General features: G+C 60.9%; 194 protein-coding genes, 2 tRNA genes, 6 pseudogenes and 1 riboswitch (1 of these 203 only partly in view). Of the genes and pseudogenes, 102 read left to right on the forward strand and 100 right to left on the reverse strand.

Translation table 11 applies throughout. The annotated features are described in order from the left end of the window. Positions 1-147: 147 nt before the first annotated feature. Both ACOYXI_RS20960 and ACOYXI_RS20965 read left to right on the forward strand, forming a co-directional pair. Positions 148-329, forward strand: a pseudogene (locus ACOYXI_RS20960) (type II toxin-antitoxin system HicA family toxin). Between the two features lie 31 nt (positions 330-360). Beyond that, a complete protein-coding gene (locus ACOYXI_RS20965) occupies positions 361-786 on the forward strand; it encodes a type II toxin-antitoxin system HicB family antitoxin (protein WP_098966726.1) in 426 nt (141 codons plus the stop codon). Positions 787-1,085: 299 nt separating this feature from the next. Here ACOYXI_RS20965 and ACOYXI_RS20970 read toward each other — a convergent pair whose 3' ends face one another. The 7 genes from ACOYXI_RS20970 to ACOYXI_RS21000 form a co-directional block, all read right to left on the reverse strand. After that, positions 1,086-1,961 carry a hypothetical protein gene (locus tag ACOYXI_RS20970; protein ID WP_461675250.1) on the reverse strand — a complete coding sequence of 292 codons (876 nt, stop codon included), beginning with the start codon at positions 1,959-1,961 and terminating at the stop codon, positions 1,086-1,088. A gap of 106 nt (positions 1,962-2,067) precedes the next feature. Further along, positions 2,068-2,143 (reverse strand) — tRNA-Thr (locus tag ACOYXI_RS20975). A 420-nt stretch (positions 2,144-2,563) separates the two neighbouring features. After that, complete coding sequence (locus tag ACOYXI_RS20980; protein ID WP_134785207.1) at positions 2,564-3,799, reverse strand: methyltransferase; 1,236 nt, start codon at positions 3,797-3,799, stop codon at positions 2,564-2,566. Further along, positions 3,780-4,469 carry an ABC transporter permease gene (locus ACOYXI_RS20985; protein WP_007961692.1) on the reverse strand — a complete coding sequence of 230 codons (690 nt, stop codon included), beginning with the start codon at positions 4,467-4,469 and terminating at the stop codon, positions 3,780-3,782. The genes ACOYXI_RS20980 and ACOYXI_RS20985 overlap by 20 nt, the downstream gene beginning before the upstream one ends. After that, the gene (locus ACOYXI_RS20990; RefSeq protein WP_007961693.1) at positions 4,466-5,161 is read right to left on the reverse strand and encodes an ABC transporter permease; all 696 of its coding nucleotides are present in this window, start codon (positions 5,159-5,161) and stop codon (positions 4,466-4,468) included. Before ACOYXI_RS20990 ends, ACOYXI_RS20985 begins: the two co-directional genes overlap by 4 nt. A gap of 77 nt (positions 5,162-5,238) precedes the next feature. Next, positions 5,239-5,988 (reverse strand): ABC transporter substrate-binding protein, encoded by a 750-nt coding sequence (locus ACOYXI_RS20995; RefSeq protein ID WP_134785208.1) that lies wholly within the window; start codon positions 5,986-5,988, stop codon positions 5,239-5,241. Between the two features lie 13 nt (positions 5,989-6,001). Further along, the gene (locus ACOYXI_RS21000; RefSeq protein ID WP_134785209.1) at positions 6,002-6,775 is read right to left on the reverse strand and encodes an ABC transporter ATP-binding protein; all 774 of its coding nucleotides are present in this window, start codon (positions 6,773-6,775) and stop codon (positions 6,002-6,004) included. Between the two features lie 552 nt (positions 6,776-7,327). Between ACOYXI_RS21000 and gabP the strand changes: the two genes are divergently transcribed. Continuing rightward, positions 7,328-8,719, forward strand: coding sequence for a GABA permease (gene gabP / locus ACOYXI_RS21005; protein ID WP_096796704.1), 1,392 nt, complete (start codon positions 7,328-7,330; stop codon positions 8,717-8,719). Positions 8,720-8,789: 70 nt separating this feature from the next. On the opposite strand, the gene ACOYXI_RS21010 is transcribed toward gabP, so the two are convergent. The 4 genes from ACOYXI_RS21010 to ACOYXI_RS21025 all read right to left on the reverse strand — a co-directional run bounded on the left by ACOYXI_RS21010 (position 8,790) and on the right by ACOYXI_RS21025 (position 11,792). Beyond that, positions 8,790-9,242 (reverse strand): hypothetical protein, encoded by a 453-nt coding sequence (locus tag ACOYXI_RS21010; RefSeq protein ID WP_027611244.1) that lies wholly within the window; start codon positions 9,240-9,242, stop codon positions 8,790-8,792. A gap of 6 nt (positions 9,243-9,248) precedes the next feature. Then, positions 9,249-9,662, reverse strand: coding sequence for a hypothetical protein (locus ACOYXI_RS21015; RefSeq protein ID WP_098966730.1), 414 nt, complete (start codon positions 9,660-9,662; stop codon positions 9,249-9,251). Between the two features lie 28 nt (positions 9,663-9,690). Further along, positions 9,691-10,665: an alpha/beta hydrolase family protein gene (locus tag ACOYXI_RS21020; protein ID WP_098966732.1), complete on the reverse strand. Its 975-nt coding sequence runs from the start codon at positions 10,663-10,665 to the stop codon at positions 9,691-9,693. 68 nt (positions 10,666-10,733) lie between these two features. Continuing rightward, complete coding sequence (locus tag ACOYXI_RS21025; protein ID WP_098966734.1) at positions 10,734-11,792, reverse strand: PDDEXK nuclease domain-containing protein; 1,059 nt, start codon at positions 11,790-11,792, stop codon at positions 10,734-10,736. Positions 11,793-12,053: 261 nt separating this feature from the next. Between ACOYXI_RS21025 and ACOYXI_RS21030 the strand changes: the two genes are divergently transcribed. Together ACOYXI_RS21030 and ACOYXI_RS21035 are read left to right on the forward strand one after the other, a co-directional pair. After that, entirely contained in the window at positions 12,054-12,503 is a 450-nt protein-coding gene (locus tag ACOYXI_RS21030) for a hypothetical protein (protein WP_098966736.1), read from the forward strand. A gap of 76 nt (positions 12,504-12,579) precedes the next feature. After that, a complete protein-coding gene (locus ACOYXI_RS21035) occupies positions 12,580-12,861 on the forward strand; it encodes a YceK/YidQ family lipoprotein (RefSeq protein ID WP_098966737.1) in 282 nt (93 codons plus the stop codon). A gap of 14 nt (positions 12,862-12,875) precedes the next feature. Here the strand turns inward: ACOYXI_RS21035 and ACOYXI_RS21040 are convergent, their stop codons facing one another. The 6 genes from ACOYXI_RS21040 to ACOYXI_RS21065 all read right to left on the reverse strand — a co-directional run bounded on the left by ACOYXI_RS21040 (position 12,876) and on the right by ACOYXI_RS21065 (position 17,610). Next, positions 12,876-13,226 (reverse strand): hypothetical protein, encoded by a 351-nt coding sequence (locus ACOYXI_RS21040; protein ID WP_098966739.1) that lies wholly within the window; start codon positions 13,224-13,226, stop codon positions 12,876-12,878. A 166-nt stretch (positions 13,227-13,392) separates the two neighbouring features. Continuing rightward, a tRNA-Phe gene (locus ACOYXI_RS21045) sits at positions 13,393-13,468 on the reverse strand. A 103-nt stretch (positions 13,469-13,571) separates the two neighbouring features. Further along, a complete protein-coding gene (locus ACOYXI_RS21050; RefSeq protein ID WP_003220737.1) occupies positions 13,572-13,844 on the reverse strand; it encodes an oxidative damage protection protein in 273 nt (90 codons plus the stop codon). Continuing rightward, positions 13,841-14,908: an A/G-specific adenine glycosylase gene (gene mutY, locus ACOYXI_RS21055; protein ID WP_210556809.1), complete on the reverse strand. Its 1,068-nt coding sequence runs from the start codon at positions 14,906-14,908 to the stop codon at positions 13,841-13,843. The genes ACOYXI_RS21050 and mutY overlap by 4 nt, the downstream gene beginning before the upstream one ends. Next, the gene (locus tag ACOYXI_RS21060; RefSeq protein ID WP_461675251.1) at positions 14,905-17,127 is read right to left on the reverse strand and encodes an AsmA family protein; all 2,223 of its coding nucleotides are present in this window, start codon (positions 17,125-17,127) and stop codon (positions 14,905-14,907) included. Before ACOYXI_RS21060 ends, mutY begins: the two co-directional genes overlap by 4 nt. A gap of 78 nt (positions 17,128-17,205) precedes the next feature. Next, positions 17,206-17,610: an acetyl-CoA sensor PanZ family protein gene (locus tag ACOYXI_RS21065; protein ID WP_134785213.1), complete on the reverse strand. Its 405-nt coding sequence runs from the start codon at positions 17,608-17,610 to the stop codon at positions 17,206-17,208. A gap of 223 nt (positions 17,611-17,833) precedes the next feature. Between ACOYXI_RS21065 and ACOYXI_RS21070 the strand changes: the two genes are divergently transcribed. The 7 genes from ACOYXI_RS21070 to ACOYXI_RS21100 all read left to right on the forward strand — a co-directional run bounded on the left by ACOYXI_RS21070 (position 17,834) and on the right by ACOYXI_RS21100 (position 23,645). Next, the gene (locus tag ACOYXI_RS21070) at positions 17,834-19,498 is read left to right on the forward strand and encodes an OFA family MFS transporter (RefSeq protein ID WP_096796694.1); all 1,665 of its coding nucleotides are present in this window, start codon (positions 17,834-17,836) and stop codon (positions 19,496-19,498) included. 265 nt (positions 19,499-19,763) lie between these two features. Next, positions 19,764-20,357: an imidazoleglycerol-phosphate dehydratase HisB gene (hisB, locus tag ACOYXI_RS21075; protein WP_007909204.1), complete on the forward strand. Its 594-nt coding sequence runs from the start codon at positions 19,764-19,766 to the stop codon at positions 20,355-20,357. After that, on the forward strand, positions 20,357-20,995 hold the full coding sequence (gene hisH, locus ACOYXI_RS21080; protein WP_027611254.1) for an imidazole glycerol phosphate synthase subunit HisH: 639 nt from the start codon (positions 20,357-20,359) through the stop codon (positions 20,993-20,995). The genes hisB and hisH overlap by 1 nt, the downstream gene beginning before the upstream one ends. After that, entirely contained in the window at positions 20,996-21,256 is a 261-nt protein-coding gene (locus tag ACOYXI_RS21085; protein ID WP_003220751.1) for a DUF2164 domain-containing protein, read from the forward strand. Between the two features lie 42 nt (positions 21,257-21,298). Continuing rightward, positions 21,299-22,036, forward strand: a complete 738-nt coding sequence (gene hisA, locus ACOYXI_RS21090; protein ID WP_115988409.1) for a 1-(5-phosphoribosyl)-5-[(5-phosphoribosylamino)methylideneamino]imidazole-4-carboxamide isomerase — start codon at positions 21,299-21,301, stop codon at positions 22,034-22,036. Positions 22,037-22,045: 9 nt separating this feature from the next. After that, positions 22,046-22,816, forward strand: coding sequence for an imidazole glycerol phosphate synthase subunit HisF (gene hisF, locus ACOYXI_RS21095; protein ID WP_007909211.1), 771 nt, complete (start codon positions 22,046-22,048; stop codon positions 22,814-22,816). A 73-nt stretch (positions 22,817-22,889) separates the two neighbouring features. Beyond that, the gene (locus ACOYXI_RS21100) at positions 22,890-23,645 is read left to right on the forward strand and encodes a substrate-binding periplasmic protein (protein ID WP_225137127.1); all 756 of its coding nucleotides are present in this window, start codon (positions 22,890-22,892) and stop codon (positions 23,643-23,645) included. On the opposite strand, the gene ACOYXI_RS21105 is transcribed toward ACOYXI_RS21100, so the two are convergent. The 6 genes from ACOYXI_RS21105 to gpmI form a co-directional block, all read right to left on the reverse strand. Beyond that, the gene (locus tag ACOYXI_RS21105; protein WP_461675252.1) at positions 23,626-24,930 is read right to left on the reverse strand and encodes a Vps62-related protein; all 1,305 of its coding nucleotides are present in this window, start codon (positions 24,928-24,930) and stop codon (positions 23,626-23,628) included. The two genes, ACOYXI_RS21100 and ACOYXI_RS21105, sit on opposite strands and share 20 nt — an antisense overlap. A 207-nt stretch (positions 24,931-25,137) precedes the next feature. Beyond that, positions 25,138-26,616 (reverse strand): S1 family peptidase, encoded by a 1,479-nt coding sequence (locus tag ACOYXI_RS21110; RefSeq protein WP_461675253.1) that lies wholly within the window; start codon positions 26,614-26,616, stop codon positions 25,138-25,140. 130 nt (positions 26,617-26,746) lie between these two features. Next, positions 26,747-27,523 carry a divergent polysaccharide deacetylase family protein gene (locus tag ACOYXI_RS21115; RefSeq protein WP_098966753.1) on the reverse strand — a complete coding sequence of 259 codons (777 nt, stop codon included), beginning with the start codon at positions 27,521-27,523 and terminating at the stop codon, positions 26,747-26,749. Between the two features lie 2 nt (positions 27,524-27,525). After that, positions 27,526-28,845, reverse strand: a complete 1,320-nt coding sequence (locus ACOYXI_RS21120) for a S41 family peptidase (protein ID WP_047600888.1) — start codon at positions 28,843-28,845, stop codon at positions 27,526-27,528. Positions 28,846-28,876: 31 nt separating this feature from the next. Continuing rightward, on the reverse strand, positions 28,877-30,163 hold the full coding sequence (locus tag ACOYXI_RS21125; RefSeq protein ID WP_134785220.1) for a murein hydrolase activator EnvC family protein: 1,287 nt from the start codon (positions 30,161-30,163) through the stop codon (positions 28,877-28,879). 252 nt (positions 30,164-30,415) lie between these two features. After that, positions 30,416-31,942 carry a 2,3-bisphosphoglycerate-independent phosphoglycerate mutase gene (gpmI, locus tag ACOYXI_RS21130; RefSeq protein WP_098966757.1) on the reverse strand — a complete coding sequence of 509 codons (1,527 nt, stop codon included), beginning with the start codon at positions 31,940-31,942 and terminating at the stop codon, positions 30,416-30,418. A gap of 154 nt (positions 31,943-32,096) precedes the next feature. Between gpmI and ACOYXI_RS21135 the strand changes: the two genes are divergently transcribed. From ACOYXI_RS21135 to secB, 3 genes are read left to right on the forward strand one after another with little or no spacing between them, the layout of a single operon-like run. Beyond that, complete coding sequence (locus tag ACOYXI_RS21135; protein WP_007961724.1) at positions 32,097-32,510, forward strand: rhodanese-like domain-containing protein; 414 nt, start codon at positions 32,097-32,099, stop codon at positions 32,508-32,510. A gap of 1 nt (position 32,511) precedes the next feature. Beyond that, positions 32,512-32,766 carry a glutaredoxin 3 gene (gene grxC / locus ACOYXI_RS21140; RefSeq protein ID WP_098966759.1) on the forward strand — a complete coding sequence of 85 codons (255 nt, stop codon included), beginning with the start codon at positions 32,512-32,514 and terminating at the stop codon, positions 32,764-32,766. A 57-nt stretch (positions 32,767-32,823) separates the two neighbouring features. Then, entirely contained in the window at positions 32,824-33,309 is a 486-nt protein-coding gene (gene secB, locus ACOYXI_RS21145) for a protein-export chaperone SecB (RefSeq protein ID WP_027611264.1), read from the forward strand. Positions 33,310-33,439: 130 nt separating this feature from the next. Here secB and ACOYXI_RS21150 read toward each other — a convergent pair whose 3' ends face one another. Further along, positions 33,440-33,895, reverse strand: a complete 456-nt coding sequence (locus ACOYXI_RS21150) for a tRNA (cytidine(34)-2'-O)-methyltransferase (protein ID WP_003220777.1) — start codon at positions 33,893-33,895, stop codon at positions 33,440-33,442. On the opposite strand from ACOYXI_RS21150, the gene ACOYXI_RS21155 reads away from it, so the two are divergent. Beyond that, on the forward strand, positions 33,894-34,334 hold the full coding sequence (locus ACOYXI_RS21155; RefSeq protein ID WP_098966760.1) for a hypothetical protein: 441 nt from the start codon (positions 33,894-33,896) through the stop codon (positions 34,332-34,334). The genes ACOYXI_RS21150 and ACOYXI_RS21155 overlap by 2 nt on opposite strands. Positions 34,335-34,852: 518 nt before the next feature. Here the strand turns inward: ACOYXI_RS21155 and ntrC are convergent. The 5 genes from ntrC to glnA all read right to left on the reverse strand — a co-directional run bounded on the left by ntrC (position 34,853) and on the right by glnA (position 40,422). Further along, positions 34,853-36,289: a nitrogen regulation protein NR(I) gene (gene ntrC, locus ACOYXI_RS21160; protein ID WP_007961729.1), complete on the reverse strand. Its 1,437-nt coding sequence runs from the start codon at positions 36,287-36,289 to the stop codon at positions 34,853-34,855. Beyond that, positions 36,286-37,371: a nitrogen regulation protein NR(II) gene (glnL, locus tag ACOYXI_RS21165; RefSeq protein ID WP_007961730.1), complete on the reverse strand. Its 1,086-nt coding sequence runs from the start codon at positions 37,369-37,371 to the stop codon at positions 36,286-36,288. The genes ntrC and glnL overlap by 4 nt, the downstream gene beginning before the upstream one ends. 231 nt (positions 37,372-37,602) lie before the next feature. Then, positions 37,603-38,220, reverse strand: coding sequence for a DUF4124 domain-containing protein (locus tag ACOYXI_RS21170; protein ID WP_134785221.1), 618 nt, complete (start codon positions 38,218-38,220; stop codon positions 37,603-37,605). Further along, a complete protein-coding gene (locus ACOYXI_RS21175) occupies positions 38,217-38,729 on the reverse strand; it encodes a DUF4124 domain-containing protein (RefSeq protein ID WP_139053571.1) in 513 nt (170 codons plus the stop codon). The genes ACOYXI_RS21170 and ACOYXI_RS21175 overlap by 4 nt, the downstream gene beginning before the upstream one ends. A 286-nt stretch (positions 38,730-39,015) precedes the next feature. Then, a complete protein-coding gene (glnA, locus tag ACOYXI_RS21180; protein WP_003220788.1) occupies positions 39,016-40,422 on the reverse strand; it encodes a glutamate--ammonia ligase in 1,407 nt (468 codons plus the stop codon). A gap of 328 nt (positions 40,423-40,750) precedes the next feature. Here glnA and thiI point away from each other — a divergent pair, with 328 nt between their 5' ends. Together thiI and typA are read left to right on the forward strand one after the other, a co-directional pair. Then, on the forward strand, positions 40,751-42,205 hold the full coding sequence (gene thiI, locus ACOYXI_RS21185; protein WP_027611269.1) for a tRNA uracil 4-sulfurtransferase ThiI: 1,455 nt from the start codon (positions 40,751-40,753) through the stop codon (positions 42,203-42,205). 139 nt (positions 42,206-42,344) lie between these two features. Next, a complete protein-coding gene (typA, locus tag ACOYXI_RS21190) occupies positions 42,345-44,165 on the forward strand; it encodes a translational GTPase TypA (RefSeq protein ID WP_007961739.1) in 1,821 nt (606 codons plus the stop codon). Between the two features lie 314 nt (positions 44,166-44,479). Here the strand turns inward: typA and ACOYXI_RS21195 are convergent, their stop codons facing one another. Further along, complete coding sequence (locus ACOYXI_RS21195; RefSeq protein ID WP_016985748.1) at positions 44,480-44,917, reverse strand: YkgJ family cysteine cluster protein; 438 nt, start codon at positions 44,915-44,917, stop codon at positions 44,480-44,482. 257 nt (positions 44,918-45,174) lie between these two features. On the opposite strand from ACOYXI_RS21195, the gene ACOYXI_RS21200 reads away from it, so the two are divergent. From ACOYXI_RS21200 to ACOYXI_RS21220, 5 genes are all read left to right on the forward strand, one after another. Next, entirely contained in the window at positions 45,175-47,625 is a 2,451-nt protein-coding gene (locus tag ACOYXI_RS21200; protein ID WP_097086973.1) for a glycogen/starch/alpha-glucan phosphorylase, read from the forward strand. A 256-nt stretch (positions 47,626-47,881) separates the two neighbouring features. Then, entirely contained in the window at positions 47,882-51,478 is a 3,597-nt protein-coding gene (locus tag ACOYXI_RS21205; protein WP_461675254.1) for a DUF2339 domain-containing protein, read from the forward strand. Continuing rightward, complete coding sequence (locus tag ACOYXI_RS21210; protein WP_461675255.1) at positions 51,475-52,839, forward strand: DUF3999 domain-containing protein; 1,365 nt, start codon at positions 51,475-51,477, stop codon at positions 52,837-52,839. The genes ACOYXI_RS21205 and ACOYXI_RS21210 overlap by 4 nt, the downstream gene beginning before the upstream one ends. Before the next feature lie 329 nt (positions 52,840-53,168). Beyond that, the gene (locus tag ACOYXI_RS21215) at positions 53,169-54,179 is read left to right on the forward strand and encodes a class 1 fructose-bisphosphatase (protein ID WP_007961744.1); all 1,011 of its coding nucleotides are present in this window, start codon (positions 53,169-53,171) and stop codon (positions 54,177-54,179) included. A gap of 3 nt (positions 54,180-54,182) precedes the next feature. Next, positions 54,183-54,785: a DUF924 family protein gene (locus ACOYXI_RS21220; protein WP_210556795.1), complete on the forward strand. Its 603-nt coding sequence runs from the start codon at positions 54,183-54,185 to the stop codon at positions 54,783-54,785. Between the two features lie 202 nt (positions 54,786-54,987). Here ACOYXI_RS21220 and ACOYXI_RS21225 read toward each other — a convergent pair whose 3' ends face one another. Next, the gene (locus ACOYXI_RS21225; protein WP_371260421.1) at positions 54,988-55,752 is read right to left on the reverse strand and encodes a methyl-accepting chemotaxis protein; all 765 of its coding nucleotides are present in this window, start codon (positions 55,750-55,752) and stop codon (positions 54,988-54,990) included. Positions 55,753-55,845: 93 nt separating this feature from the next. Beyond that, a pseudogene (locus ACOYXI_RS21230) lies at positions 55,846-56,880 on the reverse strand (cache domain-containing sensor histidine kinase); the annotation flags it as partial. A 282-nt stretch (positions 56,881-57,162) separates the two neighbouring features. Here ACOYXI_RS21230 and ACOYXI_RS21235 point away from each other — a divergent pair. Both ACOYXI_RS21235 and ACOYXI_RS21240 read left to right on the forward strand, forming a co-directional pair. Continuing rightward, positions 57,163-57,417: a hypothetical protein gene (locus ACOYXI_RS21235; protein ID WP_003220802.1), complete on the forward strand. Its 255-nt coding sequence runs from the start codon at positions 57,163-57,165 to the stop codon at positions 57,415-57,417. 31 nt (positions 57,418-57,448) lie between these two features. Then, positions 57,449-58,018, forward strand: a complete 570-nt coding sequence (locus ACOYXI_RS21240; RefSeq protein ID WP_096794672.1) for a lipocalin family protein — start codon at positions 57,449-57,451, stop codon at positions 58,016-58,018. A 121-nt stretch (positions 58,019-58,139) separates the two neighbouring features. Here ACOYXI_RS21240 and ACOYXI_RS21245 read toward each other — a convergent pair whose 3' ends face one another. Further along, positions 58,140-59,504 carry a formimidoylglutamate deiminase gene (locus ACOYXI_RS21245; RefSeq protein WP_461675256.1) on the reverse strand — a complete coding sequence of 455 codons (1,365 nt, stop codon included), beginning with the start codon at positions 59,502-59,504 and terminating at the stop codon, positions 58,140-58,142. Positions 59,505-59,692: 188 nt separating this feature from the next. On the opposite strand from ACOYXI_RS21245, the gene hutC reads away from it, so the two are divergent. The 18 genes from hutC to ACOYXI_RS21335 all read left to right on the forward strand — a co-directional run bounded on the left by hutC (position 59,693) and on the right by ACOYXI_RS21335 (position 82,465). After that, entirely contained in the window at positions 59,693-60,361 is a 669-nt protein-coding gene (gene hutC, locus ACOYXI_RS21250) for a histidine utilization repressor (RefSeq protein ID WP_230679353.1), read from the forward strand. Next, a complete protein-coding gene (locus tag ACOYXI_RS21255) occupies positions 60,358-60,927 on the forward strand; it encodes a HutD/Ves family protein (protein WP_461675257.1) in 570 nt (189 codons plus the stop codon). The genes hutC and ACOYXI_RS21255 overlap by 4 nt, the downstream gene beginning before the upstream one ends. A gap of 459 nt (positions 60,928-61,386) precedes the next feature. Continuing rightward, positions 61,387-63,069 carry a urocanate hydratase gene (hutU, locus tag ACOYXI_RS21260; protein ID WP_115988393.1) on the forward strand — a complete coding sequence of 561 codons (1,683 nt, stop codon included), beginning with the start codon at positions 61,387-61,389 and terminating at the stop codon, positions 63,067-63,069. A 174-nt stretch (positions 63,070-63,243) separates the two neighbouring features. Further along, positions 63,244-64,716, forward strand: coding sequence for a purine-cytosine permease family protein (locus ACOYXI_RS21265; RefSeq protein WP_202369893.1), 1,473 nt, complete (start codon positions 63,244-63,246; stop codon positions 64,714-64,716). Between the two features lie 69 nt (positions 64,717-64,785). Continuing rightward, positions 64,786-65,754, forward strand: a complete 969-nt coding sequence (locus ACOYXI_RS21270) for an ABC transporter substrate-binding protein (RefSeq protein ID WP_134785230.1) — start codon at positions 64,786-64,788, stop codon at positions 65,752-65,754. Between the two features lie 84 nt (positions 65,755-65,838). Further along, positions 65,839-66,690, forward strand: a complete 852-nt coding sequence (locus ACOYXI_RS21275) for an ABC transporter permease (protein WP_007949591.1) — start codon at positions 65,839-65,841, stop codon at positions 66,688-66,690. After that, positions 66,687-67,517, forward strand: a complete 831-nt coding sequence (locus tag ACOYXI_RS21280) for a quaternary amine ABC transporter ATP-binding protein (RefSeq protein ID WP_047601084.1) — start codon at positions 66,687-66,689, stop codon at positions 67,515-67,517. Before ACOYXI_RS21275 ends, ACOYXI_RS21280 begins: the two co-directional genes overlap by 4 nt. Before the next feature lie 188 nt (positions 67,518-67,705). Next, positions 67,706-69,229, forward strand: coding sequence for a histidine ammonia-lyase (gene hutH / locus ACOYXI_RS21285; RefSeq protein WP_461675258.1), 1,524 nt, complete (start codon positions 67,706-67,708; stop codon positions 69,227-69,229). Positions 69,230-69,345: 116 nt separating this feature from the next. Next, positions 69,346-70,878: a histidine ammonia-lyase gene (gene hutH / locus ACOYXI_RS21290; RefSeq protein ID WP_461675259.1), complete on the forward strand. Its 1,533-nt coding sequence runs from the start codon at positions 69,346-69,348 to the stop codon at positions 70,876-70,878. Between the two features lie 245 nt (positions 70,879-71,123). After that, positions 71,124-72,329, forward strand: coding sequence for an imidazolonepropionase (hutI, locus tag ACOYXI_RS21295; RefSeq protein ID WP_135294782.1), 1,206 nt, complete (start codon positions 71,124-71,126; stop codon positions 72,327-72,329). Between the two features lie 10 nt (positions 72,330-72,339). Further along, the gene (gene hutG / locus ACOYXI_RS21300) at positions 72,340-73,143 is read left to right on the forward strand and encodes an N-formylglutamate deformylase (protein ID WP_461675260.1); all 804 of its coding nucleotides are present in this window, start codon (positions 72,340-72,342) and stop codon (positions 73,141-73,143) included. 227 nt (positions 73,144-73,370) lie between these two features. Continuing rightward, positions 73,371-74,342 carry a prolyl aminopeptidase gene (gene pip / locus ACOYXI_RS21305; RefSeq protein ID WP_003220824.1) on the forward strand — a complete coding sequence of 324 codons (972 nt, stop codon included), beginning with the start codon at positions 73,371-73,373 and terminating at the stop codon, positions 74,340-74,342. Continuing rightward, positions 74,339-74,776 carry a D-aminoacyl-tRNA deacylase gene (dtd, locus tag ACOYXI_RS21310; RefSeq protein WP_134785234.1) on the forward strand — a complete coding sequence of 146 codons (438 nt, stop codon included), beginning with the start codon at positions 74,339-74,341 and terminating at the stop codon, positions 74,774-74,776. Before pip ends, dtd begins: the two co-directional genes overlap by 4 nt. Positions 74,777-75,128: 352 nt before the next feature. Next, positions 75,129-76,913, forward strand: a complete 1,785-nt coding sequence (locus ACOYXI_RS21315; protein ID WP_167734086.1) for a glucan biosynthesis protein G — start codon at positions 75,129-75,131, stop codon at positions 76,911-76,913. After that, complete coding sequence (gene mdoH / locus ACOYXI_RS21320; RefSeq protein WP_461675261.1) at positions 76,906-79,476, forward strand: glucans biosynthesis glucosyltransferase MdoH; 2,571 nt, start codon at positions 76,906-76,908, stop codon at positions 79,474-79,476. Before ACOYXI_RS21315 ends, mdoH begins: the two co-directional genes overlap by 8 nt. A 372-nt stretch (positions 79,477-79,848) precedes the next feature. Beyond that, complete coding sequence (locus tag ACOYXI_RS21325; protein WP_003220833.1) at positions 79,849-80,646, forward strand: transporter substrate-binding domain-containing protein; 798 nt, start codon at positions 79,849-79,851, stop codon at positions 80,644-80,646. A gap of 132 nt (positions 80,647-80,778) precedes the next feature. Continuing rightward, positions 80,779-81,738, forward strand: coding sequence for an amino acid ABC transporter permease (locus ACOYXI_RS21330; RefSeq protein ID WP_027611292.1), 960 nt, complete (start codon positions 80,779-80,781; stop codon positions 81,736-81,738). After that, positions 81,731-82,465 carry an amino acid ABC transporter ATP-binding protein gene (locus ACOYXI_RS21335; RefSeq protein ID WP_007961769.1) on the forward strand — a complete coding sequence of 245 codons (735 nt, stop codon included), beginning with the start codon at positions 81,731-81,733 and terminating at the stop codon, positions 82,463-82,465. Before ACOYXI_RS21330 ends, ACOYXI_RS21335 begins: the two co-directional genes overlap by 8 nt. 146 nt (positions 82,466-82,611) lie before the next feature. Here ACOYXI_RS21335 and ACOYXI_RS21340 read toward each other — a convergent pair whose 3' ends face one another. From ACOYXI_RS21340 to ubiE, 11 genes and pseudogenes are all read right to left on the reverse strand, one after another. Further along, positions 82,612-83,484, reverse strand: coding sequence for a methyl-accepting chemotaxis protein (locus ACOYXI_RS21340; RefSeq protein WP_371917811.1), 873 nt, complete (start codon positions 83,482-83,484; stop codon positions 82,612-82,614). Further along, positions 83,467-84,528 (reverse strand): annotated as a pseudogene (locus ACOYXI_RS21345) (methyl-accepting chemotaxis protein); the annotation flags it as partial. The gene ACOYXI_RS21340 and the pseudogene ACOYXI_RS21345, both read right to left, overlap by 18 nt. A gap of 205 nt (positions 84,529-84,733) precedes the next feature. After that, positions 84,734-85,441 carry a 16S rRNA (uracil(1498)-N(3))-methyltransferase gene (locus ACOYXI_RS21350; RefSeq protein ID WP_134785237.1) on the reverse strand — a complete coding sequence of 236 codons (708 nt, stop codon included), beginning with the start codon at positions 85,439-85,441 and terminating at the stop codon, positions 84,734-84,736. Beyond that, positions 85,438-86,229, reverse strand: a complete 792-nt coding sequence (gene tatC, locus ACOYXI_RS21355) for a twin-arginine translocase subunit TatC (RefSeq protein WP_134785238.1) — start codon at positions 86,227-86,229, stop codon at positions 85,438-85,440. Before tatC ends, ACOYXI_RS21350 begins: the two co-directional genes overlap by 4 nt. Then, complete coding sequence (gene tatB / locus ACOYXI_RS21360; RefSeq protein WP_098966798.1) at positions 86,226-86,681, reverse strand: Sec-independent protein translocase protein TatB; 456 nt, start codon at positions 86,679-86,681, stop codon at positions 86,226-86,228. Before tatB ends, tatC begins: the two co-directional genes overlap by 4 nt. A 9-nt stretch (positions 86,682-86,690) precedes the next feature. After that, positions 86,691-86,972 (reverse strand): twin-arginine translocase TatA/TatE family subunit, encoded by a 282-nt coding sequence (locus tag ACOYXI_RS21365; protein ID WP_003220847.1) that lies wholly within the window; start codon positions 86,970-86,972, stop codon positions 86,691-86,693. A 25-nt stretch (positions 86,973-86,997) separates the two neighbouring features. Continuing rightward, entirely contained in the window at positions 86,998-87,330 is a 333-nt protein-coding gene (locus ACOYXI_RS21370; protein WP_007909355.1) for a phosphoribosyl-ATP diphosphatase, read from the reverse strand. Then, positions 87,323-87,724 (reverse strand): phosphoribosyl-AMP cyclohydrolase, encoded by a 402-nt coding sequence (gene hisI / locus ACOYXI_RS21375; protein ID WP_003220851.1) that lies wholly within the window; start codon positions 87,722-87,724, stop codon positions 87,323-87,325. Before hisI ends, ACOYXI_RS21370 begins: the two co-directional genes overlap by 8 nt. Positions 87,725-87,804: 80 nt before the next feature. Next, positions 87,805-89,409: a ubiquinone biosynthesis regulatory protein kinase UbiB gene (gene ubiB, locus ACOYXI_RS21380; RefSeq protein WP_027611297.1), complete on the reverse strand. Its 1,605-nt coding sequence runs from the start codon at positions 89,407-89,409 to the stop codon at positions 87,805-87,807. Next, entirely contained in the window at positions 89,406-90,029 is a 624-nt protein-coding gene (locus ACOYXI_RS21385; RefSeq protein WP_085732555.1) for a ubiquinone biosynthesis accessory factor UbiJ, read from the reverse strand. The genes ubiB and ACOYXI_RS21385 overlap by 4 nt, the downstream gene beginning before the upstream one ends. After that, positions 90,029-90,799: a bifunctional demethylmenaquinone methyltransferase/2-methoxy-6-polyprenyl-1,4-benzoquinol methylase UbiE gene (ubiE, locus tag ACOYXI_RS21390; protein WP_007961779.1), complete on the reverse strand. Its 771-nt coding sequence runs from the start codon at positions 90,797-90,799 to the stop codon at positions 90,029-90,031. Before ubiE ends, ACOYXI_RS21385 begins: the two co-directional genes overlap by 1 nt. 154 nt (positions 90,800-90,953) lie before the next feature. On the opposite strand from ubiE, the gene ACOYXI_RS21395 reads away from it, so the two are divergent. The 3 genes from ACOYXI_RS21395 (at position 90,954) to ACOYXI_RS21405 (ending at position 92,818) form a co-directional block, all read left to right on the forward strand. Next, positions 90,954-91,229 (forward strand): polyhydroxyalkanoic acid system family protein, encoded by a 276-nt coding sequence (locus ACOYXI_RS21395; RefSeq protein ID WP_223007180.1) that lies wholly within the window; start codon positions 90,954-90,956, stop codon positions 91,227-91,229. A 244-nt stretch (positions 91,230-91,473) separates the two neighbouring features. Continuing rightward, complete coding sequence (locus ACOYXI_RS21400; RefSeq protein WP_027611299.1) at positions 91,474-91,896, forward strand: phasin family protein; 423 nt, start codon at positions 91,474-91,476, stop codon at positions 91,894-91,896. 10 nt (positions 91,897-91,906) lie between these two features. Further along, positions 91,907-92,818: a phasin family protein gene (locus ACOYXI_RS21405; protein WP_461675262.1), complete on the forward strand. Its 912-nt coding sequence runs from the start codon at positions 91,907-91,909 to the stop codon at positions 92,816-92,818. Positions 92,819-93,074: 256 nt separating this feature from the next. Here the strand turns inward: ACOYXI_RS21405 and ACOYXI_RS21410 are convergent, their stop codons facing one another. The 10 genes from ACOYXI_RS21410 to ACOYXI_RS21455 all read right to left on the reverse strand — a co-directional run bounded on the left by ACOYXI_RS21410 (position 93,075) and on the right by ACOYXI_RS21455 (position 106,212). After that, positions 93,075-93,695, reverse strand: a complete 621-nt coding sequence (locus tag ACOYXI_RS21410; RefSeq protein WP_103520650.1) for a TetR/AcrR family transcriptional regulator — start codon at positions 93,693-93,695, stop codon at positions 93,075-93,077. A gap of 30 nt (positions 93,696-93,725) precedes the next feature. Further along, complete coding sequence (gene phaC / locus ACOYXI_RS21415; RefSeq protein ID WP_103368731.1) at positions 93,726-95,408, reverse strand: class II poly(R)-hydroxyalkanoic acid synthase; 1,683 nt, start codon at positions 95,406-95,408, stop codon at positions 93,726-93,728. A 139-nt stretch (positions 95,409-95,547) separates the two neighbouring features. Next, positions 95,548-96,402, reverse strand: a complete 855-nt coding sequence (gene phaZ, locus ACOYXI_RS21420; RefSeq protein WP_027611303.1) for a poly(3-hydroxyalkanoate) depolymerase — start codon at positions 96,400-96,402, stop codon at positions 95,548-95,550. A gap of 224 nt (positions 96,403-96,626) precedes the next feature. Next, positions 96,627-98,306, reverse strand: a complete 1,680-nt coding sequence (phaC, locus tag ACOYXI_RS21425; protein WP_027611304.1) for a class II poly(R)-hydroxyalkanoic acid synthase — start codon at positions 98,304-98,306, stop codon at positions 96,627-96,629. Positions 98,307-98,563: 257 nt separating this feature from the next. Continuing rightward, a complete protein-coding gene (locus ACOYXI_RS21430) occupies positions 98,564-98,941 on the reverse strand; it encodes a gamma-butyrobetaine hydroxylase family protein (protein ID WP_098966804.1) in 378 nt (125 codons plus the stop codon). Positions 98,942-99,094: 153 nt separating this feature from the next. After that, complete coding sequence (gene hslU, locus ACOYXI_RS21435) at positions 99,095-100,432, reverse strand: ATP-dependent protease ATPase subunit HslU (protein ID WP_007968354.1); 1,338 nt, start codon at positions 100,430-100,432, stop codon at positions 99,095-99,097. 55 nt (positions 100,433-100,487) lie between these two features. Further along, positions 100,488-101,018 carry an ATP-dependent protease subunit HslV gene (gene hslV / locus ACOYXI_RS21440; protein ID WP_007968352.1) on the reverse strand — a complete coding sequence of 177 codons (531 nt, stop codon included), beginning with the start codon at positions 101,016-101,018 and terminating at the stop codon, positions 100,488-100,490. Positions 101,019-101,307: 289 nt separating this feature from the next. After that, the gene (locus tag ACOYXI_RS21445) at positions 101,308-102,015 is read right to left on the reverse strand and encodes an SPOR domain-containing protein (protein ID WP_041074932.1); all 708 of its coding nucleotides are present in this window, start codon (positions 102,013-102,015) and stop codon (positions 101,308-101,310) included. A 1-nt stretch (position 102,016) separates the two neighbouring features. After that, positions 102,017-103,753 (reverse strand): arginine--tRNA ligase, encoded by a 1,737-nt coding sequence (gene argS / locus ACOYXI_RS21450; RefSeq protein WP_461675263.1) that lies wholly within the window; start codon positions 103,751-103,753, stop codon positions 102,017-102,019. Positions 103,754-103,992: 239 nt separating this feature from the next. Beyond that, entirely contained in the window at positions 103,993-106,212 is a 2,220-nt protein-coding gene (locus ACOYXI_RS21455) for a primosomal protein N' (protein WP_139053558.1), read from the reverse strand. Positions 106,213-106,498: 286 nt separating this feature from the next. On the opposite strand from ACOYXI_RS21455, the gene rpmE reads away from it, so the two are divergent. The 3 genes from rpmE to ACOYXI_RS21470 all read left to right on the forward strand — a co-directional run bounded on the left by rpmE (position 106,499) and on the right by ACOYXI_RS21470 (position 108,989). Continuing rightward, a complete protein-coding gene (gene rpmE / locus ACOYXI_RS21460) occupies positions 106,499-106,714 on the forward strand; it encodes a 50S ribosomal protein L31 (protein ID WP_007968345.1) in 216 nt (71 codons plus the stop codon). Between the two features lie 41 nt (positions 106,715-106,755). Then, a complete protein-coding gene (locus ACOYXI_RS21465; protein WP_134787545.1) occupies positions 106,756-107,538 on the forward strand; it encodes a thermonuclease family protein in 783 nt (260 codons plus the stop codon). A gap of 182 nt (positions 107,539-107,720) precedes the next feature. Further along, positions 107,721-108,989 carry a malic enzyme-like NAD(P)-binding protein gene (locus ACOYXI_RS21470; RefSeq protein ID WP_003220889.1) on the forward strand — a complete coding sequence of 423 codons (1,269 nt, stop codon included), beginning with the start codon at positions 107,721-107,723 and terminating at the stop codon, positions 108,987-108,989. Positions 108,990-109,251: 262 nt separating this feature from the next. On the opposite strand, the gene ACOYXI_RS21475 is transcribed toward ACOYXI_RS21470, so the two are convergent. Further along, positions 109,252-111,696 (reverse strand): penicillin-binding protein 1A, encoded by a 2,445-nt coding sequence (locus tag ACOYXI_RS21475; protein WP_410477705.1) that lies wholly within the window; start codon positions 111,694-111,696, stop codon positions 109,252-109,254. Positions 111,697-111,915: 219 nt separating this feature from the next. Between ACOYXI_RS21475 and ACOYXI_RS21480 the strand changes: the two genes are divergently transcribed. From ACOYXI_RS21480 to ACOYXI_RS21535, 12 genes are all read left to right on the forward strand, one after another. After that, entirely contained in the window at positions 111,916-112,980 is a 1,065-nt protein-coding gene (locus ACOYXI_RS21480; RefSeq protein WP_096794691.1) for a pilus assembly protein PilM, read from the forward strand. Then, complete coding sequence (locus ACOYXI_RS21485) at positions 112,980-113,546, forward strand: PilN domain-containing protein (protein ID WP_134785244.1); 567 nt, start codon at positions 112,980-112,982, stop codon at positions 113,544-113,546. The genes ACOYXI_RS21480 and ACOYXI_RS21485 overlap by 1 nt, the downstream gene beginning before the upstream one ends. Then, on the forward strand, positions 113,543-114,166 hold the full coding sequence (gene pilO, locus ACOYXI_RS21490; protein ID WP_098966813.1) for a type 4a pilus biogenesis protein PilO: 624 nt from the start codon (positions 113,543-113,545) through the stop codon (positions 114,164-114,166). Before ACOYXI_RS21485 ends, pilO begins: the two co-directional genes overlap by 4 nt. Further along, positions 114,163-114,690: a pilus assembly protein PilP gene (locus tag ACOYXI_RS21495; RefSeq protein WP_098966815.1), complete on the forward strand. Its 528-nt coding sequence runs from the start codon at positions 114,163-114,165 to the stop codon at positions 114,688-114,690. The genes pilO and ACOYXI_RS21495 overlap by 4 nt, the downstream gene beginning before the upstream one ends. 13 nt (positions 114,691-114,703) lie before the next feature. Continuing rightward, the gene (gene pilQ / locus ACOYXI_RS21500) at positions 114,704-116,782 is read left to right on the forward strand and encodes a type IV pilus secretin PilQ (RefSeq protein ID WP_139053557.1); all 2,079 of its coding nucleotides are present in this window, start codon (positions 114,704-114,706) and stop codon (positions 116,780-116,782) included. A gap of 4 nt (positions 116,783-116,786) precedes the next feature. Next, positions 116,787-117,305: a shikimate kinase AroK gene (gene aroK, locus ACOYXI_RS21505; protein WP_027611316.1), complete on the forward strand. Its 519-nt coding sequence runs from the start codon at positions 116,787-116,789 to the stop codon at positions 117,303-117,305. A gap of 151 nt (positions 117,306-117,456) precedes the next feature. Further along, positions 117,457-118,557, forward strand: a complete 1,101-nt coding sequence (gene aroB / locus ACOYXI_RS21510; protein ID WP_461675264.1) for a 3-dehydroquinate synthase — start codon at positions 117,457-117,459, stop codon at positions 118,555-118,557. A gap of 10 nt (positions 118,558-118,567) precedes the next feature. Beyond that, the gene (locus ACOYXI_RS21515) at positions 118,568-120,157 is read left to right on the forward strand and encodes an AAA family ATPase (protein WP_461675265.1); all 1,590 of its coding nucleotides are present in this window, start codon (positions 118,568-118,570) and stop codon (positions 120,155-120,157) included. A gap of 350 nt (positions 120,158-120,507) precedes the next feature. Beyond that, positions 120,508-124,953 carry a glutamate synthase large subunit gene (gltB, locus tag ACOYXI_RS21520; RefSeq protein ID WP_461675266.1) on the forward strand — a complete coding sequence of 1,482 codons (4,446 nt, stop codon included), beginning with the start codon at positions 120,508-120,510 and terminating at the stop codon, positions 124,951-124,953. A 33-nt stretch (positions 124,954-124,986) separates the two neighbouring features. Then, positions 124,987-126,405 carry an FAD-dependent oxidoreductase gene (locus ACOYXI_RS21525; protein ID WP_134785249.1) on the forward strand — a complete coding sequence of 473 codons (1,419 nt, stop codon included), beginning with the start codon at positions 124,987-124,989 and terminating at the stop codon, positions 126,403-126,405. A gap of 242 nt (positions 126,406-126,647) precedes the next feature. Next, a complete protein-coding gene (hemE, locus tag ACOYXI_RS21530) occupies positions 126,648-127,715 on the forward strand; it encodes a uroporphyrinogen decarboxylase (RefSeq protein WP_097087025.1) in 1,068 nt (355 codons plus the stop codon). 188 nt (positions 127,716-127,903) lie between these two features. Further along, positions 127,904-128,416, forward strand: coding sequence for a cytochrome b (locus ACOYXI_RS21535; RefSeq protein ID WP_098968473.1), 513 nt, complete (start codon positions 127,904-127,906; stop codon positions 128,414-128,416). Between the two features lies 1 nt (position 128,417). Here ACOYXI_RS21535 and ACOYXI_RS21540 read toward each other — a convergent pair whose 3' ends face one another. Further along, on the reverse strand, positions 128,418-129,695 hold the full coding sequence (locus tag ACOYXI_RS21540) for an MFS transporter (RefSeq protein WP_134785250.1): 1,278 nt from the start codon (positions 129,693-129,695) through the stop codon (positions 128,418-128,420). 118 nt (positions 129,696-129,813) lie between these two features. Between ACOYXI_RS21540 and ACOYXI_RS21545 the strand changes: the two genes are divergently transcribed. Further along, entirely contained in the window at positions 129,814-130,716 is a 903-nt protein-coding gene (locus ACOYXI_RS21545) for a LysR family transcriptional regulator (RefSeq protein ID WP_134785251.1), read from the forward strand. Between the two features lie 104 nt (positions 130,717-130,820). Here the strand turns inward: ACOYXI_RS21545 and ACOYXI_RS21550 are convergent, their stop codons facing one another. Continuing rightward, entirely contained in the window at positions 130,821-131,258 is a 438-nt protein-coding gene (locus tag ACOYXI_RS21550) for a hypothetical protein (RefSeq protein ID WP_003220915.1), read from the reverse strand. Positions 131,259-131,538: 280 nt separating this feature from the next. Between ACOYXI_RS21550 and ACOYXI_RS21555 the strand changes: the two genes are divergently transcribed. Further along, positions 131,539-131,850 carry a type II toxin-antitoxin system PemK/MazF family toxin gene (locus ACOYXI_RS21555; protein WP_461675267.1) on the forward strand — a complete coding sequence of 104 codons (312 nt, stop codon included), beginning with the start codon at positions 131,539-131,541 and terminating at the stop codon, positions 131,848-131,850. A gap of 213 nt (positions 131,851-132,063) precedes the next feature. On the opposite strand, the gene ACOYXI_RS21560 is transcribed toward ACOYXI_RS21555, so the two are convergent. The 21 genes from ACOYXI_RS21560 to ACOYXI_RS21660 all read right to left on the reverse strand — a co-directional run bounded on the left by ACOYXI_RS21560 (position 132,064) and on the right by ACOYXI_RS21660 (position 151,099). Continuing rightward, positions 132,064-132,867 carry a hypothetical protein gene (locus tag ACOYXI_RS21560; protein ID WP_007967258.1) on the reverse strand — a complete coding sequence of 268 codons (804 nt, stop codon included), beginning with the start codon at positions 132,865-132,867 and terminating at the stop codon, positions 132,064-132,066. A 25-nt stretch (positions 132,868-132,892) separates the two neighbouring features. Then, the gene (locus ACOYXI_RS21565) at positions 132,893-134,119 is read right to left on the reverse strand and encodes a beta-ketoacyl-ACP synthase (protein ID WP_210556772.1); all 1,227 of its coding nucleotides are present in this window, start codon (positions 134,117-134,119) and stop codon (positions 132,893-132,895) included. Continuing rightward, a complete protein-coding gene (gene fabG / locus ACOYXI_RS21570; protein WP_027611328.1) occupies positions 134,119-134,847 on the reverse strand; it encodes a 3-oxoacyl-ACP reductase FabG in 729 nt (242 codons plus the stop codon). Before fabG ends, ACOYXI_RS21565 begins: the two co-directional genes overlap by 1 nt. Next, positions 134,840-135,304, reverse strand: coding sequence for a hotdog family protein (locus ACOYXI_RS21575; RefSeq protein WP_098966833.1), 465 nt, complete (start codon positions 135,302-135,304; stop codon positions 134,840-134,842). Before ACOYXI_RS21575 ends, fabG begins: the two co-directional genes overlap by 8 nt. Then, on the reverse strand, positions 135,301-136,497 hold the full coding sequence (locus ACOYXI_RS21580; RefSeq protein ID WP_461675268.1) for a beta-ketoacyl-[acyl-carrier-protein] synthase family protein: 1,197 nt from the start codon (positions 136,495-136,497) through the stop codon (positions 135,301-135,303). The genes ACOYXI_RS21575 and ACOYXI_RS21580 overlap by 4 nt, the downstream gene beginning before the upstream one ends. Continuing rightward, positions 136,494-137,084, reverse strand: coding sequence for a hypothetical protein (locus tag ACOYXI_RS21585; protein WP_461675269.1), 591 nt, complete (start codon positions 137,082-137,084; stop codon positions 136,494-136,496). Before ACOYXI_RS21585 ends, ACOYXI_RS21580 begins: the two co-directional genes overlap by 4 nt. Continuing rightward, positions 137,084-137,809 (reverse strand): class I SAM-dependent methyltransferase, encoded by a 726-nt coding sequence (locus ACOYXI_RS21590; RefSeq protein WP_210556764.1) that lies wholly within the window; start codon positions 137,807-137,809, stop codon positions 137,084-137,086. Before ACOYXI_RS21590 ends, ACOYXI_RS21585 begins: the two co-directional genes overlap by 1 nt. Continuing rightward, positions 137,806-139,053, reverse strand: coding sequence for an NAD(P)/FAD-dependent oxidoreductase (locus tag ACOYXI_RS21595; protein ID WP_098966841.1), 1,248 nt, complete (start codon positions 139,051-139,053; stop codon positions 137,806-137,808). The genes ACOYXI_RS21590 and ACOYXI_RS21595 overlap by 4 nt, the downstream gene beginning before the upstream one ends. After that, positions 139,040-140,203 carry a sodium:proton antiporter gene (locus ACOYXI_RS21600; RefSeq protein WP_461675270.1) on the reverse strand — a complete coding sequence of 388 codons (1,164 nt, stop codon included), beginning with the start codon at positions 140,201-140,203 and terminating at the stop codon, positions 139,040-139,042. Before ACOYXI_RS21600 ends, ACOYXI_RS21595 begins: the two co-directional genes overlap by 14 nt. After that, positions 140,200-142,539, reverse strand: coding sequence for an MMPL family transporter (locus tag ACOYXI_RS21605; RefSeq protein WP_461675271.1), 2,340 nt, complete (start codon positions 142,537-142,539; stop codon positions 140,200-140,202). Before ACOYXI_RS21605 ends, ACOYXI_RS21600 begins: the two co-directional genes overlap by 4 nt. Beyond that, entirely contained in the window at positions 142,523-143,125 is a 603-nt protein-coding gene (locus ACOYXI_RS21610) for an outer membrane lipoprotein carrier protein LolA (RefSeq protein ID WP_461675272.1), read from the reverse strand. Before ACOYXI_RS21610 ends, ACOYXI_RS21605 begins: the two co-directional genes overlap by 17 nt. After that, on the reverse strand, positions 143,122-143,547 hold the full coding sequence (locus ACOYXI_RS21615) for an acyl-CoA thioesterase (RefSeq protein WP_041074875.1): 426 nt from the start codon (positions 143,545-143,547) through the stop codon (positions 143,122-143,124). Before ACOYXI_RS21615 ends, ACOYXI_RS21610 begins: the two co-directional genes overlap by 4 nt. Then, positions 143,540-145,084 (reverse strand): HAL/PAL/TAL family ammonia-lyase, encoded by a 1,545-nt coding sequence (locus ACOYXI_RS21620; protein ID WP_461675273.1) that lies wholly within the window; start codon positions 145,082-145,084, stop codon positions 143,540-143,542. The genes ACOYXI_RS21615 and ACOYXI_RS21620 overlap by 8 nt, the downstream gene beginning before the upstream one ends. Further along, entirely contained in the window at positions 145,065-146,012 is a 948-nt protein-coding gene (locus tag ACOYXI_RS21625) for an LpxL/LpxP family acyltransferase (protein ID WP_134785261.1), read from the reverse strand. Before ACOYXI_RS21625 ends, ACOYXI_RS21620 begins: the two co-directional genes overlap by 20 nt. Next, a complete protein-coding gene (locus tag ACOYXI_RS21630) occupies positions 146,009-146,743 on the reverse strand; it encodes a glycosyltransferase family 2 protein (protein ID WP_461675274.1) in 735 nt (244 codons plus the stop codon). The genes ACOYXI_RS21625 and ACOYXI_RS21630 overlap by 4 nt, the downstream gene beginning before the upstream one ends. A 128-nt stretch (positions 146,744-146,871) precedes the next feature. Continuing rightward, positions 146,872-148,551: an AMP-binding protein gene (locus ACOYXI_RS21635; RefSeq protein ID WP_461675275.1), complete on the reverse strand. Its 1,680-nt coding sequence runs from the start codon at positions 148,549-148,551 to the stop codon at positions 146,872-146,874. After that, positions 148,548-149,093 carry a COG4648 family protein gene (locus tag ACOYXI_RS21640; RefSeq protein WP_098966858.1) on the reverse strand — a complete coding sequence of 182 codons (546 nt, stop codon included), beginning with the start codon at positions 149,091-149,093 and terminating at the stop codon, positions 148,548-148,550. Before ACOYXI_RS21640 ends, ACOYXI_RS21635 begins: the two co-directional genes overlap by 4 nt. After that, positions 149,090-149,344: an acyl carrier protein gene (locus ACOYXI_RS21645; RefSeq protein WP_003220947.1), complete on the reverse strand. Its 255-nt coding sequence runs from the start codon at positions 149,342-149,344 to the stop codon at positions 149,090-149,092. The genes ACOYXI_RS21640 and ACOYXI_RS21645 overlap by 4 nt, the downstream gene beginning before the upstream one ends. 9 nt (positions 149,345-149,353) lie before the next feature. Further along, positions 149,354-149,614, reverse strand: coding sequence for a phosphopantetheine-binding protein (locus tag ACOYXI_RS21650; RefSeq protein WP_007967290.1), 261 nt, complete (start codon positions 149,612-149,614; stop codon positions 149,354-149,356). Further along, positions 149,595-150,404, reverse strand: a complete 810-nt coding sequence (locus ACOYXI_RS21655; RefSeq protein ID WP_098966859.1) for a lysophospholipid acyltransferase family protein — start codon at positions 150,402-150,404, stop codon at positions 149,595-149,597. The genes ACOYXI_RS21650 and ACOYXI_RS21655 overlap by 20 nt, the downstream gene beginning before the upstream one ends. Then, complete coding sequence (locus tag ACOYXI_RS21660; RefSeq protein WP_098966860.1) at positions 150,380-151,099, reverse strand: beta-ketoacyl synthase chain length factor; 720 nt, start codon at positions 151,097-151,099, stop codon at positions 150,380-150,382. Before ACOYXI_RS21660 ends, ACOYXI_RS21655 begins: the two co-directional genes overlap by 25 nt. A 361-nt stretch (positions 151,100-151,460) precedes the next feature. On the opposite strand from ACOYXI_RS21660, the gene ACOYXI_RS21665 reads away from it, so the two are divergent. Beyond that, positions 151,461-152,231 (forward strand): ParA family protein, encoded by a 771-nt coding sequence (locus ACOYXI_RS21665; RefSeq protein WP_027611345.1) that lies wholly within the window; start codon positions 151,461-151,463, stop codon positions 152,229-152,231. Positions 152,232-152,360: 129 nt separating this feature from the next. On the opposite strand, the gene trxC is transcribed toward ACOYXI_RS21665, so the two are convergent. The 6 genes and pseudogenes from trxC to ACOYXI_RS21695 form a co-directional block, all read right to left on the reverse strand. After that, positions 152,361-152,795 carry a thioredoxin TrxC gene (gene trxC / locus ACOYXI_RS21670; protein ID WP_027611346.1) on the reverse strand — a complete coding sequence of 145 codons (435 nt, stop codon included), beginning with the start codon at positions 152,793-152,795 and terminating at the stop codon, positions 152,361-152,363. Between the two features lie 80 nt (positions 152,796-152,875). After that, entirely contained in the window at positions 152,876-154,339 is a 1,464-nt protein-coding gene (selO, locus tag ACOYXI_RS21675; protein ID WP_461675276.1) for a protein adenylyltransferase SelO, read from the reverse strand. A gap of 48 nt (positions 154,340-154,387) precedes the next feature. Further along, complete coding sequence (gene mscK / locus ACOYXI_RS21680) at positions 154,388-157,741, reverse strand: mechanosensitive channel MscK (RefSeq protein WP_282412632.1); 3,354 nt, start codon at positions 157,739-157,741, stop codon at positions 154,388-154,390. A 34-nt stretch (positions 157,742-157,775) separates the two neighbouring features. Then, complete coding sequence (locus ACOYXI_RS21685; RefSeq protein WP_461675277.1) at positions 157,776-159,518, reverse strand: potassium/proton antiporter; 1,743 nt, start codon at positions 159,516-159,518, stop codon at positions 157,776-157,778. Between the two features lie 322 nt (positions 159,519-159,840). After that, positions 159,841-160,713, reverse strand: coding sequence for a methyl-accepting chemotaxis protein (locus ACOYXI_RS21690; protein ID WP_372241218.1), 873 nt, complete (start codon positions 160,711-160,713; stop codon positions 159,841-159,843). A gap of 30 nt (positions 160,714-160,743) precedes the next feature. After that, a pseudogene (locus ACOYXI_RS21695) lies at positions 160,744-161,496 on the reverse strand (MCP four helix bundle domain-containing protein); the annotation flags it as partial. Positions 161,497-161,744: 248 nt separating this feature from the next. Here ACOYXI_RS21695 and ACOYXI_RS21700 point away from each other — a divergent pair. The 4 genes and pseudogenes from ACOYXI_RS21700 to ACOYXI_RS21715 all read left to right on the forward strand — a co-directional run bounded on the left by ACOYXI_RS21700 (position 161,745) and on the right by ACOYXI_RS21715 (position 164,311). Next, entirely contained in the window at positions 161,745-161,975 is a 231-nt protein-coding gene (locus tag ACOYXI_RS21700; RefSeq protein WP_003220969.1) for a hypothetical protein, read from the forward strand. Further along, positions 161,972-162,274 carry a cell division protein ZapA gene (locus ACOYXI_RS21705; protein WP_135294803.1) on the forward strand — a complete coding sequence of 101 codons (303 nt, stop codon included), beginning with the start codon at positions 161,972-161,974 and terminating at the stop codon, positions 162,272-162,274. Before ACOYXI_RS21700 ends, ACOYXI_RS21705 begins: the two co-directional genes overlap by 4 nt. A gap of 144 nt (positions 162,275-162,418) precedes the next feature. Then, positions 162,419-163,444: pseudogene (locus ACOYXI_RS21710) on the forward strand (cache domain-containing protein); the annotation flags it as partial. A gap of 135 nt (positions 163,445-163,579) precedes the next feature. Next, positions 163,580-164,311: a methyl-accepting chemotaxis protein gene (locus ACOYXI_RS21715; RefSeq protein ID WP_438826478.1), complete on the forward strand. Its 732-nt coding sequence runs from the start codon at positions 163,580-163,582 to the stop codon at positions 164,309-164,311. A 200-nt stretch (positions 164,312-164,511) separates the two neighbouring features. Here the strand turns inward: ACOYXI_RS21715 and ACOYXI_RS21720 are convergent, their stop codons facing one another. After that, positions 164,512-166,314, reverse strand: coding sequence for an acyl-CoA dehydrogenase (locus tag ACOYXI_RS21720; protein WP_461675278.1), 1,803 nt, complete (start codon positions 166,312-166,314; stop codon positions 164,512-164,514). Positions 166,315-166,574: 260 nt separating this feature from the next. Continuing rightward, positions 166,575-170,528, reverse strand: a complete 3,954-nt coding sequence (putA, locus tag ACOYXI_RS21725) for a trifunctional transcriptional regulator/proline dehydrogenase/L-glutamate gamma-semialdehyde dehydrogenase (RefSeq protein ID WP_461675279.1) — start codon at positions 170,526-170,528, stop codon at positions 166,575-166,577. A gap of 457 nt (positions 170,529-170,985) precedes the next feature. On the opposite strand from putA, the gene putP reads away from it, so the two are divergent. The 4 genes from putP (at position 170,986) to ACOYXI_RS21745 (ending at position 176,180) form a co-directional block, all read left to right on the forward strand. Then, positions 170,986-172,470, forward strand: coding sequence for a sodium/proline symporter PutP (gene putP / locus ACOYXI_RS21730; RefSeq protein ID WP_103368701.1), 1,485 nt, complete (start codon positions 170,986-170,988; stop codon positions 172,468-172,470). Between the two features lie 353 nt (positions 172,471-172,823). Next, positions 172,824-174,839, forward strand: a complete 2,016-nt coding sequence (locus ACOYXI_RS21735) for a type VI secretion system Vgr family protein (RefSeq protein WP_461675280.1) — start codon at positions 172,824-172,826, stop codon at positions 174,837-174,839. Then, a complete protein-coding gene (locus ACOYXI_RS21740) occupies positions 174,829-175,533 on the forward strand; it encodes a DUF4123 domain-containing protein (RefSeq protein WP_461675281.1) in 705 nt (234 codons plus the stop codon). The genes ACOYXI_RS21735 and ACOYXI_RS21740 overlap by 11 nt, the downstream gene beginning before the upstream one ends. A 326-nt stretch (positions 175,534-175,859) precedes the next feature. Next, complete coding sequence (locus tag ACOYXI_RS21745; RefSeq protein WP_338800624.1) at positions 175,860-176,180, forward strand: hypothetical protein; 321 nt, start codon at positions 175,860-175,862, stop codon at positions 176,178-176,180. A 97-nt stretch (positions 176,181-176,277) separates the two neighbouring features. Here ACOYXI_RS21745 and ACOYXI_RS21750 read toward each other — a convergent pair whose 3' ends face one another. After that, a complete protein-coding gene (locus ACOYXI_RS21750) occupies positions 176,278-176,691 on the reverse strand; it encodes a hypothetical protein (RefSeq protein WP_461675282.1) in 414 nt (137 codons plus the stop codon). A 330-nt stretch (positions 176,692-177,021) separates the two neighbouring features. On the opposite strand from ACOYXI_RS21750, the gene ACOYXI_RS21755 reads away from it, so the two are divergent. Next, positions 177,022-177,861 (forward strand): 23S rRNA (adenine(2030)-N(6))-methyltransferase RlmJ, encoded by an 840-nt coding sequence (locus tag ACOYXI_RS21755; protein ID WP_003220988.1) that lies wholly within the window; start codon positions 177,022-177,024, stop codon positions 177,859-177,861. 124 nt (positions 177,862-177,985) lie between these two features. Here the strand turns inward: ACOYXI_RS21755 and msrA are convergent, their stop codons facing one another. From msrA to aceE, 5 genes and pseudogenes are all read right to left on the reverse strand, one after another. After that, positions 177,986-178,651: a peptide-methionine (S)-S-oxide reductase MsrA gene (msrA, locus tag ACOYXI_RS21760; protein WP_007967332.1), complete on the reverse strand. Its 666-nt coding sequence runs from the start codon at positions 178,649-178,651 to the stop codon at positions 177,986-177,988. A gap of 205 nt (positions 178,652-178,856) precedes the next feature. After that, positions 178,857-181,553 (reverse strand): putative bifunctional diguanylate cyclase/phosphodiesterase, encoded by a 2,697-nt coding sequence (locus ACOYXI_RS21765; RefSeq protein WP_097087058.1) that lies wholly within the window; start codon positions 181,551-181,553, stop codon positions 178,857-178,859. Between the two features lie 253 nt (positions 181,554-181,806). Beyond that, positions 181,807-183,203: pseudogene (locus ACOYXI_RS21770) on the reverse strand (alkaline phosphatase D family protein). Between the two features lie 279 nt (positions 183,204-183,482). Next, positions 183,483-185,447, reverse strand: coding sequence for a dihydrolipoyllysine-residue acetyltransferase (aceF, locus tag ACOYXI_RS21775; RefSeq protein WP_134785272.1), 1,965 nt, complete (start codon positions 185,445-185,447; stop codon positions 183,483-183,485). An 11-nt stretch (positions 185,448-185,458) separates the two neighbouring features. Then, the gene (gene aceE, locus ACOYXI_RS21780) at positions 185,459-188,104 is read right to left on the reverse strand and encodes a pyruvate dehydrogenase (acetyl-transferring), homodimeric type (RefSeq protein WP_461675283.1); all 2,646 of its coding nucleotides are present in this window, start codon (positions 188,102-188,104) and stop codon (positions 185,459-185,461) included. Positions 188,105-188,366: 262 nt separating this feature from the next. Between aceE and ACOYXI_RS21785 the strand changes: the two genes are divergently transcribed. From ACOYXI_RS21785 to ACOYXI_RS21865, 17 genes are all read left to right on the forward strand, one after another. Then, positions 188,367-188,492 (forward strand): hypothetical protein, encoded by a 126-nt coding sequence (locus ACOYXI_RS21785; RefSeq protein WP_256198919.1) that lies wholly within the window; start codon positions 188,367-188,369, stop codon positions 188,490-188,492. Continuing rightward, the gene (gene glnE / locus ACOYXI_RS21790; protein ID WP_461675284.1) at positions 188,489-191,428 is read left to right on the forward strand and encodes a bifunctional [glutamate--ammonia ligase]-adenylyl-L-tyrosine phosphorylase/[glutamate--ammonia-ligase] adenylyltransferase; all 2,940 of its coding nucleotides are present in this window, start codon (positions 188,489-188,491) and stop codon (positions 191,426-191,428) included. The genes ACOYXI_RS21785 and glnE overlap by 4 nt, the downstream gene beginning before the upstream one ends. 327 nt (positions 191,429-191,755) lie before the next feature. Further along, a complete protein-coding gene (waaF, locus tag ACOYXI_RS21795; protein WP_098966885.1) occupies positions 191,756-192,790 on the forward strand; it encodes a lipopolysaccharide heptosyltransferase II in 1,035 nt (344 codons plus the stop codon). 1 nt (position 192,791) lies between these two features. Further along, a complete protein-coding gene (waaC, locus tag ACOYXI_RS21800) occupies positions 192,792-193,853 on the forward strand; it encodes a lipopolysaccharide heptosyltransferase I (RefSeq protein ID WP_461675285.1) in 1,062 nt (353 codons plus the stop codon). After that, a complete protein-coding gene (locus ACOYXI_RS21805; RefSeq protein ID WP_210556738.1) occupies positions 193,853-194,974 on the forward strand; it encodes a glycosyltransferase family 4 protein in 1,122 nt (373 codons plus the stop codon). Before waaC ends, ACOYXI_RS21805 begins: the two co-directional genes overlap by 1 nt. Beyond that, entirely contained in the window at positions 194,975-195,781 is an 807-nt protein-coding gene (rfaP, locus tag ACOYXI_RS21810) for a lipopolysaccharide core heptose(I) kinase RfaP (RefSeq protein WP_098966890.1), read from the forward strand. Further along, positions 195,781-196,515: a lipopolysaccharide kinase InaA family protein gene (locus ACOYXI_RS21815; RefSeq protein ID WP_097087069.1), complete on the forward strand. Its 735-nt coding sequence runs from the start codon at positions 195,781-195,783 to the stop codon at positions 196,513-196,515. The genes rfaP and ACOYXI_RS21815 overlap by 1 nt, the downstream gene beginning before the upstream one ends. After that, on the forward strand, positions 196,512-197,264 hold the full coding sequence (locus ACOYXI_RS21820; RefSeq protein ID WP_282412622.1) for a lipopolysaccharide kinase InaA family protein: 753 nt from the start codon (positions 196,512-196,514) through the stop codon (positions 197,262-197,264). Before ACOYXI_RS21815 ends, ACOYXI_RS21820 begins: the two co-directional genes overlap by 4 nt. Further along, positions 197,264-198,715 carry a lipopolysaccharide kinase InaA family protein gene (locus tag ACOYXI_RS21825; RefSeq protein ID WP_461675286.1) on the forward strand — a complete coding sequence of 484 codons (1,452 nt, stop codon included), beginning with the start codon at positions 197,264-197,266 and terminating at the stop codon, positions 198,713-198,715. The genes ACOYXI_RS21820 and ACOYXI_RS21825 overlap by 1 nt, the downstream gene beginning before the upstream one ends. A 213-nt stretch (positions 198,716-198,928) precedes the next feature. Continuing rightward, positions 198,929-199,264, forward strand: coding sequence for a YceK/YidQ family lipoprotein (locus tag ACOYXI_RS21830; protein WP_134785280.1), 336 nt, complete (start codon positions 198,929-198,931; stop codon positions 199,262-199,264). Between the two features lie 6 nt (positions 199,265-199,270). After that, entirely contained in the window at positions 199,271-200,125 is an 855-nt protein-coding gene (locus ACOYXI_RS21835) for a DUF3800 domain-containing protein (RefSeq protein WP_134785281.1), read from the forward strand. A 225-nt stretch (positions 200,126-200,350) separates the two neighbouring features. Continuing rightward, a complete protein-coding gene (locus ACOYXI_RS21840; RefSeq protein ID WP_007967355.1) occupies positions 200,351-202,108 on the forward strand; it encodes a carbamoyltransferase family protein in 1,758 nt (585 codons plus the stop codon). After that, the gene (locus ACOYXI_RS21845; RefSeq protein WP_027611372.1) at positions 202,092-203,222 is read left to right on the forward strand and encodes a glycosyltransferase; all 1,131 of its coding nucleotides are present in this window, start codon (positions 202,092-202,094) and stop codon (positions 203,220-203,222) included. Before ACOYXI_RS21840 ends, ACOYXI_RS21845 begins: the two co-directional genes overlap by 17 nt. Further along, positions 203,222-204,118, forward strand: coding sequence for an antimicrobial resistance protein Mig-14 (locus ACOYXI_RS21850; RefSeq protein WP_210556733.1), 897 nt, complete (start codon positions 203,222-203,224; stop codon positions 204,116-204,118). The genes ACOYXI_RS21845 and ACOYXI_RS21850 overlap by 1 nt, the downstream gene beginning before the upstream one ends. Positions 204,119-204,126: 8 nt before the next feature. Continuing rightward, a complete protein-coding gene (locus ACOYXI_RS21855) occupies positions 204,127-205,563 on the forward strand; it encodes a PIG-L deacetylase family protein (RefSeq protein WP_461675287.1) in 1,437 nt (478 codons plus the stop codon). Next, on the forward strand, positions 205,560-206,714 hold the full coding sequence (locus ACOYXI_RS21860) for a glycosyltransferase family 4 protein (RefSeq protein ID WP_103368220.1): 1,155 nt from the start codon (positions 205,560-205,562) through the stop codon (positions 206,712-206,714). Before ACOYXI_RS21855 ends, ACOYXI_RS21860 begins: the two co-directional genes overlap by 4 nt. A gap of 32 nt (positions 206,715-206,746) precedes the next feature. Continuing rightward, positions 206,747-207,631: a glycosyltransferase gene (locus ACOYXI_RS21865; RefSeq protein WP_027611376.1), complete on the forward strand. Its 885-nt coding sequence runs from the start codon at positions 206,747-206,749 to the stop codon at positions 207,629-207,631. An 18-nt stretch (positions 207,632-207,649) separates the two neighbouring features. Here the strand turns inward: ACOYXI_RS21865 and ACOYXI_RS21870 are convergent, their stop codons facing one another. Together ACOYXI_RS21870 and ACOYXI_RS21875 are read right to left on the reverse strand one after the other, a co-directional pair. Beyond that, positions 207,650-208,867: an acyltransferase family protein gene (locus ACOYXI_RS21870; protein ID WP_461675288.1), complete on the reverse strand. Its 1,218-nt coding sequence runs from the start codon at positions 208,865-208,867 to the stop codon at positions 207,650-207,652. Further along, positions 208,867-210,729, reverse strand: a complete 1,863-nt coding sequence (locus tag ACOYXI_RS21875; protein WP_461675289.1) for an O-antigen ligase family protein — start codon at positions 210,727-210,729, stop codon at positions 208,867-208,869. The genes ACOYXI_RS21870 and ACOYXI_RS21875 overlap by 1 nt, the downstream gene beginning before the upstream one ends. A gap of 153 nt (positions 210,730-210,882) precedes the next feature. Here ACOYXI_RS21875 and msbA point away from each other — a divergent pair, with 153 nt between their 5' ends. The 4 genes from msbA (at position 210,883) to hldE (ending at position 215,689) form a co-directional block, all read left to right on the forward strand. Beyond that, positions 210,883-212,685, forward strand: a complete 1,803-nt coding sequence (gene msbA / locus ACOYXI_RS21880; protein WP_027611379.1) for a lipid A export permease/ATP-binding protein MsbA — start codon at positions 210,883-210,885, stop codon at positions 212,683-212,685. Between the two features lie 171 nt (positions 212,686-212,856). Next, positions 212,857-213,561, forward strand: a complete 705-nt coding sequence (locus tag ACOYXI_RS21885; protein ID WP_027611380.1) for a sulfotransferase family 2 domain-containing protein — start codon at positions 212,857-212,859, stop codon at positions 213,559-213,561. Further along, positions 213,554-214,165 carry an adenylyl-sulfate kinase gene (gene cysC / locus ACOYXI_RS21890; protein WP_461675290.1) on the forward strand — a complete coding sequence of 204 codons (612 nt, stop codon included), beginning with the start codon at positions 213,554-213,556 and terminating at the stop codon, positions 214,163-214,165. Before ACOYXI_RS21885 ends, cysC begins: the two co-directional genes overlap by 8 nt. Positions 214,166-214,267: 102 nt before the next feature. Beyond that, a complete protein-coding gene (gene hldE / locus ACOYXI_RS21895) occupies positions 214,268-215,689 on the forward strand; it encodes a bifunctional D-glycero-beta-D-manno-heptose-7-phosphate kinase/D-glycero-beta-D-manno-heptose 1-phosphate adenylyltransferase HldE (RefSeq protein ID WP_007967376.1) in 1,422 nt (473 codons plus the stop codon). An 84-nt stretch (positions 215,690-215,773) separates the two neighbouring features. On the opposite strand, the gene ACOYXI_RS21900 is transcribed toward hldE, so the two are convergent. The 4 genes from ACOYXI_RS21900 to ACOYXI_RS21915 form a co-directional block, all read right to left on the reverse strand. Next, a complete protein-coding gene (locus ACOYXI_RS21900; RefSeq protein WP_027611383.1) occupies positions 215,774-216,742 on the reverse strand; it encodes a hypothetical protein in 969 nt (322 codons plus the stop codon). 31 nt (positions 216,743-216,773) lie between these two features. Continuing rightward, positions 216,774-217,586 (reverse strand): aldo/keto reductase, encoded by an 813-nt coding sequence (locus ACOYXI_RS21905; protein WP_461675291.1) that lies wholly within the window; start codon positions 217,584-217,586, stop codon positions 216,774-216,776. After that, on the reverse strand, positions 217,583-218,758 hold the full coding sequence (locus ACOYXI_RS21910; protein ID WP_461675292.1) for an NAD(P)/FAD-dependent oxidoreductase: 1,176 nt from the start codon (positions 218,756-218,758) through the stop codon (positions 217,583-217,585). The genes ACOYXI_RS21905 and ACOYXI_RS21910 overlap by 4 nt, the downstream gene beginning before the upstream one ends. Positions 218,759-218,962: 204 nt before the next feature. Further along, positions 218,963-219,295 (reverse strand): DMT family transporter, encoded by a 333-nt coding sequence (locus ACOYXI_RS21915; RefSeq protein WP_003221050.1) that lies wholly within the window; start codon positions 219,293-219,295, stop codon positions 218,963-218,965. Positions 219,296-219,397: 102 nt separating this feature from the next. On the opposite strand from ACOYXI_RS21915, the gene ACOYXI_RS21920 reads away from it, so the two are divergent. Together ACOYXI_RS21920 and waaA are read left to right on the forward strand one after the other, a co-directional pair. Then, the gene (locus ACOYXI_RS21920) at positions 219,398-220,300 is read left to right on the forward strand and encodes a LysR family transcriptional regulator (RefSeq protein ID WP_461675293.1); all 903 of its coding nucleotides are present in this window, start codon (positions 219,398-219,400) and stop codon (positions 220,298-220,300) included. Positions 220,301-220,311: 11 nt separating this feature from the next. Further along, complete coding sequence (gene waaA / locus ACOYXI_RS21925) at positions 220,312-221,586, forward strand: lipid IV(A) 3-deoxy-D-manno-octulosonic acid transferase (RefSeq protein ID WP_461675294.1); 1,275 nt, start codon at positions 220,312-220,314, stop codon at positions 221,584-221,586. A 168-nt stretch (positions 221,587-221,754) separates the two neighbouring features. Here waaA and ACOYXI_RS21930 read toward each other — a convergent pair whose 3' ends face one another. Then, entirely contained in the window at positions 221,755-223,188 is a 1,434-nt protein-coding gene (locus ACOYXI_RS21930; RefSeq protein WP_098966910.1) for a TolC family outer membrane protein, read from the reverse strand. 205 nt (positions 223,189-223,393) lie between these two features. Further along, positions 223,394-223,499, forward strand: a riboswitch (TPP riboswitch). Between the two features lie 146 nt (positions 223,500-223,645). Here ACOYXI_RS21930 and thiC point away from each other — a divergent pair. After that, entirely contained in the window at positions 223,646-225,535 is a 1,890-nt protein-coding gene (gene thiC, locus ACOYXI_RS21935) for a phosphomethylpyrimidine synthase ThiC (RefSeq protein WP_223007153.1), read from the forward strand. A gap of 202 nt (positions 225,536-225,737) precedes the next feature. After that, positions 225,738-227,030: a putative hydroxymethylpyrimidine transporter CytX gene (cytX, locus tag ACOYXI_RS21940; RefSeq protein ID WP_461675295.1), complete on the forward strand. Its 1,293-nt coding sequence runs from the start codon at positions 225,738-225,740 to the stop codon at positions 227,028-227,030. On the opposite strand, the gene ACOYXI_RS21945 is transcribed toward cytX, so the two are convergent. Next, on the reverse strand, positions 226,999-227,745 hold the full coding sequence (locus ACOYXI_RS21945; protein ID WP_027611391.1) for an RsiV family protein: 747 nt from the start codon (positions 227,743-227,745) through the stop codon (positions 226,999-227,001). The genes cytX and ACOYXI_RS21945 overlap by 32 nt on opposite strands. A gap of 230 nt (positions 227,746-227,975) precedes the next feature. On the opposite strand from ACOYXI_RS21945, the gene ACOYXI_RS21950 reads away from it, so the two are divergent. From ACOYXI_RS21950 to ACOYXI_RS21965, 4 genes are all read left to right on the forward strand, one after another. Then, positions 227,976-228,593 carry an NUDIX domain-containing protein gene (locus ACOYXI_RS21950; protein WP_134785293.1) on the forward strand — a complete coding sequence of 206 codons (618 nt, stop codon included), beginning with the start codon at positions 227,976-227,978 and terminating at the stop codon, positions 228,591-228,593. Beyond that, positions 228,584-229,036: a DUF1249 domain-containing protein gene (locus ACOYXI_RS21955; RefSeq protein ID WP_007967395.1), complete on the forward strand. Its 453-nt coding sequence runs from the start codon at positions 228,584-228,586 to the stop codon at positions 229,034-229,036. Before ACOYXI_RS21950 ends, ACOYXI_RS21955 begins: the two co-directional genes overlap by 10 nt. A 99-nt stretch (positions 229,037-229,135) precedes the next feature. Then, positions 229,136-229,951, forward strand: a complete 816-nt coding sequence (cpdA, locus tag ACOYXI_RS21960) for a 3',5'-cyclic-AMP phosphodiesterase (RefSeq protein ID WP_461675296.1) — start codon at positions 229,136-229,138, stop codon at positions 229,949-229,951. A gap of 241 nt (positions 229,952-230,192) precedes the next feature. Beyond that, positions 230,193-230,686, forward strand: the 5' portion of a protein-coding gene (locus tag ACOYXI_RS21965; protein WP_096794752.1) for a YqiA/YcfP family alpha/beta fold hydrolase. Its footprint extends 115 nt past the window's final position; 494 of the gene's 609 nt are visible here — the first part of the coding sequence; the start codon lies at positions 230,193-230,195; its stop codon lies off the right edge, out of view.

Consider the following 230,686-nt stretch of genomic DNA (forward strand, 5'->3'; position numbering starts at 1 on the left):
CGACGGGTTTGACGGTAGCTTGCGGAGGACGGGTGCGCAATCGTGGCCAGGTGGTGGCCGTTGCCATCTCTGTGTAGTGCAACACTTATGTTGCGCTCGCAGCAAATATGTTGCACATTCGCTTCACCGAAACGGCGAGTGATGCACATGAAGTACAGCGAGTTTCGGCGATGGTTGAAAGCCCATGGCGTTGAGTTTCAAACCGGCAAGGGCAGTCACTTCAAGGTTTCCTTGAATGGCAAACAACTGTGTTTCCCGACCATGGAGCCAAGGAAATGGGTGAAGGGCTGAGAAAATCGATAATCAAACAGCTGGGCCTCAAGGATTGAGGCTCAGCTGTACCCCATGAGAGGAATCGTGATGTTCGAATATGCGTTGGTAGTTCACGAAGAGCCGGGCAGTGTCTGGCTGACCTGCGCAGAAATTCCTGAGATGCACGCCGTTGGCGACACCCTCGAGCAAGCGTTGGACACCGCCATTGATGCAATCGAGACGGCGCTCTCGATATACGTTGATGATCGCCGGTTGATTCCGACCGGGCAGGCAGGAGAACAGGCAAGTGGCGTCGTATTGCGTCTGCCTGCGCTGACTGCAGCAAAGGTTGCTCTGTGGAATACGCTTTTGGAGTCAGGTTTAAGCAAGGCCGAGTTGGCACGTCGTCTCGGCGTACAACGGCCCCAGGTCGATCGCTTGGTAGATTTTCTGCATCACTCCAAAATCGAGAATGTTGAGCGTGCGTTGCAGCAACTTGGAAGGCGGATTTCGCTTTCGGTTCAAGCTGCATAAGTTCAGCAAGCGAGCGTTGGAGAAAATAGCTGAAGGCGAAGAAAAGGCATGGCAAATGAGCTAGAGCGATTTCAGACGGACTTGATGGAATCTGTACGACAGATGAAGGCTGGAAAGGCCTCGCGCGTAACGCTGCTGCCGCTCTCGGCGGCCACTGAAGAGCAAAGGAAGGCCGGGGTTTCTCAAAGCGTTTTCGCCAACCTAAGCTCCGTGGTGACACGAGCAAAATAAGGTGGGGAAAAATAGAGTCAGACCACAGTCTCAGCTCGAAACGTGGTCTGGCCCTTATTTCACCTTACTCACGGCCACTTAAACCGTCCCTCCTTGCTAGATGTCGTATTCCATTGAGAGTGCAGTCGATCCCAACGCAGAGCTAAATAAGTAGAGAAAGCCATGCCTAGAAGTACTGCCGTTATCAAGATCGTCGTTAGCAGTACCCAGCGATTCTGCATCTCGAGTCCATCAATCATTAACGCCACCAGCTGCGTCCCGCTGATGTAAGAGGTAAAAAAGACAAAAGCAGATATCGCTCTCGGTATCCCAAAAACCTTAGGGCTTAGCCAAGCAGCTACGAACAGGATGCTCAAACAGAACAGTCCCCATGCGCATAAACCTTGAACTCCAGGTTTGAGATATCGAACGTATGGCGATTTAGGCAGGGTGAGATCTGTGTAGGTAAGGTGTGGGATCCCTGCTATCCGCGCACGTACGCTATAAACGGGCTTTTTACCCGAAGTGATTATATTTAGTGAGATCGAGTCACCGGAGTTTGAGAGGTGCGGTGCGATGCGCACGGCGTTCTCCGTCGTAGATATCTCCACTGGTATATCGCTGGGGGCGGTGCGAGTGATTCGTGCTGTGATGACTTTCGCACCATCCTCGAGATTGATTTCGATGGGTTTGTCGAAATCTTTGGTCAGCACTGCTTTGGAGCCGGTATTAATCAGCTCAACAGTCGAGGAATAGGGGGACTCAATCCTCTTCCCATCAAGTACCAACTGAAGATCATGGATTTGGGATGCTGGCTCGAGGGAGGTAATGGAATTAACCCGAAGCTCCATCCCCTTCGAAGAAGGATCAGACTGCCAGACCACTGGCACCACGACGCCGAGAATGGATACAGAAAAAGTAACCAGAAACTTCCAGTCTAGGAATCGCCAGTTCAAAGCAAACACTCCTTCATCCTGAAGCGCAATTGGGTCTTTCGTCAGCTTGTTACGTGGCTTGTTACGTATTCCAGATAAACAAAAGGCCCGCATTGCTGCGAGCCTTTGTTTTGTATGGTGCCGGCACCAGGAGTCGAACCCGGGACCTACTGATTACAAGTCAGTTGCTCTACCAACTGAGCTATACCGGCGTGTGGGCGACGATTATAGCGATTGGGTTGGTTCTGTAAACCCCTGAATTCAGACTATTTTTACGCAGGCGCTGGATCAGGCTTGGCGTGAGCGGTGTCGCCGAGTTTTTAGCCGCAAAACCGAGGTGCTACGCGATCAAGCCAGAATGAGCGTGAGGGCAGGATTTCTGCACCGTTCAAGCACCCATTTCACCCGTTTATGTCCTTTTGATTGGAAGCTTATGCACAACGGATGGGCGCTACGGCTGCATTGCAGGGGATTTTGTGGACACGTTCTCATTTTGTGCGCAAAGCCCTGTTTTACCGGTTTTTTATCTATATGAACAAAAAATGACCAATGCTGTTTTTGTCATGCAATGGCCGTGGATATTGGATCCACGGGAAAACCATCAACAGAGTTATCCACAGGCTGTAAAGATTTCAAGCGCGCTCGGCCAACAGCAGGAAATTACGCGGAGTCAGCGGTGCGTCGCAGAAGGTGCCGAGTCGTACGACGTATCCCTGTTCGGCGAGGAAAATGGCTCGATCAAGATTCAGCCAAAGCTCCAGTGGTCGTCGGAACAATCCGCGAAGTAATTCCAGGTTGCGAACTTCGGCCAATCGCTGCCAACCGGCAGCTTCCAGTGCCTGCCAGTTCGGCGTGCCGATTGTGGACAACTCCTTCAATGCAGCCAGATCGCGGCAGTAATCGGCGAAGGTTTTTTCCAGCCAGGCGCTGGGCAGGGACGGGGTGGGCAGGTATTCGTCTACTCCGCGCACTTGTCGTTGCAGCAGATCAAAGGCCAAACGTCGGGCCATGGAGGTGTCGCGCTGACGTCGGACTCTTGCACCGGCGGTGACGGTTTCGCTCATGGGCAGTGCCAGATCTTCAAGCGAGAGTTGTAGGGCGGATCGCATGCCGGCGCAGGACAAGGCCTGATACTCGCTGCGATCAATCCGGTTGTAACAGCACGGGGCGATGGCCATCTGCTGACATCCGGCCGCGCTCGCCAGTTGCATCAAGCGCACATGCAGATCGCCGCAGGCATGCAGGGCGACCGGGGTGTGCTGAGCACTTATAACGCTTGCTGCGTCTGCCGCCAGCACATCCTGCTCGACATGCAGGGCGTGCAAATGATGGCGCTGACTTAATGCCTGACCGCTGGCGACCAACGCCGGATCGTATTCAACACAGGTCAGCTGTTGCCCGGCACCCAGCAGGCGTCGGCCCAAATGCCCCTTGCCGGAACACCAGTCCAGCCAGTGCGTCGGCTGCGAGGCAAAAGACAAGCGACTGGCGAACGCCTCGATCTGCTGCCACTTGCGCCCCGGCACATCGACATTCAATCGGTGACCTGGGGTTTCCAGCGCATGCTCCGGCAACTCACCGACCGCGCTCAGCTCAGCCGACAATGCCGCCAATGAGGCAAACGGCTCCGGGGCATCGGCGAGATCGGCAGGATGGTTATGCGCACGCTCTGCATCTTCCAGCGATCGCCCACGCAGCCACAAAGCCAACTCGGGGTAGGCGGTTTCCCATGGAAGCGAACGATGAGTGAATGGACGAGGTTTCCACAGCGCCTGATGCTCAAGCAAAAAGGCATCCAGCGCGGTGAAGCGGGCGAGTAGGGTCTCGCCCGTCAACACGTGGGAAGTTTCAACGCCCTTGGCAGGCATCGACGCGCAGCCAGCGCTCCAGCAGCTTGAAGCCGCGCACCAGCACGTAGGACATCAGCAGATAGAACACGCCGGCGGCGAAGAAGATTTCCACCGGCAGGTAGGTGCGGGCAATGATCGTGCGGGCCATGCCGGTCAGTTCCAGCAGGGTCACGGTACTCGCCAGCGCGCTGGCCTTGAGCATCAGGATCACTTCATTGCTGTAGGCCGGCAGGCCGATGCGCGCCGCTCGCGGCAGCATGATGTAGAACATTGCCTTGGGTTTGGACATGCCCAATGCCCGCGCCGCCTCGATTTCGCCGGGCGGAATCGCCTGGATCGCGCCGCGCAGAATTTCGGCGATGTACGCCGCCGTGTGCAGGGTCATGGTCGCGGTAGTACACCAGAACGGATCGCGCAGGTAAGGCCACAGCGCGCTGTTACGCACTGCATCGAACTGCGCCAGGCCGTAATAGACGAGGAACAGTTGCACCAGCAGCGGCGTGCCACGGAAAAAGAAGATGTAGGCGTAGGGCAAAGCGCGCACGTACCACAGCTTCGAGGAGCGGGCGATGCCCAGCGGAATGGCCAGCAACAGGCCGGCAATCACGGCAATCGCCACCAGCTCCAAGGTCAGGGTCGCGCCCTGCGCCAGTTTTGGCAGCCATTTGATGATCACTTCCCAGTTCATGAAGCGCTCCTCGCAAAGCCGCGAGCGGCGCGTTTTTCCAGGAAGTGCATGCCGGTCATCGCCAGCACGGTGAGGCCCAGATACATGACTGCCGCCACCAGATAGAAGGTGAACGGTTGTTTCGACACGGTCACGCCGATCTGTGCGTGACGCATGATTTCTTCCAGGCCGATCACCGACACCAGCGCGGTGTCCTTCATCAGGATCATGAACAGGTTGCCCAGGCCGGGCAGGGCGATGCGCCACATCTGCGGCATGATCAGCTTGGTGAAGATCCGCCATTTCGACAGGCCCAGCGCCACACCCGCTTCACGATGGCCCTTGGGAATGGCGAGGATCGCGCCGCGGAACACTTCCGTGGCGTAGGCGCCGAAGCACAGGCCCAGCGCGATCACGCCGGCGGCGAAGGCGCTGAGTTGCAGATCGGGATTGCCGAAAAACTCACCGAGGCTGCGCATCAGGTTGACCGTACCGAAGTAGATCAACAGCACCCAGAGCAATTCCGGGACGCCACGCACCAGCGTCGAATAAGTGCCGCCAAGCCATTGCAGCGGCTTGTACGGGGAAGTCTTGGCCAAGGCGCCGAGCAGACCGAGCACCAGTCCCAGGCACAGGGCCGTCAGCGCCAGTTTGACGGTCATCAGCGCACCGGCGGCGAGGGCCGGGCCGAATCCGTAGAGGTCGATAATCATGGATTTCTTTTCAAATCGCGGCAGGCAAGGCCGGGAGCCGGCGCCGTCGGATCACGGCGCCGGTCCCGCAGGTCAGATCAATAGATGCTGAACGGAAAGTACTTGTCGTTGATCTTCTTGTAGGTACCGTCGGCGACGATTTCCTTCAGCGCGGCGTTCAGCTTCTCACGCAGCGGATCGCCTTTACGCACGGCGATGCCGATCTTGTCGCTTTCCACGACAGGGTCGCCCTTGAACTCGTAGTTCTTGCCGGCGTCGGTTTTCAGCCAGTCATAGTTGGCGTACTTGTCGGCGAGGATCGCGTCGACACGACCGGAGGTCAGGTCCAGGTAGGCGTTTTCCTGGGTGTCGTAGAGTTTTACTTCGATATCGCTACCGTAAGTGTCCTCGAGCCAGGTGCCGGCGAGGGTGGCGCGCTGCGTGCCGATGATCTTGCCTTTGAGTGAATCCTTGTCGGTTTTGAACTCTTTATCTTTCTGCGCGATGAACTGCAGCTTGTTCGAGTAGTACGGGTCAGTGAAGTCCACCGCGCCCTTGCGCTCTTCGGTTATCGACAGCGAGGAGACCAGGAAGTCGAACTTCTTGGCGTTCAGCGCGGGGATGATGCCGTCCCAGTCGGAGGTAACCACGCTGCACTCGACTTTCATCTTGGCGCACAGGGCGTCGCCGATGTCTTTGTCGAAGCCGACCACGTTGCCGCTGGCGTCTTTGTTGTTGAACGGCGGGTACGCCGCTTCGATGCCCATCTTCAGGGTCTCGGCCATGGCTCCGGCGCTGAACGCGAGGGTGACGGCGGCGGCCAGGAAGACCTTTTTAAAATTCTGCATGCATGTTGCTCCGTTAGCGGTTGCTGGACATGAATTGTTTGCAGCGCGCCGAAAGCGGGTTTTCGAACACCTGCTGAGGCGATCCTTGCTCTTCCACCAGCCCCTGGTGGAGGAACACCACTTCGCTGGAGACCTGACGGGCAAAGCCCATTTCGTGGGTCACCAACAGCATGGTGCGGCCTTCTTCGGCCAGTGCGCGGATGACACTAAGTACTTCCTGAACCATTTCCGGGTCAAGGGCGGAGGTGGGCTCGTCGAACAGAATCACCTTCGGCTGCATCGCCAGCGTGCGGGCGATCGCCGCGCGTTGTTGCTGACCGCCGGACAGTTGCGCCGGGTAGGCGTGACGCTTGTCGGCGATACCGACCTTGGCCAGCAGCGCTTCGGCGACTTCGATCGCCTCGGCCTTGCTCTGGCCGAGCACGCGGCGCGGGGACTCGATGATGTTGTCGAGCACACTCATGTGCGGCCACAGATTAAAGTTTTGAAATACAAAACCTATCTCGGAACGCAGGCGATTGATCTGTTTGCCATCAGCGGCAACCAGTTCGCCATTCTTGGCGGGCTTGAGCTTGAGTTCTTCCCCGGCCACCAGAATCTGACCCTGGTGCGGGTTTTCCAACAGGTTGATGCAACGCAGGAACGTGGACTTGCCGGAACCGGAGGAACCGAGGATCGAGATCACATCGCCGTCGCGGGCGGTCAGCGAGATGCCTTTGAGCACCTCAAGCTGTCCGTAGCGTTTGTGCAAGTTGCGGATTTCAAGCGCGGGCGTGGCCTCAGCCATGTGCGTTCCTCATATATGTTGCGCTCCTGCTGTTGGCGGGCCTTCCTGGCGAGGCGGCCAAGCTAGCATAGCGTTTCAATGGCAGCCAACAGCGCTACGGGCGGTAAGCGGATGGCGTGTGGCAGGTTGTCGCATCGGCACAGCAGACTGTCGCCCCATCAACAACCGAACGGGTGTTTGATCGTGCAAACCCGTGGGCGTCGCGTAAAAAAAGGCGCGATGTTGCCAGCTTTGGCGGGGTGTTGGAAGCGCTATCCGGCCGAACGTTCCTGAATCGCCCTTTTATTGTGCATCCCACACTTTTTCAGTGTGTTTCTGGTGCGCTGAATCGTCTGAAAAGTGAGTCGCAGGGTAACGCTCTGGCGAATTGCCATTCATTCCAATGACTTGCGATGACTGTCCGGTCTCGCTGAAAACCGCGGCCCAGAAGAGTTTGAAACATTTTGGCGCATTTATTGCGTGCAGAATCTGGAACGCCCTGTTGGTTTCTTTTTACGAGAAGGAAAACCAGACAGGACGGACGCAATCGCTTTCCTCGCAAAGGTAGTTCCGATGAGCAGTACCCCAAGCTCCAATGGCCTCGAACAGGGGCTCAAACCGCGTCATGTGACCATGTTGTCGATCGCCGGTGTTATCGGCGCAGGTCTGTTCGTTGGCTCCGGCCACGCGATCGCTGCCGCCGGCCCCGCCGTGCTGCTGGCCTACGCCGCCGCCGGTACCCTGGTGGTGCTGGTGATGCGCATGCTCGGTGAGATGGCTGTCGCCTCGCCCGACACCGGCTCGTTCTCGACATACGCCGACCGTGCCATCGGGCACTGGGCCGGTTTCACCATCGGCTGGTTGTACTGGTGGTTCTGGGTGTTGGTGATTCCACTGGAAGCCAACGCCGCCGCGACCATTCTCCATGCCTGGTTCCCGGGGATCGAGATCTGGGCGTTTGCACTGATCATCACCATGCTGCTGACGGTCACCAACCTGTTCAGCGTGAAAAACTACGGTGAATTCGAATTCTGGTTTGCCTTGATCAAAGTCCTGGCGATCATCGGCTTCATCGCGCTGGGTCTTGCGGCCGTTTTCGGCTTCCTGCCGAACAGCCAGGTCAGCGGTGTTTCGCACCTGTTTGATTCCGGCGGCTTCCTGCCAAACGGCATGGGCGCGGTGCTGGGTGCAATCCTGACCACCATGTTCTCGTTCATGGGTACCGAAATCGTGACCATCGCGGCTGCGGAATCGAAGAACCCGGGCAAGCAGATTTCCAAGGCCACCAACTCGGTGATCTGGCGGATCGGCCTGTTCTACCTCGTATCGATCTTCATCGTTGTGGCCCTGGTGCCATGGAACGATCCTACGCTGGCCAACCTCGGTTCCTACCAGACCGTGCTTGAGCGCATGGGCATTCCGAACGCGAAAATGATCGTCGACATCGTAGTGCTGGTCGCGGTCACCAGTTGCCTGAACTCGGCGCTGTACACCTCGTCGCGCATGCTGTTCTCCCTCGGCAAGCGCGGTGACGCACCGGCGATGTCGACTCGGGTCAACAAAAGCGGTACGCCTTACTGGGCTGTCATGCTGTCGACCGGCGCGGCGTTCCTCTGCACCTTCGCCAACTATGTGGCCCCGGCTGCCGTGTTCGAATTCCTGCTGGCCAGCTCTGGCGCCATCGCGCTGCTGGTGTACCTGGTGATCGCGTTCTCGCAACTGCGCATGCGTAAACAACGCATGGCCCGCGGCGAGAACATCGTCTTCAGCATGTGGCTGTTCCCGGGCCTGACCTACGCGGTGATCATCTTCATCGTCGCGGCCCTGACCATCATGCTGTTCCAGGAAGCCCACCGCGTGGAAATCCTCGCAACCGGCCTGCTGAGCCTCATGGTAGTCGCCGCCGGCCTGCTGGTCGCGCGCCGCCGCAAGCTGGAAAACCGTGGCGCGGTGGTGTTGAACTGATCCGTAACGCGTAATGCAAAACGGCCGCTGTCAGTGATGACGAGCGGCCGTTTTTGTTTGTGCGCGGGGTTTATTCGCCCTTGTCTTCCTGGGTGTCCAGCGACTTGCCGTAAGTATCCAGCGCAATCCCGAAATCGGTGATGAACTGTGGCTCGGTCAGCCAGGCCTGGGCGGTTTCGATGTCCATGCCGTCGGCCCACATGCGGTAGTCGATCAGCATGTCGGCGGCCAGGTGAGTGGCGGCCATGCCTTCGTTCTCGGCATTTTCCATGTCCAGCAGCTCTGGATGGTCAACGATGATGAACGCCAGTTCGCGCAGCAGGGTCAGCAGCATTTCGTTGCGGCTGACGGCTTCGGCGTCGCGCATTTTGCTGAACATTGCGAGGGTGTATTCCGGGATCGGCTCGTCCAGATGCCCGAGGTTGTCGTCCTGGTCCAGCGGCTTACGGCCGACCATGCGGATGTGCTTGGCTTTGGCCTTGGCGCGTTTGGCGCGTTTCTGTTGCTTGTTCAGGGATGCCATGGGAACTCAGTTCTTCTGTTGGGTTTGTGCGGCAATCGCGTCGGACGCCGCCACATAGTCGGCCTGGAAGGCCGGGGATTCGATCCACGCCAGGGCGCCGGCTTCGTCGGTTTCCTGGGACCACTGGCGATACTCGATCAGCGCGGCGAGGATGAAGTCCATCGCGCCTTCTTCGCCTTCCTGCTCGTAAACCAGCTCCAGCAGCGGATCTTCCAGGAATGCGGTGCACATGGCTTGCTGGCTGATCTTCTCGGCGTCGATCATTCTCTTAAACAGCTCGGTCAGGTCCACCGACTCGAAGTCGATACGGTCATCGTTCGGGTCCAGTTCGACCGGCGCCTCGGCGCGTTTGCTGCGGTTTTGCTTGGCCTTGGTCTTGGCCCGGGCGGCGCGTTTTTGCTGCTTGTTGGCGGAGGCCATGGTGTGTTCCGTCGTGCGTTGGAAGGGCTCAGCTGCGCGGCACTGGCCGCCCGGGTGTGTCGGGGGCCAGCTCGCCGGTTTGCAGCCAGGTCAGAGCGATGGGCCATAGTGTGGCTTGGTATGCGCTACGAAAAAAGGCGAAATGTCCGACTTGTTGTTCGCCGATGTCCTGCGGCTCGATGCGCAAGTGGGTTTTGTGCGCATGACTGAAGTAGCCGAGCAGGCGTTCGATGGCCGGGATCGTGCCGTATGGGTCGTCGCTGATGCTGACCGCCAGGGTGTGTGCGCGGACGTTGGCGAAGGGCAGGCGACCGCTTGCCTTCAGCAGTCGGCGGCCGCTCGGACGCTGCTCGTAGCGCGCGGCAGGCGTGCTCCAGTCGCGTACGACGCCTGTTGGCGTGTCCTCCAGCCAGTCGAGGCGTTTGCCCGGGAAATAGCCACAGAGCCGCGTCAGCAGCGGCATCAGCAAATGCCATTTACCAAACATGCGCCAGCGCTGTGCCGGCGCATAGTCGCGCCAGTAAGCGAACTGCGCGCCGACCGTCACCAGTCGACGAATGACCTGCCCGGACTCGCCGAGCCCAGCCGCGCAACCGCCGAAGCTATGGCCGACCACATCGATTGGCTGGCCGGGAAACTCCCGTTGCGCGCGTTTGAGCATCGCCTCGAAATCCAGCGCGCCCCAGTCGGTCCATGAAGCCTCAAGGCCTTTCAGGGTTGCCGGACGCGATTCGCCGATGCCTCGGTAGTCGTAGGTGATCACGTCGAAGCCATTGGCGAACAGGTAATCGGCGAAGCGTGAATAGTGTCGGCAGCGTACCGAGGTGGCGGCGTTGATGATGACTACCGGGCGCTGGATGTCGGGCAGGGCATGGCGCCAGGTGAAGCCGCCAAGGGCAAAGTCATCCTCGGCGGCTTCCGTGAAGGGTTCACCTTGCGCCGCGGTCAAAATTGGCAACCTTGACTGCATATCCTGCATCGCGGGCGTGTCCTGACAGGTCATGGCTTTCCACCTTTGCGGGTAAGTTGCCAACGATAGTCTCGGCGCCGCCCGGCAACAATCCAGAAGGTTTATTCAGTCGATTGAATGAGCAGGCGTTCTTCGATCAAGGCCTGTTCCCGATTGAGTTCTGCGCGTAATTCTTCCTCACTCGGCAGAATCGTCTTGTAACTGCTGGCGAACAGTTGCTCATTGCCCTTGAGCATCGAGTAACGCGCGACCGAATCATTGCTTTCTGCACACAGAATGATCCCGACTGTCGGCTTGTCGCCCTCGTTGCGCTTGAGTTCGTCGTACATGCGTACATACATGTCCATCTGTCCGACATCTCCGGCGCTGAGCTTGCCGCGCTTGAGGTCAATGATCACGAAGCATTTGAGCAGGTAGTTGTAGAACACCAGATCGATGTACAGATCGTCACCATCGGTACTGATGCGTTGTTGCCGAGCGACAAAGGAAAAGCCTTTACCCAGCTCCAGGAGAAACCCCTGCAGATGGTCGATGAGGGCCTGTTCAAGACGGCTCTCCCTGACCTTGCCGGCCGACGGCAGCCCAAGAAACTCGAGTATGACGGGGTCGCGAATGAATTCCCGAGGATGGGGTTTCATGGCTTCAATGTGGGTGGTGGCCTCTTCGATCACATCGGCTTTGTCTCGACTCATCAGCAGTCGCTCGTAGTAAAGCGTATTGATCTGTCGATCAAGGGCGCGACTGGACCAGTTCAGATTGGCAGATTCTTCCATGTACCAATGGCGAGCCTTTTCACTGGTGACGCCCAAAAGCCGCCGATAGTGGGTCCAGCTCAATTCGTGACGCAGTGCGTCACGAATTGGAAATGCCTGATAAAAGAGGCGCATATAGCGCAGGTTGGAAGCATCAAACCCCTTCCCGAACTGCGCCGTCAGATCCTTCGCCAACAAGGCCAGCAACTGCTTGCCATACCCCGCCCGCTGCGCCCCTTGCTGTTCAAACTCGACAATATGCCGGCCGATCTGCCAACAGGTCTGGACTTGAATCGTATCAACCGCACGCAGCACTTTTTGCCGCGCCTGGCGAATCAGTTCGCCCAAATCCCCCAGCAATGAATCGATTTTCGGGTCTTGCGCATCAGTAGGTTTTACTTGGCTCATCGAGTCTTCCGCATCAGTGGAAACAGACGCAAAGCATGCCGGGATTCGCCGCTCGGCGATGTCGGGCGAGCCCTGTATAGGCGGCAGGAAGAAGGGATGGGTATTGCAGGACGTTGCCGGCAAAAGGTGTTTCAGTGAGTGATGGTCTGTAGTCCATTTCGTACACAGGCCAAGTTCCAATCAATCTAAAACGCGTGCTTCCCTGGCTGGATCAAATAAGGAGTCACGGTTGGGCTCTAAAAGAGTCCGGGAGTAGAGATTATGAAGCGCATTCTTTCATTCATGCTGCCAGTCGCTGCGGTCGCTGTATTGGCTTTTCCGGCGATGCTGCAGGCGGCCAGCCTTGAGCCCGTCGACAGCGCAGGCGTACAGGCTCAACAACAGCAGCAAAACGGCATCAACTACTTGTCCGGCGGGATTGGCGTTGATGAGGCAAAAGCCATTCAACAATCCACCGGTTACAACCTGCACATGACGTTCGCGGTGGGGGCGCAAGACCAGTACACCGCTGATGTCGATGTGATGATTCAAAAGTCACCGGGGCAAACCGTACTGACTCTCACCCAAACGGGTCCGCTGGTTTACGTGCAACTACCACCCGGTGAGTACACGGTGGTCGCCACGCGCAATGGCGAAACACGGCGCGATAAGACAGACATTGGCAGCGGCGCTGCCCGCAATCTGGTGTTCCACTGGAATGACGCTGGATAGTGTTGGGTTCAATTGAAAGTCGAGGCGCGGGTACAATCCCGCGCCTTATGTTTCTGTGATGCAAGGAAGTGCTGGTTTGAAAGGGATTGTGCGTATTGGCTCAGCGGTGAGCCTGGTTTTGCTGTTGGCTGGTTGTGGAACGATGATGGGGCGCCTGAACGGTGATTCTGCAGAGCCGTACTACAAAGGTGTCGATGGCAACCTGCACTTGCTTGGCGTGAGAGGGGGAGACGGCATGCCCTCCGCGGTCATCTGCTACATGATGATCGTTTGCCCGGTGATTACCGTGGTATCGCTGCCGGTAGACGCTGCGCTCGACACGGTTTTGTTGCCGGTCGACTACGTCAACACCCTCTGAGGGCCAACCGTCATTTACCCCCGCGTACGCTTGCCCTTCTGCTTGTCAGTGGGTTCTTGCGCCATTCGGTGAATCCATAGTCCGATCCAGCCGACGGCTATCAGGAATACGGTGCCGATGCATTGCGACACGATCTCGAACCAGAACATTCGCGGTTGCAGCGCAAGGGTGTAGGTGTGGCGTGGACCGGAGCGGTTCCATGTGGTGATGGAGCCGCTGATCAAGCTGTGGATGATCAGATAAGTCGACGCGGCGATGAGGAAGGCGATCAATACGCCGACCAGTACCGTCAGCCAGAATGCAATGCGACTCTGGCGATAGGGTGGCGGATGGGGCAGGGGGATGCGGGTTCTTTTCTGGTTCATCGGGCGGATGACCCTCTTCCATAAGGTGCGGCCAAAGTAGCGCGGATCGCCTTTGTTCGAAACCCGTAGCGCATTTGCGCAGCCTAGAAAAAAGACTGGATTGAGCCGCCATCAAATCGCAGGCATAAAAAAACCCTGAATCTTGCGATTCAGGGTTTTCGGTATTTGGTGCCCAGAGACGGAATCGAACCGCCGACACGGGGATTTTCAATCCCCTGCTCTACCGACTGAGCTATCTGGGCAACGGGGCGCATTAAAAGGGTTTTTCGGATTTACGTCAACGACTTTTTTAAAATTTCTTAAATTAATTCCGTCGCTTACGATCCGCCCCCCGATTTGGCGGGTTTACTCCGCAGGCGGAACGTAGCCTTCCGCCTTGGCGTAATCCTCGCCGGAGAAGTACTTGTCCATTTCGCCCTGCAGATATTTGCGGTCTTCGGCGTTCATCATGTTCAGGCGCTTTTCGTTGATCAGCAGGGTCTGGTGTTTCTGCCAGTCAGCCCAGGCTTTGGCCGAGACGTGGTCAAAAATATCCTGACCTTTGGCGCCCGGGAAAGGAGCGCGTTCCAGCGCGGGCAGTTCTTCTTTGTACTTGCGGCACATGATGGTGCGGGTCATGACGACTCTCCTGCGTTCAATACGGCGGCCGCGCGTTCGAGCAAGGTTTTGACCGGGGCGGCAAGGCCCAGGCGCGGCGGGGTGGCGAGGTTATACCAGAGCCAGTCGGCCTCGGCCACGTGATGGCTGGCTTCCTGTACCTGAACCAGCCAGGGTTCGATGGACAGCTGGAAATGGCTGAAGGTGTGAACGAGGCTTGGCAGCGCCTGCTGCTCGCCCATGGTCAGCGAGTGCTGATCGGCCAGATGTTGCAGGTCGTCGAGGTCGTCGAGTTCCGGCAGGCTCCATAAGCCGCCCCACAATCCCGAGGACGGGCGGCGATAAAGCAGAATCGCGCCTTCTTCGTTGGCGAGCATCGGCATCAGCGTGCGTTTCTGCGGGATGGCCTTGCGCGGTTTGGGGATCGGGTAGCGTGTCTCCAGCCCGAGCATGTGCGCCTCGCAGCCCTTTTCCAGCGGACACAGCAGGCAGCTCGGTTTGCTGCGCGTACACAACGTGGCGCCGAGATCCATCATCGCCTGGGTGTAGGCGTTGACCCGATCGTGCGGCGTAAAACGCTCTGCATTGGCCCACAGCTGTTTGGCGACCTTCGGTTCCCCCGGGTAACCCTCCTGCGCGGTAAAACGCGCCAGAACGCGTTTGACGTTGCCATCGAGGATCGGCGCGCGCAGGCCCATGCTGATGCTGGCGATAGCCCCGGCGGTGGACAGGCCGATCCCCGGCAGATCCGTCAGCTTTTCGACGTCCCGCGGAAATTCGCCGCCGTACTGGCTGACGACGATCTTCGCGGTTTTTTGCAGATTGCGCGCGCGGGTGTAGTAACCGAGCCCGGTCCACAGGTGCAGCACTTCGTCCTCCGGCGCTTCGGCCAGCGCTTGCACCGTTGGCAGCGCGGCCATGAAGCGGTCGAAGTAATTGAGCACGGTGCTGACCTGGGTCTGCTGCAACATGATCTCCGACACCCACACCCGATACGGATTGATGTCTTGCTGCCAAGGCAAATCGTGGCGGCCGTGGCGGTCGAACCATTCCAGCACCGCCGTGGAAAACTGCTCCGCTGTCATCGCTTGAACAGCCCCTTCAATGCGTTTTTCAATTCCGGGCTGACCTTGTCGCCAAGTTTTTCATCGATCTTCTCGCTGAGTTTGTCACCGGCCATTTTGGTCGCGACCTGGCCGAGGCGTTCGTTGTCCACACGGCAGGCCTTGGCGCCCAGTTCCAATGGGCCGCGGCAGCGCAGCGGCCACTCGATGCCGACGAATTTCTCGCCGACCTGACAGGCCGGATCCGGCATGGCGCTGGTGTCGCCTTCGACGATGATGCCGACGCGGTAATCCATGCCCAGCACCCGCAGGTCGATGTCGCCATCGCCGTTGACGGTCATGCCGGGGATGCGCACTTTCAGGTCCGGGTTGCTGGCGATACCGTTGCGGAAGGTCAGGTTGCCCTTGAGTTCCTGGAACGGCGTGTCCTTGCCCCGTGGCTCGCCGCTGAGGGTTTTGCGGTTGAGGGTGGCGATGCCTTTGCACAGTTGCTGTTCAAGGTTGGCGTTGAGCAGCACACCGTTGTTGATCACGAAACTGGCGTTGCCGTTGAGGGTTTCGATCAGCGCCTGCTGGCTGTTGCCGCTGCCGGTGAGGCTGCTGGTCAGTGTGACCAGGCCTTTGACCGGCGGATTCTTGCCTTGGCTTTCGAGGATTTTCTCGGCCGGTACGCGGTTGATCCTGGTTTGCAGGTTCAGCACCGGCGCACTCGGGCGTACGTCGAGGGTGCCCTTGGCTTCGAAATCGCCGTTGTACAGGCCGCCGCGCAGGTTTTCCAGAGTCAGCAGGCCGCCCTGGCCAGTGGCTTTGAGCGCGGCGTTCTGGATCGGCAGTTTGTCGAGGGTCAGCTGGCCGAAGGTCAGGTCGGCATCGACGTCGAGTTTGGCCAGACGCTCGACCGGCGGCAGACGCTCGGTGCTCCAGGCGCTTTTGCTTGGTTTGTCCGGCAACGGTGTGCTGCCGGCGCCGGCCATGGCATCGGCTTCGGTGCTGGCGACTTCAGCCTGACGCACTTGCGTGGCGTTTTTGGCTTTTTCCGATTTCGGCGGCAGGTAGCGGTCGACGTCGAACGTGTCAGCCTTGAGGATCGCGCGCAGCGACTGCTTGGCGAAATCTTCCACGGCAATGCGCCCGCTGAAGCTGCTGTCGTCGAGTTTCAGGTTGATGTTGTCGAAGGCCACGCTGGTTGGCGTGGCGGCCACGCGGCTGACCAGTTCGACCTTGCTCAGGCTGCCGGGCGCCATGGCTGGCAACGTCTGGCCGATGCTGTCGACAAATTTCGCCAGATCGAACTGGGCGATCGAGATTCCGCCAGTGATCTGCGGGGTCTTGTCGAGGTCGTTGGCTTTCAGCTCACCGAGGGCACGCAACTGGTTGGCGGAGATCTTGATCCCGGTCCATTCGGCGACGTTCGCTGCCTTGTCCAGGGAAATCTGGCCTTGGGCGGAGAAGGTCATGGCCTTGCCCTGTAGTGGGTCGCCGGTCAGTTCGCCGGACAGTTTCATGTCTTCGAACTTGTAACGTTGCAGGGCGCGTTCGATGCGCAGCTCGCCGTTGAGCTCGGTGCGCACCCGCAGCACAGGCTGATTGGTGCTGAGGAACGCCGTGGCTTTCAGCGGAATGTTGGTCGAGTCGTGTACTGCACCGGTGCTCAGCTGGATGCTTTCGGCGCTGTACTGCTTGCCGGTCTGCTCGTCGTTGTATTCAACGCGGGCGTTGTTGACTGTCAGGCTGTCGATGTCGAGGCGGATCGGCTGCGGCGGTTTTTCCGGCTGGGCGGCCTCTGCAACAGGCGGGCTGGCAGGCGTCGGGCTGCCGGCAGGCGTGGCGGGAGGTGGCAGCTTGCCGATGTCTTCCCAGTTGCCGTGGCCGTTTTTGTCGCGTTTCAGGCGCAGGTTCAGGCCTTCGACGCGCACATCGCTCATCTGCACTTCGCGGCGCAACAGCGGCAGCACGCGCACGGACAGGCCGAGCATCTGCAGGTCGGCATACGGTTCGGTCGGGTTGATCAGGGTGGCGATGCTGGCCTCATGCAGTTCCAGGCCGAGCCACGGGAACAGGCTCCAGCCGATATCGCCATTGAGCGTCAGCTCGATGTGGGCCTTGTCGCGGGCTATCTGGCGGATCTCGTCTTTGTAGTCGTTGGGATCAAACAGGTGGGTCAGGGCGAAGCCCGCCGCCACAATGATCAGCAACAGCCCGAGAAGTACCAGACCCAGGATTTTGCCGAACGCTTTCATGGGCGAGTCCTTGTAGTTAGTCGAATTCGTAAATTAGCCGGGGAGTATAGCGCTGCATCCGCCCGGTTCGGGGCGCTGTCATGTCGCGATCACGTCCAGCGGCAATTGCAATTTGGCGGCCAGCGCCTGGATTTCAAGGTGTCCGGCCGGTGCCAGCAGGCGCAGTTGGGCACCCGCTTGCGACGCCATTTTCTGTGCTTGGTTCACCAGTCTCTCGGCTACCCCACGGCGCCGGGTGACTTTTCGTACACACAAATGTGACAAGTACCAAACCTTGTCGTGCCTTGTCAGGCGTGCTGCACCGAGCAGTCGGTCGTTGAAACGTCCTGTAATCAAAGACCCGTCCGCCAGGCTGCTTTCGATCAACTGGGCGTCCCCGGAATACGGCGCGAACAGCCACTGCGGAGCGTCACGATAGATCTTCTGCAAATCCTGTTGATCCTGGTAACTGGCATCGTTCAGCGCTTGGACAGCGATCGGCATGGCTTTTTCCTGTGGGGACGAGATCAGATGACACGAAAAAGGTGATATCAGTTTGGTTTTTCTGTCACGTGCAAATGGTAACCTTCGCCGGTTCGTCCGTCCTTCTGCGACTTAACGTCGCGCCTTCAAGGAGCTTCACCTGAAAAAACGGTCATGCCTGCGTGCATAAAGGCCGAGGGTGAGCAGTGGCTGGCGAACCATACTAATAATTGGGGGATACACAATGAGCACGAGCATCACGGCGGACGGCCTTCGCGCCGACCAGCCTGCGTTCCTGTCCAAGGAACGCATCATCGCCAAGCCCGGTTTCAACCGCTGGCTGGTGCCACCGGCCGCTCTGGCCATCCACCTGTGCATCGGCATGGCCTACGGTTTCTCGGTGTTCTGGCTGCCGCTGTCCAAGGCATTGGGCGTCACGGCTCCGGTGGCTTGCGCACCGGACATGAGCTTCATCGCTCAGGTCTTCTCTTCGCAATGCGACTGGCCGATCTCCATGCTCGGCTGGATCTACACCCTGTTCTTCATCTTCCTCGGTTGCTCGGCAGCGATCTGGGGTGGCTGGCTGGAACACGCCGGGCCACGCAAGGCCGGTGTGGTATCGGCACTGTGCTGGTGCGGCGGTCTGCTGATCTCGGCACTGGGGATTTATACCCACCAGATCTGGCTGATGTGGATCGGCTCCGGGGTGATCGGCGGTATCGGTCTGGGCCTGGGCTACATTTCGCCGGTCTCGACCCTGATCAAGTGGTTCCCGGACAAACGCGGCATGGCGACCGGCATGGCGATCATGGGCTTCGGTGGCGGCGCGATGGTCGGTGCACCGTTGGCGACTGCGCTGATGAGCCACTTCGCTTCGCCTGCCGGTGTCGGCGTCTGGCAAAGCTTCGTGGCCATGGCTGCGATCTACTTCGTGTTCATGATCGGTGGCGCCCTGGCTTACCGCGTGCCGCCAACCGGCTGGAAGCCTGAAGGCTGGACCGCTCCCGCAAAGAAAGCTTCGAACGCGATGATCACCCACCGTCACGTGCACGTGAATGTGGCGTGGAAAACCCCGCAGTTCCGTCTGGTGTGGCTGGTGCTGTGCCTGAACGTATCCGCCGGTATCGGCATTCTCGGCATGGCTTCGCCACTGCTGCAGGAAGTGTTCGGCGGCAAGTTGCTGGGCGTTGACGTGCCGTTCGGTCAACTGGATGCCGGGCAACTGGCTTCGATCGCCGCGATCGCTGCCGGCTTCACCGGTCTGCTGAGTCTGTTCAACATCGGTGGCCGCTTCTTCTGGGCTTCGTTCTCGGACTACCTGGGTCGCAAAAACACCTACTTCGTGTTCTTCGCCCTCGGTTTTGCCCTGTACGCGCTGATCCCGAACATGGGCCATCTGGGCAACGTTGCGCTGTTCGTGGCGGCGTTCTGCATCATCCTGTCGATGTACGGCGGTGGTTTTGCGACCGTTCCGGCGTATCTGGCCGACCTGTTCGGCACGCAAATGGTCGGTGCGATCCACGGTCGTCTGCTGACTGCCTGGGCCGCCGCCGGCGTGCTCGGCCCGGTGCTGGTGAACTACCTGCGCGAGTATCAGTTGAGCATCGGCGTTGAACGCGCTGCCGCTTACGACATCACTCTGTACATCCTCGCCGGCCTGCTGGTGCTGGGTTTCCTGTGCAACCTGATGGTGCGTCCGGTGGCCGACAAGTACTTCATGACCGACGCTGAACTGGCCGCCGAACAGGCGCTGGGCCACGACAAAGGGGCTGATGCGAGCACCGTGCTGGAGTGGAAAGCCGCACCGGGCAGCAAGCCGCTGGCAATCGCCGCGTGGCTGGTGGTGGGTATTCCGTTGGCGTGGGGTGTGTGGGTGACCCTGCAGAAGACGGCGGTACTGTTTCACTAAGTAAAAACGTAATACCCCTGTAGGAGTGAGCCCTGCTCGCGATAGCGGTCTGACAGTCGACAGAAATGTTGACTGTGAGGCCCTCATCGCGAGCAGGCTCACTCCTACAGTTGTTTTGGGGTGCCTGTAATGGCTTGTATGGACATGTCTACCCGCGACAGCCGGGCGTTCTATCCGTCAGCCATCTCACGTCGCGTGTTTCTGTTTCGGCCCCGCGTGCCTATAATGGCTGCCTTTTTCGCCCAATGATTTTGCGGAGCTGGTGATGGCCGAACGTAAGGCGTCTGTCGAGCGCGACACTCTGGAAACCCAGATCAAAGCCTCGATCAACCTTGATGGCACCGGAAAGGCCCGATTTGATATCGGTGTTCCTTTTCTTGAGCACATGCTGGATCAGATCGCCCGTCACGGGTTGATCGACCTGGATATTGAATGCAAGGGCGATCTGCATATCGACGACCACCATACCGTGGAAGACGTCGGTATCACCCTCGGCCAGGCCTTCGCCAAAGCCATCGGCGACAAGAAAGGCATCCGTCGCTACGGTCATGCTTACGTGCCGCTCGATGAAGCGCTGTCGCGCGTGGTGATCGACTTCTCCGGCCGTCCAGGCCTGCAGATGCACGTGCCCTACACCCGCGCCACCGTGGGCGGCTTCGACGTCGACCTGTTCCAGGAATTCTTCCAGGGCTTCGTCAACCACGCACTGGTCAGCCTGCACATCGACAACCTGCGTGGCACCAACACCCACCACCAGATCGAAACCGTGTTCAAGGCTTTCGGCCGCGCGCTGCGCATGGCCGTCGAGCTGGATGAGCGCATGGCCGGGCAAATGCCATCGACCAAAGGCGTTCTGTAATGCAGACGGTTGCAGTTATCGACTACGGCATGGGCAACCTGCACTCGGTGGCCAAGGCCCTCGAGCACGTCGGCGCCGGCAAGGTGCTGATCACCAGCGATGCGGACGTGATCCGCGAAGCCGACCGCGTGGTGTTCCCCGGCGTTGGTGCGATTCGCGATTGCATGGCGGAGATCCGTCGTCTCGGTTTCGACGCACTGGTGCGTGAAGTCAGCCAGGATCGTCCGTTCCTCGGCATCTGCGTCGGCATGCAAGCCCTGCTCGACAGCAGCGAAGAGAACGACGGTGTCGACTGTATCGGCCTGTTCCCGGGCGCGGTGAAGTTCTTCGGCAAAGACCTGCATGAAGACGGCGAGCACCTGAAAGTCCCGCACATGGGCTGGAACGAAGTGCAGCAGAAGGTCAGTCACCCGCTGTGGCACGACATTCCGGACATGGCGCGCTTCTACTTCGTGCACAGCTACTACATCGCTGCCGCCAATGCGCGGCAGGTAGTCGGTAGCGGTCATTACGGGGTCGATTTCGCTGCCGCGCTGGCCGAAGGCTCGCGTTTCGCCGTGCAATTCCACCCGGAGAAGAGCCATACCCATGGCCTGCAATTGCTGCAGAACTTCGCCGCGTGGGACGGTCGCTGGTAAATGGCTGCCAAGAAGTCCAAACCGCCGATCCTGACCCTCACTCCCGAACAGGAGAACGAGGCCAACCGCAAGATCCAGCGGTTCATGGAGGATCGGTTCGAACTTGACCTGGGTTCGTTCGAGGCGGCGGAAATTCTTGAGTTGTTTACCCGCGAAATTGCTCCGCACTATTACAACAGGGCGATTTTCGATGTGCAGACCCACCTCAAAGAGCGGTTTGAAAGCATCGAAAGCGACCTGTGGGCGCTCGAGAAGAACTGATTTCCGAGCCAAGCTGAACATTCAAATTTGAAGGTTTGCCAGATGCTGATTATTCCCGCTATCGATCTTAAAGACGGTGCCTGCGTACGTCTGCGCCAGGGCCGCATGGAAGATTCCACAGTGTTCTCCGAGGACCCGGTGAGCATGGCTGCCAAGTGGGTGGAGGGCGGTTGTCGTCGTCTGCATCTGGTCGATCTGAACGGCGCATTCGAAGGTCAGCCGGTCAATGGCGAAGTGGTCACCGCAATCGCCAAGCGCTATCCGAACCTGCCGATCCAGATCGGTGGCGGTATCCGCTCGCTGGAAACCATCGAGCACTACGTCAAGGCGGGCGTCAGCTACGTGATCATCGGCACCAAAGCCGTTAAAGATCCGGCGTTCGTCGCTGAAGCCTGCCGCGCGTTCCCGGGCAAGATCATCGTTGGTCTGGATGCCAAAGACGGTTTCGTCGCCACCGACGGCTGGGCGGAAATCAGCACCGTGCAGGTCATCGACCTGGCCAAGCAGTTTGAAGCCGACGGCGTCTCGTCGATTGTTTATACCGACATCGCCAAAGACGGCATGATGCAGGGCTGCAACGTACCGTTCACCGCTGCGCTGGCTGCAGCGACGAAGATCCCGGTGATCGCGTCCGGCGGTATCCACAATCTGGGTGACATCAAGTCGCTGCTCGACGCCAAGGCGCCGGGCATCATCGGTGCAATCACTGGCCGGGCGATCTACGAAGGCACCCTCGACGTCGCCGAAGCGCAAGCTTTCTGCGATTCGTACCAAGGCTGAGGACTGACCATGGCGCTGGCCAAACGCATCATCCCTTGCCTGGACGTGGACAACGGCCGGGTCGTCAAAGGCGTGAAGTTCGAGAACATCCGCGATGCCGGCGACCCGGTGGAAATCGCCCGTCGTTATGACGAGCAGGGTGCCGACGAGATTACCTTTCTCGATATCACCGCCAGCGTCGATGGTCGCGACACCACGCTGCATACCGTCGAGCGCATGGCCAGCCAGGTGTTCATTCCGCTGACCGTCGGCGGTGGCGTGCGCACCGTGCAGGACATCCGCAACCTGCTCAATGCCGGTGCGGACAAGGTCTCGATCAACACCGCAGCGGTGTTCAATCCGGAATTCGTTGGCGAAGCGGCGCAGCATTTCGGCTCGCAATGCATCGTCGTCGCCATCGACGCGAAGAAAGTCTCCGGCCCGGGCGAAACCCCGCGCTGGGAAATCTTCACCCACGGCGGGCGCAAGCCAACCGGCCTCGACGCGGTCGAGTGGGCGAAGAAAATGGAAGGCCTCGGTGCCGGCGAAATCCTGCTGACCAGCATGGATCAGGACGGCATGAAAAACGGCTTCGACCTCGGCGTGACCCGCGCGATCAGCGATGCGCTGGGCATTCCGGTGATCGCTTCCGGCGGCGTCGGCAACCTGCAGCATCTGGCCGACGGCATCCTTGAAGGCCACGCCAGCGCGGTACTGGCGGCGAGTATTTTCCACTTCGGCGAATACACTGTGCAGGAAGCGAAAGCGTATATGGCCAAACGCGGCATCGTGATGCGCTAAACCGTACAGGCCAGTGGACAGCATGGCGTACCCAAGGCACTCTTGGGCACGCCATGGATTCCGGTAGCCCGACATGATCAAACGCCTGCTTCTTGTTCTCGCCAGTGCCTCTGTGTTGTTGCTCAACACGGCGCGGGCCGAAAACAGTCCCGACACCGATCTGGTGCTCCTCACCGAAAACTTTCCGCCCTACAACATGGCGAAAGACGGCAAGAATTTCGCCAAGGGCGAGAACATCAACGGCATTGCCGCCGACATCGTGCGCGAAATGTTCAAGCGCGCCGGGCTCACCTATAGCCTGACGCTGCGCTTCCCATGGGAGCGCGTCTACAAACTGGCGCTGGAAAACCCCGGTTACGGCGCCTTCGTGATGGCCCGCCTGCCGGACCGCGAAAACCTGTTCAAATGGGTCGGCCCGATCGGTCCGGACGACTGGATCATGTTGGCCAGGGCCGACAGCAAAATCACCCTCGACACCCTCAACGATGCGCGCAAATACAGGATCGGTGCCTACAAAGGCGATGCGATTGCCGAGACGCTGGCCAAGCAGGGCTTGAAGCCTACGGTCGTTCTGCGCGATCAGGACAACGCGAAAAAACTGGTCAATGGCCAGATCGACCTGTGGGCCACGGGTGATCCTGCCGGGCGTTATCTGGCGCGGCAGGACGGGGTCACTGGACTCAAGACCGTGTTGCGCTTCAACAGCGCCGAGTTATATCTGGCGCTGAACAAGGATGTGTCGGACGCAACGGTCGCCAGGCTGCAGGCGGCGCTGGATCAGATGCGCAAGGACGGGGTTGTCGACGAGATCATGGGGCGCTATCTGTAGCCGTCGGCAACGACTTGTCTGTTGCCTGGTGGGTGCATTCTTGCGGCGGATACTGCAGCAGACTCAGGTTATCGTTCTGGGTGTAAGCCAGATTGATCCCCGCTTGCGAGCCGTCAGCACGACGCAGCTCGTAGAAACTCTCCAGTTGATAAACCGCGACGAATTTGCCTTTGCCGGCCATCGCGATCACATGGGTAACAAATGGAGTCTGCCAACCACTGGTTGACGTCTCGCTGTGAGTGAACTGGCTGTCCAGTCTTGCCGAGAATGGGAGTGACACAGGAGCGTCTGCCTTCGTTGCCCACGGGCTCACAAAACTGATCGCGGTAAGTTGAGTGAACAGACGCAGCGTCTTCGGATTCTGCAGCCGCTGCGCAGTCCACTTGAAAGCCCGTGCCTCCTCGCCTGTGTTGTGTCCGCTCCCAACCAAATAGTACTGGTCGGTTCTTTCCAGGCGATAAAAAGGCGTGGTGCGTAATTGATCAATTGGCGACAAGTCATCCTTGACCACGAACCATGGCAGCTTGATGACTTGGGCGAGGGTGGCCGCTCCCTTGGTTTCAGGGGCATCCGCTGCCAAGAGCATCGGCAGCTGTGGCGATGACTGGATCAGTGGCGCGATCTGCATCCGTAGTGAATAGGCACCGACATTGCTCTCTGGCCGGTTGAAACTGCTTGCCCCAACAAAGGTGCCTGGTGCGAAATGAATCTCTCCCGGCGGCGCATTCGTCGGTGTGACGCTCCAGGCGCTGAAACTCTGTCTGGCACCGCTGCCCCTGTCATTCCAGATCAGTTCGCCAACGTCCGAGGCGATCACCAGATCGGCGCGTACACAGCGAACCGCATTGAGTGAAGGTTTTTCGTGATCATTGGAGCAGACCGCGCCCATGGCCACATAGCCTTGCGGGGCGATCGGTCGCCATACGGCCCCGTCTTTCTTCGAGCCTGAGCCGGAATCTTTCCAGATCAGTTCGAAATCCTCCGGGCGCCTTAATGCCGGGCCTCTGGCCGGATCTGCACTGGGTGCATCGGCTTCACAAACCACAGCTACCACGGTGCTGCCGTTAATGTTGTCGTGCCCGGCGACGAACACGTCGCCGAGCGGGAAATAGCCCGGCAATACATCCGGCGCCGGAGTCGGGCGCCAGAAGGCCGCGGGTTTAGCCCGTGAGCCGGTGCTGTCCCAGATCCGGTGAAATTCCGTGGTGAAATGGATCAGCAGATTGTCGTGTCGGATCGGCTCGATTTGCCTGGATGGCGCTGCGGCCTGGTCATGAATGGTCATGGTCACTCCTGATAGTTGAACGGCGACTCAAGGGAGTCGCGACCCGTTGCAGGTCTCACTATCGGTAATCGCAACCGGTCTCTGGCGGTAACTATGTATGACGTCGTGACCAGTTATTTCCAAAAAAACCGTTCCTTGCCATGGGCAGCCTTGCGCTCCTGTTTTGCCTATTGATGCAGAAGCACAAGGCCGACGTCACTGATCAGCTCAGGGGGCGCTGTTTTTGAGCGCTTCCCATTCCAGGATGTATTCCTTCAATTCTGAGCGCTGATTGTTGGGGTCGACAGCGTAAACGCAGAGTTTGAGGGGGAAGTTGCTTTGCGGGCGTAGCCAATTGGAGGTCACATGCCTATAACCCTGTGGGTCTTCGCAACTGACTTTTTCAGCAAGGCCGCCTTTTACCTCGTATCGATCAAGACCCTCGTTCTTGCGTTCCGGCCACAGAATCAGTGCCCTGTTTATCTCTTTGTTAAACGAAGTCTCTATGGTCGGAACAGGCGTCGGGCCCGCATCAACCAGATAAGTGGGAACAGTGACGGCATTGCGATAAGTGCCTGCGGGTAATATGTCCTCAGTACTGTTTGTGGCGATGATGCAAAGGTTGCTAGGCCCGGTTTCAGGTCCCATCGGAACATTTAATCGAGTCGGCGCAGTGCCGCTGGTGATTGGCTGGCTGTAGTCTTGCGGAACTTCGCATTCGACCGGGTCAGACGTGCGTTTGGTCCGGATAAACCGGGTGCTGGCGGTTATTTCAAAGTTCCATTCTGGATAAACGTAGTTGCCCTGAGCGTTTACGCTGATCTTTGCATGCGTTGGCAGTTGGGCAGGCAGTCTGATAGAGGCTGCCGGAAATAATTCGCACACCTGCGGATCCGTATTGAGTTTGCCATCGATAAAGCAGTTGTTGAAAACCGAGGTGGGACTGCCGTAACTGCCGCTCGGCATCTGACCGTATCCAGGCAGCGGCGTCAGATGGTGAGCCAAGGTCCCAAGGACGCCATAGACCTCGTTGGTCGCTCGAACGATGACCGGACTCCCCGAGCTTCCGGAAGCAATATCTTTGCATTGGTTGCTGACGGTATGCCGCCAAACCCAGGGCTTTTCGAAAATCGCCGGGGAGGGCATGTGGGTGCAGGCTGACATTTGTAATGGAGCACCAACGGGTTTGTGCACAATCAGAATGTCGCTATCTTCTGCCGGCGCCTGCCGGGTCAGTTTCATGGGCGTGATGCCCTGTGCCAGAAGTTCGCCCTGTGATACTCCAAGCTCCAACAGAGCCAGGTCGACACCCTGAATACTGCTCCAGGCTACTTTCTTCACAGGCACAGTCCTGGAGGCAGCAGTCGTATCGATGAAGTTGTTGAATGTAATGCTGGCTTCGATAGGGTCATCCATTCGCATGACCCCGTTTTCCTTGCCCACGCAGTGCGCACTGGTCAATGCATAGGCGGAATCAGAGGGGCGAGAGCTGTTTGTGTCGATCAGGAAGGCGGTGCAGGAACCGTGCTCGCGGCTTTTGTACTCGCCGATTCCCATCCAGTGGTTATTTTCGCCATCTTTGTTAGTCAGGTGTTGCGACGGTGAGAAGTTTTCAGCGCCCTTGCCGTAATCGACAGGGTTGGAACAGGCAGGAAGTGAGAAGGCAGTCAGTAATAAAAAGCTTGGGTGGATATATTTAAAGTTCATGGCCAGTCCTTGGCTAATATATGGGTGCAAGACTGGCGCAGAATAAGACAGTTAGGTTTGAGTCGGTTCTATAAGTTATTGCTGCTTATTTTGGACGTAGAGGCTTATGAGAATTTAATCAGTTGATAGCTTAACGATAAATTCCATTCTTCCCGTGTGCAGCTGTCGCTTTGTTACTCCGCACGCTGATCATCTGCTTGATATCGATCCACTCGATGCCTTGCGCCTTGAGCTTCGGCAATTCACGTTCCAGCACCGCCAGCGTCTGCGGGTAAGGGTGGCCGATCATCACTGCCGAGCCCTGCTTGCGGGCCAGACTGATCGCCGTCTGCAGCTGGTTGAAAATGGCGGCTTCGGTGCGTTCGTCATCGAGAAACACATCGCGCGAAACACTCGCCAGATCGATCTTCTGTGCTTGCTGCGCCGCCACGGTCTGCGCGCTGGTGCGGCTGTCGACGAAGAACTTGTGCCGACGCTGCAACTCACCCATCAGCCACGCCATCGCCACCGGCTGGGCGGTCATGCGACTGCCCATGTGGTTGTTGATGCCCGCGGTGTAAGGGACCATTTTGAACGCGGCGTCGAGGCGCTTTTGCAGCTCTTCGAGCGGCAGTTCGGGGTGCCAGGCGTACGGACCGGTGGCCGGATCCATCGGCATGTGCAGGATCACGATCTTGCCGGCGCGATGGGCTTCGCGGGCGAATTCGGTGGCGTGCGGGGTGTCGGGCATGATCGCCGTGGTCACCGGGCCGGGCAGGGCCAGCACACGGCGATCCCGGGGCAGGTTCTGCCCCAGGTCGTCGATGATCAGCGTCAGGTAGGCTTTTGGCGGTGGCGTCCTGGCGGGTTCTGCGTGAGCAGCACCCGCCAGACAGCACAGCAGGACGAAGAGCAAACGCAAAGACATCCTCAACGGCCGGACGTGATGCTCAAGCCCTTAAGCAGGCTCAGGGCCTGGGCCAACTGGTAATCGTCATCCTGCGGCATGGCCTTGGCCTTGGCGCCGGAACCGGTCGGCTTGTCTGCGCCGCCGTTGCCGTTGCCCAAGTGACCTTGCAGGTCGGCTTCCTTGAAGTAATCGCCGTCCGCTTCGTTGGTGATCTTGGCCTTGCGCACTTCGATGTCCGGGACGATGCCCTGGGCCTGGATCGAGCGGCCGTTCGGCGTGAAGTACAGTGCCGTGGTGATCTTCAGCGCGCGGTCGTTGTTCAGCGGCAGCACGGTTTGCACCGAGCCTTTGCCGAAACTGGTGGTGCCCATGACTACCGCGCGTTTCTGATCCTGCAGGGCGCCGGCGACGATTTCCGAAGCCGAGGCGCTGCCACCGTTGATCAGCACGACCATCGGCACCGCTTCGCTTTCGTCTTTGCCGGTGGCGGAGAAGCGCAGTTCGGAGTTGGCGATCCGGCCTTTGGTGTAGACGATCAGGCCTTTCTTGATGAAGTGGTCGACCACTTCCACTGCCGCCTGCAACACGCCGCCCGGGTTGTTGCGCAGGTCGAGGATGATGCCGTTGAGCTTTTTGCCGTTGTCCTTGCGCAGCTTGGCCAGGGCCTTGGAGACCTCTTCGCCGGTCTTGACCTGGAACTGGGTGATGCGGATGTAGCCGTAGCCCGATTCCAGCAGCTGCGCCTTGACGCTCTTCACCTGAATCACGGCGCGGGCCAGGGTCACGTCGAACGGCGTGCCACCGTCGCGCACCAGGGTCAGGGTGATTTTCTGACCGATCTTGCCGCGCATCTTGTCCACGGCTTCGGTCATGGTCTGGCCGCGAGTTGGCGCACCGTTGATCTTGACGATGAAGTCACCGGCCTGGATGCCAGCCTTCGACGCCGGGGTGTCGTCGATCGGCGAGACGACCTTGATGAAACCGTCTTCGGAGCCGACTTCGATGCCCAGGCCGCCGAATTCGCCGCTGGTGCTTTCCTGCAGTTCGGTGAAGTCTTCAGGGCCGAGATACGCGGAGTGCGGATCGAGGTTGCTGAGCATGCCCTTGATCGCGTTTTCCAGCAGGGTCTTGTCATCCACCGGCTCGACATACGCCGCCTTGATCCGGTCCATGACCTCGGCAAAGGTGCGCAACTCTTCCAGCGGCAACGGGGCCTTGGCGGTCGCGGCAGTGCCTGCCGGAGCGACGGCCGGGGCCGGTTGAGCGGCGAACGCCAGAGGCGCGCCGATCACCAGGGCGATCGTCAGGGCCAGCGAGGTAAGGCGGGACAAATGCAGCATGTCGAACGAACTCCTGAATTAGGCGACGCGCTTATCCTTGCGCGTGGCACCATTGCGCCGGATCACTCGGGTGACCCTGCTGACGAATTGCGAAATACAGCGCTGGTGTGTCCTGACCGCCACTGTTACCCACAGTGGAGATCGACTCACCGGCTTTTACCACGTCACCGGCCGACTTGAGCAGTGTCTGGTTGTGACCGTAAAGACTCAGATAACCATTGCCGTGATCAAGGATCACCAGCAGCCCGGCGCCACGCAACCAGTCGGCGAACACCACACGCCCGCCATGCACGGCATGCACTTGGCTGCCGGCAGCGGCGCTGATCATCACGCCATCCCACTTGGTGCGGGCATCGTCGCCACGGCTTTCGCCGAAGCGTGCCAGCAATCGACCATCAACCGGCCACGGAAGTTTTCCCCGGGTTGCAGCAAAAGGGCCACCGAAGGTCTCACCGCTGCTGGACACCAGCGCGCCGGGGGTTGATTTGACGGTTTTTCGTGGGGCGTCGCTGTTTTCAGCCTGCGCCTCACGCAAACGCTTTTTTTCCGCTTCCTGCTGGGCGATCAGCGCTTTCTGCCGCGCTTCTTCTGCCTCACGGGCCTGACGGGCCAGGGTTTCTTCAATGGTTTTAAGGACTTTAGACAGGTCTGCCTGATCCTGCTCGCGGGCGGCCAGTTTCTGGTCGCGGGCTTTCACGTCATCGTTGAGCTTGGCGAGGACTTGCTGGCGCTCCTTGCGGACTTTTTCCAGCTCGTCGCGCTGGCTGTCGAGGCTGCTTTTCTGCACCAGCAATTGCGCCTGCTGCATGGCGATGTCTTTTTCGACATTGGCCAGTTGGCGCAGGGTTTCGTTGAAGTTCTTCAACTGCTCCAGGCGGGCCTGGCTCAGGTAATCGTAATAGGTGAGGGTGCGGGCGAATTTCTCGGGATTCTGCTGATTGAGCAGCAGCTTGAGGTATTCCTGACGGCCGTTCTGGTAGGCCGCTCGGGCCTGGATGGCGATCAGTCGCTGTTGTTCAGTGCGCGCGCTCTGGAGTTTTTTTTTCTCCGCATCGAGTCGCTGCAGCTCGGATTCGCTTTTCTTCAGCTCTTTTTGCAGGGCATCGACCTGCTTCTCGAGCTTGCCCATCTCGGTCTCGGTGCCCTTGAGCTCTTTCTGCACACCGGACTTTTCTTCCTGCAGCTTGCCCAGCAGCTTTTTCAGCTCGGCAATGTCCTGACGCGTGGCATCCAGCTGCTGTTGGGTTTGCGCGCGCTCGTCAGCGAAGGCCGGTTGGAGCAGGCAGGTCAGAGCGAGGGCGATCAGGACGCGGAGCATAGAGGCGGGCGGCACCAGGGTAATGGACGGCCTAGTATGCCCGCCCGAGGCTGCAAAAAAAACGCCCAATTGGGCTTGTGTGATAACTGGCTGGAGATACAGCTGAAAATAATCTTTGAAGCCACCATAAACAAATGTAGGAGTGAGCCTGCTCGCGATGGTGTTCTCACATTCAACAGAGTAGTCGACTGTCAGATTGCTATCGCGAGCAGGCTCACTCCTACAGGGTTTTGCGGCGTTTTATGGATTCGTTCAGACCAGAATCGAGGTACCAGTCATTTCCGCCGGTTTCTCCAGACCCAACAGCATCAGCATGGTCGGTGCCACGTCCGCCAGTACGCCGCCTTCACGGACCGTGAGGTCACGCTTGCCGACATAAATGAACGGCACCGGCTCGGTGGTGTGCGCGGTGTGCGCCTGGTGGGTTTCTTCATCGGCCATTTTTTCGACGTTGCCGTGGTCGGCGGTGATCAACGCTTCGCCGCCAACCTTTTCCAGCGCCTCGACGATGCGTCCGACGCAGGTGTCCAGGCATTCCACGGCTTTTACCGCAGCGTCGAACACGCCGCTGTGGCCGACCATGTCGCCGTTGGCGTAGTTGACCACGATCACGTCGTAACGCTGATGCTCGATGGCGTCGACGATGCGGTCGGTGACCTCGGGTGCACTCATTTCCGGTTGCAGGTCGTAGGTGGCGACTTTCGGCGACGGGATCAGGATGCGCTCTTCACCCGGGAACGGCTCTTCGCGGCCGCCAGAGAAGAAGAAGGTCACGTGCGCGTATTTTTCGGTTTCGGCGATGCGCAGCTGAGTCTTGCCGTTTTTTGCCAGGTAGTCGCCAAGCACGTTTTCCAGGCTGCCCGGAGCAAAGGCTGCAGGGGCTGGAATGCTGGCGGCGTATTGGGTCAAGCCCACGTACTGCACTTTTGGCTGGCGCGCGCGCTCGAATTCCTTGAAATCGTCTTCGACAAATACTCGGCTCAGCTCGCGGGCACGATCGGCGCGGAAGTTCATGAACACCACGGCGTCGCCGTCTTCGACCTTGACCGGCTCGCCGATGGTGGTGGCTTTGACGAATTCGTCGCTCTCGCCACGGGCGTAGGCGGCGTCGAGGCCTTCCTGAGCGGTGGCGGCGTTGAATTCGGCGTTGCCGTCGACGATCAGGTTGTAGGCCTGAGATACGCGGTCCCAACGGTTGTCACGGTCCATCGCGAAGTAGCGACCGATGAGGCTGGCGATGCGGCCCTTGCCGAGCGCCTGGAAGGTCGCGTCGAGCAGTTCGATTGACGACGCGGCGCTTTTCGGTGGCGTGTCGCGACCGTCGAGGAAGGCGTGCAGGTAGATTTTCTCGGCGCCGCGCTTGAAGGCCAGTTCGGCCATGGCGATCAGGTGATCCTGGTGGCTGTGCACGCCGCCATCGGACAGCAGACCCATGAAATGCACGGCTTTGCCGGCGGCCACGGCTTTATCCACGGCAGCGCAGATGGTCGGGTTGTCGAAGAACTCACCGTCGCGGATCGCTTTGGTCACGCGAGTGAAGTCCTGATACACCACGCGCCCGGCGCCGAGGTTCATGTGGCCGACTTCGGAGTTGCCCATCTGGCCGTCCGGCAGGCCGACGTCCATGCCGCTGCCCGAGATCAGGCCGTTCGGCACCGTGGCCCACAGACGATCGAGCACAGGCTTCTTCGCCGCATACACGGCATTGGATTCGTGGCTGTCACTGTGACCGAAGCCGTCGAGAATCATCAGGACCAAAGGTTTAGGCGTGGTAGTCATGGAATCCACTCGTGGCTAATAAAGAAGAGGGCGATGGAAAAGGGAGTGGCGAGTTTAATGCTTAGTTCCGACCACGTCACCGCCGGACGGGGTTTGGCCCACCATAGTGGCTGTGTATACTGGCCGACATTTTAACGCCCTGGAACCTCCTTCGATGGTTGCTCACCTGATTGAATTTGCCACTAACCACTACATTCTTGTCGGTATCTTCGTCGTACTGCTGGCTCTGCTGCTGGCGCACACGATGCAGGGCGGCGGTAAAAGCCTGAGCACCGGCGAACTGACCGCACTGGTCAACAAGGACGCAGGCGTGGTGGTGGACATCCGTCCGGCGAAAGATTACGCCGCCGGCCATATCGTTGGCGCGATCAACATTCCTCAAGACAAGCTGGCTGCGCGTACCGGCGAGCTGGAAAAGCACAAGGCCAAGACCATCATTCTGGTCGACGCCCTGGGCCAGACCGCTGGCACCCACGCTCGCGAGCTGATGAAGTCCGGCTTCACTGCCGCCAAGCTGTCCGGCGGGATTTCCAGCTGGAAAGGCGACAACCTGCCGCTGGTGAAGTGATATGAGCGAAGTCATCGTCTACTCCAGCGATTACTGCCCTTATTGCGTGCGAGCCAAGCAATTGCTCGTGAACAAAGGTGTGGCCTTCGAAGAGATCAAGGTCGATGGCAAGCCGCAGATTCGTGCTGCCATGAGCCAGAAGGCCGGACGCACGTCCGTGCCGCAGATCTGGATCGGCGAAAAGCACATCGGCGGTTGTGATGATTTGTATGCCCTGGAGCGCGCCGGCAAGCTCGACGCGCTGCTCAAGGCCTGAACGGCTGCACCCACGTACAGCAATCCCTAAAAGACCCAAGATCAGAAAGGATCTGAGATGACTGACCAACAGAACACTGCAGCCAGCGAAGAAGAAACCGCACCGCAATTCTCCTTGCAGCGCATCTACGTACGCGATCTGTCCTTCGAAGCCCCGAAAAGCCCGGCGATCTTCCGCCAGCAGTGGGACCCGACCGTCGGCCTGGACCTGAACACTCGTCAGAAAGAGCTGGAAGGCGATTTCTACGAAGTCGTGTTGACCCTGTCCGTGACCGTGAAAAACGGCGACGAAGTGGCCTTCATCGCTGAAGTGCAACAGGCCGGTATCTTCCTGATCAAGAACCTCGATGCGGCTTCGATGAGCCATACTCTGGGTGCGTTCTGCCCGAACATCCTGTTCCCGTACGCTCGCGAAACCCTGGACAGCCTGGTGACCCGTGGTTCGTTCCCGGCCCTGATGCTGGCGCCGGTGAACTTCGACGCTCTGTACGCACAAGAACTGCAGCGCATGCAGGAAGCTGGCGAGACGCCGACCGTTCAGTAAGTATCTGAGCGACGACGCAAGTCCAATGTGGGAGCGGGCTTGCTCGCGAAAGCGCAGTGTCAGGCGACATCAATGTCATCTGATCCGACGCCTTCGCGAGCAAGCCCGCTCCCACATTTGTTATGTGCACTTATTTGAAGTCGTTCTGCCGCCACGCTTCGTACACGGCCACCGCCACGGTGTTGGACAGGTTCAGGCTGCGGCAGCCTTCACGCATCGGCAGACGCAGGCGCTGTTCGGCGGGCAGGGCGTCGAGCACTTCCGGCGGCAGGCCACGGCTTTCCGGGCCGAAGATGAACGCATCGCCCGGGACGAACGCGGCGTCGTGAAACGGCCGCGAGCCCTTGGTGGTGAACGCGAACAGCCGTGGGTTGCCGAGGCTTTCCAGGCAACTGGCGAGGTCGGCGTGGCGCTGCAACGTGGCATATTCGTGGTAGTCGAGACCGGCCCGGCGCAAGCGCTTGTCGTCCATCTCGAAACCCAGCGGTTCGATCAAATGCAGGTGGCAGCCGCTGTTGGCGCACAGCCTGATAACGTTGCCGGTGTTCGGCGGAATTTCTGGTTGAAAAAGGATGACGTGAAACATGCACGGCTCCGAAGGTAAAGATGACGCGCATTCTACGCCGCAAGCCGACCCGCGTTCGAAACTATTCCCGCGGGTGATCGGTTCGCTGGCGATTGTCGGCGTGATGGTCGGTTTGATGATCGGTCGCCTGACCACGCCGGACCCCAGCGTGCTGCAGCAGGTCGACGTGACCGGTGACGGCCTGGTGGTGTGGTTCAACAACGAACCGAAGCTGCACGGTGAAATCATCGATGGCACCGTGGCCCTGTTGTTTCAGGCAGAGGGCAAGGCGCAAAAGGGTCAGCTCAAGCTCAACGGCAAGGACGTGAACTGGCGAACGCGCGTGAGTGACGGTGGGTTGTTGCTGACGGTGCTGGCGGCGCGGCCGCTGCAAGGGGAGTGGGCCGGGAGCAAGGTCGATGACCGCTGGCGGCTGGAGATCCATCTCCGGGAGCAATAAAAGCGGGAATCCCCGGCCTGCCTGTACCAGGGCTCCCAAAACGGGGTGGACTTCGCTGAGAGCGTCGGTCCGGTGTAAAGAGGGAACCCCCGGCCTGCCTGTACCAAGGATCCCAAAAGGATGGGTTCGCCGCGTTGCGGTTTGAACCCGGTGTAAAGAGGGGAATCCCCGGCCTGCCTGTACCAAGGTCCCCGAAACGGGTGGTGAATCGAATCACCTGTGAGGGTTATTGCAGGGCGCGTGCCAGTTTTAGTATTTCGAAACAGAAAAAAGATTCAGATGCGCGAAAGCCCCATAAATCGGGGCTTTCGAGTTTTTACTGGTCGGTTTTTTCAGTCTTGCCTGGATGGTTTTTGCACCGGCTGCGATGCCCGATCACGGGTCAAAGTGCATTAGGTTGGTGCACGGCGGGGCCACTGTGGGAGCGGGCTTGCTCGCGAAGGCGTCGCGTCAGTCACTGATACGTTTCATGAACAGCGCTTTCGTGAGCAACCCACTCTCAGAGGGGGCGTGGTTGATCAGCCCTCATCCCCCTCATCATCATCCCCACCGTCCACCTTCATCCCCAATTCCTTGATCTTGCGCGTCAGGGTATTACGCCCCCAGCCGAGCAATACCGCCGCATCACGCCGGCGACCGGCCGTATGCTTCAGTGCGGTCTCGATCATGATCCGCTCGAACGCCGGCACCGCGCTGTCGAGCAGGCTCGACTGGCCACGGGCCAACGCTTGATCGGCCCACTGGCGCAGCGCCTGCTCCCAGTTGGTCACTGGCGCCGAGTCCTGCGGCAGGCTCAGCAGTTCCGGTGGCAGGTCACTGATGTGCACTTCGCGTCCGGAGGCCATCACGGTGATCCAGCGGCAGGTGTTCTCCAGCTGCCGCACGTTGCCCGGCCATGGCAGGTTCTTCAGGTATTCCTCGGTCTCGCTCTTGAGCAGCTTCGGCTCCACCGCCAGTTCTTGTGCGGCGCGGCTGAGGAAGTGCTTGGCCAGGGTCGGGATGTCTTCGCGACGGTCCGACAGACGCGGGATGTGGATGCGGATCACGTTGAGGCGGTGGAACAAGTCCTCACGGAATTTCCCGGCATGCACCAGGGTTTCCAGATTCTGGTGAGTTGCAGCAATGATCCGCACGTCGACCTTGACCGGCACATGCCCGCCAACGCGATAGAACTCGCCGTCGGCCAGCACCCGCAGCAAACGGGTCTGGGTATCGGCCGGCATGTCGCCGATTTCGTCGAGGAACAGCGTGCCGCCGTCAGCCTGTTCGAAGCGTCCGCGACGCAGGTTGGCCGCGCCAGTGAATGCGCCTTTCTCGTGGCCGAACAGCTCGGATTCCATCAGGTCCTTGGGGATCGCCGCCATGTTCAGCGCGATGAACGGCGAGGCCGCGCGCGGGCTGTGGCGGTGCAGGGCGTGGGCCACCAGTTCTTTACCGGTGCCGGATTCGCCGTTGATCAGCACGGTGATGTTGGAGTGGCTCAAGCGGCCGATGGCGCGAAACACCTCCTGCATCGCCGGCGCTTCGCCGATGATTTCCGGAGTGCGGGTCAGCGCCGGCACCACTTCCAGGCCTTGCTGCTCTTGCGCATGCTGATTGGCGCGCTTGACCAGCGATACCGCCTCGTCGACGTCGAACGGCTTCGGCAGGTATTCGAAAGCGCCGCCCTGATAAGACGCAACGGCGCTGTCGAGGTCGGAGTGCGCGGTCATGATGATCACTGGCAGCCGTGGGTGCTGTTCGCGGATACGTGCCAGCAGGTCGAGGCCACTGGCGCCCGGCATGCGGATGTCGGAAATGATCACATCAGGCTGCTGACGGGCCAGACGACTCATCACGCCATCGGCGCTGTCGAAGCTCTGCGTGGTCATGCCTTCCTGCTGCAAGGCCTTTTCCAGAACCCAACGGATAGAACGGTCGTCATCGACGATCCACACGGTTTCACTACGGCTCATGTCGATGTGGCTCCTTGTTCCAGTGGCAGAAAGATCGAGAACGTGGTGTGGCCGGGGTGGCTGTCACACTCGATCAGGCCCTGGTGCTGGCTGATGATGTTCTGGGTGATGGCCAGGCCCAGCCCGGTACCGTCCGGGCGGCCGCTGACCATGGGAAAGAAGATGGTTTCCTGAAGTTCTGCAGGGATCCCCGGGCCGTTGTCGATGATCTCGATTTTGGTCACCAGGCGATGGCGGACGTGGCCGATGGTGAACTGGCGCATGGTCCGGGTGCGCAGGCTGATGCGGCCCAGACGCAGCTCGTTCTGGCTGCTGATCGCCTGCATGGCGTTGCGCACGATGTTCAGTACGGCCTGAATCATTTGTTCGCGGTCGATCAATACGTCGGGAATGCTCGGGTCGTAGTCGCGCACCAAGGTGATGCAGCCCTGGCTTTCCGCTTCGACCAGTTGGCAGACGCGTTCGAGCACTTCGTGAACGTTGCACAACGCCAGCGACGGCAGCTTGTTCGAGCCGAGCATGCGGTCGACCAGATTGCGCAGACGGTCGGCCTCTTCAATGATCACGTTGGTGTAGTCGCGCAGGCTGTCTTCCGGCAATTCGCGGGCCAGCAACTGCGCGGCGCCACGGATGCCGCCGAGCGGGTTCTTGATCTCGTGGGCGAGACCACGCACCAGCATTTTGCTGGTTTCCTGCTTGGACAGTTGCGCCTCTTCCTTGGTGATCCGCAGCAGGCGATCACGTGGGTGCACCTCAAGCAAAAGCATGGTCGCGCCGTTGCTGAGGATCGGCGTCACTGCGTAGTCCACGGTCAGGGTCTGGCCGGTGAGGGCAGTGAGCATCGCTTCGCGCTTGGTGAAAGGGTGTGCCTGTTCGACCGCCTGACGCAGCGAGTTGAGCGCCTCGGTGGACTCGGTGAACAACTCGCTGATGAACTGCCCATGGCTGCGCTGACCGCTGATGGCCAGCAGCATCTCGGCCGCCGGGTTCATGTATTCGAGGCGCAGTTCGGCGTCGAGCAGGATGGTGGCGGTGGTCAGGTTGTCGAGCAGCAAACGGTGGATTGCGTCGCTAATAGTCATCGGAGCCTCTTTTGGGGGCGGAGCGTGCGCAAGAAGCAGGCGTCGTTAAACGGAAAATGCAAAAACCAAACCAAGGCTCCGAAAAGAAGCGTTCAACCCGTGAAACAGGCGTTTGACGCTCGTTTGCGTGGCAGGATGCCAGCTCGAACGGGAAGTTTCGAACCAAAATGGGTTGGAATCTGGGTACGGTGCAGCCTATTGCACCAATATAGTGCGTAAAGCTGAATGGCGTTAGAAGAAGCGCAGGAAGGGATTTTTTTCTTCGGCGGGTTTGTCTTTCAGCGGACATTCCGGGCGCACGCCGTAGTCCTCGCTGACGCAGGGTTTGACCTGGCGTTTCTGCGCCAGCGAGATGCGCAGCATGTGGAACGGCTGGTTGGCGGTGCGCTCGACAGTGCGACCCTGCTCATCAAGGATTTCCACCGACAGGTTGTGACTGCCGCGGTCGATGTTGCTCAGCGGGAATACCGGACTCAGTCCCGGCTCGCCAGTGGCCTGGCCGTCCAGCAGCAGGCGATAGCGATGGCCCTGCTGTAAGCCAGGTTCGCTGGTGACACTGACGATCACCTCGCCCGCGCTGCTGCGAAGGGTCGCATCCGGCTCGGGGATCAGGATGCGCAGCATGTCGTAGTGAAACGGTGGTTGTTCCGCGACCTTTTTCGCAGTGCTGATTGGTACAGCAGCCGTAGGGTTGGCTGACATGCGATTGCTGGTGGCGATAGGTACGCGCTTGGCGTTGCCGCGCGGCTGGTCGGTGTAGACGCGATTGCCCTGCGCGTCGACATAGGTGAAGACCTCTGCCGAAACGGGCAGGGCGAACAGGCACAGGATCAGCCAGAAAATTCTCACGGCTTGTGCACCCGCTGTACGGTGAACACCACCGCCGGGCTCTGCTGGATGATCGCTTCGCCGTCGATCACCTGCACCGCGAGACGATGCTCGCCACGATCGACATTCACCAGTTGCAGGATCGGTACGTTGCTCGGCTGGCCGTAAGGCGCGTCGTCCAGGATCAGCCTTAATTGGTGCGGTGCCTGCAGGCGCGGCTTGATCAGCACATTGACAGTGAAGGTGCCGTTGTTGGCGCGCAGCGCTTCTTCGCTGGGCAGGCCGGTCAGCTCCAGCACCTCGTAGGCACTGCGTGCCGCGGGGCGTGTGTCGGTGCTTGAAGGCGCTGGCGCGCTCGGTGCCTGTGGCTCGACGCGGTTGAGTGGCGGCAACTCGACCGGCTGCGCCTGAACACCGTCCGGCGAGTGATCGCTGTAAACCGTGTTGCCATTGGCATCGGTGTACTTGTAGATCTGCGCGGCGGCGGGCAGGGCGATCAGCAGCAGGATGTAGAGAAAGGTGCGACCCATGAAATCGACCGGGAAAGAAAGCGATGGGGTGCAGCATAGGCCAGGTGCGGCGGTTGGCCCAACCCGGGACATATCCGGAGATCATTCAGACGCCAGAAATTCCCTGTGGGAGCGGGCTTGCTCGCGAATGCGGTCGGTCATTGAAGGTGATGGTGGCTGACACGACGCCTTCGCGAGCAAGCCCGCTCCCACAGGGGTTTTGCGTAGTTTCATAAATCGTGGGCAATAAAAAGGCCTCCCGAAGGAGGCCTCTTTTTGTCACGCCGCGTAGCGCGGCGCTACTGGATCAGCAGCTGTAGTACAGCTCATATTCCAGTGGGTGTACGAAGGTGCGGACCTTGATTTCTTCTTCGGATTTCAGCGCGATGTAAGCGTCGATGAAGTCGTCGGAGAACACGCCGCCCTTGGTCAGGAACGCACGGCCCTTGTCCAGCTCTTCCAGGGCTTCTTTCAGGCTGCCGCAAACTTGTGGGATCTCTTTCGCCTCTTCAGGCGGCAGGTCGTACAGGTTTTTGTCAGCGGCATCGCCTGGGTGGATCTTGTTCTGGATACCGTCCAGACCGGCCATCAGCAGTGCTGCGAAAGCCAGGTACGGGTTGGCAGCCGGATCCGGGAAGCGTGCTTCGATACGACGGCCGCGTGGGCTGTTGACGTAAGGAATACGGATCGAGGCGGAACGGTTGCGGGCCGAGTAGGCCAGCATTACCGGCGCTTCGAAACCTGGCACCAGACGCTTGTAGGAGTTGGTAGCCGGGTTGGTGAAGCCGTTCAGGGCCTTACCGTGCTTGATGATACCGCCGATGAAGTACAGGGCGGTTTCGGACAGGCCGGCATAGCCTTCGCCAGCGAAGGTGTTCTTGCCGTCTTTGGCGATGGACATGTGTACGTGCATGCCCGAGCCGTTGTCGCCGTACAGTGGCTTCGGCATGAAGGTCGCAGTGCGGCCGTAAGCGTCGGCAACGTTGTGGACAACGTATTTCAGAGTCTGAACTTCGTCAGCTTTCTTCACCAGGGTGTTGAACTTGACACCGATTTCGTTCTGACCGGCAGTCGCCACTTCGTGGTGGTGAACTTCAACGGTCTGGCCCATCTCTTCCAGTGCGTTGCACATGGCAGTACGGATTTCGTGGTCGTGGTCGAACGGCGGAACCGGGAAGTAGCCGCCTTTGATGCCAGGACGGTGGCCTTTGTTGCCGCCTTCGATGTCCTGGTCGGACATCCACGAGCCTTGTTCGGAGTAGATCTTGAACATCGAGCCGGAGATGTCGGACTTGAACTTCACTTCGTCGAAGATGAAGAATTCTGGCTCGGGACCGGCGAAGACGGTGTCACCGATACCGGTGGTCTTCAGGTATTCCTCGGCGCGGTGAGCGATGGCGCGCGGGTCGCGATCGTAACCTTGCATGGTCGACGGTTCGATGATGTCGCAAACCAGGATCAGGGTTGCGTCTTCGGTGAACGGATCGAGAACGGCAGTATCGTCGTCCGGCAGCAGGATCATGTCGGAGGCTTCGATGCCTTTCCAGCCAGCGATGGAGGAACCGTCGAACATCTTGCCGACTTCGAAGAAGTCGTCTTCCAGCGCATCGCGAGCCGGCATGGTCACGTGGTGCTGAGTGCCTTTGGTGTCCGTGAAGCGCAGATCAATCCACTTGACGTCATGATCTTTGATGAGTTGAACCGACTTCGACATAGTGTCCTCCGGGTGGCTTAGGGCTTGGTAGTGGATGCCCTTAATATGGGTGATGCCGGCGCAGATACTCTGCCAAGGCAACCTGCCTCACAAGGGAGCAAATTGCATGCCAGTGCCCCAGCATGGGTTTTTTGCCCCAATTTCACGCTTTGAGCGCTGCAAAGCGCCATAAAGGTGAAAATCTCGCCCCTTAATGTAGCGCCTCAAATCAGAAATGACCTGTTTTGGTGCAAGTGAAACCTTCTGCATATTAACTGGTTAAACCTTGAGCAATTTCCGCTATAATCCGCGCCCCCCTTTTTCGGCTGGCCCTGCGCGCGCTGTTTTCATGAAACTAATCGTAAAAGTCTTCCCCGAGATCACCATCAAAAGCCGCCCTGTCCGGATGCGTTTCATCCGCCAGCTGGCCAAGAACATCCGCGCCGTGCTCCGCGATCTGGACCCGGCCGTGGTGGTGAACGGTGTGTGGGACAATCTCGAGCTGGAAACCCGCGTTACCGACCCCAAAGCCTTGAAAGAGATGGGCGAGCGCCTCACTTGTACTCCCGGCGTCGCGCACTTTCTGCAGATCGACGAATACCCGCTGGGCGACTTCGATGACATCACCGAGAAGTGCAAACAGCACTACGGCGATGTACTGGCCGGGAAGATTTTCTCGGTGCGCTGCAAGCGTGCCGGCAAGCATCCGTTCAGCTCGATGGACGTCGAAAAATACGTTGGCAGCAAGCTGCGTCGTGAGTGCGGTGCGGCCGGAATCGACCTCAAAGACCCGGAAATCGAAGTTCGCATCGAAGTTCGCGACCAACGGTTGTTTGTCATCCACAGCCAGCACAACGGCATCGGCGGTTACCCGCTCGGCGCCCTGGAGCAGACGCTGGTACTGATGTCCGGCGGCTTTGACTCGACGGTTGCCGCTTACCAGATCATGCGTCGCGGCCTGATGGCGCATTTCTGCTTCTTCAATCTCGGCGGGCGTGCCCACGAATTGGGCGTGATGGAAGTCGCGCATTTCATCTGGAAGAAGTACGGCAGCTCGCAACGCGTGCTATTTGTCAGTGTTCCGTTCGAAGAAGTGTTGGGCGAAATTCTCGGCAAAGTCGATAACAGTCATATGGGCGTCGTATTGAAGCGTATGATGTTGCGCGCATCGTCGGCCATCGCCGACCGGCTGCACATCGACGCGCTGGTCACCGGCGAAGCGATCTCCCAGGTATCGAGCCAGACGCTGCCGAACCTGTCGGTGATCGACTGCGTGACCGACAAACTGGTCCTGCGCCCACTGATCGTTGCGCACAAGCAGGACATCATCGACACGGCCAACGAGATCGGCACCGCCGATTTCGCCCGGCACATGCCGGAGTACTGCGGGGTCATCTCGGTCAATCCGAAGACTGCCGCCAAGCGCCACCGTGTTGAGCACGAAGAGAAAGAATTCGACATGGCGGTTCTCGAGCGTGCGCTCGAAAACGCCAAACTGGTGCCGATCGATCGAGTGATCGACGAATTGGGCCAGGACTTGCAGATCGAAGAAGTCGGCGAAGCGCTGGCCGGTCAGATCGTTATCGACATCCGTCACCCGGATGCGGCCGAGGATGACCCGCTGGAACTTGCCGGCATAGAAGTACAGACGATGCCGTTCTACGCAGTGAACGCTCGTTTCAAGGAGCTGGATCCGACTCGCCAGTACCTGCTGTATTGCGACAAAGGCGTGATGAGTCGCCTGCATGCTCACCATTTGCTCAGTGAGGGGCATGCCAATGTGCGCGTTTATCGACCGAGCTAAGTGCCCGGGGCTGTTTGCCTGTGGCCTGCGTCACCGGCCCCCCGACACCGCCGTCAAGCTGTAACGGCCATGCCGGACACTACTGTTAATCGCTGCCAAGACTTGTCAGCAAACCGAATCCTCTGATCGAGATACACAAGTGATCGAAAATCTACGTAACATCGCCATCATTGCCCACGTTGACCATGGTAAGACCACCCTGGTAGACAAACTCCTGCGTCAATCCGGCACTCTGGAGCGCAACGAGCTCAACGACGAGCGCGTGATGGACTCCAACGACCAGGAAAAAGAGCGCGGTATTACCATTCTGGCGAAAAACACCGCCATCAACTGGAACGGCTACCACATCAACATCGTGGACACCCCGGGCCACGCCGACTTCGGCGGCGAAGTAGAACGCGTAATGTCGATGGTTGACTCCGTTCTGCTGCTGGTTGACGCTCAAGACGGCCCTATGCCGCAAACCCGTTTCGTGACCAAGAAGGCGTTCGAAGCCGGCCTGCGTCCAATCGTGGTCATCAACAAGGTTGACCGTCCAGGCGCGCGTCCGGACTGGGTTCTGGACCAGATCTTCGACCTGTTCGACAACCTCGGTGCTACCGAAGAACAACTGGACTTCCAGGTTGTTTACGCTTCGGCCCTGAACGGCATCGCCGGTCTGGATCACACCGCCATGGGCGAAGACATGACTGCGCTGTACCAGGCAGTTGTCGACCACGTTCCGCCTCCGGCCGTTGACCGTGACGGTCCGTTCCAGATGCAGATCTCCGCTCTGGACTACAACAGCTTCCTGGGTGTTATCGGTGTTGGCCGTATCGCTCGTGGTCGCGTCAAGCCGAACACCCCGGTTGTCGCGATCAGCGCCGACGGCAAGCGCCGCAACGGTCGTATCCTGAAGCTGATGGGTCACCACGGTCTGCACCGTATTGACGTTGAAGAAGCAGCAGCCGGCGACATCGTCTGCATCAGCGGCTTCGACGAGCTGTTCATCTCCGACACCCTGTGCGACATCAACACCGTCGAGGCGATGAAGCCGCTGACCGTTGACGAGCCAACCGTTTCCATGACCTTCCAGGTAAACGATTCGCCATTCTGCGGTAAAGAAGGCAAGTTCGTGACCTCCCGTAACATCAAGGATCGTCTGGACAAAGAGCTGCTGTACAACGTTGCACTGCGCGTTGAAGAAGGCGACTCGGCTGACAAGTTCAAGGTTTCCGGCCGTGGTGAGCTGCACCTCTCGGTACTGATCGAAACCATGCGTCGCGAAGGCTTCGAGCTGGCCCTGGGCCGTCCTGAAGTGATCATCCGTGAAGTTGACGGCGTGAAGCAGGAACCGTTCGAAAACGTCACCATCGACATCCCTGAAGAATCGCAGGGCAAGGTCATGGAAGAGATGGGTCTGCGTAAGGGCGACCTGAGCAACATGGTGCCGGATGGCAAGGGCCGTGTTCGTCTGGAATACAACATCCCTGCTCGCGGTCTGATCGGTTTCCGTAACCAGTTCCTGACCCTGACCAACGGTGCTGGCATCCTGACCTCGATCTTCGATCGTTACGCTCCAGTGAAGTCGGGCCACATGTCCGGCCGTCAGAACGGCGTTCTGGTTTCGGTTGAAACCGGCAAGGCCCTGACCTACTCGCTGGAAACCCTGCAGGCTCGTGGCAAGCTGTTCGTAGAACACGGCCAGGAGATCTACAACGGTCAGATCGTTGGTCAGAACAGCCGCGACAACGACCTGGGTGTGAACCCTACCAAAGGCAAGAAGCTCGACAACATGCGTGCTTCGGGTAAAGACGAAACCATCGCTCTGGTACCACCTGTTCGCTTCACTCTGGAACAGGCTCTGGAATACATCCAGGAAGACGAGCTGTGCGAAGTCACGCCTAAGTCCATCCGTCTTCGCAAGAAGATCCTGGACGAAAGCGAGCGTACCCGCGCTGCCAAGAAAGCCAAGGCATAAGATTTAGCCCAGGCTGAAAAAAAAACGCCCCCGGTCGCGAGACCGGGGGCGTTTTTGTTTGTCTGGGGGAAATGTCGATTGAGCCTTGAAGATCAAAAGCCCCTCACCCTAGCCCTCTCCCGGAGGGAGAGGGGACTGAATGGGGGATATTCGTGAGATGCACCGACTTGCAAGAATTCTGCTGAATCCATAATCGATTTGGTGGGGCTTTATCGAATCCATAATCGACTGGGTGTTTCAGGTCGATGTATGGCGCCAGACACCTCGGTCGGCCCCCTCTCCCTCCGGGAGAGGGCTGGGGAGAGGGTAAGCTTTTAGAACTTCTCAATCGCGCGGAAATTCTGCACCCGCTCGACTTCTTTCGGCTTGTACGCGCAATACCCCGGCCGCGGGCCGATTTTCGGGTGGTTGCGGCAAGTGTCCGGGCGTTTGTCATAAATGGTGCACAGGCGGCTCTTACGATCCAGGTAGTAGCAATCGTTGTTGCTCATACGCTGCAGGGTGAAGATCCCCGACTTCTGGTTGAAGCGCTCGACCAGCCCTTCCTTTTGCAGGCGCTTGGCGATGTTCTTCGGCGGATCACCCAGTTCGAACTCGTCAACCACGCCGATGCGTACCAGGTCCTTGATCTTGACCTCGACCGGCAGGGTGCAGCAGCTGGAGACACAAGAGCCGCACATCGGGGCCGAATATTTGGCCCACGTATCGAGACGGTCGATCTCGGCGGCGGCAATCAGGTTGGGCTTCATCATCGGGAATTACCAGGCGTGTGCATCAGGGCGCGCGATCATACCGGGACTGGTGGATTTTTGAACAACCTTTCGCCAGATTTTTGCAAATGCCGCGCAAATGTCATTCAGTCCGGCACGGCCCCTGCATTCATTAGCCCACTCGCCAAGGTAATGCCGGGCTATCTCACCGACTTCGGAAAAACTGCCGAACCAGCGCCTCTACCGTCGGTCAGACCGTCTAGGCTCAGACAATTCCCCGCTCGCTCGAGGTCCTATCGATGACTCAAGAACCACTAGTTCGCGAAGCAGAGGTGGCCGCATTCCGCGATGCCGTCCTGACCAAGCTCACCTATGCAGTGGGTAAAGACCCGGATCACGCCTTCGACCATGACTGGTTCGAAGCCATTGCCCTGGCGGCGCGCGACCACATGGTCGAACACTGGATGGACCACACCCGGCAGATCTATCGCAAAGGCCAGAAACGGGTGTATTACCTCTCGCTGGAATTTCTCATCGGTCGTTTGCTCTACGACAGCCTGAGCAATCTCGGCCTGCTCGACGTCGCGCGTGAAGCGCTGACCGAACTGGGCGTCGATCTCGAACGCATCCGCCTGCTGGAACCTGACGCGGCACTCGGCAACGGCGGCCTCGGACGTCTGGCGGCGTGCTTCATGGAAAGCATGTCGACCCTCGGCATCGCCGGGCACGGCTACGGCATTCGCTACGAGCATGGACTGTTCCGGCAGGCCATCGTCGATGGTTGGCAGCAGGAGCAGACCGAGCACTGGCTGGATTTCGGCAACCCGTGGGAGTTCGAACGTCCGGAAGTGGTGTACTCGATCGGCTTCGGCGGCAGCGTCGAAACCGTCACCGATGCCAGCGGCAAGACCAAACAGGTCTGGTCGCCTGCGGAAACCGTGCGCGCGATTGCCTATGACACGCCAGTGGTCGGCTGGCGCGGGGCGAGCGTCAACACCCTGCGGCTGTGGCGTGCGCGAGCCATGGAAGATCTGCACCTGGAGCGCTTCAACGCCGGTGACCACCTGGGTGCCGTCGCCGAAGTCGCCCGCGCTGAAAGTATTTCTCGCGTGCTTTACCCGGCAGACAGCACTGAGGCCGGGCAGGAACTGCGCCTGCGCCAGGAATACTTCTTCGTCGCCGCTTCCTTGCAGGATTTGCTGCGTCGCCATCGCAACATGCACACCTCGGTGCTGACCCTGGGCGATCACGCGGCGATCCAGCTCAACGACACCCACCCTTCGATTGCCGTTGCTGAATTGATGCGGCAACTGGTCGACGTCTACGACGTGGCCTGGGATGCGGCGTGGCAAGTCACCGTCGATACCTTGTCGTACACCAACCACACGCTGTTGCCCGAAGCGCTGGAAACCTGGCCGGTCGGCCTGATGGAGCGCATGCTGCCGCGGCACATGCAGATCATTTATCTGATCAACGCCCAGCACATCGACTCGCTGCGGGCCAAAGGGATTCACGATTTCGACGTGCTGCGCGCGGTGTCGCTGATCGAAGAGGACAACGGTCGCCGGGTGCGCATGGGCAACCTCGCGTTCCTCGGTTCGCACAGCGTCAACGGCGTGTCCGGGCTGCACACGCAGTTGATGCGCAAGACAGTATTCGCCGAACTGCACAAGCTCTACCCGGAACGGATCAACAACAAAACCAACGGCATCACCTTCCGCCGTTGGCTGTTCCAGGCCAACTCCGAGCTGACCTCGATGCTGGTCGACTCCCTCGGCCCGGAGGTGCTGGATAACCCGGAAGAACGCTTGCTCGATCTCGAACCGTTCGCCGAGCAACCCGCCTTCCGCAAAGCCTTCGCCGAACAGCGCCTGCACAGCAAAAAGGCCTTGGCCTATCTGATTCACGAGCGGCTGGGGATCGCGGTCAATCCGGCGGCGATGTTCGACGTGCAGGTCAAGCGGATCCACGAATACAAGCGCCAGTTGCTCAACCTGATGCACACCGTGGCGCTGTATCAGGCAATCCGCGCCGAGCCTGAAGTCGACTGGGTACCTCGGGTGAAAATCTTCGCCGGTAAAGCGGCGGCCAGTTATCACCAGGCCAAACTGATCATCAAACTGACCAACGACATCGCCCGGGTGGTGAACAACGACCCGACCGTACGCGGCTTGCTGAAAGTGGTGTTCCTGCCCAACTACAACGTCAGCCTGGCGGAGAGCATCATTCCGGCGGCGGACTTGTCCGAGCAGATTTCCACGGCCGGGTTCGAAGCCTCGGGCACCAGTAACATGAAGTTCGGCCTCAACGGTGCGCTGACCATCGGCACCCTCGATGGCGCCAACGTGGAAATGTGCGAGCGTATCGGTGCCGAGCACATGTTCATCTTCGGCCTCAGCGCTCAGCAGGTTGAAGCGCGCAAGCAGAACCACGAGTTCAGCGCCGCGCCGGACATCGCCGCGTCGCATCGTTTGAGCGACGTGCTGCAAGCGATCCGCAGTGGCGTGTTCTCGCCAGATGACACGTCGCGTTACACCGGATTGATCGATTCGCTGGTGGACTACGACCGCTTCCTGGTCTGCGCCGACTTCGATTCCTATTGGGAAGCGCAAAAACGCGTCGATGCGCACTGGCACGATTCCAACAACTGGTGGCGTTCGGCGGTGCTCAACACGGCGCGGATGGGCTGGTTCTCGTCCGACCGGACGATTCGCGAGTACGCCACGGATATCTGGAAGGCACTGGAGTGATTTTCTGCAACAAATGTGCGTAAGGCCCAACGTTTGTTGGGCCGGATCGATATACTGAGCGCCGGTTTACCGAATGTGTCAGTCAGCATAAGACCCCTTGTGGGAGCGGGCTTGCTCGCGAAGGCGTTGTATCAGTCAACCGGATATCGACTGACACAACGCCTTCGCGAGCAAGCCCGCTCCCACATTGGATTTTGCCTAGACTGAAGCAACTGTCGGGATTGCCCCGCCTCGGGGCTGCTTAGGGATATCGACCATGCAATGGATGTTCATGTTGATCGGGCTGCTGCTCGGCTGGCTGCTCGATGAGTCGTTCAGTGCCGCGCTGCTCGGTGCACTGCTCGGGCTGGCGATCGGGCAAACGCTGCGTATCGCCCGTCTTGGCTCGCAGGCCACCGACCAACAGCGTCAACTGGAACAGGCCAAGGTCGCCCTGCAAGCCGTCGAGCAGCGTCTGTTTCTGCTTGAAGGTGCCAGCGTGCGCACCACACCGCCGAGCGTGGCGCCGATGCCGGACGCCATCGTTGAGCCGATCATCGTCGCCGAACAATCATCCTCCCCCACGCCGGAGCTGGTCTGGGAACTGCCACCCGAACTCGAACCGATGTCTACCGTTGCCAGCGAAACCAGCCAGCCGCTGCCGGCGGATGTCTGGCGTCTGGATGCTGTTACCGACGAGCCAGCAGCGCCGGCACAGCCTGCCGAACCTCGTGGCCCGAACCTGATCGAGCGTGGCATCAATGCTGCTCGCAACTGGCTGTTCGGCGGCAACACCGTGCTGCGGGTCGGTGTGGTGCTGCTGTTTTTCGGTCTGGCCTTCCTGTTGCGCTACGCCACCGAAGGCATGGTGGTGCCGATCGAATTGCGTTACGCCGGTGTTGCGGCGGCGGCGTTGGCCCTGCTGGCGCTGGGCTGGTGGCTGCGCACACGCAACAACAGCTATGCACTGATCTTGCAGGGCACCGGGATCGCGGTGCTGTACCTGACGGTGTTTGCGGCGATGCGTCTGCATCCGTTGCTCGATCCGTCCGCCGCGCTGGGTTTGCTGGTGGCGGTCACGGTGTTCTCGGCGATTCTCGCCATCACTCAGGATGCGCTGGGGCTGGCGGCGGCTGCAGCATTGGGCGGTTTCGCCGCGCCGATCCTGACCTCGACCGGGGAGGGCAACCATGTCGCGCTGTTCAGCTATTTCGCGTTGCTCAATGCCGGCATTCTCGCCATTGCCTGGTTCAAGGCCTGGCGCCTGCTTAACCTGATCGGGTTCGTCGGCACGTTCGGTATCGGCTTCGCCTGGGGCCTGCGCTCCTATGCGCCCGAGCTGCTGTGGAGCACCGAGCCGTTCCTGATTCTGTTCTTCCTGATGTACCTGGGCATCGGCCTGTTGTTCGCCCGACGTAAGTTGCTCGACATGCCCGATGCGCCGGCGGACGGCGATCGCGAGGCGCTGCTGCACTGGTCGGCGCGCAAAGGCGACTACGTCGACGGCACGATGCTGTTCGGCCCGCCGATCGTGGGCTTCGGCTTGCAGTTTGCGCTGGTGCAGCACCTGGAGTTCGCCGCCGCGTTCAGCGCACTCGCACTGGGCGTGATCTACATGGGCCTGGCCCGGGTGTTGATGGGCGGCCGCGCCTTGTTGCTGGGTGAAACCTGTCTGGCGCTGGGGGTGATTTTCGCCAGTCTGGCGATCCCGCTGGGCCTCGATGCGCGCTGGACTTCGGCGGCGTGGGCAGTGGAGGGCGCGGGGATTTTCTGGCTCGGCCTGCGTCAGCATCGGCCGTTCGCCCGAGCGTTTGCCCTGCTGCTGCAACTGGGGTCGGCGCTGGCCTTTCTCAGTCAGTTGCGAGTTGGTGAAAGCAGCCTGCTCGACGGCGCACCGTTGGGCGCATTGATGCTCGGCATCGCGCTGCTGTTCAGTTTCTATCAATTGCGCAAAGCCTCGGCGGAACAGGCTTCGCCGTGGGAGCGCCAGGGCTTGCCGGTGCTGGCGGCGCTGGGTCTGACCTTCCTGTACCTGTTGGCGCCGCTGTTTTTCCTGGTTCAGGCGACAGCGATCAGTTGGGCCTTGGCCGGACTGGTGACCCTGTTTGTCGGCCTGCGCCTGCAATCGCGCACGTTCCTGTTCACCGCGTTCGCCGTGCAGTTGCTCGGTGGTGCGTTGTTCCTGTTGCGCCTGCAAGGTGCAGGTGAGGATTCGGCGGCCGTGTTCAGCGCCGGGTGGAGCGGTTTGCTCAGCGCATCGGTGATCGGTGTGGCGTTGATCGGCGGGATGCTGCTGGCGGCGCGCGACGAGATGGTGCGCGGCGATGTGCGGCTGCTGCGCGGGTTGTCGGTGGTGTTGCTGGCGGGGTTGGTGGTGATCAATCTGGCGGTGCTGTTCGTGCTGCCGTGGCAAACCGCGAGTGCGGTGTGGGCGGCGAGCGGTCTGTTGATCATCTGGCTCAGCCTCTACCTCAAACAGCGCGTGAGTTTTGTCTTTGGGCTGTTGTTGCAGTTGATCGGTGGCGCGGCGTTCTTGTTGGCCGGCCCCGAGTTGCTCGGGCCGCTGTCCAGCGAAGGACTGCGGCCGTTGGCCCATGGCGGTTTCTGGACGCCGCTGGTATTGGGGCTGGCCGCGCTGGTCGGTGCCTGGCGTCTGCAACTGGGCAATCATGCCTCGGCCTTCGATGCGCTGAGTTTGCAACGCCTGTCCGAAGTGCTGCTGGTGTGGAGCGCCGGTTGGTGGGCGTTGGCGTGGGTCAGTGAGGTGCTGCGTTTTGCGCCGCTGAATCTGCAGGCGACGCTGTTGCTGCTGATTGCCGCGCTGAGTGTGGCGCTGTGGACATTGTTGGCGCTGCGCCTGAAATGGCCGGCGCTGGGCCTGCTCTGCACCTTGCTGATCCCGGCGGCGGGGCTGGTGTTGCTGGCGGCGTGGCATGCGCGTTATCACCCAGCGGCGAATTTCGGTTGGCTGGCGTGGGTATTGGTGTTCGCCGTGCATTTCTTCAGCCTGCGGCGTCTGGCGCCGATGCTACCGGCACGCGCCTTGAGCACGGCGCACGTGCTGGGTTGCTGGCTGCTGATCGGCGTACTGGCGCTGGAGCTGCGCTACGGTCTGCTGCTGTTGTCCGAGCAATACAACGCGTGGCGCTGGCTGGGCTGGGCGATCCTGCCGAGCCTGTATCTGCTGTTGGCGGCGGCTCCGCGCAGCTGGCCATGGCCGATGGCGGCATTCCCGCGGGAATATCGTTTGTACGCCGCCGCGCCGCTGGCAGTGCTGATGCTGGCGTGGTTCTGGCTGGCCAACGGCGTCAGCGACGGTAACGCCGAACCGCTGCCGTACGTGCCGCTGATCAACCCGTTGGAATTGGGCCTGCTGTTCGCCTTGTTCGGGGTGTACGTGTGGTCGCGTCATGCGGTGACGCAGTTTGCCCTGCGCAAGGATTACGCCGAGTACGCCACGCAACTGGTCGCCGGGGTCTCCCTATTCGCCTTCTGTACCGCGTTGGTGACCCGCGCCGCGCACCATTGGGCGGGCATTCCGTTCGAGCTGGATCTGCTGCTCGAATCGATGCTGGTGCAGGCCGGGTTGTCCATCGTCTGGACCTTGATGGCGTTGGGGCTGATGATCGGCGGACACCTGCGTCACCGGCGCGAAGTGTGGCTGATCGGCGCGGCGTTGATTGCGCTGGTGGTGGCCAAACTGATTTTTGTCGAATTGAGCAACCGTGGCGGACTGGCCCGGATCGTCTCGTTTATCGGCGTCGGCGTGTTGCTGCTGGTGGTGGGCTATTTCGCACCGCTGCCACCGAAACGTGTCGAAGCCGAACCGGTGGCGGACAAACCCGTGCCGGATACCGAAGGAGTTTCATCTTGAGTCGCATGCTGAGTCTGGGGTGGTTGGCGTTGGGCGTGGTGATGGCTGCTGGCGCGCAGGAAAAACCGGCGGACTTCGCCACGCAGGTGCCGCTGGCGGTGAGTGGCAACGGCCCGTGGTATCGCCTCGACCTGCCACTGAGCGCGCAATTGCAGGCACGCCAAACCGATCTCAGTGATCTGCGCGTGTTCAACGCCGCCGGCGAACCGCAGGCCTATGCCCTGGCTCGGGAATCGGCGCAGACTCGCGACGACGGTCAGTTGCATGAGGTGAAGTGGTTCCCGCTGTACAACGCCGCCGATGCCAGTGAGCGTGCGCCGAACGTGCGCGTGCAATCGACCACCACCGGCACATTGGTTGAAGTGCAGCCGTCGACTCAGCTGGAGGCCGGCGAAGAAGTGCTGCGTGGCTGGTTGCTCGATGCCAGTGCGATCAAGGCGCCGCTGCAGCAGTTGATTCTTGACTGGACCAGCGAGCGTGACGGCTTCCAGCGCTTCAGCATCGAGGCCAGTGATGACTTGCAGCATTGGCAGGCGTGGGGTGAGGGGCAGGTGGCGCGCCTGACCTTTTCCGACGAACGCATCGAACAGCACGAAGTGACGCTGCCGGGGCAATCGGCGCGCTATCTGCGTCTGCTGTGGGATGCGCCAACCTCGGCGCCCATCCTCACGTCCGCTCAACTGAAAAGCAGCGATCCACGCAACGTGCCGCTGCCGTTGGTCTGGTCGCAAGCGCTGGCGGGCAGTAGCACCAAGCCCGGCGAGTACACCTGGCAATTGCCGATGGGCCTGAATGTCGAGCGGGTGCAAGTCGAGCTGAAACAGCCGAACAGTCTGGCTCCGGTCACACTCGCGGGCCGCCGCGAAAGCAGCCTGCCGTGGCAGACGTTGAGCAACGGTTTGCTGTATCGCCTGACCCAGAACGGTCAGGACGTGGTGCAGAACGAATTGCAGTTGTACGGGCAGACTGTGCAGCAGCTGAAATTGAGCGTGGATGAGCGTGGCGGCGGTCTGGGTGAGCAGGCACCGAGCCTGAAGTACGCGGTGCGGGCGACCCAGGTGATTTTCCTCGCACGGGGTGACGGGCCTTACAGCCTGGCGCTGGGCAATCCGACGGTGAAAACCGCGAACCTGCCGCTGAGCACGCTGATTCCGGATTTCAAACCGGAAAAACTCGCGGCGCTGGGCAAGGCAACGGTGCAGGGTGAAGTGATTGCCACACAGGCTACGCCGGCAACCACGACGGCGGTAGCCGAGACCAACTGGAAGAAGATCGGCCTGTGGGCGGTGTTGCTGGTGAGTGTGGTGTTCCTCGGGGCGATGGCGGCGAGCCTGTTGCGCAAGCCGCCGACCAATTCCTGAGCATGGCTGGCGCTGCGCGCCATTCGCGAGCAAGCCCGCTCCCACATTGATCGCGTCCAGCAGGGCTACTCGGTCAACTGTGGGAGCGGGCTTGCTCGCGAAGGCGGCCGATCGACCACCAATAGTTTCAGATCGGTCGCGGATCCGCACGCACCACCCGTCCCGTTTCGAACTACGCTCAATCCGGTACCTGAACTCTCTCGACCCGATCACGTCTGATACAAGCAATTGCGCCCCAATGCACGTTACCGGGCGTCATCGCTCGCTACGTTTTCAGACTCCCTGTAAACTGCGCGGGTTTTTAGCCCCCCATTCCACCGGAGCCGTCCATGTCCCGCGTTACCCTGAGTCGCTATTTGATTGAGCAGACCCGCAGCAATAACACTCCTGCCGATCTGCGCTTCCTGATCGAAGTGGTGGCGCGTGCTTGCAAAGAGATCAGCCACGCCGTGTCCAAAGGCGCCCTGGGTGGTGTTCTGGGCAGCATGGGCACTGAAAACGTCCAAGGCGAAGTGCAGAAGAAGCTCGACGTGCTGTCGAACGAGATCCTGCTCGAAGCCAACGAATGGGGCGGTCACCTGGCCGGCATGGCGTCCGAAGAAATGGACAATGCCTACCAGATCCCGGGCAAATACCCGAAAGGCGCCTACCTGCTGGTGTTCGACCCACTGGACGGCTCGTCGAACATCGACATCAACGCTCCGGTCGGCACCATCTTCTCGGTACTGCGTTGCCCGAACGAATACCTGAGCCAGAACGAGCCGCTGAACGAAAAAGCCTTCCTGCAGCCAGGCACCCAGCAGGTTGCCGCCGGTTACGCGATCTACGGCCCGCAGACCATGCTGGTGCTGACTCTGGGCGACGGCGTCAAAGGCTTCACCCTGGACCGCGAAATGGGCAGCTTCGTACTGACCCACGAAGACATCACCATTCCTGAAACCACCCAGGAATTCGCGATCAACATGTCCAACCAGCGCCACTGGGAAGCCCCGGTACAACGCTACGTCAGCGAACTGCTGGCCGGCGAAGAAGGTCCGCTGAAGAAGAACTACAACATGCGCTGGGTCGCGGCGATGGTGGCCGACGTGCACCGCATCCTGACCCGTGGTGGTCTGTTCATGTACCCACGCGACAGCCGTGAGCCATCCAAGCCCGGCAAACTGCGTCTGATGTACGAAGCCAACCCGATGTCGTTCCTGGTGGAACAGGCCGGCGGCGCGTCCACCGACGGTCACCAACGCATCCTCGACATTCAGCCCGAAGGCCTGCACCAGCGCGTAGCGGTGTTCCTCGGCTCGAAAGAAGAAGTCGCCCGCGCCACGGCTTACCACAAGGAATAAGCCATGACCGCGCCCTGGCAGCCGTTGCTCGATTGGTGGTTCGGACAAAGCGAATCACCGGACGAGATTGCGGCTGACAAGGGCAAGTTGTGGTTCGGCAAGAAAGACAGCCAGGACATCGAAGCGCGTGAGCGTTTCGGGGTCTTTGTCGATCAGGCCCTCGCTGGCGAATTGACCGAGTGGACGCAACGTCCCGAAGGTTGGCTGGCGCTGGTGCTGCTGCTTGATCAACTGCCGCGCATGATTTTTCGCGACACTCCCAAAGCATTCTCGGGTGATCTGCGTGCGCAGAAACTTGTCGCGCAGGGCATTGCAGCGGACTTCGACCGGCAACTGAAGCCGATTCAGCGGGTATTCATTTATCTGGTGTTCGAACACTGCGAAAACCTCGCGGTGCAGAACGAAGCCGTTTCGCGCTTTATCGATCTGGTGGCTGAGCAGCCGGAAAGCGAACGGGCGGTGTTTGCCGACAATCTGGACTATGCCGAGCGGCATCGGAAAGTGATTGCGCGGTTTGGAAGGTTTCCGCATCGCAATGCGGTGTTGGGACGGGAGTCTACGGCGGAGGAGTTGGCGTTTTTGAAAGAGCCAGGTTCGCGTTTTTAGAACGATTCTCGGCAACCTCAACAACCAGCCCTCACCCTAACCCTCTCCCGGAGGGAGAGGGGACTGACCGAGGTGTTTTGTCGCTATACGTCGACCTGAAGCATCCAGTCGAACTCAGGTTTGAAAAGCTTGAAGATCTACTCCCTTCCCCCCCCTCGCCCCCTTGGGGGAGAGGGCTGGGGTGAGGGGGTGGCTCTTGATCTTAGATCCGGAAGCTACCCACCAGTTGCTTCAATCGCGCCGCCTGCTGCTCCAGATCCGAGCACGCACGCAAGGTTGCCTGCAGGTTCTCCACACCTTCCTGGTTCAGCGTGTTGATCTCGTTGATGTCGACGTTGATCGATTCGACCACAGCCGTCTGCTCCTCAGTCGCGGTAGCCACCGACTGGTTCATCCCGTCGATCTCGCCGATGCGCTGGGTCACGCTGCCCAGGCGTTCGCCGGCCTGGTTGGCGATGCCGACGCTGCTTTCGCTCTCGCGCTGGCTCTCGGTCATGATGCTTACGGCCTGACGCGCGCCGACTTGCAGTTCTTCGATCATCTTCTGCACTTGCTGCGCCGAATCCTGAGTGCGGTGGGCGAGGTTGCGCACCTCGTCAGCGACCACGGCGAAACCACGGCCAGCCTCTCCGGCGCGGGCCGCTTCGATGGCAGCGTTTAGCGCCAGCAGGTTGGTCTGTTGCGAGATGCTGGTGATCACTTCCAGAATCTGCCCGATGTTCACCGTGTTGCTGTTGAGGGTTTCGATGTTGCCGCAGGAGTCGCTGATTTTTGCCGACAACTGCTGCATCGCGTGGATGGTTTTATCCACAACCTGCTGACCGTCGACCGCCAGACTGCGCGCATCACTGGAGTGCTGCGAGGCGAGGGCGGCGTTCTGGGCGATTTCCTGAGCGGCGGCGCCGAGCTGGTTGATCGCCGCGGCCACGCTGTTGGTGCGGCTGGCCTGCTGATCAGAGTTGTACATCGACGAATTCGATGCGGCGACCACTCGCAGGGCGACTTCGTTGACCTGGCCGGTGGCCGAGGACACTTCACGGATCGAGGTGTGAATACGTTCGACGAAGCGGTTGAACGACAGACCCAGCGCGCCGAATTCATCATGGCCGTGGATCACCAGACGCTTGGTCAGGTCGCCTTCACCTTCAGCGATGTCGTGCATGGCGCGGCCCATGGTCAGCAGCGGTTGCATCAGCACGCGGATCAGCATGCCGAGCAGGGCGATGATGATCACCACGGCGATCACCATGGCGATCAGCGCCGAGGTGCGGAATTCGCTGAGCATCGAGAATGCGGTGTCCTTGTCCAGCACCAGCGCCACGTACCAGTCGGCCGATGGCACGCCGTTGACGCGGGTGAAGGAGATCAGTTGTGTCTTACCGTTGAACTCGACTTCTTTCAGGCCCGGGCTGACTTTCGGTGCGCCGTTTGGATAAGCCTCGGCGAGGGTTTTGAGCACCAGTTTGCTGTCCGGGTGAATCAGAATCTTGCCATCGGCGCTGACGATGAACGCATGGCCGTGGCCACCAAAGTTGAGCGAGTTGATGATTGCGCTGACGCTGGTCAGATCGATGTCGGCGCCGGCCACACCGATCATCTGGCCCTGACGCTGCACCGGGGTGGCGACAGTGATCACCAGTTTGCCCGACGACGCGGCGATGTAGGGTTCGGTGACGATGGTCTGTTGGGCGCTGTTGGCTGCCTTGTACCAGCCACGGGCGCGCGGGTCGTAGTCCGGCGCGCGGTTGCCGGCGGGCACCGAGAACATCACGCCGTCAGCGCCGCCGAAGTAGCTGAGCTGGAAATTGCCGGTGTAGGCGGGCAGGTCGATGATGCGCTTGAGGCTGGCCGGGGCGCTGCCGTCGGCGGCGACCTGCTGCGACAGCGATTGCAGCAACTGGATGCGGCTTTCCAGCCAGGTCTGGATGTTGCTGGTAGTCAGGCTGCCCAGTTCCTGCATCGAGGCTTCGGTACTGCTGTTCAGGGCTTCGCGTTGTCGATAGTCGTTGAACAAAATGAAACAGGCGAACGCAACGGCCACCACGAGGGCGGCAGCCAACAAGATCTTGTGGCTGAATTTCATGTTTCTGGTCATCGAATGAACTACCGCGAAGGGGCTGGTCGAGAAAGGGCGGCAATTTGCCACACTCGGGGGCTTTGCGCTGCTCTTATTTCGACCGCCGCGCGCCAAAGATTAGGCGTCTTTGATGAAATGCGACGAAATGCTCAATAGCCGCACAAAGTGTCTGATTTACCGGTAAATGCCAGACGAGCGGAGCGATAAATAGCCATTTCTGAAGGGAACCAGATGAGGGTTTTCTCTTCTAAGCTTCTGGTTGGCACCATGCCATCCCCCTTCCGCTCCAGGAGTTACTTCATGTCGCTGCGATCTATCGCCCTTCTGACTTTTTGCGTGCTGTTGGCCGCGTGCAGCAAGGTCAATCAGGAAAACTATTCCAAGCTTTCGGCCGGCATGGCCAAGGCCGAGGTTGAGACGCTGCTCGGCAAACCCACCGACTGTTCGGGTGCGCTCGGCATGTCCAGTTGCACCTGGGGCGACAAAAACAGCTTTATCAGCGTGCAGTACGCCGGTGACAAAGTGCTGATGTTTTCCGGCCAAGGCCTGAAGTAAACCGGGGCTATGCGCCCACGGGAGAAAAATAATGAAGCGGTTATTGTTCGTCCTTTTTGCCGGCCTGGTACTGGCCGGCTGCGCCACCCACGGTGAAGATCCGCTGGCGCCCAAGACGGCTCACAGTGTCAATCTCAAGCGTTATCAGGGCACCTGGTATGAACTGGCGCGCCTGCCGATGTACTTCCAGCGCAACTGCGCGCAGTCCGAAGCCCATTACTCGCTCAGACCCGACGGCAATGTCGATGTGCTCAATCGCTGCCTGACCTCCGACTGGCAGTGGGAAGAAGCCAAAGGCAAGGCTTATCCACAGGTGCCGGGCAAGACCGACAAGTTGTGGGTCGAGTTCGATACCTGGTTCTCGCGCTTGATTCCGGGTGTGGCGAAAGGCGAATACTGGGTGTTGTACGTCAGCGACGACTACAAGACCGCCATCGTCGGCGACCCGAGTCGCAAGTACATGTGGTTGCTGTCGCGCACGCCAACGGTCAATGGCGTAGTGCGTGAGGAGTTGCTGAGCAAGGCGCGGCAGCAGGGTTACGACACTACGCGACTGATCTGGCGGGCGTCGGATCGGCAGATGGCGAAGACTTCGAACTAAAGGTCACCACAAATCAAATGTGGGAGCGGGCTTGCTCGCGAAGAGGGCGTGTCAGTCGACTGAAATATCGACTGATACACCGCTTTCGCGAGCAAGCCCGCTCCCACATTTTTGTTTTGTGTCAGCCTAAAAGTTCGCGCAGAACCTGGGTGAAGGCACGTGCGCTTTCCTCTTCGCCCGCGTGCCGTCCATCGCGCACCACCCACTGACCATTGACCAGCACATCGCGCACCTGGCGATCGCCACCTGCGAACAGCCAGCGATTCAGAATCCCGTCACCACTGGCGGTGGCCAGATACGGATCATTGCCATCGAGCACGATCCAGTCCGCACGTTTGCCGACTTGCAGCGCACCAATCGGCTGTCCCAAAGCCTGGGCGCCGCCGTCCAGCGCCGCGTCATACAGCGTGCGCCCAACCATCGGCTGATCCGCGCCATACAACCGGTTACGCCGCTGATCGCGCAGACGCTGGCCGTATTCCAGCCAGCGCAATTCCTCGACCACGCTGAGCGACACATGGCTGTCGGAACCGATGCCCATGCGTCCGCCCTGAGCGAGGAAATCCACCGCCTGGAAAATCCCGTCGCCCAGATTCGCTTCGGTGGTCAGGCACAGGCCGGCGATGGCGCGACTCTTGGCCATCAGCGTGACTTCTTCCGGGTTGGCGTGGGTCGCGTGAACCAGGCACCAGCGCTGATCGACCTCGGTGTTTTCGTAGAGCCATTGCAGCGGACGACGACCGCTCCAGCTCAGGCAGTCATCGACTTCCTTCTGCTGTTCGGCGATGTGAATGTGCACCGGGCACTGCTTGTCGCTGGCGGCCAGCACTTCGCTGATCTGCTGCGGGGTAACCGCGCGCAACGAGTGGAAGCACAGACCCAGCGACTGCGCTTTTTGCTGAGCCAGTAATGGCTGCAAGCGCGATTGCAGATTCAGGTAATTTTCGGTGCTGTTGATGAAGCGGCGCTGCCCATCATTGGGCGTTTGGCCGCCGAATCCGGAATGGCTGTAAAGCACCGGCAGCAGGGTCAGACCGATGCCGCTTTCGCTCGCTGCCTGACTGATGCGCAGTGCCAGTTCGGCCGGATCGGCATACGGCTGACCGTTGTTGTCGTGGTGCACGTAGTGGAATTCAGCAACCGAGGTGTAACCGGCCTTGAGCATTTCGATGTACAGCTGACGGGCGATCACGCCGAGCTGCTCCGGGCTGATTTTTCCGACGAGGCGATACATCAGGTCACGCCAGGTCCAGAAACTGTCGTTGGGATTACCGGCCACTTCCGCCAGCCCGGCCATCGCGCGCTGGAAGGCGTGGGAGTGCAGATTGGGCATGCCCGACAGCAGCGGACCGCTCAGCCGTTCGGCGCCGTCTGCGGTGGAATCGGCCTGAATCTGGGTCAGCACGCCATCGGCGCTGACCTCAAGACGTACATTGTTGGCCCATCCGTTAGGCAGCAGCGCGCGTTCGGCAAAGAAAGCGGACATGGTTCAGCACCCCATCGTGTGTTATTTGTATATACATATACAGACGTTTGCCTGCCCGGTAAACTCCGGCAAGCTAGCAACCTTCATCCAATGAACAGGGATCAACCGTGCCGACTCCGCCTCCAGTCTCTCCGTTGGCCGCGAACCTGGGCGACAGTCCGGCGCCCTTGTACGCCCGCGTCAAACAGATGATCACCCAGCAGATCGACAGTGGTAACTGGCCACCGCACTACCGCGTGCCATCGGAAAGCGAACTGGTCAGCCAGCTCGGTTTCAGCCGCATGACCATCAACCGCGCGCTGCGTGAAATGACCGCCGACGGCCTGCTCGTGCGCATGCAAGGTGTAGGCACGTTTGTCGCTGAACCGAAGAGCCAGTCTGCGTTGTTCGAAGTGCACAACATCGCTGATGAAATTGCCTCCCGTGGCCATCGCCACACCTGTCAGGTGATCACCCTCGAAGAAGAGGCCGCCGGCTCCGAGCGCGCGCTGGCGCTGGACATGCGCGAAGGGCAGAAGGTCTTCCACTCGCTGATCGTGCATTACGAAAACGACATTCCTGTGCAAATCGAAGACCGCTTCGTCAACGCGCTGGTCGCCCCGGAATACCTCAAGCAGGACTTCACCTTGCAGACGCCTTACGCCTATCTCAATCAGGTCGCGCCACTGACCGAAGGCGAGCACGTCGTCGAGGCGATCCTCGCCGAGCCGTCCGAGTGCAAGTTGCTGCAGATCGAAAAAGGCGAGCCTTGCCTGCTGATCCGTCGCCGCACGTGGTCGGGGCGTCAACCGGTGACCGCCGCGCGTTTGATTCACCCAGGTTCCCGTCATCGTCTGGAAGGACGCTTTCATAAATGAATGGTTTGAAGGTTTTACGCGCCGAGGGTTACCCGCGCATGCCGTGGAAAAACGGCGGCGGCAGCACCGAAGAGATTACCCGTGATGCGGGTGCCGGCCTCGATGGTTTTGGCTGGCGCCTGTCGATTGCCGACATTGCCGAGTCCGGTGGATTCTCGACTTTTGCTGGTTACCAGCGAGTGATTACGGTGCTGCAGGGCGATGGCATGACCCTGTGTGTCGACGGCGATGACACTCGCCCATTGTTACCGCTGGATCCGTTTGCGTTCAGCGGCGAAAGCCAGGTGTCCTGCACTTTGCTCGGTGGTGCGATCCGCGACTTCAACCTGATCTACGCGCCGCTGCGTTACAGCGCGCGGTTGCAGTGGCTGGAAGGCGAGCAGCGGTTTTTCAGCTCGGCGACGACGGTGCTGGTGTTCAGTGTCAGTGAGCTGCTGCAAGTGCAGGTTGCTGACAACACTGCGCAACTCGGCCGCCATGGTTGCCTGCAACTGGACGGTAACACCGGGCTGGTTGAAGTGGCCGTCAATGCCGGGTGCTGCGTGATTGAGCTGACCGCGCGCTGATCCAACTCTGGTAACACTCCTGTGGTGAGGGGATTTATCCCCGATGGCGGCGCAGCAGACCTTTTGGGACCGCTACGCGCTCCATCGGGGATAAATCCCCTCACCACAATTGCATTTCAATTCCTGTTTCCCTCGGCGCACCAACTTGTTACCGAACGCCCCAGCGTGGCGCAAAACCACGCTTTCGTAACAGCTGCACACTTCCCTCATACACCTCCGCAAAAATTTTCATTCACGCCGCAACCCTTGTCTCAGGCGCTCTGCAGCCCTGTCCGCAATTTTTCTTGAACGCCCCTCCAGCAAGTTGGCCGTTTGATTGCATATGCTTGTATGTACAAGTAAAGACGTATGCGTATGAGTCCGCAGCGTCCACTGATTCGCTTGTCGCGCATTGAGGCGCGCAGGCTGCTTGCCCACTGCCAGGGTTGGTTTGAATTGATCGCTGAGGAGTCTTTTTTCGTGACTGACACAAAACCTACTAAATACCGTGACGTCGAGATCCGCGCTGCACGCGGCAACAAGCTGACCGCCAAGAGCTGGCTGACCGAAGCGCCGCTGCGCATGCTGATGAACAACCTCGATCCGGAAGTGGCCGAGAATCCGAAAGAGCTGGTGGTCTACGGTGGCATCGGTCGCGCGGCGCGTAATTGGGAGTGCTACGACAAAATCGTCGAAAGCCTGACCAATCTGAACGACGACGAGACCCTGCTGGTGCAATCGGGCAAACCGGTCGGCGTGTTCAAGACCCACAGCAACGCCCCGCGCGTATTGATCGCCAACTCCAACCTGGTGCCGCACTGGGCGAGCTGGGAACACTTCAACGAACTCGACGCCAAAGGCCTGGCCATGTACGGCCAGATGACCGCCGGCAGCTGGATCTACATCGGCAGCCAGGGCATCGTTCAGGGCACCTACGAAACCTTCGTCGAAGCCGGTCGTCAGCACTACAACGACAACCTCAAGGGCAAGTGGGTGCTGACCGCAGGCCTCGGCGGCATGGGCGGTGCTCAGCCACTGGCCGCTACCCTGGCCGGTGCCTGCTCGCTGAACATCGAATGCCAGCAGGTGAGCATCGATTTCCGCCTGAAAAGCCGTTATGTCGACGAGCAGGCCAAAGATCTCGATGACGCCCTGGCGCGCATCGCCAAATACACCGCCGAAGGCAAGGCGATCTCCATCGCCCTGCTGGGCAACGCGGCAGAAATTCTGCCGGAACTGGTCAAGCGTGGCGTGCGCCCGGACATGGTCACCGACCAGACCAGCGCCCACGACCCACTCAACGGCTACCTGCCGGCGGGCTGGACCTGGGACGAATACCGCGCCCGCGCCAAGACCGAGCCGGCCGCTGTGATCAAGGCCGCCAAGCAGTCGATGGCCGTCCACGTCAAAGCGATGCTGGACTTCCAGAAACAAGGCATTCCGACCTTCGACTACGGCAACAACATCCGTCAGATGGCGCAGGAAGAAGGCGTGGAGAACGCGTTCGACTTCCCAGGCTTTGTACCGGCCTACATCCGCCCACTGTTCTGCCGTGGCATCGGCCCGTTCCGCTGGGCGGCGCTGTCGGGTGACCCGCAGGACATCTACAAGACCGACGCCAAAGTCAAAGAACTGATCCCGGACGACGCGCACCTGCACAACTGGCTGGACATGGCCCGCGAGCGCATCAGCTTCCAGGGTCTGCCGGCACGTATCTGCTGGGTCGGTCTGGGCCTGCGCGCCAAGCTCGGTCTGGCGTTCAACGAAATGGTGCGCAGCGGCGAGCTGTCGGCACCGATCGTGATCGGTCGCGACCACCTCGACTCCGGCTCCGTTGCCAGCCCGAACCGCGAAACCGAATCGATGCAGGACGGTTCCGACGCCGTGTCCGACTGGCCACTGCTCAACGCTCTGCTGAACACCGCGAGCGGCGCGACCTGGGTTTCCCTGCACCACGGCGGTGGCGTCGGCATGGGCTTCTCGCAGCACTCGGGCATGGTGATTGTCTGCGACGGTACTGACGAAGCGGCCGAGCGTATTGCGCGCGTGCTGCACAACGACCCGGCGACCGGTGTCATGCGTCACGCCGATGCCGGTTACCAGATCGCTATCGATTGTGCGAAGGAGCAGGGGCTGAACCTGCCGATGATTACCGGTAAATAAACGCAATTCTGTGGGAAATGCTTTTGGTGGGAGTGGGCTTGCTCACGAATGCGCTGGATCAATCAGCACATGTTTCGAATGTGCCGGCCCCTTCGCGAGCAAGCCCGCTCCCACCAAAAGCACCCCGCGCAAGACGCTCAGTGAACTCGAATAACAATCCACAGAGGTTGAATCATGGCTGTAACCCCCGATCGTGCAGGCAACAAACCGTTGATCGAAAGGCGTTCGATCGACTACATCCCGGAAGCGGAAAGACACGGTCGTCTGTTGAGCCAGTTCACCCTGTGGATGGGTGCGAATCTGCAAATCACTGCGATTGTCACCGGGGCCCTGGCCGTGGTGCTGGGCGGTGATGTGTTCTGGTCGTTGATTGGTCTATTGCTCGGTCAATTGCTGGGCGGTGGCGTGATGGCGCTGCACGCGGCGCAAGGGCCGAAACTGGGCCTGCCGCAGATGATTTCCAGCCGCGTGCAATTTGGCGTTTACGGTGCAGCGATCCCGATCGTGCTGGTGTGCCTGATGTACCTGGGTTTCACCGCCACCGGTACGGTGCTTTCCGGTCAGGCGCTGGGCCAGTTGTTTGGCGTCAGCGACACCGTCGGCATCCTGCTGTTCGCCAGTGTCATCGTAGTGGTCACCGTGCTCGGTTATCGGGTGATCCACTGGATCGGCCGGGTTGCCAGTGTCATCGGCGTGATCGCCTTCGTGTATCTGTTCAGCCGTCTGCTGAGCCAGGTGGATGTGGGCGCACTGTTGCAGATCCGTCACTTCAGCTGGAGCAGCTTCCTGCTGGCGGTGTCGCTCGCGGCCTCCTGGCAGATCGCGTTCGGCCCTTATGTGGCTGACTATTCGCGTTACCTGCCGAGCAAGGTTTCCTCGGTGAAAACCTTCTTTGCCGCTGGCGCAGGTTCGGTCATCGGCGCGCAGGTGGCGATGGTCCTCGGCGTGTTCGCGGCAGCTTCGGCCAACGGCCAGTTTGCCGGTCACGAAGTGGCCTACATCGTCGGACTGGGCGGCACTGGTGCCACGGCGGCGCTGCTGTACTTCAGCATCGCGTTCGGCAAGGTGACCATTTCGACGCTGAACTCCTACGGCAGCTTCATGTGCATCGCCACCATCATCAGCGGCTTCCGTGGACACCTGACGGTCTCGCGCCTGCAGCGTCTGGTGTTCGTGCTGGTGATCGTCGGCGCGGCCACCCTGATCGCCTTGCTCGGTCAGCACTCGTTCCTCGGTGCGTTCAAGTCGTTCATCCTGTTCCTGCTGGCGTTCTTCACGCCATGGAGCGCGATCAACCTGGTCGACTACTACTGCATCACCCGCGAGCGCTACGACGTGCCGGCGCTGGCCGATCCGAACGGTCGCTACGGGCGCTGGAACCTGCTTGGGATCAGCGTCTATGTGTTCGGCGTGCTGGTGCAACTGCCGTTCATCTCCACCAAGTTCTACACCGGCCCGCTGGTGGCTGCCCTCGGTGATGTGGATATCTCCTGGATCATCGGTCTGGTGCTGCCTGCTGCCCTCTATTACGTGTGCGCAAAAAAATGGCACGGCTCGGTGCCTGATCAACTGATTCTGCCGGTCGAGCAGAACAGCGTTGTACCACCTGAAAAAAGTGGGGCCGGGCGCGCTGCGGCGCAGGCCTGATTGGACGTGGACAGGGCTGGATGCCTCTTGACTGCCGTAAGCCAATTCATGATTAGGAGCGTCGCAACAATGAAATCGAACAAGACCCTGCTCACCACACTGTTGTCCATGGGCCTGCTGGCCAGTGCCGGTGCCACTCAGGCAGCCGGTTGGTGCGAGTCCGGTAAACCGGTGAAATTCGCCGGTCTGAACTGGGAAAGCGGCATGCTGCTGACCGACGTGCTGCAAGTGGTGCTGGAGAAAGGTTACGACTGCAAGACCGACAGCCTGCCGGGCAACTCCATCACCATGGAGAACGCCCTGAGCAGCAACGACATTCAAGTGTTCGCCGAAGAATGGGTCGGCCGCAGCGAAGTCTGGAACAAGGCCGAGAAGGCCGGCAAGGTCGTCGGTGTCGGCGCCCCGATCGTCGGCGCTATCGAAGGCTGGTACGTGCCGCGCTACGTGATCGAAGGCGACGCCAAACGCAAGATCGAGGCAAAAGCCCCGGACCTGAAAAACATCGCCGACCTGGGCAAGTACGCGGCTGTTTTCAAAGACGCCGAAGAGCCGTCCAAGGGCCGTTTCTATAACTGCCCGGCGGGCTGGACCTGCGAGCTGGACAACAGCGAAATGCTCAAGAGCTATGGTCTGGAAAACAGCTACACCAACTTCCGCCCGGGCACAGGACCTGCGCTGGATGCGGCGGTGCTGTCGAGCTACAAGCGTGGCGAGCCGATCCTGTTTTATTACTGGTCGCCAACCCCGCTGATGGGCCAGATCGACGCGGTCAAACTCGAAGAAAAACCGGGCGTCGACAAAAGCGTGAGCATCAAGGTCGGCCTGTCGAAAACCTTCCACGAGCAGGCGCCAGAACTGGTGGCCGTGCTGGAAAAGGTCAACCTGCCGATCGACCTGCTGAACCAGAACCTGGGCCGCATGGCGAAGGAACGTATCGAGTCGCCAAAACTGGCGAAAATCTTCCTCAAGGAACATCCTGAGGTCTGGCACGCGTGGGTCAGTGACGACGCAGCCAAGAAAATCGACGCGGCGCTGTAGGTCGATACCTCCCGGTCAACCGTGAGGCTGGCCGGGAGATATGCCGTAAATCGCTTGATTGAGATTTCTGATTGAGAGCCGCTTATGTTTCCCGAAAGCTTTACCTTTTCCATCGCCGACTGGGTCAACGGTTGGGTCGATTCGCTGGTCACCAACTACGGTGATGTGTTCCGCCACATCTCGGACACCCTGCTGTGGGCCATCGTCAACCTTGAAGGCCTGCTGCGTGCGGCACCGTGGTGGTTGATGCTGGCGATCGTCGGCGTGGTCGCCTGGCACGCCACGCGTAAAGTCGTGACCACCGCCGTTATCGTTGGTCTGCTGTTCCTGGTGGGCGCTGTCGGCCTGTGGGACAAACTCATGCAGACCCTGGCGCTGATGATGGTCGCGACGATCATTTCGGTGCTGATCGGCATTCCGCTGGGGATTCTCTCGGCGCGCAGCAATCGCTTGCGTTCGGTGCTGATGCCGCTGCTCGACATCATGCAGACCATGCCCAGCTTCGTGTACCTGATTCCGGTGCTGATGCTGTTCGGTCTGGGCAAGGTCCCGGCGATTTTCGCCACGGTGATCTACGCCGCGCCGCCGCTGATCCGCCTGACCGATCTGGGCATTCGCCAGGTTGACGGCGAAGTGATGGAAGCCATCAACGCCTTTGGTGCCAACCGCTGGCAGCAACTGTTCGGCGTACAACTGCCGCTAGCCCTGCCGAGCATCATGGCCGGGATCAACCAGACCACCATGATGGCCCTGTCGATGGTGGTGATCGCCTCGATGATCGGCGCCCGGGGTCTGGGTGAAGACGTGCTGGTGGGGATTCAGACCCTCAACGTCGGACGCGGCCTCGAAGCCGGTCTGGCGATCGTGATTCTCGCAGTGGTCATCGACCGCATTACTCAGGCGTACGGTCGGCCACGGCATGAGGTGAGCAAATGAACAACGCAACCGTGAGCAAGATCGAAGTCAAAAACGTCTTCAAGATTTTCGGCAACCGCGCCAAGGACGCACTGGCGATGGTCGGCCAGGGCAAGACCAAGGATCAGGTGCTGAACGAAACCGGTTGCGTGGTCGGGGTCAACGACCTGTCGCTGAGCATCGGCACTGGCGAGATCTTCGTGATCATGGGCCTGTCCGGCTCGGGCAAGTCGACCCTGGTGCGCCACTTCAATCGCCTGATCGACCCCACCAGTGGCGCGATCCTGGTCGATGGCGTGGACATCCTGCAATACGACATGGAAGCGCTGCGCGAATTTCGCCGGCACAAGATCAGCATGGTGTTCCAGAGCTTCGGTCTGCTGCCGCACAAGACCGTGATCGAGAACGTCGCCTACGGCCTGAAAGTGCGCGGCGAGAGCAAGCAACTGTGCGCTGAGCGCGCGTTGCACTGGATCAACACCGTGGGCCTCAAAGGCTACGAAAACAAATATCCGCACCAACTTTCTGGTGGCATGCGCCAGCGCGTGGGCCTGGCCCGGGCACTGGCGGCCGACACCGATATCATCCTGATGGACGAAGCGTTCAGTGCGCTGGATCCGCTGATCCGCGCCGAGATGCAGGACCAGTTGCTGGAGCTGCAAAAGACCCTGCACAAAACCATCGTGTTCATCACCCACGACCTCGACGAGGCCGTGCGCATCGGCAACCGCATCGCGATCCTCAAGGATGGCCGCCTGATTCAGGTCGGCACGCCAAGAGAGATCCTGCATTCGCCGGCAGACGAGTATGTTGACCGGTTCGTGCAGCGGCGGGCGGCAGTGGTTTGACAGATTTTTTGGTGAGACAGCTTGTGGTGAGGGGATTTATCCCCGATGGGTGGCGAAGCCGCCCCAAAAATCTGCAGCCTGGCTGCTTCAGGTACACCGCATGCAATCCTGAGGGCTGCTGCGCAGCCCATCGGGGATAAATCCCCTCACCACAGGTTTTGTATCAAAGAATTGGTATGAGGTTTTAGATGTCCCAGGCTGAAAAAATCATCATCACCGGCAGCCCCCTGCGTTGGCAGGACGTGGTCGCCGTCGCCCGTCACGGCGCGCAACTGGAGTTATCGAGCGAGACCTGGGCGCGCATCGAAAACGCTCAGGGCATCGTCCAGCGCATCGTCGAAAGCGGCGAGCGTGCCTATGGCGTCAACACCGGTCTGGGTGGTCTGTCCAACGTTTCGCTGAAGGACGAACAACTCAGCCAGCTCTCACGCAACACCTTGCTCAGCCACGCCTGCGGCGTCGGCCCGGTGCTGCCTGATGAGCAGACCCGCGCGATCATCTGCGCCGCAATCCACAACTACAGCCACGGCAAATCCGGCATTCATCGCCGTGTGGTCGAAGCGCTGCTGGCGCTGCTCAATCGCGGGATCACCCCGCAGGTTCCGTCGCAAGGTTCGGTGGGTTACCTGACGCACATGGCGCACATCGGCATCGCGCTGCTGGGCGTGGGCAATGTCAGCTATCGCGGGCAGATTATCTCGGCGCAACAGGCGCTGGCCGAAGAAGGCCTGCAACCGGTGCAACTCGGCGCGAAAGACGGTTTGTGCCTGGTCAACGGTACGCCGTGCATGACCGGCCTCAGTTGCCTGGCGATTGCCGACGCGACGCGTCTGGTGCAATGGGCCGATGTGATCGGCGCCATGAGCTTCGAAGCGCAGCGTGGGCAGATCGCCGCGTTTGACGCCGAGATCATCGCGCTCAAGCCGCACCCCGGCATGCAGCAGGTCGGTAGCAACCTGCGCGCCTTGCTCGATGGCAGTGAAGTGATCGCGACGAGCAAAGGCGTTCGCACTCAGGATGCGCTGAGCATCCGTTCGATCCCGCAGGTGCACGGCGCGGCGCGTGATCAACTGGAACACGCGATCAAACAAGTCGAAGCCGAACTCAACGGCTGCACCGACAACCCGTTGCTGCTGGGCACGCCGGAGAATTTCCGGGTGATGTCGCAGGCCAACCCGCACGGTCAGTCGGTGGCGATGGCGGCGGATCTGCTGGCGATTGCCATGGCTGAAATCGGCTCGATTGCCGAGCGCCGCCTCGATCGTCTGGTCAACCCGCACGTCAGCGGTCTGCCGGCGTTTCTGGTGGCCAACCCGGGGGTGAACTCCGGGATGATGATCGTGCAATACGTCGCCGCTTCGCTATGTGCCGAGAATCGCCAACTGGCGCAACCGGCGGTGCTCGACAACTACGTCACCTCGGGCCTGCAGGAAGACCACCTGAGCATGGGCACCAGCGCTGCACTGAAGCTGCACCGCGCCCTGGAAAACTGCACGCAGATTCTCGCCATCGAGTACCTGCTAGCGGCGCAGGCCTTTGAATTCCTCAAGGAACAGCGCTTTGGCGCGGGCACTGACCGGGCGTGGCGCCTGCTGCGGGAAACCGTCCCTGCCTACGATCAGGATCGCTGGCTGGCGCCGGATATCGCCGCCGCCGCCAGCGTGCTGAAAAACCCGAATGCGCTGCACAACGTATTACCGAATCTGCACTGACAACTACCCATACCAGCGTGCCAAGGCGCGGATCGTCCACAAGACGGGAAGCGACGGATAACGGAATGCTCCGGAGCGACTGGTAGTTAATAACAATGTTCAAAAGGAGCATTTTAATGACTGCGCTGAACCTGATTCCCGGCCAACTGAGCCTGGCCCAATTGCGTGACGTCTATCAGCAACCGGTCAAGTTGACCCTCGACAACAGCGCTGCGGCGCAGATCGAGGCCAGCGTCGCTTGCGTCGAGCAGATCCTCGCCGAGAACCGCACTGCATACGGCATCAACACCGGCTTCGGCCTGCTAGCGTCGACCCGCATCGCCAGCGAAGATCTGGAAAACCTCCAGCGTTCACTGGTGCTGTCGCACGCCGCCGGTGTCGGCCAGCCGATCAGCGATGAGCTGGTGCGCCTGATCATGGTGCTCAAGGTCAACAGCCTAAGCCGTGGTTTCTCCGGCATCCGTCGCGTGGTGATCGACGCGCTGATCGCGCTGATCAACGCCGAGGTTTATCCGCACATTCCGCTCAAGGGTTCGGTGGGTGCATCCGGTGACCTCGCACCATTGGCGCACATGTCGCTGGTGCTGCTGGGCGAAGGCAAGGCGCGCTATAAGGGCGAGTGGATGGAAGCCCCCGAAGCGCTGAAAGTCGCTGGTCTGACCCCGCTGACCCTGGCGGCGAAAGAAGGTCTGGCACTGCTCAACGGCACTCAAGTGTCCACCGCATTTGCCCTGCGCGGTCTGTTTGAAGGTGAAGACCTGTTTGCCGGTGCGCTGGCAATCGGCGGTCTGACGGTTGAAGCGGTGCTCGGTTCGCGCTCGCCGTTTGACGCGCGCATCCACGCGGCCCGTGGGCAGAAAGGCCAGATCGACGCCGCCATGGCTTACTGCGATCTGCTCGGTGAGCGCAGCGAAGTCTCTGATTCGCACCAGAACTGCGAGAAGGTTCAGGACCCGTACTCGCTGCGTTGCCAGCCACAAGTCATGGGCGCCTGCCTGACCCAGTTCCGTCAGGCCGCTGACGTGCTGGTGGTCGAAGCCAACGCCGTGTCCGACAACCCGTTGGTGTTCGCCGCTGAAGGCGACGTGATTTCCGGTGGCAACTTCCACGCCGAACCGGTGGCCATGGCCGCCGACAACATGGCCTTGGCCATCGCTGAAATCGGCTCGCTGAGCGAACGCCGTATCTCGCTGATGATGGACAAGCACATGTCGCAACTGCCGCCGTTCCTGGTGGCCAATGGCGGGGTCAACTCCGGTTTCATGATCGCTCAGGTCACCGCCGCAGCACTGGCCAGCGAGAACAAGGCGCTGTCCCATCCGCATTCGGTCGACAGCCTGCCGACCTCGGCCAACCAGGAAGACCACGTGTCGATGGCGCCGGCCGCTGGCAAGCGCCTGTGGGAAATGGCCGAGAACACCCGCGGCATTCTCGCGGTGGAATGGCTGGCGGCGGTGCAGGGGCTGGATCTGCGTAACGGTCTGAAGACTTCGGCCAAACTGGAACAGGCGCGGGCGATTCTGCGCAAGGAAGTGCCGTTCTATGAGAAGGACCGCTTCTTTGCGCCGGACATCAATGCGGCGACCGAGTTGTTGGCTTCGCGCTGCTTGAGCGAATTGGTTCCGGCGAAATTGCTGCCTAGTTTGTAAGTGTTTTTCAGGGGGAGTTTTGTTGTTGCTGAAATCGATCCCCCTCACCCCAGCCCTCTCCCCCAAGGGGGAGAAGGGGAAGGGAGCCAATCTTCATTGTTTTCAGAGCCGGAGTTCGGCTCAAGATTCTCAGGTCGATGTATCTCGACAGAACAACCCGGTCAGTCCCCTCTCCCTCCGGGAGAGGGCTAGGGTGAGGGGCTTTTGAAGGCTCCCCACCAAACCAATTCCAACGGAGGCCAACAGTGAAAACCCTCTGGCAACACTGCCACGTCGCAACCATGGCGCAGGGCGTCTACTCGATCATCGAGGATGCGGCCATCGTGACGTCCGGTGCGCACATCGAGTGGATCGGTCCGCGCAATCTGCTGCCGTCCGGCGAATACCCGGCGGTCAACGATCTGCAAGGCGCGTGGGTGACCCCGGGCCTGATCGACTGCCACACCCACACAGTGTTCGGCGGCAACCGCAGCGGCGAATTCGAGAAGCGCCTGCAAGGCGTCAGCTACGCCGAGATCGCCGCGCAGGGCGGCGGCATCGCCAGCACCGTGCGCGCCACCCGTGAAGCGACTGAAGACGAGCTGTTTGCCAGCGCCGCCAAGCGCCTGAAAAGCCTGATGCGCGACGGCGTGACCACGGTCGAGATGAAGTCCGGCTACGGTCTGGACCTGGCCAGCGAACGCAAGATCCTGCGGGTCATCCGTCGCTTGGCCAAGGAGCTGCCGATCAGCGTGCGCAGTACCTGTCTGGCCGCCCACGCGCTACCGCCGGAGTACAAGGATCGCGCTGACGACTACATCGAGCACATCTGCGCCGAGATGCTCCCGGCATTGGCCGCCGAAGGGCTGGTCGACGCCGTGGATGCGTTCTGCGAATACTTGGCGTTCTCGCCGGAGCAGGTCGAGCGGGTGTTCATCACCGCACAAAAACTCGGTCTGCCGGTGAAGCTGCACGCCGAGCAGTTGTCATCGCTGCACGGCTCCAGTCTGGCGGCGCGGTATCACGCGTTGTCCGCCGATCATCTGGAGTTCATGGACGAAGACGACGCCATCGCCATGGCCAAATCCGACACCGTCGCCGTGCTGCTGCCGGGGGCGTTCTACTTCCTGCGCGAAACCCGGCTGCCGCCGATGGACGCCCTGCGCAAACACAAGGTCAAGATCGCCATCGCCAGTGACCTCAACCCCGGCACCTCGCCGGCGCTGTCGTTGCGCCTGATGCTGAACATGGCTTGCACCTGCTTCCGCATGACCCCGGAAGAAGCCCTGGCCGGCGCGACCATTCATGCCGCACAAGCGTTGGGGATGGCTGACACCCACGGTTCGCTGGAAGTCGGCAAGGTCGCGGATTTCGTCGCCTGGCACATCGATCGTCCGGCGGATCTGGCCTATTGGCTCGGTGGTGATCTGGACAAACGCGTCGTGCGTAACGGCGTCGAATCAAGTCTGTAGGAGAGCGGTTGTGGATAAGGTTCTGAGTTTCAAACAAGGTCGCGTACCGCTGCTGATCAGCATGCCGCATGCCGGTGTGCGCCTGACGCCTGCGGTCGAAGCCGGGCTGATCGCGGACGCGAAAAGCCTGCCGGACACCGACTGGCACATTCCGCAGCTCTATGACTTTGCCGAGGAACTGGGCGCCAGCACGTTGGCCGCCGAATACTCGCGGTTCGTCATCGACCTTAACCGTCCGTCCGATGACAAACCGTTGTATGCCGGCGCCACCACCGGGCTGTACCCGGCGACGCTGTTCGATGGCATTCCGTTGTTCAAGGAAGGCCTGGAGCCTTCGAAAGAGGAGCGCGCGACTTATCTGGAGCAGATCTGGACGCCATACCACCGCACCTTGCAGGAAGAGCTTGCGCGGTTGAAGGCCGAGTTCGGCTACGCGTTGCTGTTCGACGCGCACTCGATCCGCTCGATCATTCCGCACCTGTTCGACGGCAAACTGCCGGATTTCAACCTTGGCACCTTCAATGGCGCCAGTTGCGATCCACAATTGGCGACGCAACTGGAAGCCATCTGCGCCCGTCACGATCATTACAGCCACGTGCTCAACGGCCGCTTCAAGGGCGGCCACATCACCCGCCATTACGGCAACCCCGCCGAGAACATCCATGCCGTGCAACTGGAGCTGTGCCAGAGCACCTACATGGAAGAGTTCGAACCGTTCCGCTACCGCGCCGATCTGGCGGAGCCGACGCGGGTGGTGCTCCAGGAGTTGCTGCAGGGCCTGCTGGCCTGGGCAAAGTCGCACTACATCGCATAACCCACTGTGGGAGCGGGCTTGCTCGCGAAGGCGGCGCATCAGGCAACATATGCGTTGAATGACACAGCGCTTTCGCGAGCAAGCCCGCTCCCACAGGTTTTGTATGCAGCAGAAAAATTGTGACTGCTCTGGAGCATGCTCATTGACGTAAATCGGGTTTATGATGCCGGACGGCAGAATAATAGAAGTCCCCCCAGGGATGACCTCGACCCCTTACGGAGCGCGCAATGCAGACATTGTTTCCGCAGATCAAACCCCACGCCCGGCACGATCTGGCTGTCGATGACACCCACACGCTGTACGTCGATGAAAGCGGCTCGCCAGAAGGCTTGCCGGTGGTGTTCATCCATGGCGGCCCGGGTGCCGGTTGCGACGCGCAGAGCCGTCGCTATTTCGATCCGAACCTGTATCGCATTGTCACCTTCGACCAGCGCGGCTGCGGACGCTCCACCCCGCATGCGAGCCTGGAAAACAACACCACCTGGGATCTGGTCGCTGACCTTGAGCGTATCCGCAAGCACTTGGGCATCGATAAATGGGTGCTGTTCGGCGGTTCGTGGGGTTCGACTCTGGCGCTGGCCTACGCGCAAACCCACCCGGAGCGCGTACACGGTCTGATCCTGCGTGGGATCTTTCTCTGCCGTCCGCAGGAAATCGAGTGGTTCTATCAGGCCGGTGCCAGCCGTCTGTTTCCCGATTACTGGCAGGACTACATCGCGCCAATCCCGCTGGACGAGCGCGACGATCTGCTCAGCGCCTTCCACAAGCGCCTGGTCGGTAACGATCAGATCGCGCAGATGCACGCGGCCAAGGCCTGGTCGACGTGGGAAGGACGCACCGCGACCCTGCGGCCGAACCCGCTGGTGGTCGACCGTTTCTCCGAACCGCAGCGCGCCCTGTCGATCGCGCGGATCGAGTGTCACTACTTCACCAACAATGCGTTCCTCGAGCCGAATCAACTGATCCGCGACATGGGCAAGATCGCCCATCTGCCGGGGGTGATCATTCACGGTCGTTACGACGTGATCTGTCCGCTGGACAACGCCTGGGAGCTGCATCAGGCCTGGCCGAACAGCGAACTGCAGGTGATTCGTGACGCCGGTCACGCCGCCTCCGAACCGGGCATCACCGATGCGCTGGTGCGTGCCGCGAGCAACATGGCCCGTCGCTTGCTCGACCTGCCGCCCGAAGAAGCATGAAGGGGCTCTTACAACGCGTGCGCGGTGCGCGGGTAGAGGTTGCGGGAGAGACAGTCGGCGCGGTGGATCAGGGTTTGCTGGTGCTGGTGGCGGTCGAACCCGACGACACGCGTACCAGTGCCGACAAACTTTTGCATAAGCTGCTTAACTATCGGGTATTCAGTGACGCCGAGGGCAAGATGAATCTGTCCCTGGCGGATGTGGGCGGCGGGTTGCTGCTGGTCTCTCAGTTCACCCTCGCTGCCGACACCAGGAGCGGGTTGCGCCCGAGTTTCTCGACCGCAGCCCCTCCGGCATTGGGCGAGGAATTGTTCGACTATCTATTCAGCAAAGCGAAACAGATGCATGGCACTGTGGCATCAGGTAGATTCGGCGCGGATATGCAGGTGCACCTGGTCAACGATGGCCCGGTAACCTTCCTGTTACAGACATGAAAGCCCTTGAAACACCTTTTCAAGGGCTTTTCGACTGAAAACAGGCGTTTTTCGCGATAAATACTTTGTTACCCCTGATGCGTTGTCACGCGGGCTACTAGATAATCGCGCGCTATGGGGATCAGCGTTCGCTGTTCCATTTTTGACTTAGGTAGAGACTTGTCTGGATCCGATTGGGGAATCATTTTGCCCCAGCGGAGTCGGAACAATGCTCGCCAACTTGGCAAGGGTGCGCTGGGAGGTCGGCTTTTCAAAGTCGAAAACCCCACAGGCACTTAATCTGGCCGTTGGTTTTTTGATCTGTTTTCGGCGAGGGTTGCTCGTGATTGTTAGTCCCTGTAATGCAGCAAAAATGTCTGCCAAACGCATGCGAAGTGCCCTGGTAGCCGGCTCGGCGCTCCTGTGCCTGCTCAGCGCCGGCCAGCTTTGGGCGTTCAATCTTGACGATGTATCAGCCAAGGCTAAAGAGCTGGCCGGGCAGAAGTTCGAAGCCCCGCGCAGCAACCTGCCGAACGAATTCCGTGACATGAAGTTCGCGGATTATCAGAAAATCCGCTTCCTCACCGAAAAGGCTGAGTGGGCCGATCAGAAGACACCGTTCAAGCTGTCCTTCTATCACCAGGGCATGCACTTCGATACGCCGGTGAAAATCAACGAAATCACGGCGAACACCGTCGAAGAGATCAAATACGATCCGACCCGCTTCGATTTCGGCGACCTCAAGTTCGATCCGAAAGCCACTGAGCAACTGGGCTACGCCGGTTTCCGTGTGCTGTACCCGATCAACAAGGCCGACAAGCAAGACGAAATCATGACCATGCTCGGCGCGAGCTACTTCCGCGTCGTCGGCAAGGGTCACACTTACGGTCTGTCGGCCCGTGGTCTGGCGATCGACACCGCACTGCCGTCGGGCGAAGAATTCCCGCGTTTCCGCGAGTTCTGGATTCAGCAGCCGAAGCCGGGCGACAAGCACCTGGTGATCTTCGCCCTGCTGGATTCGCCGCGCGCCACCGGTGCCTATCGCCTGATCCTGCGTCCGGGCAGCGACACCATTGTCGACGTCAAGGCGCAGATGTTCCTGCGTGACAAGGTCGGCAAACTGGGCATCGCACCGTTGACCAGCATGTTCCTGTTCGGCGCCAACCAGCCGTCGAAAGTCCTCAACTACCGTCGTGAACTGCACGACTCCAGCGGTCTGTCGATCCATGCCGGCAACGGCGAGTGGATCTGGCGTCCGCTGAACAACCCGAAACACCTGGCCGTGAGCAACTTCAGCGTCGAGAACCCGCGTGGTTTCGGTCTGCTGCAGCGTGGTCGCGACTTCAGCCACTACGAAGACCTCGACGATCGATACGACAAGCGCCCAAGCGCCTGGATCGAGCCGAAGGGCGAGTGGGGCAAGGGCACCGTTGATCTGGTAGAGATTCCGACTGCCGACGAAACCAACGACAACATCGTTGCGTTCTGGAGCCCGGAAACCATGCCGGAGCCAGGCAAGCCGCTGGACTTCGCCTACCGCCTGCACTGGACCATGGACGAAGCGGCGATTCACGCCCCCGACAGCGCCTGGGTCAAGCAGACGCTGCGTTCGACCGGTGACGTCAAGCAGTCGAACCTGATCCGTCAACCGGATGGCAGCGTTGCCTACCTGGTCGACTTCGAAGGTCCATCGCTGGCGGCTCTGGCCCCGGATGCCGACGTGCGCAGTCAGGTCAGCGTTGGCGATAACGCCGAACTGGTCGAGAACAGCGTGCGTTACAACCCGGAAACCAAGGGCTGGCGCCTGACCCTGCGCATGAAGATCAAGGACGCGAGCAAGTCCACCGAGATGCGGGCCGCCCTGGTACAGCCAGTGGTCACCGCTGATCTGGCCAAGTCTTCGGTACCGGCGTCGAACTCGTCGGTGGCCAAGGCGGACAAGGTCGCGGCCAAGCAACAAGAGAAAGACGAGAAGGAAGCCAAGGCAGCCGAGGCCAAACAGGCCGACGCCAAGCCAGCCGCAGATGCCAAGGACAAGGCCAACAAAGACGCCAAGCAGCCAGCGGCTGCGAACGCGGCCCCAGCCACACCGGAATCGGCACCGACTGAAGAAGTCCTGACCGAGACCTGGAGCTATCAGTTGCCTGCCGATGAGTAACTCTCAAGTACAGCCAGAGACTCTTTCCGAGTATCTGGCGCATCTGCCGATGACCGACGAGCAGCGCGCGGAACTCGCGGGCTGCCAGTCCTTCAGCGAACTGCACCAGCGTCTGTCGTCGCCGACGTTCGACGCGCCTGCCGAAGCCGCCCAGGCTTCGGTGGGCAAGCGCCTGACCCTGAGCACCGCCGAGGAGCTGGAAGAGGCGGAAATGCTGGTGCTCGACGCCAGCGGTCGGGTCAGCATGAAGGCGACTCCGCCGATCCGTCGGACCAAAGTCGTGCCGGAGCCTTGGCGCACCAATATTCTGGTGCGTGGCTGGCGCCGCCTGACCGGGCGCACCAACCCGCCGCAGCCGCCGAAGGACGAAAACGTGTTGCCGGCAGCGCGCTGGCGCACGGTCGGTTCGATCCGTCGCTACATTCTGTTGCTGCTGATGCTCGGTCAGACCATCGTTGCCGGCTGGTACATGAAAGGCATCATGCCGTACCAGGGCTGGTCGTTCGTCGATCTGGACGAAGTGCTGCACCAGCCGCTGCTGCAAACCGCCACGCAAGTGCTGCCGTATGCGCTGCAGACCAGCATCCTGATCCTGTTCGGGATTCTGTTCTGCTGGGTCTCGGCCGGTTTCTGGACGGCACTGATGGGCTTCCTCGAGTTGCTCACCGGTCACGATAAATACCGTATCTCCGGCAAAAGCGCCGGCAACGAGCCGATTCCGAAAGACGCCCGTACTGCGCTGGTAATGCCGATCTGCAACGAAGACGTGCCTCGGGTATTCGCCGGTCTGCGCGCCACCTTCGAGTCGGTCGCCGCTACCGGTGATCTGGATCGCTTCGACTTCTTCGTCCTCAGCGACAGTAACGACACCGATATCTGCGTCGCCGAGCAGCAAGCCTGGCTGGATGTCTGCCGTGAAGCCAAGGGCTTCGGCAAGATCTTCTATCGCCGCCGTCGCCGCCGTGTGAAACGCAAGAGCGGCAACCTCGACGACTTCTGCCGTCGCTGGGGTGGTGACTACAAGTACATGGTCGTGCTCGACGCCGACTCGGTGATGAGCGGCGAGTGCCTGACCAGTCTGGTGCGCCTGATGGAAGCCACGCCGGACGCCGGGATCATCCAGACCGCGCCGCGAGCGTCGGGCATGGACACCCTGTATGCACGCATGCAGCAGTTCGCTACCCGTGTTTACGGTCCACTGTTCACCGCCGGTCTGCACTTCTGGCAGTTGGGTGAATCCCACTACTGGGGTCACAACGCGATCATCCGCATGAAGCCGTTCATCGACCACTGCGCCCTGGCGCCGTTGCCGGGCAAAGGTGCGTTCTCCGGGGCGATCCTGTCTCACGACTTCGTCGAAGCTGCGCTGATGCGCCGTGCCGGCTGGGGCGTGTGGATTGCCTACGACTTGCCGGGCAGCTATGAAGAACTGCCGCCGAACCTGCTCGACGAGCTCAAGCGTGACCGTCGCTGGTGCCACGGCAACCTGATGAACTTCCGCCTGTTCCTGGTCAAAGGTATGCACCCGGTGCACCGCGCAGTGTTCCTCACCGGCGTGATGTCGTACCTGTCGGCGCCGTTGTGGTTCTTCTTCCTGGTGCTGTCGACCGCGCTGCTGGCGGTGAACACACTGATGGAGCCGCAGTACTTCCTGGAACCGCGTCAGCTCTATCCGCTGTGGCCACAATGGCACCCGGACAAGGCGATCGCGCTGTTCTCGACCACCATCGTGCTGCTGTTCCTGCCGAAACTGCTGAGCATCATCCTGATCTGGGCCAAGGGCGCGAAAGAGTTCGGTGGCAAGTTCAAGGTGACCCTGTCGATGCTGCTGGAGATGTTGTTCTCCATGCTGCTGGCGCCGGTGCGGATGATTTTCCACACCCGTTTCGTGCTCGCCGCGTTCCTCGGCTGGGCCGCGACCTGGAACTCGCCGCAGCGTGACGATGACTCCACACCTTGGAGCGAGGCGGTCAAGCGCCACGGTCCGCAGACCCTGCTGGGCTTCTGCTGGGCGCTGCTGGTGATCTGGCTGAACCCGAGCTTCCTGTGGTGGCTGGTGCCGATCGTCGGTTCGCTGATGCTGTCGATCCCGGTGTCGGTGATTTCCAGCCGTGTCGGTCTGGGCCTCAAATCCCGTGACGAGAGCCTGTTCCTCATCCCAGAGGAATACAATCCGCCACAGGCGCTGCTGGCGACCGACCAGTACACCCACGAGAACCGTTGGCATGCACTGAACGACGGCTTCGTCCGCGCCGTGGTCGATCCGCAGCAAAACGCCCTGGCGTGCTCGCTGGCGACGGCCCGTCACGGTCAGGCCGAGCCGATCGAATGGCTGCGTCAGGAACGTGTACGTCACGCCCTGAAGGCTGGCCCGGCGGCACTGAGCAACCATGATCGCCTGCAACTGCTGAGCGATCCGGTGGCCCTGGCGCGTCTGCACGAGCTGGTCTGGTCCGAAGATCACAAGGAATGGCTGGATGCCTGGCGCGCTTCGGTGAAAGCCGATCCGCATGCGCCGCTGTTGCCGTTGCGACCGCTGAGCATGCACGCTCAACCGGCCTGATGAAGAAACCCCGCTAACTAGCGGGGTTTTTTTATGGCGCTGAAAAGCCCCCTCATCGGAACGCCGCCCGCCTAACCCTCTCCCGGAGGGAGAGGGGACTGACCGGATTGGATATTCGAGTTGCATCGACCTGAGAAATCGAGTCGAACTTAGCTTTCGAATATTTCCCCTATCGGCTCCCTTTCCCCCTCTCCTCTCTGGGGAGAGGGCTGGGGTGAGGGGTGTCCCTTGATTGTTAAACAAATCGTCCATAAAACCTTGTGCAAAAAATCGAGTGCGTTAGCATCCGTCCCCGAATTGGCGCGCCCGGACGATCTTGTCCATTTCAGGCGGTTTTCGCGCCGCAATTGCAATGGTTTTGGGGACTTGAAGATGAAGAAGTATCTGTCGATGCTGCTGGTCGGCGTCACGGCACTGGTTGCAGTCAATGCGGCGCACGCCGGTGCAATCGATGACGCGGTCAAGCGCGGCACGTTGAAAGTCGGTATGGATCCGACCTACATGCCGTTCGAAATGACCAACAAGCGCGGCGAGATCATCGGCTTCGAAGTCGACATCCTCAAAGCCATGTCCAAGGCCATGGGCGTCAAGCTGGAGCTGGTGTCCACCGGTTACGACGGGATCATCCCGGCCCTGATGACCGACAAGTTCGACATGATCGGCAGCGGCATGACCCTGACTCAGGAGCGCAACCTGCGCCTGAACTTCAGCGAACCGTTCATCGTGGTCGGCCAGACCCTGCTGATCCGCAAGGAGCTGGAAGGCACCATCAAGTCCTATAAAGACCTGAACACCGCCGACTACCGCATCACCTCCAAGCTCGGTACCACCGGCGAGATGGTCGCCAAGAAGCTGATCGCCAAGGCCAAGTACCACGGCTACGACAACGAGCAGGAAGCCGTGCTCGACGTGGTCAATGGCAAGGCCGACGCGTTCATCTACGACGCGCCGTACAACGTGGTCGCGGTGAACAAGGTCGGCGCCGGCAAACTGGTGTTCCTCGACAAGCCGTTCACCTACGAGCCGCTGGCCTTCGGTCTGAAGAAGGGTGATTACGACAGCATCAACTTCATCAACAACTTCCTGCACCAGATCCACGAAGACGGCACGTACGATCGCATCCATGACAAGTGGTTCAAGAGCACCGAGTGGCTCAAGGACATGGAATAACACTGGGTCAGTCAGACCGAGTCGCCCCATTCGCGAGCAAGCCCGCTCCCACATTTGAAATGCAGTCCAAATGTGGGAGCGGGCTTGCTCGCGAAGAGGGCCTGCCAGGCAACACAAAATCCGGAACCTGCAATGAAACAGAAAAAAGCCCAATGGCCCTGGCACGTCCTGACCGTGCTGGTGCTGGTCGGCCTGGCGGGCGCGTTGTATTACGCCACGTCGCTGATGTCCTACGAATGGCGCTGGAACCGCGTGCCGCAGTACTTCGCCTATCAGGCCGAAGAATCCCAGCGTGCCACCGATATCTCCACCGTCACCGAGCTGGTGCGCAAGGGCGGTAGCGCGCAGGTCACCCTGCGCAACGACGCCGGTGACGAGCAGCACCTGACCGTCGACGAAAACAGCCTGCAATTCGCTCAGGGCGACGATGTGGCGGAAGGCGACGTCGTGGGCGTGACCCGGCATTGGGCGGCAGGGCCGCTGCTGTGGGGCCTTTGGACCACGCTGTGGCTGTCGGTGGTGTCTGGGGTACTCGGTCTGCTGATCGGTCTGGTCACCGGACTGTGCCGCCTGTCGAGCAACCCGACCCTGCGCGACCTGTCGAGCATCTACGTCGAGCTGGTGCGCGGTACGCCGCTGCTGGTGCAGATCTTTATCTTCTACTTCTTCATCGGCACGGTGATGAACCTGTCCCGCGAGTTCGCCGGGATCGCCGCGCTGTCGCTGTTTACCGGCGCCTACGTGGCCGAGATCATCCGTTCCGGGGTGCAGTCGATTGCCCGTGGCCAGAACGAAGCGGCGCGTTCGCTCGGTCTGAGCGCCGGTCAGTCGATGCGCCACGTGGTATTGCCGCAAGCATTCAAACGCGTACTGCCACCGCTGGCCGGGCAGTTCATCAGCCTGGTCAAGGACACCTCGCTGGTGTCTGTGATTGCGATCACCGAGCTGCTGAAAAGTGGCCGTGAAGTCATCACCACCTCGTTCTCGCCGTTCGAAATCCTGTTCTGCGTCGCCGGCCTGTACCTGTTGATCAACCTGCCGCTGTCGAAAATCGCCAGCCGGCTTGAGCGGAGGCTCGCGCAAAGTGATTGAAGTCCGCGATCTGGTAAAAGTCTTCGACACCCGTGGCCAGGTAGTTCGGGCTGTGGATAACGTCACCACTTCCGTTGCCAAAGGCGAAGTGCTGGTGGTGATCGGCCCGTCCGGCTCGGGCAAGTCGACCTTCCTGCGCTGCCTCAATGGCCTGGAAGAATTCGACTCGGGTTCGGTGAGCATCGACGGCCTGCAACTGGCCGACCCGAAAACCGACGTCAACGCCTACCGCCGCGAAGTCGGCATGGTCTTTCAGCACTTCAACCTGTTCCCGCACATGACCGTGCTGGAAAACCTCTGTCTGGCGCAGAAAGTCGTGCGCAAGCGTGGGCAGAAGGAAAGTGAGGCCAAGGCCTTGGCGTTGCTGGAAAAGGTCGGTATTGCGCAGAAGGCTCGGGAATATCCATCACGCCTGTCCGGCGGCCAGCAACAGCGCGTGGCGATTGCCCGGGCGCTGGCGATGGACCCGAAAGTGATGCTGTTCGACGAACCGACTTCGGCCCTCGACCCCGAAATGGTCGGCGAAGTGCTGGATGTGATGAAGAACCTGGCCGTGGAAGGCATGACCATGGTCTGCGTCACCCACGAAATGGGTTTCGCCCGGGAAGTGGCGGATCGGGTGCTGTTCTTCGATCACGGCAAACTGCTGGAAGATGCTTCCCCGGCGGAGTTTTTTGATGCGCCGAAGGATCCGCGGGCGCAGGCCTTTCTGCGTCAGGTCCTTTAATTTCAGCGTCTGACCTACCGCTTTCGCGAGCAAGCCCGCTCCCACATTAGACCGCGTCCGCATGGACAACCAGGTCAACTGTGGGAGCGGGCTTGCTCGCGAATGCATCACCTCGGTTCAGAGCGAACCGAGGTTTTCGGATCACCTCAAACCTTGAAGCGCCCCACCAGCATCTGCAGATGCGTCCCCAGCCGCGCCAGCTCAACACTCGACGCCGCGGTCTCTTCACTCGCCGCCGACGTCTGATCCGACACATCCCGCACATTCAGCACGCTACGGTTGATCTCCTCGGCCACGGCACTCTGCTGCTCGGCCGCCGCTGCAATCTGCTGGTTCATCGCCTGAATCGCCGAGACGGTGCGGGTGATGCTTTCCAGTGAGCCACCGGCACGGCGGGTCAGTTCGACGCTGCTGTCGGTCAGGCTGCGGCTGTTGTCCATGATCGTCGCCACTTGCTGGGTGCCGTTCTGCAGGCCGACGATCAGTTCCTCGATCTCTTCGGTGGACTTCTGCGTGCGCTGGGCGAGGCTGCGCACTTCATCGGCAACCACCGCAAAACCACGCCCGGCCTCACCGGCACGCGCTGCTTCGATCGCGGCGTTGAGCGCCAGCAGGTTGGTTTGCTGGGCCACGGACTTGATCACGTCGAGCACGCTGCCGATCTTGTCGCTCTCGCGCTTGAGTTCGCCCATGGCTTCGGTGGAGTGGCCGACTTCAACTGCCAAGCGCTCGATCTGCGCAATGGCTTCACCGACCACCTTGTCGCCTTCACGGGCTTGCTGGTCGGCGGCCACGGCGGCTTCGGAAGCCTCCTCGGCGTTACGCGCGACTTCCTGCACAGTGGCGGCCATTTCGTTCATGGCGGTGGCGACCTGATCGGTCTCGATCTTCTGATTGTTGACCCCGGCGCTGGTCTGCTCGGTCACCGCTGACAATTCCTCGGCAGCGCTGGCGATTTGCGTAACGCCGTCGCTGATGCCACCGATCAACTCGCGCAGGCCTTGGGTCATGCTCTGCATCGAACGTTGCAACTGGCCGAGTTCGTCGCGACGCTGCGACACCAGGTTGTGGGTCAAGTCGCCGGCAGCCACGCGCTCGGCGACCTTCAGGGTTTGATTCAGCGGAATGATGATCTGCCGGGTGATCGCCCACGCGGCCAGCAAACCGAAGGCCACGGCCAGCAGGGTGGCGATGATCAGCAGGTTCTTGGCGTGCGCGGCATCGGTATCGCGCACCACGGTTTGTGATTCGGTGAGCTTCTTGCTGAGGTCGAGGAGGATGTCGCCCTGCTCCGTCATGGTTGCCCCGGCCTTGGCATTGTTCACCTGCGAGTCGCGGAACTGAGCGACCGCCGCGCGATAAGCCTTGATCGAGTCGGTGGCCTGTTGCAGGTTGGCGATGTGCTGTTCGGGCAGTTTCGCCGGCAGGCTGTCGAGGTTTTTCAGTGCATTGTCGATGGCGTCCAGCGCGGGCTGCTCCGCCTCGGCCTTGCCGCTGTAGGTGTAGCCGCGCACCTGATAGCGCGCTTGCTGCAACAGTTTGCTCAGTTCGATCACGCTGTTGAATTGCGCGACGCTGTCACCCTGCAGCATGGATTTCTCGACTTCCGAGACTTTGGCCACGGCATTGTCGGCACTGGCGCCGAGCTTGCTGCGTGCGTCCTCACGCTGCACGGTGGCCTGCGTCATGTCGGCGAAGGCACGTTTGTACTCGGCGACAGCGGCCAGTTGCTGATCGACCATGGCCGCATCTGAGGGCTGCTCGATCAGGTCACGCGCGGTTTGCAAGCCGCTGGCGAGTTTGGCCAGCAACTCGTTGACCGCGCCCGGGCCTTGTTCGCCGCGACGCGCTTCATAGTCCAGACGCGCCAGGCGCAGGTCCTTGGTCAGTTCATTGAGGCTGGAGATGAAGCCGAGCTTGTCGCCACGGCTGATAATGCCGCCCATGCCGGTCCAGCCGGTAAAGGTAATCAGCAGGGTGAGCAACAGCACCAGGCCGAAACCGATGCCCAGTTTGCGTTTGACGCTGACGTTCCCAAGATTCTCGGCTAACCAACGGTACATGCGACGACTCCCCTCGGACCACTAATTGGACTTATGGGGACTGTATCGGCGGGGTGATGGCAATCTGTAACCCGATTTGAATGCCAACCCCGGATTCCTGTAGGAGCTGACGAGTGCAACGAGGCTGCGATCTTTTGATCTTGCTGTTAAAAAACAAAATCAAAAGATCGCAGCCTGCGGCAGCTCCTACAGGGGGAGCGGTGTGTCAGAACAGGCGGGCGAGCAGGGCGGTGACGGCGGTTTCGACGCGCAGGATACGTTCGCCCAGTTGCACCGGTTGCAGGCCGGATTTGCCCAGCAGGTCGATTTCGTAGGGAATCCAGCCACCTTCGGGGCCGATCGCCAGCGTTACCGGTTCGCTCAACGCACGTGGGCACGGCGGGTAATTGCCGGGATGGCCGACCAGGCCGAGGGTGCCTTCGCTGATCGCTGGCAGACGATCTTCGACGAACGGTTTGAAGCGTTTCTCGATGATGATCTCCGGCAGCACGGTATCGCGGGCCTGTTCGAGGCCGAGGATCAGGTTCTCGCGAATCGCTTCCGGCTCGAGAAACGGCGTCTGCCAGAAGCTCTTCTCGACCCGGTAGCTGTTGACCAGAATCACCTTCGACACGCCCATGGTCGCTACGGTCTGGAACACCCGTCGCAGCATTTTCGGGCGGGGCAGGGCCAGCACCAGGGTCAGCGGCAGCTTGGCCGGCGGTGGTTGATCGAGGATGACGCGCAACTCGGCCTCGCCAGCCTCGAGGCGCAGCAGTTCAGCCGAACCCATCAGTCCGTTGATGCGCCCCACGCGCAGGCTGTCCCCGACTTCCGAGCGATGAACTTCCTGCATGTGGGTCAGGCGCCGGTCACGCAGCACGACGCGGTCGGCCGCGATGAAGTCGGCCTCTTCGAGCAACAGCAGGTTCATGCCTGGGTCGCTGGCGGCTGGTCGTTGTGATCATCGGCCGGGTTTTCGTCCGGGCGTTCGCGCTTGCTGATCAGGCCGCCGAACAGAATGCCGATTTCAAACAGCATCCACATCGGTACCGCCAGCAGGGTCTGCGAGAAGATGTCCGGCGGGGTGAGGATCATGCCGACCACGAAGCAGCCGATGATCACGTACGGGCGGATCTTCTTCAGGTATTTGACGTCGACCACGCCGATCCACACCAGCAGCACCACGGCCACCGGGATTTCGAACGCGACACCAAAGGCAAAGAACAGCGTCATCACGAAGTCGAGGTAACTGGTGATGTCGGTCATCATTTCCACGCCGGCCGGGGTGGCGGCGGCGAAGAACTTGAAGATCAGCGGGAACACGAAGTAATAGGCGAACGCCATACCGGTGTAGAACAGCAGGATGCTGGACACCAGCAGCGGCACGGCGATGCGCTTCTCATGCTTGTACAGGCCCGGCGCGATGAAGCCCCAGATCTGATGCAGGATCACCGGAATCGCGAGGAACAGCGAGACCATCATCGTCAGCTTCAGCGGCGTCAGGAACGGCGACGACACATCCGTGGCGATCATCGTCGCGCCGACCGGCAGGTACTGGCGCAGCGGCGTCGAGACGAAGGTGTAGATCTGCTGGGTGAAGGCGAACAACCCGGCGAAGATGATGAACACCGCCGCCACACAACGCAGCAGGCGGGTGCGCAACTCGGTGAGGTGCGATACCAGCGGCATGTGCTGGTCGTTTTCAGGGAGATCGCTCATGGGGCTCGCGGCGGCAGTGTTGGGTCGTGAGGCGCGGGTGTAATCGGCGCGGCGTTTGGCGCAACGTGTTCAACAGATGGTTCCACGGCGGCTGGCGCCGTTTCTGTCGGAGCTACAACGGCAGCAGGTGCTGGTGGCGCCGTCGCGGCAGCAGGGCTGTGAATCGTCTGCTCACCCACATGCTCAACCGGCGTCGGCTCCTGCTGAACCGGCGTGAAAATCTTCCGCGCCTCCTGCTCCAGCGACAGAATGTGCTCGTTGTGCAGTTGCCGACGGATCTCGTCGGCACCGATTTCACGTTCAACTTCCTGTTTGATCGCGTTGAAGCTGCGCTTCAGCCGGCCGACCCACAGGCCGGCGGTGCGCGCAGCGCCCGGCAGACGCTCGGGGCCCAGCACCAGCAGGGCGACGAGGCCGACGAGCAGCAGTTCAGAGAAGCTGATACCAAACATTTGTCAGTCTCACACGTCTTTGCGGATCGGCTCTTCGACTTTCTGCGCCTGCACGTCGATGGTGTGCGGCGGGTTGGCCTGAGCGGTGGCCTGCGGCTGCACCGGTGGAACGGGCTGCGCAGGCGTTACGGTCGGATCGGCGGCCGGTTTTTCGTCATCGTTCATGGCTTTACGGAAGCCCTTGATCGACTCGCCGACGTCGGTGCCGAGGTTTTTCAGTTTCTTGGTGCCGAACACCAGCACCACGACTACCAGAATGACGATCCAGTGTTTCCAGTCAAAAATGCCCATGTTGCTGTTCCTCTCTAAAAATTGTTCAGGCGGACGGACGCGAGGCTTTCTCGACGTGTCCGGATAGACCGAAGCGACGATCCAGTTCATCCAGCACGGCCTGCGGATGCTGCCCCAGTTGGGCGAGCATGACCATGCTGTGGAACCACAGGTCGGCAGTCTCGTAGATCACATCGCTGCAGTCACCGCTGATGGCAGCGTCCTTGGCGGCAATAATGGTTTCGACCGACTCTTCGCCGACTTTCTCCAGAATCTTGTTCAGGCCTTTGTGATACAGACTAGCTACATATGAGCTGTCGGCCGCTGCGCCTTTTCGCTCTTCGAGCACTTCGGCCAGGCGAGTCAGGGTGTCACTCATGTTTGTGTCCTGCGGAATAGATAGCGTGCGGGTCTTTCAGAACCGGGTCGACTGTCTTCCAGTCGCCGTTTTCGTAGACGCGGTAAAAGCAGCTTTGACGGCCGGTATGGCAAGCGATGTCGCCGATCTGTTCGACCATCAGGATGATCACGTCGGCATCACAGTCCAGGCGCATTTCATGCAGGGTCTGTACGTGGCCGGACTCTTCGCCCTTGCGCCACAGCTTGCCACGGGAACGTGACCAGTAGATTGCACGGTTTTCCGCAGCGGTCAGTTCCAGCGCTTCGCGGTTCATCCAGGCCATCATCAGCACGCGTCCGGTCTTGTGATCCTGGGCAATCGCCGGCACCAGGCCATCGGCGTCCCACTTGATCTCGTCCAGCCAGTTTTTCATCTTCGACTCCGACAGCGAACCCGCACTTCAATAGTCGGGTTCAGGCGTTGAAACAGTGTGCCAGCCGATCAGCGAACTGGCTATCGGCGAACGACCAGATACAAGCCGACTGCCACCATGATGCCCGCCGGCCAATGCCCCAGTTCGTGCAACGGGCCGCCGGCTGCGAGGATCGTCCCGCCCGCCAGATGCGCGCAACCGAGCAGGCGCAGGAACCAGTCGTCCTTGCGTTTGTGCCACGGTGGTGGCGGGTCGTAGGCGTGCGGTTGCGACATGCGCTCGAGCAGGTCACGGGCCATGTTGGCCAGGTGCGGCAGCTGTTCGAACTGGCTCTGCACGTTGCCGAGCAAGGCTTTGGGGCTGACGCGCTCGCGCATCCAGCGCTCGAGGAACGGCTGCGCGGTGTTCCACAGATCCAGATCCGGGTACAGCTGACGGCCAAGGCCCTCGATGTTCAACAGAGTCTTCTGCAGCAGAACCAGTTGCGGCTGCACTTCCATGTTGAAGCGCCGCGCAGTCTGGAACAGGCGCATCAGCACCTGGCCAAATGAAATATCTTTTAACGGTTTTTCGAAGATCGGTTCGCATACGGTGCGGATCGCCGCTTCGAATTCGTTGAGTTTGGTTTCCGCCGGCACCCAGCCCGAATCGATGTGCAACTGCGCCACGCGGCGGTAGTCACGCTTGAAGAAGGCGAACAGGTTGCGCGCCAGATAATCCTGGTCTTCCGGGGTCAGGCTGCCGACGATGCCGCAGTCGATCGCGATGTACTGCGGGCTCCACGGGTTGACGGTGCTGACGAAGATGTTGCCCGGGTGCATGTCGGCGTGGAAGAAACTGTCGCGGAACACCTGGGTGAAAAAGATCTCCACGCCGCGCTCGGCGAGCATTTTCATGTCGGTGCGCTGGTCGGCGAGGGTCGCCAGATCCGTCACCTGAATCCCGTAGATACGCTCCATCACCAGCACTTTCGGCCGGCACCAGTCCCAATAGACTTGCGGCACATAGAGCAGCGGCGAGCCTTCGAAGTTGCGCTTCAACTGGCTGGCGTTGGCCGCCTCGCGCAGCAGGTCGAGCTCGTCGTAGATGGTTTTTTCGTAGTCCTGCACCACGTCCACCGGGTGCAGCAGGCGAGCGTCGGCGGAGACCTTTTCGGCGGCGCGGGCGAGGATGAACAGCCATGCCAGATCCTGGGCGATCACCGGTTTCAGGCCCGGGCGGATCACCTTGACCACCACTTCTTCGCCGGTCTTCAGTTGCGCGGCGTGCACCTGCGCCACCGAGGCCGAGGCCAGCGGCTCGACGTCGAAACGGCTGAACACTTCGCTGATCTTCTTGCCCAGCTGTTCTTCGATCAGCTTGATCGACAGCTGCGAATCGAACGGCGGCACGCGGTCCTGCAGCAGCATCAACTCATCGGCGATGTCTTCCGGCAGCAGGTCGCGGCGGGTCGAAAGAATCTGCCCGAACTTGATGAAAATCGGCCCCAGATCCTGCAGTGCCAGACGCAGACGCGCACCACGGCTCAGCTCCAACGGCTTGCGCGGCAACCAGCGCCACGGCAGCACATAGCGCAGCGCCAGGAGAAACCAGGGCAGCGGCAGCTCGAACAGCAGGTCATCGAGGCGGTAGCGGATCACGACGCGCTGGATGCGCAACAGACGGCGGACGGCAAGCAGCTTCATGCGTTATCGCTTGGGTCGAGGGATCGGGAAAGGCGCTCGAAACGCGCCTCGAGACGTTCCAGATCAAGTTTGATCCGGTCCAGTTCGCTGAATCGCGCTTCGGCTTCGCGCTGGCCGACGAGGGTGCGCGATTCTTCGGCGAGGTATTCGGCGAGGTTCTGGTTGAGGCTGGCAAATCCTTGTTGATACCAGCGTGCGCGGCTGCGCAGGTGACCGCCAATCAGTTGCGTGGCGACCGGTCCGAGCCAGCGCGAGAGTTCGTACTCCCAGTCCAGCTCGAGGTCCTGCAGCACCCCGGCCAGTTCCAGCAGCACGCCGCTGTCACCGTCGAGCTCGACTTCCGGGGCGTGCAGCACCGCGGTCTTGTCTTTGCTCAGGGCCAGTTTCACCAGGCTCGAGGCCGGGGCGCGCAGGGTGCAGTCGACGCCGGTTTCCCAGTGCGAGGCGAGCATCAGGCCCTCATCGCTGGGCAGGATGAACAGTTGCAGCGCCGGGCTGCGGCAATCGACGGCAATCACCTTGCCGGTCAGATGCGCCAGCCGCGGCAGCGCCGTGCTGTCGAGACGCAGCACCCGGTTCAGACCGAGTTCGACGCTGGCAAGCAGCCCGGTGAGCAACATCAGGGCTTGATGCCGCGGTGCAGGGCGACGATGCCTGCGGTCATGTTGTGATAGGTCACGCGGTCGAAACCGGCGTCGACCATCATCGACTTCAGGGTTTCCTGATTCGGGTGCATGCGGATCGATTCGGCCAGGTAGCGATAGCTTTCCGAATCGTTGGTGATCAGCTTGCCCATCAGCGGCATGAAGGCGAACGAGTAGGCGTCGTAGGCTTTCGACATCAGCGCGTTGGTCGGCTTGGAGAACTCCAGCACCAGCAAGCGGCCGCCGGGCTTGAGCACGCGCAGCATCGAGCGCAGGGCGTCTTCTTTGTGCGTCACGTTGCGCAGGCCGAAGGCGATGGTCACGCAGTCGAAATGGTTGTCCGGGAACGGCAGTTTTTCCGCGTCCGCCTGAACGAATTCGACGTTGCCCGACACACCCAGATCCAGCAGACGGTCACGGCCGACCTTGAGCATCGATTCGTTGATGTCGGCCAATACCACCTGACCGGTCGGGCCAACCAGGTGCGAGAATTTTTTGGTCAGATCACCGGTGCCGCCGGCGATGTCGAGCACGCGGTTGCCTGCACGCACGCCAGACAGTTCGATCGCGAAACGCTTCCACAGGCGGTGCATGCCGCCCGACAGAAGGTCGTTCATCAGGTCGTACTTCGCGGCTACGGAGTGGAACACCTCAGCGACTTTTTCCGCTTTCTGGCTTTCCGGAACGTTTTTGAAGCCGAAGTGAGTGGTGGGTTCGGCATCGCTGCCTTTGCGCTGATCAGTCATATCGCTGTCACCAAAAGAGAATGCGCGACATTCTAATCCCCAAGCCATGCTTTGTCTTGGAATGGCTAAAGGTAAGATGGGCAACCTTCGGGACGATTTGCCGCAGACGCGGTCAAGATTTACCGTCACCCATTCATCAAGCAGGAGTCATTCGATGGCCAAAATCAGTGTTGAGCGTGCCCACAGCCTGGGCAAGGAAGCCGCCCGCGAGAAGGCCGACAAGCTGGCGCAGAAACTCTCCGATCAATATGGCCTGGAGCCGCAGTGGTCGGGCGACACCCTGAACCTCAAGCGCTCGGGCGTGAAAGGCGCGGTGCATGTGGCCGACGACTTGATCCGTGTCGACGTGGAGTTGGGCATCATGATGTCGGCCATGAGCGGCATGATCAAAGCCGAGATCGAGAAGGCGCTGGACAAAGCGCTGGTCTGATTTCTGCCTGAAATGAAATTCTCCTGTGGGAGCGGGCTTGCTCGCGAATGCGGTGCAACAGTCGACATTTCTCGTGACTGGTACACCGCATTCGCGAGCAAGCCCGCTCCCACATTTGTTTTGTGGTGCTCCCGGATTTTATGTCAGTTGTTAGGGTGCCGTTTCTAATTTTTCTCCCTACTTTGTGCCTGAGCCCGACACATCTGCGGGCAGTTCCTCAAACCTTCTGCGCGTGAGGTGCACCATGGCCAAAGTCATTCTGAAGAAAAAAATCGACGCTTCGACTTCTGCTCTGAGCGACGTCAAATCCTATGCCCGCAAGATCTGGCTGGCAGGCCTGGGTGCCTACACCAAGGTCGGCCAAGAGGGCAGCGACTACTTTCAAGAGCTGATCAAGGCTGGTCAAACTGTTGAAAAGAAAGGCAAAAGAGTCGTCACCGAAAAACTCGAAGCCGCCAATGCCGAGATCGACGAAGCCAAGGATGAGGTCAGCTCGTTTAAAGGTCGCGTCGAAGTTCAGCTCGACAAGGTCGAGAAGGCGTTCGACTCCCGTGTAGCAAGCGCCTTGAATCGTATCGGCATTCCGTCTAAACATGACGTTGAGACACTCTCTGCTAAGCTCGATGAGCTGACGGCATTGCTCGAACGCGTCGCGCGTAAATCTTAAGGAGAACGGGATGGCTGGTAAAAAGAACACCGATAAAGAAGGCAGCTCGTGGATTGGGAAAGTCGAAGACTACTCCCGCAAAATCTGGCTGGCTGGTTTAGGCGTGTACTCGAAGATCGACACTGACGGCAGCAAGCTCTTCGAGTCACTGGTCAAAGACGGCGAGAAAGCCGAGAAGCTCACCAAGTCGGCAGTCGGCAAGAAAGTCGATGCCGCCAAGGATTCCGCTTCTTCGGCCAAGTCGCGCATCAGCGGCGTGAAAGATCGCGCACTGGGCAAGTGGGACGAGCTGGAAGGGGCTTTCGACAAGCGCCTGAACAGCGCGATTTCGCGCCTGGGTGTGCCTAGCCGCAATGAAGTCAAAGCGCTGCACAGCAAGGTCGAGACCCTGACCAAGCAGATCGAGAAACTCACCGGTCTGAAAACCCAACCGGTCGCGGCGAAAACCGCAGCGGCCAAACCGGCAGCCAAAACCGCCGCCAAGCCATTGGCTAAAGCGGCTGCGAAACCAGCTGCCAAAGCTGCGGCCAAGCCCGCGGCAAAAACCGCTGCCGCCAAGCCTGCTGCTAAAACGGCCGCTGCCAAACCAGCCGCCAAGGCTGCCGCGAAACCGGTTGCTGCCAAAGCGGCTGCGAAACCTGCGGCCAAGTCCGCGGCCAAACCAGCCGCCAAGCCAGCAGCGAAAACCGCTGCCGCGAAACCGGCTGCCAAACCTTCGGCCAAACCGGCTGCGGCGAAAAAACCGGCAGTGAAAAAACCGGCCGCGCCGAAGGCCGCTGCTCCGAAGCCAGCTGCACCCGCAGCAGCCAAGCCAGCCACCCCGGCAACCCCGGCCAGCGCGTCGAACTCCGCCGCTGCACCGACTCCGGCAGCCACCCCGACTGCTGCATCGACCCCGTCGACGCCAACCAGTCAGTCCTGATTTTTCAGGGCAAAACAAAACGCCCGGCCTGTGAAGGTCGGGCGTTTTTGTTTGTGCTTTTAAAAGCTTACCCTCACCCCAGCCCTCTCCCCGAGGGAGAGGGGGCCGATTCGGGGATGCTTCAGCCTTACACCGACCTGAAAGTGTCGTATTGAATCCATAATCGACTGGATTTTTCAGGTCGCCGTATCGCGTAAGACAATAAGGTCAGTCCCCTCTCCCTCTGGGAGAGGGTTAGGGTGAGGGGCTCTTGATTTCATTCGTGATCTTCGAGGTATTGCAGGGCCATCCGCTCCGTCGCCACTTTCACCGGCGGCAGCAGATGCGGCGCCACCAGCATCATGATCTGGTACACCACCAGTTTGACCTCACCCTCGCGATCGAGAATCCGCTGATAGTCCAGCGAGAACAGCAAGGTCATGGTGATCTGCTCCACCAGTTGCCCCAACGCCTGGGTATCACTGACCAGTTGCCCCGAAGCCTTCAACCGCGCCAGCAATGACGCCAGCGTACGCTTGAGCGCGTTGAGCAGGTTGCGAATACCCTTGGCCAGTTTCGGCAGGCGCCCGGCGAGGTTCGACAGGTCCTGGAACAGAAACCGGTACTGCGCCAGGCGCTCGACGATCAGGTGCAGAAACAGCCAGTAATCCTCCGGCGCCAGCTCGGCATCCGATGGCGGATCGAGCAGCGGCGCCAGTTCGTTCTGGAAGCGTTCGAACAGGCCCAGAATCAACGGCTCCTTGCCGTGAAAGTGGTAGTAGAGATTGCCGGGGCTGATCCCCATTTCATTGGCAACTTCCATGGTGGAGACGTTGGGCTCACCCTTTTCGTTGAACAGTTGCAGAGCACATTCGAGAATCCGGTCGCGGGTTTTCATCCAGTCTTCTTAGAAAAGTTCGGTTAAGCGTCAGCGCACATGCACGTAGGTGCCGGGTGCTGCCTCCATCGGTGGATAATTCGGGTTGCCGAGGGTAAACGTGGTTTCGTGCTGCGTGCCGGAGCGCTGCTGTATCCACTCCAGCCACTGCGGCCACCAACTGCCGTCGACGCGCTTGGCGTCGTAGTACCAGGCGCGCGGATCGCTGCTCAGCTTGCCGTTCTCGACGTAATTGGCTTTCGGGTTGCTCGGCGGGTTGAGGATGCTCTGCACGTGCCCACTGTTGGACAGTACGAAACGTCGCTCGCCACCGAGCAGCAGGGTCGAGCGGTACACCGCGTCCCACGGCGTGATGTGGTCGTTCATGCCGGCCACGCTGAAGCTGTCGACGGTGACTTTCTGCAGGTCGATTGGCGTACCGCAGACTTCCAGGCCACCCGGGTGGGTCAGCGGGTTGTGCTTGAAGAAGTCCAGCAGGTCGCCGTGGAACGCGGCGGGCAGGCGGGTGTTGTCGTTGTTCCAGTAGAGAATGTCGAAGGCCGGCGGCTCCTTGCCGAGCAGGTAGTTATTGACGAAGTAGCTCCAGATCAAATCGTTGGGCCGCATCCAGGCAAACACCTTGGCCATGTCGCGACCGTCGAGCACGCCTCGCTGGTAGGAGCGGCGTTTGGCCGCTTCGATGGTCTGTTCGTCGGCGAACAGGGTGGTCGGGGTCTCGATCTCACTGTCGAGCAGGCTGACCAGATAGGTCGCACTGGAGATCCGTCGCAGTTGCCGTTTCGCCTGCAGATGACCCTGCAGCGCGGCGATGGTCAGGCCACCGGCGCAGGCACCCATCAGATTCACCTCGCGCGCGCCGGTGATCGCCCGGCAGATGTTCATCGCTTCTTCCACCGCTTCGACGTAGGTCGAGAGGCCCCATTCCCGGTGGCGTACGTCCGGGTTGCGCCAACTGATCATGAAGGTCTGCAGGCCGTTTTTCAGCGCGTACTGGACGAAGCTGTTCTGCGGGCTGAGGTCGAAAATGTAGTACTTGTTGATTTGCGGCGGCACCACCAGCAGCGGCTTGGCGTACTGCTTTTCGCTCATCGGCTTGTACTGGATCAGCTCGAGCATCTCGTTGCGAAACACCACGGCGCCGGTGGTGGTGGCGACGGTCTTGCCGACCTCGAACGCCTGCTTGGTAACCTGGCGTGGCAGGCCATCGTTGTGCAGCAGATCATCAAACAGATGGCTCAGGCCGCGCACCAGACTCTGGCCGCCGGAATTGAACAGCTCCTTGACCGCCAGCGGATTGAGCAAGGTATTGGAGGGCGCGACGGCATCGTTGAGCAAGGTGAACGCGAAGTGCGCGCGAGCGCGATCGTCCTCGCTCATGCTGCTTTCATCGATCCAGCTCTTGACCTGTTTCTGCCAGGCCAGATACGCCTGCAGGCTGCGCCGGTAGAACGGATTGAGGCTCCACGCCGGATCGGCGAACCGCGCGTCCTGCGGGTTGGTCGGGTGCAGGGTTTCACCGAGCAGCACGCGACCGAGCTGGCCGCCGAGTTTCAAGGCGTGTTTGGCACTGTGGAGCGGGTTGCGCAGACCGTGGGCGGCGACGCTGCGCAAGGTCGAGAGCAAGTCCCGCCCACGCAGGCCGGTCATTGCACTTTGTGCATTGATGAACACGGCGGGACTGGGCACTACGCCCGTCGCAGGTTTGTCGCGCATGACTCAACACTCCTTCGTCTTCAGGTCAAAAACAAACTCACCGAACCAGAACACCATAGTCGCTGTTACGGGTTGCTGCCTGCGCGGCGTCCTGCCGCGCACTTTGTTCAAAACCCTGCATAAAGCCTGCCGCCGTGATTTATCCGCCCAGTGGGGTCGGGTGCGGGTGCATCACGGCGCGCTGCCGTTCCTCCTCAAGGAATTTCATGATGATCGGCGCCACGGCTTCGGCACGGGTGATCAGGAACAGATGACCGTCGTCGATGATGTGCAACTGGGCGTTGGGGATGCGCCAGGCGAGCATGCGCATGTTGATCAGCGGGATCAGCGGATCGTCGTCGCCGGCCAGCACCAGGGTCGGCTGATGGATCTTGTGCAGCCAGTGAATGCTGGTCCAGCCGAGGCCGGCGAACAGCTGCCAGTAGTAACCGAGCTTGCCCGCCGAACGCACTTTCGCCGCATGGCTGGCGGCCAGGGTCGGGTCGCGGCGGAACGAGCCGCCGTAAATCAACGGCGCAATGCGGATCACGTGGGACGGCTGGATGTAGCGCCGGGGGCTGGCCATCATCCACAGCACTTTCGGCTTGCCCGGCACCATGAAGGCGCCGGCCGCAGTCGCTGCCAGCACCAGTTTCTTGCAGCGTTCGGGGTAGTCGTGGGCGAATTGCTGCGCCAGCGCGCCGCCCCACGACACGCCGATCACGTTGACCTGACCGTAGTCGAGGTAGTCGAGCATCCGCGCCGTCAGCTTCGCCAGCCCGGGAAAGCGATAAGGCCGGTTGGGCGTCGACGAGCCGCCGACACCGGGTACGTCGAAGGCGATCACTTCCAGATCCGGGTCCAGCGCCGCGACGAACGGAAACACCAGCTCCAGGTTGGCACCGATGCCGTTGAAAATCAGCAAGGGCGTCAAATGAGGCTTGCCGGGGCGTACCGCGGTGCGGAGGGTCTGCCCATCCAGATCGACGGTACGGAAAATGAACGGTTGCGGCATGCTTCAGGCCCTGTGGGTCAATCTCAATATCACCTCCAATCCCCTGTGGGAGCGGGCATTGTGGCGAGGGGATTTATCCCCGATCGACTGCGAAGCAGTCGCACACCCTCAAACGCGGAGAATCATAGTTGCCGCGATTGCAGGTTTTGGGGCCGCTGCGCGACCCATCGGGGATGAATCCCCTCACCACAAGCCCGCTCCCACAGGGGGATGAGGTGTGTCAGTTACCGCTCATGAACGTAAGTGCCCGGCGATGCTTCACCTGGCGCGTACGCCTTGTTGCCGAGTTTGGTTGGTGCTTTTTTCAGATTACCCGAGCGTTCAGCCTGCCACGCCTGCCAGTACAGCCACCAGGAATCGGTGTGCTTGGTCGAGTTCTCTTGCCATTCGTCGGCATTGGCGGCCATGCCTTCGCTGGTCATATAGCGCGATTTCGGGTTGCCCGGCGGGTTCAGGATGCTCTGGATGTGCCCGCTGCTCGACAGCACGAACTCGACCTTGCCGCCAAACAGCTGCGCCGACTTGTAGCAGGACTTCCACGGGGTGATGTGGTCGTTGGTACCGGCCAGCGAGAAAATGTCGGCGGTGACCTGCTTGAGGTCGATCGGCGTGCCGCACACTTCCAGTGCATTGGGGCGGATCAGTGGGTTGTTTTTGAACATCTCGATCAGGTCGCCGTGGAACGCGGCCGGCAGTCGAGTCGTATCGTTGTTCCAGAACAGGATGTCGAACACCGGTGGCTCGTTGCCCAGCAGGTAGTTGTTGACCCAGTAGTTCCAGATCAGGTCGTTGGGGCGCATCCACGCGAAGACCTTGGCCATGTCTTTGCCTTCGAGCACGCCGGCCTGATATGAGTGACGTTTGGCGGTCTCGAGGGTCTGCTCGTCGACGAACAGGGCGACGTCGCTGTCCAGGGTGGTATCGAGCACGCTGACCAGCAGGGTCAGGGCGTTGACCTTCTTTTCGCCGAGGGCGGCGTAGTGGCCGAGCAGGGCGGTGCAGGTGATGCCACCGGAGCAGGCGCCGAGCATGTTCACGTCTTTGCTGCCGGTGATTGCGGTGACCACGTCGACTGCTTCTTTCAGCGCATCGATGTAGGTCGACAGGCCCCACTCGCGCTGGGCCTTGGTCGGGTTGCGCCAACTGACGATGAAAGTCTGCACGTTATTACGCAGGCAGAAGCGCGCCAGACTCTTGTCCGGGCTCAAATCGAAAACGTAGAACTTGTTGATCTGTGGCGGCACCACGAGCAGTGGCCGCTCATGGACCTGTTCGGTGATCGGCTTGTACTGGATCAGCTCCAGCACGTCGTTGCGAAACACCACCGCGCCTTCGGTCACGCCAAGGCTCTTGCCGACCTCGAACGCGCCCATGTTGACCTGGCTCGGCATGCCGCCGTTGTGCACCAGATCCTTGGCCAGATGCGAGAGGCCATCGAGCAGGCTTTTGCCGCCGGTCTCGAAGAAGCGTTTGACCGCCGCCGGGTTGGCGGCGGTGTTGGTCGGGGCCATGGCTTCGGTCATCAGGTTGATCACGAAGTGGCCGCGCGCGATGTCTTTGGGTGACAGGCTGCTGTCGTCGATCCAGGAATGGAGCTCCTTGCGCCACGCCAGGTAAGTTTGCAGATAACGTTTGTAGAGCGGGTTCTGACTCCACGCCGGATCAGCGAAGCGACGGTCATCGCTGGCCGGTTGCAGTTCCGATTTGCCGAACAGCACGTTCTTCAGTTCGAGACCGAAATGGGTCACGTGCTTGACGCTATGGATCGGTTGTTTGATGGCCTGGGTCAGCACCATTCGAGCAGAGGCCAGCAGATCCTTTCCGCGCAGCCCAACGACGGGATTAAGCCCCAGGGTATTTTCCGAGGCTTGGTACTTCAGGTCATCGTTATTCTTGTTACTCATCTACGACGCTCCATTGTCCTGAGACGAGTACCCGGTTTCTGCTGTGCAGTTCCACAGCTAATGCCAGGTACTACTGCTCGGGTGACCGTTAATTCTGCATAGCTGCTTTACAGTCGTAGAGCACTGCAGGGAACTTGCCAGCTCCATTGGTTACCCGAGTTTAATTTTTTTCGCAAGCAGGCCGATCCTCGGCCACACAGCAGAGCATTCAAACAGATGAATTTAGAAAATGCCCTCTAAAGAGCAAGAGTCTCGGACTAGAGCATCAGCTTGACGATTGACTCGTCCGGATCGCGGGTTTTCCCGGCCGCTTTGAGCTCGGCCAGATAATCGGCCCAGAGTGCGTCATGGCGTCGCCCCAGCTCGTAGAGATATTCCCAGGTGAACAAGCCGCTGTCGTGACCGTCGTCGAAGGTCAGTTTCAGTGCGTACTGACCGGCCGGTTCCAGGCCGCTGAGGCCGACATTGAGCTTGCCGAATTGCAGGATCGGTTTGCCGTGGCCCTGGACCTCGGCGGAAGGGGAATGCACGCGCAGGAATTCGGCGGGCAGGGTGTACTCCTCGCCGGACGCGTATTTGAGCGTCAGGGTTTTCGAGGCTTTGTGCAGTTTGATGTCGGTGGGGATTGAGGTCATGGTCTGGCGTCCGTTGTGTGGGCGACCCTGATTCAAATGTGGGAGCGGGCTTGCTCGCGAATGCGGTATGTCAGCCAACATTGCTGTCGACTGGCACGGCCTCTTCGCGAGCAAGCCCGCTCCCACAGGGTCCGCTACCGCTGTAAGTATGGCTTACAGGATATAACGGGACAGGTCTTCGTTCTGCGCCAATTCGCCCAGATGGCTGTTGACGTACGCAGCGTCGATCAGGATCGGCTTGTCGTCATGCGCGCTGGCCAGGTCGCCGGCACTGAACGACACCTCTTCCAGCAGACGCTCAAGCAGCGTGTGCAGACGACGGGCACCGATGTTCTCGGTTTTCTCGTTGACCTGCCAGGCGATCTCCGCCAGACGCTTGATGCCTTCCGGCTGGAACTGGATGTTCAGGCCTTCGGTTTTCAGCAGCGCGCAATATTGCTCGGTGAGCGATGCGTGCGGCTCGCTGAGGATGCGCTCGAAGTCTTCCGGGCTCAGCGCCTTGAGCTCGACACGGATCGGCAGACGGCCCTGCAGCTCCGGCACCAGATCGCTCGGCTTGCTCAGGTGGAACGCACCGGAGGCGATGAACAGGATGTGATCGGTCTTGACCATGCCCAGCTTGGTGTTGACGGTGCAGCCCTCGATCAGCGGCAGCAAATCGCGCTGTACGCCTTCACGGGACACATCGGCGCCGCCGACATTGCCGCGTTTGGCGACCTTGTCGATTTCGTCGATGAACACGATGCCGTGCTGCTCGACCGCTTCCAGCGCCTTGGCCTTCAACTCTTCTTCGTTGACCAGACGCCCGGCCTCTTCGTCGCGCACCAGTTTCAGCGCTTCTTTGACCTTGAGCTTGCGAGCTTTCTTCTTGCCCTTGCCCATGTTGGCGAACAGGTTCTGCAGCTGGCTGGTCATCTCTTCCATGCCAGGCGGCGTGGCGATTTCGATGCCGGCCACTTCGGCGACTTCGATCTCGATTTCCTTGTCGTCCAACTGGCCTTCGCGCAGGCGCTTGCGGAACAGCTGACGGGTGTTGGAATCGCTGCTCGGTGCTTCTTCATTGCTGAAGCCCATGCGCGCCGGTGGCAGCAGCGCGTCGAGGATGCGGTCCTCGGCAGCGTCTTCGGCACGGTGACGCACGCGGGTCATTTCCTGCTCGCGGAGCATCTTGATCGCGGCGTCGGCCAGATCACGGATGATCGATTCGACGTCACGGCCGACGTAGCCGACTTCGGTGAATTTGGTCGCTTCGACCTTGATGAACGGCGCGTTGGCCAGTTTCGCCAGACGACGGGCGATCTCGGTTTTACCGACACCGGTCGGGCCGATCATCAGAATGTTTTTCGGGGTCACTTCAACGCGCAGCTCTTCAGGCAGCTGCATGCGGCGCCAGCGGTTGCGCAGGGCAATCGCGACGGCGCGCTTGGCATCGTCCTGGCCGATGATATGGCGGTTGAGTTCGTGGACGATTTCGCGGGGAGTCATGGACATAGTAATTGACGGTCCTCAAGCAGAAACAAGCCGTGGCACTTTGGCCGCGTCAGGCTTATTCAGCGAGATCCTGCTCCTCAATGGTCTGGGTGTGGTTGGTGAATACACAGATGTCGCCGGCGATACCGAGGGCAGTTTCGACGATCTCCCGGGCCGACAGGTCGGTCTTTTTCAACAGCGCGCTGGCTGCGGCTTGCGCGTAGGCGCCGCCGGAACCCATGGCGATCAGGCCGTCTTCGGGTTCGACCACGTCACCGTTGCCGGTGATGATCAGCGAGGCGTCCTTGTTGGCGACCGCGAGCATGGCTTCGAGGCGGCTCAGGGAGCGGTCGGTGCGCCATTCTTTGGCGAGTTCGACAGCGGCGCGGATCAGGTGGCCCTGATGTTTCTCGAGCTGGCCTTCAAAACGTTCGAACAGGGTGAAGGCGTCGGCGGTGGCACCGGCGAAACCGGCGATGACCTGGCCGTGGTACAGGCGACGAACTTTCTTCGCGTTGCCTTTCATCACGGTGTTGCCGAGAGAAACCTGGCCGTCGCCGCCCATGACGACTTTGCCGTGGCGGCGGACTGAAACGATGGTGGTCAAGGGAAGAGTCTCCACGCAGCGGGGCGAAAATGCCTTATGCCCATTCATATGGGGGTGCTGGAGAGGATTTCAACCGGGGAGGGTAATGGGAGACGAATGGTGTTTGATGACTGTGGCGAGGGGATTTATCCCCGATGGGGCGCGAAGCGGCCCTGAGACCTGCGATTGCAGCCGGTCTGGCACACCGCGCATGCTGGATTTACGACTGCTGCGCAGCCGGTCGGGGATGAATCCCCTCACCACAGGGATTGTGGGCAGCCTCGGAATGAGGCTGCCCACGGGGGGGCAATCAGCGGCTCTGGCGTTGTTGTAACAACAGGTTGCTGAAGCCGCTGCCGGCCAGTTGTTTCTGCGCAGTGGTCAGTTGCTCGCGATTGCTGAACGGGCCGACCAATACGCGGTACCAGGTTTCATCCTTCACCGTGCCCGACTCAACCGAAACAGCCTGGCCCAGCAGAATGATCTGCGCCCGCACCTTGTCCGCGTCCGCCTCTTTGCGGAACGAGCCGGCCTGGAGGAAGAACTTGGTCACCGGCGCCGCTTTCGCCACCGGTGGCGCTGGCGGCGGGGTAATACCTGACAGCGCAGCCTGCGCCCGTGCGGTGTCGATCTTCGCCGCTTCCGCCGGGGTGACCGGCGTGGTCGGCACTTGTGGCGTCGGCAGGGTTTTCTCCGGCACGGCATCCGGCGGCACGATCACTTCCGATTCCGGCAGCAAGGTGTAGAAGTCGTACTTCGGCTTCACCGGTTGCGTCGGGCTCGGCGGGGTCTTGTTGGCCTCGGCGATCTTCGACGCTTTCTGCTGCTGCGCCTGCTCGACTTTCTCGCGCTTGACCGTGTCGCTGCCCTTGCCCGGTTCCAGTTTCATCAGGAACACGATGAACGCACCGACCGTCAGGCCGATGGCCATCCACAGCCAGCCCGGGATCGGTTGCTTTGCAGGAGCTTGGTAACGGCTGGCGCCACGCTTGGGTGCAGGTTTTTTCTTGGCAGCCAACTTACATGCGCTCCAGAGTTTCCAGGCCCAACAGTTCCAGGCCTTGCTTGAGAGTACGACCGGTCAGCGCGGCCAGACGCAGACGGCTCTGCATCTGGACCGGCGTCTCGGCGGCGAGGATCGGGCAGTTCTCGTAGAAGCTGGAGAACAGACCGGCGACGTCATACAGATAGGTGCAGAGGATGTGCGGTGTGCCTTTTTCCGCGACGTTGTTCAGCACTTCGCCGAACTGCGCCAGTTTCGCCGCCAGCTCTTGCTCGTGCGCCGCTTCGAGGACGATCTGGCCATCGACTTCGCTGAAGTCCTTGCCCAGTTTGCGGAACACACCGGCCACACGGGTATAGGCGTACAACAGGTACGGCGCGGTGTTGCCTTCGAAATTCAGCATCAGGTCGAAGTTGAAGCTGTAGTCGCTGGTGCGGTGCTTGGACAGGTCGGCGTATTTCACCGCACCGATGCCGACAACCTTGGCGATGTTGCGCAGTTCGTCTTCGGCCAGTGTCGGGTTTTTCTCTTTGACCAGGTTGTAGGCACGTTCCTGCGCTTCGGTCAGCAAATCGATCAGCTTCACGGTGCCGCCATCACGGGTCTTGAACGGACGGCCGTCGGCGCCGTTCATGGTGCCGAAGCCCATGTGCTCCATCTCCATCGGATGGGTCACGAAACCGGCCTTGCGCGCCACGGCGAACACTTGCTGGAAGTGCAGGGCCTGACGCTGGTCGACGAAGTACAGCGCGCGGTCGGCTTTCAGCTTGCCACTGCGGTAGCGCACGGCTGCCAGGTCAGTGGTGGCGTACAGGTAACCGCCGTCAGCCTTGACGATGATCACTGGCAGCGGATCGCCGTCGGCGTTCTTGAACTCGTCGAGGAACACGCACTGGGCGCCGTTGCTCTCGACCAGCATGCCGGCGGCTTTGAGGTCGTTGACCACGTTGATCAGGTCGTCGTTGTAGGCGCTTTCGCCCATCACGTCGGCCATGGTCAGTTTGACGTTGAGCAGTTCGTAGATCTTCTGGCAGTGCGACAGCGAGATGTCCTTGAACTTGGTCCACAGCGCCAGGCACTCGGCATCGCCGGCCTGCAGCTTGACCACCAGACCACGGGCGCGGTCGGCGAATTCTTCGGATTCGTCGAAACGCTGCTTGGCGGCGCGGTAGAAGTTTTCCAGATCGGACAGCTCGTCGCTGGTGATCGGGTTTTCCTGCAGATACGCCATCAGCATGCCGAACTGGGTGCCCCAGTCGCCCACGTGGTTCTGGCGGATCACTTCGTCGCCGAGGAACTCGAGAACACGGGCCACGCCGTCGCCGATGATCGTCGAGCGCAAGTGGCCGACGTGCATCTCTTTGGCCAGGTTCGGTGCCGACAGGTCGACCACGGTGCGCTGCGCCGGGCCGGCCTTGCGCACACCAACGTTAGCGTCGGCCAGAGCGGCGTCGAGGCGCGAGGCGAGGGCCTGGGTGTTCTGGAAGAAATTGATGAAGCCCGGACCGGCGATTTCGGCCTTGGTGACGTTCTCGTCGGCCGGCAGCGCAGCGATGATTTTCTCCGCCAGATCGCGCGGCTTCATGCCCGCAGGCTTGGCCAGCATCATGGCGATGTTGCTGGCGAAGTCGCCGTGGGTTTTGTCGCGGGCGTTCTCCACCTGAATCGCCGGCGACAGGCCTTCAGGCAACCCACCTTCGTTGACGAGTTGGGTGAGGGCTTGTTGGATCAGCTGGCGAATGGTGTCTTTCATGGTCTTCTCTTTCGACCGCAAGCGCGGCGGCGCATCGATGCGCGGGTGGAAAAACTGGGCATTATCCGTTGCGAAGACGGGCTTGCCAACCTTAGCAGGCAGCTTATGGATATGTGGTGACAATTCGGGCCTCTTCGCGAGCAAGCCCGCTCCCACAGGGGATCGGTGTCAGACACATAATCTGTGAACGCCGCAGATCCAATGTGGGAGCGGGCTTGCTCGCGAAGGTGATTTTCAGATCAATACAGATCTACAGGATCGACATCCAGCGACCAGCGCACCGCGCGCCCGCTCGGCATCTGCTCCAGTTCCAGCAACCAGCTGGCGAGCAACCGATGCAGCGGCGCCCGCGCTGTCGCCTGCACCAACAACTGTGCACGATAGCGACCGGCTCGGCGCTCCATCGGCGCCGGCACCGGCCCGAGCAATTCGATGCCGCTCAGATTCTGCTCGACCAGCAAGCGTTCGGCCGCGCTGCATGCCTCATCGAGAAAACCTTCGGCCTGCCCCGGTTTGTGCGCTTCGGCACGCAACAGGGCCAAGTGTGAAAACGGTGGCAGTCCGGCAGCCCGGCGCTCGCTCAACGCCTGCTCGGCGAAAGCGAAGTAACCCTGCTCGGTCAGTTGCACCAATAAAGGATGGTCGGCCAGGTGGGTCTGGATGATCACCTTGCCCGGCTCCTCCGCCCGCCCGGCGCGCCCGGCGACCTGCACGATCAATTGCGCCATGCGCTCGCTGGCACGGAAGTCGCCGGAGAACAGTCCGCCGTCAGCATCCAGAATCGACACCAGCGTAACCCGGGGGAAGTGGTGCCCCTTGGCCAGCATTTGCGTGCCGACCAGAATGCACGGCTGGCCTTTCTGAATCGTCGCGAACAGTTGATTCATCGCGTCCTTGCGCGAAGTGCTGTCGCGGTCGACGCGCAGCACCGGGTAGTCCGGGAACAGAATCGCCAGGCGTTCTTCGGCGCGTTCGGTGCCGGCGCCCACCGGCCGCAGATCGACTTTGTTGCACTTGGGGCATTGGCGCGGCGTGCGCTCGACGTTGCCACAGTGGTGGCAGCGCAGTTCGCCGTAGCGCTGGTGCACGGTCATTCGCGCATCGCAGCGCGAGCACTCGGACATCCAGCCGCAATCGTGGCACAGCAACGTCGGCGCAAAGCCGCGCCGGTTGAGAAACACCAGCACCTGCTGGCCGGCCGCGAGGGTCTGGCCAATGGCTTGTTGCATCGGCCCGGAAATGCCGCTGTCCAGCGGACGGCTTTTCACGTCCAGCCGCAGGAAACGTGGTTGCTTGGCGCCGCCGGCCCGCTCGTTGAGGCGCAGCAGGCCATAACGACCGGTGTAGGCGTTGTGCAGGCTTTCCAGTGAAGGCGTGGCGGACCCGAGGACGATCGGGATGTTTTCCTGTCGCGCGCGCACCAGTGCCAGATCCCGGGCGTGGTAGCGCAGGCCTTCCTGCTGTTTATAGGAGCCGTCGTGCTCTTCGTCGATGATGATCAGCCCCGGGTTCTTCATCGGGGTGAACAGCGCCGAGCGAGTGCCGATAATAATGTCGGCCTCGCCGTCGCGGGCAGCGAGCCAGGCGTCGAGGCGCTCACGGTCGTTGACCGCCGAGTGCAGCAGGGCGATGCGTGCGTTGAAGCGCTGCTCGAAACGCGCCAGAGTCTGCGGGCCGAGGTTGATCTCGGGGATCAGCACCAGTGCCTGCTTGCCGGCTTCGAGGGTTTCGCGGATCAGTTGCAAATAGACTTCGGTCTTGCCGCTGCCCGTGACCCCGGCCAGCAGAAAGGCGTGATAACTGTCGAACCCGGCGCGGATCGCTTCGTAAGCGGCGCGTTGTTCGGTGTTCAGCGGCAACTCTGGCTGGGCCAGCCAGTGTTCATGGCGCACCCCGGGGGCGTGGCGCCGGATCTCCACTTGCACCAGACCCTTGGCCAGCAGCAGGTCGAGGCTGTCCTTGCTCAGCATCAGCTTGCTCAACAACTGATGGGCCACGCCGTGCGGGTGCTGCGCCAGTGTTGCCAGTGCTTCACGCTGGCGCGGGGCGCGGGCGACGCGCGGATCATCGAGGCTGGCGCCGGGGGCAACTGACCAGAAGCGCTCCTGTCGCGCTTCGGCCAGTTCGCCCTGACGCAGCAGCACCGGCAGCGCCCAGCTCAAGGTATCGCCGAGGCTGTGCTGGTAATACTGCGACGTCCACAGACACAGCTTGAACAGTGCGGGCGGCAGCGGCGGCTCTGCATCGAGCAGGGCCAACGCCGGCTTGAGTTTCTCCAGCGGCACGTCGCTGGTATCGGTGATCTCGACCAGAATCCCGATCATCTCCCGCCGCCCGAACGGCACCCGCAGGCGCATGCCCGGCTGCAGCTGGGCGCGCAGAACCCCGGCCGGGGCCCGATAGTCGAACAGGCGGCGCAGGGGCGAAGGCAGGGCGAGGCGCAGAATGGCGTCGGGCACGCGGGGGGATCTCGATCAACACAAAAGGAGGCTTGGCGCAGATCAACTGTGGGAGCGAGCTTGCTCGCGAACGCGGTGTGTCAGGCACGAAGTCATCAACTGGCACAACGCATTCGCGAGCAAGCTCGCTCCCACAGGGGAGTGCGTTCAAGCCCGGGAGCCTAGCAGACGGTCGGTCTCAGGGACAGCTTGCGCGATTGACATTGTCTGGTAGAATCCGCGGCCTAATTACGTGCGGTATTCAACAATAGTGTTGGGTGGCGGCACGCTAGCTGAGGAAGACATCATGAAAGCTGATATCCACCCGAATTACCCAGAAGTTGCAGTAACCTGCAGCTGCGGCAACAAGTTCGAAACCCGTTCGACCTTCGGCAAAGCCCTGGCGATCGACGTTTGCAACGAGTGCCACCCGTTCTACACCGGTAAGCAGAAGACTCTGGACACCGGTGGCCGCGTTCAGAAGTTCGCCGACCGTTTCGGTGCCTTCGGCGCCAAGAAGTAAGATTGGTCATTCTGGAAAACTTCGACGGTTTCTCCAGGCTGATGAAAAAGGCGTCCCTTGTGGGCGCCTTTTTTGTGTCCGCGATTTGGCTGTCCGCTGCCCAGGCATTTTGCCCCACGCCTGCCGGCCTCAGCAGCGTCAGCGTCCAGCGCGTGGTCGATGGCGACACGCTACGCCTGAGCGATGGGCGCAGTGTGCGGATGATCGGTCTCAACACGCCGGAGCTGGGCAAGCAGGGCCGCAGTGACGAACCCTTCGCCGTGGCGGCGCGCAAACGCCTTGAAGTACTGGTGGCGGACAGCGGCGGTCGGGTCGGTCTGCTCCCCGGCAAGCAGGCCAAAGACCATTACGGTCGCACCCTCGCGCATGTCTACAGCACCAACGGCACCAATCTTGAAGCGCAAATGCTCGCCGACGGCCTCGGTTTTCAGGTGGCGGTGGCACCGAATGTCGATCTTGTGGCCTGTCAGCAGGCGGCCGAACGCAGCGCCCGGCAGGCCGGTCGGGGCCTGTGGCGCCAGTCACCTGTACTGAAAGCGGAGCAGATCCGCACTTCGGGTTTCGCCGTGGTCAGTGGGCGTGTGAGCAAGGTTCAACGCAATCGCGGCGGAATCTGGATCGAGTTGCAGGACTCGGTTGTACTGCGCGTTGCACCCAATCTGGTCGGACAATTCGACAACGCCCGGTTGCAGGCGCTGCAGGGCAGACAGATCGAGGCTCGCGGCTGGGTCGTCGACCGTTCGCGGCGTGGCGGGTTGAAACCGGGTCAGCCGCGTTGGCTGCTGCCGTTGACCGATCCGTCGATGCTGCAAAGCGCGCGCTGAAAAAAATTGTAGACATTTTTTCTGTCGATTGTGAACAGTCCAGCCCTTGTGCGCCGTGGCTCTTGGCCCAAAGTCGTAGGACAGGGCGCTTGACAGGGGTGACCGCTCAGTCTTGTGGGGACTTTGCGAGGCGCGTATCCTCGCTGACCAGTCTGTCCAACAGTAAAAAGCGGAATGCCAAAATGTCTGATCTGAAAACTGCCGCTCTCGAATATCATGCCAATCCTCGTCCAGGGAAGCTGAGTGTCGAGCTCACCAAGGCCACTGCTACCGCCCGCGACCTGTCGCTGGCCTACAGCCCCGGCGTAGCTGAACCAGTGCGTGAGATCGCCCGCGATCCTGAACTGGCCTACAAATACACCGGCAAGGGCAACCTGGTTGCAGTCATTTCCGATGGCACCGCGATTCTGGGCCTGGGTAACCTCGGCCCACTGGCCTCCAAGCCAGTGATGGAAGGTAAAGGTGTACTGTTCAAACGCTTCGCCGGCATCGACGTATTCGACATCGAAGTCGACTCCGAAAGCCCGCAAGCCTTCATCGACACCGTAAAACGCATCTCCATCACCTTCGGTGGCATCAACCTGGAAGACATCAAGGCGCCTGAGTGCTTTGAGATCGAACGTGCTCTGATCGAGCAGTGCGACATTCCGGTATTCCACGATGACCAGCACGGCACCGCGATCGTGACCGCTGCGGGCATGATCAACGCCCTGGAAATCGCCGGCAAAACCCTGCCGGAAGCCAAAATCGTCTGCCTCGGCGCCGGCGCTGCGGCCATCTCCTGCATGAAGTTGCTGGTGAGCATGGGCGCAAAAATCGAAAACATCTTCATGGTTGACCGTACCGGCGTGATCCACTCCGGCCGTGATGACCTGAACCAGTACAAAGCCGTGTTCGCTCACGCCACCGACAAGCGCAGCCTGGCTGATGCTCTGAAAGGCGCTGACGTGTTCGTCGGTCTGTCCGGCCCGAACCTGCTGAGCGCTGAAGGTCTGCTGTCGATGGCGGCCAACCCGATCGTCTTCGCCTGCTCGAACCCGGATCCGGAAATCTCCCCGGAACTGGCGCACGCCACTCGCAGCGACGTGATCATGGCCACCGGTCGTTCCGACTACCCGAACCAGGTCAACAACGTTCTGGGCTTCCCGTTCATCTTCCGTGGTGCCCTGGACGTTCGCGCCAAGCGCATCAACGAAGAAATGAAAGTGGCTGCGGCCAACGCTCTGCGCGAACTGGCCAAACTGCCAGTGCCACAGGACGTGTGCGACGCCTACGGCGGTGCGCCGCTGGAATTCGGCCGTGAGTACATCATTCCGAAGCCAATGGACAAGCGCCTGATCACCCTGATCTCCGACGCTGTGGCCAAAGCCGCGATCGAGACCGGTGTGGCGACCCTGCCGTATCCGAAGAACTACCCGCTGAAAAGCGTGGATGACGTGTTCAACGGCTAAGCCGTTGTAGCGCTTCAACGAAAGCCCCGGCTTGTGAGAGTCGGGGCTTTTTTGTGCCTGTGTGATTTGTGGTGTTCTTCGGTGCCTCTTCGCGAGCAAGCCCGCTCCCACAGGTTTTGTGGTGTGCGCAAATGCTGGCTACAACCCGGTCACTGTGGGAGCGGGCTTGCTCGCGAAGAGGCCGGCCCAGACAACATAAAAATCACAGGCATAAAAAAGCCCCGCACTTCTTTCGAAGGCGGGGCTTTTTGGGGCGCATTGATCAGAACAGATCGATCGGTGCCTGCTCATCCGCCGGCAGCGGACTGCCCGGTACGGCGCCGTTGCCCAGCTCATTCACCGAGGGCGGCGTGTCTTCGGACTTGAACAGCTCGAAGTAGGCGCCCGGCGTGCTCGGCGTTGCCGCACGACCGCTGACCGGATCCACCCGCAGGCTGAGGATGCCTTCCGGCTCAGGCTGTACGTGCGGCGGCTTGTCCTTGAGCGCGGCAGACATGTAGTTCATCCAGATCGGCAACGCCACGGTGCCGCCGAACTCGCGGCGACCGAGACTTTCCGGCTGGTCGAAACCGGTCCACACGGTGGTCACGTAATCGGCGTTGTAACCGGAGAACCACGCATCCTTCGATTCGTTGGTGGTACCGGTCTTGCCGGCGATGTCGCTGCGGCCCATGGCCAGTGCGCGGCGACCTGTGCCGAGCTTGATCACGTCCTGCAGCATGCTGTTGAGGATGTATGTGGTGCGGCCATCGACGATCCGCTCGGCCACGGCCGGCGCTTGTGGTGCTGCGGCAACGCCCGGGGCTTCACCCGGAACCGGTGCGGCGTTGACGGTGATCGGCTGAGACTCCGGCGCGGCAAGGCCATCGGTCGCCGAGCCACCCTGTGGCACGGTCGGCGGGTTGGCGACGAACAGCGTGTCACCGTTGCGGCTTTCGATCTTGTCGATGATGTACGGGGTGATCTTGTAACCGCCGTTGGCGAAGGTGCTCCAGCCGGTAGCGATCTCCATCGGCGTCAGGGTCGCGGTGCCCAGCGCCAGCGACAGGTTCGGCGGCAGGTCCTGCTTGTTGAAGCCGAAACGGGTGATGTAGTCGATGGTCTTGCCGACGCCCATCGCCTGCAACAAGCGGATCGACACCAGGTTACGTGACTTGTACAGCGCCTCGCGCAGACGGATCGGGCCGAGGAAGGTGTTGGTGTCGTTCTTCGGCCGCCAGACCTTGTCCAGGTACTCGTCGACGAACACGATCGGCGCATCGTTGACCAGCGTCGCGGCGGTATAACCGCTGTCCAGTGCAGCACTGTAGACGAACGGCTTGAAGCTCGAACCCGGCTGACGCTTGGCCTGCAGGGCGCGGTTGTAGTTGCTCTGCTCGAACGCAAAGCCGCCGACCAGCGAGCGGATCGCGCCGTTCTGCGGATCCAGCGATACCAGCGCGCCTTGCGCCTGCGGGATCTGGCTGAATTTCAGCGAATTGTTCGGCTGACGCTGCACGCGAATCAGATCGCCGACCTGCGCCACATCCGACGGTTGGCGCGGTGCGGCGCCCATGCTGTTGGTGTTGAGGAACGGCCGCGCCCATTTCATGGTGTCCCAGGCGACGTGTTCTTCGCCGGTACGGGTCAGCACCTGCAAGCCATTCTTGTCGACCTGGGTAACGATGGCCGGCTCCAGGCTGCTGATGGTGCGCTGCTTGGTCAGCTCGGTCGCCCAGGCTTCGTGAGTCTTGCCCGGCAGGCGCGACTCGGGTCCGCGGTAGCCATGGCGCTGATCGTAGGTCATCAAGCCTTCGTGCAGCGCGGTGTTGGCCATTTCCTGCAGGTTGCTCGGCACCGTGGTGGTGACGCGGAAACCTTCGGTGTAAGCGTCGCTGCCATAGCGACCGACCATTTCGGCACGGGCCATTTCGGCGATGTACGGTGCGTTCACTTCCGGGGTCGGCACGTGATAGCTGGCGTTCAGCGGCTCGTTGATCGCGGCGGTGTAGTCAGCCTCGGAAATCTTTCCGAGCTTGTACATGCGTCCGAGAATCCAGTCGCGGCGCTCCTTGCTGCGCGCCGGGTTGGCCAGCGGGTTGAAGCGCGACGGGGCTTTCGGCAGGCCGGCGATCATCGCCATCTGCGCCAGGCTGACGTCGCGGATCGACTTGCCGTAATACACCTGCGCCGCCGCCTCGATGCCGTAGGCGCGGTTACCCAGATAAATCTTGTTCACGTACAGCTCGAGGATCTCGTCCTTGGTCAACTGCCGTTCGATCTGCAGGGCCAGAAGAATCTCGGTGGTTTTGCGCGAGAAGCTGCGTTCGCTGGTCAGGAAGAAGTTCTTCGCCACCTGCATGGTGATGGTGCTGCCGCCGGACTGAATGTGCCCGCTTTTGACCAGTTGGGTCGCGGCGCGCATCAGGCTGCTCGGATCGACGCCATAGTGGTTGGCGAAATTGTCGTCTTCAGCACTTAGTAACGCATTAATGAAATTGGGTGGAATGTCGGCGAAACGGATCGGAGTACGGCGCATTTCGCCAAATTCTGCGATCAACTTGTTGTCGCTGCTGTAGACCCGGAGCGGAATCTGCAACTGAATGCTTCTCAGCGCCTCCACAGACGGCAAACCCGGACTAAGGTAAAGAAACGCGCCGCTGAGACCTAAAAGCAGTCCGCAGAAAACGGCGACGATGGACCAACCGAAAAATTTCAGCAGACGAATCAAGGCTTTTGAACATCCAGGGCAAAGAATGAATTGGGCGGCAGGGTTCCGGTAACACACAGAACAGCCTGGGCCGGCAGTAAAAAGCGGAAAAAAACGCTGGGCATTATAAGCACTTTTCTGCTGGGGGCGTCATTTGCGCTTCTGTCAAGACGGGGTGAAGGAACGCAATGCGTATTACAGAGTCCGTAACTCACGGAAAGTCATAGGGAATTGGTAGTGCTGGGACTCTTCAAGAAAAAGACCAATACGTTACTGGGGATCGACATCAGCTCCACTTCGGTGAAGCTGCTGGAGTTGAGCCGTCAGGGCGATCGCTACCGGGTCGAGGCCTACGCGGTAGAGCCGCTGCCGCCCAACGCCGTGGTCGAAAAGAACATCGCCGAGCTCGAAGGCGTGGGCCATGCCTTGTCCCGGGTGCTGGTCAAGGCACGCACCGGGCTCAAGAGCGTGGCGGTGGCGGTGGCCGGTTCTGCGGTGATCACCAAGATCATCGAGATGGACGCCGGGCTGACCGATGACGAGCTGGAAAACCAGCTGAAGATCGAAGCCGACCAATACATTCCCTATCCACTGGACGAAGTCGCCATCGATTTCGAAGTCCAGGGCGTGTCGCCGCGCAACCCGGAGCGGGTCAGCGTGCTGCTGGCCGCCTGTCGCAAGGAAAACGTCGAAGTCCGCGAAGCGGCGCTGGCGCTGGCCGGGCTGACCGCGCGCGTGGTCGATGTCGAGGCCTATGCGCTGGAGCGCTCGTTCGGCCTGCTCGCCACTCAACTGGCAGCCTCGCAGGAACGCCTGACCGTGGCGGTGGTGGACATCGGCGCGACCATGACCACCCTCAGCGTCCTGCACAACGGCCGCATCATCTATACCCGTGAGCAGCTGTTCGGTGGCAGGCAGCTGACTGAGGAGATCCAGCGCCGCTACGGCCTGACCGTCGAGCAGGCCGGGCTGGCGAAAAAGCAGGGCGGTCTGCCGGACGACTATGTCAGCGAGGTATTGCAACCGTTCCGTGATGCTCTGGTGCAGCAGGTCTCGCGCTCGTTGCAGTTCTTCTTTGCCTCCGGGCAGTACAACGCGGTCGATCACATTCTGCTGGCCGGCGGCACCGCCTCGGTGCCGGGGCTGGATCGGCTGATCGAACAGCGTCTGGGCACCCCGACCCAGGTCGCCAACCCGTTTTCCGACATGGCCTTGAGCAGCAAGGTCAACGCCGGGGCCCTGGCCAGTGACGCGCCGGCCCTGATGATTGCCTGCGGGCTCGCGCTCAGGAGTTTCGACTGATGGCGCGGATCAACCTTCTCCCCTGGCGTGAGGAACGTCGCGAAGAGCGGCGCAAACGCTTTCTGCTGATCCTGATCGGGGTGTTCGTCGGTTCGGTGGGCGCAGTGTTCATCGCCGATCAGATCTTCAGTACCGCCATCGAGCGGCAGGCAGCACGCAATGACTACATTGGCAAACAGATCGCCGTGGTCGACGAACGGATCAAGCAGATCAGCGAACTCAAGGCACGGCGCCAGCAACTGGTCGAGCGCATGCGCATCATCCAGGACTTGCAGGGCAACCGGCAGATCAGCGGACGGATCTTCGACCAACTGGCGCGCACGCTGCCGGACGGGGTGTATTTCACCAGCGTGAAATTGCTCGGCAAGACGCTGTCGATCAGTGGCGCGGCGGAGTCGAACAATCGCGTCTCGGAGCTGATGCGCAATCTGGACGCTTCCGACTGGTTCGATGCGCCCAGCTTGAACGAGGTGAAAGCGACGACCGCCGGTCAGGTGGATCAGGCCAACGTCTTTCAGCTGACTGTGCGTCAGACCCAGCCAGCCGTGACGGAGGGCGAAAAATGAAGCCGTCCGAATGGCTGCAAAGTCTGCGCAACATCGACTTCAACGATCTGGACACCAGCAATATCGGCTCCTGGCCGGCCGCGGTGAAAACTATCGCGGGAGCATTGCTGGCGGTGCTGGTGTTGGCGCTTGGCTATAACTTTTTTATCAGCGACATGGAAAACCAGCTGGAAGCCAAGCGTCAGGAAGAGGACACCTTGAAGGAGCAGTTCGCCAGCAAGGCGCACATGGCTGCCAACCTGGAGCTCTACACCCAGCAGATGAAGGAGATGGAGACCTCCTTCGGCGTGCTCTTGCGGCAGTTGCCCAGCGACACCGAGGTCCCGGGATTGCTCGAGGACATTACCCGTACCGGGCTGGGCAGCGGTCTTGAATTCGAAGAGATCAAGCTGCTGCCGGAGGTGACCCAGCCGTTCTACATCGAGCTGCCGATCCAGATCACTGTCACCGGGGCTTACCACGACCTCGCGACCTTCGTCAGTGGCGTCGCCGGGTTGCCACGGATCGTCACCTTGCACGATTTCGAACTGGCACCGGCCAATCCCGACGGCGGGACGAAGCTGCGCATGAGCATTCTCGCCAAGACCTACCGCTATAACGACAAGGGGTTGGACAAATGACCCCGATCCGTTATTTCGCTTTGTCAGTGCTGGTGCTCGGCCTCAGTGGTTGCGGCAGCAGTGACGAATTCAGCGACCTCGACGCCTACATGAACGAAGTGCGTCTGCGCCCGGCCGGCAAGATCGAGCCGACGCCGACCTTTCATTCCTATCCTACCTTTACCTACAGCGCGGCCAACCTGCGTAGCCCGTTCTCGCGCCAGGTGCGCGTCGATCTGGCCGGGCAGCAGCGTGGCTCGCGCAACGTCAAACCCGACCCCAACCGGGTCAAGCAATACCTCGAAGGTTTCAACATCGAGCAGTTTGAAATGGTTGGCACGATCTCCAATGCCAGCGGCTCCTTTGCCTTGCTGCGCGGGGCGGGTGCAGTGCATCGGTTGAAAGTCGGCGACTACCTGGGGCGCAACGACGGGCGCATTGTCGCCATCAGCGCCACTCAGGTCGATGTGGTCGAGATCGTGCCCGACGGCGAAGGCGCCTGGCTGGAACGTCCGCGCACCATTCCTTTGAAAGAGCACTCATAGTGGAAGTCGAACAATGAACAGGATTTTCTCCACCCTCGGTTTTTCGCTATGGATAGCGCTGCTTTCACCGATGGTTCAGGCGGCCAGCCTCAAGACGCTGGATGTCGCGGCGTTACCGGGTGATCGCATCGAGTTGAAGCTGTCGTTCGACAGCCCGCCACCGCAACCCAAGGGCTACACCACCGAATCGCCGGCGCGAATCGCCCTGGATCTGCCGGGTGTCGCCAGCCAACTGACGAGCAAGACCCGCGATCTGGGCAGCGGTAACGCGCGAACCGCCACAGTGGTGGAAGCCAACGACCGCACGCGCCTGATCATCAGCCTGACGCAACTGACGTCCTACACCTCGCGGGTCGAGGGCAACAATCTGTTCGTGGTGGTCGGGCAGGGCGCCAAGCCTGCTGCGCCACGGCCAGCCGCTGTTGCGCCGCGACCGGTCGCGGCTCCAGCGCCGGCGAAGGCTTATACCCCCGTCGCCAAAACCATTCGTGGCGTCGACTTCCAGCGCGGCACGGCGGGTGAGGGCAACGTCGTCATCGACCTGTCGGATCCGACCATCGCCCCGGACATCCAGGAGCATGACGGAAAGATCATCCTCAGCTTCGCCCGCACGCAGTTGCCCGACAGGCTGCGGGTGCGCCTCGACGTCAAGGACTTCGCCACGCCGGTGCAGTTCGTCAACGCTGCCGCCACCGGTGATCGTGCGGTCATCACCGTCGAACCCAGCGGCACGTTCGACTATTCCACCTACCAGACCGACAACAAACTGACCGTCAGCATTCGCCCGATGACGGTCGATGATCTGCAAAAACGTAACGCCGATCGCAACAGCTACAGCGGCGAAAAGCTTTCGCTGAATTTCCAGGACATCGACGTGCGCTCGGTGCTGCAACTGATCGCCGATTTCACCAACCTCAATCTGGTGGCCAGCGATACCGTGCAGGGCGGGATCACCTTGCGTCTGCAAAACGTGCCGTGGGATCAGGCGCTGGACCTGGTGCTGAAAACCAAGGGGCTGGATAAACGCAAGATCGGCAACGTGTTGCTGGTGGCGCCGGCCGACGAAATCGCCGCCCGCGAACGCCAGGAACTGGAGTCACAGAAACAGATCGCCGAACTGGCGCCGCTGCGCCGCGAGCTGCTGCAAGTGAATTACGCCAAGGCCGCGGACATCGCCAAGCTGTTCCAGTCGGTGACCAGCGCCGAGGCGAAAATCGACGAGCGTGGCTCGATCACTGTCGATGAGCGCACCAACAACATCATTGCCTACCAGACCCAGGATCGCCTCGACGAACTGCGGCGGATCGTGGCGCAACTGGATATTCCGGTGCGTCAGGTGATGATCGAGGCGCGGATTGTCGAAGCCAACGTCGATTACGACAAGAGTCTGGGCGTTCGCTGGGGCGGTTCGATCCAGAACAAGGGCAACTGGAACACCTCGGGGGTCAGCAATGGCTCGTCGACCACCATCGGCACACCGGGCAGTACCAGTACCAACTCGCCGTTCGTCGACATGGGCACGGTGGGTAATACCTCGGGGATCGGCATCGCCTTCATTACCGACAATGTGCTGCTCGATCTTGAGCTGACCGCCATGGAGAAGACCGGCAACGGTGAGATCGTCTCGCAGCCCAAAGTGGTCACCTCCGACAAAGAGACGGCGAAGATCCTCAAGGGCACCGAGATTCCGTATCAGGAGGCGAGCTCCAGCGGTGCGACGTCGGTGTCGTTCAAGGAGGCTTCGCTGTCGCTGGAAGTGACGCCGCAGATCACCCCCGACAACCGCATCATCATGGAGGTCAAGGTCACCAAGGACGAACCGGACTACCTGAACAAAGTGCAGGATGTACCGCCGATCAAGAAGAACGAGGTCAACGCCAAGGTGCTGGTGAACGACGGCGAGACCATCGTGATTGGGGGCGTTTTCTCAAATACTCAAAGCAAGGTCGTAGATAAGGTGCCATTTCTTGGCGATGTGCCGTATCTTGGCCGCCTTTTCCGGCGTGATGTGGTTTCGGAGAAAAAATCCGAGCTGCTGGTATTTCTCACTCCGCGTATCATGAATAACCAGGCGATTGCTGTGAGTCGTTGATTCTGTGCGAAATTTGATTCTTGTAGGACCGATGGGCGCTGGAAAAAGCACCATCGGCCGGTTGCTGGCCAAAGAGCTGCGCCTGCCGTTCAAAGATTCCGACAAGGAAATTGAACTGCGCACGGGCGCCAATATCCCGTGGATCTTCGACAAGGAAGGCGAGCCCGGCTTTCGTGACCGTGAGCAGGCGATGATCGCCGAGCTGTGCGCGTTCGACGGCGTGGTACTGGCGACCGGCGGCGGTGCGGTAATGCGCGATGCCAACCGCAAGGCCCTGCACGCGGGCGGGCGGGTGGTGTATCTGCATGCCTCCGTCGAGCAGCAGGTCGGGCGTACGTCGCGCGATCGCAATCGTCCTTTGCTGCGCACCGCCGATCCGGCGAAAACCCTGCGAGACCTGCTCGAGATCCGCGATCCGCTCTATCGAGAGATCGCCGATCTGGTGGTTGAAACCGACGAACGGCCACCGCGCATGGTGGTGCTCGACATTCTCGACCGTCTGGCGCAGCTGCCACCCCGTTAAAGCGCCGCCGGAAATGCGCTATCCTCGGCGTCCTGTCACAGCCGCCGAGGTTGTGGCGGATGGCGTGCGAGCGGCGTCAGATTCGCTATAGGCCGCAGACAACCAATAATTCAGGGCAGGACGCCTGCTTCCATCTTCACTGTGGGGACACATGCAGACACTCAAGGTCGATCTAGGCGAGCGCAGCTACCCGATTCATATTGGCGAAGGTTTGTTGGATCAGCCCGAGTTGCTGGCGCCGCATATCCATGGGCGGCAAGTGGCAATCATCTCCAACGAGACCGTTGCGCCGCTCTATCTCGAACGTCTGACCCGCAGTCTTGCGCAGTTCTCGGTGATCTCGGTGGTGCTGCCGGACGGCGAAGCCTTCAAGAACTGGGAAACCCTGCAACTGATCTTCGACGGCCTGCTGACTGCCCGTCACGACCGCCGCACCACAATCATCGCCCTCGGTGGTGGTGTCATCGGTGACATGGCCGGTTTTGCCGCCGCCTGCTACCAGCGCGGTGTCGATTTCATCCAGATTCCTACCACGCTGCTGTCCCAGGTCGATTCGTCGGTGGGCGGCAAGACCGGTATCAACCATCCGCTGGGCAAGAACATGGTCGGCGCGTTCTATCAGCCGAACGTGGTGCTGATCGATACCGCGTCCCTGAAAACCCTGCCAGAGCGTGAGCTGTCCGCCGGTCTGGCCGAAGTCATCAAGTACGGTCTGATCTGCGACGAGCCGTTCCTGACCTGGCTCGAAGACAACGTCGACGCCTTGCGCGCGCTGGACCAGAAGGCCCTGACCTATGCCATCGAGCGCTCCTGCGCGGCCAAGGCTGCAGTGGTCGGTGCCGATGAGAAGGAAACCGGCGTGCGCGCCACGCTCAATCTCGGCCACACCTTCGGCCACGCCATCGAGACCCACATGGGCTATGGTGTCTGGTTGCATGGTGAGGCGGTGGCCGCTGGCACCGTGATGGCGCTGGAAATGTCCGCGCGTCTGGGCTGGATCAGCGAGCAGGAACGTGATCGCGGCATTCGTCTGTTCCAGCGTGCCGGTCTGCCGGTGATTCCGCCGGAAGAAATGACCGAAGCCGATTTTCTCGAACATATGGCAATTGATAAAAAAGTGATCGACGGTCGTCTGCGCCTGGTGCTGCTGCGCCGGATGGGCGAAGCGGTGGTGACCGCCGATTATCCGAAAGAGGTTCTACAGGCCACGCTGGAAGCGGATTACCGCGCTCTGGCTCAGCTTAAAGGTTAATAAGATTCCGATGACTAGTTTGCATGCCGACGAGGCGTTCCTCGGCCATTTCCAGTTAAGTCACGACCCTTTCGCGCCGCGGGTGCCGGGCTTCAAATTCTTCCCGGCCCAGCGCAAACCGGTGCTGGGGCAATTGCACCACCTGGCGCGTTACAGCCAGTTGCTGCTGGTGGTCACCGGCCCGCAGGGCAGCGGCAAGACCTTGCTGCGTCAGGCGCTGGTGGCCAGCACCAACAAGCAATCGGTGCAAAGCGTTGTCGTGTCGGCCCGTGGAGCTGGCGATGCCGCCGGCGTGCTGCGTCAGGTGGCTCAGGCACTGAACGTGGCTCAGGCCGAAGTTGGCGCGATTCTGGATCAGGTGGTGCAGCTCGCGCTTACCGGCCAGGAGGTCTATCTGCTGGTGGATGACGCCGAGCAGCTCGACGAATCCGCGCTCGAAGCGCTGATGGCGCTAGGGGCCGGTGCACCGGAAGGTCGCCCGCATGTGTTCCTGTTCGGTGAGTCGTCGCTGATCGCGCAACTGGAGGCCTTGCACCTCGAGGAAGAGCGCTTCCACGTCATCGAACTGCAGCCGTATACCGAAGAAGAGACCCGCGAATATCTCGACCAACGGCTGGAAGGTGCGGGCCGGGGTGTCGAACTTTTCACCGCGGATCAGATCTCTGAGATTCACGAAAGCGCCGAGGGTTGGCCTGGCAACATCAACCAGGTCGCTCGCGATGCACTGATCGAAGTCATGATTGCCAGCCGCTCTGCGGTCAAGCGTCCAAGTATGGGGTTCAACATGCCGAAGAAACACGTATTGGCGATATCCGCCGTCGTTGTGGTCGCGGTCGCCGCCGCCTGGCTGATGCCGGGTCGCAACAAGGCGCCAACCACCGGCGCACCCGCCAACGAACAGGCACAACTGCCATTGGGTCAGGGCGCCAAGGGTGGCGCACCGAATGTCGAGTTCGCCGGCAATACCCAGCCGATGCCGTTGCCGCTGGTCGGCAACTCGCAACCGGTGATGCGCGGCCCGTTGGCTGAGGCTGCTGGCGGTATCACCGAAGGTGACGACGGCGTGCCTGTCGAAGGCTCCAGCGCAACGCCGCCGACCGTCACGACTTCCGCACCACCGGCAGGTGTTCCGGCCGGCCCGGCTCCGACGCCAGTACCTGTTCCGGCGGCCAAGCCGACCCCGGCACCGACTCAGGTCGCCACCGCCAAGCCTGCTCCGGCAGCGCCAGCGGCCAAACCGGCTCCGGCTCCGGCCAAGCCTGTTGCGGCTGCCAAACCGGCCGAGAAGCCGGTTACCGTGGCCAAGGCTGCCGGTGGTAGCTGGTACGCCGTTCAACCGACCAGCAACTACGTGGTGCAGATCCTCGGCACCAGCTCCGAAGCGACCGCGCAAAACTTCGTCAAGGAGCAGGGCGGCGAGTACCGTTATTTCAAGAAAGTCCTCAACGGCAAGCCTCTCTACGTGATCACCTACGGCAACTTCGCCAATCGTGATGCAGCCGTTTCTGCCATCAAGGCCTTGCCAGCGAAGGTTCAGGCTGGTAAACCTTGGCCTCGCACTGTCGCCAGCGTCCAACAGGAACTGGCAACAACTCGCTGAAGATTCGGCGGCCTTACCCAGGCCGCCTCTCCAAGCACCTCAAAATTTCTACGAGTGCGCGCCGTCTCTACAGACCGCGTGCCTTGTGGTGTCTGCGTCACAGTAGTCTTTGAGTCGTTGCGGTCAAAATTAAAAAAGTTTTGACTAGCACAGCAGATCGCTTTAAACCTTTCACAAATGCGACATGAATTTGCGACATTTCGTCGTCAAATTTGTGAGCCTCTGTGTCGCTGTGTACAATGACCACCCTTTTGCCCCCGCAAAGCCGGCGTACGTTCGGCGCGGCAAGCAAGTGGTTGAATTGAAAAGAAATTTGCCTCGAAAAGAGGCAGCCTGGTGAGAAAGTGTCTATGAAAGCAGGTCTGTACCAACCAGATGAATTCAAGGATAACTGCGGTTTCGGCCTGATAGCCCATATGCAGGGCGAGCCCAGTCATACCCTTTTGCAAACGGCCATCGAGGCCCTGACCTGCATGACCCACCGCGGTGGGATTAATGCCGACGGCAAGACCGGTGACGGTTGCGGTCTGCTGATTCAAAAGCCTGACGCGTTCCTGCGGGCGATTGCCCAGGAAAACTTCAGCGTCGAGCTGCCCAAGCAATATGCCGTGGGCATGGTCTTCTTCAACCAGGATCCGGCCAAGGCCGAAGCCGCTCGCGAGAACATGAACCGCGAGATCCTCGCTGAAGGCCTGCAACTGATCGGCTGGCGCAAAGTGCCGATCGACACCAGCGTCCTCGGTCGACTGGCCCTCGAGCGCCTGCCGCAGATCGAGCAGGTGTACATCGGCGGTGAAGGCCTGAGCGATCAGGACATGGCGGTCAAGCTGTTCAGCGCCCGTCGTCGCTCGTCGGTGGCCAACGCCGCCGACACCGACCACTACATCTGCAGCTTTTCGCACAAGACCATCATCTATAAAGGCCTGATGATGCCGGCCGACCTGGCCGCGTTCTATCCGGACCTGGGTGACCAGCGCCTGCAAACCGCGATCTGCGTGTTCCACCAGCGCTTCTCCACCAACACCTTGCCGAAATGGCCGCTGGCCCAGCCATTCCGCTTCCTCGCCCACAACGGCGAGATCAACACCATCACTGGTAACCGTAACTGGGCACAGGCCCGTCAGACCAAGTTCACCAACGATCTGATGGATCTGGAAGAGCTCGGCCCGCTGGTCAACCGTGTCGGTTCCGACTCCTCGAGCATGGACAACATGCTCGAACTGATGGTCACCGGTGGCATCGACCTGTTCCGTGGCGTGCGGATGATCATTCCGCCAGCGTGGCAGAACGTTGAAACCATGGACCCGGATCTGCGTGCGTTCTACGAGTACAACTCGATGCACATGGAACCGTGGGACGGCCCGGCCGGCGTGGTGATGACCGATGGTCGTTACGCGGTGTGCCTGCTCGACCGTAACGGTCTGCGCCCGGCGCGCTGGGTCACCACCACCAACGGTTTCATCACCGTTGCGTCGGAAATCGGCGTCTGGAACTACCAGCCGCAAGACGTGATCGCCAAGGGCCGTGTCGGCCCGGGCCAGATCCTCGCCGTGGACACCGAGACCGGGCAGATCCTCGACACCGACGCGATCGACAACCGTCTGAAGTCCCGTCATCCGTACAAGCAATGGCTGCGCAAGAACGCCCTGCGCATCCAGGCGACCATGGAAGACAACGACCACGGTTCGGCGTTCTACGACGTCGATCAGCTCAAGCAGTACATGAAGATGTATCAGGTCACGTTCGAAGAGCGCGACCAAGTGCTGCGTCCGCTTGGCGAACAGGGCTACGAAGCCGTGGGTTCGATGGGCGACGACACGCCGATGGCCGTGCTGTCGCAGCGCGTGCGCACGCCGTACGACTATTTCCGCCAGCAGTTCGCGCAGGTCACCAACCCGCCGATCGACCCGCTGCGTGAAGCGATCGTGATGTCGCTGGAAATCTGCCTCGGGGCCGAGCGCAACATCTTCCAGGAATCGCCGGAGCACGCCTCGCGCGTGATCCTCAGCTCGCCAGTGATCTCGCCGGCCAAGTGGCGCTCGCTGATGAACCTCGACCGCCCGGGTTTCGAGCGGCAGATCATCGACCTCAACTACGACGAAAGCGTCGGCCTCGAAGCGGCGATCCGCAACGTCGCCGATCAGGCTGAAGAAGCCGTGCGCGCCGGGCGTACCCAGATCGTCCTGAGCGACCGCCATATCGCCCCGGGCAAGCTGCCGATCCACGCTTCGCTGGCCACCGGCGCGGTGCACCACCGCCTGACCGAAAAAGGCCTGCGCTGCGATTCCAACATCCTCGTGGAAACCGCGACCGCGCGCGATCCGCATCACTTTGCGGTGCTGATCGGTTTCGGCGCCTCGGCGGTCTATCCGTTCCTGGCCTACGAAGTGCTGGGCGACCTGATCCGTACCGGTGAAGTGCTGGGCGACCTCTATGAGGTGTTCAAGAACTACCGCAAGGGCATCACCAAAGGTCTGCTGAAGATCCTGTCGAAGATGGGCATCTCGACCATCGCCTCGTACCGTGGTGCGCAACTGTTCGAAGCCATCGGCCTGTCCGAAGAAGTTTGCGAACTGAGCTTCCGTGGCGTGCCGAGCCGCATCAAGGGTGCGCGTTTCGTCGACATCGAAGCCGAGCAGAAAGCCCTCGCTACCGAAGCCTGGAGTCCGCGCAAGCCGATCCAGCAGGGCGGTCTGCTGAAGTTCGTCCACGGCGGCGAATATCACGCTTACAACCCGGACGTGGTCAACACCCTGCAAGCCGCCGTGCAGCAGGGCGACTATGCCAAGTTCAAGGAATACACCTCGCTGGTGGATAACCGCCCGGTGTCGATGATCCGCGACCTGTTCAAGGTCAAGACCCTCGACAAGCCGCTGGACATCAGCGAAGTCGAACCGCTGGAATCGGTGCTCAAGCGCTTCGACTCCGCCGGTATCTCGCTGGGCGCACTGTCGCCGGAAGCCCACGAAGCCTTGGCCGAAGCCATGAACCGCCTCGGTGCGCGTTCCAACTCCGGCGAAGGCGGCGAAGACCCGGCGCGCTACGGCACCATCAAGAGCTCGAAAATCAAGCAGGTCGCGACCGGCCGTTTCGGTGTCACCCCGGAATACCTGGTCAACGCCGAAGTGCTGCAGATCAAGGTCGCTCAGGGCGCCAAACCGGGCGAGGGCGGGCAACTGCCGGGCGGCAAGGTCAACGGGCTGATCGCCAAGCTGCGTTACGCAGTGCCGGGCGTGACCCTGATTTCGCCACCGCCGCACCACGACATCTACTCGATCGAAGACTTGTCGCAACTGATCTTCGACCTGAAACAGGTCAACCCGAAGGCACTGGTTTCGGTGAAACTGGTAGCGGAAGCGGGCGTCGGCACCATCGCCGCCGGTGTGGCCAAGGCCTATGCGGACTTGATCACCATCTCCGGCTACGACGGTGGCACCGGTGCTTCGCCGCTGACCTCGATCAAATACGCGGGCGCTCCGTGGGAACTCGGCCTCGCTGAAACCCACCAGACCCTGCGCGGCAACGACCTGCGCGGCAAAGTCCGGGTGCAGACCGACGGTGGCCTGAAAACCGGCCTCGACGTGATCAAGGCAGCGATCCTCGGTGCCGAAAGCTTCGGCTTCGGTACAGCGCCAATGATTGCCCTGGGTTGCAAATACCTGCGCATCTGCCACCTGAACAACTGCGCCACCGGCGTTGCGACGCAGAACGAGAAGCTGCGCAAGGATCACTACATCGGTACCGTCGACATGGTGGTGAACTTCTTCACCTACGTCGCCGAAGAAACCCGTGAGTGGCTGGCCAAGCTCGGCGTGCGTTCCCTCGAAGAGCTGATCGGCCGTACCGATCTGCTGGAAATCCTCGAAGGCCAGACCGCCAAGCAACACCATCTGGATCTGACCCCGCTGCTGGGCAGCGATCACATCCCGGCGGACAAACCGCAATTCTGCGGCGTTGAGCGCAACCCGCCGTTCGACCAGGGCCTGCTGGCCGAGAAAATGGTCGACATGGCGACCTCGGCGATCAACGACCTCAGCGGTGCCGAGTTCGAACTGGACATCTGCAACTGCGACCGTTCGATCGGCGCGCGGATCTCCGGCGAAATCGCGCGCAAGCACGGCAATCAGGGCATGTCCAACGCGCCGATCACCTTCCGCTTCAAAGGCACGGCCGGTCAGAGCTTCGGCGTGTGGAACGCTGGTGGTCTGCACATGTACCTGGAAGGCGACGCCAACGACTACGTCGGCAAAGGCATGACCGGCGGCAAGCTGGTCATCGTGCCGCCGAAGGGCAGCGTCTATCAGACTCAGAACAGCGCCATCATCGGCAACACCTGCCTGTACGGCGCCACCGGCGGCAAGTTGTTCGCCGCCGGCACCGCAGGCGAGCGTTTTGCCGTGCGTAACTCCGGTGCCCACACGGTCGTGGAAGGCACTGGCGATCACTGCTGCGAGTACATGACCGGTGGTTTCGTCTGCGTCCTGGGCAAGACCGGTTACAACTTCGGCTCTGGCATGACCGGCGGTTTCGCCTACGTGCTCGATCAGGACAACACCTTCGTTGACCGGGTCAACCACGAACTGGTGGAAATCCAGCGGATCAGCGGCGAGGCGATGGAAGCCTACCGCAGCCACCTGCAGAACGTGCTGAACGAGTACGTCAAGGAAACCGAGAGCGAGTGGGGTCGTGAACTCGCCGAGAACCTTGATGACTACCTGCGTCGTTTCTGGCTGGTCAAGCCTAAGGCTGCCAACCTGAAGTCGTTGCTTTCCAGCACTCGTGCCAACCCGCAGTGATATGCGCCTGAAGAGTTTGATGAGGTTTTAACAATGGCTGAACGTCTGAATAACGACTTCCAGTTCATCGATGTCGGGCGCAAGGATCCGAAGAAGAAACTGTTGCGTCAACGCAAGAAAGAGTTCGTCGAGATCTACGAACCGTTCAAACCCCAGCAGTCGGCCGACCAGGCCCACCGCTGCCTGGGTTGCGGCAACCCGTATTGCGAGTGGAAGTGCCCGGTGCACAACTTCATTCCCAACTGGCTGAAGCTGGTGGCCGAGGGCAACATCCTCCAGGCCGCCGAGCTGTCGCACCAGACCAACACCCTGCCGGAAGTCTGCGGCCGGGTGTGCCCGCAGGATCGGCTGTGCGAGGGTGCCTGCACCCTCAACGACGGTTTCGGTGCGGTGACCATCGGTTCGGTCGAGAAGTACATCACCGACACCGCATTCGCCATGGGCTGGCGCCCGGACATGTCCAAGGTCAAACCGACCGGCAAACGTGTCGCGATCATCGGTGCGGGCCCGGCGGGTCTGGGCTGTGCCGACGTGCTGGTACGTGGCGGCGTGACCCCGGTGGTGTTCGACAAGAACCCGGAAATCGGCGGTCTGCTGACCTTCGGCATTCCCGAGTTCAAGCTTGAGAAGACCGTGCTGAGCAATCGTCGCGAAGTCTTCACCGGCATGGGCATTGAGTTCCGCCTCAACACTGAGGTCGGCAAGGACGTGACCATGGAGCAACTGCTCGCCGAATACGATGCGGTATTCATGGGCATGGGCACCTACACCTACATGAAGGGCGGTTTTGCCGGTGAGGACCTGCCGGGCGTCTACGACGCGCTGGACTTCCTGATTGCCAACGTCAACCGCAACCTGGGCTTTGAAAAGTCGCCGGAAGATTTCGTCGACATGAAAGGCAAGAAGGTCGTGGTACTCGGTGGTGGCGACACGGCGATGGACTGCAACCGCACCTCGATCCGTCAGGGCGCCAAGTCGGTGACCTGTGCTTATCGTCGTGACGAAGCGAACATGCCCGGCTCGCGCAAAGAGGTGAAGAACGCCAAGGAAGAAGGCGTGAAATTCCTCTACAACCGCCAGCCGATCGCCATCGTTGGCGAAGACAAGGTTGAAGGCGTGAAAGTGGTCGAGACCCGTCTCGGCGAACCGGACGCCCGTGGCCGCCGCAGCCCCGAGCCGATCCCGGGCTCCGAAGAGATCATCCCGGCCGACGCCGTGGTCATCGCGTTCGGTTTCCGCCCGAGCCCGGCACCGTGGTTCGAACAGTTCGAAATCCAGACCGACAGCCAGGGCCGCGTCGTCGCGCCTGAGCACGGTCAGTACAAGCACCAGACCAGCAACCCGAAAATCTTCGCCGGTGGCGACATGGTGCGCGGTTCCGACCTGGTGGTAACGGCAATCTTCGAAGGCCGCAATGCCGCCGAAGGGATCCTCGATTACTTGGGCGTCTGATTACATTTCAGCCTGAAATGCGATCAGAAATGTGGGAGCGGGCTTGCTCGCGAAGGCTTTGTATCAGTCACCCGATGTATTGACTGACGCACCGCTTTCGCGAGCAAGCCCGCTCCCACACTGGTTTCTGTGCGCTCAATACAGCGCAATAAATTGACCCGATAGACAAAAGGCTGACCTGCATCCGTGCCTTTTGCGTCGCGCTCTGAGAAAATGCCCGCACTTTTTTTCCGGATGCCGACATGACTGCCCTGAAGAACGACCGTTTCCTCCGCGCCCTGCTCAAGCAACCCGTTGACGTCACCCCGGTGTGGATGATGCGCCAGGCCGGCCGCTACCTGCCTGAATACCGCGCCAGCCGTGCCCAGGCCGGTGATTTCATGAGCCTGTGCATGAATCCGGAATTCGCTTGCGAAGTCACAATGCAACCGCTCGACCGCTACCCGCAACTGGACGCGGCGATCCTGTTTTCCGACATCCTCACCATTCCCGATGCCATGGGCCAGGGCCTGTACTTCGAGACCGGTGAAGGCCCGCGCTTCAAGAAAGTCGTCAGCACCCTGGCCGACATCGAAGCGTTGCCGATCCCTGATCCGCACAAAGACCTCGGCTACGTGATGGACGCGGTCAGCACCATCCGCCGCGAGCTGAATGGTCGTGTGCCGCTGATCGGCTTCTCCGGCAGCCCGTGGACCCTCGCCACCTACATGGTTGAAGGCGGTTCGTCGAAGGACTTCCGCAAGACCAAGGCGATGCTATACGACAACCCGCAAGCCATGCACTTGCTGCTGGACAAGCTGGCACAGTCGGTGACCTCGTACCTCAACGGCCAGATCCAGGCCGGCGCGCAAGCGGTGCAGATCTTCGATACCTGGGGCGGCAACCTGTCGGCGGCGGCGTACCAGGAGTTCTCCCTGGCCTACATGAAGAAAATCGTCAGCGGCCTGATCCGCGAGCACGACGGTCGCAAGGTGCCGGTGATCCTCTTCACCAAGAACGGCGGCCTGTGGCTGGAAAGCATCGCCGACGCTGGCGCCGACGCACTGGGCCTGGACTGGACCTGCGACATCGGCAACGCCCGCGCCCGTGTCGGCGACAAGGTCGCGCTGCAAGGCAACATGGACCCGACCGTGCTCTACGCCAAACCGGAAGCGATCCGCACTGAAGTCGGTCGTATTCTGGCCAGCTATGGCAAAGGCAGTGGCCACGTGTTCAACCTCGGCCACGGCATCACCCCTGAGGTCGATCCGGAGCATGCCGGTGCGTTCCTGCGTGCGGTGCACGAGTTGTCGGCGCAGTATCACGAGTAAGACGTTGACACGACCGCCCGAATGCAATGTTCGGGCGGTAATTGATTTTTTTATGTTTAAGTTGAAAGTGCAATAAACCTTGCTCGTAAAGATTGTTTACTTTGTGCAGTTTCTGTTAATGGTTTTCTCGTTGACGCTGATAATTCAGAGCCTTGTAATGGCGCCACTTGTTTATCAGGATGGTTGCAATGAAAAGGGTTGGATATTCGCGTCTCCAGATTGCTTTGCACTGGATATCTGCGGCAGTAATTTTATGGGCTCTATTGTCTGGCTTCTATGTGTCAGTCATTAAAGTTGCACCGGAAACAAAATTGATAGTCGGATTTATAAATGTTTCGGTGACGGCTTTATTTATTCCGGTATTTATACTGAGATTGTATATTTCTGTCAGAGGCTCTCATACCTCTCGCGAGGTGGCCAGGCCCTTTATGGAGTGCCTGGCGAGCTGGATGCATAAGTCTATTTATCTGATGACGGCGGTTGTCTTGCTCACAGGAATATTAATGATGGATCGACCGATCAATATATTTGATCTGGTTCTTATTCCGGCGCCGCTGAACGATCTACAGTGGATTGATCGGTTCTTCGTCATCCATGTTTGGGCGTGCGTGATGTTACTGGTTCAAGTAGCGCTACACATCGCAGCCGTTATCAAACACGAAATGTGTGGGCGCCGAATCCTGAAAAAAATGGTGTTCTGACTCAAGCGGGAGCGCTGCCACCGAGGGGCGGCAACTTCGCCAGTTTCAACGCCACCAACAGCGCGATCATCAACAGGGCGCCAATAAACAGGCCGATGCCATTCCACCCGCCGAGATGCCAGAACACCCCGCCAGCCGTGCCGGCAATACTCGACCCGGCGTAATAACTGAATAGGTACAACGACGACGCCTGGCCCTTGGCCTTGGTCGCACGCCGGCCGATCCAGCTGCTCGCCACCGAGTGCGCGCCGAAGAAGCCGAAGGTGAAGATCAGCATGCCGACGATCACCAGCAACAGCGGCGTGAACATAGTCAGTGCAAGGCCGGCGAACATCAGTGCGATGGTTGCCCACAGCACTTTGCGCCGCCCCAGTTTGTCCGCCAGCGAACCGATTTTCGCCGAACTGTAGATGCCCGACAGGTACACCACCGACAGCAAACCGACGAACACCTGATCGAGGTTGTACGGCGCGGCCAGCAGGCGATAACCGATGTAGTTGAACAGGGTGACGAAGGCGCCCATCAGCACGAACGCTTCAAGAAACAGCAGCGGCAGGCCGGCGTCGCGAAAGTGCATGGTGAAGCCATCAAGCAGGCTGCGTGGATGCAGTGAGCGTGAGCGGAAGTTGCGCGATTCGGGAAGGATCTTCCAGAACACCGCCGCTGCGACCAGCGCCAGACCGCCAATCACCAGCATCGCCGTGTGCCAGCTGACGAAGTCGATCAACACTCCGGTGATCAAGCGTCCGCTCATCCCGCCAATCGCGTTACCGCCGATGTACAGGCCCATCGCCAGACCGATGTGCTGCGGGTGGATTTCCTCACTCAGGTAAGTCATCGCCACGGCCGCCAGGCCGCTCAGTGACAGGCCGATCAGCGCACGCATGATCAGCACGCCGTGCCAGCTCGGCATCATCGAGCTGGCGATGGTGCACAACGCGGCGGCGAACAGTGCCGCGACCATCACCGGTTTGCGTCCGACCCGGTCGGAGATCGGCCCGGTGATCAGCAGACCGAAGGCCAGCATGCCGGTCGCCACCGACAGAATCAGGCTGCTCTGCGCGGCGTTGATCGAATATTCGTGGGACAGCAGCGGCATCATCGGCTGCACGCAGTACAGCAGGGCGAAGGTCGCGAAGCCGCCGCTGAACAGCGCCAGCACCGTGCGCATGAACATCGGTGTACCTTTTTCGATGTAGATCTCCTGCAGCTCGGCGATGACATCGTCCGTCGCGGCAGGCGGAACTTCATGGGCAAGAGGGGCGGCGGCGGTTTTCACATCAGACCTCGGAGGGCACGGCCAGGCAGGCAATGAAAAAATCATATAGCTGGCTAATGTTTCTATCCAATATATTGTTCGACCTGTTTGATAGCTTTAACGACCTAATGGGGTTTCCATGGAATTGCGTCATCTGCGCTACTTCATCGCCGTCGCCGAAGAACTGCATTTCGGCCGCGCCGCACAGGTGCTGGGGATCTCTCAGCCACCACTGAGTCAGCAGATTCAGGCGTTGGAGCAAGAGGTCGGCGCGCGGTTGTTCGAGCGCACCAATCGTCGGGTCGAGCTGAGCGAGGCCGGCCGATTGTTTCTGCAGGAGGCGCGACTGGTGCTGGCGCAGGTCGACAAAGCGGCGGACGTTGCCCGGCGTGCGCAACTCGGCGAACTGGGCGAATTGAAGATTGGCTTCACCTCGTCGGCGCCGTTCAACTCGACCATTCCCCAGGCGATTTTTGCTTTTCGCCAGCGTTTCCCGGCAGTGCATCTGAACCTGCGGGAGATGAGCAGCACCATGGTCGCGGACGCGCTGGTGGATGAGTCGATCGAAGTCGGCATCATGCGTCCGCTGGGTCTACCGGATTCGCTGAGTGTGGTGGAGCTGATGCGTGAGCCGCTGGTGGCGGTGCTCGGCTCCAAACATCCGTTGGCGCAAGGCAGCGAGGAAGGGCTGTTCCTCTCGGCGCTGGCGCTGGAGCCGTTCGTGTTCTTTCCGCGCAGCTACGGCAGCGGGCTGTATGCGCAACTGCTCAGTCTGGCCCGCGATGCCGGATTCAGTCCGCACTTCGCCCAGGAGGCCGGTGAGGCGATGACCATCATCGGACTGGTCGCAGCGGGGCTGGGGGTTTCGGTGTTGCCGGCGTCGTATCAGCGGATGCGCATTGACGGTGTGGTCTATCGACCACTGCTCGATCCGGAGGCGGTGTCGGCGGTGTGGCTGGTGCAGCGCAAGGATCAGAAATCGCCGATGGCCAAGGCGTTCGTCGAGCTGCTGACGCGCAAGGTTGAGCCTTCAAGTGGGTGATGGCTACCGGCCTCTTCGCGAGCAAGCCCGCTCCCACAACTGGAATGCAGTCCCCTGTGGGAGCGGGCTTGCTCGCGAAGACGCCCGCCCAAACACCACATTTCTCAGGGCAACCGCACCAGATCCCCCTTCAACGCCACCCGCGTCACAAACACCCCGGCCCGGCACTCATAAGTATTCAAATCCTTGCGCACATGCTGGTCGTAATAACTGACGATATTGACCACCGCATTCGCCCCGACCCGTTTGGCGTCGGCCTGCAACTTGATCAGGTTCGACTGCAGCACCCACTCGCAGGAATCGTGATCACTCTTGTTGAAGCCGTTGGTGCGCAAATCACTGACCACATCCCGGCGTAACAACTGCTGCGTGCCCTGCGGCCCATTGCCGATCAGATAGAACTTCACACTGCCATCCAGCCGCCCGGCGCGAATCGCATCCGAGAGCACGGTTTCGAACGGCATGTACATCAGGTTGGTGGCGTGGCTGGCGCTGGGCAATAACCCGAGGAGCGTGGCGGCGATCAGGGCTTTCACTTGCATGGTCATCTCCTTGACGGTGAAAGAGAACCGCGAGTGCTCGAACAATGGGCTCGCCGTTCTGGCTGGCGATGGTTGAGACCCGCAGGACGAGTGTAGTTGTCGTTCAGGTGATGAGAGGAGTCAGCCCTTTACATTTCTGGTAACGGAACTGCTTTAGGGAAAGTTGCGGTAAATGCGCAAAATCAGTTCTTTTTAGTGAGTGCCATGGATGCCACTTCTCTATCAGCCCAAGGAGGGCAGTGTTCTGATCTGTGATTTCAGAGGTTTTTAAGTACCGGAGATGGTCAAAATCAGGCCCGTGGTGGTGATACGCAAGCACCGATCCAACAGTTTGTTGGTGACTGTGGTGCCATTGAGTACAACTGCGCCGGATTGTGTGCTGGAGCATCATCTGGAGCTCGCCAGCCATCTTCAAGGTGCCAGTTCAACCTGCTGGGCAAAATGCGACATGGTAGCGACGGTCAGTCTTGCGCGACTGGACAGGATCAGAAGTAAAGACCGTCACGGAAAGCGTGTTTACTTGATTTCACATCTTGCAACAGACGAGTTTTACGCCATCAAGACTGCGGTTAGAAAGGCCTTGGGCGTGTAGTAGCCGTTGAGAGGGTGCATCGAAGCCAATTGCCATCCATTGCTGGTAATGACATTTCAGGCAATACTGCCGGCGTTCCCGAAAGGGGCTTGTGAGACTCTGAGGATCCTGGGCAACCAGCCATCACAGAGCCAGACAGGTGGAAGGGCGATGACAAGCCAACCTGTTTGTGAAAGGGCGCCGCAAGGCGCCCTTTGTCGTTTCTACTGTCAATCAATCGACGTGGGCCAAATCCCCACGCAACGCCACGCTCGACACCACCAGGCCGGCGCGGCACTGGAATTTCTCGGTGTCTTTGTACAGGTCGCGCTGGTCGACGCTGGCGATGTTGATCACGGCGTTGGCGTCGGCTTTTTTCGCGGCGTTCTGCAGGGTGGCGAGGGCCGACTGCAGGGCCCAGAAGCAGGCGTCGGTGTCGGATTTGTTCGAACCATTGGTTTTGCGGCTGCTGCTCACGGTGTCGAGTTTGCGCACCTGTTTAGGCAGGGTTTCGCCGGCCAGGTAGAACTTCACACTGCCGTCGAGCAGGCCGGCGTCGGTGGCGCGTTTGACGCCCTCGCGAAAGCTCAGGTAGGTCGGTTCGTCGGCGCCTTGCTTGACGATGCCCAGGTCGTTGACGAACTCGATGTCCGGGTTGATCGACAGTTCCTTGAGCACATTGTCGCGCAGGCGGTTGACCCAGCGGTTGTAGTTGCCGTGGATCTTGCCGTCCTTGGCGTCGAGGCCGTAGCTGCTGCGGTAGTCGATTTCAAACGAGGTCGGGCTGAACGGGATGTCGACTTCGGCGTGGTGACGGCCGCGTACGGTAATCGCCGCTTTGATCATGCCCGGGCGCACCGACTGCACCACCCACTGGCGATCATTGAGCGCGGTGACGATGGCGCGGCTCATCTGTTGCTGGGTGAAGCCGAGGTTGGGCGAGAACTCTTCCTTGGCGTTGTAAACCGGTTTGCTGGTGCAACCGCCGAGCACAAAGGCCAGGGCCAGCAGGGCGGCGATGCGGTGAAACTGAGTCATTCCCTTCACTCCAAACGTGTTGCGGTCAGTGCCAGCGGCGGAAAATCAACGAGGTGTTGACGCCACCAAAAGCGAAATTGTTGTTCATCACGTACTCGTGATGCATCTGGCGGAATTCGCCGCGCAGGTAATCGAGCTTGCCGCAGTGCGGGTCGACCTCGTCGAGGTTGAGCGTGTGCACATACAGGTCGCGATTCATCATCTCGATGCTGAACCATGACTCCAGCGCCCCGCAGGCCCCCAGCGTGTGGCCGAGGAAACTCTTCTGCGAGCTGATCGGCATGTGTTCGCCGAACAGACTGCTGGTCGCCAGTGTTTCGGCAATGTCGCCCTGTTCTGTAGCGGTGCCGTGACCATTGACGTAACCGATGGCATCCGGCGACAGCCCGGCGTCTTCCAGCGCCAGTTCCATGGCGCGGCGCATGGTGATCTGCTCGGGGCGAGTGGTGTGCTGACCATCGGCGTTGCTGCCGAAACCGACGATCTCGGCGTGGATCCGCGCCCCGCGCGCCAGCGCATGCTCCAGCTCTTCAAGCACCAGCATGCCGCCACCTTCGCCGATCACCAGACCGTCGCGGCCCTTGTCGTACGGACGTGGGCTGGTCTGTGGCGCGTCGTTTTTCAGGCTGGTGGCGTACAGCGCGTCGAAGACCATGGCTTCGGTCGGGCACAGCTCTTCGGCACCGCCGGCGAGCATCAGTGGCAGCCGTCCGAACTTGATCGCTTCATACGCGTAGCCGATGCCCTGACTGCCGCTGGTGCAGGCGCTGGACGTCGGGATCAGGCGCCCGGTGAGGCCGAAGAAGATGCTGATGTTGGCCGCGGTGGTGTGCGGCATCATCCGCACGTAGGAGTTGGCGTTGAGGCCTTCGGCCACCGAGTTGAGCAGCATGTTGCCGAACGCCTTGATCTCGTCGGTGCTGCCGGTGGATGAGCCGCAGGCCACACCCATGCGTCCGTCCTTGATCGATTCGTCACCGAGCAGGCCGGCGTCAGCCAGCGCCTGTTCCGCCGCACCCACCGCCAGCCGTGACACCCGGCCCATGCTGCGCAGTTGCTTGCGGGTCCAGTGCGGCGGTACGACAAAATCATCGATCGGCCCGGCCAGGCGGGTGTTGAGTTCGCTGAAGCGGTCCCACTCGTCCATGCGGCGGATGCCGCTGCGGTTGGCCGCGAAGTTGCCGGCGATGGTCTGCCAGTCGCTGCCCAGCGAGGTGATGCCGGCCATGCCGGTGACGACAACGCGCTTCATCAGCACAAGCCTCCGTTGACCGCCAAGACCTGGCGGGTGATGTACGAGGCTTCCGCCGACATCAGGAAATTCACCGCAGCAGCGACCTCTTCCGGGGTGCCCATGCGTTGTGCGGGGATCATTTTCATCAGCTCTTCCACCGGCACGTTTTCGTCGAGCATCGCCGTGTCGATCAGGCCCGGCGCGACGCAGTTAACCGTGATTTTGCGCTTGCCCAGTTCAATCGCCAACGCTTTCGCCGCACCGATCACCCCGGCCTTGGAGGCGCTGTAGTTGACCTGGCCACGGTTGCCGATCAAACCCGACACCGAAGTGATGCAGACGATCCGACCGGCGGCGCGGCGGCGGATCATCGGCATCATCACCGGGTGCAGGACGTTGTAGAAACCGTCGAGATTGGTGCGCAGCACCACGTCCCAATCGTCATCGCTCAGCGCCGGAAACGCGCCATCGCGGGTCAGGCCGGCGTTGAGCACCACGCCGTAATAGGCACCGTGGGTTTCGACGTCGGCTTCGAGAATGGTTTTGCAGGTTTCGCGGTCGGCGACGTCGAATTGCAGGATGCGCGCGTTGCGGCCCAGCGCTTCGACTTCGGCCTTCACCGCTTGGGCTTCAGCCACGCCGCTGCGGCAATGCAGGACGATGTCGTGCCCGGCCTGCGCCAGACGCAAGGCAATGGCGCGGCCGATGCCACGGCTGGAGCCGGTGACCAGTACGGATTCAGTCATCGTTCGACTCTCTGTTTTGTTCAAGGTATTGGCTGGGCTGCGGCGGGCGGAACACGTTCAAGCGGGCGCTGGCCTCGATGCCGGGGGCGTTGATGTGGCATTCGAAAACACCCATGCCGTTGTCGTCTTCCAGCGAACGGATGCCGTGGATGGTCAGTTCGCTGCCGGCCGGAAACGCCTCGACGTTGCACTCGAATTTGCGCGTGCCGAGGAGGAAGCCCAGCTCCACCGGGTTGCCCTTCTGCCGTGCATGGCAACCGGCGAACGCGGCGACGCTCTGCGCCATCAACTCGATGCCGACCCACGCCGGCAGGCTGCCGTCGGGCAGGTTGAACAAGCCATCGGGCTTGACCGTGAGGCGGGTGCGGATCTGCTCCTCGTCGAAGCTGAGGATGCGGTCGAGCAGAATCATGTCGCCAGCGTGGGGCAGCAGTTCGGCGAGCGGCCAGTCGTTCATGGGGCGTCTCCGATAATCAGGCTGACGTTGTTGCCGCCGAAGGCAAACGAGTTGCTCATCAGGTAGCGGGGTGCAATGGACGACAGGCGTTCGCTCGCGGTCACCCACTTCAGCGCCGGCAAGTCGAGGTCGGGCTGGGCGTCCCAGACGTGTGGCGGCAGGGCGTGCTGCGGGTTGTCGGCGCTCAGGCTCAGCCAGCAGAACGCCGCTTCGAGGGCGCCGGCAGCGCCGAGGGTGTGGCCGGTCATCGGCTTGGTCGACGAGCAGGCCACGCCGTCGGGGAACAGCGTGGCGACCGCCAGACTTTCCATCGCATCGTTGTGCTGGGTCGCGGTGCCGTGCAGGTTCAGGTAGCTGATTTGCGCCGCTTTCAGCTGTGCGCGGCTCAAGGCTTTCTGCATCGCTTGCAGGGCGCCGCGGCCGCTCGGTTCCGGCGCGGAAATATGGTGCGCGTCGGAGCTGGCGCCGCTGCCGAGCAGGGCAATGGCCGGGCCGTCGCTGCGCTGCTTGCTCATAAGGAACAGCACCGCCGCTTCGCCGATGTTGATGCCGTTGCGGTTGGCCGAGAACGGATTGCAGCGCTCGTCGGACACCGCTTCCAGCGCGCTGAAACCGTTGAGCGTGAGTTTGCACAGGCTGTCGACCCCGCCGCAGAGCACCGCGTCGCACAGGCCCAGATCGAGCAGGCGCTGCGCGCTCATCAACGCCCGCGCACTGGACGTACAGGCGGTGGAAATCACGTAGGTCGGGCCGCTGAGTTGCAGCCAGTCGGCGAGAAAATTCGCCGGGGCGCCGAGTTCCTGTTGCCGATAGTCGTACTCGGCCGGGAACTGCCGCTCACGAAGGTAGTGCGCCAACCCGCGACTGGCTTCGTCGATCCCCGAGGTGCTGGTGCCGAGCACCACGCCGATGCGCGCGCGACCATAGGTCTGGATCGCCCGGTCGATGTCCTCGCGAATCTGCAGCGCGGCTTCCAGCAGCAGTTGATTGTTGCGGCTGCTCTGATCGGCCAGTTCGGCCGGAATCGCCGCCAGCTCAGCGTGCACCGCCGCCACCGGCAACTCACGCCCGGCCACCCAGCCGGACTCGCGGCGCATGCCCGAGCAGTCACCGGCAAACAGGTTGTGCGCGACCTGGTGCTTGTCGTGGCCCAGCGCGCAGATCACGCCGAGGGCATTGAGGTAGGCAGTCATGGCGTCGGTTCACCGAGGGGAGAAACCCGATAGTGCGGGCCTTGGGGCAGATTCAATTCGAAGCTCAACGGTTGTGCATAACGGATCGCCCAGCGCGGCGCCAGCGTGCGTTGCTCGCCCTGCTGCTGCGCGGCGGGGTAATTGCGCGCCAGTTCGCCGGAGGGGGTCAGGGCGAACAGCAACGCGGCAAACAGCTCCCGGGCCTCCGGATTGGGCGGCAGCAGCCCGTCGGCCTGCCAGCGACCGTCGATCAGTTGCTGACGCGCCTGGGGGATGCCTAGCGGATCCATCATCGACCAGCGGATGCCGGAGTCTTCGCGCTGGATCACCAGCAGCCAGTCCTGACGTTGATTGGCCTGATTACGTTCGATGTGCAATTGCAGCGGTAACGGCAGCGTCGGGTTGCTCGCGGGCAGCGGCGCCTGGTTGGCGCATCCACTTAGCAGGGCCGTTAGCAACAATACCAGCCACACCACAACCCCTGTGGGAGCGGGCTTGCTCGCGAAGGCGTCGGCACATCCGACATCAATGCCAACTGACCCACCGCTTTCGCGAGCAAGCCCGCTCCCACAGGTTAAGTGTTGCATCAGCAAGCCCCTGCCAATGGTTTTCGGGCAACGACATTCACCAACGTTTCCTCACGCTCGCCAAACGGCTTCGGCCGGCGCAACCCGAACCGCTCCAGCAAGCCGAAATCCTTCGAACGACTCCACCACAAATACGGGTACGAGACATTGCGTTCGCCAAACTCGAAACCCTGCTGGCGAATCATCTCCAGGTACTGCGCCGCGCTCTTCTGCACATGCATCGGATGGCGGAACAGCCAGCGAATCACCCAGGTATCAATGTAAGCCTCGGTGGACTCGGCGAACAGCAGATAACCGCCCGGCTTCAGTACGCGGTAGAACTCGGCGAGGGCTTTTTCCTGTTCGACCAGATGATGAAAGGTCTGGTGGCAGAACAGCAGATCGACACTGGCGTCCGCCACGTTGAGCGTCGCGCAGTCACTGCCGATCAGCTCCACGTCGAAGCCCTGACGCGCCGCTTCTTCGGCGCTCAATTCAAGGCTGTGCGGATCGGCATCGACACCGATCAAGCGCTGCGGGGCGAAGGTCTGGCGCAAATGCCGGAACGACTTGCCCTGACCACAACCGGCATCCAGCAACACCGGACTGGCCGGCAGCGACTCGCTGAACAGCCCGCGCAAATCGTTGATCGCCACGCGCAACACGTGGTGCTGCCAGGTGTGACTGCGCAGGAACCAGAAACCGAAGCGGGTTTCCTCGACGTAGCTGTCGCTCAAGTAATTCATGGGGCGTCCTTTGCACAGAGTTCGGAAATCATCTTCAACCGGCGGCGCGCTTCGCTGACGAACGGGTTGCGTTCATCCCAGGCGTAGCCGGCGAGGATCGAGCAGATCATTCGGCGAATGTCCGCCTGACTGTCTTGATAAAAAATCACGTCCTGAAAGGTGCCGGCATACCAGCCTTCGACGTAGCAGCGGAAGGTGTCGACCCCACGTTTGAGCGGTTCGGCGAACTCGCGCTGCCAATCGACGGTTTCGCCCTGCAACTGCCGGTGCAGGACGGCGGCGGCCATGCTCGCCGAACGCATGGCGATGGTCACGCCGGAGGAGAACACCGGGTCGAGAAACTCCGCGGCGTTGCCGAGCAGGGCGAAGCCGGGGCCATGCAGGGTTTTCACATTCGCCGCATAACCACCGAGGGTGCGCGCCGGGGTGTCCCACACCGCGTTGTTCAGCACGCCGGCGAGGCTTGGGGTTTCGGCGATGAAGCCGCGCAGGCAGGCGTCCAGATCGCTGTCGCGACCCTTGAAGTGTTCGGCGGCAGCCACCACGCCCACCGAGCAGCGCCCGTTGCTGAACGGGATCGTCCAGAACCAGATGTCGCGGTGCTCCGGGTGGGTGGTGACGAGGATCTTCTCGCGGTCGAAGGCCGGGTTGTCGATGTGATCTTCAACGTGGGTGAACACCGCCTGGCGCACCGGGAAATTCGATGGCGCTTCCAGCTCGAGCAAACGCGACAGCACGCGCCCGTAGCCGCTGGCGTCGAGTACGAAATCCGCTTCGACGCGGTACTCGCTGCCGTCCTCGCGCAGCACGTCGAGCTGCGGTCTGGCGCGGTCGAAATCAACGCGGACGATGGCGTCGCCGTAGCGGATTTCGGCACCCTGCAATTCAGCCTGATCGGCCAGCAGCTTGTCGAAATCGGCGCGCTGCACCTGGAATGTGGTCGGCTTGCCTGCGCTGAAGGTGTCGCCGAAATCGAAGGCGCTGTAGCGCTCGCCCCAGGCGAACGCAGCACCGGTCTTGCGCTGGAAGCCGGCGGCGTTGACGGCGTCGAGCATGCCGGCTTCTTCGACGAAGTCCAGGCAATGGCTGAGCAGGCTTTCACCAATGGAAAACCTCGGGAAGTGCTGGCGCTCGAGCACCAGCACATCGTGGCCCTTGCGCGTGAGTAGCGCAGCGGCGATGGCGCCGGACGGGCCGGCACCAATGATCACTACCTGACGACGTTGCATTTCAACGGTTGGCACGTGAACTCCCGGGCGCAGTGGCGGTGGTTTTCAGGGGCGCGCGGTGCAGGCCGATCAGGGCCGGCAACAGCGTCGCGATCAGGCCCATCAGCATCAGCGCGAAGTACAGCGCCGGGCTTATGAGCTGTTGTTGCAGCAGCAGGTTGAGAAAGACGATTTCACTCAGCCCGCGAATGTTCAGCAGCACGCTTTCACGCCAGCGGCTGGCGACTTCGAACGACGCACCGGCCCAGCCCAGCCCGAGCCAATTGCCGAGCAGTTTACTGGCAATCGGCAACAGCAGCAGCGCCGCCCATTGCACCGCGCCGAGGCTGGCAAGGGCGCTGTGCACGTCAATCTGCACGATACCGAAGGTGAGGATCAGCGGGATCGCGATCCATGTCTGCAAACGGCTCATCCACCGCGCCGGCAATGGCAGCACCAGCGGCACTTTCAGCAAGGCCATGCACAGCAGATAACCGATGCCGAAAATCAGCGCGTTGAGTTTGTAGTGCTCGGCCAGCACCAGCAGCGCAAAGAAGCCGAGGCTGTAGGTCAGCGGCCGACGCACGCGCAACAGATGCAACAGCAGCGGCACGCAGGCCAGTCCCAGCGGCAGCAACAGACTGCTCAGATGCAGACTGCCCTGAGCGACACCGAACAGCGTCCAGCAGGTCAGGTCGATGAGGATGGCGGTCTGCACCAGACGCCGGGTGGCGGCGGGCGGGTAGTCGATGTGACGCAAATACAGATACAGCACCGGGATCGCCGTGATCGCGAACACCAGACCGATCGCCAGCGAGTTCAGCCACGGTTGCGCTGGCAGCAACCAAGCGGCGGCCGCCAGACCGGAGGCAAATGGCACGGCAAAACTCGGCACGGCGATTTTCACGCTCTGGCGGTCCAGTCGCAGGTCGATCACATCACTGAGAATGTGCCCGAGCAACAGCGCGAAACTCAGGCTGTAGAGGTCTTTCAGCCACACCGGCGCAATCAGTTCGGCACCGCTGAGCTGCCAGCCCGGTTCGATCCAGAAATACATCAGCAGCGGCAAACCGAAGCTGGCCAGCAGCAACTGGCTGACGATCGGGATCAGGCCGAAATGCCGACCGATACGGGTCGCCACAGCGAACAGCGCCAGGGCCATCAGCCAGAAACCGACGACCATCACGCTGCCGGCTCCACGACGGCGGCGCGGTGGACGTGACGTCCGGCCCACGGCGCCAGAATGAAACTGAACGCCAGCCCCAGGCTTACCGCCAGGCCGAAGTTGCTCACCGCCGGCGTGCTCGACACCGCCAGCAGACCGAACGACAACCAGGTCGTCAGCGCCGCCAGCAAGGTGCCCAGCAAGCTGACAGCCGCACCGCCGACCTGCTCACGCATGAGGATCGCGTAATCGACGCTGATCGCCGTTACCAACAGCAGGCCGAACAGGCTGAACAGGGTCAGCGGCTGACCGAGCCAACCGAGGCTGGCCAGGCTGCACAGCGCCGCCAGCAGCGGCAGGGCGACGATGCGCAAGGCGCCGCCGAAGCCGAACGGCACGATCAGCACCAGCACGATCAACACGCAGGAGGCGAGTTTCAGTTCGGCGGCGCTGATCTGGGTCGCGGCGAATACGTTGTTCAATTCGCCGAGACGATCCACCAGCATCACCCCCGGCAAGTCCAGCGCCTGCACCCGCAGCAGTGACGGATTGTTCAGGCCTTGCAGGCTGGTCATCGCCGCCACGCCGTCAGCGGTCGGGCCGAGCCACAGCGTACGGTAAGGCTCGCCTAACGGCCCGGCCAGTGCCGCGTCGATGTCTTCGGCAGGCAGGTTCTGCAACTGCTGCAACTCGGTTTGCAACGCCGCGAGCGGTACGCCGAGCTCGAGCAGTGGCTGCCAGTATTGCGGCAGTTTGCTCAGCGCTTCGCGAACCTGCTGTTGCTGGCTCGGCGGACTGAGCAGTTGATCGAGGGCCAGATAGCCTTGCAGTTTGTCGAGGTTGACCAGTTGCTGCAGACGCTCGCTCAACGCGGCCTGACGCTCCAGCAGTTGCTGCTGATTGGCGCCGCGCACGAGGAAGAACTGGCTGGTCGGCTGATAGCCGGTGATGCGTGCGATGGTCTGCGCTTCATCGGTCAGGCGTTGTGGCGCACCGACCCACTGGCGGATGTCATTCTTGCTTTGCAGCTGCACCAGACCGCCAGCGCAGAACGCGATCAACAGCGCCAGCAGCACCGGGGTGCGCACGTGTTCGAGCAGGGTTTCGCGCAGTTGCACCAAGCGCTCGGCCAGGCGCAGCGGCCATTGCGCCGGTTGCAGCTCAACGTTGTTCAGCAGGGCCGGCAGCAGGCACACCGCCGACAGATAGGCACCGAGCAATCCTGCGGCAGAGAACACCGCGATTTGTGTCAGCGCCGGGAAGGGCGTCCAGGCCAGCGCCAGATAACCGATGGCGCTGGTGATCAGGCTCAGCGTCAGCCCGGAGAGTGTCAGGCGCAGCGCCGGCCAGCTGCGCCACGGCTTGAGGCTCCAGCTTTTCGACAGATAGTGCAGCGGGTAATCCACCGCCACGCCGATCAGGCTGGAGCCGAGTACCAGGGTCATCACGTGCATGTGGCCGAACAGCGCGACGCAGGCCACCGCACCGAACAGCATGCCCACCAGCACCGGCACGAACGCCAGCAGCACCCGCCAGCGGCGAAACGCCAACAGCAGCAACAGCAGAATGCCGAGAGTGGCGCCGCCGCCGACCCAGGTCATTTCGCGGGTGGCTTGCTGCTGACCGTTGGCGGCGTACAGCAGACCGCTGGCAGCCAACAGTTGTACGTCAGATTTCGCCGCCTGCTCGCGACTGTGCTGCAGCAGATCAGCGACTTTCAGCGGCAGGTTCATGTCGAAGGCATTGCCGGTGGTGCGCGCGCGCAGCAGCACCCAGCGCTTGCCGTCGGCATCGGCGACCAGTGCGCCGCTGCCGATGTCCAGTTGCACCGCGCCGTGTTTCGGCTGGCTGTTCTGAATGCGTCCGGTCAGGCCCAGCCAGTCGTCCTGGCTCGGCACCAGGGTGAAACCGTTGAACGGGTCGAACAGCGCCTGCACCCGTTGCTGAATGAACGCGTCAGGGTGCTCGCTCAGCAGTTGCCGGTCATCCGCTGAGAGCATCGCCAGTCGCCCTTGCAGCAGTTGCGTGCGCAGCGCCGGCAGATCCGCCTGCAGGTTCCACTGGACCTTTTCGAACAGACCGCTGGCCTGCCATTGCTCGCCCAGAGTCTGAGCCATGGCCACCGCTTGCTGGCGATCGGCGTGGCCGACCAACACCAGCATTTCCCGATTGAGCGGCTCCTGCATGCGCTGTTCGGCGCGCAGTTCGAGGGCGTCAGGGTTGGTCCCGGGCACCAGCTCCATGAGGTTGGCCGACAGCGGCGCACCGTCGCGCCACTGCCACCCGGCCAGCGCGACGACCGCCAGCAGCAGGATCAGAAACAGCCACGGCAGCCTGCGTTCACTCGGCAAAGTCATGTTGCTCCGCTTCGCTCAACGGTTGACCGGAGGTACTGTCCTGCATGCGCAACACGGTGCTGTCGCCCTGGGTTTCCAGCAGTTCGATGGTCTGCACCAGTTCACCGCCGTCGATTTTGATCTGATTGAACACTTGCTTGAGCAGCACCGAGCGCGGGGTCAGGGTGAGTTTCCACTGCTGTGCGTCGCCGCTCAGGGCCAGCTCGAAATCCCGTTGCAAGCCGCTGCTGTCACCTTGCAGCACGGCGAGGAACAAACGGTTCTGTTCGGCCCCGGCGCTCTTGTTCGGCAGCAACTGCCAAGCGTTGCCGTCACGACGGGCGATGCCGTTGGCGGTGATGCGGTAATCCTGTTGCAACGGGGTCTTGAGCAGCCAGAGCAGGCCGTGATTTTTCGCCAGGACAAAGTTGCCTTTGCTGATCAACGGCTGGGGCAGCGCGCGCAGGTGTTTTTCCTGAATGAACTGGCCGTGGATCACTTCCGGTTTCGCCAGTTGTTCGCTGAGCTGTTGCAGGTCGAAGGCGTTGGCCAGCGTCGACACGGCGAGCAGCGCCATCGCGCCAAGGCATTTGCAGAACAGGTTCATCGCAGCATCCTTTCCACCGCTTCGGTGAACACTTTGGGTGAGGCCAGTTGCATCTCGCGGCTGCTGATCTCGACCGCCACCTGCACCGAGCTGGCACGGGTCAGGCGTTCGCCGGTCTGCAGGTCGGTGATCAGATAATTGATCTTCAAGCGGTTCTCCCACTCCACCAGACTGGCGCGCACGTTCAAGCGCTGGCCGAACACCGCGCCGCGCACATAACGCAGTTGCAGGTCGATGATCGGCCACGCGTAACCGGACTCGGACATCTGCGTGTAGTTGTGGCCGATCTGGTCGAGCAGCGCGCAGCGCGCCACTTCCAGGTATTTGACGTAATGCCCGTGCCAGACCACGTGCATGGTGTCGACGTCGAAAAACGGTACGAGGATTTCCGTGTCGGCGTGCAGCACTCCGGCGCTACGCATGCAGCCTCCAGTGTTGCTCGGCGATACGTTGCAGACACAGGCGCAATTCGCCTTCGAGTGCACGGTCTTCGATGACCGGCGGGAAGTCCTTGGCCAGCTCTTCGTGCATGGCGGCCAGCGAAGGTGGCAGCGCGCGTGCGTCTTCATCGCGACCACGCAGCCAGACGCCCTGATTGGCCGCGAGCAACGTGGCGGCGGCGACTTGTTCGGTCAGCTCCAGCACGCGGATCGCGTCACGGGCGGCGATGGTGCCCATGCTCACCTTGTCCTGGTTGTGACACTCGGTGGAGCGTGAGAACACGCTGGCCGGCATGGTGTTTTTCAGCGCTTCGGCGGTCCAGGCGCTGGTGCCGATCTGCACGGCCTTGAAGCCGTGATTGATCATGGCGCGATCCGCCGGGGCGCCGGACAGGTTGCTCGGCAAACCGTGGTTGTAGCGCTCGTCGACCAGCAGCGCGAGCTGCCGGTCGAGCAGGTCGGCGACGTTGGCCACCAGATTTTTCAGGCTGTCCATGGCGAACGCGATGTGCCCGCCGTAGAAGTGCCCGCCGTGCAGCACGCGCTCGGCTTCGGCGTCGATGATCGGGTTGTCGTTGGCGCTGTTGAGTTCGGTCTCGATGAACGCACGCAGCCAGTTCAGGCTGTCGGCCAGCACCCCGAGCACGTGCGGGGCGCAGCGCAGCGAGTAGCGATCCTGCAGGCGATGCAGCGGCGCGGTCGGCGCGTCGATCGCCAGATCCTTGCGCAGCCATGCGGCGACTTGCATCTGCCCCGGATGCGGCTTGGCGGCGAACAGACGCTCGTCGAAGTGTTCCGGATTGCCTTGCAGCGCGACCACGTTGAGCGCGGTGATGCGCGTGGCCAGTTGCAGCAGATAGTCGGCGCGGGCGTAGGCGAGGCAGGCGAGGCCGGTCATCACCGCCGTACCGTTCATCAAGGCCAGCGCTTCTTTCGGGCGCAGCACCAATGGCGTCCAGCCGAGTTCGCGATGCACGTCGGCAGCCTGGCGACGCTCGCCACGGAACAGCACTTCGCGCTCGCCGGACAGAGTGGCGGCAACGTAGGACAGCGGCGTCAGATCGCCGCTGGCGCCTACCGAACCCTCTTCGGGGATCAGCGGCAGGATGTCGTGTTCAAGGAAGGCGTGCAGGCGCTCCAACAGTTCGATGCGAACCCCGGACACGCCGTGGCACAGCGACTGCAAACGCGCCGCCAGCACGGCGCGGGTGGCTTGCGCGTCGAGCAGTTTGCCGAGTCCGCAACCGTGGAAGGTGTAGAGATGACGCGGCAGTGCCTCGACGTGATGCAGCGGCACCGCGACCACGCAGGAATCGCCGTACCCGGTGGTCACGCCGTAGATCACGCCTTCCTTGTCCAGCAGCGAATCGAGGAACCGTGCGCCTTTGGCGATGCGCTCGCGGTAAGCGGCGTCGCTCTGCAACTGCACGGGCGCCTGACGGTTGGCCAGGGCCAGCACGTCTTCGATGCGCAAAGGGCGTTCGCCGAAGGTTACCGGCTCATGGGTTGGCGTCGTCATCGGTCTTCCAGAAAGGGTAAAAGTTGAACCATTGGTGCGGGGCTTCGAGGCAATAGTGACTCAGGCGCTGCGCATAGCGGGTGGCCCACTGATGAATGACCTGCTCGCGCTCGCGGCGTGTCCACGTCACGCTGTCGGCGAACGGCTCGAGGGTCAGGCGATAATGGCCGTCCGGTTGTTTCAGGCACATCAGCAGATTGACCGGACACTTGAGCAAACCGGCCAGCAGCCACGGACCTTGCGGAAACGCTGCCGGGTGGCCGAGAAAATCCACGCTGACGCTGCGCCCGCCGTGCAACGGCACGCGGTCGCCAGCAATCGCCAGCCACTCGCCGCGCTCCAGGCGTTCGTGCAGTTGCAGCATGATCACCGGGTCCAGTTCGCTGACCTGAATCAGGCGCAGATTGGTCGCTCCGGCCTCGCCCAGCAAACGGTTGAATTGCTCGGCGTGCTTGGTGTGCACCAACACGTTCATGGTGACCTTTTCGCCGATCTCGGCCAGCGCCCGGCATACCTCAAGGTTGCCCAAGTGCGCGCCGACCAGCAGTTGCCCGCGACTGCCGCGCAACTGATTGCGCAGCAATGCCGGGTCGATGATTTCGATCTGCTCGATGCGCAGCTTGCCGTTCCACACGTCGAGCTTGTCGAGCAGTGAATCGGCGAACGCCATGAACTGGCGGAACACCCGCCAGTAACTCGGTCGCAATTCGCCGCGGTTGCTCCAGTCGGCCAACCGTTGCTGGTATTGCCAGGCACTGTTGCGCGCGGTACGGCCGAACAGGAAGAAGTACAGGACGATGCCGTACAGCAGCGGACTGAGCAGACGCCGGCCAAGCACCTTGGCGGCGAACGCGGTGAATTTCATCAGCAGGAAGCTGCCGCGTTCTTCGCGGTCGGCCCAGTGCTTCTTGTCGGTCTCGACGCTCATGTGCGCCACCGGCGCCAGAGGATGACGGGCAGGCGCAGCAGCATGCCGAAGAACAACCGGGTATGCATGCTGGAAATCAGCGCGTTGTCATGGAACAGACGGAAGTGCGAGACGCCGTCCAGCGGGTAATGCACGCTGGTCTGCAGCCAGCGCATCGGCTGGTTGCGCCACGCCAGACGCACGAGGATGTCGGAGTCGAAATCCATACGCTTGCCGACCCGCGCCGAGTCGATCACCGCCAGCGTCGGGGCCAGCGGATAGACGCGAAAGCCGCACATCGAATCGCGGATCTGCAACGACAGCGTGTTGATCCAGACCATCACGTGGGTCAGATAACGTGCGTACAAACGGCCCTTGGGCACGCTCTCGTCAAACAGCGGATAACCGCAGATCATCGCGTCCGGGTGGGCGCGGGATTCCTCGACGAAACGGGCGACGTCGTGCAGGTCGTGCTGGCCGTCGGCGTCAACTTGCAGGGCATGGGTGAAGCCCAGACGAGCAGCCTCGCGCAGGCCGGTCATCACCGCGCCGCCCTTGCCCTGATTGAGGGTCAGGCGCACCAGATGCACGCTTTCGCGTTCGGCCAGCGCATCCAGCACTCGCGCGCAGGACGGGGTGCTGGCATCGTCCACCAGAATGCACGGCAGGCCTTGGGCGAGCAGCGCGTCGACCACGGTGCCGATCGCGGTTTCATGGTTGTAGACCGGAATCACGGCGCAAGGGTTATGCATTGACCACATCCCCACTGTGGCGAGGGAGCTTGCTCCCGCTCGAGTGCGCAGCACTCGCTCGCAGTTTTGCGTGAACCGAGTTTGGGGCCGCTTCGCAGCCCAGCGGGAGCAAGCTCCCTCGCCACAGGTTATGCATCGGCGGCTCCTAGCAGGATTCGTCCGCTGGAGCAGGTCGCGGTGTCATTGCGGTAGGCGAAATACAGCTTGCCGCGCTCGGGATCGAAACGCAGGTGCAGCTGGATTTCATCGCCCGGGCGCACCAGTTGCTGGAATTTCAGCACTTCCATGCCGGCAAATTTGCCAGACAGGTTCAGCAGTTGTCGGCCAAGGTTCAGCGCCCATTCGACTTGCACCACGCCGGGCAGCACCGGGGCCTTGGGGAAGTGGCCGCTGAAGTAGGCCAGGTCCGGCGGAACACTCAATTGCAGGCTCCACTCGCCGTCGGTTTCGACCTGCTCCAGCACTTCCGGAGCTTTCGGCCGTGGCGCCAGCAGCAGGGCTTCGATGTCGGCCTGCGGCAGCTTGCCCTGGCTGTTCAGCGGCAGTTGCCGCACCAGACGCCAGCGCCGGGGCAAGGCCAGCGCCTCGCAATGCTGGCTCAGGTGTTTGCGCAGGGCTTCGGTCAGGCTGCGACGACCGTGTTCGCGCAAGGCAAACAGGCCGGCGTCGCTGAGCACCAGCAAGGCGCCAAGTACCGCGCGGTTTTCCTGAACCACGCCCAGCCGTGCTTCGGCGACCCACTCGTGGGCGACCAGTGCCTGTTCGAGCATCGGCAGGGAGATACGCTTCTCTTCGAGTTTGACGATACGGTCCAGCCGCCCGAGCAGTTCGAAACGTCCGTCGGCGGCGATGCGCACGGCATCGGCGGTATGTTCGACATGCCCGGCCGGCAGATAGGGAGAAGCGATCAGCAGGGCGCCGTCGCTGTCCTGGCTTAGCTCAACCCCGACGAAGGGCTGCCACAGGCTGGCGCCCTGACGCCAGGCGATGCCGCCGGTTTCCGAGCTGCCGAGGATTTCGGTCGGCCACTGTTGCAGGCGTTGCTGCAGGCCCTGTGCCGCGTCTGCGGGTAAAGCGCCGCCGGAGGAAAACACCCGGCGCACGGCGCTCAGGGCCGGCCAGTCGAGGTTATCGCCCATGCGCTTGAGCAATGCCGGGCTGCCGACCCAGGCGAAGGCCGGGTGTTCGCGGCTGGCACGCTGCAGGTCTTCCGGAAACGCCAGTTGCCTGCGCACGAACGGGCGTCCGGCGCACAGCGGCCACAGCACCCGGAACAACAAACCGTAGATGTGCTGGGTGGCGACGCTGCCGATGATCCAGGCTTCACCGAGATCCGCGCCCCACAGTTGCTCCAGTGCCTCGACCTCGTTGGCCAGTTGGCGCAGGGTCTTGTCGATACGCTTGGGCTCGCCGCTGGAGCCGGAGGTGCACAGGCTCAGGCGGCACTGCTCGAGGTCGAGTTCAGCACCGGGCAGGGCCGGCTGCAGCAGATCGCTCAAGTGAGCATCATCGGGGTGATCGCTCAACCACAGATCGACCTCACTCGACCAGCGTTGGCGGGTCTGCGCTTGCAGGTCGGAGGGCAGCAGGACGGCGACGCCCGCGCGCCAGGCGCCGAGCAGGGCGATGGCGAGGTCGGCGGCATCTTCCAGATGCACCGCCACGCGCTGCACACCGCGTGCCTGCAGGCCGGCGGCAACGCTCAGCGCCTGCTCGCGCAGTTGCGTGTGGTCGAGCGCCGGGGCGGCGCTGATCGCGCGCTCCGGCAGGGCCTTGAGCAACAGTTGCTCAAGTTTTATCCAGTTCATTTACGGCCTCTTACCCGTTGTCGTATCAGCCATTCAATGGCAAACATCAGGCCGATCAATCCGTAGGAGATCAGGCCGGTGTACAACATCCACCAATGCAGCGGCGCCCACAGGGTCAGGAGCGCGGCGCACAAACCGTTGCAGAAGAAAAACACGCTCCAGGCCACGGTGACCTGGCGGGTGTAGCGGATCGCCTCGGGCGGCAGGTGCGGCTCGCGCAGTCGCGCCAGGCGCTCGACCATCGGCGGCCCGTATTTCAGGCTCAGGCTGAACAGCACCAGCATGAAACCGCTGATCAGCACCGGATACCAGCGCAGCAACAGCGGACTGTCGAACAGCGCCAGCAGCAGGCAGAACCCGATCGCCACGCAGGCCATCCAGCGGCTGCCGGGCTTGCGTTCGCCGGTCAGCGCGCGCGCCAGCCACAGCCCGCCCAGCAGCAGTCCGAACTGCCACGGGGCGAAGTGCTCCATGCCGAAATACACCGCAAAGGGGTACAGCAGCCCCGCCAGCAGCAGGCCGAGGCCGATCAATCGGCTCATGCGGCCGGTTGAACCAGACGGTAGACCGCCTCGACCACGTCACCGACGGTGCGCACCGATTTGAATTCTTCGGCGGCGATTTTCTTGCCGGTCTGGCGTTTGATGTGATCGATCAGGTCGACCGCGTCGATGCTGTCGATCTCCAGATCCTGATACAGGTTGGACTCCAGGCTGATCCGCGCCGGATCCAGTTCGAACAGCTCGACCAAGGCATCGCGCAGGGTGTTGAAAATGTCGTCACGAGTTTGCATGGTCCGGTCTCAAGCTGCCTGTTTTGCCGTGACGAACGCCGCAAGGCTCGCCACATTGGTGAAGTGGTTACGGGTGTCTTTGGCGTCGGCGTCGATCTTGATACCGTACTTTTTCTGGATCGCCAGACCCAGTTCCAGTGCGTCGACCGAATCCAGGCCCAGGCCTTCGCCGAACAGCGTCTGCTCGTCGCCGATGTCGTCGACGCTGATGTCTTCGAGGCCCAGGGCGTCGATGATCAGCAGTTTTATTTCACGGTGCAGATCGCTCATCTTCGGCGAGCTCCTTAATGTAGTAAGAGTGCAAATAATCATTGAGCTTGCGCGAGGCCTGCGGTGCCGGGCCTTGCGTGGCGAAAGTCTGTGGATCTATATCGGCCCCGACACGAAAACTGAAGTGCACGCGGCGGTGGGGGATGCGATACCAGGGTTCGGCCTTGGTCAGGGTGGTCGGATTGACCTTGATGACCACTGGCGTAAGGATTTTCGCACCGCGCAGGGCAATCGCTGCAGCCCCCCGATGAAAGGCTGGCGCCTGACCAGGTTGAGTGCGCGTGCCCTCGGGGAAAATGATCAGGGTCTGGCCGTTTTGCAGGGACTCGGCGGCACCGTCGAGCATGTCCATGCTGCCGTCGTTGCTGATGTATTCGGTACTGCGCAGCGGGCCGCGGGTGAAGGGGTTTTCCCACAGGCTTTTCTTCACCACGCAATTGGCCTGGCGCACCAGGCCGATCAGGAACACCACGTCGATCAGCGACGGGTGGTTGGCGATGATCATCTGCCCTGGACGCCCGAGGCGTTCGGCCCCTTGAATGTCATAAGTCAGCACACCGGTGCGGGCCATGAACCGCACGAAAAACCAGAACAGCCGACTGACGGTTTGCCGTGCGCGTTGACGATGCCTGAGCGCGTCACCCGGCAGACAGCCGAGCAGCGGAAATACCAGCAAGCGCAGGCACAACCCGCCGAGCCCGAACAGGGTGAAACTGGCGGCGGTGGCCAGCAAGCGCCAGTAATAGGCGTCGCGGTTCTTCTCGGTCACGGGTTGCGTTGCCAGGTCCATACACGATTTTTCCAGGCATGTTGGCAATGGGTTTGCTGACCGAGCAGGGCGCGCAACAGATTCAGCGCGTGTGGCCAGTGCGCTTTGGACACTGTTTCCTGGCCGCTGTTCAGGGTCAGCCGCCAGTCGGTACCGGGGGTGAGCAGCAGACCCAGCGCATAAGGGAACGGCACGTCGTCGACCCACTGCAAATAGGCCTCGGGCGGCTGTTCTTCGGTGATGATCAGCAGAACCGCGGGAGCGCCTTCAGCGAGCAGGGCGGAGGCTTCGATGATGCCGTGTTCCAGGCCATCGCCTGCGGCCGCCAGTGCAGTCATTTCGCTGTTTTCACCGCGCATGATCGACCACAGACCAATGATCGCGTTGTGCACCGACAGGCTGAACTGGGTCGGCGACAACGGCTCGTCCTTGGCCAGATCACTGAGGATCTCGAAGGTGCGCGGGGTTTCGCCGTGTCGTGAAACAAACACCAGCGGCAGGTTTTCCCGTCCATCGGCCAGCGGCCAGCCGACACTGAACGCCATCCGCGCCAGACGGCTGAGGCGTCGGCGCTGCATGGCTGGCAGAAACGACACATCGGGCGCGGCATCGCTGCTCGGGAGTACGACCGGTTGTCGGCTCCAGGCCTGCCACGCGTCCACGCTGTCGAGCCCCGGGGCCCACGCGCGCCATTGGGCGATGTTGAAGTTGATCACGGATGTTCATCCCGCCCCTGCGGGCTTTTATGACGCTTTGAGTCGCCAGGGCCGCGGCTGACCTGAGGTGGCGCATGGCGCCGGGTGGCGCGCATTATCCCGGTGCGACGAGTGTGTAGCAAATGTTGGTTACGTTTTACGCAACGAAATGTACCGAGTGGTTCGTGGAAAAAATGTCATTTGGCCATTATCCGGATCGTGCGGGATTTGTCTGTCGGGCATATCAGCGCGCTCGGGAGGTTTTTACCCGTCGTGCCCGCTGATTTTTGCGCCTGACTCTGTAGTCCGCGTCGTTGAAGGTAGCGAAGCGCACGCACAGGCAACTACACTCGGTCATTCTTTGATACACGGAGGTTTTGTCATGCGGCGCGTGGTGTTCAATCAGAAAGGTGGCGTGGGCAAATCCAGCATTGCCTGCAATCTGGCAGCGGTGAGTGCCAGCGAGGGCTATCGCACGCTGTTGGTCGACCTCGATGCCCAGGCCAACTCCACTCAGTACCTGACGGGGCTCACCGGCGATGACATACCGATGGGCATTGCAGACTTCTTCAAGCAGACCCTGTCTTCCGGGCCGTTCTCGAAGAAAAACCAGGCCGACATCTACGAAACCCCGTTCGACAACCTGCACATCATCACCGCAACCGCTGAGCTGGCCGACCTGCAGCCCAAGCTTGAGGCCAAGCACAAGATCAACAAGCTGCGTAAGTTGCTGGATGAACTGGATGGCGAATACGACCGGATTTATCTCGACACCCCTCCCGCGCTGAACTTTTACGCGGTATCGGCACTGATTGCCGCTGATCGTGTGCTGATTCCCTTCGATTGCGACAGCTTCTCGCGGCAGGCGCTGTACGGCCTGCTGGCGGAGATCGGAGAGTTGAAGGAGGACCACAACGAAGGTCTGGAAGTCGAAGGCATCGTGGTCAACCAGTTCCAGGCCCGGGCCAGCCTGCCGCAGCAGATGCTTGATGAGTTGATCGCTGAAGGTTTGCCGGTGCTGCCGGTGTACTTGAGCAGCTCGGTGCGCATGCGCGAGTCGCACCAGGCCAGCACCCCGCTGATCCACCTCGACCCGCGGCACAAGCTGACGCAGCAGTTCGTCGAACTGCACAACCTGCTCGAAGACCATTGATCCCTGAGCTACTCAGATCACCTGTAGGAGTGAGCCTGCTCGCGATGGCGTCCTGTCTGCGAGCATCTGAGTTGCCTGAAAAGACGCCATCGCGAGCAGGCTCACTCCTACAATTGAATTTGTGTTGGGTCAGATCCCTTGGCTGCGCAGCCACGCCATCAACTGTGGCAACGGAAACGCCCCGCTCTGGCGCGCCACCTCCCGCCCGTTCTTGAACAGAATCAGGCTCGGAATCGAACGGATCCCCAACTGCGCCGACAACTGCTGATTGGCCTCGCTGTCGAGCTTGGCCAAGCGGCACTTGCCCGCCAACTGCGCGGCCGCCTGCTCGAATACCGGCGCAAAGGACTTGCACGGCCCACACCAGTCCGCCCACACATCCACCAACAACGGCAGATCCCCTTTGATCTGGCTGGCGTAATCGCCTTGCTTGAGTTCGAACGGCTTGCTCAGCAGCACCGCGGATTTGCAGCGCCCGCATTTTGGCTGGTCGCCCAGGCGTTCGGCGGGGATGCGGTTGAGGCCGTTGCAGGCGGGGCAGGGGATGAGGAGTGGAGTGGTCATGACGGGCTCGGTTTAAGTTGATATCTCGTACGACTGATCTGGAGTCGTACGAGGCGTTTATCAAGGTTGAATCCGGAGCCTCAAGACGAACAACTGATCTCCAGATGCTTGCCCCACTCCGGCGGCCGCTCGGCATAACCTTCCATCCCCGGCTGCTCGTCGAACGGCGTGCTCAGCACCGCATGCAGCCGGCGCACTTCTGAGTAGTCGCCTTGCTCGGCGGCATCGATAGCCTTCTGCGCCAAGTAGTTGCGCAGGATGTACAGCGGATTGACCGCGTGCATCCGCGCCCGGCGTTGCTGCTGATCGCTGTCACCATCACGGGCAACCCGTGCCACGTAGCGTTCGCCCCAGGCATCGAAGCCGTTGATGTCGACGAAGTCATCGCGCAAGCGGGCGACAGCCTGCTCTGCGGACTCTTCGCCGAGATGGCGGAAGAACAGCGTGTAATCGACGCCGCTGTTCTGCATCAGTTGCAACAGGTCTTCGAGCAGTTTCTGGTCGTCATCCTCGGCGCTGGTGAAACCGAGTCGGCGGCGCATCAGGTCGAGGTAGTGCGCCTGGAACAACGGCAGGTACAAACCGAGGGTTTCGCGCAGGGCTTCGACGCTGATGAACGGCGTCAGGGCCTGGGCCAGAGCGCTGAGGTTCCACTGGCCGATCGGCACCTGGTTGCTGAACGAGTAGCGGCCCTGATCATCCGAGTGGTTGCAGATGAAGTTGGCGTCAAAGTCGTCGAGGAAGGCGAACGGGCCGAAGTCGAAGGTGATGCCGAGGATCGACATGTTGTCGGTGTTCATCACCCCGTGACAGAAGCCGTAGGCCTGCCACTTGGCGATCAGTTCGGCATTGCGCTCGACGATCTCGCGGAACATCGCCAGATACGGTTCCGGTTGCTCCAGGCACTCGGGATAGTGCATCGCCAGTACGTGTTCTCCGAGCTGTTTCTGCTGCTCGGGACGCTTGGTGTAGTAGAAGTATTCGAAGTGGCCGAAGCGCACATGGCTCGGCGCCAGACGCAACACCATCGCCGCGCGCTCCTGCTTCTCGCGCCACACCGGAGTGTCGGAGCCAATCACGCAGGCCACGCGCGAAGACGGGATGTTCAGCGCGTGCAGCGCTTCGGAGGCTAGGAATTCGCGGATCGACGAACGCAACACCGCGCGGCCATCGCCCATGCGCGAAAACGGCGTCTGCCCGGCGCCCTTCAGATGCAGGTCCCAGTGTTCGCCGGCCTGGTTACACACCTCGCCGAGCAACAGCCCGCGACCATCACCCAGTTGTGGCGTGTAGCCGCCGAACTGATGCCCGGAATAGACCATCGCCCGTGGTTCGGCATCGGCCCACAACTTGTGGCCGCCGAACAGTTCAGCGAATTCCTGAGTCTCAGCGGTTGCCGGATCAAGATCGAGCAAGGCCAGGGCCGCCGGGCTGGCGACGACCAGACGCGGGTTGTCGATCGGCTCGGGCAGCACATGGGCGGAGAACGAATCGCCGAGGCGGGCGAAGCGATTGTCGAAGGTCAGTTCGTCGAGGGCTTTCAAGGGCCGGCTCCAGCAGAATGTCCGAGCATTCTGCTGGGATCAGACCGGTTAGTCGAGTTTGGCCGGCGGCGGCTCTTGCAGCGGCTTTTGCTCGCCGCTGATCGGCACGATGGTTTTGTTCTCGTCCTCGATGGGCACCAACTTGTATTCCTGACCGTGGAGGTTCTTCAGGTACACCTCCATCTGGCGGAACGAGATGTTGATGTGCTGCTTCTTGAACTCGCGGTTGATGAAGCGGTTCACTTCGTCGATCACCGGGTTGCGGTCACCGAGGTCGCGCACATGCATGCGCAATTCGTGGTCGAGGGTGCTTTCGCCGAAGTTGAGGAAGTACACGTGCGGCTCGGGTTCCTTGAGGACGCGCGGGTTTTCCCGGGCGGCCTTGAGCAGCAGTTCCTTGACCAGATCCAGGTCGGAGCCGTAATCCACGCCCAGCTTCAAGGTGACGCGGGTGATGGTATCGGTCAGCGACCAGTTGATCAGTTGCCCGGTGATGAACGTCTTGTTCGGGACAATGATGTCCTTGCGGTCGAAATCGGTGATGGTCGTGGCGCGGATGCGGATCTTGCTCACCGTGCCTGACAGGTTGCCGATGGTGATGGTGTCGCCGATCCGCACCGGACGCTCGAACAGGATCATGATGCCGGATATGAAGTTGGCGAAGATCTCCTGCATACCGAAACCGAGGCCGACCGACAGCGCCGCCACCAGCCATTGCAACTTGTCCCAGCTGACGCCGAGGGTCGACAGGGTCGAGACAAAACCGACACCGGCGATCACGTAAGACAGCAGCGTCGTGGTCGCATAGGCGCTGCCCTGCGCCAGATTGAGTTTCGACAGCACGAACACTTCGAGCAGACCCGGCAGGTTGCGGGCGAGGGCGAAGGTGATGCCGATGATGATCAGCGCGCCGAGCATGTCGCCGATGCTGATCGGCACCATGCTCATGTTCGCGCCAGTGCCGCTGGTGTATTCGTAGAGGGTGATGTTGTCGAGGTACGAGAACACCGAGATCAGGTCGGCCCAGACCCAGTACAGCGCGGCGATGAAACCGCCGAGCAGTGCCAGACGGATCAGGCGCAGCGACTGTTCGTTGACCTTTTCGATGTCCAGGGTCGGCTCTTCGATCACCGCTTCGCCGTCGCCGGCCTCTTTCGCGGCCTGGCGCTTGGCCAGGGCGCGCTGGTAGGCCAGGCGGCGTGCGGCGACCGCCAGACCACGGACGAAGGTAGCCTCGATCACCAGCCAGAACATCAGCAGGTACAGGGTGTTGATCAACCGGTCGCTGAGTTTCAGCGCGGTGTAGTAGTAGCCGAAGCACACCGCGACGAACAGGGCGATTGGCAGCAGGGTGAACATCACGCCCACGGCCCTGCGGAACAATGAGGTGTTTTCGTGGGCCGGACTGCTGATCAGCAGACGGCTGAGCAGCCATGCCATCAGGGCGTAGCAGGTCAATACCACCGGCATGCCGAGCACGTCGTCAGCCAGCGCTGCCGGTTGCAATTCGGCCACCGCCACCACGGTCACCAGCGCCATCACCACCAGCCCGAGACGACGGATCCAGCCCTGAAGGAATTCGACCTGCGGTTTGTCCCAGCGGAAGTGCAACTCCGCCACACCGCCCGGCGAGAGAATCCGGTAAGCGGTGTAGAACACCAGCCACGCCTGGCCCATTTGTAGCAACGCCGCGCCCATGTTGGCGTTTTGCCCGCGGGCATCGATCTGCAAGGCCAGACCGCACAGGCCCAGGCCCAGCGCTACCGGCATCGCCAGCAAAATGTTGATCAGAATCGCCTGGGGCGTATGCCACTGGCTGTCACGCTTGAAGTGCCCGATGTCCTGGTGAACCTTGTTCAGGCGTGCGTACAGCGCCTTGCGCCGCCACAGTAGAGCGCCGATCAGCAAGGCCAGCGGCAGGAATAGCAACGGGCGCTGGGTCAGGCCGTCGGTCAGCTCGCTCAGGCTCGATGCCAGCGGCAGGGTGTCGATCTGGCGCTTGAGCCGCTCTGGCACGCCGCGAATCCATTCCGCGTCCAGAGGCTTGTTGCTGGGGATCCAGAACATCTGCTCGTCGAGAGTCGCACGCAGGCTTTGAGCAGTGCTCAGCAGTTGTTTCTGGTTGAGTTGCAGAGTGATCGATTCGTTGAGCACCGCGCTCAATTCGCGGTTCAGACGCTCCAGCAGGTCGGCGCGGGTGTTGGCCAGTTCCATCAGGCTCTTGCGCAATTGCGGGGTGACTTGTTCCGGCGGCTGGGTGGAAAGCAGGTTGTCGACGTAGGTCGCCGGATTGCTCAGCAGTTCGCGCTGCTGGCTGACTTCGAATTGATACAGGCGAATGTCGGCGATCTGATCCGCCAGATCGCGGTCGACCTTGAGTCGCGGCAGCGCCTGTTTCTGCTTATAGAGAATCTTCGACAGCAGCAGGCTGCCCTTGAGCACGTTGATCTGCTCGTCGAGAGCCGAGTCGCTCTGGGTCAGGCTGTCGAGTTGCTGTTTGGTCTGCAGGTTCTGTTGAGTGACTTCGTTGAGGCGGTCGGTGCTTTTGAGCAGGTAATCGGAGAGCTTGAGGTTGGCCGCACTTTCGGTGGCGAGCAGGCTGCTGCCGCCGGCCTTCTGCGCCTCGATCGACTGCTGGGTCACGGTTTCCTGAGATTGCGCCAGACGCTTCTGGTTGATCAGGGTCTGCAGTTCCTGGATCTCGCGATCGAGACGGTCGGATTTCTCCGAGAGCAGGTCGTGCTGACTGTTGCCCAGATCCTGCAGCTGGCTGTTGCCCGCCAGTTCCTGGCGGCGCAGCGGAATCAGTGAGTTCAACGCGGCGAGCTCGGCGTTCAACTGGTCGCGCTGCTCGGCGCTGACGGTCTTGCCCGCATCCTTGCCGGACTTGAGGATGTTGTTGATCTGCTGGATGCGCGTCTGGCTGGCAGAGATTTCCGCCTGCGCACGCTCGGGACGGGTCTGGGCAGTGATGATCAGGCTGTTGGCATCGGCCAGGGCCTTTTGCAGGTCGCTTTGCTGGGTCGAGCGATCGGTGAGGATCTGCTCCAGCTGCTGGATCGACTCTTTGGTGAAGCGCTGCGCCACCGGCACCACTGGCGTGGCCTTGAGGCGCGTCAGTTCGCGAGTGTTCTCGATGGTCTGCCGAGGGGCGGAGGCCAGTTGCTGCTTGAGGTCGATCAGCTTCTGGTCGTAATCACGCCGGCTGTTGAGTTGATTGAGCGTAGTTTGCAGGACCGTCTGCAGGCTCTTTTTGTCGGCATCCGGCAGTTTGCTGTCGGCCAGTTTGTCGAGGCTGGCCTGCACGGCTTCGCTGGACGGCGGTTCGGCGGCGTAGAGCGGGCCGACGGAAAGACTCAGGCCCAGCAGGGCCGCGAAAAAGAAAGAGCGCAGGGTAGGCATAGAGACCGGTCAAGCAAGTGAGAGTGGACGCAGTTTAGAGGAAGAGACCGGGGCCCGGGCGACTTCCTTCGGGGAATCTGACGCCCACTTTGCCGATCTTGTTCCCGTCCATGACCGCGACCGTCCAGTGAGTGTTGTTCCACTCCACCTGGTCGCCAACGATCGGTGCACCCCCGACCTTATGGGCAATGAACGCACCCAGGGTCATGTCCGGATCGATGCCTTCGGCCGGTAGGCCATACAGCGCGGCAACCGCTTTAAGCTGGGCGTCTCCTTCGAGCACGAAGTCGCCGAAGAAGCGCAGATCGAGGCCGCGTTGCGGCGCCTGGCTGAACAGTTTTCCGAGCGCTGGCAAGTTGTGTTCATGGCCGATAACACACAGCAAATCATCGACTTCCAGCACCGTACTACCCGACGGATGGAGCAGTTGCTGGCCACGAAACAGGGCGGCGATACGTGTGCCTTCGGGCATTTTCAGCTCGCGCAGGGGCGAACCGATGCACCATTTCTCGGCGCCGAGCTTGTAAACGAACAGCTCCCACTCGCTGGTGATGTGCACTTCCAGTGCCGAACGGGAAATCGGCGCCGGCTCCGGCGGGACCGTCACCTTCAACAGTTTGGCCACCCACGGCAGGCTCGTGCCCTGCACCAGCAGCGACACCAGCACAATGAAGAACGCGAGGTTGAAGTACAGCTGCGCATTCGGCAACCCGGCCATCAGCGGGAACACCGCGAGAATGATCGGTACCGCGCCGCGCAACCCGACCCAGGAAATAAACGCTTTCTCGCGGCCGTGGAACGCCTTGAACGGCAGCAGGCCGACCAGTACCGACAGCGGCCGGGCGAACAGAATCATCCATAGCGCCAGACCCAGCGCCGGCAAGGCGATCGGCAGCAAGTCATGCGGAGTGACCAGCAGCCCCAGCACCAGGAACATGCCGATCTGCGCCAGCCACGCCATGCCGTCGAGCATGTGCAGAATGCCGTGACGGCTGCGCACCGGGCGGTTGCCGATCACCAGACCGCACTGGTACACCGCGAGGAAGCCGCTGCCGTGCAGGGCGTTGGTCAGGGCGAACACCACCAGGCCGCCGGCGATCACCAGAATCGGGTACAGGCCGGTAGCGAGGTTGATCCGGTTGACCAGTTGCAGCATCAGCCAGCCACCGCCCAGACCGATCACGCCACCGATACCGAATTCGCGGATCAGGTGGGTCAACAGGCTCCAGTGCAGGCCGGTCTGGCCGCTGGCGAGCATGTCGATCAGGGTCACGGTGAGAAACACCGCCATCGGGTCGTTGCTGCCGGATTCGATTTCCAGGCTGGCGGTCACCCGTTCGTTGAGGCCCTTGCCGCCGAGCAGCGAGAACACTGCGGCGGCGTCCGTGGAGCCGACGATGGCGCCGATCAGCAGGCCCTGGATCAGGTTCAGGTCGAACAGCCATGCCGCGGCCATACCGGTCAGCCCGGTGGTGATCAACACCCCGACCGTCGCCAGCGACAGCGCCGGCCACAGGGCCACGCGGAAACTCGAGACCCGCGTGCGCAAGCCGCCGTCGAGGAGGATCACCGCCAGTGCGAGGTTGCCGACCAGATAGGCCGTCGGGTAGTTATCGAAAATGATCCCGCCGCCATCGACCCCGGCGGCCATGCCGACCGCAAGAATAATGACCAGAATCGGGATGCCGAGACGGGAGGAAAGTGAGCTGACAAGAATGCTCGCACCTACCAGCAACGCGCCGATCAAGAACAGGCTGTTGATGGTCGTCGCATTCAAAGGCAGTACTCCAGAAGCGTAAAGACGGGCACAAACTGACCATGCAGTCTGCGTGCCAGCGATTCTAACCTGTTGAAATGTGATGCTGTCAAAAAGCTTTTTACGCTATGGGATTTGAGGTATGGGTTCGGCTGGGGATCGCTACCCTCACCCTAGCCCTCTCCCGGAGGGAGAGGGGACCGACCGCGGGGTTTGTTCAAGTTACACCGACCTGCAATATCGAGCCGAACTCAAAATCTGCAAAGCCCCCAATGTGCTCCCTTTCCCCCTCTCCCTCTGGGAGAGGGCTGGGGTGAGGGGCTTTTGACCTTGATCTGAAAATTTACAGGCTGAACCGCCCAACCATATTGTTCAGATCCAGCGCCAGGCGCGACAGCTCGTTGCTCGCCGCACTGGTCTGATTCGCGCCGGTAGCCGATTGCACCGACAGGTCGCGGATGTTCACCAGGTTGCGATCCACTTCGCGGGCCACTTGTGCCTGTTCTTCAGCGGCGCTGGCGATCACCAGATTGCGCTCGTTGATCTCGACGATCGCGGTATTGATGGTGTCCAGCGACATCCCGGCACCCCGCGCGATGTTCAGCGTCGATTCGGCGCGCTCGGTGCTGTTGCGCATCGAATCCACGGCGTGTTCGGTGCCGCTCTGGATGCTGCCGATCATGCGTTCGATTTCGCTGGTCGACTGCTGGGTGCGATGGGCCAAGGCACGAACCTCGTCCGCCACCACAGCAAAACCGCGACCGGCTTCACCGGCACGGGCCGCTTCAATCGCCGCGTTCAGGGCCAACAGGTTGGTCTGATCCGCCAGGCCACGAATCACGTCCAGCACCTTGCCGATGTCACGGGATTCATTCGCCAGATCGCCGATCAGGGTCGCGGTGCTCTGTACGTCGGCGCTCATGCGTTCGATGGCGCTGACGGTTTCCTGTACCAGGTCACGGCCGTCGCCGGCCGAAGTGGTGGCGTTCTTCGAGGCTTCCGAAGTGCTCACCGCATTGCGCGCGACTTCTTCCACGGCGCTGGTCATCTCGTTGACCGCGGTGGCGGCCTGTTCGATTTCGTTGTTCTGCTGGGTCAGGCCGCGGGCGCTTTCGTCGGTGACGCTGTTCAGTTCTTCAGCGGCGGAAGCCAGTTGGGTGGCCGAGCCGGAAATGCGCTGCAAGGTGTCGCGCAACCTCGATTGCATCTTGGCCATGGCAGCCAGCAGACGCCCGGCTTCGTCGGTGCCGTCGACGTGGATCGGTTGGGTCAAGTTACCTTCGGCGATGGTTTCCGCCGCGTCCAGCGCTTTGGAAATCGGCTTGGTGATGCTGATGGTCAGCAGCCAGGCGAACAGGAAGGTCAGGCCGGTCGCCACGACCAGCAGGGTGACCACCAGATTGAACGCCGAGGAATACTGGTCGACCGCCTCTTGATTGGTCTGGCTGATCTGCTCGCCGTTGATCTGCATCAGGCGGTTGAGCACGGTGTTCATCGCTTCGGAGTTGTTCAGCAACTCGGTGTTGAGCAGGTTGCGCAACTCGTCCACCTGATTGTTGCGCGACAGGCTCTTCATCCGGTCTTCGATCTGACGGTACTGGCCGAGCAACTGCACATATTGATCGTAGGCCGCGCGTTCCTGCGGGCCGCTGATCAACGGCTCATAGGCCGATTGGGCAGCGCGGATCTGCTGGTTGCGGGTGTCCAGCAGTTCCATGGTCTTCTGCTGTACGTCCGGCTCGCGATTGACCAGCAAGCGGTAGGACAGCACCCGCAGGCGCAAGGTCAACTGCGTGAACTCGTCGAGGTTCTTGATGCTCGGCACACTGCTGTTGGTGATGTCCTCGGCAGCGCCGCGGATTTTGCTCATCTGGTTCAGGGCGAACACGCCTAGAATCAGCATCAGGCCGCCGATCAGGGCGAAGCCGGTGAACGCCCGGGGGGCGATATTCATATTGCGAAGGGACATGGCGCGGATACCAAAAAGGGCCGCATCCATGCGGGCTGAGACTGCTGTATGGATGACTTATCGGTCATACGACTAAAGTCTTGAGGCACTGTGCGTATTTGTCGCATACGGGGCTGAGCGACGAAGTGCAGGAACCAGATCGGCAGATCACAGTCTTTTAAACTCGCGAGAACGGTCGGCCACCAGGAAAATCAAGGCCTTGCGCCGGTATAACCCTGGCATCCGCAGTGACTTTTCTTTATCGTACGCGCCCTTTGAAAAACGCCTGGAAGATCAAAATGTTGGAAGCATCCCTCAGCCAATTGGAACAGCTCGTCAGCGACCTGGTGCAACAGAACCAGACCCTCACGCAAACCAACCAGACCCTGTCCACGGAACTGGCCCAGGCCAAGGATGAAAACGAAAGCCTGCAACTGAGCCTGATGGAACAGGAAGAGAAGCACGGCGCCACCGCTGCACGCATCCAGGCTCTGGTTGATCGCGTCAACGCAGGTCCTGTCAGCGCATGAACCACCATACAGCAGGGGTAAAAGTCATCTCCATTCTCGGGGAGGACTATTCGATCAAGGCACCGGCCGGGGAAGAACAGACCCTGCTGGACGCCGCACTGATGCTCAAGGCCGCACTGGCCGACACCAAACGCAAATACCCGACGCTGATCGGTGACCGCTTGCTGGTGCTGGCAGCGATGAACCTGTGTTCGCAGCAGATCGAAATGAAGAAGCAGCACCAGGAAGAACTCGACCGTTACCAAGAGCAAGTCAGCGCCACGGTCGACACCATCGCCAAGACCATCAGTCAGGGCTGATAGGGTTGCGCACAACCAAAGAATAGATTGTCGATCGGGTTGTATACAATCGGCACGGCTGTTGCATTGTTTCGGCCACTTATTCTTTGGGGGTGCTCCATGCAGTTGTGGCGACGCAGTATTCAATGGCAGCTGATTCTCAGCATGGGCACCGCCCTGCTGGTCAGCATCCTGATCGTGGTTGGCATATATACCCTGGTGGTCAACCGCCTCGCCCAGAGCTATCTGGTCGAACAAGCGCTGCCGTCGAGCATCGAAGCGACGCGCAACGACATCGAACGCATCCTCGTCCAACCCCTGACTGCCGCCAAAGACATCGCCAGCAACAGCATGGTGCGCGATTGGCTGGCCTCGGGTGAAGACAGCAGCAAAACGGCGGCCTTCGCGCAGTATCTGGAAGGCATCCGCGCCGAACATAAAGCTTTCACCGCGTTGATCATCGGCACCGACTCCAACCACTACATCACCGAAAAAGGCCTGGATCGCACCCTCAGCCGGGCCAAACCGGCCGATGCCTGGTTCTATGCCTTTCTCGACAGCAACCAGCCGCGCACCCTGAACATCGACAACGATGGCGCCACCGGAGAATTGGCACTGTTCATTGACTTGAAGGTCGAGCAGGCCGGCAAAGTGGTCGGCGTCGCGGGACTCGGCCTAAGCATGAAAGAGCTGTCGGAGTTGATCCACAACTTCAGCTTTGGCGAGCGCGGAAAGGTCTATCTCGTGCGTTCCGACGGTTTGATCCAGGTCCATCCCGAGGCGCAGTTCAGCGGCAAGCGCACCCTCACGGAGCAGATTGGCGCGTCGGCTGCACAATCGGTCATGGGTCAAAAAGTCGCCACCAACAGCTCCTTCCAGCGCGATGGCGAAGACTTCCTCGCCTTCAGCCTGCCGCTGCGCGATCTGGGCTGGACGCTGGTGGCCGAAGTGCCGCAGGCGCAGATCTACGCCGAAGCCCGCAAGGCGATGTGGATGAGCGGCGGCATCGGTCTGGCGGTGGCACTGGTGTGCCTGGCGCTGGTGGTGTGGCTGGCCCAAGGGCTGGTGCGACCGATTCGTCAGGTAACAGCCGCGCTGGTAGCGATCGGTAGCGGCGGTGGAGATTTGACCCATCGGTTAGATTCCAGCCGCGCCGATGAGCTGGGCGATCTCGCGCGCGGCTTCAACCGCTTTCTCGACAGCCAGCGCGGGCTGATCGGCGAAGTGCTGACCACCAGCGAGCGTCTGCGCACAGCAGTCGGCCAAGTGGCGAAAGTGGTGGAAAACACCGCCGAACGCTCCGGGCGCCAGCAGGAAATGACCGACATGGTCGCCACGGCGGTGCATGAGATGGGCCTGACCGTGCAGGAAATCGCGCAGAACGCCGGCAACGCCGCGCTGGCCTCACAAACTGCTCGCGATGAAGCGCTGCAGGCGCGGGAAGTGGTCGGTGGCTCGATCCGTCATATCGAAAGCATGTCCGATGAGATTGGTGTGGCGGCGGGCGCGGTGGGTGAGCTGGCGCATCAGGTGGCGTCGATCGATTCGGTACTGGCGGTGATTCGCGGCGTGTCCGAGCAGACCAACCTGCTGGCGCTCAACGCGGCGATTGAAGCGGCGCGCGCCGGAGATATGGGGCGCGGGTTTGCCGTGGTGGCGGATGAAGTGCGCACCTTGGCGCGCAGGACTCAGGCGTCTACCGACGAAATCCAGCAAATGATCGGCAGCCTCAAACAAGGCGCCGAGAATGCCGTGTCTTCGATGCGCACCGGGCAGGCGGCGACCGGCACCGGGGTTGAGTCGAGCCAGCGTACTGGCGCGTCGTTGACCGCGATTACCGGGCAGGTCGAGCGCATCAGCGACATGAACCATCAGGTTGCGACGGCGACCGAAGAGCAATCGGCGGTGACTGAAGAGATCAACCGCAACGTGCAGGGAATTTCCGATCTGGCCCGGGCCACGGCCGGAGAGGTGAGGGCGTGTCGCGAGGATTGTCAGATGTTGCAGCGGTTGGCGGATGATCTGGCAAGGCAGATGGGTGGGTTCAAGTTGAGCTGAATGCTGAGTCTGAAAGCCCCTCACCCTAGCCCTCTCCCGGAGGGAGAGGGGACTGACCGAGCCGTCTCTCGCTATACATCGACCTGAAAACGCCAGTCGATTATGGATTCGGTAGACCTCTTTCAGGTCGATGGAGTATTCAAGCATACCCTGTTCGGCCCCCTCTCCCTCCGGGAGAGGGCTGGGGTGAGGGTTGGCTCTCAGAACCACCCATCCTGCATCGCCAGGCACGCATCATCCCGCGCCTCCAGCAACGCCAGCTCATGGTGACAGCCCGGCACTTCCCACGTCAGGAAATACCGCGCCGCCTGTAGCTTGCCCTTATAGAAGTCAGCATCCGCCGCATTGCCTTTGGCCAAGCCTTCCTCAGCCCGAATCGCCTGCTCCAGCCAGCGCCAGCCAATCACCGTGTGCCCGAACACCTTCAGGTACAGCGCCGAATTCGCCAGGCTGCTGTTGACCTTGCCCTGCGCCAGATCGGTCAGCAGGCCGATGGTGACTGTTTGCAGGCGAGCCACCAATTGCTCCAGTGGCTCACGCAGTGCGGTCAACGATTCGTACGCGGTCGCGCGCTCGGCAGTGTTGGCGATCAGGCGGATCAGTTGCTTGAGCCCAGCGCCGCCGTTCTGCGCCAGTTTGCGCCCGAGCAAGTCCAGCGACTGAATGCCGTGGGTGCCTTCGTGGATCGGGTTCAGGCGGTTGTCGCGGTAGTACTGTTCCACCGGGTATTCGCGGGTGTAACCGTGACCGCCGAGAATCTGGATCGCCAGTTCGTTGGCCTTCAGGCAGAACTCCGACGGCCAGGATTTGACGATCGGCGTCAGCAAGTCCAGCAGCTCGTGGGCCTGTTTGCGCTCTGCTTCGGTTTCCAGCGTGGTGGTGTCATCGAACAGCCGCGCCGCGTACAGACCGAGGTCAAAGGCCCCTTCGACGTAGGATTTTTGCGTCAGCAGCATGCGTCTGACGTCCGCGTGCTGAATGATCGCCACTGGCGCAGTGCTCGGATCCTTGCTGTCCGGCACTCGGCCTTGCGGGCGTTCGCGGGCGTATTCCAGCGAGTACAGGTAACCGGCGTAGCCGAGCATCACCGCGCCCATGCCGACGCCAATCCGCGCCTCGTTCATCATCTGGAACATGTAGCTCAAACCATGGTGCGGCTTGCCCACCAGATAGCCGACGCACTCGCCGTTATCGCCGAAGTTCAGCGCGGTGGAAGTGGTGCCGCGCCAGCCCATCTTGTGGAACAGCCCGGCCAGCAGCACATCATTGCGCTGGCCGAGGCTGCCGTCATCATTGACCAGAAACTTCGGCACGATGAACAGCGAAATGCCCTTCACCCCCAGCGGCGCGTCCGGCAGCTTGGCCAGGACCATGTGTACGATGTTTTCCGACAGCGGATGATCGCCGCCGGAAATGAAGATCTTGTTGCCCTTGAGCCGATAAGTGCCGTCAGACGCCGGCTCGGCGCGGGTACGAATATCCGACAGCGACGAACCGGCGTGCGGTTCGGTCAGGGCCATGGTGCCGAAGAAAAGGCCGTCGATCATCGGTTGCAGGAAGCGCTGTTTCTGCTCGTCGGTGCCAAAGCTTTCGATCAGATTGGCCGCGCCCATGGTCAGGAACGGGTAGGAAGTGGTCGCCGCGTTCGCCGCTTGAAAGTGCGCAAAGCACGCTTGCGACAGCAGCGTCGGCAGTTGCATGCCGCCGGCTTCGAAGCTGCGCGCGGCATTGAGGAAGCCGGCCTCGAGGAACGCGTCCACCGCCGGTTTCACTTCGGGAATCAGCATCGCCTGACCGTTCTCATAACGCGGCTCGTTCTCGTCGCCCTTGCGGTTGTGCGGTGCGAAGTATTTCTCGGCGATGCTGCGCGCGGTGCCGATGGCCGCGTCGAAGGTCTCGCGGTTGTGTTCGGCGAAGCGCTCACGCCGGGTCAGGCCCTCGGCATCGAGGACTTCGTACAGCTCGAAAGCCAGATTACGGGAACTGAGCAGCGTCTCGGACATGGCGGCCTACCTGAACATTGGGATTGGGCCGAGTCTAGGCTTGCTGATAAAGGCTGAATACGATGATTGATGGCGGTGATGTCAGGGCCGAGCACCGACTTAACAAACACCCCAAAACAACTGTGGGAGCGGGCTTGCTCGCGAATGCGGTGGATCAGTCACTGGAGATGTCGACTGACACAACGCCTTCGCGAGCAAGCCCGCTCCCACATTGGGATTTGATTGTCAGGCAACCATCGCGGTTGCCTGACTTATCGGGTTTAACCGATGGTCATCAAGCTCGCATTACCCCCCGCCGCCGCGGTGTTGACGCTCAACGCCCGCTCGATCACCAGACGCTCCAGCGCGATGTTGGTCTCGCCCTGGGACAAGCCCTGAACGCCAACGATCGCACCGGCACGCTTGGCAATCTGCTGGCAGACACCACGCAACTGGTCGGAATGGCCGTGATGCAGCACGGCATCAAACACCACTTCATCCTTGTGCCAGTCGGCAACCCGTTTGATCCGCGCCTGAACGTCCTTCGGCAGGCGTACGAACAAGGCCTTGCTGATGTCGGATTCCGGCCATACCGCCGAACCGCCGACCGCCAAGACCGCCGCCAGTTGGGTCAGCAGATCGCCTTCTACGTCGGCCAGGCACAGCACGTGTTCACGCGGCAGGATCGCGTAGCTGTTCTTCTCGCCGGTCGGGCCGGCCAGCACGCGGGTGATGCCGCTTTGCGATTGCGCGGCGTACTGCACGCACAGGGTGCTCAGTTCGGCGTACTGGTTGCTCTCGGCCCAGGCCTTGAAGGCGTTCAGCGGTTTGCTCATGGCATCACGCAGACGCACGTCCGGGGCGACGGCTGCATCACCGCGAGCGAAGGATTGTTCGATCGCGTCAGTAGGACGGGTCGACAGCAGGCGGTACAGGTACAGCGGACCACCGGCTTTCGGGCCAGTACCCGACAGGCCTTCGCCGCCGAATGGCTGCACGCCGACCACGGCACCGACGATGTTGCGGTTGACGTAGACGTTACCGGCGTTGACGTTGTCGATCACCTTGGCGATGGTCTCGTCGATGCGGGTGTGTACGCCGAGGGTCAGGCCATAACCGGAGGCATTGATCTGGCCGATCAACTGGTCGATGTCCTTGCGCTTGTAGCGCACCACGTGCAGCACCGGGCCGAAGATCTCGCGTTGCAGTTCATCGAAGCTTTCCAATTCGATCAGGGTCGGCATGACGAAGGTGCCGCGTTTGACTTCTTCGCTGTCGGCGATAGCCACCTGGTACACGCTGCGACCTTTATCGCGCATGCCCTGGATGTGCTTGTCGATGCCGGCCTTGGCTTCGGCGTCGATCACCGGGCCAATGTCCACGGACAGACGCTCAGGGTTGCCGAGGCGGCTTTCAGCCATCGCGCCTTTGAGCATTTCGATGACACGGTCGGCGGAGTCTTCCTGCAGGCACAGCACGCGCAGGGCCGAGCAACGCTGACCGGCACTGTCGAAGGCCGAGGACACCACGTCGATCACCACTTGTTCGGTCAGCGCCGAGGAGTCAACGATCATCGCGTTCTGCCCGCCGGTTTCGGCGATCAGCGGAATCGGACGGCCCTGGCTGTCGAGACGACCTGCGATGTTGCGTTGCAGCAGGCGCGCCACTTCGGTGGAACCGGTGAACATCACGCCTTTGACGCGCTCATCACCGACCAGACCGGCGCCGACGGTTTCACCGCGACCCGGCAGCAGTTGCAGCACGCCTTCGGGAATCCCGGCTTCCAGCAGCAGGCGCACGGCTTGCGCGGCGACTAGCGGAGTCTGCTCTGCCGGTTTGGCCAGGACCGGGTTACCGGCGGCCAGTGCGGCAGCGACCTGACCACTGAAGATGGCCAGCGGGAAGTTCCACGGGCTGATGCACACCACCGGGCCCAGTGGGCGGTGGGCGTCATTGCTGAAATCGTTGCGTGCCTGCACCGCGTAGTAGCGCAGGAAGTCGACCGCTTCACGCACCTCAGCAATGGCGTTGGCGAAGGTCTTGCCGGCTTCACGGGCCAGCAGGCCCATCAGCGGCTGGATCTCGCCTTCCATCAGGTCGGCGGCACGCTCCAGAATCGCCGCGCGCTCGGCTGGCGGAGTAGCCTGCCAGATTGGCGCAGCATTCAGGGCGCACTGGATCGCGTTGTCGACGTCTTCGACGGTAGCTTCCTGCACGTGACCGACCACATCGCGGTGATCCGCCGGGTTCAGCACTGGCGCCGGGGCTTCGTTGCTGGAAGCGCAACCGAGCATCGGTGCGGCTTTCCAGTTGTTGTGCGCAGTGGCGAGCAGGGCGCAGGACAGCGAGGCCAGACGATGTTCGTTGGCCATGTCGATGCCGGCGGAGTTGGCGCGATCGGCGCCGTAGAGGTCACGCGGCAGCGGAATGCGTGGGTGCGGCAGGCCGAAACCACCTTCCACGGTCGCCATCTGCTCGATCTGCGCCACCGGATCGGCCACCAGTTCCTGAATCGAAATCGACTGGTCGGCGATGCGGTTGACGAACGAAGTGTTGGCGCCGTTTTCCAGCAGACGACGCACGAGGTACGCCAGCAGGGTTTCGTGGGTACCGACCGGTGCGTACACGCGGCACGGACGGTTCAGCTTGCCTTCGGACACTTTGCCTACAACTTGCTCGTAGAGCGGTTCGCCCATGCCGTGCAGGCACTGGAATTCGTACTGGCCCGGGTAATAGTTCTGACCGGCAATGTGGTAAATCGCCGACAGGGTGTGGGCGTTGTGCGTGGCGAACTGCGGATAGATGACTTCCGGCACCGACAGCAGTTTGCGTGCGCAGGCAATGTAGGACACGTCGGTGTACACCTTGCGGGTGTACACCGGATAGCCTTCCAGGCCTTCGACCTGGGCGCGCTTGATCTCGCTGTCCCAGTACGCGCCTTTCACCAGACGGATCATCAGGCGATGACGGCTGCGGCGAGCCAGGTCGATCACGTAGTCGATCACGTACGGGCAACGCTTCTGATATGCCTGAATCACGAAGCCGATGCCGTTCCAGCCGGTCAGTTGCGGTTCGAAGCACAGGCGCTCGAGCAGATCCAGCGACAGCTCCAGACGGTCGGCTTCTTCGGCGTCGATGTTCAAGCCGATGTCGTATTGCTTGGCCAGCAGGGTCAGCGACAGCAGACGCGGGTACAGCTCGTCCATCACGCGCTCGTACTGCGCACGGCTGTAACGCGGGTGCAGGGCCGAGAGCTTGATGGAAATGCCCGGGCCTTCATAAATCCCACGGCCGTGGGAGGCTTTGCCGATCGAGTGAATGGCTTGTTCGTACGACGCCAGGTACTTCTGCGCGTCGTGTTCGGTGAGTGCCGCTTCACCGAGCATGTCGTAGGAATAGCGGAAGCCCTTGGCTTCGAACTTGCTCGCGTTGGCCAGCGCTTCGGCGATGGTTTCGCCGGTGACGAACTGCTCGCCCATCAGACGCATGGCCATGTCGACGCCCTTGCGGATCATCGGCTCGCCGCTCTTGCCGATGATTCGGCTCAGCGACGAGGTCAGGCCGGCTTCGTTGTGCGTGGAAACAAGCTTGCCGGTCAGCAGCAGACCCCAGGTCGCGGCGTTGACGAACAGCGATGGGCTGTTGCCCAGGTGCGGCTGCCAGTTGCCGGTGCTGATCTTGTCGCGGATCAGCGCATCGCGAGTGCCTTTGTCCGGGATACGCAGCAGTGCTTCGGCCAGGCACATCAGGGCCACGCCTTCCTGGGACGACAGGGAAAATTCCTGCAGCAGGCCCTGAACAATGCCTGCACGACCGCCGGCACTTTTCTGGTTACGCAGTTTTTCCGCGATGGTCGCAGCGAGTTTGTTGGTGGCTTCGGCCATCGGTGCCGGCAGGCGCGCCTGCTCGATCAGCATCGGCACCACTTCCGGCTCAGGGCGACGGTAAGCAGCGGTGATCGATGCGCGCAGTACCGATTGCGGCAGGATGCTTTCAGCGAATTCGAGGAAGCACTGGTGGGCGTGATCGGTCTGCACTTCGCCAGCGTCATCGCTGTCCTTGGCGGTCAAACCGTTCAGCTCGGTCAGGGTTGCACCACCCTCGAGTTTTTCCAGGTAATTGAAAATTGCCTGCTTGATCAGCCAGTGCGGTGTGCGATCAATCGAGGTCGCGGCAGCCTTCAGGCGCTCGCGGGTCGGGTCATCGAGTTTGACCCCAAGGGTGGTGGTAGCCATATTTTTATCCTCATGGTTGCCACAGTTGCGTGGCATCAGCTGGCGGCAAGATTAGCCGTGCGCCGGAAGAGGTGCAACCGGGTGCAACCCTTTTTTTGTCGGAAAAATAAACGCTTCGTCAGGAATTATTTTCTGGTACTGAAGTGCCGCTCCTGCTTGGTGCTTTTACTTCTAGCGGAGCCCCGTGACTGCGCTAAAAAGGAGCAAAAACGGCATATTTATCGGTATATCCGACTAGGTGCAACTTAATCGCCAGAAACTGGTTGCACCTTTTTTACTTTGTTGCATAGCATTCGCGCCCAAGGTGCAACCGGGATAACCCGGTGCATCGGCTGGTGGCTTTCCTGGGGAAACATCAGTCCTAAATGCGCGGGATCCCGTTTCGTCTGCCAAACGTGGTCGTTTGTGGACGATCAATCACCGCTGCAACATAAAAACAAAGCCAGGGCGTAACTTAATGAGCGTAAGCAATCCAACACTGATCACGTTCGTGATCTACATCGCAGCAATGGTGCTGATCGGCTTCATGGCCTATCGCTCCACCAATAACCTCTCTGACTACATTCTTGGCGGCCGCAGCCTGGGCAGCGTCGTGACGGCTCTGTCTGCCGGTGCTTCCGACATGAGCGGCTGGTTGTTGATGGGCCTGCCGGGCGCCATCTACATGTCCGGTCTGTCGGAAAGCTGGATCGCCATCGGCTTGATCGTCGGCGCCTACCTGAACTGGCTGTTCGTCGCCGGCCGTCTGCGTGTGCAGACCGAGCATAACGGTGATGCCCTGACCCTGCCGGACTACTTCTCCAGCCGTTTCGAAGACAAAAGCGGCCTGCTGCGCATCATCTCGGCGGTGGTGATTCTGGTGTTCTTCACCATTTACTGCGCTTCCGGCATCGTGGCTGGCGCCCGTCTGTTCGAAAGCACCTTCGGCATGTCCTACGAGACGGCGCTGTGGGCCGGTGCTGCGGCGACGATTGCCTACACCTTCGTCGGCGGTTTCCTCGCGGTGAGCTGGACTGACACCGTACAAGCCACGCTCATGATCTTCGCCCTGCTGCTGACGCCGATCATCGTGCTGCTGGCCACCGGTGGTGTCGATACCACGTTCCTCGCCATCGAAGCTCAGGACCCAAGCAACTTCGACATGCTCAAGGGCACCACCTTCATCGGCATCATCTCGCTGATGGGCTGGGGTCTGGGTTACTTCGGTCAGCCGCACATCCTCGCGCGTTTCATGGCCGCTGACTCGGTGAAGTCGATTGCCAACGCCCGTCGCATCTCCATGACCTGGATGATCCTGTGCCTGGGCGGCACCGTCGCCGTGGGTTTCTTCGGTATCGCCTACTTCTCGGCGCACCCGGAAGTGGCCGGTCCAGTCACCGAGAACCACGAGCGGGTGTTCATCGAGCTGGCAAAAATTCTTTTCAACCCGTGGGTTGCCGGTGTCCTGCTGTCGGCGATTCTCGCCGCTGTGATGAGCACCCTGAGCTGCCAGCTGCTGGTTTGCTCGAGCGCTCTGACCGAGGACTTCTACAAAACCTTCCTGCGCAAATCCGCTTCCCAGGTGGAACTGGTGTGGGTCGGTCGCGCGATGGTGTTGCTGGTGGCGCTGATCGCTATCGCCATGGCCGCCAACCCGGAAAACCGCGTACTGGGCCTGGTGTCCTACGCCTGGGCCGGTTTCGGTGCCGCGTTCGGTCCGGTGGTGCTGATCTCGGTGATCTGGAAGGACATGACCCGCAACGGCGCACTGGCCGGCATCCTGGTCGGCGCGATCACGGTAGTGGTCTGGAAGCATTTCGAACTGCTGGGTCTGTACGAAATCATCCCGGGCTTCATCTTCGCCAGTCTGGCCATCTACATCGTCAGCAAAATGGGTGAGCCAACCAAAGGCATGGTGCAGCGCTTTGAAGCGGCGGAAAAAGATTTCCACCTGAACAAGTGATGCATTGAGCTTCGGCTCACCAGAAAACGGCCCGCTTCCTACAGGAGGCGGGCCGTTTTTTTATGCCTGCAATATCCCTGAGTCAGCATAGATCCCCTGTGGGAGCGGGCTTGCTCGCGAAAGGGTCGTGCCAGTCGACATTGATTTCATTTGACCCACCGCATTCGCGAGCAAGCCCGCTCCCACAGGAGATCGGTGGTGAGTTTGAGAGGGTTGTCTGTAGTCGCATGCGCCGATTTTCGAAGGCTTTTTCGACAGGAAAAGTAGGGCAAATCTGATTTTCCCGTCACCCACCCAACACCTCTTGCCCCTCATGCAGAATCGCCCGCCCTCAATCTGCAGAGAGACATCGGATGTTCGCGCCTGCCAATCAACCGCGTTTCACGTTGACCCTCGAAGGCGCCCAAGTTGATCTCAAAGTCCTTGAGTTCACGGGCAAGGAAGCCATCAGCCAACCGTTTCGTTTCGAGCTGGAACTGGTCAGTGAGCGTCCGGATCTGGACCTCGAAAGCCTGCTGCACCGTCAGGCGTTTCTTAGCTTCGATGCAGATGGCAGCGGCATTCATGGTCAGATTTATCAGGTCGGGCAGGGCGATTCCGGGAAACGTCTGACGCGCTACCACCTGAGCCTGGTGTCGCGTCTGACCTACCTCGGTCACCGCATCAACCAGCGGATTTTTCAGCATCAGACGGTTCCGCAGATCGTCGCGCAGATCCTCAAGGATCACGCAATCCTGCGCGATGCCTTCGAGTTCCGCCTCGGCAGCGATTACCCGGTGCGGGAATATTGCGTGCAATACGCCGAGAGCGATCTGGCGTTCATCCAGCGCCTGTGTGCCGAGGTCGGCATTCATTACCACTTTCAGCACAGTCCCGAAGGCCATCTGTTGGTGTTCGGCGACGATCAAACGGTGTTTCCGCGCCTGGCCGAGCCGACGCTGTATCTGCCGGGCAGCGGCATGGCGTCGACAGCGCCGGCCATCAAGCGCTTCAACGTCCGGGTGGAGACTCGCACCAGCGTGGTCACCCGGCGCGACTACAACTTCGAAAAGCCGCGACTGCAACTGCACAGCCGCAGCGACAGTGAGCAGCGCCCTGTGCTCGAGGACTATCACTTTCCCGGCCAATTCAACGATCGAGAAACCGGCAGGCAACTGGCGCAACGTACGCTGGAAAGGCATGTCGCCGACTACCGTCAGGCTGAGGGTATCAGCGACGTATCCGCACTGGTTTGCGGACATTTCCTGCAACTGAGCGAGCATCCGCGCCAGGACTGGAATGACCTGTGGCTGCTCACCGCCATCGAGCATCATGGCCGACAGCCGCAAGTGCTGGAGGAATCGGTGACCAGCGATGGGGAAACATTCCAGGGTTACCGTAATACCTTTCTTGCCACGCCGTGGGAGGTGTTCTTTCGTCCGGCGTTGGGGCCGGAAAAACCGCGCATGCCCGGTTATCAACCGGCCGTGGTCACCGGGCCGCAAGACACGGAAATCCATTGCGACGAGTACGGCCGGGTCAAGGTGCAACTGGCCTGGGATCGTGACGGCGAGCTCAACGAGCATTCCAGTTGCTGGCTGCGCGTTGCCACGGGTTGGGCGCATGATCATTACGGCAGCGTGCTGATCCCGCGGGTCGGCATGGAAGTGCTGGTCGGTTTCATCGACGCTGATGCCGACAAACCGTTGGTGATGGGTTGCCTGCCAAACGCCGCAACTCCGCTGCCGCTGGACCTGCCCGCCGACCAGACCCGCAGCATCTTCCGCAGCCAGAGCAGCCCCGGTGGTGGCGGTTACAACGAGCTGCGCATCGAGGACAAAAAGGGCGCCGAAGAAATCTACCTGCGCGCCCAGCGCAACTGGACGCAGCATGTCCTGCACGACCAGCAGGTGCAGGTCGACAACCAGCGCAGCATTGTCGTCACTGGCCTTGCCAGCCATGAACTCAAGGCTGACGAGCAGCGCATCACCCACGGCCAGCGCCAGACCGAAGTGAAACAGGACGATCACCTCACGGTTATTGGTGATCGGCATATTCGGGTGAGTAGTCAGGCAACCAGTGCGAGCGCACAAATTCACGTCAGTGCCGGGCAACAAGTGGTGATCGACGGTGGCGCGAGCGCGACGATTCAGGCCGGCGGGCAATGGATCAACATCGGCCCCGGCGGGATTTTCAGTAGCGTGCCGATTGTCGTGGGTGGGGCGCCAATGGCGGCGATGAGCGCGGCGCCGAGTGTGCCGGGGTTGCCGGTAAAACTCGCAGCAGCACCAGCGGCCATGCTCACTGCTGCGCAAATCATGAGCTTTAAAGGTGATGCACCATTCTGCGAAGAGTGCGAGCGTTGCAAGGACGGTGTCTGTGCAGCTTGAGTGCCTCACACCTGCAGAGTGGTTGGCGCGTGAACCGCTGAAACCTGCGGAGCAACTGTTCGCGATCTTCAGTAGCGCCAGCGACGCCAGGCCTCCGCTGGTTGCACCGAGCCCGATCTGGGCAGAGACGATCTACGCCGAGTGGGATGCGGTGATGCCCTTCGTGGGAATTGTCGCGGCGGACAGTGAGTTTCTCGACTGGGTGGCGAGTACCGAGTCTCGCGACTGGGGGTGGTTGGCGGTGTCCTCGGCGAGCCTGGAGGTGGTAGTTGAGCACTTTCGCAGCCTGACTCAAGTGCTGATGCCGGACGGCGCAGCGGTGTTTTTTCGCTTCTGGGATGGGCGGTTTTTGTTGCCGATCCTGCAGTCCGATGAAGTGCAATCTGCGCAGTTGATGCCGGTGATCTCGCGCGGCTTGATCAATGGACAGGCCGTGGATATCGGGGGCAGGGCGCAGGTTTCAGGGCGGGTGTTTCCCTGGTGGAAAGTGCCTGAGTCAGTGCTGGCTTCAGCAGGGAATTCAGTCCGGATCGGGAATGCGCTGCAGTGGCTGAGCGAGGAGCATCCGGCGCTGTACGAGGCGTTTCCGCAGGCTGTGTTGCGCTGCAAGGTTCGGCAGTTTTTTCAGGTTTCGGCGTCGGAAGAATCGTCGCAATCGGTGCTGTTGGCGTATTTGCAGGACGAAGCAGAATGAAATTTCCGGGCGAAGGCTTCGGAAATTTCCCGCGAGTTGCGGCGGATTTCATGAACTGGTGGGCGGTGGGTTGCGGGGATAGTCTTTTCGTTGTCACCGCGAGAGTGGTGACAGGGTGTAGGAACCCGTTACCTATGGTGCATCAGCGCTGTTGATTTAATTGCGACATGTAACTTGTGCCAGCAATATCTTTAGCGGCGGCTGTGTGCGGGGCACGCTTTGGCGTGGCCGAATTCCATGGGTCGGTTCCTACTCCCGTGCACAGCTGCCACCCGATCCCGTAGGAAGGAGCGAGGCAGTTCATTTTCACATCCATGGTAGAAAATATGACGATGCTTAAACCCGACCCACCCTACGAAAAAATCATCCCCCATCCCGACAACCGCTTCATGGCCCTGACCGGCAACTGCAGCGACATGCCCACCCTGTTCATCGACACCCAAGTCCCCCTCGACATCCTAATGGACGCCGCCAACCACCGCATCCGCGCCGTGATTCAAGTGCTGGAAAACATGTGCATGCGCGGCTCGGTCGAGTGCGACTCCATCATCCTCAGCGACTTCGCCATGCTCTGCGCCATTCCGCTGCGTGACGGCTGCGATGTGCTGGATGTCATCGGCAAACGCTTGAGCGCGATGCCGGCCTGAAAAAAGAGCAAAAGATCGCAGCCTTCGGCAGCTCCTACAGGGGGGAACGCCAATCCTGTGTAGGAGCTGCCGAAGGCTGCGATCTTTGGACTTTGGCTCAATCAGCGATATACGCATCCTGAGTTTTGATAAAGCGGTCGAACGCCTCGGAGTTGTAGACCTTCATGCACCCAAAAAACACTACTTTTTCATTCGAGTATTTACTGTTTGAAGGTTTCTGCTCGTAAGCCGCCAACACGTAGTTTCGGGTTTCTTTGTAGGGATCGTGCAGCACCTGGAGCGTGTCTTCATTTTGCAAAATGGTATGCATGCCTTTGCCCATGAACGAATAGGCATTGGCGGACAGTGCGATGTCTTTTTCCAGCGCGGAGCGTTCGTTGAATGGCTTCAGAATGCAGTGGCTCAGTCCGTAGTTTTTTAGTGACTGGCGTGCCTGTTCAATGTGAGTTTCGTCGGCAAGGGCGAGGTATGGGCTAAGCAGGCTGAATAAGTAGATGATCAGATATTGCATGAGTTTTTGACTTCCTGTCGTTCATGGTTCGCCAGTTTAACGCCATAAAAGCAAAGCCCCTTACCCTAGCCCTCTCCCAGAGGGAGAGGGGACTGACCGAGTTGTCTGGGTGATGTACGCCGACCTGCGCCTTCGGTGGTGAGCGTCAGTTGGCCAAGCCTGAGATCACGCTGATCATTCACGTCGATGTAACTCGCAAGATCTCCACCGTCAGTCCCCTCTGCCTCCGGGAGAGGGTTAGGGTGAGGGCCGGCTTTTGTCCGCTCGGCCGCCAACCCCTGACTTGCCGCCCGGTAAAAGGTAAACTTTGCGCCCTTCGCAGGAGCAGCCATGAATTATCGTCACGCCTTCCATGCCGGCAATCACGCCGATGTGTTCAAACACCTGACCTTGACCCGCCTCATCGCGCTGATGTCGCGCAAGGAGCAGCCGTTTGCCTATCTCGACACGCACGCCGGTATCGGTTTGTATGACTTGCAGGGTGATCAGGCCAACCGTACCGGCGAGTACCTGGAAGGCATTGCGCGTTTGTGGGATCAGCCGGATCTGCCGGCGCTGACCGCCGACTACATGAAGGTGCTGCACGAGATGAACCCGGATGGCCAGTTGCGCTACTACCCGGGTTCGCCGGAGTTGGCGCGGCGTCTGACCCGGCCGCAGGATCGGGTGATGCTCAACGAGAAACACCCGGAAGACGGCGTGCAGCTCAAAGAGAACATGGCCGGTGACCGTCGGGTGAAAGTGCATCTGGGCGAGGGCTGGCATGTGGCGCGGGCGATGCTGCCGGTGCAGGAGAAGCGTGCGGTGATGTTGATCGATCCGCCGTTCGAGCAGCTCGACGAGATGCAAAAGTGTGCGGCGTCGCTGAAAGAAGCGATTGGCCGGATGCGCCAAACCGTGGCGGCGATCTGGTACCCGGTAAAGGACCAGCGTGCGCTGCGACGTTTCTATCAGGATCTGGCTGGTACCGGTGCGCCGAAGTTGCTGCGCGTGGAACTGCTGGTGCATCCGCTGGATACGCCGAACAGCCTCAACGGCTCGGGGATGGCGATTGCCAATCCGCCGTGGGGGCTGGAGGAAGAATTGCGTGAGCTGCTGCCGTGGTTGTCGAAGAAGCTTGGGCAGACTCAGGGTGGGTGGCAGATGGATTGGTTGATTGCTGAAAGCTGATCAACTGTTTTAGCGGTGTCTGAACGGACGCCTTCGCGGGCAAGCCCGCTCCCACAAAGTACTGCGCCATTTTGAAGTCGGCGCTAAACCTGTGGGAGCGGGCTTGCCCGCGATGCTTTGGGGTTTAGTTACCCGCCAGGCTCGGTGGCATGCACACGCCGGTGCCGCCAATCCCGCAATAGCCCTCAGGGTTCTTCGCCAGATATTGCTGGTGATACGCCTCGGCGAAGTACACGGTCGGCGCCTGCTCGATCTCGGTGCTGATGTCGCCCAGACCCGCCTTCGACAGTTCAGCCTGATACACCGCTTTGCTCTTCAGCGCAGCGTCCAGTTGCTCTGGCGAGGTGGCGTAGATCACCGAACGGTACTGGGTGCCGATGTCGTTGCCCTGTCGCATGCCCTGCGTCGGGTTGTGCAGCTCCCAGAACATCGCCAGCAGCTCTTCGTAGCTGACCTTGGCTTTGTCATACACCACCAGCACTACTTCGGCGTGGCCGGTCAGGCCCGAGCAGACTTCTTCGTAGGTCGGGTTCGGCGTGTAGCCGCCGGCGTAGCCGACCACGGTGCTGACCACGCCTTCGCGCTGCCAGAAGCGGCGCTCCGCCCCCCAGAAGCAACCCAGACCGAAGATCGCAAAGTCGACGTCCTGGAAAAACGGGCCGAGCAGCGGAGTTTCTTCGAAGACGAAATGCTTTTCAGGCAGGGTCATCGCGGTTTCGCGGCCGGGCAGAGCTTGATCTTTGGTCGGTAGCACGTTTTTGTTCACCAGAATTTCCGAGCGCAGAACCATGATCGTTCCTCTCAGTCAGGATGGGATGTAAAAAGTCAGACCGTCAGTGTGCCGAATGATGCCGGATTTCGCACTATTCAAATGTGGGAGCGGGCTTGCTCGCGAATGCGGTGTGTCAGTCGACATCAACATTGCCTGACAAACCGCATTCGCGAGCAAGCCCGCTCCCACAAGGGGAGTTCATCGACAGGGACATCGGTGGGGGCTAGAGGCAGAGCGGGCCGCGCGGGTAGCGCTTGAGCGCCTGGATCAGCTCGGCGCCGGGGATCGGCCGGTCGAACAGGTAGCCCTGGCCGACGTCGCAGCGGTGGCGACGCAGGAACGCCAGTTGTTCGGCGGTCTCGATGCCTTCGGCCACGACTTTGAGTTTCAGGTTGTGCGCCATGGCGATTACCGCGGAGGTGATTTCCATGTCGTCCTGGTTGTCGGGGATTTCGTGGATGAAGCTGCGATCGATCTTGATGATGTCGATCGGGAATTTCTTCAGGTAGCTGAGCGACGAGTAACCGGTGCCGAAATCGTCCATGGCCAGGGTCAAGCCCAGGCGCTTGAGCTGGTCGAGTTGCAAGTGGGTGTCTTCGGTGGCTTCCAGCAGCAGGCCTTCGGTCAGCTCCAGTTCGAGCAGATTGGCCGGCAGGGCTTCTTCCTTGAGGATATTGGCGATTGAGGCAACCAGATCCGGGTCGGAGAACTGCTTCGGCGAAAGGTTGATCGCCACTTGCAGGTTACCCAGGCCGGCGGCGGTCAGCGCCTTGCTCATGCGGCAGGCCTGACGCGCAATCCACTTGCCGATCGGGATGATCAGGCCGGTCTCTTCGGCAACGCTGATGAACTGGTCCGGGCGGATCATGCCGCGTTCCGGGTGATTCCAGCGCAGCAGCGCTTCCATGCCCAGCAGGCGACCGCTGCGCAGGCACAGCTTGGGCTGGTAGAACACGTCCAGCTCGTTCTGGGTCAGGGCGCGGCGCAGGTTGTTCTCGACGAACAGCTTGTAACTGGCCTCGGCATTCAACGCTTCGGTGAACACCTGGACCTGATGTTTGCCGTTGGCCTTGGCCTTGTGCAGCGCGAGGCCGGCGTTGCGCATCAGGGTCTGTGGATCGCGGCCGTGCAACGGGGCGCAGGCCAGGCCCACGGAGCCGGTGACACTGATCAACTGGTTGTCGACGAACATCGGTTTGTCGAGGGTCGCCAGTAATTGGTTGGCGATCTGCTGGCCGGTGGCGAGGTCGGTGTCGTCGAGCAGCACGGCAAATTCGTTACTGGCGAAACGCGCGAGGCTGCCGCTCGGGCTCAGGCTGTTGCGCAGGCGCCGGGCGAGGCTGATCAGCAGTTTGTCACCGGTCTGGTGACCGAGGCTGTCGTTGATCCGCTTGAAGTTGTCGATGTCCACCAGCAGCAGGCTGATCGGTGTGTCGCTATCGCGGGCGAAGCGTTCGTCCAGATTGCGGATAAACGCCGGGCGGTTGCCGAGGTTGGTCAAGTTGTCGGTGTAGGCCAGACGCTCGATGCGCTGCTGCGCCAGTTTAGTCTGGGTGATGTCTTCGTAGATGCCGATGTAGTGCGTCAGCTCACGGTTGTCGCCGTACACCTTGGAGATCGACAACTGGCCCCAGTACGGTTCGAGGTTTTTGCGCCGGCTCTTGAATTCGCCCTGCCAGCTGTTGCTCTTGGCCAGCGCCGAAGGCGCGTCGAACAGCAGCTCGCTGAGGTTTTCCAGCGCCGGCAGCTCCGACAGGCGCTGGCCGTGGACTTCCTCGGTGGAATACTGGGTGATCGCGGTGAAGCTCGGGTTGACGTACTCGACCACGCCGTCGCAATTGACCAGCAGAAAGGCGTTGGCACTTTGCTCGACCGCACGCTGGAACAGGTGCAGGGCGCTGGTGGCGGTGCGGCGGTTGTGGTTGTTGATGACCTGGGCGAACTGGTCGGCCAGCTCACCGGCAAAAGCGATTTCGTCGGACTGCCAGGCGCGGGTCACGCCGGTCTGCTCCAGACAGAGCACGCCGACCACCTGGCCGTCGACGCGGATGCTGGCGTCGAGCATGGCGTTGACGTCACGCGGGCGCAGGGCTTCGGCCATCTCACGGGTGCGCGGGTCGCGCATCGCATTATGCGCGTCGATGGCGCGGCTGCCGTGCAGCGCTTCCATGTAGTCGGGGAAACCGCTGATGTCGATCACCTCCGGCAGGATGTATTCCTGCGTCGCGCGGTGATACGCCGAAATCGGCACCAGCAGATTGCCTTCGAGGTTCCACAGGCTGGCGCAGTCGATTTCATAGATATCGCAGGCGCAGCGGGTGATCAGTTCGGCGGCTTCCTGCAGCGAGTTGTGGCTGCTGTAGCGCTGGCGGGCGAGCAGCAGAATCAGATCCTGCTGGGCGCGCACCCGATCAAGGTGCTGCAGTTGCTCCTGCTGGGCACGTTGGTTGAGTTCGAGGGCGATCTGCAGGCGCGAGTTCTGGGTTTCGAGGTCAACGGACGGCAGCGTTGGCGCTTCGTCGAACACGTCATCGACTGCCAGCAGGTAGCCACGCAACAGATGCCGGTTGTGCTGTTTATAGGCTTCGCCCAGTTCGAGAATGCTCAGCACGCCCGCAGCGGTGTGCAGGGTGTAGCGCACCAGATAATGCGGGCTGTCGCGCAGTTGCTGCTGGATCGCATCGTGCAACTGATAGCGCGCTTCAGGCTCCATCAGGCTGGCATACGGTGAACCGACCAGTGCACAGAGCTCGACGGCCGGCTGGCCGAACTGGCGTTCGCAATTGGGATCGAGAAACAGCATCGCCCAACTGGCTTCATTCAAGCGCTCGAAACGCAGCATGCCGAGCCGCGAGGGCACAGGCAACTGCGTCACTACCTCGGCCGCCATACGGCTGGCGGCATCGGGTTGGCTCTTCATGAAGGAACTCGCTTGGAAATATGCTGAACGCGCCGGGCTCGCGCCCTCTTTACTGTTGCCTGCGGCAAGGTTGCATCATTGCGGCACCGACTGACAAGAGAGATGAAGGCCAAGTGCTATAAGAATGTGTCGGCCGCTCGGGGCATTTCTCCAGTGGGTGGTTGAAAAGAGCAAAAGATCGCAGCTTGCGGCAACTCCTACAGGAAATACGAAGTCCTGCAGGAGCTGCCGCAGGCTGCGATCTTTTCAGAATTCAACGCAATTTAATGCTGATCGATTGCAGCTTCTTGCCATCCCGATCATGGTAATTGACCAGAATCTGATCAGCCTCGACCACCACATGGGCGAAGTTGTCCTCACTGACCACCGCGCTGGTCAATTCATGCCGATAATCGCCCGCGGCCGTGCGCGCCAGCGGTTGATCGAGGATGAACGTCGACGCCTTGGCGTAGGGCAACAGCTTGCTGTTGCACAGCGGCGAGGAAACGATGGTGTGGACTTCGAATTCCGGGTCTTCGCTGTGGGTCAGGCGCGAGGTCAGCGAGCCGTGCACATCGCCTGAGACGAATACGACATTCCTGATCTGTCGGGTGCGGATGGTTTCCAGCAGGCGCAGGCGCTGCTCCGGGAAGGCTTTCCAGGCATCGTCGCCGTGCAGTTTGCGATCCGGATAGAACATCACGCTGGTGACCACGAATTTGACCCGTGCCTTGCTGTTGCTCAGCCAGGCGACCAGGGCCTGTTCCTGCTCGCTGTCCAGGATGCGTCGATCATCAGCAGCCAGGTTGCGCCGAGTGCGGCTATCAGTGACAAACCATTCAATATCGCCATCGCTGAACTGATACCAGTAATGCGCCAGTTTTGAATGATCAATCTCGCCATCAACTGTTAGTTCATGCGCCGGACTATGACTGGCTTGATACAACTCATACGCCGCCATTGCATTGCGATATAACTCATGATCGGACTTGCTGGCGTTCGCCGGCCAGTTGTCTTCAATTTCGTGATCGTCGAGGATCATGTAAGTCGAAGTGCCGGACATCAGCCGCTGAATATTCGGTTGCGAGAACGCCGCGCGATATTTATCGAGGATGTCCTTGTATTCGCGATCCGGGGCAATCAGGTTGAGGTCGTCGACATAGATCTGGTCTCCGGTCATCAGGGTGGCGCTGATCGGCGGCTCGGCGCCTTCGATCAACTGATTGATCGAGGCGAATATACGGTCGCCAATTTGGGGCAGGGAAGCAATGCCGGCGGTCATGCGCAAGTAGCGACAGGAGCCGATGATATAAGCGCGTGGCTGCGCGGCGTCGCTGGCACGGGTGCTAAAGCGGTAGATCTCGCGCGGCCATTGCAAAGGCAATTCGGCGATGCTTTCGACGGTATGCACCGGGCTCATGGGGCTGAACCAGCCCGTCTGGTATTCGTATTCGCAATGGCTCTCCAGGTCATTCAATGAAAAGACCTGGCAAAAATCGCGCAAAGCACTTAAACGGGAAAAAGGCTATTTGACCATTGATTGCTGTCGCGCTTTCGATAACGCAGGCCGGCAAATGTGGTGGCGTTGTTTTGCAAGTCGCCGCGCATGAAGATGCGTGCGTGATTAGTTGTTGTATGGCCAATAATCGGGCCGACAGTTGGTTTTAACATGTTCGAATCCGTTCGAATTGATACTTGAATAACGGTCAGTGTTTAGCAAGTTATTCGTTTAACTTGTGCCGCCAAGGTTAGTTGTCGGCGGATAAAAAATATCGGCGCGAAGTGGACTGGACTCGGTCACTTAGTAGACCGAAGTTGTAGGAATAAAAGCGTTGTGACTTTTCTTCGGGCAAAAAAAGCCCCGTCAAACTGACGGGGTTGAGGTACGAGCGTGTGGCGCTCGAAAACGTGGGACGCAATCGGCCCTCCGTTGCCGGAGGGCCGAACGCTTTACAGCAGGATGGTGCGGATGTCGCCCAGCAGGCTGCCCAGACGCTGGGTGAAGCGTGCAGCGGCGGCGCCGTTGATCACACGGTGATCGTAGGACAGCGACAGTGGCAGCATCAGTTTCGGCTGGAAGGCTTTGCCGTCCCAGACTGGCTGGATGGTTGCCTTGGAAACACCGAGGATCGCCACTTCCGGCGCGTTGACGATCGGCGTGAAGCCGGTGCCGCCAATGTGGCCGAGGCTGGAAATGGTGAAGCAGGCGCCTTGCATCTCGTCCGAAGAGAGCTTCTTGGTGCGGGCTTTTTCAGCCAGCGAAGCAGCTTCTGCAGCCAGTTGCAGCAGGCTCTTCTGGTCGACGTTCTTGATGACCGGTACCAGCAGGCCATCTGGAGTGTCGACCGCGAAACCGATGTTGACGTACTTCTTGCGAATGATCGCCTTGCCGCTTGGCGCCAGCGAACTGTTGAAGTCCGGCAGCTCCTTGAGCAGGTGCGCGCAGGTCTTGAGCAGCAGCGGCAGGATGGTCAGCTTGACGCCGGCCTTCTCGGCGACGGCTTTTTGCGCAACGCGGAAGGCTTCCAGCTCGGTGATATCCGCCGAGTCGAATTGCGTCACGTGCGGCACGTTCAGCCAGCTGCGGTGCAGGTTGGCAGCGCCGACCTGCATCAGGCGGGTCATCGGCACTTCTTCGATTTCACCGAAGCGGCTGAAGTCCACGACCGGGATCGGCGGGATGCCCGCGCCACCGGTTGCGCCGCCAGCAGCGGCCGGTGCTTCCTTGGCCTTCTGCATCATCGCCTTGACGTAAACCTGCACGTCTTCCTTGAGGATGCGACCGTGCGGACCGCTGGCGCCAACGGCGCTCAGCTCGACGCCGAACTCGCGGGCCAGTTGACGCACGGCCGGGCCGGCGTGAACTTTGGCACCAGGCTTGGCCGGAGCAGCAACCGGAGCGGCAGCAGCAGGTGCAGCGGCAGCCGGAGCAGCAGCGGCCGGTGCCGGAGCGCTTGGCGCAGCGGCGGCAGCTGGAGCCGGGGCAGCAGCAGGGGCTGCGCCTTTGACTTTCAGCTTGAGGATCAGGTCGCCGGTGCCGACTTCGTCGTCCAGCTTGATGGAAATGCTTTCCACCACGCCAGCGGCAGGCGATGGGATTTCCATGCTTGCCTTGTCGGATTCGAGGGTGATCAGCGACTGGTCGGCTTCAACGCTGTCACCAGCCTTGACCAGGACTTCGATGATCTTGGCCTTGCCGGCCGAACCAATGTCCGGAACGTGGATGTCCTGAACGCTGTCGGCAACCGGAGCAGCCGGGGCGGCAGCCGGAGCAGGCGCAGCAGCAGCGGCTGGCGCAGCGGCCTGAGCCGGAGCGGCCGCAGCAGGGGCCGCAGCACCCGCCACTTCCAGATCCAGAATCAGGTCGCCCGTGCCGACTTCGTCGTTGAGTTTGACGCTGATGGCCTTGACCACGCCCGCGGCAGGCGACGGGATTTCCATGCTGGCCTTGTCGGATTCCAGGGTGATCAAAGATTGATCAGCCTCGACGGTGTCGCCGACCTTGACCTGGATCTCGATGATCTGCGCCTTGCCCGACGAACCGATGTCCGGCACGTGCACTTGCTGCACCGAAGCGGCAGCAGGGGCAGCGGCTGGCGCCGCAGCAGCAGGAGCGGCAGCCGGTTTGGCTTCAGCTTTTGCAGCCGGTGCAGCAGCAGGTGCAGGGGCCGCTTGCGCGGCGCCCTCGACTTCCAGCTCAAGCAGCTCGTCGCCTTCTTTCAGACGGTCGCCCAGCTTGACTTTCAGGCTCTTGATGACGCCGGCTTTCGGGGCCGGCACTTCCATGCTGGCCTTGTCCGATTCCAGGGTCAGGATGCTCTGGTCGGCTTCGATACGGTCGCCGACCTTCACAAACAGTTCAATTACTTCACCTTCACCGCTGCCGATGTCAGGTACGCGAATGAGTTCGCTCACAAAATGTCTCCTCAGCAGTCCAGTGGGTTGCGTTTTTCCGGGTCGATGCCGAACTTGACGATGGCCTCGGCCACCACTTTAGGTTCGATATCACCACGGTCAGCCAGTGCTTCCAGGGCTGCCAACACCACGAAATGACGGTCGACTTCGAAGAAATGACGCAGTTTCTTGCGGCTGTCGCTGCGGCCGAAACCGTCGGTGCCCAGGACTTTGAATTCCTTGGACGGTACCCACTGACGGATCTGCTCGGCGAACAGCTTCATGTAGTCGGTAGCAGCGATGACCGGACCTTTACGGCCGCTCAGGCACTCTTCAACGTAGCTCTGCTTAGGCTTCTGGCCAGGCTTCAGACGGTTGCTGCGCTCTACGGCCAGGCCGTCGCGACGCAGTTCGTTGAAGCTGGTGACGCTCCATACGTCGGCGCCGATGTTGAACTCTTCACGCAGGATCTTCGCCGCTTCACGCACTTCACGCAGGATGGTGCCGGAGCCCATCAGTTGTACGTGATGCGCCGCATCGCGGGTGTCTTCTTCGAGCAGGTACATGCCTTTCTTGATGCCTTCTTCGGCACCGGCCGGCATGGCTGGCTGCTGGTACGACTCGTTCATCACGGTGATGTAGTAGAAGATGTCCTGTTGATCTTCGGTCATCTTCTTCATGCCGTCCTGAATGATCACCGCCAGCTCGTAGCCGTAGGTCGGATCGTAGGTGCGGCAGTTCGGGATGGTCGCGGCCAGCAGGTGGCTGTGACCGTCTTCGTGCTGCAGACCTTCACCGTTCAGGGTGGTACGGCCGGCGGTGCCGCCGATCAGGAAGCCACGGGTACGGCTGTCGCCAGCGGCCCAGGCCAGGTCACCGATACGCTGGAAGCCGAACATCGAGTAGAAGATGTAGAACGGCAGCATCGGCTGGTTGTGGCTGGAGTACGAAGTACCGGCAGCGATGAAGGAACTCATGGCGCCTGCTTCGTTGATGCCTTCTTCAAGGATCTGACCTTTCTGGTCTTCCTTGTAGAACATCACCTGGTCTTTATCGACTGGCTCGTAGAGCTGGCCGACGGAGGAGTAGATGCCCAGCTGACGGAACATGCCTTCCATACCGAAGGTACGGGCTTCGTCCGGGATGATCGGCACGATGCGCGGGCCGATTTCCTTGTCCTTGACCAGTTGCGCGAGGATCCGCACGAAGGCCATGGTGGTGGAAATTTCACGGTCGCCCGAACCATCGAGGATGGCTTTCAGGGTGTCCAGGTCCGGGGTCGGTACGCTGAAGCTCTGCGCGCGGCGCTGCGGTACGAAACCGCCCAGTGCGGCACGGCGCTCGCTCAGGTAGCGGGCTTCGGCGCTGTTTGGCTCTGGCTTGAAGAACGGCAGGTTCTCCAGCTCTTCGTCCTTGACCGGGATGTCGAAGCGGTCGCGGAACAACTTCAGGCTGTCGACGTCGACTTTCTTGGTGTTGTGCGCAGTGTTTTTCGCTTCGCCGGCACCGGTGCCATAACCCTTGATGGTCTTGGCGAGGATGACGGTTGGTTGTTCTTTGTGGTTGACCGCTTCGTGGTACGCCGCATAGACCTTGTACGGGTCGTGGCCGCCACGGTTGAGTTTCCAGATCTCGTCGTCGGACAGGTCGGCAACCATCGCCTTGAGTTCAGGCGTGTTGAAGAAGTGCTCGCGAACGAACGCGCCGTCTTTGGCTTTGTAGTTCTGGTACTCGCCGTCGATGACTTCGTCCATGCGACGTTGCAGGATGCCGTCGACGTCCTTGGCCAGCAGTGGGTCCCAGAAACGGCCCCAGATGACTTTGGTCACGTTCCACTGAGCACCGCGGAACACGCCTTCGAGTTCCTGGATGATCTTGCCGTTGCCGCGAACCGGGCCGTCGAGGCGCTGCAGGTTGCAGTTGATGACGAAGATCAGGTTGTCCAGCTTCTCGCGGCCGGCCAGGGAGATCGCACCGAGGGATTCCGGCTCGTCGCACTCGCCGTCGCCCAGGAAGCACCAGACTTTCTGTTTGCCCGGCTGGATGAAGCCGCGGTGTTCCAGGTACTTCATGAAGCGTGCCTGGTAGATCGCCTGGATCGGACCCAGACCCATGGATACGGTCGGGAACTGCCAGAAGTCAGGCATCAGCCAAGGGTGCGGGTAGGACGACAGGCCCTGACCGTCGACTTCCTGGCGGAAGTTGTTCATCTGGTCTTCGGTGATGCGACCTTCCATGAACGCACGGGCGTAAACGCCTGGCGAGGTGTGGCCCTGGAAGTAGATCAGGTCGCCGCCGTGTTCGTCGGTCGGGGCCTGGAAGAAATAGTTGAAGCCGATGTCATACAGGGTCGCACTGGAAGCGAAGCTGGAGATGTGACCACCCAGGTCAGAATCTTTCAGGTTCGTACGCATTACCATGGCCATTGCGTTCCAGCGCACCAGCGAGCGAATGCGGCGTTCCATGAACAGGTCGCCAGGCATGCGTGCTTCGTGGGTTACCGGGATGGTGTTGCGGTAAGGCGTGGTGATGGCGTAAGGGAGCTGCGAACCGCTGCGGGTCGCCAGTTCACCCATACGGGTCATCAGATAGTGAGCACGGTCTTCGCCTTCTTTGTCGAGAACCGATTCCAGGGCGTCCAGCCATTCCTGGGTTTCGACGGGATCGAGGTCTTGCATGGCTTGCTCCAGGGCGGAAAGGCTTCCAGAATCGGTTGCCTGAGTTTGCGACTGGCCTTGTGGGCAGACGATTTAAAATTCTTGGATTGCCGACAGGTTGTTCCGGCGGCGTGTAGTTTTACTACAAATCTTTGAGCATTTCAGCCTTTCGCCTGTATAGACGAGTAGTAAAACTACAGAGGAAAGGCTTGTGGCCTCCGACTGCGTTGTGAGAATAATCGTTAAGGTTGGTCGATTACCATCCGAAAAAGGTGAAAGTTTGATGCTGGATGCCAAAGAAGAAGAAATTTCAGCTATTTCTAACTTTTGTTCGACAGTCCTTCGCGTAGCGGGTTTTCATCAAACACTACAAGCGGCCATTTACACGCCGATCAAGGATAGACCATGACCCTGCCCGTGCTCGCTGAACTCCCCGCCATTCTCCTGCCGTTGGTCACTCGATCCGAGCAGTCGTTCCGTACGGCCGTCGCCGCCCTGGAAGACGATCACGGCTTCTCCAACTGGACCCCGGAGCGCTGGGCGCAATTCGCCCGCGTCAGTGCCGCCAGCGATTTCGTTATTGAACAGAGCGTTCGTGACCCTTTGATGTTGTTGTCACTGGTGCAGTCCGGTGAACTCGACCGGCCGTTCGCGCCGGGTGAACTCTGCGCGCAGATTGCCGCAGCGGTGGCTGCCGCGCAAAGCGAAGACGAACTCGGTCGCGTCCTGCGTCGCCAGCGTGCCCGCCATCAAGTGCGGATCATCTGGCGTGACCTGAACCGCCAGGCTGATCTGGTACAGACCTGTCGCGACCTGTCGGACATGGCCGACGCCACCATCGACCAAGCCTACCAATGGCTGTACAGCCGCCATTGCCAGCAGTTCGGTACGCCGACCGGCCGGCGCAGCGGCTTGCCGCAGCAGATGGTCATCCTCGGCATGGGCAAGCTCGGCGCGGTCGAGCTGAACCTGTCGTCGGACATCGACCTGATCTTCGCCTACCCCGAGGGCGGCGAAACCGTCGGCGTGAAACGCGCGCTGGATAATCAGGAATTCTTCATTCGTCTCGGTCAGCGCCTGATCAAGGCCCTCGATCCGATGACCGTCGACGGCTTCGTGTTCCGCGTCGACATGCGCCTGCGTCCGTACGGTTCATCCGGCGCGCTGGTGCTGAGCTTCAATGCGCTGGAACAGTATTACCAGGATCAGGGCCGCGACTGGGAACGCTACGCGATGATCAAGGCGCGGGTGGTGGCCGGTGATCAAGCGGCGGGCGCACAGTTGCTCGACATGCTGCGCCCGTTCGTTTACCGCCGTTACCTGGACTTCTCGGCGATCGAAGCGCTGCGCACCATGAAGCAGCTGATCCAGCAGGAAGTGCGGCGCAAGGGCATGGCCGACAACATAAAACTCGGCTCCGGCGGTATCCGCGAGGTCGAGTTCATTGCCCAGGCTTTTCAGTTGATTCACGGCGGGCGCGACCTCAGCCTGCAACAGCGTCCTCTATTAAAGGTGCTGAGCACGCTGGAAGGGCAGGGTTACTTGCCGCCGGCGGTGATCAATGAGCTGCGCGAAGGCTATGAATTCCTGCGCTACACCGAACACGCGATCCAGGCGATTGCCGATCGCCAGACCCAGATGTTGCCGGACGGCGCTCAGGATCAGGCGCGCATCGCGTTCATGCTCGGTTTTGCCGATTGGCAGGCCTTCCATGAAAAGCTGATGTTCTGGCGTGGTCGGGTGGCCTGGCACTTTGCGCAGGTGATCGCCGATCCCGATGAGGAAGAGGGCGCCGACTGCGAGGTGGTGGTGGGCGGTGAGTGGTTGCCGCTGTGGGAAGAGGAGCAGGATGAAGAGGCTGCTTGTCGGCAACTGGAAGAGGGCGGCTTCAAGGACGCGAGCAAAGCGCTGAAAGCTCTGGCCAGTTTGCGTGGCAGTCCGCAATTGCGCGCCATGCAGCGGCTGGGTCGCGAGCGTCTCGATGCGTTTATTCCGCGTCTGCTGGCGCAGGCGGTGGAGCATGACAACCCGGATCTGGTGCTGGAACGAGTGTTGCCACTGGTCGAAGCCGTGGCCCGACGCTCGGCTTATTTAGTGTTGCTGACGGAAAACCCCGGCGCCCTGCGGCGCTTGCTGACGCTGTGTGCGGCCAGTCCGTGGATTGCCGAACAGATCACCCGCTTCCCGCTGCTGCTCGACGAATTGCTCAACGAAGGCCGGCTGTTCAAGCCGCCACTGGCGCCGGAACTGGCCGCCGAATTGCGCGAGCGCCTGACGCGGATCCCCGAAGACGACCTCGAACAGCAGATGGAAGCGCTGCGCCACTTCAAACTGGCTCACCGTTTGCGCGTCGCTGCCTCGGAAATCGCCGGCAGCCTGCCGCTGATGAAAGTCAGTGATTACCTGACCTGGCTCGCCGAAGCGATTCTCGAGCAAGTGCTGGCGCTGGCCTGGCGTCAGACGGTGGCCAAATACGGCACGCCGCTGCGCACTGACGGCAGTTTGTGCGATCCCGGCTTCATCATTGTCGGTTATGGCAAAGTCGGCGGGCTGGAACTGGGGCATGGTTCGGACCTGGACTTGGTGTTCATCCATGACGGCGATCCGCAGGCGGAAACCGACGGGCCGAAGCCCATCGATGGCGCGCAGTTCTTCACCCGGCTGGGGCAGCGGATCATTCACTTGCTGACGGCGCAGACCAACTCCGGCCAGCTGTATGAAGTGGACATGCGTTTGCGCCCGTCCGGCGCGTCGGGGCTGTTGGTCAGCTCGCTCGGGGCGTTTGAGCGCTATCAGGAAAATGAAGCCTGGACCTGGGAGCATCAGGCCCTGGTGCGGGCGCGGGTGCTGGTCGGCAGTCAGGATGTCGGCCAGGCCTTCGAGAAAGTCCGCGCGCAGGTTTTGGGCAAGGCGCGGGATCTGGCGAAGCTGCAACAGGAAGTCAGCGAGATGCGCGCCAAGATGCGCGATAACCTCGGCAGCAAGAGCACGGCGGCCGGTACCGCGGCAAATGCCTTCGAGGCCACGGCGCCGTTCGACCTCAAGCAGGACGCCGGAGGTATCGTCGATATTGAATTTATGGTGCAATACGCGGCCCTGGCGTGGTCGCACAGCCACCCGCCATTGCTGCGCTGGACCGATAACATCCGCATTCTGGAAGAGCTGGAACACGAAGGGCTGATGCCTGCCGAAGATGCCAGCCTGTTGCGCGAGGCCTATAAAGCCTACCGCTCCGCCGCCCACCGACAGGCCTTGCAGAAGGACGCCGGGGTGATTGCAGGCGACCAGTTTGTCGAGGAGCGCCGGCAGGTATTGCGGATCTGGAAAGAGTTGGGGCTAAGCTGAAACCGGATATTTGAAGCACCGATTACCTTGTGGGAGCGAGCTTGCTCGCGAATGCGCAGTGTCAGTCACCTTCGATGCAGGATGTGACGGCCCCTTCGCGAGCAAGCCCGCTCCCACATTGGATTTGCGTTGATTGCAGATTAAGGGCCGGATGCAAAACCCTGTGGGAGCGAGCCTGCTCGCGATAGCGGAGTATCAGACGACAATAATGTTGGATGTGAAGACCCTTTCGCGAGCAAGCGCGCTTCCACAGCAGATCTACAGTGTTTGTAGAATTCTCGAGGCGGGGAGGCGTAAATGCCTCCCCGGTTCGTTTATGGAAACCACATGAATATTCTGATCGTTGGGCCCAGTTGGGTCGGTGACATGGTGATGGCGCAGACACTGTTTCAGTGTCTCAAGCAGCGCCACCCGCAATGCGAAATCGACGTGCTGGCCCCCGAGTGGAGCCGGCCGATCCTTGAGCGCATGCCTGAAGTGCGCAAGGCCTTGAGCTTTCCGCTCGGCCATGGCGCGCTGGAACTGGCGACGCGTCGGCGGATCGGCAAATCCCTGGCCGGCCAGTACGATCAGGCCATCCTGCTGCCGAACTCGCTGAAATCGGCGCTGGTGCCGTTTTTCGCCGGCATCAAGCAACGCACCGGCTGGCGTGGCGAATTCCGCTACGGCCTGCTCAATGACGTGCGCACGCTGGATAAAGAACGTTATCCGCTGATGATCGAGCGCTTCATGGCGCTGGCTTACGAGCCGAACGCCGAGCTGCCAAAGCCTTATCCGCGTCCGAGCCTGCAAATCGATCCGGTGACCCGCGAAGCGGCGCTGGCCAAGTTCGGCCTGACTCTGGACCGTCCGGTGTTGGCCCTGTGCCCCGGCGCCGAGTTCGGCGAATCCAAGCGCTGGCCGTCCGAGCACTACGCCAAGGTTGCCGAAGCGCGGATTCGCGAAGGCTGGCAGGTGTGGCTGTTCGGCTCGAAAAACGACCACGCGGTAGGCGAAGACATTCGCGCACGGCTGATTCCCGGCCTGCGTGAAGAATCGGTCAACCTCAGCGGCGGCACCTCGCTGGCCGAAGCCATCGACCTGCTGTCGTGCGCCGATTCGGTGGTGTCCAACGACTCTGGTCTGATGCACGTCGCCGCTGCGCTGAATCGCCCGTTGGTGGCGGTGTATGGCTCGACCTCGCCGGGCTTCACGCCGCCGTTGGCCGAACACGTCGAAGTCGTGCGTCTGGGCCTCGATTGCAGCCCGTGCTTCGACCGTACCTGCCGGTTCGGCCATTACAACTGCCTGCGCCAGCTGATGCCGGACGCGGTCAACGATGCCTTGCAGAAACTGCAGGGCTCCGTGGTCGAGGTTCATTAAGTTGCGGGTATTGCTGATCAAGACTTCATCGCTGGGCGACGTGATTCACGCGTTGCCGGCGCTGACCGACGCGGCCCGGGCCATCCCCGGGATCAAGTTCGACTGGGTGGTGGAAGAAGGCTTCGCCGAGATCCCGACCTGGCACCCGGCCGTCGGCAAGGTGATTCCCGTGGCGATCCGTCGCTGGCGCAAGAACCTCTGGCAGACCATCAAGAGTGGCGAGTGGAAGCGCTTCAAGCAAAGCGTGCGTGCCAGCAAATACGATCTGGTGATCGACGCTCAGGGCCTGCTGAAAAGCGCCTGGCTGACGCGCTACGTCAAAGCCCCGGTGGCCGGCCTCGACAAAGGCTCGGCGCGCGAGCCGATCGCTGCACGTTTCTACGACCGCAAACTGGCGGTGGCCCGTGGGCAGCATGCGGTCGAACGGGTGCGTCAGCTGTTCGCCATCGCCCTCGGTTATGACCTGCCCAAAGGGTTGGGCGACTACGGCCTCAACGTCGAGCGTCTGGTGGAATTGCCGCGCAAGAGCGCGTTCGTGGTGTTCCTGCACGGCACCACGTGGGACACCAAACACTGGCCGGAAGCCTACTGGCGCGAGCTGACCGAGCGGGTCGGCTATCTGGGCGTCGGGGTCAAACTGCCGTGGGGCAACCCGCTGGAGAAGGCCCGCGCCGAGCGCATCGCCGCTGGCTTCAAGCACGCCGAAGTGTTGCCGAAGCTGAATCTGGCCGGGGTCGGCAAAGTGCTGGCCGGCGCCCAGGCCTGCGTGGCGGTGGACACCGGTCTGGGTCACCTCGCAGCTGCGCTGGATGTGCCGACGATTTCCCTGTTCGGCCCGACCAACCCGGGCCTGACCGGCGCCTACGGCAAGGTGCAGATTCACATGGCCAGTGATTTCCCCTGCGCCCCTTGCCTGCAAAAGAAATGCACTTACCAACCGACCGTGCAGGATGCCCGTCAGTTTGACCTGAAACGCGAGCAGCCCCTGTGCTTCACGCGTGTGAATCCCGAGCGTGTCGCCAGCCGACTGAGCACGTTGTTAATGGCTGAGGAGCTGCGCTGATGCAATTGGCTTTTGTTCTGTACAAATATTTCCCGTTCGGTGGCTTGCAGCGCGACTTCATGCGCATCGCCCTCGAATGCCAGAAGCGCGGCCATCAGATCCGTGTCTATACGCTGATCTGGGAAGGCGACGTGCCGCCCGGTTTCGAAGTGCTGGTGGCGCCGGTCAAGGCGTTCTTCAATCATCGGCGCAACGAGAAACTCACGGCGTGGATGGAAGCGGATCTGGCCAAGCGTCCGGTGGACCGCTTGATCGGCTTCAACAAGATGCCGGGGCTGGACGTCTACTACGCCGCCGACGGCTGCTTCGAAGACAAGGCGCAGAACCTGCGCCATTCGTTGTACCGCCGCTGGGGCCGCTATCGCCACTTCGCCGAGTACGAGCGCGCGGTGTTCGCCAAAGACGCGAAAACCGAAGTGCTGATGATTTCCGAAGTGCAGCAGCCGCTGTTCATCAAGCACTACGACACGCCGCTGGAGCGCTTCCACCTGCTGCCGCCGGGTATCGCCCAGGACCGTCGCCGGCCGGCGGATGCCGACGAGATTCGCGCCGGTTTCCGCGCCGAATTCAACCTCAAGGACGACGAACTGCTGCTGGTGCAGATCGGTTCCGGGTTCAAGACCAAGGGCGTCGATCGCAGCCTCAAGGCGCTGGCTGCACTGCCCGCCGAGCTGAAGAAGCGCACCCGGCTGTTTGTAATCGGCCAGGATGACCCCAAATTGTTCCAGATGCAGAGTACGACTTTGGGCCTGGGCGACAACGTGACCTTCCTCAAGGGTCGCAGCGATATCCCGCGCTTCCTGCTTGGCGCCGACCTGTTGATCCACCCGGCGTACAACGAAAACACCGGCACCGTATTGCTCGAAGCGCTGGTCGCCGGGTTGCCGGTGCTGGTCAGCGCGGTCTGCGGTTACGCCCATTACATTGCCGAGGCGGACGCCGGGCGAGTGCTGGACGAGCCGTTCGATCAGGCGCAACTGACGCAGTACCTGACTGACATGTTGAATGACGACGCTGCACGCGCGGCCTGGAGCCGCAATGGTCTGGCTTTCGCCGAGACGGCCGACCTCTACAGCATGCCGCAGCACGCGGCCGATGTGATTCTGGCGGAGCACGCTTAAATGAAGTTGATGCTGGCTGAACCGTTCAAGAGCCTTTGGGCCGGGCGCGACCCGTTCGCCGAAGTCGAAGGCTTGCAGGGCGAGGTCTACCGCGAGCTGGAAGCTCGACGGACTCTGCGCACGGAAGTCGACGGCAACGGATTTTTCGTCAAGATCCACCGGGGCATCGGCTGGGGCGAGATTTTCAAGAACCTGCTGACCGCCAAGCTGCCGGTGCTTGGCGCAGGTCAGGAGTGGAAGGCAATCCAGCGTCTGCAGGAAGTCGGTGTGCCGACCATGACCGCCGTGGCTTATGGCGAGAAGGGCAGCAACCCGGCGGATCAGCATTCGTTCATCGTCACCGAAGAGCTGGCGCCGACCATCAGCCTCGAAGACTTCAGCATCGATTGGGTCAAGAACCCGCCGCAGCCGAAACTCAAGCGCGCGCTGATCGCTGAAGTGGCGCGCATGACCGGCATGATGCACCGCGCCGGGGTCAACCACCGCGACTGCTACATCTGCCACTTTCTGCTGCACACCGACAAGCCGATCACCCCGGACGATTTCAAACTCTCGGTGATCGACCTGCACCGCGCCCAGACCCGTCCTCGGATCACTCAACGCTGGCGCAACAAGGATCTGGCCGCGCTGTATTTCTCGGCACTGGACATCGGCCTGACCCGACGCGACAAGCTGCGTTTCCTCAAAGGCTACTTCCAGCAGCCGCTACGGCAGATCCTCGCCGAAGAAGCGCCGTTGCTGAGCTGGCTCGAGGGCAAGGCCAACAAGCTCTATGCGCGCAAACAGCGTTACGGGGATGCGCTCTGATGGCGGGTTGGACGCTTGAACCGCAATACAGCGAACTGGCCGAAGATTTCGGCAGCCTCGAAGCGGTGTTTGCCCTGCAGGGCGAACGTCTGACCCGTGATCCGCTGTCCGAAGTCATTCGCGTGCAGCGCAACGGCGTGAATTACTACGTCAAACGCTACGTCGGCGCCGGTAAAGGCTTGCGCCGTTACCTGGGTAAGCCACGGGTGAAGATGGAGTGGCAGAACCTCAAACGCTTCGCCAAATGGGGCATTCCCACCGCCGAAGTGGTGGCCTGGGGTCTGGAGCGACGTGGCGCGGCCTATGCCCGTGGCGCCATGATCACCCGCGAGCTGCCGCGCACCGAAGACCTGTCGGCGCTGGCCGAACGCAACGATCCGAAACTCAAGGATCGTCTGTGGGTCGATGGCATCAGCCGGCAACTGGCCGGCTACACCCGAACCATGCACGACCACCGCTTTACCCATAACGATCTGAAATGGCGCAACCTGCTGATCGACGATCAGGCGCAGCTGTTTCTGATCGACTGCCCGAACGGCGATTTCTGGCGCGGCTTCTGGCTCAAATACCGGATCACCAAGGATCTGGCCTGTCTCGACAAGGTGGCCAAGTATCACCTGTCGAACACCCAGCGCCTGCGCTTCTACCTGCAATACCGCGGACGTGATCGGCTGAATGCCGCCGACAAGAAACGGATTCGCCACGTGGTGAGATTTTTCGAGGGACGCGAATGACTGATTTCCTGGCCGCTGAAGACCGGGCGCTACTTGAGCGTCATGGCCTCGGCACTTTCGACGCGCTCTGGGCCAAACAGCTCGAAGCCGTGGACGAACCGAACACCGATGGCGGTGGCTGGAGCAGCGTGTTTCGCCTGGAGTTGGAAGGGCAGGCCTACTACCTCAAGCGCCAGAGCAACTACCTGACCCGCACCCTGCATGCGCCGTTCGGCGAGCCGAGTTTCGCCCGCGAGTTTCGCAACATCAGCCGCTACAACAAGTTGGGGATCCCGGCGCTGCAAGCGGCGTTCTTCGGTGAGCGCAAGGTCAAGGGCGATGTCCGGGCGATCCTGCTGACTCGTGCCCTCGACGGCTGGGATGATCTCGACTCGTTGCTGCAACGCTGGTCCGAGCTGAGCACCGCGCAGCAATCAGCCATTCTCCAGGCCTGTGGACAACTGGCGCGCCAGCTGCACGGCGTGCGTCAGGTACACGGCTGCTTTTATCCGAAACACATCTTTTTGCAGGCTGATGGCGGCGCGTATAAGGCGCAGTTGATCGACCTGGAAAAGACCCGACCCCTGCTGTTCGGCATGCGCGACCGGGTCAAGGATCTGGAGCCGCTGCTGCGTCGTGCGCCGGAATGGAGCGAGGCGCAATTACGCGAATTGCTCGCGGCCTATCTCGATCAGCCAGTCGACAGTTCGCTGGTCGACAGCTGGGTGACGCGCCTGACTGCACGGCGCAGTCGCAAGGAGACCCGTTGATGCGCTTGTCCGAACTGAAAAACGCCGGACGTGCGCCGAGTCTGCCGCTGACGATTTCGCTTGCCGATGCGGCAGGCCCAGCGGATCTGCAACTGCTGAGTCTGCTGCGGGTGCTGCCGGGGCAGCGCTATGTCGGTGCCGGGGTCTGGCGCGGGCGGCCGGTGCTGGCCAAATTGTTGGTGGGCAGCAAGGCGGCGCGGCATTTTCAGCGCGAACTGGCGGGCGTCAAACTGCTCGCTGAACAAGGTCTGACCACGCCGCTGTTGTTGGCTGATGGCCTGAAGGATGGCGAAGGCGGCTGGCTGCTGTTCGAGTTCCTTGAAGGTGCTGAAAGCCTCGGTGATGCCTGGCAGAAAGTCGAATCACTGCCGGTGCTGGCGGACGAGCAATCGGCGGTACTCGCCGAGGCGCTGGGCGCGATCGGCCAACTGCATGGCAAAGGACTGTGGCAGGAAGATCTGCACCTGGACAACCTGCTGCGCCAGGGCGGTCAGCTGTACCTGATCGACGGTGCCGGGATTTGTGCCGAGACCGCTGGCCAGCCGTTGTCACGGCAGAAAGTGCTGGAAAACCTCGGGGTGTTTTTCGCCCAGTTGCCCAAGTCTCTTGAGCCGTTCACCGAAGAATTGCTGGTGTATTACCTGCTGAGCAACAGTGAGCACGCGTTGCCGCTGGAAGCGTTGCAGAAGCAGATCGCCAAGGTACGCGCCTGGCGCCTGAAGGATTACCTGATCAAGGTGGGCCGCGAGTGCACATTGTTCAGTGTGCAGCGCGGTGCGTTCGCCTTGCGGGCGATCCGTCGCGAGGAAGAAGCGGCGATGCTCCCGGTGCTGGATCAGGCCGATGCGCTGCTCGATCAGGGCCATCTGTACAAGACCGGCGGCGCGGCGAGCGTCGGCAAGGTCGAAGTGGCCGGGCGTACGCTGGTGATCAAGCGCTACAACATCAAAGGCTTTGCGCACTGGCTCAAGCGCTTCTGGCGCCCGAGCCGCGCGTGGCATTCGTGGCGTGAAGGCAATCGCCTGGCGTTCCTCGGCATCGCCACGCCGAAACCGCTGGCGGTGCTGGAAAAGCGTTTTTTATGGTTGCGCAGCCGTGCTTATCTGGTGACCGAGTTCCTGCCGGGGCCGGACATCATCGAGCGCTTTGCGCCGTATGTGGAAAGCGGTGCGGCGCCGGAATCCGAGTTGCAGGCGCTGGATCGACTGTTCGCACGGTTGATTGCCGAGCGCATCAGCCATGGCGACTTCAAGGGTCATAACCTGTTCTGGCAGGAAGATCGCTGGGCACTGATCGATCTGGATTCGATGTGTCAGCACAGTTCTGTCGGAAGTTTCGCGCCGGCCTACGCGCGAGATCGGGCACGGTTCATGCGCAACTGGCCCGAGAGCAGCGCGCTGTATCAGGTGATCGATCAGCGATTGCCCAAGGACATCTCCAGCGCGGCCTGAGCCGCCTTCGCCAGCAAGCTCACTCCCACATGGGATAGCATTCCCCTGTAGGAGTGAGCCTGCTCGCAACAGGGCTTTAAAGCCCCAGAAAACTCCCGTTGAGCAATAGCGGACAAACACCACTGACTTGTCCTACAGCTTCTCCAGAAGCCATGAACTGTGCCCGCTCCAGCCCCGATGCTAGCTTGCCCTGACCACTTCGGAGGGCAAGACTTGACCATCAAAAACGCTTTAACACTCAGCACCTGCGCATGGCTTTTATCCGGCTGCGGCACCGCCGCCTCGGTCCTGCAAATGGACGCTGACGTCGCCCGCGACATGCGCAAACAGAAAACCTACTGCCAATCGATTCCACGGATCTACAGCGGGCTGGCGTTCGATTTCTGCGTACTGAATGCCCCGCCTGACCCTACCGGTGTGCTGCTGCCATTTGTGCTGCTGGACCTGCCGTTGTCCGGGGTGCTGGATACGGTGGTGTTGCCGTATACGATTTATCAACAGGTCGTGGATGGCAATATCGGCATCTATTGGCGAACAGATCGCGGGTAACTTTTTTTGCAATTTTCTCTGTTTGAAAACCAGAGCGAGTCGCAAGCAATTGTTGAAGCGGCAGCGCTCTTGTATCCGTCCGGGAGATACAGCGACTACATCGTCTATGTTGATGAAAGCGGTGATCAAGGGATGCAGAAGCTGGATCCCTATTACCCGATATTCGTGCTTGCTTTTTGCGTCTTTCACAAAAGGCATTACTGCGAAAAGGTCATTCCGACTGTCCAGAAATTCAAGTTCAACCATATGGGGCACGATCTGATCGTGCTGCATGAGCTGGAGATTCGAAAAGAAAAAGGAGCGTTCTCCAGCCTGTTCACTTCGAGAGTGCACAAGCATGCCTTTCTCGACGAATTGACCGGCATTATCGAGGCCATCAATTTTGTCCTGATCAGTTGCGTTATCGACAAGGCCTTGCTGCGCGCAAAGCAGGCATCTGCGGACAACCCCTACCACTTGGCTCTCGGCTTCTGTCTGGAAACGCTGCATGAGTTTTTGCAGGAAAAGCTTCAACATAAGGCGTTGACACATGTGATTTTCGAGCGGCGAGGCAAGCGGGAGGATAACGAGCTTGAGCTGGAGTTTCGCAGGGTTTGTGGCGGGTCTAACCGATTGGGGGTTCAACTGCCGTTTGACATCGTCTTCGCCACAAAACAAGTCAATTCCACCGGATTGCAGCTGGCTGATCTTGTTGCAAGGCCCATCGGCATGAGTGTTTTGAGGGTGGGTCAGGAAAATCGCGCGTTTGATGTGCTCAGGCGCAAGTTCTATTGCAGCGGTGGGCGGAATAAAGTTGGGAAAGGTTTCGAGAATTGGGGGTTGAAGGTTTTCCCTCCCCCAGAAAGCGAAAAGCCCCGGTGATCTCACCGAGGCATTAGCGCCGACCGGGATCCCCCAGCCCATTTGCACGGAAGTCTATGTTGAGAGGCTCGGAAGTGTCAACGCAAAGGCCGGCCAGTTCCGCTAGAGGCTTGTCGGCGCTTTTACGCTATAATCCCGCCCTTTAGCTGTCTCTCGCCCGGTGCGAGGGCACATCAATTTTCAAGGCGCATCGCGCCTGAATGCAGACTAAAGAGGCTAGACCCTGTGGCATTGACGATTCTTGGCCTGTCCGGCGCCCTTAGCCATGACCCTTCAGCCGCCTTGTACATCGACGGCAAGCTGGTGGCGGCGGCTGAAGAAGAGCGCTTCGTCCGCGATAAGCATGCAAAGAACCGCATGCCCTACGAATCGGCGAAGTTCTGCCTGGAACAGGCCGGTATCAAGCCGTCCGACGTTGACGTGGTGGCGATTCCGTTCGCCCCGATCAGCCTGTTCGGCAAGGCCCGCTGGCACTATGCCAAGCGTTACTGGTACGCACCGGATCGCGCCCTCGATGCGATCCTGATGGGCAACCGTCGCTACAAGCGCTATCGCAACAAGATCGTCTGGTGCCTGGAGCAGCTGGGTTTTGATCCGAAGAAGATCAAGATCGAGCCGGTCGAGCACCACCTCGCTCACGCCTCCAGCGCCTACCACTGCTCGGGTTTCAAAGAGAAAACCGCGATCCTCGGCATCGACGGCAAGGGCGAGTACGCCACGACCTTCTTCGGTTATGGCGAAAACGGCAAGATCCACAAGATCAAGGAATTCTTCGATCCGGACTCCCTCGGCGGCTTGTACGGCGCGATCACCGAGTTCCTCGGTTTCGAGATGCTCGACGGTGAGTTCAAGGTCATGGGCATGGCGCCGTACGGCGACGCCAGCAAATATGACTTCTCGCGTCTGGCCTCGTTCGAGAACGGCGAACTGGTGATCAACACCGACTACGCCAACGTGATCGGCCTGCGTCGCTACAAAGAGAAGGGCAAGGGCTTCTACTTCTCGCCGAAGCTGATCGAGTGGCTGGGTCCGAAGCGTGAGGGCGACATCGCCGACGAGCCGTACATCCACTACGCCGCGAGCATGCAAGCGCTGTTCGAGAAACTGGCGTTGCAGATGATCGACTACTACCTGGGCGACGTGCTCAAGGAAACCGGCAAGCTGGCCTTCGCCGGTGGCTGTGCGTTGAACGTCAAGCTGAACCAGAAAATCATCGCCCGCGATGACATCAAGGAACTGTTCGTCCAGCCTGCGTCCGGCGATGCCGGCACCGCGGTCGGCGCAGCAGCCTATGTGTCCCACGCCCGTGGCGTACCGGTCGAGAAGATGGAACACGTCTACCTCGGCCCGTCGTACAGCAACGAAGACGTGATCGCCGCGTGCGCCCGTCACGAGAACAAGCCGACCTGGCGCAAGCTCGACAACATGCCGGAGCAGATCGCCAAAATCATGGTCGATGGCAACCCGGTGGCCTGGTTCCAGGGCCGCATGGAATTCGGTCCGCGTGCGCTCGGTGGTCGTTCGATCATCGGTTGCCCGAGCGTGGCCGGTGTGGCTGACCGGATCAACCACCAGATCAAGTTCCGCGAGCGCTGGAGGCCTTTCTGCCCGTCGATGCTCGACACCGTTGCACCGCAGATGATCAAGATCGATCACCCGGCGCCGTTCATGACCTTCACTTTCGAAGTGGCGGAAGAGTGGAAGACCCGCGTGCCGGAAGTCGTCCACGAAGACGGCACTTCCCGTGCCCAGGTCCTCAAGCGCGAATACAACCCGCGCTACTACGACATGATGAAGGCGCTGGAAAACCTCACCGGCAACGGCGTGTCGCTGAACACTTCGCTGAACCGTCGTGGTGAACCGATGATCTGCTCGCCGACCGACGCCCTGAACATGTTCTTCGGCTCCGATCTGCAGTACCTGATCATGGAAGACATTCTGGTGGTCAAAGAGGGCGCAAACGCTTATGACTCGCTCGGCTGAACGCCATGTGCTGCAGTTCTGTCACGGCTATGACGGGCCGTTCCTCGACTGCGCACGGCAGTACGCCAGCCTGTTCGCGGGCACCGGTTATCGGGTGACCACGGTCTTTCTGACCGGGGCCGCCGATAGCGAGGTGGCCGCAGCGTGTGCTTCCGATGAAGTGTTGTTCATGGAATACAGCTCCAAGGCCATTCGTGGCCTGAAGCTGGGCGCCATCGGCGATCTGCGCAAGATCGCCGCTTCACGCAATTTCAGTTTCTGCATCGCCCATCGCTTCAAGCCGATCTACATCGCCTTGCTCGGCACGTCGCTGCCGGTGATTGGCGTGCACCACGCGTTTGACGATTACAAACGTGGCACGCGCAAGCTGTTCGCGCACATTTTCCGCAAGCGTCTGAGTCTGCTCGGCGTCTCCGATGCCGTGCGCGACGACATGCGGCGCTGCCTGCCGAAATGGCCGTCCACTCGCATCCAGACCTTGTACAACCGCATCGATGTGCCGGCCTTGCAGGCCAGTCAGGTGTCAGCCCGCGAAGCGCGCGAGACCCTGGGGCTGGCGGCGGATGCGTTCATCGTCGGCAACGTCGGTCGGCTGCACCCGGACAAGGATCAGGCGACGTTGCTGCACGGTTTTGCCGCGGCATTGCCCGGTCTGCCGGGCAACAGTCAGCTGGTGATTCTCGGCAAGGGCCGTCTGGAACAGGACCTCAAGGAGCTGGCGCGCGAACTGGGCATCGGTGACCGGGTGCTGTTTCTCGGCCAGGTGCCGGACGCGCGCAATTACTTCCGCGCCTTCGATGTGTTTGCCCTGAGCTCCGATCACGAACCGTTCGGCATGGTGCTGCTGGAGGCCATGGCGGCCGGCGTGCCGTTGCTCGCCACGGCCTGTGGCGGGGCCAAGGAAGTGGTCGAAGGTGTAGGGATTCTGTTCCCGCTGGGCGATGCCGAACACCTTGCACAAGGCCTGCAACATTTGGCCGGTATGGATGATCAGCAACGCCGGCAGTGCGCCGAGCTGATGCTCGATCGCCTGCGTGAGCGTTTCTCCGACCGTGCGGTGCGCGACACCTTCTGGCGTCTGCCGCAAGTTACCGATCTGGCACCGAGGGGCTGATGCTCAACCGATTTCAAGGCTGGCGCGAACGTGGCTGGTCGCCCGTTGACGCCTCCACCTATGCCAGCGCCTGGCAACGTTTTGGCGGCAGCGTCGCGACGCATCCTTTGGTAGTCGAACGTCTGGCTGATCTGGCCGGCATCCCGGTGCGCTATCTGGCCTGGGAGCAGGACGGTGAAGTCAAAGCGGCAATCCCGACCTGGGGCCGCGATCTGGCATTGTCCAAAGACGTGCTCAAGCGCAATGGCAAGAAAGGCCTGTTCGACCTCGGCAATGCCGAGCTGATCCTGCCGGCCGCCGCCGATGTCCAGGCACCCCTGCGCCATCGCGCACGCTATCTGTCGGCGCTCAACGAAAACCGCTTCAGCGGCCTCAAGTTGCAGACCGAACAATTGGCCATGGCCCGCACCCCTGAAGAGCTGTCGAAGAAGTTTCGTTACAACCAGCGCCGCGAATTGCGTTTACTGGAAGAGGCGGGTGGCGTGGTACGTCCGGTCGCAGAGTTTTCCAGTGCAGAACTGGCGGCGATCTACTGCGATCTGTTCCAGCGCCGCTGGGGCTTCCCGGCCACCGGCGCGGCACGCATGGCCGAGGTCATCGAGCTGCTGCGCGAGCTGCTGATCGGCTCGGTGATCTTCCTCAATGATGCGCCGATCGCCATTCAACTGGTGTACCGCGTCGAAGCCCCGGAGTGGATCAGCGTCGAGTACATCAACGGCGGCGTCGATCCCGAAACCCGCGAATTCAGCCCCGGCAGCGTGTTGAGCTTCCTCAATACGCAAAGCGCCTGGGAACACGCGCGCGCCCTGAACAAGCCGCTGCGGTTTTCCTTCGGTCGCGCCGACCGTGAATACAAGGATCGCTGGTGCAATCCTGTGCCGGTGTTCACCGTATGAGTCAGCCCATGAGCCGCAAACAGCAACTGCTCAAGCGTCATCGTCGCAATAAACGCATTACCTTGCTGATCGCCCTGAGCGTGTTGATCGCGCTCGGTGTGCTGGTCGCGTGGTGGTTGCCGCTGGTGCTCGCGGTGGTTGGCTGGGTCGCCCATGAAGCGTGGTTTGCCGATCACCTGTTCTATTCGCCGAAAGACGATTACCAGTACAGCTTTCCGCCGTTTACACCGCAGCCGAAGGTGCATTTGAGCGGCGAGCAATTGCGCCTGGACGAGGGTGTGATGCTGGTCGACGAAGCGACGTTGATCCTCGCGGTAAAGGTCAAAAGCACTTGGCTGGGACGTTTTCTCGATCCGCGCGTGGAACTGCTCGGCGGGACGCATCCTGATGCACAAACCTTCGAGCGCGGGGTCAATGGCCTGCGTTACCTGAACCTCAGCGGTCAGGCGCAAGCCTTGGCGCAAGGTCAGTTGCGCTTGCGCGGGCGCTTTTGCCGGGTCTTTGGCGAGCCGGTGCTGTGGGCGCTGGAGCAACCAGACTACCGCCGTCAGCGGGTGATGGTGATCGCCCCGCACGCCGACGATGCCGAGTTGGCTGCCTATGGCTTGTACAGTCAGGCCGATGAAGCTTGGATCGTCACCCTGACCGCAGGTGAGATCGAAGCCGAACACTATCAACAGATGGGCATGAACAAGGTCGAGGCCGCGCGGCTCAAGGGCCGTCTGCGTGCCTGGGACAGCCTCGCCGTGCCGCGTTGGGCCGGTGTCCCGCAGGAACACTGCGTGCAACTCGGTTACTTCTGCCTGCAACTGGCGGCAATGCAGGCCGCGCCGAATCAGGCGGTGGGCTCGCGTGAAGCCGACCTGAACGACACGCGCCTGTTTCGCCAGTTGAATCCGTTCACTCTGCCGGGCGATGTCGATGGTGCGCCGAGCTGGAACAACCTGCTGGCCGACCTGCGTGAAGTGCTGCTGCGCGCCCGTCCAGAGGTGATCGTGCTGCCGCACCCGACCCTCGATCCGCACCCTGACCATATCTGCGCCCAGCAAGCGGTTTTGCAGGCGCTCCAAGACCTCGACTGGCAGCCGACGCTGCTCGGTTACGCCAACCACTTGCACGACAACGACCGCTGGCCGATGGGCAACACCGGGCAGGGCATTGCCTTGCCGCCGGCCTTCGATTCGGCGGTGCCGATGCAGCCGCTGTGCCTGCCGCTGTCCATCGAGTTGCAACGGGACAAGGCCATGGCGCTGGGCATGATGCATGACCTGCAGCCGCCGGCACCGGTCAAGCGTCGCCTGCGCCGGGTTATCCAGCGTGTGCTCGCCGGGCGGGCTGGGTCGGTGTACGGCGAAAACGAATTTTTTCGAAAAGCAGTCAGGCGCCAGGAGTTGTTCTGGCTACTGAAGCACGGTGAGACAGGCGTCCAGCGGGGAGAGTCATGAGTCAACGGTTCAAGGTGTTGCAGCTGCAACCCGACTACAACGTCAAAGCCCATGACTTTGCCGACCTCGCCGAGCAGATCGTCAAGGCGCTGCCGAGCGATCGCTATGAGATCACCGCGGCTTTCCTGCGCGGCAAACCGGGGCCGGGCGAGCCGGTGAGCCGGGCCGACCATTCGGTGTACTTCGAGTTTTCCGACAAGTCGCTCAAGGGCATGCGCCTGCGGGCGATGTGGCAGTTGTACAAGTTCTGCCGCCGGGAAAAGTTCGACGTGGTGATCTGCAACCGCTTCAAACCGGTGAACATGATGCTCGCGCTCAACCGCTGGTTGAAGGTGCCGCTGTGCATTGGCATCTCCCATGGTTTCGGTGAGTACGATCGCTTTTACCGACGACGCCAGACCCAGCGTCTGATCGATCGGCACTGGCGCTTCGTCGGCGTGTCGCCGGCGGTCAAACAGTACCTGCTCGATTGCGATTGCGGCTTTACCGACCAGAACACCTACGCCATTACCAATGCCATCGACATCGAGCAGGCCGAGGGCTTGCAGCACAGCCGCGAAAAAGCTCGCGAGTTGTTGGGCCTCGATCCGAATGTGCGTTTGATCGGTGCGTTGGGGCGGCTGGTGTCGGTCAAGGGCCACACCTATCTGCTGCAAGCCTTTGCCGCATTGAAGGACAAATACCCGAACACCCAGTTGGCGATCATCGGTGCCGGGCGCCTGCAAGCGCCGCTGGCGGCCGAGATCGAGCAACTGGGCCTGAGCGGTCGCGCGCACCTGCTGGGCTTCAAGGAAAACGCTCTGCAATACGTGCGTGCGTTCGACATCTGGACCATGCCGTCGCTGGCCGAAGGCCTGGGCCTGGCCTTGCTCGAAGGCATGAGCGGCCATTTGCCGGTGATCGCTTCGAACGTGCCGGCGATGTTGCCGCTGATCGAAGGTGCCGGTGGTCTGGCGATCACGCCCAAGGACGTGCCGAGTCTGGTCGCCGCGCTGGATCACTATCTGGCGCTGTCGGACGACGAGCTCAAGGCCAAGGGCGAGCAGGCTTACCGCTATCTGCAAGAACAGCACGACATCGAGGTGTTCCGTCAGGAATATCTGGACCTGATCGACTCCGGCCTGGAGCAGGCCCGCAAGGAACAGCCGTGAGCGAAGAGAAAACCGTGAGCGAAGAAAGAGTCATGAGCGAAGCCAACGCCCTCGTCACCGTGATCATCGCCTCGTACAACCACGGCCCGTACATCGAGGAGAGCATCCTCAGTGTCCTCAACCAGAGCTACAAGAACATCGAGTTGCTGGTGGTCGACGACGGTTCGAAGGACGACAGCGTCGAGCGCATCAGCGCGTTGCAGGCGCAGTACGGCTTCGATTTCCGTGTGCAGCAGAATCAGGGCCTGACCAATACCCTCAACGGCGCGATCGCCCGCTCGAAGGGCAGCCTGATTGTGCCGTTCGGCTCCGATGACATCATGTACCCCGAACGTATTGCCACCCAGGTGGCGTACATGGACGGCAAGCCTGAAGTCGGGATCTGTGCCGGCAATATCGAGCTGATGCACGCCGACGGCAGCCTGTATCCAGAGAAGCGTCAGCGCCGCGACGTGCCGTTTCGCCGCCTCGATTTCGACGACATGTTTCTTGAACGCAAGCCGTATCCGCCAGCACCGACGTTGATGATCCGTCGTGAGGCGCTGGAAAAGGTGGGAGGGTTCGATCCGACGATTCGTCTTGAAGACCTGTACATCGAGCTCAAGGTGACCCGTGCTGGCTACTTCATCGACGGTTTGAACGTGGTGATGGCGCGCTACCGCAAGCACGCCACCAACTCGTACAAGAATCATCGCTTCATGATCGAGAACATCCTGCGCACCTATGCGCTGTTCAGCGATCATCCGCTGTACGACGAAGTGCGCTTCAAGGCGCTGAACTCGATGTTCCTCAAGACCGCCAACCGCAATCGCAAACTGGCAAGGGAGCTGCTGGCGCAGATCCCGTTCAAGGCCTGGAACAAGAAGACCTGGCGCGGACTGGGGCGTTTACTCTTTTCCCCGCTGGAAAAGGACTGAGGCAGCGGTCGCTCGCGCTCAGCGGGCGACCTTCTCCGGCAGGCGCTTTTCGCCCTTCTGACGCTGGCGCAGCCAATGCACAACCTTCTTGCCGGCAGCCATGCCCGGCTGCTCGATATAGAGGAACGTCGCGCTGCTGATCAGAATCAGCAAGCAGGTGCAGACGGCCACCAGGGGCAGGTACACCGCCGTTTCCCGCGCATCGATATTCAGCAATAGCGGCAGCCGTTGCACCATCAGCCACAGCACGAACCCGTGCAGCAGATAGGTGCTGTAGCTAATTTCGCCGAGCCAGCGAATGCTGCGTGGTTTCAGCGCGCCGAACAGATTATTGCCGGACGCCACGATCACGAAAAACAACCCCAGCAAAAACAGCGGTGCAGTCTTGAACGCCCGACTGAACGCGGTGAACGCGATCAACAGCGCGAGCACGGCGATGATGCTCGCCAGACGCGACTGGCTCCACGCCACGAGCGCCGGCCGGCGAATCCAGTAGGCGGCGGCGATGCCACCGAGGAAGCTCGCCAGAAAGTGTTTCTTCAGCGAATGTTCCCAGCCGATGACCTGGTACAGCGTGTAGATGCCGATCAGGCACAGCACCACCTGCAACCAGCTGCCGCGGTAGATGAACACCAGCCCGGCCAATGGCAGCGCCATGTAGAAAAACACCTCATAGGCCAGCGTCCAGGTGACGTTGGATATCAGCATGCCGGAGTGGCGGTACTGGTTGATGTCCGGGCGGTCGAACGTCAGCCAGGCAAGGATCCGTTTGAACAGCTCCAGGCCAGGCTCCTTCATTTGCCAGTCCTGCAAGTGGAAGACCGAGACGAACACCAGCAGCATCAGTGGCAGATAAAGCGGATACAGGCGAAATACCCGCGAGACGCCGAACGCCAGCCAGTCGTGGTTGCGTCCCTGCGCGAGCAGGCGGCTCCAGAACAGAAAACCGGTGATCATGAAGAACAGCGCGACGCTGCCCTGACCGAGCATCGAATAGAAGTTGCTCGGCGGAAAGTCGATCACCCCGGTGCGCAAGAAGATCCAGGTAATGACCGAGTGGTGCACGAACACACCAAACGCCAGATAGCCACGCAGGCCGTCGATGCTGGCATATCGACTTTCGCCGGAATGCTGCAGGTGCCGAGCGATTTTCGGCACCGCACGCAACAGCAGGGCGGAAGTGATGATGGCCAGCAGATAGGCTGCCAGCGCGATAAGCGGATTGGTTTCGATCATCAATGAACCCGGACCGGGGTGTTGCCGGCCAGCACTTGCCTGTGCAGATTTTCAACCGCGGATTTGGACGCCGTCATGGCGTACCCCTGGAGCAACGCATCGAGGTGATCCTCGAACAGCCAGCGTTTGTCGACAGTGTAACGTTGCATATGACGCAAATTGCGTTGGCGCAGGGAAAGACTGAGCGGGGTAGGGTAGATGCGCAGGTCGGCCAGATCGATCAAGCCGAACTCGCCGTCTTCCAGTACCAGTACGTTGCCCAGGTGCAGCGAGCGGAAATAAACGCCTTTCTCGTGCAGTTGCGCCATGAATTTGCCAAAGCGCTCCACCAGCGCCTGGCGCACCGCCGGAGCCGTAATGCTCTGCAGCACCTGACGCAGCGTGTGCCCCGGCAACGGCGCGTAATGCACAGCGCTGCTGCCATCGTCGAGACGGTACAGATTCAATATTTGCGGGGTCGGGATGCCCATCTGACGCAGTTGTTCGCTGTTGACCGCGAAACGTTCGGAGTAGGGATTGAAACTGCCGGAGGTGTACCAGCGGCGACGGCGGAACAGCTTGAGGAAACTGCCGTCGGTCAGGCGCAGGACTTTCGGTCCGAGGCCATCTTCTTCAATGATCTGGGCCGTGCTGCTCATGTGCTCCAGGTCAGCGGTCGCAAGCTTTTGCACCGGCTGGGTCAACAGGCGCCGCGCGCGTTGATTGATGCTCAACGCTGCGATCAGTGCCAGCGGGATCCACAACAGGAACCAGTGCTCCTTGGGCCGCGAGATTATTCCGCCGCCTTCGGTCAGCCCGGCGCCGATACCGAATACCAGCCAGGTCGAGGCAATGATCAGCAGTGGCTGCACACGCTGGCGCCAACTGCTCAGCAGGCCCCACAGCAGGAAGAACAGCCAGGGCAGCAAGCCGATGATGCCGACGTAATACAGCACACCCAGGATAAAGCTGTGCGGCTCCTGAAAGCTGATGCCGTTACCGGGGTCTACGGCAAGGCTGGCGCTGTAGCCATGACCGATCCATGGATGATCGGCAATCATGTGCAGTACCTTCTGCCAGATTTCCAGACGATAGGAGTCGCCACGTTCGGTGATCATCTGCGAAAACTGCGTAATGACTGCTACGCCGCTCAGGACCAGCGCGATCAGTAACCCCACCGAGCGCTTGTTCCAGCAGATGAAACACAGCCACAGCGCCGCCATGGTCAGTGCCACCAACGGCGTCCGGGAACCGGTGCCGATCACGGCCATGAACATGATTGCCATCGCCGGCAAGCTGAGCCACATCATCTGGCGACGTTTGCAGGTCATGGTCACGCTCAGCCAGTAGGCACTGAAGAAGCCGAACAGGTGCGAGCTGAGCAACGGGTTATCGAAGGCACCACCGCCGATCAGGCGCATGCCCGGCTCATAAACCCGGGCGAACATGAACAGGAAAATGGTCGTGGCAATCAGCGCGACCAACGCGGCGCCGAACAGCAAGGGTTGCAGGATGTCGCTGCGGTAGCGCACCAGCAGGTAGCAGCCGGCAAACAGCAGCAAGGTATGCAGTGGCGGCTTGAACATTCCGCCGAGCGGCTCCCCGCCCGGCCCCCAGGCGAGGCTGAGCAATGCCCAGGCGGCGAACAGCAGAACCGCGATGAAAATCGGCTCGCGCAGCAGCTCCTTGAGTTCGCGCGGGCGCAGGCACAGCGCGATCAGTGTCGGAATGCTGAACAGGCCATAGAACAACTTGTGATGCAGACTTCGACCCGGCAAGAAGAACAGCGCGCACAGGAGCAGGAAAAAACCGGTGGGAAGAATCCACAGGCTAATGAAATCGAAAATCCGATTGGACGTACTGCTGAAGCCGCGAAGTTGCATGCTGTGAGATTCATTCCTGAGGTTGATCGACCATTCGAGTGATGGCTATTTGATGCAGAAGAGGTGCATAACAATAACAGCCTTTCGCCGATTGCCAGAACCCTGAAGAAGCTGTGCTAAAGTCAGCGTCCTTTTTATCGACTTTCGCGTGATATGACCGATTCCAGTCCCGCCGCAAGCCCATCGAGCTTGAAAATCTACTTCCGCCTGCTCGGCTATGTCCGGCCGTACATCAGTCTGTTCCTGATCAGCATCGTCGGCTTTCTGATTTTCGCCTCGACGCAACCGATGCTTGGCTACATCCTCAAGTACTTTGTCGATGGCCTGTCCAACCCTGAAGCGGTGCTGTTTCCTTCCGTGCCCTACCTGCGTGACCTGCAGCTGCTGCAGGCCGTGCCGCTGTTGATCATCCTGATCGCCGCGTGGCAGGGGCTGGGCTCCTATCTGGGCAACTATTTCCTGGCCAAGGTTTCCCTCGGGCTGGTGCATGACTTGCGTGTGCAGTTGTTCAACAACCTGTTGGTGCTGCCTAACCGCTATTTCGACAAGCATAACTCCGGTCATCTGATTTCGCGTATCACCTTCAACGTGACGATGGTCACGGGGGCGGCAACAGATGCGATCAAGGTCGTAATCCGTGAAGGCATGACGGTGATCTTCCTGTTTGCCTCGCTGTTATTCATGAACTGGAAGCTGACCCTGGTGATGGTGGCGATCCTGCCGCTGATCGCCGTAATGGTGCGCACCGCCAGCAAAAAATTCCGCAAGCAGAGCAAGAAGATCCAGCTGGCGATGGGCGATGTCACGCATGTGGCCTCGGAAACCATCCAGGGTTATCGCGTGGTTCGCAGCTTCGGCGGCGAGGCCTATGAAGAAAAGCGCTTCCTCGATGCCAGCCAGGGCAACACCGACAAGCAACTGCGCATGACTCGCACGGGTGCGATCTATACGCCGATGCTGCAACTGGTGATCTACACCGCCATGGCCGTGCTGATGTTCCTGGTGCTGTACCTGCGCGGTGACGCCTCGGCCGGTGACATGGTCGCCTACATCACGCTGGCGGGCCTGCTGCCCAAGCCGATCCGTCAATTGTCCGAAGTCAGCTCGACCATTCAGAAAGGCGTGGCCGGTGCCGAGAGCATTTTCGAGCAGCTGGATGTCGAGCCGGAAGTCGATACCGGCACCGTCGAGCGCGATGCGGTGAGTGGCCGTCTGGACGTGCGCAACCTCAGCTTCACCTACCCTGGCACCGAACGCCAGGTGCTGGACGACATCAGTTTCTCGGTCCAGCCGGGGCAGATGGTCGCACTGGTCGGGCGTTCGGGCAGCGGCAAGTCGACGCTGGCCAACCTGATTCCGCGTTTCTATCACCACGACAAGGGCGAAATCCTCATCGACGATGTGGAAGTCGAACAGTACAAACTGCTCAACCTGCGTCGTCACATCGCTCAGGTGACTCAGCACGTCACTCTGTTCAGCGACACCGTGGCCAACAACATCGCTTATGGCGATCTGGCCGGTGCGCCGCGTGAAGACATTGAAAAAGCCGCGCGTGATGCCTACGCGATGGACTTCATTTCGCAGTTGCCGCAAGGCCTGGACACTCAGGTCGGCGAGAACGGCGTCTTGCTTTCCGGTGGCCAGCGCCAGCGTCTGGCGATTGCCCGTGCGTTGCTGAAGAATGCACCGCTGCTGATTCTCGACGAGGCCACCTCGGCACTCGACACCGAGTCCGAACGGCACATTCAGGCGGCACTGGATCAGGTGATGAAGGGGCGTACCACGCTGGTGATCGCTCACCGTCTGTCGACCATCGAGAAGGCCGACCTGATTCTGGTCATGGATCAGGGGCGCATCGTCGAGCGCGGCACCCACGACCAGTTGCTGGCGCAAAATGGTTACTATGCGCGCCTCAACGCCATGGGCCTCGATGCCCCGGCCGAAGATATCGCCTGACTCCAGGCCCTGCCCTGTGGGAGCGAGCCTGCTCGCTCCCACAGTCGTTTGTATCCAGACCTTTACCCTTCTTGACCAAACCGGAATAAAACCGGGCACCGCGCTTGTTAAGGTTCCTCAACGAACTCTGACTTCCATCGAGGGGGCCATCCCCGTCGCGCGGGTGCTTTCATGCTGCAACGCTATCTCTGGAAACTGCTGCCCAAGCCACAGCGGGCTTTTCTGCTCGGGCGCCTGTCGGTGGTCGATCGGCAGGTGGTGAACAAGTCGATGTCGGCCAACCTGACGTTTCCTCAGGCCTTCCAGCAGCGCTCCTGCCTGTTTATCCATGTTCCGAAATGCGCCGGCAGCAGCGTTTGCACGGCACTGTTCGACGGCTGGCGACCCGGGCACTTGCCGCTGTATTGGTATGAAGAGCAGTTTCCCGAGCAGTTCGCCAACGCCTTCAAGTTCGCTTTTGTTCGCGACCCGCTGGAACGTGCCTATTCGGCCTACGCCTTTTTGCGTGGCAACGAGTTGAGCGCGCGTGACCATATGGCGCAACGGCTGGTGCGGCAGTACCGGGATTTCGACGCTTTTGTCGCGCGCTGGCTGCATCCGGAAACGATTGCCCGGCAATTGCACTTTGCCGCCCAGACCGACTTTCTGACGGACTCGCTGGGGCATCTGGCGCTGGACTTCATCGGTTATCAGGAACACCTGACGCGGGATTTTCGTCTGGTTTGCGAACAGTTGGGGCTGACTGGCGAGTTGCCTCACGTCAACGGCTCGCGGGAACGGCAATCGATGCCGGCGCGCGAGTTCTGTTCGGTGCGCACCCGGCGTCTGGTACGTCGGGTTTATCAGCGTGATTACGAGTTGCTCGGGTATGAATGAGTCCCTGTCACTGCCGCTACAGAAGCTCGCCATTCGGACTTACGGTCTGGCGCTCTCGCACCAGGCCCGGGCAGCGCTCAAGGCACAACACCCACGCTGCCTGTGGTTGACCGGATTTTCCGGCGCCGGCAAGTCAACCCTGGCCAATGCCCTCGAACTGCACCTGCATGCGTCGGGTCTGCACACGTTTTTGCTCGATGGCGACAATGTGCGCAATGGCCTGTGCCGCGACCTGGGCATGAGCGACCTCTGCCGCCGGGAAAACATCCGGCGTATGGCCGAGGTGGCGCGGTTGATGGTCGACGCCGGGCTGATTGTGATCGTTGCGGCCATTTCGCCGTTCCGCGCCGAACGCGACGCCGCGCGCAGGCTGTTTGCCCAGGATGAATTCATTGAAGTGCACGTCAGCACTTCGTTGGAAGTCTGCGCCCGTCGCGATCCGAAAGGTTTGTATCAGGCCGTACGGGAAGGTCGGATCACGCACTTTACGGGCGTGGACAGTCCTTACGAAGCGCCATTGGCAGCCGAGTGGCAAATCGACACCGAGGCGCTGGAATTGTCCGAAGCCTGTGGACAACTGGCGGCACTGGTGCTCAAAAAATGAGCAAAGTAACGGACTGTTTCATCCTGTTGCAGGCTGCACGCAAGCCTGCGCCAACCCTGTGTTAATATCGCGCCCCTGTTCATTTTGTATGTGGGTTGCTCCATGAAGTTGTCCATGCCGCGATTCGATCAAGCCCCAGTCTTGGTGGTCGGCGATGTCATGCTCGACCGTTACTGGCATGGTGGAACCTCACGGATTTCCCCTGAGGCACCGGTACCGGTCGTAAAAGTCGAGCAAATCGAAGACCGCCCGGGCGGTGCTGCCAACGTTGCCTTGAACATTGCCGCGCTGGGTGCGCCGGCGTCGCTGGTCGGTGTGACCGGCGACGACGAAGCCGCCGACAGCCTGAGCAACAGTCTCAAGGGCGCGGGCGTGCGTGCCCTGTTCCAGCGCATCGCGCACCAGCCGACCATCGTCAAACTGCGGGTCATGAGCCGGCACCAGCAGTTGCTGCGTATCGACTTTGAAGAACCGTTTGCCACCGATGCGCTGGCCCTGGCCTCGCAGGTCGATGATCTGCTCGAAGGCATCAAGGTGCTGGTGCTGTCGGACTACGGCAAAGGCGCGCTGAAAAACCATCAGGCCCTGATTCAGGCAGCCCGTGCCAAAGGCATTCCGGTGCTGGCCGATCCCAAGGGCAAGGATTTTTCGATCTACCGTGGTGCGAGCCTGATCACGCCGAACCTCAGCGAATTCGAAGCCATCGTCGGCGGTTGCGCCGATGAGCACGAACTGGTGAGCAAGGGCGCGACCCTGATGCACGATCTCGAGCTCGGCGCGCTGCTGGTCACCCGTGGTGAACACGGCATGACCCTGTTGCGTCCGGAGCATCCGGCGCTGCATTTGCCGGCCCGTGCCCGTGAAGTGTTCGACGTGACCGGTGCCGGCGACACGGTGATTTCCACCCTGGCGGCGGCGATCGCTGCCGGTGAAGAACTGCCGCACGCGGTGGCGCTGGCCAATCTGGCGGCGGGCATCGTGGTCGGCAAACTCGGTACTGCGGCGATCAGCGCCCCGGAACTGCGCCGCGCGATTCAGCGTGAAGAAGGTTCGGAGCGTGGGGTGCTAGGTCTGGAACAGCTGGTGCTGGCAGTGGCCGATGCCCGTGCGCATAACGAGCGCATCGTCTTCACCAACGGCTGCTTCGACATTCTGCATGCCGGGCACGTGACCTACCTCGAGCAGGCGCGCGCGCAGGGCGACCGGCTGATCGTGGCGATCAATGATGACGCCTCCGTCAGCCGTCTGAAGGGGCCGGGACGTCCGATCAACAGTGTCGACCGACGCATGGCGGTACTCGCCGGCCTCGGTGCGGTGGACTGGGTGATCAGCTTCCCCGAAGGCACCCCGGAAAACCTGCTGCGCGAGGTCAAGCCGGATGTGCTGGTCAAGGGCGGTGATTACGGTATCGACCAGGTTGTTGGTGCCGATATCGTCAAGGCTTACGGCGGCACGGTGAAAGTGCTGGGTCTGGTGGAAAACAGCTCGACCACGGCGATCGTGGAAAAAATCCGCGGTCAATAAAGCCAAAAGATCGCAGCCTGCGGCAGCTCCTACAGGGAAATGCATTCCATTGTAGAGCTGCCGCAGGCGGCGATCTTTTGCTTTTCAGGAACTGACTTTCTTGCGCGGTACGATCTTCTTCAGCAATTGCCTGGCCTTGCCGCGCAACCGCGCCAGTCCCGTGGGTTTCTCCGGCGGGGTCAGGCCTTGTTGGCGTAACCAGTCCTTCCAGCGAATCCGCTCGTCACGCACCAGCCAGCCATCCTGTCTGGCAAAGCTTTCGGCCAGATACAGACCGCGCGTGCCCGCCGGAGACAGCTGACCTTTCTTCAAGGTATACAGCTCGGCCAGCGGTTCGCCGTCCTGCAACGGCATCAGGTACAAATCCGGGCGCTTGCGGTCCAGTCGCGCCACCAGTTGATCACCTTCCAGGCGTTCATCGACGTGAAACAGACTCAGGGATTTGGCTTCCTTGGGCACGTCCAGGCGCAAGTCGTAGATCAGTTGCAGCGATGCTGTCGGCAGATGCACGTAGGCCCGTGGTCGTTCGAGCAATTGCAGATTGGCGCAGCGCACCGGTCGCGCCGAACCGGACTGCGGCGTCAGGCGAAACGGCAGGGCCTCGCGATAATGCAGGGCGGAGGCGTAGGGCGCCGGTAGCCAGGTGTCGTTGAAGCGCCCGCCGAGCCAGCCTTCCGGGGTTTCCAGCAGGCACTCTTCGGCAATTTCCTGAATCGCCGTGTGCAGCGGGATGTTCAGTTCTTGAGCAGGCACGTAACCGGAAATCAGCTTGAGCACGACGTCCCCACGATCCTGCCGACGCTGGCGCACCAGCACCCAGTAATCGCGATTCTGCCAGTGCAGGGTCAGGCGCACAGAGACCCCGAGGTTGGCCAGTTCCACCGCAAAGCGCTCGGCATCCGCCACGCTCACCGGTTTGCGCCGCTGCAGGGTCTGGGCGAAATTCAGCGGCATGCCGACGCTCTGATACGTCAGGCCTTCGGGCGTGGCCTCGACGAACAGCGGCAGCGTCTTGAAGTTGCTCGGGTTCTTTCTGATGAGCGTGCGCGGCATGTCGGCTCCTGCTTAAGGCCGCGGGGCGGCGTCAGTGACTACGGAGGACCTGGGCAACGGTCGCAACGTTATGGGCGAGGTGCAGCGGATTGATCGTCCCGACAATAGCACTGGCCACGCCTGGCTGCTGGAACAACAACTCGAAGCTGGCGCGCACCGGATCCACGCCCGGACTCAGGCATACATGGCCGCTGGCCAAGGCTTTTTTCACCAGAATGGCTTTGCCGTGGGCAGCAGCATAGTCAATGACTGCCTTCTCGTTCTGTTCGTTCAGATTGTAGGTGACCATCGCGCAGTCCCCTTGCTCCAGCGCCTTGAGTCCGCCCTCGACCGTTTTGCCGGAGAAGCCGAAACCGCGAATCTTGCCCTCGGCCTTGAGTGCGGCGAGGGTGGCGTAGACCTCTTCGTGCTCAAGGATGGCCATGTCGTTGCCGTCGGAGTGCACCAGCACCAGGTCGATAAAATCGGTTTCAAGACGTTGCAGGCTGCGCTCGACCGACATCCGTGTGTGTGCGGCGCTGAAGTCATGGCGCGACAGGCCGTCGGCAAACTCTTCACCGACCTTGCTGACGATTACCCAGTCCTGCCGCTGGCCGCGCAACAACGGGCCGAGGCGTTCTTCGCTGCGACCGTAGGCCGGGGCGGTGTCGATCAGGTTGATGCCCAGCCCTTTGGCCTGCTTGAGCAGCATGCGTGCCGCGTCATCGTCGGGGATCTGGAAACCGTTGGGGTATTTCACGCCTTGGTCGCGGCCCAGTTTGACCGTGCCCAGGCCCAGCGGTGAAACCATCAGGCCGGTGCTGCCCAGTGGGCGGTGGAGGTCGTGCAGGTTCGCGATAGTCATGGCAGCAGTTGCTCCCAGGCTGGAACGCCCATCGGTGGTTTTGGCAGTGCCGGTAATGGCTCGGCCGGTTGCGGCTGGATGCCGTCGCGCTCCAGCGCAGCGATGACCCGGTCGGCGAAGTCCGGCGCCAGTGCGAGTTTGGTCGGCCAGCCCACCAGCAGGCGACCCTGCTCGGCGAGGAAGGCGTTGTCCGGCCGGCTCAGGCCGGTTTGCAGCGGCTCGGCACGATCCACGCGCAAGGTCGCCCATTGCACCTGGCTCAGATCGATCCATGGCAGCAACTGGCCGAGCTCTTTCTGCGCGGTGGCGATCTGCTCGGCAGGTTCGCGGGCCACGCCATCGCTTTCGGCAATGTCGCCGCCCAGGTACCAGACCCAGTTGCCGTCAGCGGCCGGGTGGGTGGTGACGGTGATGCGCGGCTTGGTGCCGCCGCCCAGGCAGTGAGCGTACAGCGGCTTCAGGCTTGGGCCTTTGGCGATGATCATGTGCAGCGGCCGGCGTTGCATTGCCGGTTGAGTCAGGCCCAGGTCTTCCAGCAATCGGGCAGTGCCGGCGCCGGCACTGAGGACGATGCGTTGGGCGTGGATTTCGCGACCGTCGACCTTCAGGCCGACCAGCACACCGGCTTCCAGCAGCGGCGCGATGGTTTGCCCGGCGAGCAGGCCGTCACCGGCCAGATCGGCCAGGCGCTGGATCAGGCTCGGCACGTCAACCACCAGTTCGGCGAGGCGATAGACCTTGCCCTTGAAGCGCTTGTCTTGCAGGGCCGGCGGCAGTTGATCGCCCTTGACCTGATCGACCCGGCCACGCACGGCTTTGCTGGCGAAGAAACTGGTGAGGTTGCCGGCGAGGGTGCCGGGCGACCACAGGTAATGCGCTTCGGACAACAGGCGCACGCCGGACAGGTCCAGCTCGCCGTTGCCGGCCAGCGCTTCACGCCAGCGGCGCGGCATGTCGGCGATGGCTTCCGAGGCGCCGGTCAGCGCACCGTGCAGCGCATACTTGGCGCCGCCGTGGATGATGCCCTGGGACTTCACGCTCTGCCCGCCGCCGAGACTGGCGCTTTCCACCAGCACGGTCGAAAAACCCTGACGGCGCAGACGCGCGTTCAGCCAGAGGCCGGCGACACCAGCGCCGACAATCAGAACGTCGGTGGAAATAACGGATGGCATGCAACGACCTCAGTGTTCAAGACGAGGGCGCAGTATACAGACTCGGGAAAGAGCGGGATTTGTCGATGATCAACAGGGCAGATGCAAAACCAAATGTGGGAGCGGGCTTGCTCGCGAATGCGGTGTGTCAGTTAACAGAAATGTTGTTGCCACACCGCCTTCGCGAGCAAGCCCGCTTCCACAGGGGATTTGCGTTACTGCAAATCAGTGCCCGGCAGTCTTGGAGAACAGCTGGATGACCACCACGCCGAGCACGATCAGCGCCATTCCGAGCATCGCCGGCACGTCCAGCTTCTGCCCATAAATGAACAGCGCTGCGACGCTGACCATGACGATGCCCATGCCCGCCCACACGGCGTAGGCGACTCCCACTGGTACAGTGCGCACCACCAGCGTCAGCATCCAGAAGGCGATCCCGTAGCCGACGATCACCAGAATCAACGGCAGCGGGGTGCTCAAGCCTTTGACCGCTTTCATCGAAACGGTGGCGATCACTTCGGCGCAGATGGCGATGGCCAGAAAGGCGTAGGCGTTCATGTGTAGATCCTCATGTAAAACGTTGCTTGCTGAGGCGGCATTCTAGTCGCTCGCCAGATGGGGTAAAGTCATTACCTATCTGTTTTGAAGATGGGTTGCTGCATGAATACCCTGTGGAATCTGGAACAACTGCGCGCCTTCGTCAGCGTCGCCGAACAGCGCTCGTTTTCTGCCGTGGCGCGCCAGCAGCGCAAGGCGCAGTCGGCGATCAGCAGTGCGATTGCCATGCTGGAGGACGATTTGGGCGTCAGCCTGTTCGAGCGTAGCAGTGGTCGCTCACCCAGGCTCACCGAAGCGGGCGAAGCCCTGCTCGAAGAAGCCCGGGAAGTGTTGCGCCAATGTGCGCGGCTGAACGGTCGGGCGATGGCAATGATGCGCGGTCAGGAAGCGCAGTTGCGCGTGGCGCAGGATGAAGCGATGCCGTATCAGGCACTGGTGGAAAGCTTCGATGCGCTGGCCGAGCAATTTCCCAGCCTCGAAGTGCAACTGACCAGCGCCGCTCAAGGTGAAGTCGCACGCAAACTGGTCGAGCGTCGCGCTGATCTGGGCCTGCTGTTCTATCACGACGAAATTCCCGAAGCGCTGGAGCGTCGGGTATTGGGCCGGGTAGAAATGGTCACCGTCTGCGGCATCAATCATCCGCTGGCGACGCAGTCCTACGTCACCTGCCAGCAACTGGCGCAGCATCGGCAACTGCTGATGTCGACGCAGACCAGCGTCTACCCCGGCAACGAACCGGCTAGCCCGCAAGTCTGGCGCGCTGACAGTTTCTACGTGATGGCCGAATGGTTGGTGCGGGATCTGGGCTGGGCCTGGCTACCCCGGCATGTGGTGCAGTATTCGGCCTATCACGGCCTGATGGTCGAACTGGACAGCGAATGGACCCCGCCGGCGTTGGTGGTGGAGCTGGTCTGGCGCCGGGATGAACCCCTCGGCCCGGCTGCGCGCTGGCTGGCCGAACGTTTTGCCGTGCACTTGCGGGCGATTGGCGACAAAAGTCGATAAACTCCGCCGCCATGAATAGAACTCTCTACACCGCGCTGTTTTACCTGGGGCTGCCATTGGTGGCGATTCGGCTGTGGCTGCGCTCGCGCAAGGCCCCGGCGTATGCCAAGCGGATTGGCGAGCGCTTCTCTTACGGGATGCCACCACTGCAACCCGGCGGGATCTGGGTGCACGCGGTGTCGGTGGGCGAAAGCATTGCCGCCGCGCCGATGATTCGCGCCTTGCAGCAGCGTTATCCACAGCTGCCGATCACCGTGACCTGCATGACGCCGACCGGATCGGAACGGATTCAGGCGTTGTTCGCCGGCGAACCGCGCATCCAGCATTGTTATCTGCCCTACGACTTGCCGTGCGCAGCGGCGCGTTTTCTTGATCACGCCAAACCGAAACTGGCGGTGATCATGGAAACCGAACTGTGGCCCAACCACATCCACCAGTGCGCCAAGCGCGGGATTCCGGTCGCGCTGGCCAACGGGCGATTGTCCGAGCGCTCGGCCCGAGGCTATGGCCGCTTCAGCAAGCTGACCGCGCCGATGCTCGCTGAAATGAGTTTTTTTGCGGTGCAGACCGAAGCCGAAGCCCAACGGTTCCGCGATCTCGGCGCCCGCCCGCAGACGGTTGAAGTCACCGGTTCGATCAAGTTCGACCTGACCATCGACCCGCAACTGCTGCAACGTGCCGCTGAGCTGCGCGGGCAGTGGCAAGCGCTGGAGCGCCCGGTATGGATCGCCGCCAGCACCCACGAAGGCGAAGACGAGGTCGTGCTCGACGCCCATCGTCGGCTGCTGGCGAACTACCCGAATGCGCTGCTGATTCTGGTGCCGCGCCATCCCGAACGCTTCAACTCGGTGTTCGAATTGTGCCAGCGTGAAGGCTTTGCCACGGTGCGCCGTTCCACCGGTGCCAACGTCGAAGCGGACACTTCAGTGCTGCTTGGCGACACCATGGGCGAACTGCTGTTTCTCTATGCACTGGCTGACAGTGCTTTCGTCGGCGGCAGCCTGGTGCCCAACGGCGGGCATAACCTGCTGGAGCCGGCGGCACTGGCAAAACCGGTGCTCAGCGGCCCGCATCTGTTCAACTTCCTCGACATCGCCGCGCAATTGCGTGAAGCCGGCGCGCTGGCCGAAGTGGATGATGCCGAAGGGCTGGCGGTGGAAGTGCAGCGCTTGTTCGAATTGCCGCGCGATGCCCAGCGCATGGCCGAGGCGGGGCTGGCGGTGATGCGGCGTAATCAGGGGGCGTTGCAGCGGTTGTTGGATGGGCTGGGCCGGTTGATCAAATAGTCGCCCGGAACATTTATTGTGGTGAGGGGATTTATCCCCGATCGGCTGCGCAGCAGTCGTTAACCCTGCTTGCCATATCTGACTGAATCACCGCGGTGAATGGTTTTGGGGCTGCTACGCACCCCATCGGGGATAAATCCCCTCGCCACAGGGGATTTTCCAGATTGTTTACGGCCGGGCCTTGAGCTGTGCTTCGGCTGCCTTGGCCAGATCCGGCGGCAGGAAGTCCTTGTCCGGGTTGTAGTCGGCCTTCAGATAGCGCGCCAGGTCTTGCAAGTCACCCGGATTCAAGGTCCCTGCCGCCTGCTTCAAGCGCAGGTTGTCGAGGATGTAGTCGTAGCGGGTGTTGTTGTAGTTGCGCACCGAGGTGTACAGCTGGCGCTGGGCGTCGAGCACGTCGACGATGTTGCGCGTACCCACCTGATAACCGATTTCCGTGGCTTCCACCGCACTCTGGTTGGAGATGATCGACTGGCGGCGCGCCTGCACCTGCTCGACATCGGTGTTCACCGCGCGATGCAGGTTGCGGGTGTTTTCCACCACTTGCCGGCGCAGGGATTCGCGCTGTTGCTCACTCTGATCCAGTTGCGCATAGGACTGTCGCACTTGCGAACTGGTCAGCCCGCCGCTGTAGATCGGAATGTTCAGTTGCAGGCCCAGGGTGCTTTGCTCGACGTTGCCACTGTACGGCGTACCGAAGGCGTTCGGGTTGGCGAAACCGAGGGCGTCGTTGTCACCCTTTTCGTATTTGGCCACGGCATCGAGGGTCGGCAGGTGACCGGCCTTGCGCTGTTTGAGGGTCTGTTCGGCGGAGCTGACCGCAAAGTTGCTCGCCAGCAGATTGAGGTTCTGTTTGCCCGCCGTGTCGACCCAGGCCTTGGCGTCGTTTGGCGCCGGCGGCAGGATCGGCAGCGTGTGGACGATGCCCTGAATCGAGTTGTACTGACGGTTGGTCAGGGTGATCAGCGCTTCGAACGCATCGTCAACCTGACGCTGCGCAACGATACGGTTGGCGCGCGCGGTGTCGTAACTGGCCTGCGATTGCAGGACATCGGTCTTGTCCGACAGGCCGACATCGAAACGCTCGTTGGACTGGTCGAGCTGACGCTTGAACGCGGCTTCTTCAGCCTTGGTCGAGGCCAGGTTGTCCTGACTGCGCAGCACGTTGAAGTAGCTTTCAGCCGATTGCAGAATCAGGTTCTGTTCGGTGGCCGAGAGTTGCAGGGCGGCTTGTTCGTTGACGTCTTTCGCCGCTTGGTACTGGAACCAGCGATCGGCGCGGAACAAGGGTTGTGCCAGGGTCGCCTGATAGGAATGCGCGCTGCGATTAGCAATGGCTGAAGGCTGGTCGATCGAGGTGCGCACATTCGCCACTTCGGCGCCGCCAGACAAGTTCGGCAGCAAGCCGGCACGGGCCTGTGGCACCACTTCTTTCTGGGCGCCGTACTGGGCGCGGGCGGCGGCCAGATCGGCGTTGTTGTCGACGGCTTCCTGATAGACGCTGACCAGATCGGTCTTGGTCGACAAGGGCGCTTCTGCTGCCCAGGCCATTGCGTTGGACGCACAAGACACGGCAAGAGCCAGTGAAAGTTTGCGCAGCATGAGGCGATCCCTAGCAAAAATATTACGGAAATAATGTGCGCGCCAAGGCTACGGCGCGGCCCCGGCAGCGTCAAGGCGCGCAGGGCAAAGCGAGTGTAGTTGCGCAATCGTGCGGCAACAATCCTGCAAGTCCCGGTAATTGCGCCATTCATCATGGTGTTTGCCGCGGTGTTGGCGTTCTTTGCTGGTTGTGTCTAGACTGGCCGGGTTCTTGTCGGGGTGCCTTGCTATGAGGCTGAGATCGAATAATTTCGGATCCCGTTGAACCTGATCAGGTTAGCGCCTGCGTAGGGAACAAGATTTCTCGTCACCCGGCGAGTCCTCTTGTGCTTCGTCCGGGATATTGTTCGACAATCGAACGCTCGACGACGATGCACAGCACCAGTCCTGGTGCGTCCGTGCCTTTCAGGTTCTGCTCCGACAATCCATTGCCTGGATGCTGTCTGGAGAGCCCGTGATGACGATAAAAGCAAAAAACGCGATCAACCTGAGTGATTCGGCCAAGGTCGATGAGCAGTCGGTTCAGCCGTTCACCCGTTCGCAAAAAGTCTACGTTCAGGGCTCGCGCCCGGACATCCGCGTGCCGATGCGCGAAATCACCCTCGATGTGACGCCGACCGATTTCGGTGGCGAAATCAACGCGCCGGTCACCGTCTACGACACCTCCGGCCCGTACACCGATCCGAACGTGGTGATCGACGTGCGCAAAGGTCTGGGCGACGTGCGTTCGGCGTGGATCGACGACCGTGGCGACACCGAGCGTTTGCCAGGCCTGAGTTCCAACTTCGGTCAGGAGCGCCTCGCCGACCCTGAACTGACCAAACTGCGTTTCGCTCACGTCAACAACCCGCGCCGGGCCAAGGCCGGGGCCAACGTCAGCCAGATGCACTACGCGCGCAAAGGCATCATCACCGCCGAGATGGAATACGTCGCCATCCGCGAAAACATGAAGCTGCAAGAGGCCCGCGCCGCCGGCCTGCTGAACCAGCAACACGCCGGCCACAGCTTCGGCGCGAGCATTCCGAAAGAAATCACCGCTGAATTCGTCCGCGAAGAAATCGCCCGTGGTCGCGCGATCATTCCGGCCAACATCAACCACGTCGAACTGGAACCGATGATCATCGGCCGTAACTTCCTGGTGAAGATCAACGGCAACATCGGCAACAGCGCCCTGGGTTCGTCCATCGAAGAAGAAGTGGCGAAACTGACCTGGGGCATTCGCTGGGGCTCGGACACGGTGATGGACCTGTCCACCGGCAAACACATTCACGAAACCCGCGAGTGGATCATCCGCAACTCGCCGGTGCCGATCGGTACCGTGCCGATCTATCAGGCGCTGGAGAAGGTCAACGGCGTCGCTGAAGACCTGACCTGGGAGCTGTTCCGCGACACGCTGATCGAACAGGCGGAGCAGGGCGTCGACTACTTCACCATCCACGCCGGCGTGCTGTTGCGCTACGTGCCGCTGACCGCCAAACGCGTGACCGGCATCGTTTCCCGTGGCGGTTCGATCATGGCCAAGTGGTGCCTGGCGCACCACAAAGAGAACTTCCTCTACACCCACTTCGACGAAATCTGCGAAATCATGAAGGCCTACGACGTCAGCTTCTCGCTGGGCGATGGCCTGCGTCCGGGCTCGATTGCCGACGCCAACGACGAAGCGCAATTCGGCGAACTGGAAACCCTCGGCGAGCTGACCAAGATTGCCTGGAAACACGACGTGCAGTGCATGATCGAAGGCCCGGGCCACGTGCCGATGCAGTTGATCAAAGAGAACATGGACAAGCAGCTGGAGTGCTGCGACGAGGCGCCGTTCTACACCCTCGGCCCGCTGACCACCGACATCGCGCCGGGTTACGACCACATCACCTCGGGTATCGGTGCGGCGATGATCGGCTGGTTCGGTTGCGCCATGCTCTGCTACGTGACGCCGAAGGAACACCTCGGCTTGCCGAACAAGGATGACGTGAAGACCGGGATCATCACCTACAAGATCGCCGCCCACGCAGCGGACCTGGCCAAAGGGCATCCGGGCGCGCAGATTCGCGACAACGCCTTGAGCAAGGCGCGTTTCGAGTTCCGCTGGGAAGACCAGTTCAACCTCGGTCTGGACCCGGACACCGCGCGTTCGTATCACGACGAAACCCTGCCGAAAGACTCGGCCAAGGTCGCGCACTTCTGTTCGATGTGCGGGCCGAAATTCTGCTCGATGAAGATCACTCAGGAAGTCCGTGAATACGCGGCCAACCAGCGGATCGACGCGGTCGACGTGGACGTCGCCCAGGGTCTTGCGGAGCAGGCCGAGCGGTTCAAGAAGGAAGGCAGTCAGCTCTATAAAAAAGTCTGATCCCTGACTGATCTTTTGTGGTGAGGGGATTTATCCCCGATCGACTGCGCAGCAGTCGCAATTTTGAGAACCGGGTCCTTCAGATGTACCGCATTCTCAGGTTTTCGGGGCTGCTTCGCAGCCCATCGGGGATGAATCCCCTCGCCACAAGTGGGCCAGCTTGATCACACACAACAACAAATGTCCCTCTGAGATAACACCCTTGAGCATTCAACCCGGCACTTATTCCCCTGACCTCGCCGTACCCGCCGACAAGCGTGTGTTCGGCGGTCGCGATCTGTTTTCCCTGTGGTTTTCCCTCGGCATCGGCTTGATGGTATTGCAGACCGGCGCCTTGCTCGCGCCGGGTCTGGGCCTCTCCGGTTCGCTGCTGGCGATTTTCCTCGGCACGCTGGTTGGCGTGCTGCTGCTGGCCGCGGTCGGCGTGATCGGCAGCGACACCGGTCTGTCGTCGATGGCCGCACTGAAACTGAGCCTCGGCAGCAAAGGCGCGAGCCTGCCGGCGCTGCTCAACCTGCTGCAACTGATCGGTTGGGGCTCGTTCGAAATCATCGTCATGCGTGATGCCGCCAGCCTGCTCGGCAGCCGTGCGTTCAGCGAAGGTTCGCTGTGGGCCAGCCCGATGCTCTGGACCTTGTGCTTCGGCGCACTGGCGACTTTGCTCGCGGTCAGCGGGCCACTGACGTTCGTGCGCAAGATCCTGCGTAAATGGGGCATCTGGCTGATTCTGGCCGCGTGCATCTGGCTGACCTGGAATCTGTTCACCAAGGCTGATCTGGCGGCACTCTGGGCGCGTACCGGGGACGGTTCGATGCCGTTCGCCGTGGGCTTCGACATTGCCATCGCCATGCCGTTGTCGTGGCTGCCGCTGATCGCCGATTACTCGCGCTTTGGCAAGCGTGCGAAGCACGTGTTCGGCGGCACTGCGATCGGTTTCTTTATCGGTAACTTCTGGTTGATGAGCCTAGGCGTGGCCTATACCCTGGCCTTTGCGCCGAGCGGTGAAGTCAATGCGTTACTGCTGGCACTGGCCGGGGCCGGTCTGGGCATTCCGCTGTTGCTGATTCTGCTGGATGAGTCGGAAAACGCTTTCGCCGACATTCATTCGGCCGCGGTGTCGAGCGGGATTCTGTTGCGCTTGAAAGTCGAGCATCTGGCCTTGGCCATCGGCGTGATCTGCACCCTGATTGCACTGCTGGCGCCATTGGCGCAGTACCAGAACTTCCTGCTGTTGATCGGTTCGGTGTTCGCGCCGCTGTTCGGCGTGGTGCTGGTGGATCACTTCATCCTGCGCAAGCGCAGCGCTCAGGTGGCGTCAGCCGCATTGCGCTGGCCGGCGCTGTTGGCGTGGCTGGGCGGGATCAGCACCTACCACTTGCTGGCGAATCTGTATCCGGATGTCGGCGCGACCCTGCCGGCACTGGTGCTGGCAGGGCTGTTGCAACTGGTGCTCGGTCGGGCGTTCAGTTACGGCCGGGAAACAGCTCGGGTTTGAGAATGCCGTTCAGACGCGGGTAAGGGATCTTCAGTTCGACGTGGCCCAGCGCGTAAGGCGCGATGGTGCTCACGTCGTACTTGAGGATCACGCCACCGTAGGTCAGCGCCACGTTCGGGGTTTTGACGAACGGCCAGCTCTTCACGAAATCCGCTTCCTGATCGAGCTTGGTGCTGATCAGCCAGCTGTTGTGCGCCACTTGCGCCGCTTTCCAGAACGCCTCTTCCTGACCCGGCAGCAACATGTCCGACAGGTTCAGCACTTTATGCTGCTGACGCGAATAGTTGATGAAACCGCGGCCCGGCGTGCCATGGGCGCCGCCGGTGTCGAGGTAGCTCGACAGTTCGATGATCACCAAGCCGTCATGCTGCTCGCGTACCTTGGCCTGCAAATAGCTGCTGTTGCGCGGGCCGGCGTTGCGCAGGAATTGATCACGATAGGCGGCCAGGGTTGGCGCTACCGCTGCGTTTTGCTCGGTGCGGGTCATTTGCAGCAGGCGTTTTTCGATAATGCCGTCCAGCGCAGGCTCGGCCGCGAAGTGCACGGTATCGATATTCACCAGCGGGCAGTCCGGGTTGGAACAGCCGGGTTTCAGGGTTTCCGACGCATCGCGGGTGGTTTCCAGCGGCGTGCGGTAGTTGGGCTGGAACAGGTTGGCGCAGGCGCCCAGGGTCAGGGCGATGGCGGCCACGGAGGCAATTTTGAAAAGCGACATGGGCGTCCTTTTCTGAAACAGGGGAAGGCAAAAAGTTATCCGCTTCGACTCTCGCCGAAGCAGTCAGTTCGCCACTAAGCTAATTAGAGTGGGTTTCGCCTCCACCGTCCATCCCGCTGACGGTAAAGGGGCTGCATCAATCATCGCGGGCGCGTTAGGATGGCGCGAAGTCGAGGTCGCCAGTAACCAAAAGCAGCCTCGTATTGGATTTGCAGCAAGAGAGGATGCTCATGACAGATTTTGCCAACGCCACTCCGGCCACCGTCGATGTCGTAAAGCGCGAGCGCTGCTACGAGGGCTTCTACAAGCTCGACCGTTTGCACCTGCGCCATGAACTGTTCGCCGGGGGCATGAGCCGCGAGATCAACCGCGAAGTCTTCGTGCGTCACGATGCCGTGTGCCTGCTGCCTTACGATCCAAAGCGCGATGAAGTGGTGCTGCTCGAGCAGTTTCGCGTCGGTGCCATGGGCAAGACCGACAACCCGTGGCTGGTTGAGCTGGTCGCCGGTCTGATCGACAAGGCCGAAGTGCCGGAAGAAGTTGCTCACCGCGAGGCGCAGGAGGAAGCTGGGCTGGACATCAAGGCCCTGTGGCCGATGACCCAATATTTCCCGTCGCCGGGTGGCAGCAACGAATACGTGCATTTGTTTCTGGGGCGTTGCAGTACAGAAGGCGTAGGCGGCCTGCATGGGCTGGAGGAAGAAGCAGAAGACATCCGTGTCACGGTCTGGGCCTTTGAAGATGCCTTGCAGGCCGTCCGTGACGGACGCATTGCCAACGCGGCGAGCATCATCGCCTTGCAATGGCTGGCGCTGAACCGCGCCGAAGTGAGGGGGTTATGGTCGTAAACAAGCTGCGCGATCGCTATCGAGTCGACCTCGCCGGGCTGCAAGCCGCCTGCGAGGCCAACTACGCGCGCCTGATGCGACTGGTGCCGGATATGCGCAACGACCCCGAGGCGCGGCGGATCGCCGTGACCCAGGGCGAGCAGATGCTCGGCGTGCTGGCCCTCGAAGTGCTGCAGACTTGCCCCTACACCACCACTTTGCAGGTGCGTCAGGAACACAGTTTGCCGTGGCTGCCGGTGCCGCAACTGGAAGTGCAGGTCTATCACGACGCGCGCATGGCCGAGGTGATCAGCGCCGAACATGCACGACGCTTTCGCGGCATCTATCCTTACCCGAACGCCGCGATGCATCAGCCGGATGAAAAGGCCCAGCTCAATCTGTTCCTCGGGGAATGGCTGAGCCATTGTCTGGCCCTGGGGCACGAGTACGAAGTCGTACGCTAGTTGTGAACTGCGTCCGGTTCGCCGGTTTCCTCTTTGCGTCATCCCCCAGCATAATTGCGGCACTCAACCGATTCCGTGCTTTTGCCCTGGGAGAACGCCTTGCCGAGCGTATCCACATTGACCACCGCCGATCCGGCGTTGCTGGTGCAGTTATCCGACAGTCATCTGTTCGCCGAGGCGGACGGCACACTGCTGGGCATGAACACCCGCGAGAGCCTGCAAAAGGTCATCGAACTGGTGCTCAGGCAGCAACCTCGGATCGACTTGATTCTGGCCACGGGGGACCTTTCCCAAGATGGCACTCTGGAGTCGTATCAACAGTTTCGTGAGATGACGGCGCAGATCGATGCGCCGGCGCGCTGGATTCCCGGCAATCACGATGAGCCGCAAATCATGGCTCAGGCCGCAGTGCAAAGTGCATTGCTGGAGTCAGTGGTCGATGTCGGCAACTGGCGCGTGACCTTGCTCGACTCGGCGGTGCCGGGCTCTGTGCCGGGGTATCTGCAGGATGTTCAGTTGCAACTGCTGGCGCGCTCGCTGAGCGAAGCGCCGGAGCGCCATCATCTGGTGTGTTTCCACCATCATCCGGTGCCGGTGGGTTGTGCCTGGGCGGAGCCGATCGGTTTGCGCAATCCCGAAGCATTCTTCGACGTGCTCGATCGTTTTCCTCAGGCTCGCGCGGTGCTGTGGGGGCATGTGCATCAGGAGATCGACCGCGAACGCAACGGCGTACGGCTGATGGCCTCGCCATCGACCTGCATTCAGTTCGAGCCCGGCAGTCACGACTTCAAGGTCGGCGAACAGGCGCCGGGCTATCGCTGGTTGCGGCTGTTGCCGGACGGGCGGCTGGAAACCGGTGTCGAGCGCGTTACCGACTTCCAATTCACCGTCGATTACGGCTCCGAAGGCTACTGATTTCGATCAAGAGCCCCTCACCCCAGCCCTCTCCCGGAGGGAGAGGGAGCTGACCGAGGTGTCTGGCGTTATCCATCGACCTGAAAGAATGTGTCGATTATGGATTCGCTGAAACTCGCTCAAGTCGGTGTAGCTCTTGAATATCCCCCATTCAGTCCCCTCTCCCTCCGGGAGAGGGCTAGGGTGAGGGGCTTTCTCCCTGTAAACTCCGCTATCTTTCGCCGACACCCAGGGAGCTCAAATGTCCGGTTCGATCCTCTATATCCACGGTTTCAACAGCGCGCCGGCCTCGAAAAAGGCCTGTCAGCTGGTCGAGGTGATGGAACGGCTGGGTTTGAGCGACCAATTGCGTGTCCCGGCGCTGCATCACCACCCGCGTGAAGCCATCGGTCAGTTGCAGCAGGCGATTGCCGAGCTGGGCCGGCCGTTGCTGGTGGGAAGCTCACTCGGCGGCTACTATGCGACTCACCTGGCTGAGCGCCACGGCTTGAAAGCCCTGCTGGTCAACCCGGCGGTCAGCCCGCACCGTATGTTCGACGGCTACCTGGGCACACAGAAAAACCTGTATACCGATGAGACCTGGGAATTGACCCACGACCATGTGACGGCCCTGGCCGAGCTGGAAGTGCCGGCACCTGTGGATGCACAGCGTTATCAGGTGTGGTTGCAGACCGGCGATGAAACACTGGATTATCGCCTCGCCCAGCAGTATTACCGGGCCTGCGCCTTGCGCAT

Source organism: Pseudomonas sp. G3-19, from assembly GCF_054855875.1.

Bases quoted from the DNA above. Each gene is read 5' to 3' on its own strand.
- ACOYXI_RS20965 (WP_098966726.1), top strand. From the start codon at position 361: ATGTTCGAATATGCGTTGGTAGTTCACGAAGAGCCGGGCAGTGTCTGG.
- ACOYXI_RS20980 (WP_134785207.1), bottom strand. From the start codon at position 3,799: ATGCCTGCCAAGGGCGTTGAAACTTCCCACGTGTTGACGGGCGAGACC.
- ACOYXI_RS20985 (WP_007961692.1), bottom strand. From the start codon at position 4,469: ATGAACTGGGAAGTGATCATCAAATGGCTGCCAAAACTGGCGCAGGGC.
- ACOYXI_RS20990 (WP_007961693.1), bottom strand. From the start codon at position 5,161: ATGATTATCGACCTCTACGGATTCGGCCCGGCCCTCGCCGCCGGTGCG.
- ACOYXI_RS20995 (WP_134785208.1), bottom strand. From the start codon at position 5,988: ATGCAGAATTTTAAAAAGGTCTTCCTGGCCGCCGCCGTCACCCTCGCG.
- ACOYXI_RS21000 (WP_134785209.1), bottom strand. From the start codon at position 6,775: ATGGCTGAGGCCACGCCCGCGCTTGAAATCCGCAACTTGCACAAACGC.
- gabP (WP_096796704.1), top strand. From the start codon at position 7,328: ATGAGCAGTACCCCAAGCTCCAATGGCCTCGAACAGGGGCTCAAACCG.
- ACOYXI_RS21010 (WP_027611244.1), bottom strand. From the start codon at position 9,242: ATGGCATCCCTGAACAAGCAACAGAAACGCGCCAAACGCGCCAAGGCC.
- ACOYXI_RS21015 (WP_098966730.1), bottom strand. From the start codon at position 9,662: ATGGCCTCCGCCAACAAGCAGCAAAAACGCGCCGCCCGGGCCAAGACC.
- ACOYXI_RS21020 (WP_098966732.1), bottom strand. From the start codon at position 10,665: ATGACCTGTCAGGACACGCCCGCGATGCAGGATATGCAGTCAAGGTTG.
- ACOYXI_RS21025 (WP_098966734.1), bottom strand. From the start codon at position 11,792: ATGAGCCAAGTAAAACCTACTGATGCGCAAGACCCGAAAATCGATTCA.
- ACOYXI_RS21030 (WP_098966736.1), top strand. From the start codon at position 12,054: ATGAAGCGCATTCTTTCATTCATGCTGCCAGTCGCTGCGGTCGCTGTA.
- ACOYXI_RS21040 (WP_098966739.1), bottom strand. From the start codon at position 13,226: ATGAACCAGAAAAGAACCCGCATCCCCCTGCCCCATCCGCCACCCTAT.
- ACOYXI_RS21050 (WP_003220737.1), bottom strand. From the start codon at position 13,844: ATGACCCGCACCATCATGTGCCGCAAGTACAAAGAAGAACTGCCCGCG.
- mutY (WP_210556809.1), bottom strand. From the start codon at position 14,908: ATGACAGCGGAGCAGTTTTCCACGGCGGTGCTGGAATGGTTCGACCGC.
- ACOYXI_RS21060 (WP_461675251.1), bottom strand. From the start codon at position 17,127: ATGAAAGCGTTCGGCAAAATCCTGGGTCTGGTACTTCTCGGGCTGTTG.
- ACOYXI_RS21065 (WP_134785213.1), bottom strand. From the start codon at position 17,610: ATGCCGATCGCTGTCCAAGCGCTGAACGATGCCAGTTACCAGGATCAA.
- ACOYXI_RS21070 (WP_096796694.1), top strand. From the start codon at position 17,834: ATGAGCACGAGCATCACGGCGGACGGCCTTCGCGCCGACCAGCCTGCG.
- hisB (WP_007909204.1), top strand. From the start codon at position 19,764: ATGGCCGAACGTAAGGCGTCTGTCGAGCGCGACACTCTGGAAACCCAG.
- hisH (WP_027611254.1), top strand. From the start codon at position 20,357: ATGCAGACGGTTGCAGTTATCGACTACGGCATGGGCAACCTGCACTCG.
- ACOYXI_RS21085 (WP_003220751.1), top strand. From the start codon at position 20,996: ATGGCTGCCAAGAAGTCCAAACCGCCGATCCTGACCCTCACTCCCGAA.
- hisA (WP_115988409.1), top strand. From the start codon at position 21,299: ATGCTGATTATTCCCGCTATCGATCTTAAAGACGGTGCCTGCGTACGT.
- hisF (WP_007909211.1), top strand. From the start codon at position 22,046: ATGGCGCTGGCCAAACGCATCATCCCTTGCCTGGACGTGGACAACGGC.
- ACOYXI_RS21100 (WP_225137127.1), top strand. From the start codon at position 22,890: ATGATCAAACGCCTGCTTCTTGTTCTCGCCAGTGCCTCTGTGTTGTTG.
- ACOYXI_RS21105 (WP_461675252.1), bottom strand. From the start codon at position 24,930: ATGACCATTCATGACCAGGCCGCAGCGCCATCCAGGCAAATCGAGCCG.
- ACOYXI_RS21110 (WP_461675253.1), bottom strand. From the start codon at position 26,616: ATGAACTTTAAATATATCCACCCAAGCTTTTTATTACTGACTGCCTTC.
- ACOYXI_RS21115 (WP_098966753.1), bottom strand. From the start codon at position 27,523: ATGTCTTTGCGTTTGCTCTTCGTCCTGCTGTGCTGTCTGGCGGGTGCT.
- ACOYXI_RS21120 (WP_047600888.1), bottom strand. From the start codon at position 28,845: ATGCTGCATTTGTCCCGCCTTACCTCGCTGGCCCTGACGATCGCCCTG.
- ACOYXI_RS21125 (WP_134785220.1), bottom strand. From the start codon at position 30,163: ATGCTCCGCGTCCTGATCGCCCTCGCTCTGACCTGCCTGCTCCAACCG.
- gpmI (WP_098966757.1), bottom strand. From the start codon at position 31,942: ATGACTACCACGCCTAAACCTTTGGTCCTGATGATTCTCGACGGCTTC.
- ACOYXI_RS21135 (WP_007961724.1), top strand. From the start codon at position 32,097: ATGGTTGCTCACCTGATTGAATTTGCCACTAACCACTACATTCTTGTC.
- grxC (WP_098966759.1), top strand. From the start codon at position 32,512: ATGAGCGAAGTCATCGTCTACTCCAGCGATTACTGCCCTTATTGCGTG.
- secB (WP_027611264.1), top strand. From the start codon at position 32,824: ATGACTGACCAACAGAACACTGCAGCCAGCGAAGAAGAAACCGCACCG.
- ACOYXI_RS21155 (WP_098966760.1), top strand. From the start codon at position 33,894: ATGCACGGCTCCGAAGGTAAAGATGACGCGCATTCTACGCCGCAAGCC.
- ACOYXI_RS21150 (WP_003220777.1), bottom strand. From the start codon at position 33,895: ATGTTTCACGTCATCCTTTTTCAACCAGAAATTCCGCCGAACACCGGC.
- ntrC (WP_007961729.1), bottom strand. From the start codon at position 36,289: ATGAGCCGTAGTGAAACCGTGTGGATCGTCGATGACGACCGTTCTATC.
- glnL (WP_007961730.1), bottom strand. From the start codon at position 37,371: ATGACTATTAGCGACGCAATCCACCGTTTGCTGCTCGACAACCTGACC.
- ACOYXI_RS21175 (WP_139053571.1), bottom strand. From the start codon at position 38,729: ATGGGTCGCACCTTTCTCTACATCCTGCTGCTGATCGCCCTGCCCGCC.
- glnA (WP_003220788.1), bottom strand. From the start codon at position 40,422: ATGTCGAAGTCGGTTCAACTCATCAAAGATCATGACGTCAAGTGGATT.
- thiI (WP_027611269.1), top strand. From the start codon at position 40,751: ATGAAACTAATCGTAAAAGTCTTCCCCGAGATCACCATCAAAAGCCGC.
- ACOYXI_RS21195 (WP_016985748.1), bottom strand. From the start codon at position 44,917: ATGATGAAGCCCAACCTGATTGCCGCCGCCGAGATCGACCGTCTCGAT.
- ACOYXI_RS21200 (WP_097086973.1), top strand. From the start codon at position 45,175: ATGACTCAAGAACCACTAGTTCGCGAAGCAGAGGTGGCCGCATTCCGC.
- ACOYXI_RS21205 (WP_461675254.1), top strand. From the start codon at position 47,882: ATGCAATGGATGTTCATGTTGATCGGGCTGCTGCTCGGCTGGCTGCTC.
- ACOYXI_RS21215 (WP_007961744.1), top strand. From the start codon at position 53,169: ATGTCCCGCGTTACCCTGAGTCGCTATTTGATTGAGCAGACCCGCAGC.
- ACOYXI_RS21220 (WP_210556795.1), top strand. From the start codon at position 54,183: ATGACCGCGCCCTGGCAGCCGTTGCTCGATTGGTGGTTCGGACAAAGC.
- ACOYXI_RS21225 (WP_371260421.1), bottom strand. From the start codon at position 55,752: ATGTACAACTCTGATCAGCAGGCCAGCCGCACCAACAGCGTGGCCGCG.
- ACOYXI_RS21235 (WP_003220802.1), top strand. From the start codon at position 57,163: ATGTCGCTGCGATCTATCGCCCTTCTGACTTTTTGCGTGCTGTTGGCC.
- ACOYXI_RS21240 (WP_096794672.1), top strand. From the start codon at position 57,449: ATGAAGCGGTTATTGTTCGTCCTTTTTGCCGGCCTGGTACTGGCCGGC.
- ACOYXI_RS21245 (WP_461675256.1), bottom strand. From the start codon at position 59,504: ATGTCCGCTTTCTTTGCCGAACGCGCGCTGCTGCCTAACGGATGGGCC.
- hutC (WP_230679353.1), top strand. From the start codon at position 59,693: ATGATCACCCAGCAGATCGACAGTGGTAACTGGCCACCGCACTACCGC.
- ACOYXI_RS21255 (WP_461675257.1), top strand. From the start codon at position 60,358: ATGAATGGTTTGAAGGTTTTACGCGCCGAGGGTTACCCGCGCATGCCG.
- ACOYXI_RS21265 (WP_202369893.1), top strand. From the start codon at position 63,244: ATGGCTGTAACCCCCGATCGTGCAGGCAACAAACCGTTGATCGAAAGG.
- ACOYXI_RS21270 (WP_134785230.1), top strand. From the start codon at position 64,786: ATGAAATCGAACAAGACCCTGCTCACCACACTGTTGTCCATGGGCCTG.
- ACOYXI_RS21275 (WP_007949591.1), top strand. From the start codon at position 65,839: ATGTTTCCCGAAAGCTTTACCTTTTCCATCGCCGACTGGGTCAACGGT.
- ACOYXI_RS21280 (WP_047601084.1), top strand. From the start codon at position 66,687: ATGAACAACGCAACCGTGAGCAAGATCGAAGTCAAAAACGTCTTCAAG.
- hutH (WP_461675258.1), top strand. From the start codon at position 67,706: ATGTCCCAGGCTGAAAAAATCATCATCACCGGCAGCCCCCTGCGTTGG.
- hutH (WP_461675259.1), top strand. From the start codon at position 69,346: ATGACTGCGCTGAACCTGATTCCCGGCCAACTGAGCCTGGCCCAATTG.
- pip (WP_003220824.1), top strand. From the start codon at position 73,371: ATGCAGACATTGTTTCCGCAGATCAAACCCCACGCCCGGCACGATCTG.
- dtd (WP_134785234.1), top strand. From the start codon at position 74,339: ATGAAGGGGCTCTTACAACGCGTGCGCGGTGCGCGGGTAGAGGTTGCG.
- ACOYXI_RS21315 (WP_167734086.1), top strand. From the start codon at position 75,129: ATGTCTGCCAAACGCATGCGAAGTGCCCTGGTAGCCGGCTCGGCGCTC.
- mdoH (WP_461675261.1), top strand. From the start codon at position 76,906: ATGAGTAACTCTCAAGTACAGCCAGAGACTCTTTCCGAGTATCTGGCG.
- ACOYXI_RS21325 (WP_003220833.1), top strand. From the start codon at position 79,849: ATGAAGAAGTATCTGTCGATGCTGCTGGTCGGCGTCACGGCACTGGTT.
- ACOYXI_RS21330 (WP_027611292.1), top strand. From the start codon at position 80,779: ATGAAACAGAAAAAAGCCCAATGGCCCTGGCACGTCCTGACCGTGCTG.
- ACOYXI_RS21340 (WP_371917811.1), bottom strand. From the start codon at position 83,484: ATGCAGAGCATGACCCAAGGCCTGCGCGAGTTGATCGGTGGCATCAGC.
- ACOYXI_RS21350 (WP_134785237.1), bottom strand. From the start codon at position 85,441: ATGAACCTGCTGTTGCTCGAAGAGGCCGACTTCATCGCGGCCGACCGC.
- tatC (WP_134785238.1), bottom strand. From the start codon at position 86,229: ATGAGCGATCTCCCTGAAAACGACCAGCACATGCCGCTGGTATCGCAC.
- tatB (WP_098966798.1), bottom strand. From the start codon at position 86,681: ATGTTTGGTATCAGCTTCTCTGAACTGCTGCTCGTCGGCCTCGTCGCC.
- ACOYXI_RS21365 (WP_003220847.1), bottom strand. From the start codon at position 86,972: ATGGGCATTTTTGACTGGAAACACTGGATCGTCATTCTGGTAGTCGTG.
- ACOYXI_RS21370 (WP_007909355.1), bottom strand. From the start codon at position 87,330: ATGAGTGACACCCTGACTCGCCTGGCCGAAGTGCTCGAAGAGCGAAAA.
- hisI (WP_003220851.1), bottom strand. From the start codon at position 87,724: ATGAAAAACTGGCTGGACGAGATCAAGTGGGACGCCGATGGCCTGGTG.
- ubiB (WP_027611297.1), bottom strand. From the start codon at position 89,409: ATGAAGCTGCTTGCCGTCCGCCGTCTGTTGCGCATCCAGCGCGTCGTG.
- ACOYXI_RS21385 (WP_085732555.1), bottom strand. From the start codon at position 90,029: ATGTTGCTCACCGGGCTGCTTGCCAGCGTCGAACTCGGTCTGAACCGG.
- ubiE (WP_007961779.1), bottom strand. From the start codon at position 90,799: ATGACTGATCAGCGCAAAGGCAGCGATGCCGAACCCACCACTCACTTC.
- ACOYXI_RS21395 (WP_223007180.1), top strand. From the start codon at position 90,954: ATGGCCAAAATCAGTGTTGAGCGTGCCCACAGCCTGGGCAAGGAAGCC.
- ACOYXI_RS21400 (WP_027611299.1), top strand. From the start codon at position 91,474: ATGGCCAAAGTCATTCTGAAGAAAAAAATCGACGCTTCGACTTCTGCT.
- ACOYXI_RS21405 (WP_461675262.1), top strand. From the start codon at position 91,907: ATGGCTGGTAAAAAGAACACCGATAAAGAAGGCAGCTCGTGGATTGGG.
- ACOYXI_RS21410 (WP_103520650.1), bottom strand. From the start codon at position 93,695: ATGAAAACCCGCGACCGGATTCTCGAATGTGCTCTGCAACTGTTCAAC.
- phaC (WP_103368731.1), bottom strand. From the start codon at position 95,408: ATGCGCGACAAACCTGCGACGGGCGTAGTGCCCAGTCCCGCCGTGTTC.
- phaZ (WP_027611303.1), bottom strand. From the start codon at position 96,402: ATGCCGCAACCGTTCATTTTCCGTACCGTCGATCTGGATGGGCAGACC.
- phaC (WP_027611304.1), bottom strand. From the start codon at position 98,306: ATGAGTAACAAGAATAACGATGACCTGAAGTACCAAGCCTCGGAAAAT.
- ACOYXI_RS21430 (WP_098966804.1), bottom strand. From the start codon at position 98,941: ATGACCTCAATCCCCACCGACATCAAACTGCACAAAGCCTCGAAAACC.
- hslU (WP_007968354.1), bottom strand. From the start codon at position 100,432: ATGTCCATGACTCCCCGCGAAATCGTCCACGAACTCAACCGCCATATC.
- argS (WP_461675263.1), bottom strand. From the start codon at position 103,753: ATGAAAGACACCATTCGCCAGCTGATCCAACAAGCCCTCACCCAACTC.
- rpmE (WP_007968345.1), top strand. From the start codon at position 106,499: ATGAAAGCTGATATCCACCCGAATTACCCAGAAGTTGCAGTAACCTGC.
- ACOYXI_RS21465 (WP_134787545.1), top strand. From the start codon at position 106,756: ATGAAAAAGGCGTCCCTTGTGGGCGCCTTTTTTGTGTCCGCGATTTGG.
- ACOYXI_RS21470 (WP_003220889.1), top strand. From the start codon at position 107,721: ATGTCTGATCTGAAAACTGCCGCTCTCGAATATCATGCCAATCCTCGT.
- ACOYXI_RS21485 (WP_134785244.1), top strand. From the start codon at position 112,980: ATGGCGCGGATCAACCTTCTCCCCTGGCGTGAGGAACGTCGCGAAGAG.
- pilO (WP_098966813.1), top strand. From the start codon at position 113,543: ATGAAGCCGTCCGAATGGCTGCAAAGTCTGCGCAACATCGACTTCAAC.
- ACOYXI_RS21495 (WP_098966815.1), top strand. From the start codon at position 114,163: ATGACCCCGATCCGTTATTTCGCTTTGTCAGTGCTGGTGCTCGGCCTC.
- pilQ (WP_139053557.1), top strand. From the start codon at position 114,704: ATGAACAGGATTTTCTCCACCCTCGGTTTTTCGCTATGGATAGCGCTG.
- aroB (WP_461675264.1), top strand. From the start codon at position 117,457: ATGCAGACACTCAAGGTCGATCTAGGCGAGCGCAGCTACCCGATTCAT.
- ACOYXI_RS21515 (WP_461675265.1), top strand. From the start codon at position 118,568: ATGACTAGTTTGCATGCCGACGAGGCGTTCCTCGGCCATTTCCAGTTA.
- gltB (WP_461675266.1), top strand. From the start codon at position 120,508: ATGAAAGCAGGTCTGTACCAACCAGATGAATTCAAGGATAACTGCGGT.
- ACOYXI_RS21525 (WP_134785249.1), top strand. From the start codon at position 124,987: ATGGCTGAACGTCTGAATAACGACTTCCAGTTCATCGATGTCGGGCGC.
- hemE (WP_097087025.1), top strand. From the start codon at position 126,648: ATGACTGCCCTGAAGAACGACCGTTTCCTCCGCGCCCTGCTCAAGCAA.
- ACOYXI_RS21535 (WP_098968473.1), top strand. From the start codon at position 127,904: ATGAAAAGGGTTGGATATTCGCGTCTCCAGATTGCTTTGCACTGGATA.
- ACOYXI_RS21545 (WP_134785251.1), top strand. From the start codon at position 129,814: ATGGAATTGCGTCATCTGCGCTACTTCATCGCCGTCGCCGAAGAACTG.
- ACOYXI_RS21550 (WP_003220915.1), bottom strand. From the start codon at position 131,258: ATGCAAGTGAAAGCCCTGATCGCCGCCACGCTCCTCGGGTTATTGCCC.
- ACOYXI_RS21555 (WP_461675267.1), top strand. From the start codon at position 131,539: ATGGTCAAAATCAGGCCCGTGGTGGTGATACGCAAGCACCGATCCAAC.
- ACOYXI_RS21560 (WP_007967258.1), bottom strand. From the start codon at position 132,867: ATGACTCAGTTTCACCGCATCGCCGCCCTGCTGGCCCTGGCCTTTGTG.
- ACOYXI_RS21565 (WP_210556772.1), bottom strand. From the start codon at position 134,119: ATGAAGCGCGTTGTCGTCACCGGCATGGCCGGCATCACCTCGCTGGGC.
- fabG (WP_027611328.1), bottom strand. From the start codon at position 134,847: ATGACTGAATCCGTACTGGTCACCGGCTCCAGCCGTGGCATCGGCCGC.
- ACOYXI_RS21575 (WP_098966833.1), bottom strand. From the start codon at position 135,304: ATGAACGACTGGCCGCTCGCCGAACTGCTGCCCCACGCTGGCGACATG.
- ACOYXI_RS21580 (WP_461675268.1), bottom strand. From the start codon at position 136,497: ATGACTGCCTACCTCAATGCCCTCGGCGTGATCTGCGCGCTGGGCCAC.
- ACOYXI_RS21585 (WP_461675269.1), bottom strand. From the start codon at position 137,084: ATGCAACACTTAACCTGTGGGAGCGGGCTTGCTCGCGAAAGCGGTGGG.
- ACOYXI_RS21590 (WP_210556764.1), bottom strand. From the start codon at position 137,809: ATGAATTACTTGAGCGACAGCTACGTCGAGGAAACCCGCTTCGGTTTC.
- ACOYXI_RS21605 (WP_461675271.1), bottom strand. From the start codon at position 142,539: ATGACTTTGCCGAGTGAACGCAGGCTGCCGTGGCTGTTTCTGATCCTG.
- ACOYXI_RS21610 (WP_461675272.1), bottom strand. From the start codon at position 143,125: ATGAACCTGTTCTGCAAATGCCTTGGCGCGATGGCGCTGCTCGCCGTG.
- ACOYXI_RS21615 (WP_041074875.1), bottom strand. From the start codon at position 143,547: ATGCGTAGCGCCGGAGTGCTGCACGCCGACACGGAAATCCTCGTACCG.
- ACOYXI_RS21620 (WP_461675273.1), bottom strand. From the start codon at position 145,084: ATGACGACGCCAACCCATGAGCCGGTAACCTTCGGCGAACGCCCTTTG.
- ACOYXI_RS21625 (WP_134785261.1), bottom strand. From the start codon at position 146,012: ATGAGCGTCGAGACCGACAAGAAGCACTGGGCCGACCGCGAAGAACGC.
- ACOYXI_RS21630 (WP_461675274.1), bottom strand. From the start codon at position 146,743: ATGCATAACCCTTGCGCCGTGATTCCGGTCTACAACCATGAAACCGCG.
- ACOYXI_RS21635 (WP_461675275.1), bottom strand. From the start codon at position 148,551: ATGAACTGGATAAAACTTGAGCAACTGTTGCTCAAGGCCCTGCCGGAG.
- ACOYXI_RS21640 (WP_098966858.1), bottom strand. From the start codon at position 149,093: ATGAGCCGATTGATCGGCCTCGGCCTGCTGCTGGCGGGGCTGCTGTAC.
- ACOYXI_RS21645 (WP_003220947.1), bottom strand. From the start codon at position 149,344: ATGCAAACTCGTGACGACATTTTCAACACCCTGCGCGATGCCTTGGTC.
- ACOYXI_RS21650 (WP_007967290.1), bottom strand. From the start codon at position 149,614: ATGAGCGATCTGCACCGTGAAATAAAACTGCTGATCATCGACGCCCTG.
- ACOYXI_RS21655 (WP_098966859.1), bottom strand. From the start codon at position 150,404: ATGGACCTGGCAACGCAACCCGTGACCGAGAAGAACCGCGACGCCTAT.
- ACOYXI_RS21665 (WP_027611345.1), top strand. From the start codon at position 151,461: ATGCGGCGCGTGGTGTTCAATCAGAAAGGTGGCGTGGGCAAATCCAGC.
- trxC (WP_027611346.1), bottom strand. From the start codon at position 152,795: ATGACCACTCCACTCCTCATCCCCTGCCCCGCCTGCAACGGCCTCAAC.
- mscK (WP_282412632.1), bottom strand. From the start codon at position 157,741: ATGCCTACCCTGCGCTCTTTCTTTTTCGCGGCCCTGCTGGGCCTGAGT.
- ACOYXI_RS21690 (WP_372241218.1), bottom strand. From the start codon at position 160,713: ATGGCCAAGATGCAATCGAGGTTGCGCGACACCTTGCAGCGCATTTCC.
- ACOYXI_RS21700 (WP_003220969.1), top strand. From the start codon at position 161,745: ATGTTGGAAGCATCCCTCAGCCAATTGGAACAGCTCGTCAGCGACCTG.
- ACOYXI_RS21705 (WP_135294803.1), top strand. From the start codon at position 161,972: ATGAACCACCATACAGCAGGGGTAAAAGTCATCTCCATTCTCGGGGAG.
- ACOYXI_RS21715 (WP_438826478.1), top strand. From the start codon at position 163,580: ATGGTCGCCACGGCGGTGCATGAGATGGGCCTGACCGTGCAGGAAATC.
- ACOYXI_RS21720 (WP_461675278.1), bottom strand. From the start codon at position 166,314: ATGTCCGAGACGCTGCTCAGTTCCCGTAATCTGGCTTTCGAGCTGTAC.
- putA (WP_461675279.1), bottom strand. From the start codon at position 170,528: ATGGCTACCACCACCCTTGGGGTCAAACTCGATGACCCGACCCGCGAG.
- putP (WP_103368701.1), top strand. From the start codon at position 170,986: ATGAGCGTAAGCAATCCAACACTGATCACGTTCGTGATCTACATCGCA.
- ACOYXI_RS21735 (WP_461675280.1), top strand. From the start codon at position 172,824: ATGTTCGCGCCTGCCAATCAACCGCGTTTCACGTTGACCCTCGAAGGC.
- ACOYXI_RS21745 (WP_338800624.1), top strand. From the start codon at position 175,860: ATGACGATGCTTAAACCCGACCCACCCTACGAAAAAATCATCCCCCAT.
- ACOYXI_RS21750 (WP_461675282.1), bottom strand. From the start codon at position 176,691: ATGCAATATCTGATCATCTACTTATTCAGCCTGCTTAGCCCATACCTC.
- ACOYXI_RS21755 (WP_003220988.1), top strand. From the start codon at position 177,022: ATGAATTATCGTCACGCCTTCCATGCCGGCAATCACGCCGATGTGTTC.
- msrA (WP_007967332.1), bottom strand. From the start codon at position 178,651: ATGGTTCTGCGCTCGGAAATTCTGGTGAACAAAAACGTGCTACCGACC.
- ACOYXI_RS21765 (WP_097087058.1), bottom strand. From the start codon at position 181,553: ATGAAGAGCCAACCCGATGCCGCCAGCCGTATGGCGGCCGAGGTAGTG.
- aceE (WP_461675283.1), bottom strand. From the start codon at position 188,104: ATGCAAGACCTCGATCCCGTCGAAACCCAGGAATGGCTGGACGCCCTG.
- ACOYXI_RS21785 (WP_256198919.1), top strand. From the start codon at position 188,367: ATGCTGGATGCCAAAGAAGAAGAAATTTCAGCTATTTCTAACTTTTGT.
- glnE (WP_461675284.1), top strand. From the start codon at position 188,489: ATGACCCTGCCCGTGCTCGCTGAACTCCCCGCCATTCTCCTGCCGTTG.
- waaF (WP_098966885.1), top strand. From the start codon at position 191,756: ATGAATATTCTGATCGTTGGGCCCAGTTGGGTCGGTGACATGGTGATG.
- ACOYXI_RS21805 (WP_210556738.1), top strand. From the start codon at position 193,853: ATGCAATTGGCTTTTGTTCTGTACAAATATTTCCCGTTCGGTGGCTTG.
- rfaP (WP_098966890.1), top strand. From the start codon at position 194,975: ATGAAGTTGATGCTGGCTGAACCGTTCAAGAGCCTTTGGGCCGGGCGC.
- ACOYXI_RS21815 (WP_097087069.1), top strand. From the start codon at position 195,781: ATGGCGGGTTGGACGCTTGAACCGCAATACAGCGAACTGGCCGAAGAT.
- ACOYXI_RS21820 (WP_282412622.1), top strand. From the start codon at position 196,512: ATGACTGATTTCCTGGCCGCTGAAGACCGGGCGCTACTTGAGCGTCAT.
- ACOYXI_RS21825 (WP_461675286.1), top strand. From the start codon at position 197,264: ATGCGCTTGTCCGAACTGAAAAACGCCGGACGTGCGCCGAGTCTGCCG.
- ACOYXI_RS21845 (WP_027611372.1), top strand. From the start codon at position 202,092: ATGACTCGCTCGGCTGAACGCCATGTGCTGCAGTTCTGTCACGGCTAT.
- ACOYXI_RS21850 (WP_210556733.1), top strand. From the start codon at position 203,222: ATGCTCAACCGATTTCAAGGCTGGCGCGAACGTGGCTGGTCGCCCGTT.
- ACOYXI_RS21855 (WP_461675287.1), top strand. From the start codon at position 204,127: ATGAGCCGCAAACAGCAACTGCTCAAGCGTCATCGTCGCAATAAACGC.
- ACOYXI_RS21860 (WP_103368220.1), top strand. From the start codon at position 205,560: ATGAGTCAACGGTTCAAGGTGTTGCAGCTGCAACCCGACTACAACGTC.
- ACOYXI_RS21865 (WP_027611376.1), top strand. From the start codon at position 206,747: ATGAGCGAAGCCAACGCCCTCGTCACCGTGATCATCGCCTCGTACAAC.
- ACOYXI_RS21870 (WP_461675288.1), bottom strand. From the start codon at position 208,867: ATGATCGAAACCAATCCGCTTATCGCGCTGGCAGCCTATCTGCTGGCC.
- ACOYXI_RS21875 (WP_461675289.1), bottom strand. From the start codon at position 210,729: ATGCAACTTCGCGGCTTCAGCAGTACGTCCAATCGGATTTTCGATTTC.
- msbA (WP_027611379.1), top strand. From the start codon at position 210,883: ATGACCGATTCCAGTCCCGCCGCAAGCCCATCGAGCTTGAAAATCTAC.
- ACOYXI_RS21885 (WP_027611380.1), top strand. From the start codon at position 212,857: ATGCTGCAACGCTATCTCTGGAAACTGCTGCCCAAGCCACAGCGGGCT.
- cysC (WP_461675290.1), top strand. From the start codon at position 213,554: ATGAATGAGTCCCTGTCACTGCCGCTACAGAAGCTCGCCATTCGGACT.
- hldE (WP_007967376.1), top strand. From the start codon at position 214,268: ATGAAGTTGTCCATGCCGCGATTCGATCAAGCCCCAGTCTTGGTGGTC.
- ACOYXI_RS21900 (WP_027611383.1), bottom strand. From the start codon at position 216,742: ATGCCGCGCACGCTCATCAGAAAGAACCCGAGCAACTTCAAGACGCTG.
- ACOYXI_RS21905 (WP_461675291.1), bottom strand. From the start codon at position 217,586: ATGACTATCGCGAACCTGCACGACCTCCACCGCCCACTGGGCAGCACC.
- ACOYXI_RS21910 (WP_461675292.1), bottom strand. From the start codon at position 218,758: ATGCCATCCGTTATTTCCACCGACGTTCTGATTGTCGGCGCTGGTGTC.
- ACOYXI_RS21915 (WP_003221050.1), bottom strand. From the start codon at position 219,295: ATGAACGCCTACGCCTTTCTGGCCATCGCCATCTGCGCCGAAGTGATC.
- ACOYXI_RS21920 (WP_461675293.1), top strand. From the start codon at position 219,398: ATGAATACCCTGTGGAATCTGGAACAACTGCGCGCCTTCGTCAGCGTC.
- waaA (WP_461675294.1), top strand. From the start codon at position 220,312: ATGAATAGAACTCTCTACACCGCGCTGTTTTACCTGGGGCTGCCATTG.
- ACOYXI_RS21930 (WP_098966910.1), bottom strand. From the start codon at position 223,188: ATGCTGCGCAAACTTTCACTGGCTCTTGCCGTGTCTTGTGCGTCCAAC.
- thiC (WP_223007153.1), top strand. From the start codon at position 223,646: ATGACGATAAAAGCAAAAAACGCGATCAACCTGAGTGATTCGGCCAAG.
- ACOYXI_RS21945 (WP_027611391.1), bottom strand. From the start codon at position 227,745: ATGTCGCTTTTCAAAATTGCCTCCGTGGCCGCCATCGCCCTGACCCTG.
- ACOYXI_RS21950 (WP_134785293.1), top strand. From the start codon at position 227,976: ATGACAGATTTTGCCAACGCCACTCCGGCCACCGTCGATGTCGTAAAG.
- ACOYXI_RS21955 (WP_007967395.1), top strand. From the start codon at position 228,584: ATGGTCGTAAACAAGCTGCGCGATCGCTATCGAGTCGACCTCGCCGGG.